Here is a 226623-nt window from a genome sequence, read left to right as displayed (position 1 = left end):
GAAAAGAACGGCATGCGCGTGTCGCTGGCTGCGAACGGCCGCGAGATGCGCGGCCAGCTCGAGAACGGCGCGCCGGACCTGATCGTGCTCGACGTGATGATGCCCGGCGACGACGGGCTGGTGCTGTGCCGCGAGCTGCGCGCCGGCAAGCACCGCGCGGTGCCGGTGGTGATGCTGACCGCGCGCGACGAGGAAACCGACCGCATCGTCGGCCTCGAAATGGGCGCCGACGATTACCTGACCAAGCCGTTCGCGGTGCGCGAACTGTACGCACGGATCCGCTCCGTGCTGCGCCGCACGCGGATGCTGCCGCCCGGCATGCAGGTGAGCGAGGCCGCGCAGTGGCTCGCGTTCGGCGACTGGCGGCTCGACACCACCGGCCGCCATCTGCTCGACGAGGCCGGCACGCTGGTGGCGCTGAGCGGCGCCGAATACCGGCTGCTGCGCGTGTTCCTCGACCATCCGCAGCGCGTGCTGACGCGCGACCAATTGCTGAACCTCACGCAGGGCCGCCAGGCCGATCCGTTCGACCGCTCGATCGACCTGCTCGTGAGCCGCCTGCGCCAGCGCCTGCGCGACACCGCGCGCGAGCCGCGCTACATCAAGACGCTGCGCAGCGAGGGCTACGTGTTCTCCGCGGCCGTGGCCGTGATCGACGAGCCGACATGACCGACACCGCCCGCGCGCGCTGGCCGCGCTCGCTGTTCGCGCGGCTCGCGCTGATCCTCTGCGTGGGGCTCGCGGCCGCGCAGATGCTGTCGTTCTGGCTGACGCTGACCGAGCGCGACCAGGCCACCACCACGCTGATGATGGGCTACATCGAGCGCGAGGTGGTGGCCTCGGTGGCGCTGCTCGACCATCTGCCGCCCGCCGAGCGCGCGGCCTGGCTGCCGCGGCTCGCGCGGCGCAGCTACCGCTTCGAACTCGGGCCGGGCGTGGCGGGCGGGCCGGTGGACGCCGCGCTGTCGGCGCGCGTCGAGCGCTCGATCAGCGACGGCATCGGCCGCACCTATGCCGTGACCGCCAACGCGATTCCCGGCGACAGCGAACACCTGCAGGTCCACCTGAAACTCAGCGACGGCACGCCGCTCACGATCGACGCGCACCCGGTGTCGGGCGTGCCGCTGTCGGGCTGGCTGCCGGTGGTGATGCTGCTGCAGCTGGCGGTGCTGGCCACCTGCTGCTGGTTCGCGGTGCGGCTCGCCACGCGGCCGCTGCATGCGCTGGCCAAGGCCGCCGACGCGCTCGGGCCGGACCTGAAGGGCGAGCGCATGCCCGAGGGCGGGCCTTCCGAGGTGGCGCGCGCCGCGCGCGCGTTCAACGCGATGCAGGACCGGATCGCCACCTACACGGCCGAACGCATGCAGATCCTCGCCTCGATCTCGCACGACCTGCAGACGCCGATCACGCGCATGCGGCTGCGCGTGGACGTGATGGACGACGAGGCGCAGGCCGCCAAGCTGCGCCAGGACCTGACCGAGATGGCGCAGCTCGTGAAGGAGGGCGTCGCCTACGCGCGCACCGTGCATGGCGCCTCGGAGGCGCCGTGCCGGATCGATCTCGATGCGCTGCTCGACAGCATGATCTGCGACTACGAGGACGCCGGGCAGGACGTGCGTTTCGAGGCACGCGCCGAGATCGCCGTGATGGCACGCCCGCAGGCACTGCGGCGCGTAGTGGGCAACCTGCTCGACAACGCGCTGAAGTTCGCCGGCGCGGCGCAGGTGCGGGTCACCGTGTCGCCGCGCGGCGAGGCCGTGATCGCCGTGCTCGACCGCGGCCCGGGGATTCCGGCGGATTCGCTCGACGCCGTGTTCGAGCCGTTCGTGCGGATCGAGACGTCGCGCAACCGCGGCACCGGCGGCACCGGGCTCGGGCTCGCGATCGCGCGGCAGTTGACGCAGGCGATGGATGCCACGCTCGTGCTGCGCAATCGCGAGGGCGGCGGGCTCGAGGCGCGACTCACGCTGAAGGCCGATACGGCCTGACGTGCCGCGTCATCGATGGTTCGACACGCTTCATCACGCAGGAGGCGCGCAGCGCATCGCGCCCGGTGGTCTCGCATCGCCGGCGGCACCGTTGCCGCGCGAGGCTGATATCGATATCAACCTGCAGCGCTGAAGCGCACGCGCCGGACTGCACGCATCGCGAAGTTGCAGTAGGTTAACGCTCCGGCGATGCATGGCGCATCGCCAGTCAAGGCGGGCGCGCCGGCGAGGAATCGCGCGGCGCGGCCACGCTCGTTACAACCTACTTTCGGGAACTGGCATGGAATATCGACATCTCGGCGCATCAGGCTTCAAGGTTCCGGTACTGAGCTTCGGCACCGGCACGTTCGGCGGCAAGGGGGAATTCTTCCAGGCATGGGGCGAGACCGACGTCGCCGAGGCGCGCCGCCTCGTCGACATCTGCCTCGACGCCGGCCTGACCATGTTCGACAGCGCCGACATCTATTCGGGCGGGGCCTCGGAGCAAGTGCTCGGCGAGGCGCTGAAGGGCCGCCGCGACAAGGCGCTGATCTCGACCAAGGCGACCTTTCGTTTCGATGACGGCCCGAACAACGTCGGCTCGTCGCGCTTCCACCTGATCAACTCCGTCGACGCGGCGCTCAAGCGCCTGCAGACCGACTACATCGACCTGTTCCAGCTGCACGGTTTCGATGCGAAGACGCCGGTGCAGGAAGTGCTTTCGACGCTCGATGATCTGGTGCGCGCGGGCAAGATCCGCTACATCGGCGTGTCGAATTTCTCGGGCTGGCACCTGATGAAGTCGCTCGACGTGGCCGATCGCTACGGCTATCCGCGCTACGTCGCGAACCAGACCTACTACTCGCTGGTGGGCCGCGACTATGAGTGGGAGCTGATGCCACTCGGCCTCGACCAGGGCGTGGGCGCCGTGGTGTGGAGCCCGCTCGGCTGGGGTCGCCTGACCGGCAAGATCCGTCGCGGCCAGCCGCTGCCGGCCACCAGCCGGCTGCACAAGACCGCCGACAAGGGACCGCAGGTGCCGGAGGCGTATCTGTACCGCGTGGTCGACGCGCTCGATGAGGTGGCCGCCGAGACCGGCAAGACGATTCCGCAGATCGCACTGAACTGGCTGCTGCAGCGTCCCACCGTGGCGACCGTGCTGATCGGTGCGCGCAACGAGGAGCAACTGCGGCAGAACCTCGGCGCGATCGGCTGGAATCTGACGCCGGAGCAGGTGGCAAAGCTCGATGCGGCTAGCCGCGTGGAGCCGGCTTATCCGTATTGGCATCAGGCCGGGTTCGAGGAGCGGAATCCGTCGCCGGTTTGAGGCGGGTGCCGGGCCGGGCGCCACTGCCGGCATGATTTTTTGATCGGCATTTCAGGCATTCGTCGGGCGTTTTTCTGGCGCCCGTTTTCTTTGCGGCATGCGGTCTGTTACCGAGTTCTGTTTGAGCCCGGCGGCCGTCATGCGTGCCGGCCGCTCGCAATTCGACCATGTCGACGGGAATGGAGTCCGCCGGCGCGGCGGCCTTGGGCGCTCTCGGTGGCCCGCTTTCCGGCGTCATTGGTGATGGTTGATTCATCATTTTTACGTTTGAAACGAAAACAATGAATGAATCATTTCAAATAACCGATTCCAGCCGATTCGATGAATTCGAATCAACACCGAATTGATTGATTCCGGAAATGAAACCTGAAAAGTATTGGCCAACGCGTGCTTATCGCGCATCTCATCGGCGCGTGTCGGCGATTCGGAAAAAATATGACGAATGGTCGCTGTCGCCCGGCCGGCAGGCCTGCCAAGGCTGCGGACGACCAGGAAATAAGTACTGAATCGCGGTTCGCATCCGGCAATTTATTCCCGATTTTCGAATCGCCGCAGCCCAATCCGGTCAACACCCGCCGCCACACCACCGCAACCACCCAGCTTTAAAAGAATTTCTCCAATATCTACGCAACAGTATGGCGCCTTGTTTCGGGAATGCGTAGAATCGCGTGGCCCGGGGGGGCACGCCAGAACGCGAATAAGAATGGGGTTGCAGGTGGATATTCAATCGATAATGTCCGCGCTACGCGGCGGTCTGCTTCAGCAGGACCGGTTGCTCAAACTCGATACGACCTTGCCGGCCGACACGCTGATCGTTTCGCGTGCGGTCGGCCATGCGCGGCTCGGCCGCGACGTCGAATGGACGCTCGACGTCGTCTCGACGGTCAGCAACCTCGAACTGAAGGCGCTGATCGCGCAGCCGGTCACGCTATGGATCCAGCAGGGCGACGGCAGCTACCGCCCGGTGCAGGGCTACGTGCTGGTGGCGCGCCGGCTCGGCTCGGACGGCGCGATGACGCTCTACCAGCTGCGCTTCACCTCGGCGCTGCACTTCCTGCACTACCGGCGCGACGAGCGCTACTGGCAGGACCAGGCCGCCGACGCGATCATCACCGACGTGCTGAACCGGCATCCGCAGCTGCAGGGGCGCTTTCGCTTCGACCTGTCGCGCAAGCTGCCGGCGCGCTCGTATTGCCGCCAGCACGAGACCGACTGGAACTTCGTCCACCGGATGATGGAGTCCGAAGGGCTCTATTGCTACTGGGAATATGCCTCGGACGGCAGCTCGCAGACGATGGTGATCGTCGACGCGCTGTACGCGACGCCGGCGCCGTTCGACGTCGGGTTCCAGCGCCAGGGCTCCCACGTCGAGGCCGACGCGCTGGGGCACTGGGCCGGCTCGCGCATGCTGCAGAGCGCCCATCACACCACGCGCACGTTCGATTACAAGAATCCGTCCACGCCGTACAACCCGAAGGGCACCACGCTGCCCACGCGCGCCGATCAGGGCGAGCTGCCGCAACAGCTCGAGGTGTACGAATACACCGGCGCCTATGCCTACGCCGAGCACGAGCGCGGGGAATCGCTGTCGCAGATCCAGGTCGAGGAATGGGAATCGCGCGCGAAGCGCTTCCACGGCAGCGGCGCCCTGCGCGCGATCGATGCGGGGCGCCGCTTCGTGCTGAACGGCCATCCCGAGCACGATCGCGACCGCGCCCAGCAGCGCGAGTTCGTGGCGATCGACGTGCGCTGGACGATCCAGAACAACGTGGCGATCCCCGACTTCCGCTTTCCGCATAGCCTTGCTGAAGCGCCCGAGTTCGCGCGCGCGGCGAGCGGCGGGCAGGCGCAGCCGGTCGCGCACGCGGACGGCTCGACCGGCTTCTATCACGTCGACATCGAGGCCCAGCGCACCACCATTCCGTATCGCAGCCCGCTCGAGCACGAGAAGCCGGAGATGCATCTGGAGACCGCCACCGTGGTCGGCCCGAGCGGCGAGGAGGTATATACCGACGAGCTGAACCGGGTCAAGGTGCGCTTCCACTGGGACCGCCAGAACGACGGCGACGAGCGCGCCTCGTGCTGGCTGCGCGTGGCGCAGTCCGATTCCGGCAGCGGCTACGGCGGCGTGCATCTGCCGCGGGTCGGCGAGGAAGTGGGGGTGGGCTACTTCGGCGGCGATTGCGACCGGCCGATCGTGTTGTTCCGCGTGTTCAACGGCAAGACGCGCCCGCAGTGGCACAGCAACGGCATCCTGTCGGGCTTTCGCACCAAGGAATACGCGGGCAGCGGCTTCAACGAGCTGGTGCTCGACGACGCCACCGGCCAGAATCGCGCGAAGCTCGCGAGCAGCATCGGCAGCACGGCGCTGCACCTCGGCTACCTGATCGACCAGCAGGGCAACCTGCGCGGCAACTATCTCGGCAGCGGCTTCGACCTGCGCACCGATCATTACGGCGCGGTGCGCGCCAACCGCGGCCTGTACGTGACCACCCACGCGAAGGGCGCCACGAGCCAGCCGCTCGACGCGGGCGAAACGCAGCGTCAGCTCGAGAGCGCCGGCAGCCTGATGGACACGCTCTCGCAGGCCGGCGTCGAGCATCACGCCGAGGGGCTCGACAGCGGGCGCGCGGCGCTCAAGACGCTGCTCGACGCGACCCGGCTCGACGCGGCGGGCGCGGCGCTGGGCGGACGCACCGCGGGCGGCGGCATCGGCAGCGCGAACGCGTTCGCCGAGCCGGTGATGATGTTCGGCAGCCCGGCCGGGATCGGCCTGTCCACGCAGCAGGCCGCGCAGATCCACGCGGACCGGCAGGTCAACCTGGTCAGCGGCGAGAGCATGCATCTCGCGGCCGGCAAGTCGCTGATCGCGAGCGTCGCGCAGAAACTGAGCCTATTCGTGCAGAGCGCCGGGATGAAGCTGTTCGCTGGCAAGGGCAAGGTGGAGATCCAGGCGCACTCGGACAACATCGAGCTGATCGCGCAGCAGACCGTGAAGGTGCTGTCCTCGGGCGCGGGCGTCGAGGTGGCCGCGAAGGGCGGCATCCTGCTGACCTCGGGCAATGCCTATATCCGCATCAAGGACGGCAACATCGAGATCCACGCGCCGGGCAAGGTCGACGTGAAGGGCGCCGAGCACCTGTTCGCCGGCCCGCAGGGCACCAATTACCCGCTGCCGCCGCTGCCGCAGGGCGAACTGATCGGCAAGCAGAGCCTGCGCTTCGCGACCTTCGGCGCGGACCAGCTGGCCGACGACATCGGCTGGACCGACAAGCCGTACCAGATCGTCAACGGCGCGAGCGAGGTCCTGGCCGCCGGGCAGATCGGGGCCGACGGCCGGCTGCCGCGCACGCTCGTGGACGCCGCGCAGACGCTGGTGCTGAAGGTAGGCACCGGCAAATGGGAAACTCACGAGGTGGTGGCCGAGACGCCCGGTGCGGAGCCGGCCGCCGGCACCGCGACCGGCACCACGGCGGCGGCATCGACATCGACACCTGCCGCCGCGAGCGGCGCGGCGGGGCCGTCCGCATCGACGGCTTCAACGCCGGCCGCCGCCGAGGACGCCGACGGCACCGACGATGCCGACGGCACCGTGCGCACCAACACCGATGCCACGCTGAGCCCGCAGGACGATCCGTATTTCCTTCCGGCGGAACAGCAGGAAGGCCAGTTCATCGACAGCCAGCATCTGGCGGCGCTGCTGACGCCGGCCGTGCTGGCGCAGGTTAGCGAAGGAGAGCAGTAAACCATGAAGACGACGAAGTCCGGCTCGCGCGTGATGGCCGCGGCGCTCGCGGCCGCCGCGCTGGGCGTGCTGGCGCAGGGTACGGCCCATGCGGAGCAGTATCAGAGCGGCGCGACGCGCTGGGACATCAAGGGCGGCAAGCTGATGATGGTGGCCGGCGTGCTCGACGACAACTCGCGCCTGCATTACCTGAACTACGCGTTCTACGTGCAGGCCAGCGACAACGCGCTGTACCTGGCGCCGATCGTCGACGATCCGAAGAAGCTGAACGACTATCGCCTCAACTTCAGCACGTTCAACGGCGGCGGCGAGATCCTGACCGACGCGGTGGTGGCGGTGAAAGGCGCCAGCACTTATCTCGTGACCGCGCACAAGGACGCCGTGCATGGCTACAACCGGCCCGCCGCGGTGACCACGCGTACCTACCGGCTGGTCGAGGGCGACGAGGCGCAATGGCGCTGGTACTTCGCGCCGGTCGCGCAGGGCGCCTACAGCGAGCAGCAGAACTACACCGTCGAGCGCGCGCTGGCCGAGACCGCGAAGGCGCTGCACTGATCCCGAACGCGTTGCGTCCATCCGCATCCCGACGAACATGACCAAGTTCATCTCCGCGACCCACGACAAGGCGACGCTGACCGTGCAGTACGTCGCCGACAACGGCGACATCCTGCTGCGCAGCGGCGGCACCATCGCCTGGCGTTTCAACAATCCGGGCAACCTGCGGCCGAAGTCGAAGTACGTGCTGACCTCGATCGGCGTGGGCAACACCGCGAGCGGCGACTTCTTCATCTTCCCCGACTACGACACCGGCCGCGCGGAGAAGAAGGCGCTGCTGCGCCGCAAGTACAACGACATGTCGATCTCGGATGCGATGCAGGTGTACGCGCCGCCCAGCGAGAACAATACCGAGGCCTACATCCAGGCGATCTGCAACGGCACCGGCTTTGCCCGCACGCGCGTGCTCAACACCATGAGCGACGCCGATCTCGATTCGATGATGAACGTGATGGAGAAGCACGAGGGCTACAACGCGCGGATCAAGACGCGCCACGAGCGCTGGATCCGCACCGCGTCGGTCACGCTGTCGGACGGCGCCAAGCCGATCCCGAACCAGAAGGTGACGGTGCAGGCCGGCGCGAAGAAGACGGTGCTGACCACCAACGCGCTCGGCCAGCTGCCGCTGCTGCCGATGGAATCGGCCGGGCAGCAGATCCAGTTCCTCGTCGACCACGCGAAGGACGGCCTGAAGCAGATCGGGCAGATCACCACGCAGAACGCCTCGGCCGCCTACGTGTTCTTCCAGGACCTGTTCCAGACCACCGCGCCCACCAGCGCGCACTACGTGAAGGACACCGTCAGGCGGGATGCGATCCCCGGCTTTCGCTACCGGATCGTGTCGGGCGACACGCTCGGCAGGATCGCGCAGAAGTTCAAGGTCAGCGTCGCGCAGCTGGAGGCGGACAACCATCTGAAGTCGTCGCGGATCTTCGCCGGCGACTACCTGATGATCAACGCGAAGAAGCCGCACGATGCGCCGGCCGCGCCGCCGAATCCGGTGGCGGTGAAGCCGGCCGCCACGCACCGGGTGGCGTCCGCGAGCGCGGCATCTCCGGCAAGCACCACGAGCACGCCCGCGCCGGCATCGTCCGGGACTGCGTCCGCGGGGCAGGGGCAAGCCGTCAGCATCGACGATTTCGCGAAGCCCGCCGGCGGCTCGGGCACGGCCGCCGCGCCGGCCTCGTCGGCTCCGGCAGCATCTCCAGCATCGGCTCCTGCCAGCGCCGCGCCGGCGCCGACCGCTGCCTCGACCACACCAGCCACACCGGCCGCGTCGGGATCATCAGCCTCGCCGACCGCCTCCCCCCCGACCGCCGGCCCCGCCGTGGTCCTCGACCGCAGCAAGCTCGGCCAGGGCCACCCGGTGGCGTTCGTGCCGGCCGCCTCGCCGCAAGCGCCGTGGATGGAGTTCGCGCTGCAGCAGGCGAAGTTCTGGCATGGCCAGAAGGAGGACGTGATCACCAAGACGATCAACTACCACAAGGAAGTGGGCGGCTCGCTGAAGTCACTGGTCGGCAACAGCAATCCGTGGTGCGCGTCGTTCGTCAACTGGTGTCTGCAGAGCGCGAAGTATCCGAAGACGGCCGCGCCGATGGATTCGCAGTCGTTTCGATTCAGCAAGAACTTCGTCAAGATCGACAAGCCGGTGTTCGGCGCCGTCGCCGTCTACAAGCATCCGAAGGGAGGCCACGCCGCGTTCGTCTACGCCCAGACCAGCGCCGGCGCGCCGATCCTGCTCGGCGGCAACCAGAGCGACGCGATCAACTTCGGCATGCAGAAGGCCGCGGAACTGAAAGGCTTCTTCGTGCCCGCCACCTACCTGCAGTTCGCGAAGGAGGAACTCGCGAAAGGCACCAAACTCGAAGTATCCACGCCCGCCAAACTGAACGAGGAATTTCACATTGCATTCGCCAGGAAGAAAGCCAATGCGGATCGCTGACCTGCTGTGCGTGGTGCTCGCCTGCGCCGCGCCGCTCGCGCACGCGGCCGGCGCACCGGCCGGCGCCGATTGCCTGACGCAGGCCGAGGTGACGAAGCTCGATACCGATTTCTGGACGAAATTCCCGTCGCCGGACGGCTTCGCCGCCTACGCGGCGCCCGACATGCGGCTCGACACGAACATCGTCGACCTGATGCGCCCCGAGCTGGCGAAGGCCGACGGCCCCACGCGCGCGCGCAGCTTCGCCACCTACGCGAGCCAGCATCCGGAATACTTCGCGCCGTTCCGCACCGCTCACAGCGCCCACTACCTGTACTACCCGGGGCGCGACCGCCACCCGGACGCGGTCAAGGAAGCCAGCGTGTTTCCGGCGAACCGGTGCGTATCGACGTTCAGTTTCGACGACGAGCGCCATACCTGCATCGCCGGCGCCCGCACGCGCGCGATGAGCTTCTCGTTCGTGAAGACGAACGGGCGCGTGCAGTTGCAAGGTATCGAAGTGGGCATGGAGGCATGCCAGCCGTGATCCGCCGGGGCCAGCCCGGCGCGATGGAATAAACGCGCGCCGCCGGGCGTTATCGTCACTGGCGGCGGCTTGCTGCGTTGCAAGCTGTCAACAGTCTGACGAAACGCTATCATCGTCGTTCGACATTCATGCTTCCTCCGGCGGGCGCGCTCATGAAATCGATCCATCCGATCCATCGGGCAGTGACCCGCATCATGCTGCTGGCCGCGCTGGCGGCGGCCACGGCCAGCCCCGCGTTCGCGTTCAACGAGGAAGCGAACTACAACGAATGCATCCTCAATACCGTGTCGAACACCTGGAACCGCAACGTGGTCGAGATGATCCGCACCTCGTGCGATCGTCTCTACCGGCGCTGGGCCATGCTGACGCCCACCGACGTCTCGTTCCACCGCTGCCTGCTCGCGCATCTGCCGGGCGTGCAGAGCAACGCCGCGATCGGGCCGGTGGTGCAGGCGTGCCGCCGGCAGAGCACCGATTCGGATCATTTCGACTGAACCCGCTGCCGCCGGCCGGCCGCCTCATGGTTCGGCCGCCCGATCCCGCTCCCGCTTAGCGTTCGAAGTCGCTGCCGGCCGCGCGCAGCTGGCGCATCGCGCTGTCCAGATGCGCGCGCGCACTGGCCGGATCGCCGAGCCGCATCTGTTCGTAGGCACGCTGCGCGATGTGGCGCGGCACCGTCTTCAGCGGCTGGCCGCTCTGCATCGCCTTGAGCTGCACCTCGGCCGCGCGTTCGAGGTAGTAGAGATCGTCCCAGGCCTCGGCGATGTTCGGGCCCGCGATCATCACGCCATGGTTCTTCAGGAACAGCACGTCGGCGTCGCCGAGCGCGGCCGCGATCCGGTCGCCTTCGGCGGCGTCGAGCGCGAGGCCGTTGTATTGCTCGTCCACGGCGGTGCGGCCGTAGAACTTCAGCGCGGTCTGCCCGAGCCACAGCAGCGGCGGGCCTTCGAGCAGGCACAGCGCCGTCGCGTTCGGCATGTGGGTGTGGAAGGCCGCCTTCACGCGCGGCATCGCGCGGTGCAGCCGCGCGTGGATGTGGAACGCCGTGGCCTCGGGCCGGCCTTCGCCCTCGATCACGTTGCCGTCGTAATCGCAGACCAGCAGCCGCGACGCGGTGATCTCCGCGAACGCATAGCCATACGGATTCACGAGGAACAGGTCGTCATGGCCTGGCACCACCGCCGAGAAATGATTGCAGATGCCTTCCTCGAAGCCGTGTTGCGCGGCCAGCCGGAAACAGGCCGCGAGTTCGATGCGAGCGGCCCGCACCGCGTCCGAGTCGAGCCCGGCGCGGCGCCCGCTCGTGCCGGTGTCGATATTGAGTTGATGTGCCATCTGCTCGCCCTCCGCGAAACCGCAATCGTAAAGACATAAGCTTACCAACGCGCCGCCCCGGCTCGCGTGGCGCGCCTACCAGCCAAGCGACGCGAACCGCGCGGGTAAGCGATCGAGCGTGGGCAGCGTGGCGTCGGGCGTGTAGTCAGGCAGCGGCGCGCGGCCGGTGCCGCGGTCGATCCACACGCAGCGAAAGCCCACGTCGCGTGCCGCCGCGTGGTCCAGGTGCGGGCTCGCGCAGATATGCACGACCTGCTCGCGCGTCACGCCGAGCCGAGCGTGCGCGTATTCGAAGATGGTCCGGCTCGGCTTGTAGGCGCCGGCCTGCTGCGCGGTGATCACGCGGTCGATCGTGCCGCCCAGTTGCGCGACGTTGCCGGCGATCACGTCGTCGTCGGTGTTCGACACGATGCAGAGCGAATGGCCGGCGGCCTTGAGCGCGCGCAGCGCGCCGACCACCTCGGGAAACGGCGGCATGGCCGCGATGGCGTCGGTCAGGCCGCGCGCGTCGCCGTCGTCGGCGGGCAGGTTCCACTCGGCCAGCGCGAGTTTCAGCGCCTCGCCGGCCAGCGTGCGGAACGAGCGGTGCGGCGGCGTCTGCTCGAGCGCATGCTCGTGACGGTCGTAGGCGGCGATCAGCGCCGCCGGCTCGATGTGCGGCGCGCCCTTGCGCGCGACGATCCCGGCGACGGCGGCCCGCAGGCCCTCGTCCCACTGGATCAGTGTGCCGTAGCAGTCGAAGGTCAACCACTTCGGGCGAGGCGTGTTTTCGAGCGACATGGCGGCTCCGGGCAGGTGTCGGGATGGATCGGAGACGACAGGCTACGCGCGGCCCGCTCATCGGGGAAATTAAATTAGAATCGTCTTCTCAGTGGAAAATCGAATAACGAGAGTCGGCCATGCTCGACCTGGAACTGTTGAATTCGCTGTTGTGCGTGGTGGACGAGGGCAGCTTCACGCGCGCGGCCGAGCGCGTGCATCGCACCCAGTCGACGGTCAGCCAGCAGGTGCGGCGGCTGGAGGAAATGGTCGGCCACCCGTTGCTGCTGCGGGACCGCAGCGGCAATCAGGTGACCCCGACCGAGCACGGCGAGCTGCTCGCGCAGTACGCGCGCCGGCTGCTGGCGCTGTCGCACGAGGCGCAGGATGCGCTCGCGAGCGGCATGCGGCGCACCACGCTGCGGCTCGGCGTGCCCGAGGATTTCGACGCACGGCGGATGGCGGCGATCCTCGCCGGCTTTGCCGCCGAGCGGCCGGACGCGCGGCTCGAAACCGTGGCCGGCATGAGCACGGACCTGCGCCGCAAGCTTGCCGCCGACGAGATCGAGATCGCGCTCGTCAAGCGCGAGCCCGACAGCGGCGACTGCCTCGCGGCCTGGCCCGAGACGCTGGTGTGGGCGAGCGGCCGGCAAGCCGAGCTGCCGGCCCGCGACAGCGGTGAGCCGATCGCGCTCGCGCTGTTTCCGCAAGGCTGCCTGTACCGGCAGCGCGCGCTGCGCGGGCTCGATCACGCGCGGCGGCGCTGGCGCATCGCGTTCGGCAGCCACAGCCTGACGGGGATCCAGGCCGCCGTGGCGTCGGGACTGGGCGTGACGGTGCTGCCGAGCACGGCGCTGTTGCCCGAGCATCGCGTCTGCGAGGCACTGCCGGCGCTGCCGTCCACCGAGCTCGCGCTCGTCAGCGCGGGGCAGGCGCTCAACGAGGTGCAGGGCGCGCTGGTCGGGTTTCTCGCGCGGGCGCTGGCTGCTTGACGGTGGGTTGACGGGGCATCGATGGCGGCTTGCAGGCGGGGGCGGGGCACGCGAGCGCGCGCCGGCGGCTGGAGCGAACCGCTTCGTTCCGACGAGCCGGCACGGGTCGACGAGCATGGATGAGTCCCAATCGCCGCCACTGCATACGACGCGCCGCGAACCGGACAACGATAAGGCACTTGAGCGCCGGCGTCCGCGCGCCAGACGCGTTCAGGCGTTCGCCTGCCGCGCCGTGCCGTCGCCGAGCGCGAGCAGCTCCGCCGGCTCGCGAAACACCTGATGCGGTCGCTTCGCCAGCAGCGCATCGAGATCGGTATAGCCCCAGCCGACCGCGCCGTAGCGCAGGCCGACGCCGTCGGCCGCCTCGGCGTCGCGGATTTCGTCGCCGATGTAGATCGCGTGCGCGGCGTCGATGCCGGTGGTCTTCAGGATCGTGCGCAGCCGGTGTGACTTGCCGAACAGCGACGAGCTGCATTCGACGGCCGCGAAGCGTTCGACCAGCGCGTCGCCGAGCACGGCGCGCACGTTGTCCTGCGAGTTCGAGGTGGCCACGGCCACCGCGACCTGCCGGTCCATCAACGCATGCAGCGCCGCCTCGATGCCCGGGAACGGCCGCACCTCGTCGATCCGCTCGTTCATGATGCGGCGCGCGTCGGACAGCACGGCCGGCACCTTCCAGATCGGCAGCGCGAGTTCGCGCAGCACCTCGCTCGCGCTGAGGCCGCGCAGCTTGCGCTGGTCGTCGCCGGCGGTCTGGCGGAAGCCGTGGCGGGCCGCGAGGCCGTTCAGTGAATCGGCGAACACGGGGTAGGAATCGGCGAGGGTGCCGTCGAAATCGAACAGGGCGAGGCGCAGCGTCATCGGTGGCGGCGGCGCGGGGCGCGGCCGGGAAGGCAAGGGTGGTTAATCGATCGGAACGGGGCGGCTGCCGGCGAACGCCGACGGCCAACCACGTGGCCGGGGGCCGACGCACGCCCGATCACGGAGCCGCCATCTTCGCGGTGAGTCGGCCGGGCGTCAAGCGCGAGCCCGCGCCGGACGGGGCACGGCATACGCGGCGGCGCGCGCCGCGCGTGTTTTATCCGCGCGGTTCGCTCCGCCGTTCATACGGCGCTCCTCGCCCGTGCGGCGAACTCCGGCGTGAGCCGCTGCAGCGGGTCGCGCATCGCGGCGTCGAACGGGTTCATCTGCGGCCCGATGATCTCGGCCTGGCGCTGCAGCAGCTGCACGACGGTGGGCAGGCGCTCCTCGGTGAGCCGCGTCGAGAGCGTGCCCACGCTCAACGCGCCCACCGCGCAGCGATGCTGGTCGAAGATCGGCACGGCCACGCCGGCCATGTCCTCCAGCACGCCGCTGTTGCGCCCCGCGAAGCCGAGCGCGCGCACGCGTTCGATCTCGGTGCGCAGGTAGACCTCGTCGAGCACGCCGTAGCTGCGCAGCCTCGGCACGTTGAAGCGGATGATTTCCTCGCGCTCGGCTTCGGGCTGGAACGCGAGGATCGCGAGGCTGCCCTGGCCGATGCCGAGCGCGACGCGCCCGCCGATCGTGCCGGTGAACGAGCGGATCGGGAACGGCCCTTCGCAGATGTCGAGGCAGACGGCATCGAAACTGCTTTTCACCAGCAGGAAGATCGAGTCGCCGAGGCTCGCGCAGAGCCGCAGCAGCGCGGGGCGGCACAGCGTGCGCAGGCCGTTCGGGTTGCCGGCCTGCGCGGCCATCGCGAAGAACGCCACGCTGAGCCGGTAGCGCCGCGTGCGCTCGTCCTGCTCGACCACTTCCTCCGCGATCAGCCCCTGCAGGATGCGATGGACGGTGGCCTGCGTGAGGCCCACCGTCTTCGCGAGCGCGGTCACGCGGCTGCCCTCGGCCTGATGCTCGCCGAGCGCGCGGATCACGGCGAACGCGCGCTGCAGCACGCCGGGGCCGCGCGTGTCGTCGGCGCCGCCGTTGTCTTCTCGTGTGGTTTTCACGTTGGCCTCGAATGATTCCATCCAGCGGAATGCCGGTTGCGCTGCGTCCGGCGCGCCCCGACTGTACCGCGTTGCGCCGGCGCTTGCACGGCCGGTTGCTCAGGGTTCGCCCGAAGATCGCTGGACGAAACGATTCGGCAAGGTGTTGTCCCAAGGATTCTATCCAGCGGAATAAATCAGAAACTAATGTCGCCATCCGGAATTTCGCGTTGACGTCGAAAAATTTGAACGGATAGAGTCGGTTCACCGGAATGCAACCGCTTCAGAAGGTGCCGCGGCACCGAAAGGCCAGACCATGTCGTTCCTCACGTTGACGGATGTTTCGAAGTCGTTCGGTGACCTGCAGGCCGTCGCCGGCATCAACCTGTCGGTCGAGAAAGGCGAGTTCGTGTCGTTGCTCGGGCCGTCCGGTTGCGGCAAGACCACCACGCTGCAGATGATCGCGGGCTTCGTGGAAACGACGCGCGGCACCATCACGCTCGACGGTCGCGACATCACGCGCCTCGCGCCGAACCGGCGCGGCCTCGGCATCGTGTTCCAGAGCTACGCGCTGTTCCCGCACATGAGCGTCGAGCAGAACGTCGGCTTCGGCCTCGAAATGCGCGGCGTGAGCCGCGCCGAGCGCGAGCAGCGCACCCGCGAGGCGCTCTCGCTGGTGCGGCTCGACGCCTACGCGCAGCGCTTTCCGCGCGAGCTGTCGGGCGGCCAGCGGCAGCGCGTGGCGATCGCGCGCGCGATCGTGATCGCGCCGCCGGTGCTGCTGCTCGACGAGCCGATGTCGAATCTCGACGCGAAGCTGCGCGAGGAGATGCAGTTCGAGCTGCGCGCGATCCAGCGCAAGCTCGGCACCACCACGGTGATGGTCACGCACGACCAGGCGGAGGCGCTGTCGATCAGCGACCGCGTGGTGGTGATGGAGGCGGGCCGCATCACGCAGGTCGACACGCCATATCACGCCTACGAACATCCGGGCAATCGCTTCGTCTCGCAGTTCATCGGCAAGACCAACCTGCTCAACGGCAAGGTGGTGAAGCACGACGGCGAGCGGCTGCGCATCGACCTCGGCGACGCGCTGCCGGAGGCGGTCTGCGCGCCGGCCGGCACGCGCACGCTGCGCACCGGCGAGGCGGTCACGCTCTGCATCCGCCCCGAGAAGCTCACGCTCGGCGCGGCCGGCACGGGCCGCATCGCGGGGCGCGTGACGAGCCGCTTCTTCCTCGGCAGCCAGTGGCTGTACCGGCTCGACAGCCGCGCGGGCGAGATGCTGGCCTGCTGCCAGAACGAGGGCGACGAGCCGCTCGCGGAGGGCGCCGTGGTCGGCATCGACTGGCGCGGCGACGCGATGCGCGTGATCGGCCAGGAGGGCGCCCGTGGATGACGCGCTGAGTATGGCCGGCCGCGAGGCGGGCGCCGCGCGCGGCCGGGTGCGCCCGCGCTGGCGCGCGTGGCTGCCGTTGTGGCTGATGAGCACGCCGGCGTGCCTGCTGTTCGTCGCGCTGGTGCTGGTGCCGCTCGCGATGACGCTGCTGCTGTCGTTCTATCGCTTCGATCCGTCGAGCGGGCCGGTGGCCGCGTTCGATCCGGCCTACTACCTGGAAGTGCTGCGCGAGTCGTATTTCCACACGATCTTCCTGCGCACCTTCGGCATCGCCGCGCTCACCACGCTGCTGTGCGTGGCGATCGGCACGCCCGAGGCCTACATCCTGTCGCGCATGCGCGATCCGTGGCGCTCGGCCTGCCTGCTCGTGATCCTCGCGCCGCTGCTGGTGTCGGTGGTGGTGCGCGCGTTCGGCTGGAGCATGCTGCTCAACACCAACGGGCTCGTGAACCAGCTGTTCGCGCTGGTGGGGCGCGGGCCGTACAAGCTCGAATACACCACCTTCGCGATCGTGATCGCGCTGGTCCACGTGATGCTGCCGTTCATGGTGATCCCGGTGTGGACGGCGCTGCAGCGGCTCGACCCGCAGACCGAGCACGCGGCGCTGTCGCTGATGGCCTCGCCCGCCACCACGCTGCGCCGGATCGTGCTGCCGCAACTGATGCCGGGCATCTTGTCGGGCAGCCTGATGGTGTTCGGGCTGTCGGCCAGCGCGTTCGCGATTCCGGGCCTGCTCGGCGGGCGGCGCCTGAAGGTGGCCGCCACCGCCGTCTACGACCAGTTCCTCAGCTCGATGAACTGGCCGCTCGGCGCGGCCATCGCGATCCTGCTGCTCGCGGCGAACCTGATCGTGATGCTCACCTACTACCGCGTGCTCGAACGCCGCTACACGCGCAGCCTCGGCTGACGCGCGCCACCGTCCAGCCAAGCCCGATCCCGCCCAGCCAACGACGCCACCGCCATGCGCAAAAACGGTCCGCTCGCCCTCGCGTTCCATACGCTCGTGATCCTGTTCATGCTCGCGCCGCTCGTGATCGTGATCCTGGTCGCGTTCACGCCCGACGAGACGCTGACGCTGCCCACCCGCGGCCTGTCGCTGCGCTGGTTCCGCGCGATCCTCGACTATCCCGACTTCATCGGCGCGTTCGGCAACAGCGTCAGGCTCGCGTTCGCGTCGGCCACGCTGTCGCTCGCGCTGGCGCTGCCGGCGGGCCTCGCGATCGGCCGCGCGCGCTTTCCGGGGCGCGCGTTCCTGAACGCGCTGCTGCTCTCGCCGCTGGTGGTGCCGGGCCTCGTGCTCGGCATCGCGCTGCTGCGCCTGTTCGCGCTGATCGGCGTGACCGGCTCGTTCGGCTGGCTGGTGCTCGCGCATACGATCATCGTCACGCCGTTCGTGATCCGGCTGGTGCTGGCCGCGGTGGCCGGGCTCGACCGCAGCGCCGAGCACGCGGCCGCCTCGCTCGGCGCGAACGCGTGGACCACGTTCCGCCGCATCACGCTGCCGATGATCGTGCCGGGCATCACGGGCGGCTGGCTGCTCGCGTTCATCAACAGCTTCGACGAGCTGACCATGTCGATCTTCATCACCTCGCCGCAGACCGTCACGCTGCCGGTGCGCATGTACATGTACGCGACCGAGTCGATCGATCCGATGATGGCCTCGGTCTCGACGCTGGTGATCGCGATCACGGCCGCGGCGATGCTGATCCTCGACCGCGTGTACGGCCTGAACCGCGTCCTGATCGGGCAGCACTGATGCGCCGCGCCCGGGGTTGCCCCGTCGTGTCCCGTTCGATTCCTTCTTCGCGCCTCGCGCGTTTCCATCGATGAGCCAGCCCGCCAGTCCGCCCGCCAACCCGCCCGTTTTTCCGCCGCCGCCGGCCGGGCCGCAACTCGTGCGCGTGGCCGAGACCGACCGCGCGCGCGTGCCGTTCGTGCTCGACGGCGTGGCCGTCGAGGCGCTGGCCGGCGACACGCTGCTGACCGCGATCCTCACCCGGCAGCGCCATCTGCGCGACAGCGAGTTCGGCGACGGCCCGCGCGCGGGCTTCTGCCTGATCGGCGCGTGCCAGGACTGCTGGGTGCGCACCGAGGACGGCACGCGGCTGCGCGCCTGCTCGACGCCGCTGCGCGAGGGGATGCGGGTGGTGACGCGCGCCGTCTGGACGGCGGGGGGTGGTGATGCGATGGCGGCCGCGCCGGTGGGCGAGGTCGCCGCCTCGGCTCGACCGGCAAACCCGGGCAACGACGGAGGCGCGCGATGAGCATGACCCTCGACGAAAACCTCGACGACGGCCTGATGCCGGCCTGCGAGTCATGGGACGACGGCGCTCCCGAGCCGCGCGTGGTGATCGTCGGCGCGGGGCCGGCCGGGATTCGGGCGGCCGAGGCGCTCGTCGCGGCCGGTATCCGGCCCACCGTGATCGACGAGAACGCGCGCTGGGGCGGCCAGATCTACCGGCAGCCGCCGGCCGACGCCGGCTTCACGCGCGGCAAGGCCGCGCTCTACGGCTTCGAGGCGCGCAAGGCCGAGGCGGTCCACGCCTGCATGGCGCGGCTGCTGCCGCAGCTCGACTACCGGCCCGATACGCTGGTCTGGTCGTGCGAGCCGGGCTGGCTCGACACGCTGCGCGCGGGCCGCGAGGCGCGGCTGCCATGGACCCACCTGATCATCGCGAGCGGCGCGACCGACCGTGTCGTGCCGGTGCCGGGCTGGACCCAGCCCGGCGTCTACACGCTCGGCGGCGCGCAGGTGGCGCTGAAGGCGCAGGGCTGCGCGATCGGCCGGCGCACCGTGTTCGCGGGCACCGGGCCGCTGCTGTATCTGGTGGCTTACCAATACGCACGGGCCGGCGCGCAGGTCGCGGCGGTGCTCGACACCAGCCCGTTCGGGCGCCAGGCGGCGGCCGTGCCGAAGCTGTTGAGCCAGCCGTCCACGTTTGCCAAGGGCCTCTATTACCTCGGCTGGCTGCGCGCGCACGGCGTGCCGGTGGTGTCGGGCGTGACGCTCGACGCGATCGACGGCGAGCAGGCGGTGGAGCGCCTGTGCTGGCGCAGCGCCGACGGCATCGAGCGGCATACCGACTGCGACGCGGTGGGCCTCGGCTTCGGCCTGCGCCCCGAGACGCAGCTGGCCGACCTGGCCGGCTGCCGCTTCGAGTTCGATCCGTTGCGCCGCGGCTGGCTGCCGTGGAAGGACGCGGCCGGCCGCGGCTCGGTGCCCGGCGTCTATCTGGCCGGCGACGGCGCCGGCATCGCGGGTGCCGACGCGGCCGAGCTGGCGGGCCGGCGTGCCGCGCTCGCGCTGCTCGAGGATCTCGGCATCGCCGCGCCGCGCGAGGCGGCCGGCGGCGCCGGCGGTTCCCGTGGCTTCGGCCGCCTCGGCCCGGCCGCGATCGAGCGGCGGCTCGCGCGGATCGCGCGGTTCCGCGCCGGCATCGAGGCGGCGTTCGCGCCGCCGGCCGACGCCGCCGCGCGCTGGCCCGACGCGACCATCGTCTGCCGCTGCGAGGCGCTCACGGCGGGCCTGCTGCGCGAATGCGTGCGCGGCGGGATGGCCGGCGAGGTGAACCGCCTGAAGGCGCTCACGCGGGTCGGCATGGGGCGCTGCCAGGGCCGCATGTGCGGCGAGTCGGCGATGGCGCTGCTGGCCGCCGAGACCGGCCGGCCGCTCGATCAGGTGGGCCGGCCGCGCGGGCAGGCGCCGGTGAAGCCGATCCCGATCTCGCCGATGCTGTTCGAATACGCGGTGCAGGTGCGCGACGATGAGGCCCACGATGAGTGAGGCGCGGCATTACCACGTGGCGATCGTCGGCGGCGGACTGGTCGGCGCCTCGACCGCGCGCTCGCTCGCGGCCCAGGGCGTGCCGGTGGCGTTGTTCGAGCGGCGCTTCTGCGGCGCGCAGGCAAGCGGCGTGAACTACGGCGGGGTGCGCACCCAGGGGCGCCCCGAGGAACAGCTGCCGCTCGCGACGCGCGCGCGGCGGATCTGGAACCAACTGCCGGAGCTGATCGGCAGCGACGGCGAACTGGTCGTGTCGGGCCACCTGCGGCTCGCGCGGCGCGAGGCCGATCTCGACGCGCTGCATGCCTGGGCCGCGATGGCGAGCGGCTATGGCGTGCGTTCGCAGGTGATGTCGGGCGAGGCGTTCCGGCGCCGCTATCCGTGGCTCGGCGCGCAGGCGATCGGCGGCGCGCTCTGCGCAGACGACGGCCAGGCCAACCCGCGGCTCGTGTCGCCGGCCTTCGCCGCCGCCGCGCGGCGGGCCGGCGCCGATCTCTACGAGCAGACCGAGCTGTCCGACGTCGAGTTCGACGGCACGCGCTTCGTGCTGCAGGCGGGTGGCCGGCGCGTCACGGCCGACTGGCTGGTGAACGCCGCCGGCGCCTGGGGCAACACCGTGGCCGGCCGCTTCGGCGAGGCCGTGCCGCTGCGGCCGATCTATCCGAACATGTGGGTGACCGAGCCGCTGCCGCCGTTCATCGAGCACAACCTCGGGGTGGTGGGCGGGGGCGTCTACGCGCGGCAGGTGGCGCGCGGCAACTGCGTGATCGGCGGCGGGCGCGGCCACGGCGACGGCGAATACGCGCGGCCGTCGGCCGACGCCACGCGCGCCGTGATGCGCGAGGCCTGCGCGCTGCTGCCGGGCCTGCGCGACGCGCTGCTGATCCGCACCTGGAGCGGCGTGGAGGGCGAGACGCCCGACAGCAATCCGGTGATCGGGCCGAGCGGCACGACCCCGCGCCTGCTGCACGCGTTCGGTTTCTCGGGCGGCGGCTTCCTGCTCGCGCCGGGCGTGGGCGACCTGCTCGCCGAGCTGATCGTGCGCGGCGAGACGGAGACGCCGATCGCGGCGTTCTCGATCGCGCGCTTCACGGCCGGCGCCGAGCCCGCCTCCGAGCCGGCGCCCGAACCCGCCTCCGGCGCGACGGCGGCCGACCTCACGCCCCGATAGCATCCGGCATCGTTATCGTCATTCCCGTCAAGACCCACCCGCCCCAAGGAAGATCCACGATGAAACTGTCACGCACTCTCGCATCGCTCGCGGCGCTGTTCGCGCTCGGCATCACGCTGCCGGCCTGGTCGCAGACGAAAACGATCTACATCGGCATGAACGGCGGCCCGATGGAGAAGGCCTACACGAGCGGCGTGCTGCCCGACTTCGAGAAGGCCAACAACGTCCGCGTGGTGGTGGTGCCGGGCACCTCGTCGGACGTGCTCGCCAAGCTGCTGGCCAACCGCGCCAACCCGCAGATGCACGTGGTGTTCCTCGACGACGGCGTGATGGCGCGCGCGGTCAGCATGGGCGTGTGCGAGAAGCTCGACGACGCGCCGGTGCTCAAGGAGCTGTATCCGTTCGCGCGCATGAAGGGCGACATCGGCGCGGGCGTGCAGCTCGGCATGACCGGCATCGGCTACAACACCAGGCTGTTCGCCGCGAAGGGCTGGGCGCCGCCGACCTCGTGGATGGATTTCGCCGATCCGAAATACAAGGGCAAGGTGGTGTTCCAGTCGGCGTCGAGCAGCACGTTCGGGCTGCACGGCTTCCTCGCCATCAACCGGCTGCTCGGCGGCAACGAGAACAACGTCGAGCCCGGCTTCACGAAATGGGCCAGCACGGTGGGGCCGAACGTGGCCGAGTACATCCCGAACTCGGCCAAGCTCTCCGAGATGATCCAGACCGGCGAGGCGGCCATCTTCCCGCTCACGCCCACCGGCGTCGGCGACCTGAAGGACAAGGGGCTGCCGGTGGCCTACGCGGCGCCGAAGGAGGGCGCGGTGCTGCTGCTGGTGGACCTCTGCGTCGTGAAGAACAACCCCGATCCGCAACTCGCGCAGAAGCTCGCGCAGTTCCTGCTGTCGGCGCCGGCGCAGACCAAGGCCGCGGTGGCCGGCAAGCAGATTCCGACCAACCGCCAGGCGAGCATGCCGCCCGACATGCAGAAGAGCCTCGGCGACCTCGACCAGCTCGTGAAGAAGGTGACGGTGGTGGACTGGGATGCGATCAACGCGCATCGCGCGCAGTGGGACGCGCGCTGGAACCGGCAGATCGAGCAGTGAGCCGGAGCTGAGCACCGGCAAGCGGGCGGCGAGGGGCGCCGTGACCGCTGCGCGGGCGCCGCCGATCGCAGTCAGCCATCGGCGGGCCCGGCGATCTCAGGCGTAGGGCGCCGGCACGACCAGGAATTTCTCCCCCGTGGCGCGCTTCGCGAAGCGGCGGATCGTGTCGGGATCGATCAACTGTTCGAGCGCGATCCGCTCGTTGTAGCGGCTCGCGAAGGTGGTGCCGAGCTCGCCCGCGATGCGCTCGCGCATGCGTGCCGCCACGGCCGGGCCGAACTGCTGCAGCCGCCACGTCACGAGCCAGCCGCCGACGCCCCAGGCCATCCCGAAACGCCGGTCGAGCACGGTCGGGCGCGGGTCCAGCGTGCCGTACAGGTAGACCTGCCGGTGCGTGGGCGAACCATACCGGTCGTAGCGCGTCATGCGGCGCGTGGCAACCTCGCTCATCGCGACCAGCAGCCGTTGCGCCATGTCCCCGCCGCCGATTGCGTCGAACGCGAGCGTGGCGCTGGTGGCGTCGACCGCCGCCACCAGCGCCGCGTCGAAATCGGGCGCCGAGCTGTCCAGCACCCATTGCGCCCCGAGCCCGCGCAGCAACTCCGCCTGCGCGGCGCTGCGGACCACGTTGACGAGCGGCACGCCGTCGGCCGCGCACAGCTTCACCAGCATCTGCCCCAGGTTCGAGGCCGCCGCCGTGTGGACGATCGCCGTGTGGCCCTCGGTGCGCATCGTTTCGAGCATCGACAGCGCCGTCAGCGGATTGATGAACGCCGACGCGCCGGCCTCGGCCGCGGTGCCGTCGGGCAGCACCACCACCTCGGCCGCGGCGGCCAGCCGGTATTGCGCGTAGGTGCCGTGCAGGCTGCGCAGCCCGACGCGGCGCCCGAGCAGGTGGCGCGCCTGCTCGCCGGCGGCGATCACGGTGCCGGCGCCTTCGTTGCCGATCGCGAGCGGCAGGTCCAGGCGCGCGGCTACCGAGGGCAGCTGGTCCGCGGGGACGGTGGCCGTCGTGACTGGCGCGGCGCTGCCGGCGCTGGCTTCGCGGGTCAGCGTCGCGATGTCGGCCGGCCCGAGCAGGGTCAGGATGTCGGACGGATTGACGGGGGCGGCCTCGATTTGCACGACGATCTCGGCAGCGGACGGGGTCGGGACGGGAACGCGTTCGAACCAGAGCCGCAGTTCGCCCTGCGCGGTGATCAGCGAACGCAGTTCCAGGCCATTAGCGGGGATGCGGGAGGTATCGGTGGGCATGTCGATGAGCGGCTCCGTGGAGATGGGCGGGCGGATGCGGCGGGCGGCGGCGCCCGATGCGCGGGAATGGAGAGACTCGCGGGAACCGGGCGCGCGGCCCGATCGGCGTATCCGGCAGTGTCGGCCCGCCGCGCGCAAACGACAACCGACAAAATGGCCCGCCCCGGTCGCCTGGCGTGGCAATCGGGTCGGAAATCCGGGCGCGGCGCGACAAGGTCGGTGCCGGCGGCGGAGCCTGCCGCGTGCCGTGCCGGAAACTTCGCAAGGCGGCTTGCGGCTTCGGACTCTGGCCGCAGCAGGTCACGTCGGCTGTTATATCTGGCTGATTCGTAGCGGGCATGGCGCGCATCGCAGATGCGCCATCGCAAATGCGCCAGCACCGCCGCCGCCATCGGGCCTACCGCGGAACCTTGCCGAATCCGGAATGAAACCGACACGCATATCGAGTACCGACCTCAGCCGTCCGCTGTCGCCCACCGACCGGCAGCCGGCCGAGGCGAAAGCGCCGCCGATGCCCTCGCGCCAGGGCCGGCCCGATTCGATGCTGTCCGGGCTCAAGAGCATGGAGCGCGGCGGCGAGCCGGGCGTCCGGCATAGCGCGCTCACGCCGCAGCAGGCCCGCTTCGCGAGTGCCGCGCAGGCGGGCCGGCGCGTCAGCCAGCAGGGATTGCAGGAAGCCAACGACGAGGCGCTCGCGGCCGGCATCGCGGCGAGCCTGGCGTCGATGCCGGACGGCGCGGGCCAGCCGGCCGAACCGCAAGTCAGCCTGCAGTCGCGCGTGGACAGCGCGCTCGACTCGGGCGTGAAGGTCAGCCAGCAGGCGCTCGAGAGCGCCTACGACCCGGCGCTGCAGGCGGCGATCGCCGAAAGCCTCCGGCCCGCGTCCGGTGGCACGAGCGAGCAGGCCGCGTTCCGGGCGCGCGTGGACAGCGCGCTCGACGCCGGCGTGAAGGTCAGCCCGCAGGCACTCCAACGGGCCTATGGTTCGGCGGCTTCGTCGGTCTCGCGACCGTCCACGCCGCCGTCGCCGTCGGCGATGTCCGCGCGCCAGCGTCCGAGCCTGCCGCCGCTGAAGATTCCGCCGCGGCGCCTGTCGTCGGGCAGCGCGTCCATCGCCTCGTCTTCCACGGCCTCGTCTTCGAGCCTGTCCTCGCCGTGGTCGTCGACGTCGTCCGCCACGTCGATGAGCGCGTTCTCGGAGCCGCCGTCGCCGCTTTCGCCGGGCAACGAGGAGACGCTGTCGCTGGATGATTTCGCGCCGATGGGCATGCCGCCGTTCATTGCGTCCGAAGCGTCGGGCAAGGAAGAGACGGTTTCGCTGGACGACTTCGCACCGATGGGCATGCCGCCGTTCATCGGCGAATCGGCCGGCAAGCAAAGTGGACATGCGACGTCGGGCAAGGAAGAGACGGTTTCGCTGGACGATTTCGCGCCGATGGGCATGCCGCCGTTCATCGGCGAATCGGCCGGCAAGCAAACGGGACACACGACGCCGGCCAAGGAAGAGACAGTCTCACTGGACGATTTCGCGCCGATGGGCATGCCGCCGTTCATCGGCGAATCGACCGGAAAGCAAAGCGGACACGCGACGTCGGGCAAGGAAGAGACGGTCTCGCTGGACGACTTCGCGCCGATGGGCATGCCGCCGTTCATCGATGAATCGGCCATCAAGCAACACGAACACGCCACGACGCCCGAAACGCCGGCCAAGGAAGAGACGGTCTCGCTGGACGATTTCGCACCGATGGGCATGCCGCCGTTCATGAGCAACCCGTTCGGCAAGGAGGGGCGCCTTTCCATGCATGACGGCTCGCCCGAGTCGAACATGCAGGCCGAGCTCGAGAAGATGCGGGAGATGATCGAGCAGGCGGCTGAGGAGCTGAAGAAGGAGTAAGCGGCGGCGCACGTCTTCACGGCCGGCACCACGACGGAACGGCGAGGCTCGCGGACGAGGCGGCCGGCCGCCCACCTCGAAACTCGCGGGCCACAGTGCCGCTCAGGCGGCCCGCAAGCCGCCCGGGCGTCCGCCCGCGATAACGCTTACAGCGCTTCCAGCGCCAGCGCGATCCCTTGCCCGCCGCCGATGCAGAGCGTCACGATCCCGCGTGCGATGCCGTCGCGGCGCATCGCGTGCAGCAGACGCGTGACGAGGATCGCGCCGGTCGCGCCGATCGGGTGGCCGTGCGCGATCGCGCCGCCTTCGACGTTCACGATGTCGAGCGACAGGCCCAGCTCGCGCGCCACGGCGATCGGCACGGCCGCGAACGCCTCGTTGATCTCGACGCGCCCGACGTCGCCGAGCGACCAGCCCGCCAGCGCCAGCGCCTTGCGCACGGCCGGCACCGGGCCGATGCCGAACATGCCCGGCTCCACGGCGGCCACGCCGAACCCGGCCAGCCGGCCGAGCGGCGCGAGCCCGCGCGCCTCGGCGAAGCCGCGCTCGGCCACGATCATCGCCGCCGCGCCGCTGTTCAGGCCCGGCGCATTGCCGGCCGTGATCGTGCCTTCGGGGCGGAACGCCGGCTTCAGCTTCGCGAGCACGGACTCGGTGGTTTCCGGGCGCGGCGCCTCGTCGGTCTCGAAGCGCTGCACGCCCTTGCGTCCCGCGATCTCCACGGCGACGATCTCGTCCTTGAAACGGCCGGCTTCCTGCGCCGCCGCGAAGCGCTGCTGCGAGCGCGCGGCGAACTTGTCCTGCTCGGCGCGCGTGAGGCCCATGCGCGCCACCAGATCCTCGGTATGCCAGCCCGAATGCTCGCCCGAGAACGCGTCGAGCAGGCCGTCGCCGAGCATGCTGTCGACGATCTTCGCGTCGCCCATCCGGTAGCCCCAGCGGCCGCCGTCGAGCAGGTAGGGCGCGCGGTCCATGTTCTCCATGCCGCCGGCGATCGCCACGTCGTGCAGGCCATAGGCGATTTCCATCGCCGCGTTGACGATGGCCTGGGCGCCCGAGCCGCAGACGCGGTTGACCGTCAGCGCCGGGACTTCCACCGGCAGACCGCCGCCGATCGAGGCCTGGCGCGCCGGGTTCATGCGGTTGCCGGCCTGCACCACGTTGCCCATGATCACCGCGCCGATCTCGGCGGCGTCGAGCCCGCCGCGCCGCAGCGTTTCGCGGATCGCCACGCTGCCGAGTTCGGTGGCGGGGACGCTCTTCAGCGTGCCGTTGTAGGTGCCGATGGCCGTTCGCACGGGATGGGCAAGAACGATGTCGCGAGTCGTCATGATGAAACCTCCGGAGTCGGATGCGATGAGGGCAGGGGGCGCGAGGCGGCGCCGGGCGGGCGGTGGTCCGCTCGCGACACGGCGCCGGTCGCGGCGCGGGAAACGGGATGAGGCGATGGGGCCGGGCCATGAGCCGTGGCCGCCATGGCGCGGCGGCTGCCGCCACGCCGGCGGGACAGGCCGGGCCGGGGGACGCCCGGGGTCGGGCGGCCACGTCGAACCGCCGCGTTGCCGGGCCGTCGAGCGTTCATGTCGTGCGCTCCATGTTCGGGGGCGAGGGCGGCGGCGCGAGCGCCGGCCTCGGTTCGCGGGCAGGTACCCGCATTGCGACGGCGTTCGCCGTCCGGTTCGTCCTCGCGCCGGCCGCGCATGTATCGGGAACCGCGCGCCGCCGCCGCGCCGGGATCAGAGCACCGCGTCGATCCGCACCAGCGCGGTCCGCAGCGCCTCGACGTTGCCGGCGCCAAGCCGTGCCTCGATGCCCTGCTGGCAGCGCTCCCATGCCGGCGTGGCCTTGCGCAGCAGCGCCTTGCCCGCCGGCGTCAGCGACACCAGCGCCTCGCGCAGGTCGCTGCCTTCGCGGCCGGTGCCCACCAGCTCCATCCGTTCGAGCACCTTCACGTTGCGCCCGACCGTCGAGCGGTCCAGCTCGGCCTGGCGGCCCAGCTCCGTCAGGCTCACCGGCTGATACCCGGCGATGGTCCGCAGCAGGAAATACTGGGCGATGTTGATGCCGAGCGACGCCAGCGCGGCATCGTACGACTCGGTCAGCCGGCGCGTGGCCTGGCGCAGATCGGTGCAGAGGCAAGGCGTGTTCATGGACGCGAGCATATACCCGCATGTTGCGCCGCGCAAGCCGAGGCGTCCCGGGGCGGCATCGGCATCGGCGGACCGGCGAGGCATGCGCGGGCGACGGTGGTGGCACCGGCGAACGGCGAACGGCGAACGGCAAGGCCGAACGATCGACAAGGAATCGCGCACGAACCAGCATGGGAAAGGCGCGCCGGCTGCCCGATCATCGCAGGCTCCGGCCCGCCCGGGCCCTCGTCACTTCAGGAGCTTTCCCCCATGTCGAGCATGCAAACGCCCATCCAGTCCGGTTTCGACGCGACCCGCACCGCGCGCGAGGTCGTGGCCGGCATCGACCTGCACGGCACGACCGCGATCGTCACCGGCGGCTACTCGGGCATCGGCCTCGAAACCACGCGCGCGCTGGCCGAGGCCGGGGCGCAGGTGATCGTGCCGGCGCGCACGCCGGCGAAGGCGCGCGAGGCGCTGCGCGACCTGCCGCGCACCACGGTCGCCGAACTCGACCTGCTCGACGCCGGGTCGATCGACGCGTTCGCCGCGCAATACCTGGCCGGCGGGCAGCCGCTGCCGCTGCTGATCCACAACGCCGGCATCATGGCCGTGCCGCTGCACTACACGGCGCAAGGCCACGAGGCGCAGCTGGCCGCCAACCATCTCGGACCGTTCCGGCTGACCGCGCGACTGTGGCCCGCGTTGCGGCAGGCCGAGGGAGCGCGCGTGGTGGTGCTGTCGTCGGGCGCGCACCGGTGGGCCGCCTTCGATTTCGACGATCCCGACTTCCGGCGGCGCGACTACGACAAGTGGATCGCCTATGCGCAATCGAAGACGGCCGGCGTGCTGTTCGCGGTGGAACTCGACCGCCGCGCGCGCGGGCATGGCGTGCGTGCGTTCGCCGTGCATCCGGGCCGGATCGAGACCGGCCTGCAGCGCTCGATTCCGCTCGAGGAGATGCAGCGCTTCGGCTGGCGCGACGCGAACGGCGAGATCCCGGCCGCGCTGCGTGCGAGCTACAAGACCCCGGAGCAGGGCGCGGCCACCACCGTCTGGTGCGCGACGAGCCCGGCGCTGGCGGCGCTGGGCGGCGTGTACTGCGAGGACAACGACATCGCGGCGGCAGTGCCGGCCGACCACGAGCCGCTCGACGGCGTGCTGCCGTGGGCGATCGACGGCGAGGCGGCACGGCGCCTGTGGACGCTGAGCGAGCGGATGACGGGCGTGGATTTCGTAATCTAGTCGCGCGGCGAGATCGGTGTAAGGCTGTAGTGAAGCACGACAGCGAAGCCGCGGACAACGCGGCGCGATCGACCGTGCTTCAGGCCGGCGCCGCTTCCCCCACGCCCTTGCGCCGCGCGCTGCGAAAGCGCCCCGGGCTCTCGCCGGTGCTGCGCTTGAACGCGATGCTGAACGCCGTATCGGACAGGTAGCCGACGCGTTCCGCGATCCGCACGAGCGGCTCGTCCGAGCCGGAGAGTGCCGTCATGGCCAGCGACATGCGCCAGGCCTGCAGATATTCGAGCGGCGCGCTGCCCACGCGCTGGCGAAAACGCTGCGCGAACGCGGTACGCGACATCCCCACCGCCGCCGCCAGCGTGTCGACGGTCCAGCGCTCGGCCGGCGACGCGTGCATCAGCGACAGCGCGCGGCCGATGCGGGCGTCGGCCAGCGCGCCGAGCCAGCCGGCCGGCGCGTCGCTGGTGGCCAGATAGGCGCGCAGCGCATGGACCAGCACCAGCGTCGCGAGGCTCGCGCGCGCGACGTCGGCGCCGGGCAGCGCCGTCTCGGTCTCGCCGTTCACCAGCGCGAGCACGTGGCCGAGCGCGTGCGAGGCCACGTCGGCCGCGCGCAGATGGATCAGCGGCGGCAGATGCGCGAGCAGCAGCGCCGACAGCTCGTTCTCGAACGTGAAGCGGCCGCTCGACAGGCTCACGACCGGCAGCGGACCGGGGGCGGGGCTCACGTAACGCACCACGTCGTCGGCGCCGCGATGCTCGCGGTAGCAGCGCACCCCGTCCGCCGGCGGCAGCGCCGGATCGCTCGCCGAGCAGAACGGCGCGCCGTCGGTCAGCAGGTAGAAGTCGCCTTCGTCCATGCGGTGGCGGCGCGACTCGCCGTCCATCCACAGGAACAGCCGCCCGCGCAGTACCGAGCCGAACTTGACGTGGCGATAGCTCGGAAACCGGAACGCCCAGGCACCGTGCCCCTCGAAACGCGACGACAGCGCGCTCGACACGCGCAGCATCGACAACACCTCGGACAATGCATCCATATGTGTACGATCGAATAGGAATATCGAGCGAAAGATTATATGAACATCGGCCTCGATGCGAGATCCTTCATTCATGGCGTGGGCACCATGCCCGGTGTCCCGAACCGTTTCCGAAGGAGACATGCATGCAGCCGACCCTCATGCGAGCGTGGCAGCTCGAGCGCCCCGGCGGCGCACTGACGCTCGTCGATCGACCCGTTCCACGCGCGCGGCCCGGCGCCGTGGTGGTGCGCATGCAGGCCTCGGTGCTGATGTCGTACCTGCGCGATTACGTGGACGGCCGGCTGCCCGGCTATCAGGTGCCGTCGCGGCCGTTCGTGCCGGGCGGCAACGGCGTGGGCATCGTCCACGAAATTGGACGCGACGTCTGGCACCTGCGGGTCGGGCAGCGCGTGATGGTCTCGTCGTATCACGTAGCGCGCGAAAACGTGGCCGAGCCGGCGCGGATGCTGATCGGCGTGACGGCCGGCGGCGAGGCCGGCCGGCGCATGCAGGACGACTGGCCCGACGGCACGCTGGCCGACTACGCGCTGCTGCCGGCGGCGGCGCTGACGCCGGCAGCAGCGCTGCCCGAGCTCGACGCGCGGCGCCTCGCGACCGCGATGCGCTACGTGGTGCCCTACGGCGGCCTGCTGAAAGGGCGGCTGGCCACGGGCGAGACCGTGGTGGTGTCGGCCGCGACGGGTGCCTACGGCTCGGCGGCGGTGCCGCTCGCGATCGCGCTGGGCGCGGCGCGCGTGATCGCGTTCGGACGCAACGCGGCGGCGCTCGAGCGGGTGGTGGCGCGGGCCGGCGCGCGCGCCGTGGCGGTGGCGGCCAGCGGCGAGGTCGCGGCCGACGCGGCGGCGTTGCGCGCGGCGGCGGGCGGCGCGGGTGTGTCGCTCGCGTTCGACATGGTCGGCAACGCGGCCGATCCGAACCTGACGCTGGCCGCGCTGCACAGCCTGAACACGGGCGGCCGCCTGGTGCTGATGGGCAGCATGGCCGTGCCGCTGCCGCTGCCCTACACCGAGGTGATGCGCAACGGCTGGGAAATCCTCGGCCAGTTCATGCATGCGCGCGATGCGGGGCGCGGCGTGCTGGCGCTGATCGCGGCCGGCCTGCTGCGGCCCGACGCCTGCGATGCCGCCACGTTCGCGCTGGCCCGGCTGCCCGAGGCGATCGACGCGGCGGCGCGCGCGGCCGGCACCGAATGCGTCGTCATCGATCACGAGGCCTGAGCGGCGGCGCTGCACGTCGATCGCGCCGTGCCGAGCGGGCGGGGGCGCGTGGACGTTGTCGAAGACGCGCTGGCCCGGCTTCAGGCAGCCATCGAGTCGGGACGACGTCGATGCGCGGATACCCGCCATTCTCCCCGTGGAGAATCGCCACGTTCCAGCCGTGCGCCCCGGATTTCGCGTCGACCATGCGATGGCGGCGCAAGTGCGGTTCGGCGCCTCTCGCTCAAGGCTGGTCAAGGGATTCGGCTGAGGCGCGAGGCAGGGTTGAAGGGGCGGCGGAGGTGTCTGCCTACCGGCGAGAACGGTGAAAAGGGGCGGCAGTTCCGGCCCGGCGCAGCATGAACCGAACCGGGGGCGCCGCATTTCTTGACGCCGTCAAATTGTTTTCTATCATCTATTTGGCTTCCCGCAGCCGGATAGGCAGCACCGTCGGGCGAGGCGGCCAGTCAACGATAAAACAAACCTGGAGAGAATGATGGCTTCCATCCGTCACAAAAGCCGCGTGTTCGTGAGCGTCGCCGCCGTTTGCGCGCTCGTCGCATCGCCGTTGGCCATGGCAACGGCGAGCCCGTTGCGGCCGACCCTGTACCCGACACCCGCGGTGGTGGCTGTCGATACCGTGCTGCAGCAGAACAGTCGTTCTGCCAGCCCGCAAGTTGCCGTTCAGACCGCACTCGTCGACTCCTGCGCGGATCCCTGGTACTGGCGCAGCGGTATCGAGGAGCTGACATGCGGCTTCTCCGGCCAGGGATGGTGGAATTAACAGGCCGGTCCACGAAATGTTTTCCGCGAGGCCGCAGCGATGCGGCCTTCTTCATTCAGGTGGACACAAAAAAGCGCCGATGAATCCGACACGGTGGATGCATCGGCGAGCACCAGTCGGTGGAAGGCGCGGGGGCCGAAGCGGGCGCCGTGGAATCCATCGAGACGAAATGGCGGGCCGAAGCAAGGGGCAAGGTGCCGGCTATCGAACCGCGGTCCGATCCGGATGTCGCGTTATCGGCGGTTTTCTCGAGTACGGGCCGGTGTGCGCGGCGGCGCTCGCAGCGGCTGAAACGGCCACTTGCAAAAAACGGGGCTTATCGGCGCGCCGAAAATGCGGCACGATCCGCTCAACGCCTCGACCCGCTGGAACCGCACGCATGACACCGTCCCGCAAGCTTTCCCCCTGCCGCCGATGGCCGGCCCCGAGCCGGCCCACGGCAAGCCTCGTCAGCCGGGAGGCCGCGCCATGTCGCTGATCGATCATCTCGACCACCTCGTGCTGACCTGCGTCGATCCCGAGGCAACGCGGCACTTCTACGTGGACGTGCTCGGCATGCAGCTGGAGACGTTTGGCGCGGGCCGGCTCGCGTTCCGTTTCGGCAACCAGAAGATCAACCTGCACGTGCGCGGCGCCGAGTTCGAGCCGAAGGCGCACCTGCCGGTGCCGGGCGCGCTCGATCTGTGCTTCATCGCATCGGTGCCGCTCGACGCCGTGATCGCCCATCTCGAACGCGCGGCCTGGCCGATCGTCGAGGGCCCGGTCGAACGGACCGGCGCGACGCGCCGGATTCGCTCGGTCTACGTGCGCGATCCCGACCTGAACCTGATCGAAATCTCCGAGCTGCTGTAGGCGCCCCGCGCCGCCGCTCGATCCCTGAAACGCAAATCCGTGCAGGAAGACCCCCGTTTTGTCCAGGCGCGCGCCGCGCGCCGCGGCTACATTGACGGGCGTCGCCGGCCGGCACACATGCCGCCGGCGTGCCGCTGGCGGGCCATTGGCGCCGGCGCATTTCCGAACTCGCAAGGACAGGGAAAGCCATGAAAAGGATTGTGTTGGGTTGCGCCGCGGCGATGCTGGCGACGCTCGGCCACGCGCAGGCGCCGGCCGGCTCCGCGCCGGAAGCGGCCGGCGACTACGTCGCGAAGGACTTCCACTTCACCGACGGCACCGTGCTGCCCGAACTGAAGCTGCATTACGTCACGCTCGGGCGGATCCGGCGCGACGCGGCCGGCCACGTCACGAACGCCGTGCTGCTGCTGCACGGCACGACCGGCACCGGCGCGCAGTTCCTCACCGCGCACTCGCGCGACGAACTGTTCGCGCCGGGCGCGCCGCTCGACGCCGACAAGTATTTCGTGATCGTGCCCGACGGCCTCGGGCGCGGCGGCTCCGCCAAGCCCAGCGACGGCCTGCGCACGCGCTTTCCGCAGTACGGCTACAACGACATGGTGCAGGCGCAGTACCGGCTCGTCACCGAGGGGCTCGCGGTCGACCATCTGCGGCTCGTGCTCGGCACCTCGATGGGCGGCATGCAGACCTGGCTCTGGGGCGAGCAGCATCCGGCCATGATGGACGCGCTGATGCCGATCGCCTCGCAGCCGATCGCGATGGCCGGGCGCAACTGGCTGTGGCGGCAGATGGTGATCGGCGCGATCGAGCACGACCCGGGCTGGCAGCACGGCGACTACGCGGCCTCGCCGACGCAATGGACGCGCGTGATGCCGATCTTCACGATCATCACGCAGAATCCGCATCAATTGCAGCTGGCCGCGCCGGACCGCGAGGCCGCGACGAAGCTCTACGACACGACCGTGGCGCAGTACACGAAATACGACGCCAACGACGTGCTGTACTGGTTCCGCTCGTCGTCGGACTACGATCCCGAGCCGCAGCTCGGCAAGATCCGCGCGAAGCTGTTCGCCGTGAACTTCCAGGACGACCTGATCAACGCGGCCGACTTGGGCGTGATGCAGCGGCTCGTGCCGAAGGTGCCGGGCGGCCGCTTCGTCGAGATTCCGGAAGGGCCGAACGCGTATGGCCACCAGACGCTCGCTCATCCGGAAGCGTGGAAGCCGTACCTGAGCGAACTGCTGGCGAAGACCGCCGCGTCGCGCTAGGCGTCCGGCGTGCCGCATGGCGGCACGGCCAACGTGCCGGCCGTTTTGCTCGCGGCAGTCATCTTGTCAACCGACCGCCGCGTTGTCCCTCGCATCGACGGGGGCATCGGCCGCCGCCGTCCGGCGCGGCACGCATCCGGCTGATCGGGCGTCGTCGCGCGACGCCCGAACGCCGCGACGCAGCCCGCGGCAGCGAGCGCCGCGGCACGAACCCTCGCGCTGCCGGTGCCACGGACGGCGGCAGGGCGCGCGCGCATATCGTTGTGCCGAAAGCTTGGTTCGTGCGATGTGAGCGCGCTGCTATCTTGGGTGCCGTCCCTCGCACGATACGACCCGTATCGTGCGAGGCGCGCGAGAGGTGACCGACGGCCTGCCTGCGAGTCATCGATTCAATCAGGAATCCGAATATCTGAATCGGCATTGCCACGACGGCGATGCGGCCGGTGTTCGGCGATCGTTCCCCTCTCGCGGTTCATCACGGTTCCCACACTGGAGATTCGATGCGGTCATTCATGGCACGGCGCGCCGACGCGCCGATCGACGGGCTCGCCAGGCGGGCGCCACGCGGCGCGGCGGCGGCGCTGATGCTCGCTTGCGGCACGGCCTGGGCGCAAGGCGCCGCGACGCCCGATCCGGCGAGCACGGCAGCCGCGGGCCAGGCGCCCGCCGCGGCGGCGCCGGTCGGCCCGGCGCAGTCGGCCACGGCCACCGTGCATCAGGACGCGGTGGTGGTGACCGGCTCGCGCACGCAGACGCGCGCCAGCCAGAGCCTGACGCCGGTCGACGTGATCGGCGCGGCGCAGCTGCAGCAGACCGGCGCGGCGAACCTGCGCGACGCGCTGGTGCGGCTCTCGCCGTCGATCACGCGTGAATCGTATGCGGGCGACACGGCGGTGCTGAGCGACGTGCTGTCGATGCACGGGCTCACGCCCGACCACGTGCTGGTGCTCGTGAACGGCAAGCGCCGCCACACCACGGCCAACATCTCGCTCGACGGCGGCCTGAACCAGGGCGCGACGGGCGTGGACATCTCGACGATCCCGGTCGCGCTGATCGATCACATCGAGGTCCTGCGCGACGGCGCGGCCGCGCAGTACGGTTCGGATGCGATCGCGGGCGTGATCAACATCATCCTGAAGCGCGGCACGCACGGCGGCAGCGTCGAATCGACCAACGGCAAGACCTACGCGGGCGACGGCTTTCGCAACGACGAATCGGCCGTGATCGGCTTCGATCTGGGCGGGCGCGGTTTTCTCGACCTCAGCGCCGGATTCGCGCGGCAGAACCACACGGTGCGCACCGGCCCCGACGACTACTTCGGCCGCTTCGCACCGGGCCAGGGCTACGCGAACCCGATCGAGGGCGACCCGGCCAGCACGCGCACGACGGTGGGCTTCAACGCCGGCTACTACCTGACCGACGAGGTCCAGCTCTACGGCTTCGGCACCTTCGCGCACCGCAGGGGCGAGGCCTACCAGAACTACCGGCCGCCCTCGGTGCTGCCCGGCGTGTTCCCGAACGGCTTCGTGCCGGTGGAGGCGGTCAGCGAGAACGATTTCTCGGTGACGGCCGGCCTGAAGGGCGAGAACCTGTTCGGCTTCACCTGGGATCTCAGCTCGACCTATGGCGGCGATTATTCGTCGTTCGGCCTGCTCGATTCAGCCAACACCGGGCTCTATGCCGCGAGCGGCGACACGCCGACCGACTTCCATCTCTCGACGCTGAGTTCGACCCAGCTGACCAACAACCTCGACCTGTCGCGCGCGTTCCACCTGCCGCTGCTGGCGGCGCCGCTCACCGTGTCGTTCGGCGTGGAGCAGCGCCACGAGACCTACAGCGTGGCGCCGGGCGACTACGCGTCGTACATCCTCGGCGGCGCGCAGGCGCTGCCGGGGCTCGCGCCGGTCAGCGCGAGCCGCGCCTCGCGCGACGTGCTCGGCACCTACGTCGATCTGGCCACGCGCCTCACGCCGCGCTGGAAGATCGACGTGGCGGGCCGCTTCGAACACTACAGCGATGTGGGCGATACCGCGAACGGCAAGTTCGCGACGCGCTACGAGCTGTCGCCGGCCATCGCGCTGCGCGGCAGCATCAGCAGCGGCTTTCGCGCACCGTCGCTGGCCGAGGAGAACTACACCAACGTCAACACCTCGCCGGCCTCGGCCAACGGGCTGCTGGCCGCGAACTCGTCGGCCGCGCGGCTGATCGGGGCGCAGCCGCTCAAATCGGAGAAATCGACCAACCTCAACCTCGGCCTCGTGCTCACGCCCACGCGCGACCTGAACGTGGCGATCGACGCCTACCAGATCGACATCCGCAACCGCATCGTGGAAGGCGGCACGGCCTCGGGCGCGGCCGCGCTCGCCGCGCTGCAGGCGGCCGGGCTGTCGGTGTCGGGCTCGGTGCCGGCCTCGGCCGTGTCGGCGAGCTACTTCACCAACGGCGCCGACACGCGCACGCGCGGCCTCGACCTGACGGGCACCTACCAGACGCGCTTCGGCCAGTACGGGCGCGTGGACTGGGACCTCGGCGTGAACTTCAACACCACCTCGGTCACGCGCGCCGGCACCAACCCGAACGGCACGCCGCAACTGAACGCGCAGCAGATCGCCTGGCTGACCACCTCGACGCCGAAGAACCGCATCATCGTCGGTGGCACCTGGCATCTCGACAAATGGGCGGTGAGCCTGCACGAGACGCGCTTCGGCCCGACCACCAGCGAGGAAACCTACATCGTCGGCCCGAACGCGTTCTCGACCACGCAGTTCGTGCGGTTTCAAAACGCCGCGAAATACACCACCGACCTCGAGGTGCGCTACGACGTGACCCCGCGCTTCCAGATCGCGATCGGCGCGATCAACCTGTTCGACGCGAAGCCGTCCGAGCTGCCCTACGAGGCGCAGCTCGAAGGCATCCGCTACGACAGCGCCGCCGCCACCATCGGCGCGAACGGCGGGTTCTATTACGCGCGGGCGCGCTACGCGTTCTGACGGCGCCGCGGCGCGGCCGGCATGGGCGAGCGGATCGCGCCATGCCGGCCGCGCCGCTGGTTTCCGGCATGACGCGTGATATCAAATCAACGCGCCGTTTCAAAATGAACAATGAATACGCCGAATGTCCGTATCGCGCGCGCGAATGTCCGGGTCACATATCAAAATGTTCCGGCCCGTGATGATTCTGTTATTGCCAGGTAATTGCCCCGATCAAAAAAATTCAATTGCCAAGAAGTGATGCCGTAAACACGCCTGAGAGATAGTGCTACGGGGCCTGCAGTTTTCCCGCCGCCGATCGCCGCGTCCGTGCCACGACGGCTGCGATCGCGCGCCCGCCGAATCGGCCGTCATGATCCGGCTCCGGGAAAAGGAAAGCACTAGTAAAAAAGCATCCTTGACAAGGATAGGCACATCATGACCATTTCAAACCTGAGAATCGGGGTTCGCCTGAGCGCGGCCTTCGCGATCATCGTCGTGCTGCTGATCGGCACCACGCTGCTCGGCATTCGCCATATCGAATCGAGCCTCGACCGAATGAACGGCATCGTCAACCAGCGTTATTCGCTGATTTCGACGAGCACGCTGATCAAGAACACCAGCCTGAAGGCCAATATCATTCTCAGCAACCTGCTGCTGGCGTCCACCGCGGATCAGACCAAAAAATACACGGACGACTACGCCGTCATCCGCAAGTTCAACGCCGATACCTATACGCAATTCGAAAAGCAGCTGACCGACGACCCGAGCCGGGCGCTGTTCAAGAGCCAGCTGCAGGCGCGCACCGACTACGGCAACGCCGTCAAGACCTTCCTCGCGATGGTGGCGGCGGGCAAGCAGGAGGAGGCGCGCGACCTCTACCTCGGCGACATCGCGCACCTGCAGGACGTCTATTTCGCGCTGGTCGACAAGATGGTGGACTTCCAGGCCGGCCAGATGAACAACGACGTCGCCGAGGCCGCGGCCGAGGGGCGCTGGGCCAAGCTGCAGATGGGCGTGATCGCGCTCTGCGCGGTACTGGTGTCGGTGCTGACCGGCTGGTTCATCACGCGCAGCATCACGCGGCCGATCAACGGCGCGGTGGCGCTGGCCGAGGCGGTGGCGAGCGGCGACCTCACGCATCGGCTCGACGTGACGGGCCGCGACGAGGTCTCGCGCCTGCTGGCCGCGCTGCGCAAGATGACCGAGGGGCTCAACACCATCGTCGGCAGCGTGCGCGGCGGCACCCATGCGATCACGCTGGCCTCGCAGGAAGTGGCGAGCGGCAACATGGATCTGTCGACGCGCACCGAGCAGCAGGCCAGCGCGCTGGAGGAAACCGCCGCCGCGATGGAGCAGCTCACCTCCACCGTCAAGCACAACGCCAGCAATGCGCAGCAGGCCAACCAGATCGCCGGCGAGGCGTCGGCGGTGGCCGTGAAGGGCGGCGAGGCGGTGGACCGCGTGGTGCAGACCATGAACGCGATCGACGCCTCGTCGCGCAAGGTGGTGGAGATCATCAGCGTGATCGAGGGCATCGCGTTCCAGACCAACATCCTGGCGCTGAACGCGGCCGTGGAGGCGGCGCGCGCCGGCGAGAACGGCCGCGGCTTCGCGGTGGTGGCGGGCGAGGTGCGCAGCCTCGCGCAGCGCAGCGCGGTGGCGGCCAAGGAGATCAAGACGCTGATCGACGATTCGGTGAGCCACGTCGGCGTGGGCACCGGCATCGTCGAGCAGGCCGGCGAGACGATCCGGCAGGTGGTCAAGAGCATCACGGCGGTGTCGTCGATCGTCAACGAGATGAGCGCGTCGAGCCGCGAGCAGAGCGACGGCATCGAGCAGATCAACCACGCGATCACGCAGATGGATCAGGCCACGCAGGAGAACGCGGCGCTGGTCGAGGAGAGCGCGGCCGCCGCGCAGGCGCTGCGCAACCAGGCCGACGCGCTGGCCCATACCGTGTCCGCGTTCCGGCTCGACAGCGACGGGCGCCGCGCCGATGCCGTGATGGCGAGGCCGGCGAAGCATGCGACGGCGCTGCCGGTGCTGTCGGCGACCTGAGCGGGGTGAAGCGGGCGCGATCGCGCCTGCGCACGCCCGCATGCAGCGTGACGACTTAATGTTCTCCGACGGTCCGCTGCAAGCCTTCGCGAAGCTGCGCCGCGCCGCGAGCGATGGTGCCGAATTGCGCTGCATCGCGGCCTGCTGGATGCTTGCCGCGAACGCGAACCTTGATACGATACCGAGATGATTCGCGCCACCCATCGATTATTCTGCGATCGTTATGATTCGTGCTGGATAATTTGATTCCCGTAATGATTCGCGGGACTTAACATCGTTTCCTGTTGAAGGCCAAAGCCTCATGACAGGAGACAGCAACATGAAGTATCTGCGAATCGGCGATATCGTCACGCACAACGCGCGGCACTCGCCCGACGCCACCGCGCTTTTCGAAGGTGACCAGCGCATCGGCTGGCGCGACCTCGACCTTTCCACCAATCGCCTCGCCAACGCGCTCGCCTCGCTCGGGCTCGTGCGCGGCACGCGCGTGGCGACGGTGATTCGCAACGGCGCCGCCGCGGTCGAAATGATCTTCGCGCTGGCCAAGGGCGGCGTGCTCGCGGTACCGATCAACTACGGCCTGACGCCGGGCGAGATCGCGGTGCTGTTCGAGGACTCGCAGCCGAACGCGATCGTGGCCGACGCCGAATTCCTGCCCTTGCTCGACGGCCTGCTCGACCGGCCCGGCGTGACCGTGATCGTGCGCGGCGAGGCCCCCCTGCAGCCGGGCTGGTTCGCGGCGCAGGCGCTGCTGGCGGCCGCCTCCGATGCCGAACCGCAAGCCGGCGTCGAGCCCGACGACATCCGCACCATCCGCTACACGAGCGGCACCACGGCGGCGCCGAAGGGCTGCCTCGGCACGCATCGCCAGATCCTGTCGAGCATCGACAACTTCATGAAGCAGGTGCCGGTGCCGGAGGCCGGCCCGTTCCTGCAGATGCTGCCGCTGTTCTCGGGCGCCGGCATCTGGATGGCGATCGCCGCGGCGTTCCATGGCGTGGCCAACGTGCTGATGCCCGACTTCAACCCGCGCGCCGCGCTCGACGCGATCGAGCGGCACGGCGTGGCGCATACCTGCGGCGTGCCCACCATGCTGAGCCGCCTGACCGAGGAGCTGCAGAAGCACGGCGGCCACGCGGCCTCGCTGAAGCTGTTCGGCTACACCGGCGCGAAGATGCCGCCCGCCACCATCGCGCGCGCGCTGCGGACCTTCGATTGCGGCTTCTACCAGGGTTTCGGCGGCGGCGAGATGGGCGGCCTCGTGTCGTACCTGATGCCCGACGACCACCGCGCGGCGCTGAGCGAGGACGACGGCAGGAACCGGCTCGCCTCGGTGGGCCGCCCGGCCGGCTACGTGGAGATCTGCATTCGCGACCTCCAGGACGGCACGCCGCTGCCGGCCAACGCGCCCGGCGAGATCACGGTGCGCTCGGCCAGCAACTTCTCGGGCTACCTGAACCGCCCCGAGGACACCGCGAGGACGCTGCGCGGCGCATGGGTCTACACCGGCGACGTCGGCTATCTCGACGACGACGGCTACCTCTACGCCGTGGACCGCGCCAAGGACATGGTCGTGACGGGCGGCATGAATGTTTCGTCGGCCGAGGTCGAGGCGGTGCTCGCCGAGCATCCGGCCGTGAAGGCCGCCGCGGTGATCGGCCTGCCGAGCGAGGAGTGGGGCGAGGCCGTGACCGGCATCGTGGTGCTGCGCGACGGCGCGGCGGCCACCGCCACCGAACTGATGCAGTTCGCGCGCGCCCGCCTGGCCGGCTACAAGTCGCCGAAGGCCGTGCTGTTCGTCGACGAATTCCCGATGAACAGCGTTGGCAAGGTGCTCAAGCGCGAGCTGCGCGACCGGTTTTCCGGCGCCGCTTCAAGCCCCGCCCAAGCGTAGCGTTCATCGAATAATTTCGGATACCTGAAGGAGAAGATGTGATGGAATGGCAATTGAACCACTCGGCGGGGCCGCGCGGCTATCTGATCGAGAATCCGGCGTTCGAGACGATCGAGATCACGATGCCGGAGCCGGGCGTGGCGAAGCTGGCGCTGAACCGTCCCGACAAGCTCAACGCATTCAACTCGGCGATGATCGGCGAGATCCGCGCCGCCATGTGGCGCCTGAACTTCGACGACAGCGTGCGCGTGATCGTGCTGACGGGTTCGGGCCGCGGCTTCAGCGCCGGGCGCGACGTGAAGGAACTGCAGGGCGAGCGCGGCATGCCGCTGCCGCAATACCGCGCCTACGTGCGCGCCAACCACGACATGCTCAACGATCTCGAGCAGATCGAGAAGCCGGTGATCGCCGCGATCAACGGTGTCTGCGCGGGCGGCGGCATCGAGCTGGCGGCCTCGTGCGATTTCCGTTTCGCCTCGAAGCAGGCCACCTTCCTGCTGCCGGAAATCTTCATCGGCGTGATCCCGGCCTCGGGCGCCTGCTCGCGGATGATCCAGATGATCGGCATCGAGAACGTCAAGGATCTGGTCATGACGGGCCGCACGGTGGATGCCGACGAGATCCGCGAGATGGGCTTCGTGCGCCGTGTGGTCGAGCACGACCGGCTCGAAGCCGAGGCGTTCGCGTTCGCGAAGCTGCTGATGAAGGGCGCGCCGCAGGCCGTGGGCATCGGCAAGCACGTCACCAATACCTGCCAGAACGTCGACACCGAAACGGGCCGCGTGTTCGAGCGCCTTGCGCAGTCGTCGCTGGTCGGCACCGCCGATTCGACCGAAGGCGTGCGTTCGTTCATCGAGAAGCGCGCCCCGAACTTCACCGGCAAGTAACACCGGCAAGTAACCGATCCTCGTGCTTCGCAAGAAGCACTTTTTTCGCAGCGTGCCGTCCCGGCGCGCTGTTTTTTTTTTGCTCCACTGCGAGATATCGACTTGAAGCTCTCAGGCATTCGCGTACTCGATTTTTCCCGCTTCATGGCCGGGCCGCTGGTGTCGGCGATGATGGCGGACCATGGCGCCGACGTCGTCAAGATCGAACCGCCCGAAGGCGACCCGACGCGCAACGGGCGCCGCACGCGGCCGGACCAGCGCGCCGGCGATTCGTTCTCGGTGCTCAATCGCGGCAAGCGCAGCGTGGTGCTGGACCTGAAGCTCGCGGCCGACCTCGGGCATGCGCACCGGCTGATTCGCGATGCCGACGTGCTGATCGAATCGTTCAGCCCCGGCGTGACGGCGCGCCTCGGCATCGACGCGGCCACGGCGCTGGCGCTGAACCCGCGCCTCGTGTACTGCTCGATCAGCGCGTTCGGCCAGCACGGCCCGCTGCGCGACTCGGCCGGCCACGATCCGGCGGTGCAGGCGCTGGCCGGCGTGCTGAGCCGCGTGCGCGGCGGCGCCCCGGTGATTCCGGCGGTGTCGGCGGCCTCGTGGGGCAGCGCGCTGAGCGCGCTGGCCGGCGTGACGATGGCGCTGCTCGCGGCGCGCACCACCGGCCGCGGCGATCATCTCGACCTGTCGATGCACGACGTGGCGCTGTGCGCGCGCCCGGGCGCGACGTTCGACGGCTTCGACCACGAGGTGGCCTCGCTGGAGGCGCCGCGCGGCCAGGCGATGCTCGAGCCTTATGAAACGGCCGACGCGCGGTGGCTGTGCCTCGGCGCCGGCGAGCCGCGTTTCGCGCGCGCGCTGCTCGACGCGCTGGGCCGGCCGGATCTGGTGGAGATCGCGCTGGGGCTGCCCGGCGCCGCGCAGGATCCGCTGCGCGCGTTCCTCGCGGCGTGTTTCAGGGAGAAGACGCTGGCCGAGTGTCTCGACTGGATGGCCGCGCACGCGATCAGCTGCGTGCCGGTGCTCGACTATGCGCAGGCGCTGCGGCATCCGCATGTGGAGGCGCGCGGCCTGGTGATGCGTGACGAGCAGGGCGCGCGCCACCTGAACACGCCGATCCGCTTCGTCCACGAGCCGGGCCGGCCGAACCTGCATGCGCCCGATCTCGGCGAGCACACCGAGGCGGTGCTGGCCGCGGCGGCCCGAGCCTGAAGCCGGTGATGCCGGTTCCGGTTTCGTCGTGAGGGCTTGATACGCTCGATCGCGGCGAACCGGCACCGAGCATGGCGAATCACGATGAACCGCGCCGCCAATCAATCGTCGCCGTCGTCGAGCAAACTGCGCGGGTCTTCCTTCGCGGCCTCGGTGAACATCTGCGTGAACGGGTCGAGCGCGTTCTGCGTGTCGGCGCCGGTGCGCGTGATGCGATAGAACGACAGCGGCACCTCGGGGCGGATCGCGTCGATGCGCACCCGGTAGCGATAGCAGATGTGCTCGCAGAACGACGGCATCACGGCGGTGCCGAGCCCTTCCTGCGCCATCGCGATGGCCGTCTGCAGGTGGCCGACGATGATGCGCCGGCTCACGGTCACGTCTTCCTTCGAGAGCGTGGCCTCGATCAGCCGCTGCAGCGGGTTGTCCTTCGGCAGCGTGATGAGCGGGCGGTCTTCCAGCGCGGTCCAGCGGATCCCGCTGCCGCGGCGGTGCGCGCCGGGTTCGACGGCATGGCCTTCGGTGCGCGACACGGCCACCAGCCGGGTCGGGAACAGCGGCACGCGGTCGATCCCGGACAGCTGCGAGAAGAACACGCCGAACGCGGCGTCGAGATGGCCTTCCTCGACCATCTGCACCAGTTCGTTCGGCGCGCGATCGACGAGTTCGATGTGCGAGGCCGGGAAGATCTTCGAGAAGCGCGCCAGCACGGGCGGCATCAGGCTCGCGGCGATCATCGGCGTGCAGCCGATCAGCAGCGACGACTGCTTCTGCCGCCCCAGCTCGTTGAGTTCGATGACCGACTTCTCCAGCGAGCCGACGATCGCCATCGCGGTGGGATAGAACAGGCGCCCCGCGTCGGTCAGCGACACCGTGCGCGTCGTGCGTTCGAGCAGGCGGCACTGCAGCTGCGTTTCCAGCTCGCGGATGATCGCGCTCAGCGCCGCCTGGCTCAGGTGCATGCTCTGCGCCGTTTTCGTGAAGCTCGACGCGTTCGCGACACCGAGAAAGACCTTCAGTTGCTTGAGGGATAGATTCATCTGCATACCGCTCTGTGGGTTCGGGCGAGGCGTGCCCGATTCTATCCCGTCCATCGCGGCGTTTGCCGCCCGTCAGGGTTTGTGCCCAGCCGCAACCGGCCGGGCCTGCCGGCTGTTTTCAGGCCGCCCGCGGGTCGCGCGCGAACCGGTAACGTCCTTCCTCGTCGCGCGCGATTGGCTGCCGCTGCGTGGTGTCCTCGATCCAGCGCACCACCTCGCGGCCGTCGCGCGTGCCGATCGCCACCATCAGCTCGGCGAAGGTCTTCGGGCCATGCTCGAGCGCGGCGTCGAGCGAGGCGAAACGCTCGCCGCGCCAGGCGGGTGGAGTGGGCACGCGATGTTCGAGATCGCGCTGCGCGCCCGGCGCGAGCAGCGGCAGCGTGAGGTCGAAGCCGGCCTTCGCGGTCTGCGCGGCGCCGAGCAGCGACGGATCGAGCGGCATCGCGCGCATCCCGTCCTGGAGCACCAGGTCGCGGTCGGCCTGGAAGCGCGTGGCGAGCGCCCAGTCGATCTGCTCGTCGGAGAACACGTCGATATCGGGATCGACCACGAAAACATGTTTGACGTTCGCCAGCGACGCGAACACCGCGGCGATCGCGTTGCGCGCTTCGCCCGGCACGCGCTGCTCCATGGCGATGCGCACGTTGAACATGCCGCCCGTGGCCGGGTTCGCGTAGACGGCCTTGACCTCGCGCACCGCCGATTCGAGCGCACGCCAGACCGTCACCTCGGTGCGCAGCGCGGCGAGCTGCGCGGTGTCGGTGCAGGCCATCGAGCGCCCGCCGATCGTGCAGGTCTGGAACACCGCGTCGCGCCGGTGCGTGATCGCCGTCAGGTGGAACACCGGGTTGGTCTTGACGCCGCCGTAGTAGCCGAGGAACTCGCCATACGGGCCTTCGGGCTCGGCGTGGCCGCGCTCGTCGAGATAGCCCTCGAGGATGAATTCCGCGTCGGCCGGCACCAGCAGGTCGTTGCTCACGCACTTGACCACGCCCATCGCGGTGCCGCGCAGCGCGGCCACCAGTTCGAGCTCGTCGGCCGGGATCCGCATGGTCGCGCCGACGTGATCGACGGGATGGCTGCCGACCGCGAACGCGACCGGCGTGCGCTCGCCGCGCCGCGCGTGGCCGATCGTGATCGCGCGCAGGTCCGACGGCGCCACCAGATCGACGCCGGCCGTGCGGCGGCCGCGCAGCATCAGCCGGCGGATGCCGACGTTGGTCCAGCCGGTGGCGGGATCGACGGCGAAGTCGATCGACGCGGAAATGTAGGGCGCGCCGTCGAGTTCGTGTTGCAGGTGGACGGGCAGCGCGGTGAAATCGCAGTCGTCGCCGGTCAGCACGACCTGCTGCACCGGCGCCTCCTCGCGGCTCACCTCCACCAGCCGGCCCTTCACGCGCAGGCGTTCGCGCACCACGTCGAGCAGCGCCTGAGGCGTGGTGTCGAACGCCCGGGCCAGGCGCGAGCGGCTCGCGGCGACGCTGCCGGCCAGCGACACGTCGCTGCCGCCGGGGCGCGCGAACCAGACCGCGCGCGGGTTGCCTTCCATGATCGCGGCGACGTCGGCCAGATCGACCGGTGCCTCGCGGCGTTCAAGCTCGGTGTCGTCGAGCGATTCGAGGAAGCGCCGCAGACGGAAGCGTTCGAGGTCGGGCGCGGGCGTGCCGTCCGCGGTGGAGGGCAGGGAAGTGCTGGGTCTCATGATGTTTTCCTTGGGCAGCGGGGCTGCTTGGCTGCGTGGTGAATCGAATCGGATCGGGCCGGCGTGGCTTCGCGCGGCGACGGCGGGCCGCCGCGCGCGACGCCACGCGATCGGGCCCGGGTCAGGCCGCCTTCAGCCAGTCCTCGAGCGCGGTGGCGAGCGCCACCGGCACTTCGTACATCGGGTAATGGCCCGCGTTGGGCAGCGTCTGCAGCGTCGCGCCCGGATACCAGGCGAGCCAGGTGCGGGCCATCAGCTCGGCGGTCAGCGTCGGATCGTGCTCGCCGATCAGCAGCTTCACCGGCACCGGGTTGCGGGCCACTTCGGCGGCCAGCTCGGCGGAAAAATCGCTGGCCGCCCAGTGCGGGAGATAGGCCGCGAACGCGTCGTCGCGCGCGAGCCGCATCGATTCGCTCGCCAGATGCCGGCTCCAGCGCGGCGCGAGCCGGTTGCCGGTGGAGAACGCGATGATCGCGGCGCGCCGCTCGACGTCGTCCACCACGGCGCGGAACGCGGCCAGCCGCGTCTCGTCCATCCGCGAGCCGCAGGCCGGCACGGCGCACACGCCCGCCATGCGCTCGATGCGTTCGGGCGCGGCCAGCAGCAGGCGCTGGATCGCCACGCCGCCCATCGAGTGGCCGATCACGCTGAAGCGGTCCCAGCCGAGATGGTCGGCCAGCGCGAGCGCGTCGCCCGCGGCCTCCTCGAACGTGAACGCGCCGTCGCGCCCGCGCGAGCGGCCGTAGCCGCGATAGTCGAACAACAGGTAGCTGAACGTGTCGGTGTCGAGCGCCGGCACGAGCGGCTGCCAGTCGTCGGCGCTGCCGAACCAGCCGCTCATCACGAGCACCTTGCGCGGCCCGTCGCCGGCCAGCACGTAGCCGTTGAGCGTGTCGGTCATGCCGTGGCCTCCGTGCCGCCGAGCGGATATGGCAGCGCCGCCGCGATCCGGCCGCGGCATTCGCCGAAGCCGATCGACACCGCGCCCGGCTTCGCGGCGCGCGCGCTCAGCACGATTTCGTCGCCGTCCTCGAGGCCGGTGCGCGTCTCGCCGGTCGGCAGGCGCAGCGGGTCGCGGCCGGCATGGGTCAGCTCGGTCAGGCAGGCGCGCGCCTCGTCGGCCGCGCCGGAGATCGTGCCGCTGCCGAGCAGGTCGCCGGGCCGCAGGTTGCAGCCGTTGCTGGTGTGATGGGCGACCATCTGCGCGAAGGTCCAGTACAGGTTGTCGAGATGGGTATGCGTGATCGGCAGCGCGGCGAGGCCGGCCTCGCGCGACTGCCGCGTGGACAGCTGCGCGTGCAGCGCCAGATGCAGCCCGCCCTCGCGCGCGTCGCGTTCGCCGACCAGGTGCGCGGGCGGCGGCGGATCGCCAGCCGCGCGCGCCGGCGGCGCCTTGCGGAACGGCGCGAGCGCCTCGGCCGTGACGATCCACGGCGACACGCTCGAATGGAAGCTCTTGCCGAGGAACGGCCCGAGCACCTGCTCGAACCACTGGATGCTCTTGGCGGACCAGTCGTTCAGCAGCGAATAGCCGAAGATGTGCCGGTGCGCGGCATCCACCGGGATCGGCTGCGTCAGCGCGTTGCCTTCGCCGATCCAGGCGGCCAGCTCGAGTTCGAAATCGAGCGCGGGCGCCGGGCCGAACACGATCCGGCCGTCCGCGTCGCGATACTGGCCGTGCGGGCGCCGGATCTCGCCGCCGCTCACGCGCAGCGACGAGGCGCGGCCGTGATAGGCGATCGGCAGCGACTTGAAGGCGGGCGGCAGCGGGTCGGCCAGCCCCTTGTAGCGGCCGTGCCGCTCGGTGTGATGCAGCGAGGTGAGGAAGTCGGTGTAGTCGCCGACCTCGCAGGGCAGGCGCGGCGTGATGGCGTCGATGCGCGGCAGCAGCGCGTCGGCCTGCTGCTCGAGGCGCGCGCGTTGCGGCGCGTCGCTTTTCAGCAGATCCGAGAGCGCCGCGCGCAGCGCGCTCGGGTAGCGCGCCGGCATCGCCATCAGGCGGTTCAGCGTGCCGTCGCCGGCCGCCTCGCAGGCCAGCGCAGCATCGCTGCCGGGCGTGAGCAGGCCGCTCGCGGCCAGCGCCGACAGATCGACCAGCTGCTCGCCGATCGCGACCGCGGCGCGGGCCCGGCCGTCGCGCTCGACGCTGCCGAACGGCAGGTTCTGGATCGGGAAATCGGTATCGGCATGGTTCGCCGATTCGATCCAGCTGCGCCGCGCCGGATCGTGGGTGAGGTTCAGGTCGCTCATGCGCGCGGCGTCTCCGGGCGGGACTTGCCGCGTTCGCCGAGCCAGTCCCTGAGTGCGCCGTGCGCCTCGCCGCGATAGCGTTCGAGCGTCTCGGCGGGCGCCACCGGCACCGTCAGTTCGAGGCGGAAGCCGTTCGGGTCGAAGAAGTAGATCGAGCGCACGAAGTGATGGTCGGTCACGCCGAGCACCTCGATGCCGTGCTCGACGAGGCGCTGCTTCATGGTTTCGAGCTGGTCGAGCGTGGCCAGGCGCAGCGCGATGTGGTTGACCCAAGGCGGCGTGTTCGGCGACGGCTCGGCGGCGGTGTCGTCGCCGAGATCGAAGAACGCGATGTTCGAGCCGTCCGCCATCTCGAAGAACAGATGGACGTAGGGGCAGTACTCGCCGGTGCTCGGCACGCGGTCGAGCCGGATCAGATGGACCAGCGGCAGGCCGAGGATGTCCTCGTAGAAATGGCGCGTTTCCTCGGCATTGCGGCAGCGCCACGCGAAGTGGTGCAGGCCCAGTACCGGCGGCAGGGTGGTGGTCATGCGATGTCTCCTTGATGCGGCGGCGGTGCCGCTCAGATCTCGACGGCGTCGACGTCGTATTCGAACAGCCAGTTGTAGCGTTCCTTCACACGCGCCTCGCTCCACTCGCGGTCGACGTACTCGGCCGCGCCCTCGGCGTGCGCGAGCGCGGGATTGTGGAAGCGCTGGGTGTTGGCGGCCGAGCCGCGCACGATGCGCGCCGTGCGTTCGAGGCGCAGCGCCTCGTAGCGCGCCAGCGCCCGCGGCGCGTCGTGGCGATGGCGGGCCAGGCAGCGCGCGATCAGGTAGCCGTCCTCGAGCGCCATGCCGGCGCCCTGCGCGAGGAACGGCAGCGTCGGGTGGCAGGCGTCGCCGAGCAGCGTCGCGTGGCCGACGCTCCAGCGCGCCATCGGCTCGCGGATCATCAAGGCCCATTTGTAGGGCACGTCGATCGCCGCGATCATGGTGCGCACGTCCTCGTGCCAGCCGTCGAAATCGGCCAGGCATTCATCGATCGTGCCGCGCTCCGACCACGACTCCACCTGCCAGCCGTCGCGCTCGACCGCGCCGACGAAGTTGATCAGCTGGTGGCCGCGCAGCGGATAGTGGATCACGTGCGCGCCGGGGCCGACCCAGTTGGTGCCGTAGGGCGTGCGCAGGTGCGCGGGCAGCTTCTCGACGTCGATCACGCCGCGCCAGGCCATCACGCCCGAATAGACCGGCTCGTCGGCGCCGAACAGGGCGCGGCGCACGCGCGAATGCACGCCGTCCGCGCCGATCAGCAGGTCCGCCTCGTAGACGGCGCCCGACACGGTCTGCACCGTGACCTTGCCGTCGCGCTGCTCGACCGCTTCGACCTTCTGGTCGAGCCGGATCCGCTCCGGGCCGAACGCACGCACGGCGTCCACCAGCGCCTCGTGCAGGTCGGCGCGATGCACGGTCAGATAGGGAAAACCATAGACCTCGCGCGAAGCCGCGCCGAGATCGAACAGCGGCCAGGTCTGGCCGGTGCTCCACAGTCGCACGCGCTTGCCGGGCGGCTCGCAGGCGAGGCCCTCGAGCTTCGTGCCCACGCCGAGCCGGTACAGCACGCGCGTCGCGTTCGGGCTCAACTGCACGCCCGCGCCGATTTCCCCGAGCGCCCTGGCCTGTTCAAGGATGGTGACGTCGAAGCCGTGTTTCAACAACGCGGCCCCGGCCGTCAGGCCGCCGATTCCGGCTCCTGCAATGACGATTTTCATTCGACGATTCGACCTCTTTCGTAAAGACGCTGCGCTTATCGGGATTATTTATCAATCCATCGATAAGTCTTTTGAATTGTGTTTCGCACTAAAGGCGGAACCACTTTAAAACAACGCAGGACTGGAAAGAAGCAAAAGAATTCGAACGCCTTATTGATGAAATTTGATAATGCCGGTGGCCGCCGGCGGCCCGCTCACATGCCCCAGCGATGCACCACCGGGGACTCGATGCCAAACAGGTCGAGCACGCGCCCGAGCGTGTGGTCGACCATCTCGTCGAGCGATTCGGGGTTCGCGTAGAACGCCGGTACCGGCGGGTAGACGATCGCGCCGGCCTCGGTCACGCTGGCCATGCTGCGCAGGTGGCCGAGGTGCAGCGGCGTCTCGCGCACCATCAGCACGAGCCGCCGGCGCTCCTTGAGCGTGACGTCCGCGGCGCGCGACAGCAGGCTGCTGGTCACGCCGGTGGCCACTTCCGAGAGGGTGCGGATCGAGCACGGCGCGACGATCATGCCCATCACCGGGAACGAGCCGCTCGAGATCGCCGCGCCGATGTCGGTGTTCGGATAGCTGACGGTGGCCAGCGCCCGCACCTCGGCCACGCTGTGCGGCGACTCGTGCGCGAGCGTGACCTGCGCCGAGCGGCTCATCACCAGATGCGATTCGATCTCGAGCTGTCTGAGCAATTGCAGCAGCCGCACCCCGTACACGACACCCGACGCGCCGCTGATGCCCACGATGAGGCGGCGCGGCGATACTCCGCTGAAATGCATCTGTTTTCTCCGATGAATACCGTGACCGGATCACGATGGGGCGGATGTTAGCACGCCGATTCAACGCATTCGAATCGAAAGCCGTGATTTCGCATTTACCGGGTAATTACCCTGATCGAGTATTCGGATTGTTCGATCGCTTGATAAACAATTCGCGATTCAAAATGCCAATCGGAGCCGTTAGACTTTCCCCGGCATCGAGGCACGGCGGATCGGACAGCACAGACACCCCGGCCTCGACGCGCGGCGCCGGGGCGATCGGGCAACCGGCGAACGACAAAAAATTGGAGACAACCGTTGAACATGCGTCCGCTCGTCGGAGGTTGCGCCGCGATCCTTGCCGGATCGGTCTACGCGCAGTCGTCCGTCACCTTGTATGGCAGTATCGACGTCGGCCTGGACTACGTATCGAATGCGCAGGGCAAGCAGATGTTCCAGGAATCGTCGGGCAAGCGTCAGCCCGACCGCTGGGGCATCCTGGTGCGGGAGGCACTGGGCGGCGGCAACACCGCGTTCGCGCGGCTCGAATCGGGCTTCGTCACCAACACCGGCGCGCAGATCAACCCGACCAGCTTCTTCAACCGCGAGACCTACGTCGGCCTCGCCAACGACCGCCTCGGCGCGATCAGCTTCGGCAACATCAACGACTACATCTACCAGTACGTCGGGGCGCTGAACAACTCGATCCCGGGCATCTCGTCGTTCTACACGCCGGGCAACCTCGACGGGCTGGCCAACAACCACGCGCTGAACAACGCCGTGAAGTTCGAGACCATCAACTACCACGGCTTCCAGGCCGGCGTGATGAACGCGTTCGGCAACCAGGCCGGGAATTTCAGCGCCGGGCGCCAGTACAGCGCCGGCGCGCAGTACGGCGACGAGCGGGTGCGGATCGGCGCGGCCTACACCATGTCGCACAACCGGACCGCCGACACCTTCGGCGTCTTCAGCCTCAATTCGCTGCTCGGCCAGCCATTGAAGCAGGGCACTATGTTCAACGCGAGCCGCTACAGCTCGCTCGCGATCGGCGGCTCGGTGAAGGTGGGCCTGTTCACGCCGCACTTCACGTATTCGGGCGTGTCGCTCCAGAACGCCAGCGGCGAGGCGCGGCTCAACAACTACCAGACCGGCGTGAACATCGACGTGGGCGGGCACGGCTTTTACATCCTCGGCCTGTCGTGGGACCACTCGCTGTTCCAGGGCATCACCATCAACCAGTACAACCTGTTCCTGACCGACTACCTGTCGAAGAGTACCCAGGTGTACGCGGGCGTCGGCCTGCAGCATGCCTCGGGACCGGGCGCGCGGGCCGCGCAGTTCAACTATCTGGCGTCGTCGAGCGGCAGCCAGACGGTGGCGCGCATCGGCGTCAATCACACGTTCTGACCTGACACGGAGGCAACGCACGGCATCGACACCAGTGGCCAACCAATAGCCAGGCGATGGCCCGGCGATTGTTCACGATTCTCGATCTCTTCATCGCTATTTTTTGATTGAACCGCGCGGGGCCGCCTCTTATATTTTGACTCCGGCGGAGCGACGCGCGGCACGGCAGCAACGAATCGCGCGGCGCGCTCACCCTGGTGGTGCGCGCGCCGGCGCGAGGTACATGGGACAGACATGCAAGCAGACCGGACTTTCAACATCGCGACACTGATCGAACAGCAGAAGCCGGGGCGTTTCGCCGTCGGCCTGCTGTTCTGGTGTTTCCTGATCATGCTGATGGACGGTTACGACCAGACGGCCGTATCGTTCGCGGCGCCCGCCCTGATCAAGGCCTGGCACGTCGCGCGCGGCGGATTCGGCCCCGTGTTCGGCGCGGGGCTGCTCGGCACGCTGATCGGGTCGTTCATCTTCGGTTATCTCGGCGACCGGCTCGGCCGCAAGCGCGCGATCATCATCGGCAGCCTGTGCTTCGGGCTGCTGACCTACGTCTCGGTCTGGGCCACCTCGCTGCAGGCGCTGATGCCGCTGCGCTTCCTGGCCGGCATCGGGATGGGCGGCGTGGTGCCGAACTCGGTCGCGCTGGTGGCCGAGTACGCGCCGAAACGGCTGCGCGCCACCTGGGTCACGCTGATGTTCTCCGGGTTTTCGATCGGCGCCGGATCGGGCGGCCTCGTTTCGTCGGCGTTGATCCACCGCTTCGGCTGGCCGGTGATGTTCGCGATCGGCGGCGGCGGCTCGCTGCTGGTGGCCGTGCTGCTGATGTTGACGCTGCCCGAGTCGGCCAAGCTGCTGGTGATCCGGCAGCGCGATCCGCAGCGGCTGCGCCGCCTCGTGATGCGGCTGCGGCCCGAGCTCGAGATTCCCGCCGACGCGCGGTTCGTGCCCGGCGAAGTGCGCGAAAAGCAGCCGTTCTCGCTGCGGCTGATTTTTTCCGACGGCCTTGCCGTGATCACGCCGCTCTTGTGGATCGTGTTCATCGCGAACTCGATGGCGCTGTATTTCCTGCAGAACTGGCTGCCGATCCTGATGGAAGGGATGGGGATCGACCCGAGCGGGGCCGGGCTCATCACCATGATGTTCTCGGTGGGCGGCGTGCTGGGCGGGCTGATCCTTTGCCGGTTCGTGGACCGGCACGGCGTGCTCGCCATCATCTCGCTGCCCGTGATCGGCTTTCCGATCGTCGCGCTGCTCGGCCACGGCGGCTCGCAGGGCTGGCTGATGGCGGCCGTGTTCGCGGCCGGCTTCTGCGTGGTGGGCGCGCAATACGGGCTGTATGCCGTGGCCGGCATGATCTATCCGACCTCGTTCCGCTCGGCCGGCGTCGGCAGTGCGATCTCGGTCGGCAAGATCGGCTCGGTGGCCGGGCCGGTGGTGGGCGGCGTGCTGCTGTCGATGCACCTGCCGGTCACGCAGCTGTTCTACGCCGCGTCGCTGCTGTTCGTGATCGCCGCCGTGTTCTCGACGCTGCTCGCGCTGCGCTACCGGACCCGCTTCGCCGAGCGGCCCGCCGCGGATTCCGCCGCCGATCCGGTCCGGCGTTCGCTGCTGCACGACTCCTGAGCGGCACGCGGCCGCCGCGTGGCATGCGCGGTGGCCGGCCGTGTTGCGCGGCGATGCGATTGGTTCAAATCGCGATTGGCAGCCATGCTGATCAGTCATCCTTATCAAGTGCCGGCTTCGCCCGGTACGCGCGAGACTCCCCACCGATGAGCCAGACCCTGTACGACAAGATCTTCGACGCGCATGTCGTTCGCACCGACGCGGACGGCACGACGCTGCTGTATATCGACCGGCATCTGCTGAACGAGGTGACGAGCCCGCAGGCATTCGAATCGCTGCGGCTGGCCGCGCGACCCATATGGCGGCCGCGCGCGAACGTGGCCGTGGCCGACCACAACGTGCCCACCACCGCGCGCGAGTTCGGCATCGCCGATCCGCTCTCGCGCGTGCAGGTCGAGGCGCTGCGCGAGAACTGCGAGCGCACCGGCATCGAGCATCACGGGATGGATGATGCAGGGCAGGGCATCGTCCATGTGATCGCGCCCGAGCGCGGCAGCACGCTGCCGGGCATGACGATCGTCTGCGGCGATTCGCATACCAGCACGCACGGCGCGCTCGGGGCGCTCGCGTTCGGCATCGGCACCTCCGAGATCGAGCACGTGCTCGCCACCCAGACGCTCCTCACGCGGCGCAGCCGCACGCTGCGCGTCAACGTGGAGGGCGTGCTGCCCGCCGGCTGCGCGGCCAAGGACGTCGCGCTGGCCGTGATCGGCGCGCTCGGCACGGCCGGCGCCACCGGCTTCGCGATCGAGTTCGCCGGCCCCGTGGTGCGGGCCTTGACGATGGAAGGGCGCATGACGCTCTGCAACATGTCGATCGAAGCGGGCGCGCGCGCCGGGCTGATCGCCGTGGACGACGTCACGCTCGACTACTGCCGCACGCGCGAGCTGGCCCCGCGCGGCGCCGCGTGGCAGCGCTGCGAGCAGGCATGGCGCGAGTTGCGCTCGGACTCCGGCGCGCGCTTCGACGCCGAGATCTCGCTCGACGTCTCGACGCTCGTGCCGCAGGTGACGTGGGGCACCTCGCCCGAGATGGTCGCCGGCATCGACGGCCGCGTGCCCGATCCGGCCAGCCTCGGCGACGAAGGGCGCCGCGCATCGTGGGCGCGCGCGCTCGACTACATGGCGCTGGCCGCCGGCACGCCGATCGAATCGATCATGATCGACAAGGTGTTCATCGGCTCCTGCACCAACGGGCGGCTCGAGGACTTGCGCGCGGCTGCCGACGTGCTGCGCGCCGCGGGCGGTCGGCTCGCGCCGAACGTGCGCCTCGCGCTGGCGGTGCCGGGCTCGCGGCAGGTCCGGCGCGAGGCCGAGGCGGAAGGGCTGCACGAGGTTTTCCTTGCCGCGGGCTTCGAATGGCGCGAGCCCGGCTGCTCGATGTGCCTGGCGATGAACGCGGACCGGCTCGAGCCCGGCGAGCGCGTGGCATCCACCTCGAACCGCAATTTCGAGGGCCGGCAGGGCGCCGGCGGCCGCTCGCATCTGGTGAGCCCGGCCATGGCCGCGGCCGCCGCGCTCGCGGGCCGTTTCGTCGACGTCCGGCAGTTCGCCGGCACCACGGGAGCACGCTGATGGAACCGCTCGTTCGCCATGACGGCCTGGTCGTGCCGCTCGATCGCGACAACGTCGACACCGACGCGATCATGCCGAAGCAGTTCATGAAGTCGATCGCGCGCACCGGCTTCGGGCCGCATCTGTTCGATGCGTGGCGCTATCGCGATCCCGGTTATTACGGAAAACCCGCGCACGAGCGCAGCCCGGAGCCCGGTTTCGTGCTGAACCAGCCGCGTTATGCGGGGGCTTCGGTGCTGCTTGCGCGGCGCAACTTTGGCTGCGGGAGTTCGCGCGAGCATGCGCCCTGGGCACTTCATCAATATGGGCTGCGCGTGCTGGTGGCCGAGAGTTTCGCGGACATCTTCTTCGGGAACTGCTGCAAGAACGGGCTGCTGCCGGTGCAGTTGAGCGGCGAGCGGATCGAACAGCTGATGCACGAGGTGCAGGCCACGCCCGGGTATCGCCTGAGTGTCGATCTGCCCGCGCAGACGGTGACGACGCCGGAGGGGGCGTGCTGGCGGTTCGATATCGCGCCGGCGTTGAAGGCCTTGCTGCTCGAAGGGCTCGACGAAACGGGTTTGACGCTCGGGGTGGCCGAGATGATCCGGGCGTTCGAGGCGGGGCATTTGGGGCGCTCGCCTTGGGTGTGAGGGTGGGGTGGGGGCGGGTAGCTCCGCCTTATGTGCCGGTGGAATTTGCCGGTGGAATCAGGGCGACTGCGGAAAGTGCGGCACCGCCTGATCGAGGCAAACCCATGGCTGGGCGCTCGCGGTCCAGATATCGAGCATCGGCCGGAACGCCGATGGATCGTCCAGCGTGGGAAAACGGATCGACATGACTGCCTGCGCCGCCTCGCCGTGGGTGAACAGCGGCGTGCCGCAATCGGCACAGAAGCTGCGCGTCGCGAGCTTGCCGCTGCCGGCGCGAACCGTGTACGTCTTCGGCGTGCCGGTGACCGTGACGTCCGACACGCGGACGATGAAGCCGGACGCGAACGGCGCGCCGCTCGAGCGCTGGCAGTCGAGACAATGACAGTTCAGCATTGCGACGGGCGCCTGCGAGCCTGCGTAGCGGATCGATCCGCAGGCGCATCCGCCGGTGAAGGGCGTATTCATGTCGCGTGACTTCCTTTGACGGGCCGGCTGGCCGATGGGCTCGCCGTTGCCGGCTGCGATGATAGCGGATTCGGTGGCGGCGACGAGGCCTTGCCCGACTTGCGGAAACGGGCTTCGGAGATTTCCATCTCCGAAGCAAAACCTCAAACCCGTTCAGCACGAATACGATCTGGTGCCGCTATTTCAGCTTCGTCCACCCTTGTGGCACGTCACTATTCTCGGCCAGCATCTCGGTCAGATGGCTGATTGACCTTCTGGCATCCGTGAACACGTTGAGGCCCTGCACCTTGATATCGGCAGGATTTTTCGCGCTCCGCGCATGCCGCTGCGAGTATAGCGTGATGTCCGGGCCATGCACGTGCAGCGCGTTGAAGGCCTCCACGTTCACCTTGTCGCCGTACCCCGACGAGCCGAACCAGCCGGACAGTTGCCTGTCGGGCAGCCAGGACGCCAACATGCCGCTATTGGATCCGGGGCTCGGGAAATGATGGGCGCGGGCGTCGGTATTGACGTTGTCCGCTGACGACGTGCGCTGGTTCATGATGTTCTCGACCGCGATGGCGCAGCCGCTCATGGCACCGGTGAACACCCATCGGCCCGATTGGTTCTTGCGGGTGTGGAGATTGGTGAAGCCAACCGATGTCTGCTCGTACGGGAAATATCCTGCCTGCATTACCTGCCCTTCGTTCTTCTCACCCCGATCCTTTGCCTCGAAGCCTTCGAACGCCTTGACGACCTTCTCGAGTCCCTCCAGCTTGACACTGTGTTTTTCCGTCAGTGCGGTCGGAACCGCGTAGTACTTGCTCCGCTTGGCCTCCAGTTTGTTGCGGTAAGCCTCCATATCGGGCGTCAGATTGGCTACGTTCTTCCGCTCCCTGTCTTCCATGACCCTGAAGAAATGCGTCTTCAGGCCGCTGCTGCTGATGACTTCGGATGCCTTGCGCAGCGCTAACTCTCGTTGCGTCTCCGGCGCGACCATCTTCGTCTTAGCAAGGCCAAGCATCTTGTCCATCGCCGATCGTTCGTTTTCCGGTACCGGCTTCGTCCAGTTCGGATCGTGGTGGAACGTGTAGTTGTCGGAGATGCCCTTCGCGAAGTCGGGTACGACGACCTGCCTGCCCAGAAACGCCTCTGGCTCGTGGATAAACGACGCGGTGAGATCGCGGGTTTGTTTGGGTTTGAAAAACATCGATGAGGCTCCTGCGTGATTGCTGGTGGTATGCCATGCCATGGCTGCGACAGCGGCAGCGCGCGAGCGGAGTGCTCCGGCGCGCTGTTGACATTCACACTCCGTGCCATGTCGGCGCCGTGCCACGGATCTCGCCGGAACGCGACCGGATCGTCGGCGCTCGCTTGCGCGGCTGCGCGAAATGGGTGGTTTATGACCCGCCGGGCTTGGCGATCAGGGTTATGTGGCACCTCGTGCGGATGAGTGGCTCACGCGACGGAGTCATGAATCCGGCTGAACCTGCGGTCGATCTGGTTGCCGCTGCGAACAGGGGCGGGGCAGAGATGGCGGCAGGGTGCTTGCGCGGCACCGTGAGCGAGATCCGCGCGTTGCTCGCCTGCGGTCAGGTGCGAGCGCAATAAATTTCCGGTGAACCCATATCGAGCAATCGAGTCCATCGAATACTATCCGCGGTGGTCAACGCCCGATTCGCATGAATGAGTCTTCATCGGCACGCGGCCAGACGAGTTTTCAAATCGATGAGTCTTTACTTCGACCCAAAAGGAATTTGAGTGATGACGGAAAGGTTGAACGAACTCGACGAGATCCGTGCCTGCGAGGATCGTCGTTACGCCGCCGCGGTCGAGAAGAATATCGAGGTGCTCGACGAGCTATTCCACGATCGCCTGATTTACATGCATTCGAGCGGCGTCACGGATTCGAAGACGAGCTACCTTGACGGAATTCGCGAGGGTGTTTGGGACTATCACGGTACTGAGCGGTCGGAGCCTCGAATCGTAATCAGCGGCGACGTCGCACTGGTGTTTGCGGATCTGTCGATCCGTATGACGACCTGCGGCGACTACCGGGCCTTCGATACGCGTGCGCTTGCCGTTTGGCAGCGCTGCGATGACCGGTGGCGCTTGCTTTCGGTGCATTCCGGCGCCATACCACCGGCACACTGATCCGTAGTCGCCCAGACCGAATCCGGGTCCGGATCCGCATGGACACCGCTGTTCGACCTTGAGGGTGCCCATGCGCGAAGGGACGGAAAGCAGGCGTAACCGTGACGTCAGGAGGATCGTTCGCCAGATTCGCAATTTGACATAAGGTAAAGACCCGGAGCAAATGAAAGGGCCGATGCCTTAGCGGGCGAGGGGGACGCCGCCGTGATGATGACGGCCGCGAACGCGGCCGTGGCTGCGGCCCCCGTCACTTTTCCCAATGCGCGCTCCCATAGCCGGCGGGTTTCTTCGTCGCGAGCGCGCTCAATGTGCGCGGACGCGATCACTTCCATCGGGTCGAGGCCGAGGATGTCGGCGACGCGCAAAGCGGTGGTTTCATCAAACGCGCTGTGCCCGAGGCGCTGCTTGCTGACTGCGGCGCGCGTCAGGTGCAGGGCCTTTGCCACGGCATAGTCGGACGGAAGGTCAAGACGCGCCTTGATCGCGTCCAGGTAATCGACAGTCGTTTTCATTCCCAAACCCTTTTTGAATCACCCAGGCCGAACATTAGGGCAAACGTCAACCCGTTTCAACGTGTCTTGCAGTTGACAACGTGTCGAGCGGTTGACTATTCTCCGGGTGTCGCCCCTTAGCGCCACCGGTCCATCACCCACCCAACCGGCGCCAGACGGCCATCTGGCAAGGCGCGGGGCGACGTTTCTTCATACGGGTGGGCGTCTGATGGGGCATGGGTATGAGCAAGATTCCGTTACAAAATCGTCCGGGAGAGAGCGTGTCGGATCAGCTCTACGTCGAGATCTTCAGGGGCGGCCTGAAGCTGGCGATCCGCGATTACCAGTTTTGCGATCGGGAAGGGGCTTTCTACGCGGCGGTGCTTTGCGCCGAGAGCGCGCGGGAATGCCTTAGCAAACTCGGCGGCATGGCCGGGGAGTGGTGATCATGTCCTCGCGCGCCTTCGCCGACATCGGCTACCGCGTCGAGGATGGCGACCTGGGCTACCTGGGCGCCTCTCACGCGTCGTTCGTTCCGCGCCGGCCGCCGGCCGTGCTCAACGTGCGCGCCACGCCGCTCGGCGATGCCGCGCTGGAACGCATCTACCGCGTGCTGCGTGATCGGCGCGCGCCGCGCGGGCGGGGGCGGTGATGAGGTATCCAGGCGGGAAAGGTGGGGCGGGCGTCTACCAGACGATAATCAATCTGATGCCGGAGCACGACACGTACATTGAGGCGTTCGTGGGTGGCGGAAACATCCTTGAGCGCAAGCGGCCGGCGCCGTCGACCATCGTCATTGATCGCGATCCTGCAGTGTGCATGCATTGGGAAAAGGCGATGGTGGCCACCACCGTCGTGAACGGCGACGCGGTACCGTGGTTGAGGGCTCGGGAGTGGACGGGGCGCGAGCTGGTGTACTGCGACCCGCCATACGTGCATTCGACGCGGACGAAAAAGGGCATCTACCGGTTCGAAATGTCCGATGAGGCGCACGCGGATCTGCTATCGGTGCTGCTGGCGATTCCAGCTCGAGCCATGCTTTCTGGATACCGGTGCGAGCTGTACGACGCGGCTCTTTCGAGCTGGCGCCGGGTGGATTTTCCGGCCATGACGCACGGCGGGGTGCGGATCGAGTCGGTGTGGATGAATTTCGATCCGCCGGCCGTGCCGTTCGATCTTTCCTACGTGGGCGCGAACTACAGGGAGCGCGAGCGGATCAAGCGCAAGCGCGCGCGGTGGGCTGCGCGGCTTCGGGCGATGCCGGCAGCTGAGCGGGCGGTCATTCTCGCGGAGCTGAACTCGCTCGAGCTGGAATCGGCGCAGGCGGCGATGCAGGATCCGGTATCGCCTGCAGTATCGATGCCGCCGGCGGTATATGCCGGCGCGGCGGTGCGGACTGGTGAGCAGCTGACATTGGCGATGGGCGATTGCTGATGGCCTACCGCCGCCTCTCCACTGACGACGAATGGAGCGCGGAGCGCGTCGCGGGGCTCCCGCCGCGCTGGCGCTCGCGCATCCTCGATCAGTACGACGAGCGGCGCGAGAGCGCGGCACCGGACGCGCGGCGCGAGTCCAACCTGTTCCTGCTTTCCCTCACCGATCAGCTGAACGCCGTTCGCATGCCGCTTGGCGCGAACGACGGGGTGATCTGCGAGCGCGCGGCGGCGCTGGCGGCCGAGTGCGCGGCGCTCGGCGAGGTCTATCACGAGCCGCGCGCCGCGCGCGAAGCGATGGAGCGCGTGGTGCTGAATCACCAGTGCCTAGCGCCCGCGCGCGAGCGCGTGAACCCGCGCACCGGCCTGATTCGCGGCGTGCGCGACGTTCCTGCAGTAAAGCGCATGACGGACCCGCTATGGTGGCGCCGAGCGCTGCGCCGCATGCACGCGAAGCACGTCGAGGCGGCGGCCATCGCGCTCGGCTACGTGAACGTGGCGCGCGACATGTACGTGTCCGACGAGTCGCTAGACCGGCGCACGCAGCAGCGGCGCCGGAATCAGGCGATGTTGGAGCAGACCATCGCGCGCAACGAAGACGGCGACGAGTTCACGCTCGCCGAGCTGGCCGCGCGCGGCATCGCGAACAAGGCGATTCGCCGCGCGGAGCTGATGACGCGCGTGTCCGGTTTCGAGTCGATCGCGCGCGACCTGGGCCACGTCGGCCTGTTCTTCACGATCACCTGTCCGAGCCGCATGCACAAGTGGCGCAAGGCCGGCGGGAAGGCGCGCGCGAACCCGAATTACGACGGCACGAAGCCGAGCGAGGCTCAGGCGTATCTCGCGAAGCTGTTCGCGCGGCTGCGCGCGAAGCTGGCCCGGGTCGGCGTGCAGTGGTACGGCTTCCGGATCGCCGAGCCGAATCACGACGGCACGCCGCATTGGCACGTGCTGGTGTTCTTCGCGCCGGCATGGCGCGGCGACGAGCGGCGCGCGGCGCTGCCGCGCGTGTGCGCGCTCGTGCGCCGCTACGCACTCGCCGATTCGCCGGGCGAGCGCGGCGCCAAGGCGCACCGGTGCGATTTCGAGCCGATCGATTGGAGCAAGGGCAGTGCGGCGGCCTACATCGCGAAGTACGTCAGCAAGAACATCGACGGCTACAAGGTCGGCGATGACCTGTACGGAAACCCGGCGCTGGAATCGTCGGCGCGCGTCGAGGCGTGGGCCGCGACGTGGCGCATTCGCCAGTTCCAGCAGGTCGGCGGGCCGCCCGTCACGGTGTGGCGCGAACTGCGACGGGTCGATGAGGTGCCGGCCGATGCGCCGGCCACGCTGCGCGCGGCGCACGAGGCGTGCAACAAGGTCGAGCAGGTCGAGGGCGAGCGCGCGGCGGTGTCGTGGGCGAAGTTCATCAAGGCGAACGGCGGCATCGGCGCGCGTCGCGAGGATCGGCCGATCCAGCTGGCGAGGGAGTGGGACTCGCGAGAGGGGCGCTACGGCGAGCCGCTCGGCGACGTGGTGCGCGGCGTGCGCGCGGTGGGCTGGATCACGTACCGCGACGGCATCGTGCCGGACCGGAAGAAGTTCGTTGAGGTGCTGGTGAAAAGCGTTCGCCACGCGTGGGAAATCATCTCGCGCAGGGTGGCCGAGGGTGTTCAAGCGGGCGCAGCCCGCGCTTGGACTCGTGTCAATAACTGTACGCGCGGCGGTGCTGCCGATGACGACGGTATAGCGGAGTGGATTTCAGATTATGAAAGAGCAGAGCGATACGGCGGGCTCGCGGCCTGCTGAAGCGGCGAAATCGGTGGCGGTCGAGTACGGAACCCTGCAAACGGCAAAGGGGGCCGCCAAGGCGCTGCGCGATCGATTCGATCAGCTGTCGCCGTTTGAGCGCGCGGTGGCGCGCGAGCAGATCGCGGCAGTGACGCGGCTCGTGGCCGCCGTCGAAGCGTTGTAACGGGGCGCGGCCGGCCGGTTCCGGCCGCAATTTCATGAGAGGTGGACCATGTTGCAGTTCCTGACGGAAGCGGTAGAGAAGGTGCGCGAGGCGCTCACGACGAACGGCGAGCATCGCGCGCCGCTCGCGGACGCGCTGAAGGTGGCGCACGACACGATCGCGGCGCTCGAAGCGCGGCTGTCGGCGGTCGAGCAAACGATCGAGGCGGGTTTCGCCGAGGCCGGCGCCGTGGCGGCCGTGGTCGATCCGATGCTCGGCGCCGGCGGCGGTGCGCCGGCCGCGCCGGTGCAGGTCGAAACGAAGCCGGCAGCGTAACAGGGGGTCGCCATGTCGTACTTGGGAAAGGCTGATTGTCATCTGTGCGACCGTGAGGTCGATGTGTCGGCGAACCGGGCCGGCATGGCGTACTACCGCTGTGCTGCCTGCGGCGCGAAGCTGGAAACGAAGCACGCCCGCGCGGACCGCGCGCTGCGCGCCAAGGTCCGGCCGTTCGATGCGCCCGACGAATTGCCGGCCGAGCCGGCGGCGAAACCTGCGGCGAATCCTGGCGAATCGCCGGGGCCGGCGCAGCCAAGCAACCCGCCGCGCGCGCAGCGCCGCGCCGGCTTCTGGAACGTATGACCATGGCAAAAATCACGGACCCGCGTGGCGACACGCAGGCGGACGCGCGCGCCGATTCGACGCTCGACGCGGCGCCGCCCGACCCGCTCGAAGCGATCGCGCAGGAGGAAATCAAAGAAAACGCGGACGTGGCGGCGAAGATGGCCGCCGATGCGCAGGCCGAAGCCGACGCGATGATGGGGGATCTGGTGCAGGGCTGGCAGGAGGCATGCCGGCACGGCGCCGATATCGTCACGGCCGCATTCGACGGGCTCAAGCCGGTGTGGACTGCGGACCGGATGGACAACCTTGGCGCCGCGCTCGCGCGCGCCGATGCGCATTATGGGTGGGGCGGCGCCGGCCGGCTGCTCGGGCATCCTCTGCTCGGCGTGGGCGTGGCCGCGATCCCGGTGGTGATCGGCACCGCGCAGTTCGTGAAGCTTGAGCGCGCCCGGATCGCCGCAGCGCAGGCCGACGACGGCCGCCGGCTGGCTGCAGCGCCGCCCGGCGGCATGACGCCGGCGGCACCGCCCGGCGAGCCAGCGCCGGCCGCCAAGCCGCGCGAGCCGAGGGCGCCGGCGCCGAACATGGGCAACGCGATTGACGCCGCGCTCGCGCGCGACACGTTCGCGCAATGAGCGGCATCCGGAACAGCGCCGACATCATCGGCGTGGTCGGCGCGTCGGGGATGGGCAAAGGCATCTACGTCAAGGGCGAGCTGCGGAAGCTGCCGCGCTCCCGGCCGGTGCTGGTCTGGTCGCCGCTCGAAGTCACCGACGACTATGCGGCGGTGATCGGCGGGAAGGTGGTGGATTCGATCGCGGCGCTGGTGAAGCGGATCAAGGCGGGAGACAAGCGGCTGGTGCTCGTGCCGGGCGGCAGTCCGGCAGACGTGAAAGTCGCGTTCGATCGGTTCTGCCGGATCGCGTGGGAGTTGGAGGGCTGGTGCATCGTGGTCGAGGAACTGTCGCGCGTCACGTCGCCGTCGTGGGCCCCGCCGGCTTGGAAAAACCTGAGCACGGCCGGCCGGCACCGAGGGCTGAAGATCTTCGGCACGAGCCAGAGGCCGGCCCAGGTGGACAAGGATTTCTTCGGGAATTGCACAGAAATCCGGTGCTACGCGGTCGGCTACAAGGCGGACGCGGTGGCGATGGCCGACACGATGTTTCTCGACTATCGCGAGGTGCTGGCGCTGCCGAAATTCCACTACATCCACCGGGACAAGGCGACCGGAAAGAACGTCAACGGCGTGGTGCCACTGCCGAAAAGCTGAAATTTACCGGGCGCGGGCCGCCCGTGATTCGCCACGAATCGCCGCGATTCTCCAACTTGGACTCGCGGCGATTTTTTTTGGAATCTGGCGGCTCATGCACTCCGGGATTTCATCGTGTCCGAACCGTCCTACCTCCCTTCTCGCTTCCGCCTGTCGCAGGAGATCATCGCGACGACGGTCGGCGTGATCGTCGCCGCTTGGTTCATCTCCAAGGTGCCGGCCATCAAAAAGTTGGTGGACGACAACACGATCTGGTCAACGGAGAAAAACCTGTCGGCGACTCCGCCGTCCATCACTCCCTGAGGATCACCATGAACAAGGCTCACATCCACGCCGCTCTCGCGACGCTCGCAACCTTCGCCGTCGTCGCCTTCATCCAAAAGAACGTGTTCGCGATTCCCGTTGTTGGCGCGTACCTGCCCGGCGGTTCGGGCCAGTAACCCGCGCGCGGTCCACCCCTCAACGAACAAGGAATCGCAATGCGTAAGGAACAGCTGGTCAATTTCCAAAACATCGCGCCGGGCCAGACGGCGATCCTCACGATGCCGATCGGTCCGACCTACGAACGGATCAAGATGAACCTGCTCGGCGGGCTCGTCGTCGGGCAGATCGAAAACATCGTCGGGAAGATCAACGGCCGGCCGTTCTTCACCGTGACGGGTCCGGATCTGCTCATCGAGAACCTGTACGAGGCGCGGTCGAACCCGAACACGCTGGTGCTGCTCGATTTCACGCGCAAGAACGCGAAAAGCTCCAGCACGAAGATGGGCGCGACGGCGCAGTCGAGCGAGGAGCTGCTCACGGCTATCCCGTCCGCGCTGATGCAAACGCTGACGTTCGAAGTCACGATCAACGCATCGGCGCCGACCGGCTGCAATATCCAGGCGTTCGCGCAGCTGAACGACCCGACGAAGAACCCCATGGTGCTCAAGCAGCTCTATGCGGCCGTCGCGTATCCGAACGCGCAGGACAACGATTTCCCGCTCGCGGTCGGGCTGGCCGGCGCGATCATCAAGAAGCTCTACCTGCACCAGTCGAACTACGGCCCGGCGTGGGCGGCCTCGACGGCCTACGCGCTCGGCGCGCTCGTGTCGAACGGCGGCAACCTGTACCGCGTCGCGACGGCGGGCACGTCGGCGTCGAGCGGCGGGCCGACCGGGACCGGCGCCGCGATCACCGATGGCTCGGTGACGTGGGCCTACGTGCAGGCTGTCGGCACGCTGTCGAAGATCCAGGTGCGCAACTCCGGCGTGATCATCTGGGAAGGGGCGCCGAGCGACGCGGCAGGCGATGCCGTGGACTACGGCAAGGTATGGCAACCGGGCCTGACCGTGATCGATTTCGATCTGCAGGGGCTGCGGGAGAAGTGGCTGAATACCGCCGTGACTTCGAACGTTTTCCTGCGTCTGACCACGGCCGGCGGCCCCTTCAACCTGCGCGTGTATCAGTCGATCGTTGACCCGGTTTCGCGGTAAGCGGCGCGCGTCCAACCAAACGGAGGGCGTATGTCTCTTTTCACGATGCCAGACGGCTCGGCCGGTGCCAGCAGCTACGACGCCGGATCGATGATGGGTTACGGCAGTGACGGGTCTTCGGACCTGTCCACGCTGTACGGCGTCACGGGCGGCGGGAGCGTGGGCGACGGCTACAACTGGTCAACCGTGGTCGATTCGGTACCGATCTCGGCGAGTTCGCAGACGCTCGGGGCTCTGCAATCCGGCGGATCGACTATCGATTGGACTTCGATCATACAGGGCGGGTTGTCCACGCTCGTGGCGGCTGACTCGATCAGCCATGGGCTGAGTGCGACGGGGCAGGCACTGCCGACCTACCGCGCGCCGAACGGCGCGGTGTATCCGGTCGGGCAGGGGCCGGGCTACGTACAGCAGGGCGGTAGCAGTTTCATGCTGCTGTTGATCATCGGCGCCGTGCTGCTGTTCGCGGTGGAGGAAAAATAAATGGTCGCACCTGTACCCGGCCTGTCCCTGCCGCCGCTCAGTCTCGGATTCGGGGGCGGCTCGGCCGCGCCGTCGAGCGCGACGAGCTACAACCCCGTGAGTTTCAACGACGGAGCATTCATCGTGTCGGGCGCGCCGTCCGTGGGAACGTCGATCGCGGGCGCGGTGGCCGGCGCCACGAACAGTTTTTCCATCGGATCGTTCGCGAATCTCATGCCGTGGCTGTTGATCGGGGGCGTGGCGTGGATCGTGATCCGTCACAAGCATCACCACTGACGCTCCGAGAGGTGCGGGCGGCGGACGTGGTTCCCCTGCTCGCGCCTGTCGAGCGCTACAACACGGACGGAGGGCCGGTGGCCGCACTAGCGGCGTTCGGCCGATCGTTCGTGATCGAGAGCGAAGGGCGGCCGGTGTGCGCCTACGTGATCGAGCTGGCAGGGCGAGAGGCGTTCGTGGTGGCGGCGGCGGGCGCGGCGCACGTGTGCCTGTGTGACCTGCTCGATGACGTGATCACGGCGCAGGCGGGCGGGCTCGATTCGATCGCGTTCAAGACGCGGCGACGCGGGCTGATAAGGCGGGCGCTGGCAAGAGGCTACCGCGTGGCGGAGCGGCTGGAAAACGGAACCATCATGCGTAAGGAACTGAAATGATTTTGAATCCGATGCAAGTGCGCATGATCGCGCTCGGCATGCCGGCGGTGCCGGCGAACGGCGGCGGCGGCAGCTCCGATTCTTCGAACGCGACGACGACGCAGACGGCCGATCAGCGGAACAACGTGAGTTCCGGGGTGGGCGCCACTGCATCGAGCGGCGGCACGGTGACGTTGAACGTGAGTCAGCTCGACGGCGGGGCGATAGCTGCAGCGTTCGGCCTAGGGCATGACGCGCTGGCCGGAATCGAGCAGTTCGGCACGGCCAGCATGAGCGCGAGCGCGCATACGGCCGAGGACGCGATCAGCGGCGTACTCACGAGCGCGCAGGGCGCGCAGCAGGCCTACAAGGATGCGACGGCGCAGGCGATCGCAGCGGTGCAGGCGGCCAGTAACCAAGTCGTAGGGCAGGCGAACACGACGGCGAGCGACGTGGCCGCCGCGTACCAGGACGCGAAGACCGGGAACCAGAGAACCATCGTCATCGGTGGCTTGATCGTGGCCGGCCTCGCCGTGGCAATGCCGTTCCTGATGCACGAGGCGAAGTGATGCAGACCATCGCGCAGAAAATCACGGCGGCGAACGGCTACATGGCGGCGATGGCCGGCCGCACGCTGTACGTGCAGACGAGCGACGCGGGGAATGTGCTCACGATCACGCTTACCGATGTGCTCGGCAACCGGGCCGTGGTGCAGAACGTCGGAGCGGGCGCGAAGCTGACGCCGGCATCGGGATTTACGTCCGTGGCGATCACGACGACGGCGGACAGCAATGTCGCCTTCATCGTCACGCAGGGCGACATCGATATCCAGCTGAACCAGACGGCCGTGCAGGTCGCGAACGGATCGGGTAACCCGGTGCCGGTGGCGATCGTGAGCGAGCCGGGCGCGCCGTTCCCGGTGACCGTGCAGGGCTCGGTGACGGTGACCGGGGTCACGCTCACGGCAACGAACGTCGGCATCAACAACACGACGGCGAACCCGGTGCCGGTGCTGCTGCAATCGTCGGCCGACACGGTGTCGATCCCGGTGCAGGTTCAACCGCCGGCAAGCGCGCCGGCTGACGGCGCGCCGGTGGTGGTGGGAACGTCAGGCGCGGCGCTAGTCGCGGCGGCGGCCGGCCGGCGCAGTCTGCGCGTGCGCAACGCCGGGCCGGGGCTGCTCGCGCTGACGGCGGCGGCCGGAACCACGTTCGCGAGCGCGGCGGTGGTGATCCAGGTGGGCGACACGTACATCGAGCGCGACGCGCCGCAAGCGGCGTGGTACGCGGTGAGCGACACGGGCACGAACGCCAATATCCAGACGGTGAGCTGATGAAAAAGATTCTCGTATTCGTGTGCGCGCTGCTGACCGCAGTCGGCGCGAGCGCGCAATCGGACATGATCTCGGGGCTGGCCGGGCGGCTGGCGAGCCCGACCTACGGCGCCGGGCTGGTGGCGTTCCAAGCGCCGGCATCGGGCGCCGTCGCGCGCACCGTGCAGCAGAAGATGGGCGACCATCTCGACCTGCGGGACTTCGGCGCGAAGTGCAACGGCACGTTCAACGATGACGCGGCGCTCACGAGCGGCATCGCCGCGCTCGCGCCGGGCGTCGTGCTGGAACTGCCGCCGGGCACCTGCACGTTCACGGCGGCCAAGGTTGCGCCGCTCGTCAACGGCGCGGCGATCGTCGGCGCCGGTGCGGGGCAAACCACGCTCCTGTACACCGGCGCGGGCACCACGTCGGATCTGCTGAAGATCGGCAACGGTACGGCGTCGTTGTCGGGCTGGCTGCTCAAGGGATTCTCGATCCAGAGCAACACGAAGATGACCGCCGGTGCGGCGCTGCACGTCATGCGGATGCAGAACGGCAACCGCATCGATGACGTGAACGCCGGCGTGTTCGGGGCGACGACGAACAACGTATACAACGGCCTGTGGCTCGACAACGTCAACGTGTTCAAGGTGACGAACGCGAACGTGAGCGTGTCGAACGAAGGTCTGGTGATGAACGGGTCGAACACGAACGCGGAAGGCAGTGACGTGTTCCTCGACAACATCGTCGTGACGTACTCCAAGGTCGGCTACCACGTGGCCGGCGGCCTGGGTGGCGTCTACTTCGGGAAGACGCTCACTTTCGCGAACGTCGTCAACTACCAAATCGACAGCACGATCGCCGCGCAGGGCAACCGCGAAATCTTCATGAGCGAGGCGTGCGTCTCGGACGGATCGAGCAGCTACGGCGTGTGGATCAACGATCCGCGCGCGACCAGCTCGCCGATCGTCATGAACGGCGCCTACGCGTCGGCGGGGCTGATCGGGCCGGTTGCCGGCGTGCCGGAAATCTACGTGCAGAAGTGGCCGGGTGGTCGCATCAGCATGGGGCCGGGCCAGACGTACAACGCGACCGGCGACGGCCTGAAGGTGGACGACGCGAGCGTGCAAATCGCGATCGATCCGGCGCGCTACATCGTCTACAACACGGGCTACGCGATCAACGCGACCGTGAACGACAGCCAGATTTCGACGGCATCGCAGTTCACGTATTCGAACGGCGCGGGCAACTACTCGGCCAACGTGCAGCTGGCGCCGTTCACGCTGTCATCGAGCGCGGCGTTTGCCTACGCGGCCGGCGCACAGGCGGGCCAGTTTTGGACCGTGGGCGGCAAGAATCGGTGGGCGCTGCAGACGGACGGAGCGGCGGAAACCGGGAGCAACGCCGGTAGCGGGCTGCTGCTCGCCGCGTACAGCGACGCGGGCGCGTTCATCGGATCGTGGATGCAGGTCAACCGCGCGAACGGGCGCGTGACGTTCACCGGGCCGATGACGGCGGCGGCGATCACCGCGACGAGCATCAGCGCGACGACGGGCGCCATGCCGGCGTATCAGGCGAACGGAACGGCGATCACGTCGGCGCACGCGGTGCAGGGCTACGTGAACCTGTCGGGCGGCTCAGCGGCGGTCGCGCTCTCGGGCGGGGCGGCGTACACCAGCAGCGGAAGCTACACCTGCACGGCGGCGGACGGCACGACGGCCGCGCAGGTGTACGTGAACCAGACCTCCGGCGCGGCGTTCACGCTGACGGGCACCGGGTCGGATCTGGTCAAGTTCATGTGCGTGGGTGACTGATGGGCGCCGGGCCGTTCCTCGTGCTCGCCGCAGGCGCGGTGGCGCTGCTCTACCTGAGCAGCGAGCAGGGCGATTCGGACGTGGCGAGTTTCACGCCGGGCGACGTGCTCGGCGAAGCAACCGGAGATTTCTACGATATGACTGGCACCTACACGGGCGGCGACCCGAACCAGAATCGTCAAGCGTTCCTCGACATGATCGCGCAGAGCGAGATTGGCGCGTCGCTGCTCGCCGAAACCGACAACGGATACAACGTGCTCGTGGGCGCGACGGCGGCGAACCCGCTCACGTTCGCCGACTACTCGACGCATCCGCGCATCCTCAACCGGGCGCTGAATTCGACGGCGGCCGGACGCTACCAGATCAACTGGCCGACGTTCCAAACGGTATCGCGGCAAACCGGGCTCACCGATTTCTCGCCCGCGACGCAGGACGCCATGGCGCTGCAGCTGGCCGCGAACAAGGGCGCGCTGCAGGATATCGACGGCGGCAACATCCAAGCCGCGATCGCGAAGTGCGCACCGGTGTGGGCGTCACTGGCCGGCGCCGGCTACGGCCAGCACGAAAACTCGCTGGCCGCGCTGGTGGGCTGGTTCACGGGCGCGGGCGGCGCAGTCGCATGAAAGACGCGATCAACAATATCGCGATCGGGCTCGGCGTGGCCGCGCTCGGCTTCGCGCTCGTGAAGTATTTCCAGGGCGGCGCCGGCGCGGCGCCGGCCGGCGCCGGCTCGGTGATGCCGATCAACATGGGCACCACGTCGGGCGGCGGCAACGTCGCATCGTGGCAGTCGCTCACGTTCCCGCTCGGCACGAACACCGGCGGCGTCAACGTCGGTTCGCTCGATCAGGTCTATTCGTCCACCAGCTGGAACCCGGATTCGATCAGCGCACAGATCGGCGCCGACACGCTCGCGGCAATGGGCGCGCTCGGCATGTCAACCGCCAACCAATACGGGTTCCACCTGTGACCATCAAGGGCGATGCAATCACCGTGGCGATCGCGGCGGCCGTGGCCGGCGCCGCGCTCTGGTACGTCGGGCGCAAGGTGAGCGGTGGGCTGTCGTCGCTATCGGACGCGGCGAGCGCGGCCGGCGCGGCGATCAGCAGCGGCGCCGGCGCGGCGTGGGACACGGCGAACACGCAGGTGCTGCCGACCGATACCGGCGTGGCCGCAGTGGACGGCGCGGCCGGCATCGCGAACGGCATCGTGAGCGGGCCGACCGGCGCGCTCGACGGGCTGTCGATCGGCCTGCTCGGCGGGTCCGGCGGCAATGCCGGGAACGGCGGCATCGGCGCGTGGCTGTGGAGTTTCCTGAGCGGCGAGAAATTCAAGCCGGAGGGCGCGGACACGGACGGCGCGCCATTCGATTTCGGTACCGGTCCGTCGTGGTGACGGCCGGGCCATAACAGCAGCAGAACGGGGGTATGAGATGGGCTTTCTTCAACGAATCGCCGAGCCGAGCACGCACGCCGGCATCGCGGCAGGGATCAGCGCAGTGGGCACGGTGGCCGTGCAGCTCGGCGCCGATGCGCACACGGTGACGGCCGTGGCAACGGGCGTGCAGGCGCTGTTCGCGCTGCTCGCGGTCTGGTTGCCGGAAGGTGGCGGTCCGGGCGGCAGCACGCCGGCATGACTACCGACCAGTGGCTGACCGCAGGCGTTAGCGTGATGCAGCTGCTGCTGGTGCCGGCGGCCGGCGTGTGCATCCGTTACATCATCGCGGTGGAGAAGCGCCTGACGCGCATCGAAACCAAGCTCGGCATTCCGCAATAGGGAGATGACATGGCAAAGCATCGGCGCCGCGAGCGCGACAGCAAGGGCCGCTTCAAGCGGTCGCGGTAAGGAATCCGTCAAGAAACGCCCGCGGCCTGCGGGCGTTTCTCATTCTTCGTCGTCGTGCCAAGGCGGGCCGAAGATGAGCGTGCAGAGCCAGACGAATGCGCGTGCGAGCGTGTCTACCATGATCGGACTCCGAGGCGGCGGGCAAGCCGAGAGCGGCGGTCGCGCGCCGCAGCAATGGTGGTTTCGAATGTGCCGGCCGCCTTCGCGCACCGGATTTTGTCGGCGACGTGGTAGCCGCGCACGTAGTTGTCGAACGCCCGAGCGGACGAGGTGAAGGCCGGCGCGAGCGCGGCAACCCATGCCTCGATGTCATCCTGCGTGACGACAATTTCCCCGAAAAGATCGCGCATATTGTTTCTGTAAGCAAAAAAGATGGCCGCAGTATCGCGGCCAAAAGAGAGGCAAGCCGGGGGTGCTTACCCTGAGATTTGCGAATAGAAACAATCGTTTGCAGCCGCGTGACGATTGCGACGGCGATTTGACATAAGGTAAATTATCGACAATCCAAATGCAGTGGCAGGACGCGCCAACCTGGCCTGGTAACGCTAGTGATCGTTCTTGTTCCCGGTCCCGGATGCCGGCGCCGGACCTCCGGCCGGATGCGCGCCGGTCGTCGTGGTGGTCGTGGTGGTCGCGGACGCGGGACCATGGCTTAGTAGCGACGCCAGCAGCGCGGGCGTCATCGCCGATGCCATGCTGCCGTGGCCAAGCGCATTGGGCGGTTGGAACTGGAAAACCGTCTGCTGCGGCGCCGTTGCCGTTTGCGCCGACGGCGGCAGCGATAACGGCGGCGGCGCCGTCGGAATGGCCGGATGGGAATAACTGGTCGACGACACCCGTTTGGACGATTGCAGCGTACCGCCCGGCGAACTGGGGATGTTGAAGTTCAAATCGGCCAGTTGCGGGCCGATATACGGCAAGGACAATGCCTTGGCCCGCACCAGGATTTGGTAGTCGTGCTCCGTCATCCGCGTACCCTGGGGGCTGGTCATGCCGTCGGCACGATTGCCTTGCGACATGTTGCGCCCGGCATGGCCGAAATCGATATTGTTCTGATGGTCCGCAGCCAATTTCGACACGCGCGCGATGGACCGTCCGACTTGCTCGCTACTCGCCGAACTGCCCGCCTTTTCAACCTTGTCGAGTTCGACGCGCGCCTTCTTCATGGCCGGCTCCGAATTGTCGGTCAGCGTGCTGACCAGTTCGAGCGCATCCCGTTTGGCCAGCACGCTGCGCGCCGGGTCGCCGCTATTGATGTCCACCATCATGCCGGTAAAGACCGTCTGCGCCGAGGATGCCGCCACCACATGGTTGCGTTGCGCACCGGCGTCGGCCAGCGTCGCGCCGGGATTCTGCGCCATGTGTATCGATTCCGTGGTCAATGGCTGGCCGGCGGCCAACTGGGTCCCTGCCTGCTTGCGCTTCGCCTTGGTCAACGACTGCGGCAGTGAACTGCGCGCGTTCGAATCGTCCTGCCGATACGCGTGGAACCGGGTTGGCGAGTTGCCGCCATAGTGCTGGCGGCGCAGCGCTTCGGTTTCCTGTTGCGGCAGTTGCACGTCGAAATGCTTGGTTGGCGTCGAAGTGTGCAGGGCCGGATTGCGCATGTCGGCGGCCGGCGTGATGAAGCCTGGTGGATCGATGCGCGGCGGCAGTGCCACCGGTGCCATCGTGATGGCGCTGCCGACGCTGGCCTGCCGTTGCATGGCGCCACCCGCCTGAAGCGGCGGCACGAAACCGCTCCCCGAACCGGCCACCGGGCCATTCACGGGCGGTATCGCCCCGGCCAGGAGATGGGGCCCGCCCGCTGCCGGTGCCTGGATGGACGGTATCGGCGACGGCACCGCCGCTGCCGGCACGGCCAGCGGCGGCAGCGTGTGTGGTCCCGATGGCTGAGGGCCACCCGGCGTATTCCCCCCCGGCTTCATGCTCGGACTCCCCCGTTTCGAATCTATTTGGGTCCCGCTTTTTCACCATCCCGGCAACGGCGCGTTTGTCACTATGGTGGTAACGCCGGCACTGGCGGGCGGCGACGAGTTTATCAAATAAATTCCGCCTGTCGATATTCCACGATAACTGGGTAAATATCCACCCAGGCATATTGCAAGACGACGGCACACCGAGCCCCCGCTCCCGGATGAAGCCGGCGAATCTTTTCCGTCACGGTCGTTACCGGGCATTCATCGAATTTCGTTAAATCTTGATGTCAAACCCCCCGCCAGCCGAACCACACCACTAAATCAATGAATCCCCCGTAAGCCGATTGAATTTAATCATCGAACGGCGAAAAAACCAACCTACGATTATTTCGCGGCCAACGCTGCATGCCGCGTGTCGTCCATAACACTTCATTTCCAGTTGGAGGTTGACATGAAATTGCATCCGCACAAAATCGCTTCGGCATTGCTATTCGGCATCTCGGCATTGGCGGCGGCCAGCGCCGCGGTGGCCGCCGGCCCCGTGATCCAGGGTGGTGGTTCGTCGGGCGTCGCTCCGCTGCTGACTCAGGAAATCGGCAACTTCAACCCGTCGATCGGCGCCTTCACCTATTTCCCGGTCGGTTCGGGCGCCGGCGAGAACGCCTTCCTGAACAACCAGCCGGCGCTGTTCGGCCCGAGCGTGTCGGGCACGGTGGACTTCGCCAACAGCGACGCCGGCCTGCTGGGCTCGCAGATCACGAACTACACGCTCGCCGCCACCAACGGCGCGCTGATCCAGATCCCCTACGTCGTCATGCCGGTCGCGATCGCGGTCGCCAATACCGGCTCGGTCACCGGCTTGGCCACGCCGCAAACCACGCCGGGCCAGACGCACAGCATCGCGCTGAACGACGACGATCTCTGCGGCATCTTTTCGGGCAAGCTGACGAACTGGAATCAGGTGATCAATCCGGAGACGGGCGCCGTCTATCCGAACAATGCGCCGCTCACGGTCCTCTATCGCACCGACGGCAGCGGCGAAACGGAACTGCTCACGCGCCACCTGTCGCAGATCTGTTCGACCACCAACACGGCCACCGGCGTGGTCTTCCAGGATTCGCTGATGCTCGCGGATTCGTTCGGCAGCACGATGCCGGCGAACTTTCTCGGCGTGGCCGGCGACAGCGCGGTCCGCAGCGCCCTGACCAGCGCGACGGGCGCGACGATCCGCTATCTGAGCCCGGCCTATACGAATACCTTCCTCGCGCCGACGAGTTCGATCACGACGTCAGCCAGCGCGGGCCAGCTGCAGGTCGTGAGTCTCCAGAACAGCCACGACGGTCAGTACTACGCACCCACTTACGCGAACGCCACCACGGCGATCGGGCCGATCGTGCCGCCGCAAACGAAAGCCGATGCGTCGAACCCGCTGAACTGGGTCAAGGACTCGGGCAACCCCGTGGTCGGCTATCCGGTCTCGGGCACGAGCCAGATCATCCTCAGCCAGTGCTACCGGGATCCGAACGTCACGCAGGCCATGGTGGTGTTCCTGGCCACGCATTACACCAGCGCAAGCAATGCCCCGCTCATCCACGGCAATGGTTTCGATACGATCCGGCCGAACTTCGTGACGGCGATCCTCGACGACTTCCTGACCGACACCAGCACCTACGATCTGAATATCGGCAACAGCGGCAAATGCACGGGAGCCGTGGTCGGCCGCTAGGTACGGCAACGCCTGACGCCCTCCACTCCGCCAATCCGATCACTTGACCCACTCCACCAAGGGCGCCGAAGCCGGCGCCCTTCCCCTCGCCGCGACCATCGTTGCGTCGCGCGCACCGCTGCCGTAACCGCGAAGGCATTTACGTTATCGAACTCGCTAACGAGAATGAATCTCGTTACGAAACAATCATGCCGGACACGAGTCCATGAGAAGCGGGCTGGGTAGCGGGCTCAAACCGGGCTCAAACCGGGCCGCCGGTTCCTGCGTCTGAATCCGGCAGGCCTACCGCACGAGAGTCCATGTCCATCCATCTGCATCCGTCGCCCGCTTCCGCCGGCGCCGCCCTTCCGGCATCGCGTTGCCGGCCGAAACAACTGCCGCTGCTGCTGGCGCTGGTCGGCGTCAGCCGGATCTGTCTGGCGCAGGCCGCCGGCGCGGATACCGGCGACGTCACGGTGCTCGCGCCGGTCGCCGTCAACGCCGCGCGCGAGACGGGCGTGACGCCGGTGGCCGGCGTGGTGGCGCACGTCACGCGCACGGCCACCAAGACGGACACGCCGATCAGCGAGATTCCGCAGGCGGTCTCGGTGGTCACGCGCGACCAGATGGACCAGCAGAACGCGCACAGCGTCGGCGACAGCCTGCGCTACACGTCGGGCGTCTACGCGGACAGCCGCATCGGCGGCGTGCTGGAAAGCGTGTTTCTGCGCGGCTTCGGCGGCTTCGCGGCGGCAGCCGCGAGCCCGCAGTTCCTCGACGGCCTGCCGCTGCCGATGGGCATCAGCTGGGCGGCACCGGTGATCGATCCGTCGGTGCTGCAGCGCATCGAGGTGCTGCACGGTCCGGCCTCGGTACTGTACGGGCAGGCCAGCCCCGGCGGCATCGTCAACCTGACGAGCAAGCTGCCCACCGCGAAGCCGTATCACGAGCTCGCCGTGGAAACCGGCAGCCGCGGCCGCGCGCAGGGCTCGCTCGATTTTAGCGGCCCGCTCACCGACGACGGCGTCTGGTCGTACCGGCTCAACGCAATGGCGCGCCGCGACGACGAGCAGACCGACCACGGCAAGGAGCAGCGCATCGTGGTGGCGCCGACGCTGCAATGGAAGCCGAACGCGAGCACGAAGCTGACCGTGTTCGGCCTCTACCAGAACGATCCCGCCAATACGTTCCCGGGCTGGCTGCCGGCCGCGGGCACCCTGACGGCCGGCCCGGCGGGCCGGATTCCCACCAGCTTCTTCCCGAGCGAGCCCGGTTTCGACGGCTACGACCGCCGCCAGTACCTGCTCGGCTACGCGTTCGAGCATCGCTTCGACGACACCTGGACGATTCGCCAGAACGTGCGCTACACGCATCTCGGCGTGGATTTTCGTGGCGTGGGCATCGACTTCTCGTCGCCGTTCGGCGCGACGCCCGGCGTGCTGAACCGCGACGCGTCGTGGTCGCAGGAGCAGGTCAACAGCGTGACGGCGGACCAGCAGGTCGAGGCGCGCCTGCGCACGGGGCCGCTCAGGCACACGGTGCTGGCCGGGCTCGCCTGGGATCACGAGAACGCCGACATCACCGCGTCGGGCTACGGCGTTGCGCCGTCGATCGACTATCTGAATCCGTCCTACGGCCTGCCGCTCGCCCTGCCCGCCGTGGCGCAGCGTTCGCACCAGCGCGAGGACCGGCTCGGCGTCTACGTGCAGGACCAGATCCGCGTGGGGCGCTGGGCGTTCACGCTCGGCGGGCGGCAGGACTGGACCCGGACCACCACTGACGACGAACTCGGCGGCAGCGCGAACCGGCAGAGCAATCGCGCCTTCACGGGCCGCGTCGGCGGCGTCTACGAATTCGACAACGGCCTCTCGCCCTACGCGAGTTACTCCACCTCGTTCCAGCCGACGCTCGGCACCGATTTCGGCGGCCAGCCGTTCGTGCCGACCCGCGCGAAGCAGAGCGAGATCGGCGTGCGCTACGAGCCGCCGGGCTGGAATGCCTCGATCACGCTAGCCGGCTTCGACATCGACGAGCGCAACGTGATCGTGATGGACCCCGACCATCCGTTCAGCAACATCCAGCAGGGCCAGGTGCGTTCGCGCGGCATCGAGGTCGAGGCGCATGCGAAGCTGATGGACCGGCTCGACGCGATCGTCGCCTACACCTGGCTCGACACGATCGACACCGAGGATTCGAACGCCGCCAGCGTCGGCAAGCGCCTGCCGGCGGTGCCGCGCCAGATGGCGTCGGTCTGGCTGAACTACGCCACGCCGGTCGGGCTGACGCTCGGCGGCGGCCTGCGCTACGTGGGCCGCAGCGCAGGCGATACGGCGAACACGTTCGACGTGCCGGCCGTGACGCTCGTCGATCTCGCGCTCAGCTACGACCTGCGCGCGTGGCGGCCGGCGCTGAAGGGCTGGCGCGCCGCCGCGCACGTCAACAACCTGTTGGACCGGACCTACGTGTCGTCGTGTTTCTCGGCGGGAGGATGCTTCTACGGACAGCGCCGCAGCGTGACGGGCAGCCTGACCTACCAGTGGTAGCGGCCGCCCTCGCCTGCGCTGTTGCGACTTACGGGCAGATGCGTTCGATCGTGACGCGGTCCGGCGTGCGCTCCGGCAGCGTGGCCGCGTAGCGCTTGTAGTCGGCGCAGGTCAGCGGCCGCTGCGGATGGGCCGTGTTGATACCCACGGTCTGGCAGGTGTGGTCGTAGCACTTGGCCAGTACCGCCAGATCGGTCAGGGGCACCTGGCCGCTCGACTTGAACGCGGCTTCGAACTTGTCCTGAATCACCTGGCTGCGCGCGGCTTCGACGAACAGGAACAGCAGCTGGGTTTTCTGCGACTGGTCGACCGCCGTCGGGGCGACGGGAAACGCGTCCGGAAACGTGCTGGCATAGAACGTCGGCATGTTGGCCGGGTAGTTGTAGTTGATGGCGTTGCCGTTGATCTGATCGACCTGGAAATTGTTGTTCGCGAAGTGCAGCGTGGTGACCGGCGCGTTCGGCACGATGGGGGCGCGATAGACGTTGATCATGTCCCACGCCAGCGCGCCGCCGGTGCGCACGAAGGTCCGCATTGCCTGCAGCACGTTCTGATAGCCGACCACCTTGTCCTGCGGATTGCTGTGTTCGGTAATGACCCAGTTCGGCATGTTGGTACTCCTCTTGTCAGATTGTCAGGTTCGATTGACGGCCGGGCAAATCATTGGCCGTTCGGCACACGGAATGCGAGCCGATATTTTCACGTGCGATTTACAGCGTCAAGCCGGATATTTCATCGGAAGGTGAAACTTGATCGATTTGTGCATTGCGTTTTTGTTTTTATGAGCCGTCGCCCGCGATTTTCGTAAAATTGGATTGAAATATCACGGGTTTTTACGATGCCCTGTATCGGGATAATCGTTTGCGCCGCCTGCCGCGTTCGATGTCCTGCGAGGCCGACAGCCGGTTTTGTTTTGCTTTGCAGCAAATCCCCGGCACCCGTCGCTGGTCGACGCGATCCGGTTTCACCGCCGAACCGCGCTCCGGAACGGCAATCATGGATCGCTCGCAGTCATGCGAAATGCGCCGCCCATGGCCGGCTTGCGGAGTGCCACCTGCCCGCCCGTCGAATCCCGATTTCGTTCCGCCGCGACACGCCGGGTTCATTGTGTGATGACAGCGCCGGAACACGCCAGCCTGGCAAGCGGAATTCCGCCAGCATTTTTCAATTAATTATGATTCGAATAATCACGAGCCGCTGAGCAATCGCGATTCGAATTCATTCGATTCACTCAATTACTGGGCACTCCCGAATAATATTCGGCGCCGTGCCGATTCCATGGTACATGTGTCAGCCATCCTGGGCTCCGGAGGGGAGCGCGGGACGTCAGGTCCTGAAGCGCTCCGGCGTATTTCAGGATCCATTCGCTTGTTGCGGCAATTCAAAAAACCTTCATTCCCAAAGGATGCCCAATGAATTCCAATCAACGTCGGTTTCTCGCCCGGCCTGGCCGGGCCTGGCTGCTGGCCCTGGCGTGTCTGCTTCCGGTGGCCGTCGCGCCGGCACACGCCGCCGATGCCGCGGCGCCGTCCGCGCAACTCACGAGCGTCGCGTCGCTGAGCGCGGCCGCGCGCCCCGCAAACGTGCCGCTCGACTATGTCGTCACGCCCAACGGCTATTTCGCGCCCGAATGCGTGCAGACCATCCATGCGGACGAACGCCTGCGGGCCGACGGCAGCATCCTCAAGCATGACGGCAGCGTGCGTGCGGCGGCCAGATGCGGCCGCTCGCATTTCGACCGGCAAGGCCACGGCATCGCGCCGAACGCGCCGAGCCAGCAGCCGGCCGCGGCCGCCGCCGCCGGCACGGTGGACCCCACCTACACCGGCTGGATCGAGAGCGCGAACTACAACAACGGCAGCAACGTCGGCCGGCTGCGCGCCAGCTGGAAGGTGCCGTCCACGCCCAGCGACGCCGAGAACCAGACGGTGTTCTTCTTCCCCGGGCTCGAGCAGCTGCCCACCGTGCAGTCGATCCTGCAGCCGGTGCTGGGCTGGAACGGCTTCGGCGATCACGCCTGGACCATCGCGAGCTGGAACTGCTGCACGGCCGGCACGACCACCCACACCGATCCGGCCAGCGTCTCGCCGGGCGACGAGATCGTGGGCGACACGTATTCGCTCTGCGGCACGGGCGTCTACGATTGCGGTTCGTGGTCGATCGTCACGCAGGACACCACCAACGGCCGCAGCGTGACGCTGAACACGGCGCCGCAGGGCCAGCTGCAGTGGGTGTTCGGCGGCGTGCTGGAGGTGTACGGCATCAGCAGCTGCAACCAGCTGCCACCGCAGGCGATGACGCAGTTCTACGGCGTGACGGTGTGGGATACCAACGGCAACGTGCTGTCGCCGCCCTGGCAGGCCGGCAAGGCCAGCTCGTCGATCTCGCCGCAATGCAACTACAGCGTGGCCGTGAGCCCCGGCAACGTGTACCTCTACTACTGAGCTCCTGATCGCGGCCCGGGCCACCCGGGTCTTCAGGCCGCCCAGGCCCGCTGCGCACGCGATCGTCGTCCGGCCGCCGCCGGCACGATCGCGTCGAATCCCTCCCGCGCAGCGCGGCCTGTCCCGCCGGCGGGGGCGCCCTGCCCCCGCCGCTCCGACTTCAATACAACGGCGTGCCGGCCTGATACGCGCCGACGAACGATTGCCAGTCCAGATTCACCTGCGTCGCGTAGCTGAACGCGAAGTTCGAGATCTCGGTCTGCAGCCCGCTCGTGCTCGTGACCGCGTCGCTCACCTGCTTGTCGATGCTGTAGGTCACGATCGCGCTGTTGTAGTCCTGATCGGAGATCGCGTGCGCCGAGGCCAGCGCCTGCCCGAGATAGGTGGCCGCCGTGTTGAGCTTGCCCGCGCTGGTCAGCTTCGTGTAGTCGAAGTCCTCCTGATACGGCGACTTCTCGTGGAAGTAATAATTCATGCCGTTGACCGAGGCATAGCCCACCAGCACGTCGGCGTTCAGCGTCTGCGCCTTGTTGGTCATCGCCACGCGCGCGGCGTCGTTGCTGCCGTCGGCGGAGGCAAGCGCCTGCCCGTTGCCGCTCGCCACGGCCACCGCGCTCGCCGTCTCCTGCTTCACCTCGAGGATCACGTCGTCGGACGTGGATGACGACGGCCCCTCGATCAGGATGTAGTAACGCAGCTTGCCGAGGCTGCCCACACCCGAGCCGATTTTCTGGTGAATGTCCTTCACCTTGTAGTAGCTGGCCGCGTACTGCTTCGACGAACCGATGCTGCTGATGTAGCTGCTCATCGCCGCCGAGAGATTGGCATAGGTCGTAGCGTCCACCGGCACCAGGCTGCCGGCGATGGTCTGGAAGCTGCGCGCACTGCCGCTCACCTGCGTGTACTTGGCGAGCAGGTCCGAGCGGCTGTCGTCCTTGGCGTCGCCGATGGTCGACTGCACCACGCCCGAGGTATTGCCGTTCTTGAGCTGGAAGCTCAGTTCGTCGCTGCTGCCCTTGAAGTCGTTCATCTCGCTGACATAGGCGCCGACCATGGTCTTGATGGCGGTGGCGATGTCGCTGTCGGCGATGCCGTTGGCGCGGCCGGCCAGCACCATGCTGGTCGCCAGACGCCGCAGGTCCCAGACGTACTGGCCGAGGTAGCCCTCGTCGAAATCGTCGACGCTGAACACCGTGTTGCCGCCGCTGTCCTGCCACGCGCCGAAGTTGCCGATGTGGGCGTCGCCGCCGATCCAGGTGTAGCCGGTCTGCGTGGTGGTGTAGTTCGAGGCCGGCAGCGTCAGCATGTCCTGATAGAAGATGTGATCGGTGCCGCGGAAAAACGCGAACGGATCGGCGGCCATGGTCGACATCTTGGTCGCGAGATCGGTGCTGTCGGTGGCCGCGAACGGGTGATTGGTGTTGTAGATCTGGTTCACCACCCAGCTGGTGCGCGAGCTCTGCGCATGCACGGGGGCGACGGCGATCAGGCAGGCGGCGGCCACGGCAATCCACGTCTTTTTCATTGTCGTTCCTCGGAGTCAAGAAAAAAGGAGCGACCTCGGTCGCTCCTCGTCGGTGCGCGTTCATTCCAGCAGCGGCTGATGACAATCTCGTGACCCGCGCCGGCTGGGCGGGGTAGCCGGGTTGAGGCGCTTGGTGGTTTAAGCGGTGCGGTTTGCCATGCCTCCTATCCAGAAGGCGGCCCGGTTTTTGTGCAAAGCAAAATCGAAAGCCTGGCGAATCGGCAGGAGTCGATACCTGATCTTTTTCAACCGGATGACATGCGAAATAATTAGCCGGTGCGAATGCGGATCGAATGTCGGAGATCGCCATTGATTCCGCCGCCGTTCATGAAGAAATCACCGCCGCGCTGCATTCGATTACGGCCGCGCGATATCGGGAAAATCCCGACATGCCGGCGCCGGCAATGCACGCCAGCGGTGCGACAGTCACCGGCATCGCTCGACAGGCAAGGCTTTCCGGCTGCCTGACGCGACGGCGCGCGCGCCCGAAAGCATGCCGAAAATCGCACGACGCGGCCTCGAATGAATAGCCGACAGGGTAAATAATCACCCACTTTTTCGCAAACGCTTGCGGGGAAATTTATTCACGAAGCATATTTTATGCGGTAGTCTGATGCCCGCCATTGGCCTGACCACGATCAAGCGGTGCCATAAGGTGTAACACGGAAGTAACGCCTGGGTGTTTCAATTCGCGGGGCCACACGAATTGAAAGCATCCGCCGTGGCGCTATGGCTCCCGCGCCATGGGAATGCAAAAAATCAAGCCACCATGCCCGTTCGGGTCGAGGTGGAAAATCCCTACAGAGGTGCATATGACCACGTCTTCAGCGATGCTCGGAAAGATCCCCGAGAATCCCTCCCGGATCACCGATCGCGATCTCAAGTACTTCCTGTCCGACGTTTCCGCGGTACGCGCCCTGCTGCAGGCGGCGGTGAACGTCGAGCTGTTTACCATCCCGCTCTACATGAGCGCGATGAAGTCGATCCAGGGCACGCACGCCATCAACGCGCAGGATGTCGACTACTACAAGGGACGCGTCTGGCCGGGCCGCTCGATTGGCCGCATTCCGGGCAACGACCCGCAGAAGCGCGCCGAGGACAACGCCGCCGAGATCGCCAACCAGTCGGCCTACAACACGATCTTCTCGGTGTTCATCGACGAAATGCTGCATCTGCAGCTGGCGTCGAACCTGTGCGCGACGCTCGGCCTGCCGCCCGACTTCAACAGTCCGGCGCTGCAGGACAAGCTCTACAACTGGACCTGCTACGGCAAGGACCAGACCGCCATCCCGCACATCATCGAACTGACGGACCTGAACACGCCGCTGCCGGAGACGAGCATCACGCTGAAGGAGCTGACGCCGAGCCAGCTCGCGCTGTTCATGATCATCGAACAGAGCGATGAACTCGCGCAGGGCGAGCTCAAGCCGGTGGGTGAGCGCAAGTACGCGTACTTCCCGGAGGTGCCGTTCAACAGCTGGAAGGCGCACAACACCGAAACCGAACTGCCGATGTTCGGCACGATCAGCTGGATGTACTACTGCCTGCTCCAGTACACGACCATCGAGTACACGGACGGCATGACGCTCTGGGAAAAGATGTTCGCCGGCCAGCGCGACCTTTTCAACAGCACGGCCGGTACGCACTCGAAGGCCGAGTACCCGAAGATGCCGTCGCAGATCGGCTCGGCGTCCGCGCTGCAGGCGCAGCTCCAGGCCATCGAGATGATCCTGGCGATCTGCGACCAGGGCGAAGGCGGCATCAGCGAGATCACGATCAAGGCGTATCTCGCCATGGTCCACGAGACCGCGCGCAAGCGCGGCGTGATGCTCGCCCGCCCGCTCGCGCTGCTCGAGGCCAACGTGGTGCTCGATCAGTTCCAGCCCGATGCGCACGCGCTCGAGACCGACTATCCGTCCTATGACGACGTCGGCACGCAACTGCCCGACAGCGACGACGCGATCGCCCGCGTGGACAACGGCAAGATTCCGCACTACGACCGCTTCAAGCTGATTGCCGAGCAATGGATCGGCAACGTCACGACGTGGCGGCAATGGCATGCCGCCGGCAACAAGTGGACGGCCGAGATGCTGACGACCGCCGACTACGACGAGTCCAAGGCTCCCGCCAACATTCCGAAGCCGCAGCAGGTGGCCGACGCGCTGAACGCGCTGAAGCGGAGCACCCCGATCACGGTTCTGGACAACGTCGCCCAGGGCGCGCTGGCCGGCATCACGACGGTGCTGTCGAAGTCCTGGTCCGATCCGTCGGTCGAATTCCCGTTCCCGTCGATGGTGGGCTCGGGCGATCGCATCGCGCTGCTCTGGGCCGTCTACGGCGATACGCCGACCCTGCGCGCGGCGACCGAAGCGCCCGTGGGGGTGCAGGACGGTGCGGCGCGTGTCCTGAACCACGCCTGCCAGTCGCTGTCGCTGGACGGCTCGGGCAGCGCCGACTGCGCGGCGCAGGCGACCTACCACAGCTGCAAGGGCTCCAATCTCTGCGCGACGCAAGGTGGCTGCGGCTTCGTCCAGTCGACCCAGGGCGGTGGCAACTGCTCGTCGTCGAACGTGCAAGTCACCGGCGCCGAAGTCGGCGGCGGCTGCGGCGTGCCGACGTTGACGTTGTACAGCGCGCCGGCCGACAACAAGTGCGGCGGCTACGGCGGCTGCGCGGTGCCGATTTCGGCCTCGCAGCTGTATCCCAAGCGCCAAAAGCTGACGATGCAGCTCTACAAGTTCGACTCGGATGGCCATCCGATCGAACTCAAGGATGACAGCGGCAACCCGGTGCTCCAGGACATCAACTACGGCGACTCCGTCTACGACACCGCATGGAAGGCCGTCGAGACGGTGCGGGCTCACCAGAACCCGAACTACACGCCGCAGGACACGCCGCCGCCGGCCACCGATCTGCGCATCGCCCTGCCGCCGTCGACCTGATCCCGCGTTCCCATGTCCGTTACCGTCAATCCTGACGAAATCGGCCCGGCGGCATCGCCCGCCGGCCCCGGCCCGGCCCGTGCCGCGTCGGGGCCGGCGCGCGCGCCGCGCCTGGGCCTGCCGAATCTCGGCTTCGGCGTGGGGCTGCGCCCGCAGCACCTGCCGGCCATTCTGGCCGGCGGCGCGCGCGTCGACTGGTTCGAGATCATTTCCGAAAACTATTTCGAGGACGCCGGGTATCAGCGGGCGATGCTCGACCGGCTGGCCGCCGACGTGCCGATCGTGATGCACGGCGTGTCGCTGTCGATCGGCTCGGACGCGCCGCTCGACCTGTCCTACCTGACGAAGCTGCGCAGCCTGATGCAGGACGCGCGCGCCGTCTGGGTCTCCGATCATCTGTGCTGGACCGGGCTCGGTTCGCACAACTCGCACGACCTGCTGCCGCTGCCGTTCAACGCGGCCTCGCTCGAACACGTCGCCACGCGCGTGGACGCGGTCCAGCAGTTCCTCGGCCGGCCGCTGGTGCTCGAGAATCCGTCGAGCTACATCCAGTTCCGCAGCTCGACGATGAGCGAATGCGAATTCCTCGCGCGGCTCGCCGAGCGCACCGGCTGCGGCTTGCTGCTCGACGTCAACAACGTCTACGTCAGCGCGTTCAACCACCGCTTCGACGCGCAGGCCTACCTGCGCGCGCTGCCGCACGACCAGGTCGTGCAGATCCACCTGGCCGGCCACATGGCCTGCGGCGACACGCTGATCGACACGCACGACCAGCCGGTGCCGCACGGCGTGTGGGCGCTCTACGCGCTCGCGCAGCAGCTCACGGGCGGCGTGGCCACGCTGCTCGAATGGGACGCGAACCTGCCCGACTACGACGGGCTGCTCGCCGAACTCGACAAGGCGCGCCGCGTGACGCGCGGTGAAGCGCTGCCGATGGCCGATAGCGACAGCGCGGCCGGCGCCGCCATGGAGAGGGAGAGAGAAATGGCCACCTCCACGCCGCTGCACCTGCCGATGCCGGAGACCATCGATGGATGACGCCGTCCACCGCGGCGAGCTTTCGCTGGCCGCCGTGCAGCGCTGGATGCAGGCCGCCACCACGCACCCGGCCGGGCTCGGCCCCGGGCTCGCGCTGGCCGATGCGCGCCACGGCCTCGACATCGCGGCCGTGGTCGACACGCCGGCCGGCGTCGATGCGCACCGGCGCCTCGCGATCTACGCCGACGGCTACTGGATCCGCCTGATCTCGTGCCTCGAAACCGAGTTTCCGGCGCTGCGGCGCATGCTCGGCCCGCAGCTGTTCGGCTTCTTCGCGCGTTCGTATCTGAACCGGCATCCGTCGCGCTCGCCGTCGCTGCATACGCTCGGCGCACGGTTCCCGGCGTTCCTGCTGCATTCGCAGCGGCGCGCGGCGAACGGCGCGCGCCGGCCGCCGACGCAGACCTTCGCGCTCGACCTGGCGCGGCTGGAGCGCGCGATCGCCGAATCGGGCCGCGCCGGCGGCCGCGAGGGGCAGGCGCCGGCCGCCGTGCCGGCCGACGATCTGTGGGGCCTGGCGCTGCTGGCCGGCGACGCCTATGCGGTGAGCCTGCCCGACACCACGCGGCTGCTCGCGCTGCGCCACGCGGCCGACAGCTTCCGGCCCTGGCTGCGCGGCCAGGAATCGCCCGAGCCGGCCGAAGACCGGCGCGACTACGTCGCGATCCGCCGCCTGCAGTTCCGCGTGTCGATGGAGCGGCTCGCCGACTGGCAGTTCTTCGCGCTGCGCCACGCCGCCCGGCGCGCGGCCACGCTCAGCGATTGCACGCGTGCCGCGGCGCGCCGCACGCGGCGCCCGGAGAGCGAGATCCGGGCCGAGCTGGCGCTCTGGCTGCCCACGGCGCAGCTCGCCGGCCTCGTCGTGCTGACGCCGGACTGAGCGCGCCGCGCGGGCGCGGCTCGCGCGGCCCGCTCGTCGCGCGCGGTGCGCGCCCCACCGTCGTCACGGTTTTTATCGTCCTCATGTCGACCTCGTGTCGTCGTCACGCCGGCAGCGCGAAGCGCGTCACCGCTTCCCGCAGGTTCTCGGCCTGATCCTTCAGCGAATGCGCGGCGGCGGCGGCCTGCTCGACCAGCGCGGCGTTCTGCTGGGTCACCTGATCCATCTCGCCCACCGCGCGGTTGACCTGCTCGATGCCGGTGCTCTGCTCGCCGGCCGCCTGGCTGATCTCGCCGAGGATCTCGTTGACGCGCTTCACCGACTGCACGATCTCCTGCATCGTCGCGCCGGCGTTCGTGACGAGCGAGGCGCCCTGCTCGACGGTGGTGGTCGAGGTCTCGATCAGCGACTTGATTTCCTTGGCCGCGCTGGCCGAGCGCTGCGCGAGCGAGCGCACTTCGCTGGCCACCACCGCGAAGCCGCGGCCCTGCTCGCCGGCGCGCGCCGCTTCCACCGCCGCGTTCAGCGCCAGGATGTTGGTCTGGAACGCGATGCCGTCGATCACGCCGATGATGTCGGCGATCTTGCGCGAGCTGTCGGTGATCGCGTCCATGGTGCGGACCACGTCGTCCACCACGTCGCTGCCGCGCGTGGCCACGCTGGCGGCCTGCCCGGCCAGCTGCGCGGCCTGCGAGGCGCTCTCGGCGCTCTGCCGGACGTGCGAGGTCATCTCGTCCATGCTCGAGGCGGTCTGCACCAGCGCCGCGGCCTGCTGCTCGGTGCGCTGCGACAGGTCGGTGTTGCCGGCCGCGATCTCGGTGGCGCCGACGTTGATGTTCTCGGTGCCATGGCGCACGCGCGAGACCATCTCGATGAGGCCGGTCTGCATCGTATGCAGTGCGTGCAGCAGGCTGCCGTGGTCCTCGCCGCGCAGCGCGACGTGCGCGGTCAGGTCGCCGCGCGCGATGCGGCTGGCGGTCTCGACGGCTTGCTCCAGATCGCCGCCGAGGCTGCGCCGCACGCTGCGCAGCACCAGCAGCATCAGGATCGTCGAGACCACACCGAGCGCGCCCGACACGCCGAGCCAGATCAGGATGTCCGCGTAGAGCGCGGCGCGCACGTCGTCCATGTACATGCCGGTGACGATGTACCAGTCCCACGGCGCGAAGCGGCGCACCACGCTCGACTTCTCCACCGGCGCGTCGGCGCCCGGCTTCGGCCACAGGTAGGAGATGTAGCTGACCTCGCCCGGCGCCGTCTGGTTGCCGGCCTTGACGATCTCGAGGAACACGTGCGTGCCGTTCGGATCGGCGATGCCGGCGAGATTGGTGCCGTTCAGCTGCGTCTTGATCGGATGCATGATCATGACGGGCTGCGAATCGTTGACGGACAGATAGCCGTCGCTGCCGTAGCGCATCGCCGAGATCGCCTCGAGCGCGCGCTTCTTCGCGTCGTCCTCGGGCAGCGCGTGCTGCTGCGCGAGCTGGTAATAGTGATCGGCCACGCCGTAGGCTTCGCTGACGAGCGCCGCGAGCGCCTCGTGGCGCTCGTCGATCATCGACTGGCGCGCGTGCCACGCGCCGAACCCCGCGATCAGCAGCAGCCCGATCCAGAGGATCGCGATCATCGAGGTCAATTTCCGGTTCAGGGTCATCGTGCGCATGGGAGCAATCGCCTATCGTTGGGTTACGAGGCTGGGGTTGAGCCGGCACCTGTGATGACGGCAGCGCACGAGCCGCTCCGCAGCGGGGTTATCCCTGATTTCCCGCGCCGGGCGCGAACTTTGCCGTGCCGGCATGGTGCAATGATCTGAGTAATCCTGGCGTTGGCACGGCCGCCGGTGCTCCCGCCGACGGCCGTTTTCGTCAGCTCATTTCGTTAAGTTTTCGTTCGGATTTCGTTCAGAAGCTGACGCGCAGATCGACGAACGCGCTCGACGATTCGCCGGCGCAGGCACCGGCATAGGCACCGGCCGCGTTGGCCGCGATGTAGTCGCGGCGATCCGTGATGTCGTGGACGTCGAGGTCCACGACCCGGCGGTGCGTGTCGTAGCCGAACGCGGCGGCGCGCATCGCAGTGCGTCGCGCGATGTCCGACCGGCGGTATGCCGCCGCTGTCGCGGGCGATTCCCCCGCCCCATTGGTCGAATCGAGGGCGTCATGCGCTTTCTGCCCGGCCCTGGCCGGGCAAGTCGTAAGCCCCGACGCAGCCGTCGGGGTGCAGCCTCCTGTCCGTTCGCCGCTGCCGGGCGCTGATTCGTCATGCGTGTACGGCGACGCAATGGACGGCTGGCGGCGGGCATCGGCCGCGAGCAAAACACCCGCCGCAAAACACGACGCCCCACCGGGGTGGGGCGTCGCGGCATCGGCGGCGGTCGGGCCTCAGTTCCCGATCGTCTTGCGGCGGCGATACTGATGGGGCGTCCAGGGTCCCCACTTCGCCTCGTAGACGAGGCGGTTCGCCTCGAACAGCGCGCGCTTGCGCTCCGCGCCCAGCTTGTTGAACGAGGCCGACAGGTGGTGATGCACGAACACGTCCTCGGCGCAGCCGATGCCCAGGCCGGCGGCCTGGATGCGGCGGCAGTAGTCGTCGTCCTCGAAGAAGCCGACGCCGTAGTCCTCGCTGATCGGGCCGCAGCGTTCGTAGGTGCTCCGCGGCAGCATCGCGCAGAAGAACGCCACGGTATTCAGCTCGAACCACTCGCCGAGGTACTGGTCGGTCAGCGCCTGCGCCTCCACCTGCATCGCGGCGAGATCCTGATAGGACGTTTCCACGCGCGCCTCGTTGCCGATGTTGTTGGTCACCGGGCCGATGATGCCGAGCCCCGGATTCTGGCGCAGATGGTTCACCAGGCGTCGCGCCCAGCCGCGCGTGACCACCGTGTCGTTGTTCAGGATCACGAGGTAGTCGCCGGTCGCGGCGGCAAGCCCCTGGTTGTTGCCGCCGGCAAAGCCGCGGTTGTCGTCGTTGAGGATCAGCTTGACGTGCTTGCGCGAACTCGCCCAGGCCGACAGGAACGCCGGCGAGCCGTCGCTCGAGGCGTTGTCGACGATCACGATCTCGAGGGCGACGCCGTCGCTGTAGCGCTCGAGGCTCTCGAGGCAGTTCTTCGTCAGGTCGAGGTTGTTGTAGGTCAGCACGATCGCGCTGACGGTCGGCTGCGGCAGCGCGCGGATGGCATCGCCGAAATCCGACACGCGATGCGCCCAGGTCTGCCCCGCCGCGAACGCCTTGCGGCGCGCGACGACGTCCGGCGCATCGGGCAGCGCGGCCAGCGCGGCCCGCACCTGGTCGACGAAGCCGTCGTGCGAATCCGCGATCCGCACCAGATCACCGAACTGCGCCATCTCGGGCAGATCGACGCCGACCACCGAGCGTCCGGCGCCGAGGTACTCGTAGATCTTGACCGGGTTGGTCGCGAGCGTGAGCGGGATGACGCGGAACGGCATCAGGCAGACGTCGAACGCATACAGGTAGTACGGCAGCTTCGCGTAAGGCACCTCGCCGATCATCTGCACGTTGCGATGCTTCGTGAGGCGCTCGCCCACGCCGGCCGAATCGGCGCCCACCAGCAGCACGAGCGCGTCGGGGAACGACTGCGCGATCCGCTCGACGAGTTCCGCGTCGAACCATTCCGCGATCGCGCCGTAGTAGCCGATGATCTGGCGGCCCTGCGGATCGACGAAGCGCTCGGCCGGCGCATCGCAGAAGTCGCGGTACTGGCCGGCGTTGCGGATCACCGACACATGCGGGTTGCGCTTGCGCGCGATGTCCTCGAGCCACGACGAGGTGGCGACCAGCAGGTCGGCCTGCTCCATCATCCGGTCCTCGATCGCCAGCAGTTCCTGCGGAACGTTGCCGAAACCCTCGTGGTGGTCCATGCAGTCATACGCCACGCACTCGGACTGCAGGCCGGTCGCGACCGGATACCAGTAGCCGTGCTGGACGATCGACCAGGAGCGTTCGGTGCCGCTCCAGGTGAAGAACAGCCGCATGCCGGCCTGGATCTGCTCGATGGCCTCGGCGGTGGGCGCGGCGAAATAGATGGCCGGTGCCTTCTGCACCTTCAGCTTGACCTGGTAGAGCGGCAGCGCGCTGTCCAGTTGTTCGATCGAGAAGCCGGGTTCGCGCGCGTCCTCGAAATGGTTCGTGAAGAAATACACGCGATGGCCGGCCCGCGCGAATTCGCGCGCGAGATGCTGCGGCCGCTGGATCCGGAAGTGCCAGTCGATGATGCTGAACACGAACACGTCGGGCAGTTCGCGGCGCGGCCGCGGCGCCCGCGGAATGGCCGGGCCGGCGGGCCGCACGACCGGCACCGTGGTCGGCGCATGGGTAACCGTGGCGCGCGCTTTCGCATGCCTCGGGATGTACATCAGCGAACGCTGCACCACGCTGCGCACGCCGCCGTGCTGGTAGGCGTAGCTGACGTCCTTCGCACGCTTGCGCATCCAGCCCGGTGCGCCGCGCACGGCACGCAGCGGCGCCGTCATCCGCCAGCTCCGGGTGGCGAGCAGCGTGTTCACCTCGTTGACGAGCGCCTGCTCGCGGTACTGCAGGAAGTGGATGCGCTCGTCGCGCTGATGCGAATCCGCGGCCAGTTTCGCGTGCTCTTCGCCGAGCTGTTGCAACTGCGCGCGCAGTGTCTCGCTCTCCCGCTCGAGGTCCGACATGCGCACCGCGGCCTGCGCCCGTTCCAGCTCGAGCGCCGCCTGCGCCTGCTCGGCACGGGCCTTCTCCGCTTCGGATGGGACGGGCGCGCCGTCGCCCGGCTCGCCCGGCTCACCCTCGCCCGCGAACTTGCTGAGCGCCGCCACGAACGCGGCCTGAGCCCGCTCGAGCCGGGCCTTCTCGGCCTGGGCGAGCGCATCGTCGGCCTGCCCGGCCCCGCCCGTGAACCTGGCGTCCTCGAGCGACAGCTGGTAGTCACCGAGATGCGCGATGCGCGCGTACACCAGCAGGATCTGCTGGCCGCCCCAGTAGGTCGGCTGGCGGAAACGCGTGTCGACCGCGGCGTCGTAGACGAGCACCCAGTCCGGGTGCGGCACGAGCGGGATATTGGTCGAGTCGAAGGTGACCTCGTGTTCGGCATGCCGGTCGTACTCACGATACGGCAGCAGCAGCACGATGAACTTCGACGCGTAGTGCGCGACCTGCCCGAACACCTCCCAGGGCTTCGCGAAATGCTCCAGCGTGTTCGACGAGAACAGCACGTCGAACGGCGGCCGGTCGGGCCGCTCGAGCAGGTTCTCGTGCGAGAACTTGAGGTTCGGATACGTGCTCGCCGCGCGCTCGATCGCCGACTGCGAGAAATCGATGCCGGTGACGTCCCATGACAGCAGTTGCGCGAGCGCCTCGGTGCCGTCGCCTTGCGCGCAGCCCCAATCGCAGACGCTGAGATTGTCCCAGCGTACCTTGTGCTGCAACCATTGCGGCAGCGCCTCGATCGCGACGCGCGCGAAGAAGCGGCTCTGCTCGCGGCCGCTGTTCGACTCCCAGTCGGTTTCGAAGCGGCTGTCCCAATACTGGTTGCTGTTGATTTCGTTCTGGTTTTGATCGGTCATGCGGATACTCGCAGTGCGGCGTTCCCCGCGTCCATGGTTTGCTCGACCTCGGCGACAAACGTGCCGTACACCTTGTGCGCGGTGAGCGAAGAGAAGTAATGCGCCCCTTCGATGTACTCGTAGTATTGGGGCATGACGCTGGCGCGATCCTCGAGCGCCACGGCCAGCAGATAGTTGCCGGCGTTGAGCTGGTTCTTCAGCTTGAAGCGGACTTCGATGGTCTCGCCGGCCTGCGTGAAGTCGAGCGCGCGCTGGTCCCAGGTGGTCGACACCAACAGGTCGGTGCCGCGCAGGTCCTTCAGCGAGAACGCGACGCTCAGCGTCGAGCGATCGGCGTGCGCGGGCGGCCGGATCCTGACGCGGATCTCGATGTCGTCGAGCGCCATCACGGTCGTCAGGCGCTCGCCGGCCGGGCTGAAGATGCCGGCGTCGAGGATCGAGCCGACGTGGCTGCCCCAGTGATTGATCGGCCGATGGCGCGCCATCTGCTCGAGGGCGCTGCCGTCGCCGGTGTCCTCGGGACTGGCGTCGTCATCGGTGGCGGCAGCGGCGTCAGCGTCGGCGGTGCCGGGAGCGGTGTCGCGCTTGTCCCTCGCTTCGTTCTCGGCGTCGGCCTCGAACAGGAACTGGTTGTACTGCGCCGTCACCGAGAACGCGTCGCCGAGCATCCGCACCTTGCCCTGATCGAGCCAGAGCGCGCGCTCGCACAGCGTGCGCACGGCGCCCACGTCGTGCGACACGAACAGGATCGTGACGCCGTCGGCCTGCATCGCCTTGATCCGGTTCAGGCACTTGGCCTGGAAGCGCGAGTCGCCCACCGCGAGCGCCTCGTCCACGATCAGGATCTGCGGATCGACGTGGATCGCCACCGCGAACGCGAGGCGCACGTACATGCCGCTCGAATAGGTCTTGACCGGCTGGTCGATGAAGCTGCCGATCTCCGCGAACGCCTCGATGTCGGCGAAGCGCGTGTCGATCTCGGCACGCGTCAGGCCGAGCACCGCGCCGTTCATGTAGACGTTCTCGCGGCCCGTGAAGTCGTTGTTGAAGCCGGCGCCCAGCTCCAGCAGGGCCGCGACGCGGCCGTTCACCTCGACGCGGCCCGACGTGCCGCGCAGGGTACCGCAAAGGATCTGCAGCAGCGTCGACTTGCCCGAGCCGTTGCGGCCGACGATCGCGCAGGTCTCGCCGCGTGCGATGGTCAGGTCGATGTTGTCGAGCGCGCGGAATTCGCTCCAGCCCTTCTGGCGGTTCGGCGAAATCACGTGCTTGAGCCGCTCGAGCGGCGAGTGATAGACGGCGAAATGCTTCGAAAGCCCTTCGATGCGGATCACCGGCGCCTCTTGCTTCGCGCGGTCGGCAGTCTGGTTGTTCGAATCAGAGTACATCGGCAAACCCGTCACGTGCGCGTTGGAACCAGGCGAGCGACAGCCACGCGAAGATGAAGCTCGACACGATGTAGATCGCCAGCATCGCGAAGTTCGGCAGCTGGCCGGCGATCATCACGGTGCGCGCCTGCTCGATGATGAAGGTCAGCGGATTCACGCGCAGCAGCGCCTGGAACGCCTTCGGCAGCGATTCGATCGCATAGAAGATCGGGCACAGGAACATGATGAACGAGGTCGCCACGCCGATCACCTGGCCGATGTCGCGCACGTACACGCCGAACGAACTGACGATCCAGCTGATGCCGACCGTCATGAAGATCAGCGGGATGAAGATCAGCGGCAGGAACACGAGCGTCCAATGCACGGTGCCGTAGACGAACGCCGAAAAGATGATCCAGACGATCAGGCTCACGCAGGCATGGAACAGCGCCGTGCCCACCGTCATCCACGACAGCAGCTCGAGCGGAAACACGACCTTCTTGACGTAGTTGACGTGGCCGCCGATCAGCATCGGCGAGCGGTTCAGGCACTCGGAAAAGAAGTTGAAGACGATCAGGCCGGCGAACAGCGTCACGGAGAACTGCAGGCTGTTCGACGCGCCGGCCCAGCGCGCATGCAGGAACACGCCGAACACGACGGTGTACAGCGACAGCATCAGCAGCGGGTTCAGGAACGCCCAGATCGTGCCGAACAGCGATCCGCGGTAGCGGCTCGCGATGTCGCGCCGCAGAAGCTGGGAAAGCAGCTGGCGATGGATCACCAGGTCGTGCAGGACTTTCCAGAAAGCCGCACGATGCTTCAGCTCGGTGCCTTCCTTGATAAAAGTGGATTGACTCATCGTTCTCGAATGACAGGGGGCTGCGGCCTGGAGGGCGGCTGCGATATTTGAAGCATATCAACTCCGGCTTCCGCTTTCGATTTCACAAGGGCCGGTCGGGAGCGCTCGATCATGGGGTCGAAGCGTCGGCGCCAGTCCACCTCGCGGCGGAACGATGCGACCTCCTCGGCGCTGATCACCGCCGTGCGCGCGTCGTTCCAGAGCGCGCGCCAGTCGCTGCCGGACGTGACCTGCGTGACGCCGTCCGCGCGCCCGCGATGCACCATCTCGCCGAACGCGGTCGACCAGACCGGCACGCCCAGGCTGCGGTACTCGTAGAACTTGATCGGATCGACGCCATCGGTGAGCGCGTTGATGCGAAACGGGATCAGCCCGACCGTGAACTCGCGCACCAGCGCGGCCACGTCCTTCTGCGCCACCTCGCCGAGCAGTTCGACGTTGGCCGGCAGGTTGACCGGGCGCGCGACGAACTCCGGGCCGACCAGGCGGATCGACACGTCGGGCAATGCCTCGGCGAGCGCCTGCACGAGCGGCCAGTCGAACCAGTCGGCGATGCTGCCGACGTAGCCGATGCAGTTGCGCTGCGCGGCGGCCGACGGTTCGGGCAGGCCGGCCGTCGAATAGCCGTTGAGGACGGTCAGCGCGTCGGCGCGCTCGCGGCGCACCTCGTCGGCCAGCGCCGACGACGAGCAATAGACGTCGTCGACGCTCGCGAGCATCGCGCGCATGCGCTTCTGCATCGATCGGCGTGACCAGCCGCGATAGAACGCGGGGAAATTGTCGAGCACGTCGGCGAACGAGTGATCGTGCGGCACGTGCCGCAGCGCCCAGTCGGCCAGCTTGCTCGGCCGCCCGATTCCCAGCACGCAGTGGCCGGCGCCGCGCGCGAACGCTTCCATGCGCTTGCCCACCGCGCGCCACGCGGTGAGGCGATTGAGCGTGCCGCTCAGCGGCAGCGGCTCGATCGGCAGCGCACGCGGGCGCACCACCTCGATACGCGGATCCACCGGATGCGCGACGTCCGCGGCCTTGTTCAGGCGCCGCAGGTCGGCCAGGCCGGGCAGGCGTGTCGGATACGGGTCGATCCAGAGGACCGCGTCGAAGCCGTGGTCCGCGAACGCCTGCACCATGAAGTGCGGGCGCTGGGCGTAGCTCGCGTAGGGGACGGATGAAAAATAAATAAGCCGGCAACGGCTGGCCGTCGCGGCACCTGTCGCTGCGCGCGCGGTCATGCAGGCTTGACCTGCGCCACCGTGCCGTCGTCCTGGGCCGGTTGCTCGCGGCAACCCAGTTCCCGTTCGAGGATATCGACGATGCGACGCGCGGCGAAGCCGTCGCCGTAAGGCGATGCGCCCTGTGCCATCTCGCGGTAGGCCGCCGGATCGGTCAGCAGTTGCCAGACCTTCTCGACGATGCGCGCGGTGTCGGTGCCGACCAGCGCCGCCACGCCCACCTCGATCGCCTCGGGGCGCTCGGTCTCGTCACGCAGCACGAGCACCGGCTTGCCGAGCGCGGGCGCCTCTTCCTGCACGCCGCCGGAATCGCTGAGGATCAGATGCGCGGCTTCCATCGCGGCGATGAACGACAGGTAGTCGAGCGGCGCGCACAGCTTGACGCGCGGATGCTTGCCGAGCAGATCGTGGACCACCGACGACACGTTCGGATTCGGATGCACCGGGAACAACACCTCGAGGCTGGGGTCGCGCTCCAGCAATTCGAGCACCGCGGCGCAGATGCGGCGCAGCGGCTCGCCGAAGTTCTCGCGCCGATGCGTCGTCACGAGCATCATGCGGCGCCCCTCGGTGGGCTGCACCGCGACCTTGGCCGGATGCTTGCGTGCCTCGAACAGCGCGTCGATCACGGTGTTGCCGGTGGTGAACACGGCCTCGTCCGGATAACGCTCGTCGCGCAGGTTCCGCGCGGACGACGCGGTGGGTGCGAAGTGCCAGCGGGTCAGCCGGCCCGTGACGACGCGGTTCATTTCCTCCGGGAACGGGTTGCGCATGTCGTGCGTGCGCAGGCCCGCTTCCACGTGGCCCACCGGGATGTCGTTGTAGAACGCGACCAGCGAGCCGGCCAGCACGCTGGTGGTGTCGCCCTGCACCAGCATCGCCGCGGGCGCGGCCTCGCGCACCACGTCGTCGATCGACGCGATCAGGCGCGACGTCAGGCCAGCGAGCGTCTGGTTCGGACGCATCAGGTTCAGATCATGATCGGGCTCGATACCGAACACCGCGAGTACCTGATCGAGCATTTCGCGATGTTGCGCAGTCGCGATAATCAAGGGCTCGAGATAGTGGGATTCGCGAAGGGCCCGGACGATAGGCGCCATTTTGATTGCTTCCGGACGAGTGCCGAAAAGCACGGCGATTTTTCTCTTCATAATCTAGGCGAATTCAAGCGAATTGTCGGGCTATTTTTTGAGACGGATATCATACAGGATTCCGGATGGCCTGAGACGTTCGCGCCTGGAGCGTTGACCTCGTCGCGTGCGAGTAACGCGCCGTTGATTATCTCAATGACGTGCCGCGCGCTCGCGAATCCATCAAGGAAAACCGGGACTTGCCGGTGTCGCGACACGCCATGCCGATCATTCCGGCACAGCCCGTTTGCGCCTGGCTTTGGCAATGCAAACGATTGACCGGCGGCGGCCGATGCCATCCCGGCCGGATCCTGGCCTGATGCGGGCCGCGCAATCCTCGGGGTCGCGTCATCGCGCCGTCTTTACGCCATTTCCAGTACCACCTTGCCGTTCGCCTGTCCGGTTTTCACCAAGGCATGTGCCGCGTCGGCCTGCCCGATCGAGAAGCGTCACGCATCGAGCCGCGGCACCAGCGCGCCGGCCTCCACGAGCGTCGCCGCCTCGGCCAGGATCCGGCCGTGCGCGTCGCGGCCCGTGCCGCTCAGCAGCGGCCGCAACGTGAACACGCCCGCATAGCGGGCCGAGCGCAACGACAGCGGCGCGAGCGACACGCTCCCCCAGCCGAGCGCGCTCGTCACGCGCCCGAACGGGCGCACCGCGTCGAACGCGGCCGCGAGCGCGCCGACGCCGTCGTAGACCACCTCGAAGCCCTGCCCGTCCGTGTGTTCGCGCACCCACGCATCGGCCGCGTCGGCACGCGCCACGTAGTGCACGCCGATCGATTCGAGGTAGTCGGCATCGCGCGCCGAGGCCACGCCGAACACCCGCGCGCCGCGCGCACGCGCCAGCTGCGCCGTGACGTGGCCGATGCCGCCGGCCGCGCCGATCACGAGCACGCGCTCGCCGGCCCGCACGGCGGCGAGATCGACGAGCCCTTCCCAGGCCGTGATCGCGGCGAGCGGCAGCGCGGCGGCCTCGCGCATCGTCAGGTTGGCCGGCTTGCGCGCCAGCAGCCGCGCGTCGGCCGCGACGAACTCGGCCATCGTGCCGGCAAGCCCGCCGACGCCGCCCACCGCGCCCCAGACGGCGTCGCCGGGCGCGAAACCGGTCACGCCCTGGCCCACGCGCTCGACGGTGCCGGCCAGATCGATGCCGAGCACGGCCGGCAGCGGCTGGCGGGCATGCGGCGCGGCGCCGGCGCGGATCTTCGTGTCGAGCGGATTGACGCCGCTGGCGTGGACGCGCACCAGCACCTCTCCCGCGCCCGGCACGGGGACCGGCAGGTCGATCGGGTGAAACGGTGCGTCGGGGGCGGTCGCGGGCCAGGCGCGCATGAGCGGGTGGGACATGGTGGTTCTCCGGTTGTCGGGTTGTCAGGTGCCTGGCCATGACTGTAGTGGCAACAAACCTGCATGAGAACTCGCTAATATTGCATGATGCTCATGCAAAACTGAATGAGGTAACGCGATGGCGGAAATGGACTGGAGCGACCTGCGGATCTTCCTCGCGATCGCGCGCGAGGGCAGCCTCGGCGCGGCCGGTCGCGCGCTCGGGCAGACCCAGCCGACCATGGGCCGGCGTCTGAAGGCGCTCGAACGGCAGCTCGGCCACGTGCTGTTCCAGCGCACGCCGCACGGCTTCGTGCCGACCGACGAGGGGCAGGCGCTGCTGCCGCACGCCGAGCGCATGGAGAGCGAGGCGCTGGCCGCGCTGCGCGAACTGTCGGGCGCCGAGGCCCTGCTGTCGGGCCTGCTGCGCGTGTCGTGCTCGGACTGGTTCGGCGCGCTGCGGCTCGCGCCCGTGATCGCCGAATTCACGCGGCGGCATCCCGGCGTCGCGATCGAGCTGCTGACCGACCCGCGGCTCTACAGCCTGCCACATCGCGAGGCCGACTGCGTGCTGCGGATGCTGCCGTTCGACGATCCCGACCTGGTCAGCCGGCGGCTGCTGACCACGCACTACGCGGTCTACGGCGCGGCCGGGCAGGCGCCGGCGCTCGACCATGGCGGGCGCGGCGCGCGGCTGGTGCTGATGGATACGGCGTTCGGCGCGATGCCCGACGTGGGCTGGATCATGCGGCGGCTGCCCGAGGCCGGCGTCGCCGCGCGCAGCAACAGCCGCGAGACGCAGGCGCGGCTCTGCGCGCTCGGCGTGGGGCTGGCCGTGCTGCCGACGCCGCTCGGCGACGCGACGCCCGGCATCGCACGGCTCGATCTCGGCGAGGCGCCGCCCACGCGCGACACGTGGCTCGGCTATCACCGCGACATGCGGCGCCAGCCGCGGCTCAGCCGGTTCGTCGAGCTGGTGGTGGCGCGGCTCGCGGATACCGGGGCGTGACGGCTTGATGGCGCGCGGTCGGTGCCGTTTCGGCTGAGCGGCCGATCAAGCGGGTAATGGCGTCAGCCACGCGCCGCTCGCCAACGCGTTGTCATCGCTCAGCCGCGCGGCCGACGCGCCCGGATCGCATCCAGCAGCCGCTGCCCGTCGGCCCCGGCGAACCACTGCGCATGGCCGACCAGATAACCGTCGTAGGCCGCCTCGGTACCGACCGGCGACGCCAGGATGCCGTTGAAATACTCGACCTCGGACAGCGCGAATTCGGTATGCGCGATCGGCAGCAGCGCGGCGAGCGCCTGATACGCCTCCCCGGGTAGCGGCAGCACCGATTCATAGCCGTCCAGCAGCGCGCTCAGGTGCTCGAATTCGATGCGCCGCGCGCCGGCCGGCGCGAGCCAGTCCACCATGTTGCGCTCGATCGCGGTGGCGATGTCGAGCACCGCGCAGCTGCGGTCGGCCAGCCCGAAGTCGAGCACGGTCGCCACCTGCGCGCCGGCCCCGTCGCCGGTCCACAGCAGGTTCGAGGCATGCCAGTCGCCATGCGTCCAGAGCGGCGCGAGCGTGTCGAGCCACGGCACCAGCGCGCGATGGAACGGCCCGATCACGCGCTCCACGTCGTCACGCCAGGCACGCCCCTCGAGCGCGCGCGCCAGGCGCGGCTGGGCGGCCACCCAGGCGTCGAGCGCGCCGCCCAGGTCGGGCGAGCACAGCACCCGGAAGCTGGTCAAGAGCGGTTTCAGCTCGCGTGCCGGCGCGTCGAAGCCGGCCGCCGCGCGATGCAGCGTGGCGAGCATGCGCCCGGCCGCGGCCGCGTGCGAGGCGTGGAAGAACGGCTTCCACGACATCACGCCGCGATAGGTGTCCACGCGGGGCGAGGCGGCATGCAGCTCGTAGGTCCACTCGCCGTGCGTGCTGGCCGTGCGGCCGTGCGTGTCGGCCAGCACCTCGGCCACCGGCACGCCGTGGCCGCGCAGATGCGCGATGAAACGGTGCTCCTCCTCGAGCCCGGCCACCTCGCGCAGGCTGCGGTGGTGGCGCTTCACGAACACGCCCGCGCCGGCCTCGGTGGTGGCCAGCACGGCGGCCGAGAACGGCCGCGGGCTGTGCCACGACAGCGAGGCGAGCGCGCCCACCTCCGGATAGTCGGCCAGCACGCGGTCCAGCTCGGCGCGCGTGATCAGCGGCCAGTCGCGCTCGCTCGCCTCGCCGTCCACGGTGAACTGCGGCGGCGCGAGCGCCGCGTCGTCATGGTCGGGCGCGCCACGGAAAGCGGAAGCGGGATCGGAATCAGAATCGGACGTCACCAGCGGGTCTCCGGAAAACGGTGCGCTCATGGCCCGCCGTCGAGCCGCGGCGTGGGTCCGGCCGAGGCGGCCGAGGCGTTCGCACGGGCCAGCGCGCGTGCCCAGTCACGCCAGCCGATCACGGCGAGCGCGACGAACAGCGCGTAGAGCCCGGCCGTCAGATACAGCGCCTTGAACACGAACATGCCGACATAGACGGTATCCACCACGCACCAGAGCTGCCATGACGCAATATAGCGCCGCGCGGTCCAGTATTGCGCGACGAGGCTGAACGCGGTCAGCGTGGCGTCGACGTAGGGCAGCGACGCGTCGGTCCAGCGCGCCATCGCGCCGCCCAGCAGCACGCTCAGCACCACGGCCGCGGCCAGCCCCGGCGCGAGCCGGCGCGGCCCCACCGCGCGCTCCGGCACCACCGGCTCGCCGGCGCGGTCGCGCCGCTGCGTGAGCCAGCCATACCAGCCGTACAGCTGCAGCAGCGCGAACGCGCCCTGCAGCAGCATGTCCGAGTACAGCCGCGCATCAAAGAAGATCCACGCGTAGAGCGCGACCGAGGCGAGCCCGACCGGCCAGCACAGCATGCTGCGCCGCGCGGCCAGCCAGATCGCCAGCGCGCTCACGATCACGCCGGTGATTTCGAGGGGTGACATGGGGCGAAGCCTCCGGGAACGTGGCGGGCCGGATCAGAAGTCGTAGGTGACCGAGATCCGGGCCGTGCGCGGCGCGCCGAGGAACAGGTAGGCGTCGCCCTGCTGCTCGCCGGCATCGCGCCAGTAATAGCGGTTGAACAGGTTGTCGACCCACAGCCGCGCCGTGACGCGGTGGCCGCCGAGCTTCGTCGTGTAGCGCGCGCCGGCGTTGAACACGATCCAGCCCGGCACGCGCGCGGTGCCCTCCTCGTTCGCGTTGCGGCTCGCGCTGTATTCGATGCCGCCGAGCAGGTCGAAGCCGGGCAGCCCCGGCACCGCGTAGTCGGCGTTCAGCGTCGCGCGCAGCGCCGGCACGTTGATCACCTGATGGCCTTCATAGGCGGGCGAGCCCGAATCGTAGGCGCGCGCGCGGATCGCCGCGAGGCTCGCGTTCAGCGCCAGCCGCTCGGTGAGGCGGCCCGAGGCGCCCAGCTCGATGCCGTCATGGCGCTCGCGGCCGCGCTGCACGAAGGTGTAGCCGGCGTCGGAATCGTCGGGCTGGGCGAACTGGAACGGCCGGCTGATCGAGAACGCGGCGGCCGTTAGCGTCACGCGATTGGCCCAGTCGTATTTCGCGCCGATCTCGTAGGCGGTCGATTCGAGCGGCGGCAGGAACGCGTAGGCGTTGCTCGCGCGCACCGGCGCCTGGTCGCCGAGCGAGAGATCCTTACTGTACGAACCGTAGAACGTCAGCGGCGCGACCGGCTTGTAGACCAGCGCGAGCTGCGGCAGGAATTTGGTGCGGTCGGTGTGATCGGCGGGGCCGTCCTGGCTGGTCCAGGCGCGCTGGCGCAGCAGCACCTGGCGCCCGCCGGCCAGCAGCTGCCAGTGCTCGCCGAAGCTGATCCGGTCGGTGCCGAACAGCGACACCTGCCACGCATCGAGCTGCGGGAACGACTGGCTCGGCTGGTTCGGCGACGGATCGAACGCGAGATCCGGGCCGTCGATGTTCTCGCTGCCCACGTAGTCGTAGACCGAATTCGACAGCCGCACCACGCGGTGCAGCGCGCCGATGCCGAACAGCACGTCGTGGCGCAGCACGCCGGTGCGGAACTTGCCGTCCACCGCCGCGCGCAGCTCGTCGTTGCGCCGGTATTCGCCGGGGCTGCGGTAGTCGTAGACGTCGAAATCGCCGTTCGAGGCGAAGAAGAACGGCGAGCTGCCGCCCGCGCCGCAGCTCGGCACGTAGGCGCAGCCGTAGGCGAACGCCACGTCGTCGTCGATCATGGTGCGGCTGCGGCCGCCCGTGACGTAGAGGCGCCAGTCGTCGTTGAACGCGTAGTCGAAGCGCGCGTTCAGGTTCAGCGCGTCGGTGGTCACCGGCCTGGCCCACGGCTGCACGCCGAGCAGCTTCGAGGTCGAGGCGGCCGGCGGCACCGCCGTGCCGCCGAGCAGCTGGTAGCCCGACACCGAGCGCTGGATCCAGTTCTGGAACTCGGCGTTCACCTGCAGGCTCGCGCGCGGCGTGATGTTCCAGTCGGCCGCGATCGAGCCGAACGTGCGGTGGCCGTTCGCGTCGTCCACGTAGGAGTGGAGGTTCTCGCGCGCGGCGTTGATGCGGAACCCGAACTGGTTGTCGGGGCCGAAGCGGCGGCCGAGATCGACCGAGGCCGAGGTCGAGCCGCGGCTGTCCACGCCGGCCGTCACGCTCGACACGTTCTCGGGCCGCTTGCTGACGAAGTTCACGACGCCGCCCGGCGAGAGCACGCCGCTGTCGATCGCGGCAAGCCCTTTCAGGACCTCGACGCGCTCCTTGTTTTCCAGCGGCACGTTCTGCTCGCCCGACAGCGTCAGGCCGTCCTGGCGGATCGCGCTGGCCGGATCGAGCGGGAAGCCGCGGATCGTGAAGTTGCCGTAGTAGCCGACCGGCGTGTAGTCGGCGTTGATCGAGGCGTCGTTGCGCAGCACGTCGGCAAGCGTCCTGGCCTGCTGGTCGGCGATGCGCTCGGCGCTGACCACCGTGATCGAGGCGGGCGTGTCGCGGATCGAGGTGTCGTCGCGGCCGGTGACCGACGCGGTGCGCGCGTGCCATGCGGAATCGGCGGCGGCGGAGACGTCGACGACGGGCAGCGCGCGGGTGGCGGGCGCCGCGCCGGCCGGGCCCGTGGGGGCCGCCGGCGCCGAAGCTGCGGAGGCTGCCGAGGTAGGAGCGGGAGGCTCGGCCGCCGCGGCCGCGGCGGCGGCATGCGCGGCCATCATGGTCAGGCCGAGGCGGAGCCGGCGGTGCAGCGCGGTCGTGCGCGGGAGTTGTCGCAGCGCGGCCGCGGGCAATCGTCGTGTCATCGGAGAGTCGGAAAAGCGCTCGCGCCGGGGGGCGGCGCGATCAAAAGGCGTGATCATAGCGCAGCGGCGCGGTGCCGCCGACCGCTCGCGGCCCGCAGCGATGCGCGCGGACAACGCTTGGCGGGCCGGGCGAAACACGAACGCGGGCATACGGATGGGCGATGGGCACTCACGCCGCGGCGCTGCCGGGCAGAGGTGGGCCGTAGCGGCGCCCGAGCTTACGGCGTGCCGCCCGGCGCGTCCGCCGCCTCGCCCGGGCCGCCCTCGCGCGCCAGCCGGCGCGCCATCGCCGGGCTCACCGCGTGGGCCGGATCGAAGCCGAAGAACGCGAGCACGTGCCGCGCAACGGCGTCGCGGTCATTATCGGCACAGATCATGTGATAACTGTTGTCGAGCACGATGCAGCGCGCATCGGGCATTGCGGCTTCGAGGAAGTGCGCCGAACGCAGGCTCGTCAGCTCGTCCTCGCGCGCGTGCAGGATCAGCGTCGGGCAGTGCGTATCGGGCGCCGCCGCGCGCACCCAGCCGCGCATCCGGTCGACCTGGCGGATCGTCACGAGCGGCACCCACGGGTAATGGAAGCTGTCCTGGCGCGCGAACTTCTTCTTCACGAGCGCGCGGATCACCGGGTTCTTGATGCCGAACGGCTCGCCCTCCTCCACGCGCATGCGCTCGGTCACGCCCGGCACGCGATACAGCAGGTAGCGCAGCGCGCGGTACCACGGCGTGGACCAGCCGTCGATGTAGACCGGCGCGGCCAGCAGCGCGAGGCACCCCTTCGCATGCTGCACGCGGTGGCACAGCAGCAGCGCGACCAGCGCGCCCATGCACATGCCGGCCACGTGCAGCGTGTCGTACTCGGCCTCGAGCGCGCGGTACTGCGCCGTGACGGCGTCGAGCCACGCCTCGGCGCGCACCTTGGCCAGATCCTCGGGCCGCGTGCCGTGGCCCGGCAGCGTGATGATGTGCGCGTCGCCGCCGGCCCGGCGGATCGCCTTGTGCAGCGAGCCGAGATCGTACTCGGTCCCGCCGAGCCCGTGGATCAGCAGGACGCCGGTGCGGCCGGTCATGACGGGCGCCGTCCGCTCAGGCGCCGGCCGCGTGGGCGGGCTCGCGCACGATCTGCCAGACGCCGGCCACCACCGTCACGTCCAGGTTCGCGTAGCCGAGCGGCGCGCCGCGGTCGGTCACGCGCACGATCGCGCCGTCCGGCTGCACGATGCCGAAGCTGACCGCGTCGCCCGACTCGCCCGGCTCGCCGGCCGCGCCGGCGCGCCAGTGGCGGCGCAGCGCATCGCGATCGCGCGGCGCCAGCCGGTCGAGCACGCGCGCCACGCTCGCGAGTTGCGCGGCCTCGGCGCCCGGCCCGAACGCGCGCTGCAGGTCGCCGCTCCATTCGAGCGTCTCCGTGACCGGGTCGAGCACGTAGGCGACCTGGTCCGCGCTCGCGAGCGCCAGCTCGATGTTGCTGGCGAGCGTGTCGGCACGCGCGTTCACGCGCTCGTTGCCGGTCTTCAGCGTGCTGACCGTCAGCACCAGCAGCGAGGCCACCGCCAGATAGAGCTGCGCCTCCAGCAGCGAGCGCCCGCGCGAGGCCTCGAGCAGCGAGAACGGCCCGTCGCCGGCCGCGGTCTGCAGGATCACGATCACGGCGAGCACGAGCACCGACAGCGAGCCCGCGCGGCCGCCCAGCAGCACCGTCACCGCGACCGTCAGGAACAGCGGGATGTAGGTGACGGCGAAGCCGATCGCGCCGTCGGGCGCGCCGGCGCCGCCGCTGTCGAAGATCGCCCAGGCGCCCGCCACCAGCAGCGCGAACGAGACGATGCCGAGCCCGACGTCGAAGCGCTCGTGGTCGCCCGAGCGATGCGCGCGAAAGCGCGACCACGACGCCAGCACGGGCGCGACCAGCAGGATCCCGACGAAGTCCGACGCGGCCCAGACGAACGCGACGTCGCGGAACGCGGAGCCCTTCACGAACGCGCACCAGGCCCCGCTCGCGAGCGCGCCGAACAGGCTCGTCAGCAGCGCGGCCGAGATCATCGAGCGCAGGAAGTACAGGCCCTCGAGCGAGAGCCGCACGCGCCGCACCAGCCAGACCGCGAGCGCGGCCGAGCCGATCGCGATCACCGCGTAGGCCAGCGTGTCGGAATAGTTGCCATGTTCGACCACGGCCAGCGCGAGCTGCGCGACGAGGAACGTGGCGGCGAGCCCGAGCCATTCGCCGGGCGGGCGCAGCATGAACGCGCCCACCGTGACGCCGGCCGGCAGCCAGATGTAGCCGGGTAGATCGACCGGTCCGTTCAGTTGATGGGACAGCTGACCACTCGCGAGATACAGCACCGCCCAGAGCGCGACGGCGACGGCACCCGACCTCGGGCGAGACATTTCCATGGATTCCTCCGCACCTGCTTGCCACGACAGGCGGATTCTCGCGCGTTTCCGGCGCCGGGAGCACGATTTGCCCGGCGTCGCGCGCTTTTTTTCGCGAATTCCGGTTCAAATCGGCCCGATCCGAGCAAACCGGCGTCGCATGCGGAACGAATCGGCGCGGGATTGACGAATGCGGCGAGGCAATGCCTCCGAAACGCCGACCCGCAGCGGTCGGCGCCGCCGCCCCGACACGCGGTGCTCGCGCGCGCAACGGCCATTTCTGTCAATTTGCTACGGCGCCGACACCGCCGGTATGATGCGCCCCGATGGCGTTCGAGCTGCCCGCTTCGCCGGGCATGACTCCAGACAATCGCCACGACGACGCGCAGCGCGTCGACAAGACCATACCTCGGGGAAACACCATGAAGCCAACCTGTCAACTGGCCTGCGGCCGGCTTTGCCGTGTCGGGACGCGGCTCCCGCCCGCGCGGCGGCACATCGATTCGAACGCGGCGCGGGTGCGCGCGAGCCACGCGCTGGATTCCTGAAAACAGCCTGTCGAAAGAACCATGAATTCCAGTCAAACCGCGCTCGCGGCAGCCGTGATCTGTGCCTTCTTCACGCCGTTCGCCCAGGCCGCCGATTCGTCCTACCAGACCTTCGATTACGTCACGCGCGGCTCGTATGTGTCGAACGGCAGCTCGCTGGGCGCCTATACGCTGACCAGCCGCACCCTGTCGTTCCAGGGCATCCAGACCAACGGCAGCTTCAATTCCTCGATCAGCGGCCTGAGCAGCATCCTGCAACCGCTGACGCCGGCCGGCACCGCGACCTACTCCTATCCAAACGGGATTGCGGGCCTCGCCCAGGCGCCGCTGGCGATCTCGCTGTACATGCCGGTCAGCGGCAGCGCCACGCCGGTGGCGTATACGCTCGACCCGACCAGCCCGCTGACGCTGAATGTCACCTACACCGGCACGCAGGCGAAATTCACGCTCACCGCAAGCGTCACGGACCCGTCCGGCGCGGTGTTCGCGCTGACCGTCGCCGGCACGCTCGCGGCCGGCAACAACAGCCCCGACACGCTCACCATGAGCGAGGTGCTGCGCGGCGCCACCGACCAGATGACGGCCAAGTCGACGGCCTATGCCCTGCTCGGCGAGCAGCCGATCGGCCAAGGCTTCACGCTCGATTCGGCCGGCACCGGCATGGTGGTGCCCGTCGTGCTCGAGGACACCGGCGCCACCACGCCGGGCAGCGTCCACATCACCGATTCGGTGGGCGGCGGCGCGGTCGTGTTCACGGCGGAGCAGCGCTATACCGGCGCCACCACGATCGACGCCGGCTCGGTGATGGGACTCGACGGCGGCGGCAGCATCGCGTCGTCCTCGCAACTGATCGACGACGGCACGTTCGACATCTCCGGCACCACCACCGGCGCGTCGATCCAGTCGCTCACCGGCAGCGGCCAGGTCGCGCTGGGCGGCAACACGCTGACGTTGACGAACGCGGCCGACACGTTCTCGGGCACGATCTCGGGCAGCGGCGGCGTGAGCGTGGCCGGCGGCACCGAAACGCTGTCGGGCGCCAACACCTACACGGGCGGCACCGCGCTGAACGGCGGCACGCTGGTGATTGCCTCGGACCAGAACCTCGGCGACGCGAGCGGCGGCCTCAGCTTCAACGGCGGCACGCTGCGGACCACGGCGGCCGTCACCAGCTCGCGCGCCGTCACGCTCGGCGCCAGCGGCGGCACGATCGACACCGCCGGCCAGCACGACCGGTTCAGCGGCGTGATCGGCGGCAGCGGCGGCCTGACCGTGACCAGCAGCACCGAGGGCGGCACGCTGACGCTGTCCGGCACCAACACCTACACCGGCGCCACCGTCATCAACAGCGGCGCGACGCTGGCACTGGCCGGCACCGGCAGTATCGCGCAGTCGAGCGGCGTGACCGACAACGGCACCTTCGACATTTCGGCCACCACCGGCGGCGCGCAAGTGAAGGGGCTGGCCGGCAACGGCAGCCTGGTGCTCGGCGACCGGTCGCTGGTCATCACCACCAACAACAACGTGTTCACCGGCACGATCTCCGGCACCGGCCAGGTCGCCGTGCAGGGCACCGGCCTGCAGACCTTCGACGGCAACGGCGCGTCGTACACCGGCACCACCGACATCAGCGGCGGCCGGCTCCAGGTCGGCGATCTCGACACGCCCTCGGCAGTGCTGGGCGGCAACGTGACGGTGGAGACGGCCGGCATGCTGAGCGGCCACGGCACGGTGGCGGGCAGCGTCATCAACCAGGGCATCGTGATGCCGGGCGGCTCGATCGGCACGCTCACGGTAGGCGGCAACTACACGCAGGCCAGCGGCGCCGCGCTGGCGATCGAGGTCAGCCCGACCCAGGCCTCGCAGCTGAAGGTCAACGGCAGCGCCGCGCTGGCCGGGACGCTGGCACTCCAGTACGACCCGGGCACCTACACGGCGAAAACCTACACGCTGGTCGCCGCCAACGGCGTCAGCGGCAGGTTCGACACCGTGACGAGCAGCGGCGCGTCGAACCTCGGCACCACGCAGGCGGCGCTCGCCTACGGCGCCAACACCGTCGATCTCGTGCTGAGCGACCTGGCCGCTTCGACTTCGCCGACCTCGCCGCAGGTGATCGCGCCGACCCGGACCAGCATCTACACGGCCGCCGGCAGCTCGGCCATGCTCGGCGCGCAGGCGTTCGGCGCGGCGCTGCTCGATCGCCTCGGCCACGCCTCGCGCGCCACCGGCGCGCAGCCGTATGGCTGGATCAACGCCTCGGGCGGCCAGACCAGGGTGGGCGGCAGCAACGGCGCGCCGGGCTTCCAGGCGAACCGCTATGGTTTCCTGGCCGGCCTCGACCGCCAGCATGGCGACTACCTGTGGGGCCTCGCGCTCGGCTACGACCACACCGACATCAGCGAACAGGCCACCGGCAGCTCGGGCACGACCGACGCGCTGCACGCGGCGCTGTACGTCGCGCGCCAGCTCGGGCCGGTGAATCTCGCCGCGTCGCTCGGCGTCGGGCTCGACTTCCTCGCGCAGAAGCGTCCGTTCGGCGGCGCCAGCACGGCCACCGGCGATCACCTGGGCCAGGACGTCGGCACCGGCGCGCAGGCCAGCCTGCCGCTGCACGTCGGCAGCGTGACGGTGACGCCGCGCGCCGGGCTGCGCTACGCGACGTTCCACGCGAACGGCTTCGGGGAAAGCGGCGCGGGCGGGCAGGACCTGAACGTCGGCACCGACAACGTCCACAGCCTGCAGCCGTATGTGGGCGTGACGTTCGACAAGGCGTTCGGTGATGCGCTGAAGCCGATCGACGCCGAACTGCGGGTCGGCTACGCACGCGAACTGCTCGACACGAACCGCGCGCTCAACGTCACGTCGCAGGACGGCACGATGTTCGTCGCGCCTGGCGCGGGCCAGTCGCGCGGCTACCTGACGGCCGGCACCAGCGTCACGCTGCACCCGATGAAGCAGTTCGACGTCTCGCTGAGCTACGACACCGTGTTCAATACCTCGCACGCGTCGTCGCAGCAAGGCAGCCTGCAGGCCGGCTATCGGTTCTGAGGGCCGGGCGGGTCCGCCCGGCAGCGGCCCGGCCGGCCCGACGAGGCCGTGCCTGCGGCCTCGCCATCGTTGCCGGCGCAATGCCGCGAGCGCATCGGCTGCGCGATACGGCGCGGCATCGACGAAACCAGCCGGCTCGATCGCGTGCTGGACATTCGGCCGGCGGATCGCGACTATATCGTGCGGGGCGTTCTCGATGCCCGAACGGCAGCGGCAGCGCCGGTTCGCGCAGCTGCCCGGGCGGCCAGTCGTGGCCCGCGCCTGCCACATCGCCGGGGACATCAACACGCCACCCACCGTAACGGCACGGTCGCATCGATATTTGTTCGGGGCAGCGTTCGGATTCGCCGCGCCGGACCGGGAGGAAAACATGAGCGGTTCGGGATTGATCTTGTTCGAACTGGCCGGCGCCGATCAGGCGCTGCGCTTCAGTCCGCATTGCTGGAAGATCCGGATGGCGCTGGCCCACAAGGAGCTGAGCGCGGAAGCCGTGCCATGGCATTTCACCGAGAAATCGAGCATCGCGTTCTCGGGGCAGGAATGCGTGCCGGTGCTGATCGACGACGGCGCGCCCGTCAGCGATTCTTGGCGCATCGCCCGGCACCTGGAGGCACGCTTTCCTGAGCGGCCGTCCCTCGCGGGCCGCAACGGCGACCTGGCCGCCTGCGCGTTCATCAATCAATGGGCCGACACGGCGCTGCTGCCGGTGCTCGCCCGCCTGCTCGCCCCGGACGTGTACGCGGTGCTGCCCGCCAAGGATCAGTCGTATTTCCGTTCGTCGCGCGAGGAGCGGCTCGGCATGACGTTCGAGGCGCTGAGGGCGCGCCGCGCGGAATTCCAGGGCGACCTCAAGCGCGTGCTCACGCCGCTGCGCGCGACGCTGAGACGCCAGCCGTTCGTGGCCGGCGACGCGCCGAACTACGCCGATTACTGCGTATTCGGCATGTTCATGTGGGGCCACTGCGTGGCCGACTTCGATCTGCTCGCCCCGGACGATCCCGCCCACGCGTGGCGCGAGCGCATGTTCGACCTGTTCGGCGGCATCGCGAGACACGCGCCCACTCATCACGGCCTGCAGGCACGGAGCCCAGGTGAATAGCCCGACGCCGGACGACTTCCCGATCCGCGGCTTCGACACGATCCGTTACGCCGATACCGACCGGCAAGGGCACGTGAACAACGCCGTGTTTGCGACGTTCCTCGAAACCGGTCGCGTCGGAATCCTCTACCGCACGGACGAGCCGCTCGCCGATCCCGATGGCGAGTTCGTGATCGCGAACCTGACGCTCGAGTTCCGGGCGGAGCTGCGCTGGCCCGGAACGGTGGAGATCGCGACGCGCATCGCCTCGATCGGCCGCGCCTCGATCCAGCTCGAACAGTGTTTGTTCCAGGACGACAAATGCGCCGCGTTCGCCCAAACCGTCATCGTCCAGATCGATAGCGGAACGCGCCGTTCGAAGCCGTTGTCCGAGCGGGCGCGCGCGAGGCTGGCGTCGCTGCAGCGCTCGGCGCCCGGCGAATAGATCGCGGACGGCGCGGGCGCAGGCACGAGTTCGGCCCGAACCTCGGCAGCGGCCCGCGCGCCGCCTGAAGCGGCGCCGTCAGGCCGCCGCTTCCAGCGTGATCAGCTGCGCGCCGTCCGCCACCTGATCGCCGACCGCATACAGCACCTCGGCCACCACGCCGGCGCTCGGCGCGCCGATCGTGTGCTCCATCTTCATCGCCTCCATCACGATCAGCGGCGCGCCCGCCTCCACCGCCTGCCCCGGTTCGACCAGCACGGCGATCACCTTGCCCGGCATCGGCGCGGTGAGCCGCCCGCCGCCGTGCTCGGCGTCGCCGGCATGCGCGAGCGGGTTCAGCCATTCGAGCGTGTCCGCCGCGCCCTGCGCGAACACATGGAACGTGTCGCCCTCGGCCACCACGCGGCCGGAGGCACGCTCGTCGCCCAGCGTCACGACGAACTCGCGCGCGTTCGCGCCGCGCCGCCACGTGAACGGCGCCGGCGCCGCGTCGCCGATCGCGAGCTGCTCGCCATGCCCGGTGCGCTGGTAGCGAACCGTCACCGCCGCCTCCTGATCGGCCGGCTGCCAGGCCAGCGTGCGCGTGTGACCGCCGTTGAGCCGCCAGTCCGGCAGCGCGTGCCACGGCGAGGCGCCCTGCGTGACGACACTGCCGATCTCGCCATGGCCCGCCACCACCCGCTCGCGCGCCAGCAGCGCCGCGCAGGCCAGCGCGACCGCCATCGGGGCCAGCGCGCGCGGCGCGAACAGCGTGTCGTGATGACGCTCGATCAGGCCGGTATCGAGATCGGCGCTCGCGAACGGCACGCTCTCGACGATCCGCTGCAGGAACGCCGCGTTGGTCGCGAGCCCCACCGCCTCGCAATCGCGCAGCGCGCGCGCCATGCGCTTGAGCGCCTCGTCGCGATCGGCGCCGTGGACGATCAGCTTGGCGATCATCGGGTCGTAGAACGGCGTGATCGCATCGCCCTCGCGCACGCCGCTGTCCACGCGCACGGCCGCGCCGGTCGCGAACTCCACGCCGTCCGGCAGCCGCAGGTGGGTGAGCGTGCCGGTGGACGGCAGGAAGCCGCGCGCCGGGTTCTCGGCGTAGAGCCGCGCCTCGATCGCGTGGCCGCTCACGCGCAGCGCGTCCTGCCGCAGCGGCAGCGGCTCGCCGGACGCGGCGCGCAGCTGCCATTCCACCAGGTCGAGCCCGCTCACCATCTCGGTGACGGGATGCTCGACCTGCAGCCGCGTGTTCATCTCCATGAAGTAGAACTGCTCGCCCGTCACGATGAATTCGACGGTACCGGCGCCGACGTAATTGACCGCGCGCGCGGCCGCCACCGCCGCGTCGCCCATCGCGCGGCGCTGCGCGTCGGGCAGGCCCGGCGCCGGCGCTTCTTCGAGCACCTTCTGGTGGCGCCGCTGCACCGAGCAGTCGCGATCGAACAGGTAGACGGTGTTGCCGAGCGTGTCGCCGAACACCTGCACCTCGACGTGACGCGGGCGCAGCAGGTATTTCTCGATCAGCACGCGGTCGTTGCCGAAGCTGCTGGCGGCCTCGCGCTGGCACGAGGCGAGCGCGGCCGGGAAGTCGGCCGAGCGCTCCACCACGCGCATGCCCTTGCCGCCGCCGCCCGCGCTCGCCTTCAGCAGCACCGGATAGCCGATCGCGTCGGCCTCGCGGTGCAGCAGCGCGGCGTCCTGGTCGGCGCCGTGATAGCCCGGCACGAGCGGCACGCCGGCCTGCTGCATCAGCGCCTTGGCGGCCGCCTTCGAACCCATCGCCGCGATCGCCTGCACCGGCGGCCCGATGAACACCAGGCCGGCGGCCGCGCAGGCCTCGGCGAACGTCTCGTTCTCGGACAGGAAGCCGTAGCCGGGATGGATCGCCTGCGCGCCGGTGGCCAGCGCGGCCGCGATCACGCGTTCGCCGCGCAGGTAGCTGTCCGCGGCGGCCGCGCCGCCGATCGGCACCGCCTCGTCGCAGGCGGCGACGTGTTTCGCGTTCGCGTCGGCGTCCGAGTAGACGGCGACGCTCGCGATGCCGAGACGGCGGCAGGTGGCCGCCACCCGGCAGGCGATTTCGCCGCGATTGGCGATCAGGATCTTGTCGAACATGGTCGGTCGGGATTCGGTAATCGGGGTTCGGAAAGGTCGCGACGGCGGATCAGCAGCCGTTCGGGCGCGGGCACGCCGCGCCGGCGGGCTGCCGCCGCGCCGGCCTCATTCGCGCCATGACGGCGCGCGCTTGTCGAGGAACGCCGCGATGCCCTCGCGCGCCTCGGCGCCGGCGCGCGTCGCCGCGATCCAGTCGGCGGTCTGCTCGATCAACGTGTCGTCGAGCGCGCGGCCGGCCACCTCGGCCACCAGCCGCTTGGCGGTGCGCACCGCGGCCGGGCCGTTGGCGCGCAGCGTCTCGCCCAGCTGCGCGATCGCGGCGTCGAGCGTCTCGGCCGGCACCGCCTCGTGGATCAGCCCGAGCTGCGCGGCGCGCGCGCTGTCGAACACCTCGGCGGTGGTGAAGTAGCGGCGCGAGGCGCGCTCGCCGAGCGCGCGCACCACGTAGGGCGCGATGGTGGCCGGGATCAGCCCGAGCCGCGCCTCCGACAGGCAGAAGCGCGCCGGCGCGGCGGCGATCGCGACGTCGCAGGCCGCGATCAGGCCGACGCCGCCCGCGTAGGCGTCGCCGTGGATCCTCGCGATCACCGGCTTGCCGCAGCGGTAGACGGCCTCCAGCATGCGCGCGAGCCGGCGCGCGTCGGCGCGGTTCTCGTCGTCGGTATAGCCGGCCATGCGGCGCATCCAGTTCAGGTCGGCGCCGGCGCAGAACGCCGGCCCCTCGGCGGCCAGCACCACGGCGCGGATGTCGTCGCGGGCGTCGAGTTCGCCGAACCCGGCGGTCAGCTCCGCGATCATCGTCTCGTTGAACGCGTTGCGCACCTCGGGCCGCGCCAGCGTGACCGTGGCGATGCGCTGCTGGTCGGTGATGCGGATCGTCTCGTATCGCATGCCTGCCTCCTTACATCCGGAACACGCCGAAGCGCGTGTCCTCGATCGGCGCGTTCATCGCGGCGGCCAGGCCGAGCCCGAGCACGTCGCGGGTGCGGGCCGGCTCGATCACGCCGTCGTCCCACAGCCGCGCGCTCGCGTAGTACGGATGGCCCTGCCGCTCGTACTGCTCGCGGATCGGCGCCTTGAACGCGGCCTCCTCGTCGGCCGACCAGCTGCCGCCCTTCGCCTCGATGCCGTCGCGGCGCACCGTGGCCAGCACCGAGGCGGCCTGGTCGCCGCCCATCACCGAGATCCGCGCGTTCGGCCACATCCAGAGGAAGCGCGGCGAGTAGGCCCGGCCGCACATGCCGTAGTTGCCCGCGCCGAACGAGCCGCCGATGATCACCGTGAACTTCGGCACCTTCGCCGTGGCCACCGCGGTGACCATCTTCGCGCCGTGCCGCGCGATGCCCTCGTTCTCGACCTTGCGGCCCACCATGAAGCCGGTGATGTTCTGCAGGAACACCAGCGGGATCTTGCGCTGGCAGCACAGCTCGATGAAATGCGCGCCCTTCACGGCCGACTCCGAGAACAGGATGCCGTTGTTCGCGACGATCCCGACCGGATGGCCCCAGATCCGCGCGAAGCCCGTGACGAGCGTGGTGCCGAAGCGGGCCTTGAATTCGTCGAACGCCGAATCGTCGACGATGCGCGCGATCACCTCGCGCACGTCGAACGGCTTGCGCGTATCGGCCGGGATCACGCCGCCCAGCTCGGCCGGGTCGTAGCGCGGCGGCAGCGGCTCGGCCGGCACGAGCGGCGGCGCGGCCTTCGCGCCGAGATTGCCGACGATCGAGCGCGCGATCGCGAGCGCGTGCGCGTCGTTCTGCGCGAGATGGTCGACCACGCCCGACAGCCGCGTGTGGACGTCGCCGCCGCCCAGATCCTCGGCGCTGACTTCCTCGCCGGTGGCCGCCTTCACCAGCGGCGGGCCGCCCAGGAAAATCGTGCCCTGCTCCCTGACGATGATCGATTCGTCGCTCATCGCCGGCACGTAGGCGCCGCCCGCCGTGCAGGAACCCATCACCACGGCGATCTGCGCGATGCCGGCCGCCGACAGGTTCGCCTGGTTGTAGAAGATGCGGCCGAAGTGGTCGCGATCGGGAAACACCTCGTCCTGGTTCGGCAGGTTCGCGCCGCCCGAATCGACGAGGTAGACGCACGGCAGCCGGTTGTCGGCCGCGATCTCCTGCGCGCGCACGTGCTTCTTGACCGTGATCGGGTAATAGGTGCCGCCCTTCACGGTGGCGTCGTTGCAGACGATCACGCACTCGCGCCCGGCGATCCGGCCGATGCCGGTGATGATGCCGGCGCCCGGCGCGTCGTCGTTGTACATGCCGAACGCGGCGAGTTGCGAGAGTTCGAGGAACGGCGAGCCCGGGTCCAGCAGCAGCGCGATGCGCTCGCGCGGCAGCAGCTTGCCGCGCGCCACGTGCTTGTCGCGCGCGGCCTGCCCGCCGCCCAGCGCGAGCCGCTCGACCTTCTCGCGCAGGTCCGCCACCAGCGCGTCGAGCGCGGCCGCGTTGGCGCGGAATTCGTCGGAGCGGGGGTTCAGTTTCGATTCGAGGATCGGCATCGTGTCGGCTCCGCGCGGCGCTCAGGCCGTCTCGGCGAACAGTTCGCGGCCGATCAGCATGCGGCGGATCTCGCTCGTGCCCGCGCCGATCTCGTAGAGCTTGGCGTCGCGCCAGAGCCGGCCCACCGGGTATTCGTTGATGTAGCCGTTGCCGCCGAGAATCTGGATCGCCTCGCCCGCCATCCAGGTGGCGCGCTCGGCCGTGTAGAGGATCACGCCCGCGCAGTCCTTGCGCGCCTGGCGCACGTGCTGGCTGCCGGCCGCGTCCAGATGCCGGCCCACCGCGTACAGATAGGCGCGGCAGGCCTGGAAGTTCGTATACATGTCGGCCACCTTGCCCTGGATCAGCTGGAACTCGCCGATCGACTGGCCGAACTGCTTGCGGTCGTGGATGTACGGCACCACCGCGTCGAGGCAGGCCGCCATGATGCCGGTCGGGCCGCCCGCCAGCACCGCGCGCTCGTAGTCGAGCCCGCTCATCAGCACCTTCACGCCGCTGCCCACCTCGCCCAGCACGTTCTCTTCCGGCACTTCCACGTCCTGGAACACCAGCTCGCCCGTGTGCGAGCCGCGCATGCCGAGCTTGTCGAGTTTCTGCGCCACCGAGAAGCCCTTCATGCCCTTCTCGACGATGAACGCCGTCATGCCGCGCGCGCCCGCTTCCGGCTCGGTCTTCGCGTAGACCACGAGCGTGTCGCAATCGGGGCCGTTGGTGATCCACATCTTGGTGCCGTTCAGCACGTAGTGGCTGCCGCGCTTGTCGGCGCGCAGCTTCATGCTGACCACGTCCGAGCCCGCGTTCGGCTCGCTCATCGCCAGCGCGCCCACATGCTCGCCCGAGATCAGCTTCGGCAGATAGCGGCGCTTCTGCGCCTCGTTGCCGTTGCGGTTGATCTGGTTCACGCAGAGGTTCGAATGCGCGCCATAGGACAGGCCGACCGACGCCGAGGCGCGCGAGATCTCCTCCATCGCCACCATGTGCGCCGTGTAGCCGAGGTTCGCGCCGCCGTATTCCTCGCCCACCGTCATGCCGAGCACGCCGAGTTCGCCGAACTTGCGCCACAGGTCCATCGGGAACTGGTCGGTGCGATCGATCTCGGCCGCGCGCGGCGCGATCTCCTTCGCGGCGAACGTGGCGATCGCGTCGCGCAGCATCTCGATGTCTTCACCGAGCATGAATTGCACGCCGGGCAGGTTGCTCATGTCTCCTCCTCCGATTCCAGAAAGTGCGTTCGGCCGATCCGGTGCTGCCTGTCGATCTGAGTTTTGCTCAGAATTGTCCGGGCGCCGATCGATTGAACGATGCCGTTTGATGGCGGCTAGTGTCGCGCCTGGCTCGATAGCGCGTCAATTGTTTTTTGAGTGACACTCAATTTTTTAGCCGGACTCGGCTATCATCGGCCCGATCGATCGAGCGGAATGTGAATTCATCATGACGAGCCCCCCCGTCAAGTCCGAGCGCGCCGACGGCAGTCGCGCGCCTGCCGGACGCAAGTCGCAGCAGCGCGTGCAGGACATCCTGCGCGCCGGGCGCGAGGTATTCGCGGAGAAAGGCTACGAGCACGCCACGGCGGCCGAGATCGCGCAGCGCGTGGGGGTGTCCGAGGCCACCGTGTTCAGCTACTTTCGCGGCAAGCGCGAGCTGTGCGCGCGCGTGATCGCGGACTGGTACGACGAGAACATCGCCGCGTTCGAGGCCGGCTTGCCGGCGGACGCGCCGGTGCGCGAGCAGTTCGCGTTCATCGTGCGCACGCATTTGCGGCTGATGCTGGTGAACGGGACGGGGCTGTGCGCGCTGGTGCTGTCGGAGGGGCGTGCCAGGCAGGAGATGCTCGGTGACGAGCTGACGGCCCTGCAGCGGCGCTACACCGCCCCGCTGATGGACGTGCTCGCGCGCGGGCAGGCGGCCGGGCAGGTGCGGGGCGATCTGCCCTTGAGCCTGCTGCGCTCGCTCGTGTTCGGGCCGATCGAGCATGTGCTGTGGGACGCGATTCTGGGCCGGCGCGAGCTGGATGCGGAGCGCACGGCCGAGCAGCTGATCGGCGTGCTGTGGGTGGCGTTGCAGCCGCCGGCGCCGGAGGTGGCGGCGCTGGCGCAGTTCGAGCGGGATGTCAGGGAGGCGTTGGGGCGGGTGGGGGGCGCGACCTGACGGCCGTTGCTTCACGTCTCCCGGCGGCGTTCAGAGGTCGCCGCGCACCTCGCCGGTGCCGAGCGCGGTCCGCTGCCGGTTGACCTCGGCCCAGAGCGCGTCGCTGTCGTCTTCGCGCAGCACCATCATCCAGTCCAGCTGGTCGTCGGTCACGCCGAAGTACTCGAGGATTTCGCGGCGCACGGCATCGAGGAATTGCGCGTATTCCGGCGTGGTCTGCGCTTCCGCGTGCAAGGCGTCGTATTCGGCGTCGTCCTCGCCGCCGCCGTGCTCGTCGATGTAGCGCGAAATCCAGCGGTCCCGCTCGCTGTCGTAGTCGGCCTCGGCACGCATCGCCTGCGCGGCGGTGTCGAAATCCAGTTGGGCGAACGCGGCGATCGCCGCCGTCGTTGTCTCGTCAAATGCAGTGGTCATTGCGTGTCTCTGGGTCATCGCCGGACATCATCGCATGGTTGGCGCCGGTCCGGTGCCGGACACGCCGCGTTCACGAATCGCGAAATCCGCCGCGAACGAGCGCGGCCCGATTCGACGCGCCGTCGGGCGCGGGGCTACACTTGCGGGTCCGCATCGATTTGCCCTCGCATGCAGCTCGCTCGCCCCTTCGCCTCTTCGCCCACGGATTGCCGACCGATGATCCCGTTTCTCGACGCCGCCGCCCTGCTCGCCCTCGCCCAAGCTTCGGAAGCGCGGCACCCGCCCGCCTGCGACTGCCGGAAAACGTCGCTCGACGGCTGGGTCTCGCAGCCGCTCTCGCTCGACGAAGCCATGCTGGCGCAGGTCGGCACGCTGCGCGCCGACGACGGCCGCGAACCGTCCTATGACGAATACCTGCCGGACGGCCTCCAGTACTGGTCGCCCGAGGCCCCGATCGCGCCGCGCCATTTTCCGTACAACCAATGCGACGTCTGGACCTGCAAGACCTGCGGCCGGCTGATGCTGCGCTACGTGGAAGGCGGCGGATATTTCGTCGACCGGCGGATTCGCGCGGTGCGCCCGGACCTGATCGTCGACGCGCCATGACCACGGGCCGCCGCCCGCCGTAACGGCGTGAAATATTCGCGGCGTCCGCCGGCCGGGAAAAATCATCAAGCCCGGCCGCACCGCGCCGATATCCGGTGATTCATCGAAAAAAAATCACACCGGGGAACCATGATGAAGCCAACGCTCAAACTCTCGCTCGTGCTGCTCGCGAGCGCGGCCGGCATCGCGGGATGCGTAACCAGCGGCCAGGGCCGCGTCGCGGTCGGTCCAGGCAGGGGCAGCGACGTGTCGCTGTCGGTCGATGCCGCGCCAGGCGCCGAAGTGGCCTACGAGCCGATGCCGACCGACATCTACGTCGCGACCGCCGTGGACACCGACGTCGTGATCTATCGCGGCGATACCTATATCTGGGTGGCCGGACCGAACGGCGTGCGGCATCGCCAGTTCTACGCGCACGGCGATCATCGCCGCGACGTGTTTCGCCGCCGCGAGGAGTTGCACCACGTCATGACGAACCACGGCGGCCACCTGCCCGCCCACGCCATCGCGGCGCACGGTCCCGAGCATGGCGGCTACGCACACGGGCCGGAGCGCGCGCCCGAGCATGCCGGGCCGCCTCCGCACGGCGGGCCCGAGCATCCGGGCGCGATGCCACGCGCCGGCCGCCCGGCGCCGGCGATGCCGGCCGCGCACGCGGCACCGCGTCCCGCTCCGGCGAAACCGGCGCCCAAGTACGAGAAAAAGTCGTAGTCGAACCGCGAAAGGCGCGGCGGACAGCCTGTCGAGCCGCGCCGCGCCGTGAGGTCATCGCGAAATCGCCGCCATTCAGCGCATCGAGGCGCGCCGCTCACGCATGATCAGCGCGCCGATCACGATCCCGGCCGCGAGGCTCGTCATGCCGCTGTAGGTGACGAGCCCGAGCGCCCAGCCGCGCGCGGCCACGACCAGCCACAATGCCGCCAGCAAGCCGCCCCAACCCGCCACGCGCAGGACCCGCGCGGGCACGGCGGCCAGCACGCGCCGGAACACGGTCAGCTGATGCCGCTCCATCGCCAGCGCAAGACAGGCGAACGCGGCCACGCACACCATCAAGATCACGAACCCCATCAGAACCGCTCCTCGCTACGCATCGCCACCGAAGCGCGTGCCGCGCCGTTGGCCTTGCCCGCCGCGCGCGGCCGCGCCCGGTGGCGGCTGGTGCGGACCGCCAGCAGCGCGTGCAGCGCCGCGAACGCCCACATCATCAGATCGAAGCCCGCATACACCCAGTCGCCGTCGGCCGCGCTGCGCCACAGCGGCCGGTCGGTGGTCAGCGCGTTGAGCACCGGCAGCAGCGCCAGCAGGCCCGCCGCGATCCACAGCAGCTCGACCCAGGCGCGCCGCGCCGGGCGCGCGATCGCGAATAGCAGCGTCGCGCCCCACACCGCGAAGAACACGTTGATCTCGGCGTTCGAACGCTGCGCCAGCGCGTCCGGCAGCAGCCGGTTGGCCCACAGATAGCTGGTCATCGCGATCGACAGCCCCGCGATGCTGGCGATGTTGAGCCGCTCCACGAGCCGGAAGCCGAAGTGCGGCCGCAGCGGATCGGCCAGCTGCTGGCGGCGCTTGACGGTCCACATCACGAGCCCGGTGCCGACCATCGCGGTACCGCCCAGGCTGACGATGAAATAGAGCCAGCGCAGTTGCAGGTCGCTGAAGCGCCCGAGATGCAGCGCGTAGAGCACGCCGCGCGTCCCGGCCGCGGCGCCCACGGCGTCGTGCGTCTCGAGCAGCTTGCCGCTCACGCCGTCGAACAGCAGATACTGCGGGCTCTGCGACACGCGCCCGCCTTCGCCGCGCGCCACCGCCACGCGCGCCGCGCTGTCGCCGGGGTTCGTGATCGTCACCATCCCGACGCCCTGCTGGCCCCAGCGCGCCTGCGCCGCGCGCACCATCGCATCGACCGGCGCGAGCACGGCCGGCTTGCCGTCCGCCTTGCCGGGCTGGATGTAGGCGCTGATCTGCGAGGTCAGCGCGGCCCGCTGCTCCGGCGTCTTCACGGCCGCGTGCTGGCCCCACGGCATGTACATCGTCATCAGCGTGACGAGGCCCGTGTAGGTGATCATCAGGTGGAACGGCAGCCCGAACACCGACAGCGCGTTGTGCGCGTCCAGCCACGAGCGCTGGCCCTTGCCCCAGCGGAACGTGAAGAAGTCGACGAAGATCTTCTTGTGCGTGATCACGCCGCTCACGATCGCCACCAGCATGAACATGGCGCAGAAGCCGGCGATCCAGCGGCCCCAGAGCGGCGACAGGTAATAGAACTGGAAATGGAAGCGGTAGAAGAATTCGCCGCCGAGCGTGTCGCGCGCCTTGGTGACGTTGCCGCTGGCGGGATCGAACGCGGCCTCGCCGAAGAAGCGCCCGGGCGGCGAGCCCGGCGGCAGGCGCCAGAACGCGCTCGCCACGTTGCTGCGCGCGGTGGGCAGCGTGATGCCCCATTGCGAACTGTGGGCGGCCAGCGTGCCGAGCCGGTCGGTCACGCGCTGCGCGACGCGCGCGGCGTCGGGCGCCTGCTGCTGATGCGCCAGTTCGGGCCGCATCCATTGCGAGATCTCGTCCTTGAAGTAGCTGACGGTGCCGGTCAGGAACATCGCGTAGAGCAGCCAGCCGCACAGCAGCCCGGCCCAGGTATGCAGGTCGGCCATGCTCTGGCGCACGCCGCGCGGCTTTGGGGTGGTGACCGTGCTCATCGTGCGATCACCCCGCTCCAGACCAGCCCGGCGGCGGCCAGCAGCGGCACGGCGGCCGCGATCAGGCCGGCCCAGGCACGCCACGCGGTGCGCGCGAGGAACACCCAGATCACCGCGCCCGTGTAGAACAGGAAACTGACCAGCATGCCCGTGAGCACGGCCTGCGAGCGATCGATCGGCAGCGCGATCGCGCCGACGCTGGCGAGCGCGCCGAGCGCGTAGCCGCCGAGGATCGCGCAGACGATCCGCGAGAGCAGCGGCCCGAGGCGCCGCCAGCGGTCCGATACGGCGCTCATGCCGCAAGCGCCGCGCGCGCGGCGAACAGGGTAAAACGGGCTTTCACTGCTTTCTCCATCTGAATCGAGATACGGGCCGCGAGCGGCGGGCGGAACCGCCACCGCATCACTCACGGCGAAGTCGCGATGATACGTGATTGCGAACGATTCTCAACCGCAATGACGCAGGAGAGCAAGGAAAAAGGCAGGTTTGAGACCGGGAATGGGGCGTTTCAGGGGGGATTCGCGGCGGATTCGGCGGGAAATGCCGAAAACAGCGGGAAGTGGGGATGGCGGACGATGGATGCGCGGAGCCCGCCGCAGGGGTAGCTGGGACCGCTGGTCCGGTATCCCGGCCCCGAAGCGGCGGTGCTGGCGCGGGCACCGCCGCAAGCGCCGTCCAGAAGCCGCGACGGTGCGGCCCCGATTCGCGGCCCTTCGTTCGTCGTGGGTCGCGCCGTTCAATCGGTGCCGTAGTGTCTCGAATACGGGCCGTACAGCAGGTTGTTCCGGTAGCCAGCCCACAACAGCCGGTCGTTGGCCACGCCGGCCACGTCCACGCTTTCGTCGGTCACGGTCTTCGCGATCTGCTTGACGGCGGCTTGTGCGAGCGTCACGAACAGCCCGATCGCACCACTGCCGCTGACGTTGCCGTGCGCGCCGCCGAGATCCGCGTCGGTCGCGTCGGCCCGGCCCTGCCAGAGCACGTCGCCGGTCCCGAGGTCGACGAGTTTGGCGGAGACGGCCACCTTGGTCACGCTGTCGATCACGCGATAGGTCGTGCCGTACTCCGACACCTTCATGTAGAGCGCGGCATCGGCGCCGAAGATGTCGCGCAGCTTCGCGGGCGACACCTCGGCGACGTCGTTCGGCGTGGTCAGGCCGTTGTACTTGAAGGTCTGCTCCATCGGGCCGACCGGCACCACGTAATAGCCGGATTCGGCGAGCGGCAGCGTGACCCTCGACAGCACGCCGTCGGTCGCCTTCACGTCGCTGGTGTCGTTGATGGGCGGCAGCACGATGATCGAACGCGGCCGGCTGCGCCGGAACGCGGTGTAGTCGATCTGTTGCTGCGGGCTGGCGCAGGCGGCGAGCAGGGTCAGCACGGCGGCAGCGGCCAGCAGCCGGATCGATGCGCGGGTCGGCATGGTGGGTTTCCGGTCAGGGTGTCGTGATGGTGGGGGCCGGAGTGGCCAACGGGGCCGGCCTGGTCTTCTTCATCAGGAAATCCATGTACGGCGCGGACTCCGGGAACGATGCCTTTTCGGCCTCGAAGGCCTGCATCGCCTGCTCGTCGTTGCCGGCGCCCGCGTAGAGCACGCCGAGCTGCGCCTGGAAGCCGGGCGGCGGCCGCTTGCCGGCGGCGCGGATCTGCTGGAGCGCCTTTTCGAGCGTGTCGATCTGCGCTTGCGGCGCCTTCTCGCCCTTCAGGTAGTCGTAGACCGCTTGCTGGTAGCCATTCCATTCGTAAAGCGACGGCTCCGGTGGCGCGGCGCAGCCGGCCAGCAGCGCGCTCGCGACGAGGAGCGCGGGCGCGGCGCCGCGCAGGGAAATCATGCGAGTCATGTCGATCGTGCGGGTTGGGCCCGGGCGGCGGCCGGCCGGTGGCGTCCGGCGCTTCAGGTGCCGTCTTGCGGGCAGGGTTGCGGGCTGGATGACGGGCGATGTCGTGGATTGCGCGGCGCGGCGTGCGGCGCGTTTCATTTCGCGACCTGCAGCGCGCCGGCGTCGACCTGCGCGACAAGGTGATCGACGGCCTCCTGGATCGCGAGATCGAGCACCTTGCCGTTCAACGTCGAGTCGTAGCTCGCGGTGCCGCCGAAGCCGATCACCTCGCGGTTCGCGAGGCTGAACTCGCCCGCGCCCTGACTCGACAGCACGACCCGGGAAGTGACCGTATCGATGACGTTCAGGCTCACCTTCGCATAGGCGACCTGCTGCTTGCCGCGGCCGAGGATGCCGAACAGCTGGTGGTCGCCCATCTCCTTGCGGCCGAATTCGGTGACGTCGCCGGTCAACACGAAATGGGCGCCCTGCACGGCCTGGGGCTGCTTCAGAAAGCCGGCTTCCTGGCGGATCTCGGCGAGGTTGTCGCGCTCGAGCACGTCGAAGCGGCGGCTTTGCTGCAGGCGCGTGACCAGGATCGTCTTGGCCTGCCCGCCGAGGCGGTCGATGCCGTCCGAGAACACGCCGCGCATGTAGCTCGAGCGATTGTCGAACTTGCCGACCGCGATGGCCACCGGCTTGCCGGAGAACGGCACCTGCGCGCTCGGCACCGACGCCACCGGCAGCCTATGCGACGCCTCCGTCGCGCAGGCGCCGAGACCGAGCGCCAGCACGGCAGCGAGCGCGACTGGCACCGCGCGGCAGCGGGAAAACGACGTCATGCGGGATTCCTTGTCGAATGAAACGGATAACGGGATCGATATGTGCCGCGCCTCAACGGCCCGGCACCGTGGCGGAACGCGACAAGCAGCGCCTCGATGCCCGGTGAAATGGGTGTTCGGAGTATCCGGTTCCGATCGTCGAAGGGAATGTGGCATGGCCGCGCATTGTTCGATCAAGGCCACGCTCGCTCGGTCGCGGCTTGCGATTCTCATGCGATTCGCCGGCAGATTTCACCTATCAGGAATCCTGATCATGTCGGCGCATGACTCGGATCGATTCGGCATTGGCAGCTGCGCAACGTCGGCTTTCGCACGAAAACCTGTCATCGATTCGGCACCAAACCTGCGGCCCGCGCATGTGCATCCCGGACTCGCGTCAAACTGGAACCGGTTCGTTGATCCAGCGCAGCGCGCGGCAGCCGTAAATTCTGCACAACGAATCGCGCGCGCGCGTTTTTGCCGTGCCGTGCGCGGTTCGCCAAGTCGGGGTTTTCCCTCTCCGGCACGCGTCATTTTGAGCGCGCACAACCCGACGTCCATTGGTAAGATGGTCGCCGCCCGAGCCTGTCTAGACAACTTCAGGCGCCGCGTTCCCTGAAGCCTCCCCGCGACACCCACTCCGGAGTCTTGATGAAGCATCTGCAGCGCCATCTCGGCGCGCGTCACATCCGTTTTCTCGCCCTCGGCTCGGCGATCGGCACCGGCCTCTTCTATGGTTCCGCCTCGGCGATACGGCTCGCCGGTCCCGCCGTGATCCTGGCCTACCTAGTCGGCGGCGCGGCCGTCTACATGGTGATGCGCGCGCTCGGCGAAATGGCCGTGCGCGATCCCGTATCCGGTTCGTTCGGCCAGTACGCCACCGATAATCTCGGCCCGTTCGCGGGCTTCGTCACGGGCTGGACCTACACGCTGGAGATGGTGATCGTCGCGATCGCCGACGTCACGGCGTTCGGCATCTACATGGGTTTCTGGTTTCCCGGCGTGCCGCAATGGATCTGGGTGCTCGCGATCGTCACGATCCTCTGCGGGCTCAACCTCTGCCATGTGAAGGTGTTCGGCGAACTCGAATTCTGGCTCTCGATCGTCAAGGTCGTGGCGATCGGCGCGATGATCGCGGGCGGCATCGTGATCCTGGTCGTCGGCATGCATCTGGGCTCGCAGCAGGACGCGGCGCCGGCGCTGTCGAACCTCTGGTCGCACGGCGGCTTCCTGCCCCACGGCGTGGGCGGGCTGATCGAATCGCTGGCGGTGGTGATCTTCGCCTACGGCGGCATCGAGGTGATCGGCATGAGCGCGGGCGAGGCGAAGCACCCCGAGCGCGTGCTGCCGCGCGCGATCAACACGGTGCCGATGCGCATCCTGCTGTTCTACGTGCTGACGATGGTGGTGCTGATGTCGATCTTTCCATGGACCGGCATCGGCACGAGCGGCAGCCCGTTCGTGATGATCTTCTCGGCGCTCGGCGTGCGCTCGGCCGCGACGATCCTGAATCTCGTCGTGATCAGCGCCGCGATCTCGGCGATCAACAGCGACATCTTCGGCGCGGGCCGCATGATGTACGGCATGGCGCGCCAGGGCCAGGCCTCGCCGAAGTTCGCCCTCACCTCGCGGCACGGCGTGCCCTACGTGACGGTGCTGGTGATGACGGCCGCGCTGCTGGTGGGCGTGGTGCTGAACTACCTGATGCCGAAGGACGTGTTCCAGACCGTGGCCGCGATCGCCACGTTCGCGACGGTCTGGGTCTGGCTGATGATCCTGCTCTCGCAAGTGGCCATGCGCCGGCGCCTCACGCGCGACCAGGTCGAGGCCCTGAAATTTCGCGTGCCGCTCTGGCCCGTCGGGCCGGCGCTCGCGATCGCGTTCATGGTGTTCGTGGTGGTGATGATCGGCTGGTTCGCCGATACGCGCGTGGCACTCTACGTGGGAATCGCGTGGCTCGCCGTGCTCGGCGTGGCCTGGCTGCTGCGCCAGCGCTCGGCGCCGTTGCAGCGGAGCCACCCCGAGCGCTGAACGCGGGTGCCACGCCGCCCGCGCTCCGCTGGAAACGCGAGGCGCGCGGCACGGGCGGCAGCAATGGAACCTCAGGCAGCCTGCAGCACCTCGGCATCGGCCACGCCGCTCGTCGTCGCATGCAGCTTCGCCACCTTCGCGATCGTGTCGGCACAGGCATGCGCGAGTTCGGTGCCCTTCACGACGAAATGCTCGTGGAAGAACGTGGTGTGCTCGTGCGAGCCGTGATGGAAATGATGCGGCGTGAGCACGGCGCTCAGCACCACGGTTTCGGTTTCGAGCTGCACCTGCATCAGCCCCGAGATCACCGCCTGCGCGACGAACTCGTGCCGATAGATGCCGCCGTCCACCACCAGGCCCGCGCAGGCCACCGCGGCGTACTTGCCGGTCTTCGCCAGCAGCTTCGCGTGCAGCGGAATCTCGAACGCGCCGGCCACCTCGAAGAAGTCGATCTCGGTGTCGGCGATGCCGGCCTTCGCGAGCGCGGCCACGAACGCGGTCTTGCACTGGTCCACGATGTCCTTGTGCCAGCACGACTGGACAAACGCGATACGGCGCGGGAAAGCCTGGGAGGAAGGGGAAATCTGAGTCATCGACAAGGTCCTGTGGTCAAGTTGAATGGGCGCACAGGGCCACGCCGCACGCGTTGCGCGTGCGGAAAAACCCCGCTCTCTCTCATCCGGACTATGACCGTCGGCCCCGGAATCACACCGGGTCGGCAGGCATCGCGCAGGTGAACCTGGCGCGAGCTGTTCGCGGGCTACATGCACGAGGCACGATTACCGCCGGTGGGGAATTTCGCCCCGCCCTGAGAACGTTCGCGACGCGCCGAGGCACGTCGCGGCGAAAATTTATCACAACTGGCGCGAGCGCGTATGCCCACACCGGGCGCGGGGTCGGCGCCGCGCGGATCGCGCCTGGTTCAGGCGTGCCAGCGGCGCACGGTCAGGCGTTCGAGCGTGTCGAACACGAGATGCTCGACCAGCAGCCCGATCACGATCACGGCGGCGAGGCCCGCGAACACGCGGTCGGTGTAAAGCTCGTTGCGGTTCTGGAAAATGTACCAGCCGAGGCCGCCCTGCCCCGCGCTCGCGCCGAACACGAGCTCGGCCGCGATCAGCGTGCGCCAGGCGAAGGCCCAGCCCACCCGGAGCCCCGACAGGATCGACGGCAGCGCGGCCGGCACCAGGATCAGCCAGACGAAACGCAGCCCGCGCAGGCCGTAGTTGCGGCCCGCCATGCGCAGCGTGGCCGGCACGCCGAGGAAGCCGGTGTACATGTTCAGCGCGAGCGGCCACAGCACCGAGTGGACCAGCACGAACAGCAGGCTGCCGGTGCCGAGCCCGAACCAGAGCAGCGCGATCGGCAGCAGCGCGATCGACGGCAGCGGGTTGAACATCGCGGTCAGCATTGACAGCAGGTCGCGGCCGATCCGCGTCGAGACGGCCACCGAGGTCAGCGCGAACGCGAGCACGGCGCCGATCACGTAGCCGCGCAGCAGCACCGACAGCGAGATGCCGGTCTTGACCAGCAGCTCGCCGCTGGCGATGCCGTCCACGAACGCACGCAGCGTGGCGACGAAGGTCGGCACCAGCAGGTCGTTGTCGACCACGCGCGCGATGACCTCCCAGGCCGCGATCAATACCAGGGCGATCAGCACGCGGCGAAACGCGCTCGAACCGGTCACGCGCGCGGCCAGCGAGGCGCGCACGGCCTGGCTGCCGGCATCGGCCGGTTCGAGCGCGAGTTCGTATTCGGCGCGGGCCGGCGCGGCGGGAACCGGTGGATATGGCGTGCTCATGCGTGGGCCTCCGGGGCGGTCGCGGTCGTGCTGTCGGCCGGCTCGGGTGCCTCGGGCGTGTCGAACAGCAGGTGGTGGATGCGCGCGACGCTGCGCTGGAAATCGTCGCTGCCGATGCTGTCGAGCGCGAACCGCTCGCTGTTCAGCTCGGCCCGCACGCGGCCCGGATGCGGCGACAGCAGCAGGATGCGGTTGCCGACCACCAGCGCCTCCTCGATCGAATGCGTGACGAACAGCAGCGTGAAGCGCGCGTCGTCCCACAGCCGCAGCAGCTCCTCCTGCATCTTGCGGCGCGTGAGCGCGTCGAGCGCGGCGAACGGCTCGTCCATCAGCAGCACGCGCGGCTGCATGGCGAGCGCGCGCGCGATCGCGACGCGCTGCTTCATGCCGCCCGACAGCGTGTGCGGATAGGCGCTCGCGAACGCCGCGAGCCCGACCTTGTCGAGGTAATGCCGCGCGTGCTCGTTCGCCTCGGCGCGCGAGAGCCGGCGCGCCACGCGCAGCGGAAACGCGATGTTCTCGAGCACCGTCTTCCACGGCGGCAGCTGGTCGAATTCCTGGAACACGGCCACGCGGTCGGCACCGGGCCCGGCGATGCGCCGGCCGTCCAGCGCGATCTCGCCCGCCACCGGTTCGACGAAGCCGGCCACCGCCTTCAGCAAGGTCGACTTCCCGCAGCCGGACGGCCCGAGCAGCACGAAGCGGTCGCCGTGATCGACCTCGAAGCTCACGCGCTGGGTGGCGCGCACGATGCGCTCGCCGGTGCGGTATTCGAGCGTGACGCGATCGACGGCCAGCAGCGGTGTACCCGGCGCCGCCGCCGGCGCGGCCGATGCCGCCGGCGGCGCGACGGCATCGGGGCGCGCGCCGGCACGTGTCGCCGGTTCGGTGCCATTGGCGGTACGCGCGGCGCGCGGCGCCGGCCAGGCGTTCGACAGATTCATGCTCCACCTCGACAATGCGACAGACAAAACATCAACATACCGGCGCGCGCGAGCGATCCCAACCAATCATTGCCGCTATCCAAATGCCGCGCGCCGATAAGCGCGGCGCTCAGCTGCCGCCCTGCGTGGCCGGATCGTCGAAGAAATAGTCGTGGACCGATTTCGGCTCGTGGCGGATCGCGCCCACGCGATACATGAACTGCGCGAGGCCGAGCGTGTTCTGCGGCGCCGTCTTGAACTGCACCTGCGGGTCGCGCAGGATCTTCAGCAGCAGCGCACGATCGATCTTCGACTGGTTCACGCGGATGTAGATGTCGGCCGCGCGCTCGGGATCGGCCGCGATCAGTTTCGCCGCGTCGGCCAGCGCCGCCACGAACGCGCGGTAGGTCTTCGGGTTCGCGTCGCGGAATTTCGAGGTCGCGTACAGCACCGTGGCCGAACTCGGGCCGCCGAGCACGTCGTAGGAATTCAGCACGATGTGCGCCTTCGGGTTGCCGGCCAGCTCCTGCTGCTGGAACGGCGGATTGCCGAAGTGGCCGGTGATCACGCTGCTGTTGGCGATGATCGCGGCGGCCGCGTCGGGATGCGGGATCGCCTGCGTGAGCTTGTCGAGGCGGTCGAACGACTTGTCGCCCCACTGCTTCGCGGCCGCGTACTGCAGCACGCGCGACTGCACCGACACGCCCACCGCCGGCACCGCGATGCGGTCCTTCGCGGTGAAATCGGCGATCGTCTTCACGGCCGGATCGTTGCTGACGAGGTAGTACGGCAGGTTGCCGAGCGAGGCCACGCCCTTCACGTCCTGGTGCCCGCGCGTGCGGTCCCACACCGTCATCAGCGGGCCGGTGCCGGCGCCGGCGATGTCGACAGCGCCCGACAGCAGCGCGTCGTTCACGGCCGCGCCGCCCGACAGCTTGACCCAGTCCACCTGGATGTCGATGCCTTCCTTCCTGCCTTCCTGCTCGATCAGGTGCTGGTCGCGCGCGACGTTCAGCATCAGGTAGACGACGCCGAACTGCTCGGCGATCCGGATCCTGCCCTCGGCGTGGGCGGGTGCGGTGGCGCCGAGGCCCGCGGCGGCGGCCAGCGTGACGGCGACGAGCGCGGCGGCCGTGCGGCGCGCGTGAAGCGTGGTGCGCGCGAGCGTGGCGCGGAACGAAAACGACATCGGGAACCTCTCGGAGGCGGAAGAAAACGGGGAAACGGCGGGACGGAAGCGGCGCTGCGCGCGAGCAGGCTTCGCGCTCGTTGCGGCGCACGAAGCCATGCCGGCGAAGCGGCGACCACATCGACGCGGTCGGCGTCGAACCGGCTGCCCGCGCACGGACGATCGGCGGCGAGCGCCGCCGCCATCGAACGAATCAGACGAATCAGACCGGCACGTCGCCTTCGATCGTGGTGCGATACAGCTTGCGGCGCAGATGGTCGGGCGTGCCGGCCGCCAGATGCATCAGCGAGCGGTTGTCCCAGAACACCAGATCGTGCTCGCGCCACTGGTGGCGATAGACGAACGCGTCGCGCACGCTGTGGGCGAACAGCTCGTCGAGCAGCGCGCGGCTCTCGTCCTCGGGCAGGCCGACGATGCGTGTCGTGAAATGCTCGCTGACGAACAGCGCGCGGCGGCCCGTTTCCGGATGCGTGCGCACGATCGGCTGTTCGACCGCCTTCACCTGCGCGATCTGCTCGGCGCTCAGGTTCGGCCGCCACGGGCTGCGCGCCTGCAGCTCGGCATAGCGCGCGAGATAGGTGTGCTCGGCGCGGCGCCCCTGCACGGCCTGCTTCAGCGCGTCGGGCAGCGTGTCCCAGGCCAGGTGCATGTTCGCGAACAGCGTGTCGCCGCCCTCGGCCGGCAGCTCCTGCGCGTGCAGCAGCGAGCCCAGGCTCGGCTTCTCCTTGTACGACAGGTCCGAATGCCAGAAATGGCCCGCGTCGCCGAGGCCGATCGGCTTGCCGTCTTCCATGATGTTCGACACGATCAGCACCTCGGGATGCCCGGGCAGCGCGAACTGATGCAGCACGTGGATCTGCAGCGGGCCGAAGCGGCGGCTGAACGCCACCTGCTGGTCGGGCGTGATGCGCTGCTCGCGGAACACCAGCACGTGGTGATCGAGATGGGCGCGGTGGATGCGCGCGAACGCGGCGTCGCCGAGCGGCCGCGAGAGATCGAGGCCGATGACCTCGGCGCCGAGCGGGCCGTCGAACGGCACGATGTCGAACCCGCCCTCGGACGCGTTGCCGGAGAACTGGCCGGCCGCGGCCGGAGCGGAAGGAGAAGAGGCAAAAACGGCGGACGCGCTCACGTTCTACGATCCCAGCGAAACGAAAACGTCAATCTACGGCCGCGATCGCGCCATGACAACGAAGCAAAAGCGATACGGATATCATCGGCGGTCATAACGGACGCAAGGCTGCGTCAGCCGCGAAGGCGGGCGGTTTTCACGTGGAAACCGACGCGATCGCATCGAACGGGATCCGACCTCGTTTTGCCTGGGCGCGGGACGCGAGCGGCGGATCTCGCGCCCCGCGCTTTCAACGTGCCATCAATGCGGCGTCACTGCCCCGCCGGAAAGATCAGCGAGCGATGCGCGCCCACCCCGGCCAGCACGCCCGAGGCCGACGCAAAGGTGGCGTTCGTCATCGGATTGGCCATGTCGCCGGCCGCGAACACGCCCGGCACGCTGGTCTGGTTCCAGGCGTCGACGCGCACCACCGGCCCGAGCGGCGCCTCGTCGAACGCGCAGCCGAGTTGCGTGGCCAGATCGCTGGCCGGCAGCGTGCGGGTGCCGACGAACAGCGCGTCGACCTCCACCACGCGCCCGTCGGCGAGCCGCAGGCCGGCAAGGCGCGGCGCCTCGCCGAGCACCTCCACCACCGGCGCCGCCTCGATCCGCACGCCGCGCGCGGCCAGTTGCGCAGCCTCCTCGGCGCCCGGCTCGACGATGCCCTGCGTGAACCAGACGAGCGGCCCCCAGTCGGCCACCAGCTGCGCCTGATGCAGCGACATCGGGTGCGTGGCCAGCACGCCGATCCGGCCGGCGCCGATCTCGTAGCCGTGGCAGTACGGGCAATGCAGCACGCTCGTGCCCCAGCGCGCCTCGAGCCCGGCCAGCGCGGGCAGCTCGTCGCGCACGCCGGTGGCCAGGATCAGTCGTTCGGCGCCGATCTCGCCGCCGTCGTCGGTGGTGACGACGAAGCCGCGCGCGCCGCGTTCGGCCGTGCGCGCCTCGCCGATCCGGAACGTGACGTCCGGATAGGCCGCCAGCTGCGCGGTGGCCTCGCCGACGATGTCCTCGGGCGCGCGGCCGTCCTGCCCGAAGAAGCCGTGCGAACGCGCGGCGAAGCGGTTGCGCGGCCGGCGGCCGTCGATCACGAGCACGCGGCGCCGCGCCCGCGCGAGTTGCATCGCGGCGGACAGGCCCGCGAAACTGCCGCCGATCACGACGACATCATGTTGGGATTGCATCGGTATTCTCCTGTGGATCCCGGTCGATCCCGGCGGATCATGGTCCGGATGCGACCCCGCGCCGGTGGCGCCGCGTTTCATGGAACTTCAGAAGTTGCATGATAGGCAGGTACCATTCGTCTTGCAACTCGTCATGTTGCATGACCGAACCCGAGCAACCACGAGGACCGATGAGATGAGAGCCGATGAGAACCGATAGCCGCCTGTCACGGATGCTGCATGCGCTGATCCACATGGGCCGCGCCGACGGGCCGCTGACCTCGGAGGCGATCGCGGCGATGCTCTGCACCAACGCCGTGGTGGTGCGGCGCATGCTGGGCGGCCTGCGCGACGCCGGCTACGTGCAGTCGGAAAAGGGGCATGGCGGCGGCTGGACGCTGGCCGGCTCGCTCGACGCGATCACGCTGCTCGACGTCTACCGCGCGGTGGGCGCGCCGCCGCTGTTTTCGGAACTGGTCTCGAACGACCACCCCGAATGCCTCGTCGAGCGCGCCGTGAACGCGCATCTGTCGGCGGCGCTCGGCGAGGCCGAGCAAGTGCTGCTCGCGAAGTTCGGCGAGGTCACGCTGGGCGCGCTCGCGCGCGATTTCGAGGCGAACATGCCGCGCGAGGCGGGAAACATGAGCGGACACGGCGGGCATTGACGGCGCCGGCCCGGGCCTCATGGCGAAACGGCCCATCCCCTGCGCGTCGCCGCGTCAGGCCACGCCGCGTCAGGCCACGCCGAGCCACGCCTCGACGGCGTGCGCATCAACCGCAGCGTAAGCCGAGCCCGTGAAGGCGGCCGAGCCGAGTTCGCGCCGTAAGCGAACGAGGGCCTCGGCAAAACCGCGCAGCTCGCGCGTGGCCTCGCGATCGTCGGCGCGCCGGCGCGCGAGCGCCGCCTCGATCATCGTGGCGATCAGGCGCTGCTGGCAGTCGGCGACCTCGAGGCAGGCCTCGCGGCAACGCGCCGAGACGCGCGCGATCTCGAGCAGCGCCGGCACCACCGGAATCGTCAGGCGCGCGCCCGGCGCCAGCTGCGCCCAGCTGCGTGCCCAGCCGGCGCCGCTCGCGAGCAGTTGCGCAGCCACCGCGTCGCGCCAGATGGCGCGCTCGACGCGCAGCGCCTCGCGGTAAGCGTCGAGCGCCGCCGGCGCCGCCACGCGCCCCGCTTCGACGAGCGGCACCGCGCCCGCCGCCGGCGCATCGTGCAGGCAGCCCGCGCCGAACCAGGCCGCCGTGTCGCGCCGCGCGGCCAGCACCAGCGGCTGCAGCCGGTCCGGCGCGAGCGGATCGAGCGGCACCGCCTCGCAGATCGCCGGCTTGCCCGCCTCGTGCAGCGTGCAGCGCCCGTCCCCGGCCCGCGCCGGACATCGATCGAGCGACGGATAGTCGAAACCCTGCGCCGTCACCGCGAGCCAGTCCTGCCCCGGCGCGGTTGGCACGAACAACGCATCGGCGAGCGCGTTGCAGGAGCCGGCATCGCCGGCATCGAGCACTTGCTCGTGGCCGCCGATCCGCACGCGCTCGCCGGGCCGGCGGCGCGCCACGCGGCCGATCGCGAGGCAGGCGGCGAAGCGCTCGCGATGGCGGAACAGCTCGCGCATCGACAGCGACGGCGCGCTGTTGCAGCAGCGCCCGCAGGCATGGCAGCCCAGCGAGAACGAGGCGGGCCGCCCGGCTGCCGCGGCCGTCACCATGGGCGCCGCACCGAGTCCTGATAGCGGACCAGGATGAAATGCGCGACCTCGTCCGAGTGGCAGGCGGCAATCAGTTGGCGCACCCAGGGCCGCGTGCGATCGGCGTCGCGCACGGCCAGCACGTCGGCGAACGGCGAGCGCGCGTCCTCGATGCCGATGCTGTCGCGCCCCGGCTGCAGGCCCGCGCGTGCCGCCGTCTCGCGATCCATCGCCACCAGCGCGGCGCCGTCGAGCGCGGCGAACAGTTGGGCCGCCGGGCGCGTGACGATGCGCAGGCCGAGCCGGTTACCGATGATGTCGCGCGGCGTCGCGTCGAGTCCGGCGCCGTCGCGCAGCGTCAGCAGCGTCTCGTTCTGCAGCAGCACCAGCGCGCGCGCCGCGGCGCGCGGCTCGGCCGGAATCACCACGCGCGCGCCCGGCTGCAGCTGGTTCAGGCCGGTGAGCCGGCGCGAATAGAGCGCCAGCGGCAGCGTGACGGTGGTGGCGACGTAGCCGAGCGCATCGCCGTGGGCGCGCCGCGCGGCGGCCAGCTGGCGCGCGTCCTCGAAGCTCGCCGCGTCGAGGCGGCCCGCCGCGAGCGCGGCGTCGATGCGGGTCGCGTCGTCGAACACGACGATGTCGAGCGGCAGCCCGCGCGCGGCGGCCACGCGCTTCACCTCGGCGAAGATCTCGGCCTGCGGGCCGGGCGTCACGCCGATGCGCAATGGTGCTGCCGGCGCCGCTGCCAGCGCCGGCTCCGGCAGCGAGACGGACGACGCCGACGACACCGGCGCAACCAGCCGGAGCGGCGCGACCAGCGAGTCCGACGCGGCCGCGGCCTGTCCCGCCACGGCAAGCAGCACGCCGACACAGCCGGCGCGACGTACAGCGAAGCGCCCCACCAAACGCCATCGACGCGTGATACCCGACGCCTCCCTCACGACGCATCCCTCAGGATCGTCCGGAAACCGATATGCGAAGCCCCGAGATCCGCCTCCTGCTGCTCGCGCGACGACGCGCGATAGCGGACGCAGTAATCGCGCGCGCAGAGGAACGAGCCGCCCTTGATCACCATCGGCGTGTCGTGGCGCAGCGCGGCCGGCGCGACGGCCGCCGTATCGCCGTTGGTATGCGATTGATGCGGGCCGCTGTAGGCGTCGCGCGTCCATTCCCAGGCGTTGCCGATCATGTCGTAGAGCCGGAAATCGTTGGCCGCGTAGCAGCCCACCGGGGCCAGCCCGGCATGGCCGTCCTCGGCCGTGTCGATGATCGGGAACACGCCCTGCCAGTAGTTCGCGGACGGCTTGCCGTCGGTGCCCACCGGCGCCGTGTCGAGTTCGGCGCCGTCGTGGCCGGCCTTGCCCGCGTATTCCCATTCGGCCTCGGTCGGCAGATCGCGGCCGAGCCAGCGCGCGTAGGCCAGCGCGTCGTGCTGCGTGACGAGCGTGACGGGCAGGTTGCCGTGGCCGTCGACATCGCTGCCGGGGCCGCGCGGATGCCGCCACGACGCGCCGTCCACCCAGCGCCACCAGGCCAGGTCGCGCGCGTTCAGTTCCTCGCGATCCGGCACATGGAACACGGCCGCGCCGCCCTGCCGCTCGGCCTCGGTCACGTAGCCGGTGGCGCGCACGAACGCGGCGAACTGGGCGATCGTCACGTCGGTCTGGTCGATCCAGAAGCCGGCCACGCGCGTGCGGCCGTCGCCGGCCGGTCGTTCGTCGGGATAGCCGCGCGTGCCGCCGAACACGAAGCCACCGCCATGCAGATGCACCATGCCGGCCTTCGGATCGTCGCGCCAGCCGGCCGGCACGCCCGAGTAGCGCTCGCACTGCCGTTCGCTGCCGAGCGGCGCGAGCGCGCGGCCGCGGTTGGCCGCGTCGAACCCGGCGCCCGGCGCGTCGGCACGCCCGGCGACGGCATACGACAGTGCGAAGGCGGCCGCGAACAGCACGGCGCCGGCCGCCGCGAGCTTCGTCGAAAAACGCATCGCGGCCTCAGTAGTAACCGACCGGCCGCAGCGGCTCGACGCCGCCCACGCGCGCCATGTAGGCGTTCCACTGGTCGAACAGCGTGCCGACCACGGCCGGGTTCTGCGCCGACACGTCGGTGGTCTCGCCGCGATCGGTGCTGAGGTCGTAGAGCTGCCAGTGGCCGTCGGCCGGCCCGAGCGGCGGCTCGGTCCAGAGCGCCTTCCAGCGGCCGTCGGCGCTGCGCAGGTAGGCGCGCCCGTAGGCCTCGTCGCCGAACGGCTCGGTGTGGACCGCGCCGCTCGCGGTGCCGGCCAGCACCGGCAGCAGCGATTTGCCGGTGACCGGATACACGTAGCGGTTGCCGTAGACCACCTTGCCGCGGTTCGCGTCCACGCCGGTCAGCGTGTTGACGAGCGGCGGGGCCGGCTCGGACGGCGGCGTGACCTGCGCGACGTCGAGGAAGGTGGCCGTGTCGTCGGTGACGTGCGTGAACACGCTCAGCGTCGGCAGCGCGCCGCTCTGCCCCGGCAGGTGGACGATCGCCGGCACCGACACGCCGCCCTCGGCCGAATAGCCCTTGGTGAGCCGCAGCGGCGTGGCGCTGACCTCGGCCCAGCGCAGCCCGTATTGCAGCCGCTGCGCGTTCTGCAGGCCGTTGTCGGTGCCGAGCGCCGAGTACACCGGGTCCTGTGCGTTGGCCGTGTCGGTGGCGGTGGGATCGGCGCCCGAGTCGATCGGCCAGCCTTCCGCGCCGTTGTCGGACTGGAACATGATGAAGGTGTTGTCGTATTCGCCGATGTCCTTCAGATGCTGGATCAGCAGGCCGACGTTGTAGTCGAGGTTCTCGACCATGCCGGCGTAGATTTCCATGTAGCGCGCCTGAGCCTTGCGCTCGACCGTCGACAGGCTGGCCCAGGCCTTGTCGACCTTGCCCTGCCCGTAGTCGCTGTAGCCGGCCGAGGCCGGATGCACGGCGCTGATGTACTGCGCCGCCGGCGTGCCGTTGTTGGCGGTGGCGGGCGAGCGCGTCAGCGTCTCGGGCAGGCCCTCGAACGGCGTGAAGTCGGCCGGGATCAGGCCGAGCGCCTTCTGGCGCGCGATCCGCGCGTCGCGGATCGCGTCGTAGCCGGCGTCGTAGACGCCCGTGTAGTTGTGCAGCCACGGGTCGGGCACCTGCAGCGGCCAGTGCGGCGAGGTGTAGGCCGCGTAGGCGAAGAACGGCTTGCCGTCGCCGTGGTTCGCGTCGATGTACGAGATCAGCCGCTGCGTGTAGAAGTTGGTCGAATAGAACACCGCCGGGTTGCCGCCGGCGCCGCCCGGCTGTCCGGGCTGGCCCGGCTGCACGTAGCGGCCGTCCTCGGTGTAGTTCTGCGAGCCGGCCGGCTCGTGCGCGAAGTGGTTGGTGGCGGCGCCGCCGAGCAGCGCGTAGCTGTGCTCGAAGCCCCATTGGTCCGGCGTCTGGCCGCTGCCCGAGGCGCTGCCGACGATGCCCGAGCCGAGGTGCCACTTGCCCGCCATGTAGGTGTGATAGCCGGCGTCCTTGAGCAGCTGCGCGACCGACAGCGAGCGGTCGTTCAGGTAGCCCTCGTAGCCGGGCAGCCCCTTGCGCTCGTCGGTCGGCACGCCCATCGTGCCTTCGCCGACCAGATGGTGATCGGTGCCCGAGATCAGCATCGAGCGCGTGATCGCGCAGACCGTGCCGGCATGGTGGTTCGACAGGATGCGGCCCGAGGCCACCAGCGCGTCGAGGTTCGGCGTGTGGATCTCGCCGCCGAACGCATGGATGTCGGAGTAGCCGAGATCGTCGGCCATGATGTAGAGGATGTTCGGCCGCTTCTGCGCGAGCGGCGGCGCCGGCGTGGTGGACGCGGCGGGCGTGGCGGCCCCGTCGCCGTCGCTGCCGCCGCACGCGGCGAGCGACAGCACGCCGGCGAGGGCCGCGACGCCGAGGCGGAGACGCGGACGCAGGCGCGAAGGAGCGGATTCGGAACGGGACGAAGGCGCGGCGGACGGATTCATTGTTGTTGGCGCGGGCGGTGGTTTTGTGATGGCGTGCCATCGGGAGCCGCGATGGTAGCCGCGCGGCCTGCCCCGCCAAAGTCCGATTCCTGCGATGCTAAAGCGTGCCGGGAATAAGAGCGCCCGCGCCACGCGCGCTGATCGCCGCCGGCCCCTCAAGCCGGCCCGAACAACTCCGCATAGACCTCGCGCAGCCAGTCCACGAACACGCGCACGCGCGGCGAGAGCTGCCGCCGGTACGGATAGAGCGCCGTGAGCGGCAGGTCCGGGCTGCGCCACGCGGGCAGCACTTCCACCAGGCGCCCCTCGCGCAGCGCCGCGGCCACGTGGAAGCGCGGCAGCTGGATCAGGCCGCCGCCGCTCTCGCAGGCCACCACGTAGTTCTCCGCGTCGTTCACCGACATCCAGCCGCCGAGATCGTAGTCGCGCACCTCGCCGTCCACCACCAGCGAGACCGGGTAATCGATGTTGCCGCTGCTCGAGAAGAAGCGCACCGCCTGATGCGAGGCCAGTTCGTCGGGATGGGCCGGCATGCCGAACTCGGCCAGATAGGCGGGGCTCGCGCACAGCACCTGCGGCATCATCGCGAGCCGGCGCGCGACCAGCGACGAGTCGTGCGGGCGCCCGCCGCGCACCACGCAATCGACGCCCTCGCGCACCAGATCGACGAGCCGGTCGCCGCTGCTGACCACCAGCTCGATCTCCGGATAGCGGCGATGGAATTCGCCGATGCGCGGCAGCACCACCTGCGTGGCGTGGGTGCCGTGCATGTCCACCCGCAGCACGCCGCGCGGGTTCGACGCGACGTGCCGCAGCGAGGCCTCGGCGTCGTCGAGTTCGCTGAGGATCAGCACGCAGCGCTCGTAGAACGCGCTGCCGTCCTGCGTCGGCGCGACCTGCCGCGTGGTGCGGTCGAGCAGCCGCGTGCCGAGCCGCGCCTCCAGCTGCTTGATGGCGTGCGTGGCGCTCGCGCGCGGAATGCCGAGCATGTCGGCCGAGCGGCTGAAGCTGCCGGTTTCGACGATGCGGGTGAACAGTTGCAACGTGTCGAGGCGATCCATGGGCGCAATTATTGGATTGACTTGAATATCGGCGCCACTTTACCAGCCGTGCACACGGAAAAACAGCGCAATCCCGCGCGGATCGCCCGATGATTATTGAGGCCGGTTGAATTGTATTCGCAAGCTGCCCGGGTTTATCCACGCCGCCGAAACGAGAAGAATAGGTCCTGACGGGCACGACGCCCTTTCGAACAGGAGCCAGACATGAACACTTCCTCAACCCGTACCGCCATCGTCACGGGCGGCTCGCGCGGCATCGGCCGGGCGATCTCGGCCCGCCTCGCCGCCGACGGCTTCGCCGTGGTGGTCAACTACGCCGGCAACGCCGCGAGCGCGCAGGAAACCGTCGACGCGATCACCGAGGCGGGCGGCACCGCCATCGCCGTGCAGGGCGACGTCGCGAACGAGGCCGACGTCACGCGCCTGTTCGACACCGCCATCGAGCGCTTCGGCCGTGTCGACGCGGTGGTGAACAGCGCCGGCGTGATGTCGATGGCCACCATCGACAGCGCGCATCTCGACGCCTTCGACCGCACGCTCGCGGTCAACCTGCGCGGCGCGTTCATCGTGCTGGCCGAGGCCGCGAAGCGGCTGCAGCGCGGCGGCCGGATCATCGCGCTGTCCACCAGCGTGATCGCGCGCTCGTTCCCCGGCTACGGGCCGTACATCGCCAGCAAGGCCGGCGTGGAGGGCCTCGTGCGCGTGCTCGGCAACGAGCTTCGCGGGCGCGGCATCACCGCCAACGCGGTCGCGCCGGGGCCGGTGGCCACCGAGCTGTTCTTCAACGGCAAGAGCGACGAGCAGATCGCGCAGATCAGCAAGCTCGCCCCGCTCGAGCGGCTCGGCGAGCCGGAGGACATCGCCTCGGCCGTGTCGTTCCTGGCCGGCCCCGACGGCGCATGGGTCAACGCGCAGGTGCTGCGCGTGAACGGCGGCTTCGCCTGAACCGCATCCGCAACCGCGACGCGCGTGGCGGCCGGTGCCGCCGCGCTTCGGCCGAGCCATCGGCCTTCACAATCAGGAATCTCGACCATGCCGTTTGCCAACTTCAAGTTCCCCGAGGGGATTCTCGACGCCGCCACCAAGGAGGAGATCATCCATCGCACCACGGCGATGTTCGTCGACTACTTCGGCGAGGGCGTGCGGCCCTATTCGATGGTGCTCGTCGATGAAGTCGCCGACGGCGGCTGGGGCCGCGCCGACGAAACGCTGACGCTCGCCAAGATGGGCCGCGCGCCCGCCGGCGGCGCCTGACGCCGGACGGTTCGCGGCGGCCGGGCGCGGGCTCCCGGCCGTCATGCGCCGCCGCGAACCTTCACGAATCACTGCGAGCCACCGATGCCGGCCTCCTCCGCCACTTCCTGCGCCCAGCCCTATCGCGCGGCCCTCGGCGCCGCGCTGCTGCGCGTCTCGCTCGGCGCGATCCTGCTCACGCACGGCCTGCCGAAGCTGCTGCACACCGCGCACGGCGCGATGGCCGACCCGATGGCCAGCTCGATCCGGCTGATCCGCGACGGCGCCGGACTGCCGTTCGCGCCGCAGCTCGCCACGCTGGTGATGTTGATCGAGACGGCCGGCGCGCTGCTGCTGATGCTCGGGCTCGGCACGCGCGCGGTGGCGCTCGCGATCTGCGCGGAGATGATCGGCATCGCCCGCGTGCTCGGGCCGGCCTGGTCGTGGCTCGAACGCGGCATCGAATATCCGGTGCTGATGGGCTGCGTGGCGCTGTCGATCGCGCTGGCGGGCGCCGGCCCGTGGTCGCTCGATGCCTGGCGGCGGCGCCGCTGAACGGGCCGGTGGCGGCGTTCCCGCGGGTGGCGTCGGGACGAATTCTCGTCGTCCGTGAATTTTGAGATGATATAACGTATCATTTCGACATCCCGTGATGCGCCCGCCCCGTGCCGTCGGTCCGCCCGATGCCGCCGGCGCGCCACACGACGTCCCAACCCGCAAGCGCCCGCCACCCTCATGACGACTCCCGCCCTGCCCAGCGTCCCGCCGAAGCTGCCCGTCACCGTGCTGTCCGGTTTCCTCGGCGCCGGCAAGACCACGCTGCTGAACCACATCCTCAACAACCGCGACGGCCGCCGCGTCGCGGTGATCGTCAACGACATGTCGGAGGTCAACATCGACGCCGCGCTGGTGCGCAACGGCGGCGCCGAACTCTCGCGCACCGACGAGAAGCTCGTCGAGATGAGCAACGGCTGCATCTGCTGCACGCTGCGCGAGGACCTGCTGATCGAGGTGGAACGCCTCGCGCGCGACGGCCGCTTCGACCAGCTCGTGATCGAATCGACCGGCATCTCCGAGCCGCTGCCGGTGGCCGAGACCTTCACGTTCGAGGCCGAGGACGGCCGCAGCCTCGGCGACCTCGCGCGGCTCGACACCATGGTCACGGTGGTCGACGCGTTCAACTTCCTGCGCGACTACAGCTCGTCGGACCGGCTCGCCGCGCGCGGCGAATCGCTCGGCGACGAGGACCACCGCACCGTGGTCGATCTGCTGATCGAGCAGGTGGAGTTCTGCGACGTGATCGTGCTGAACAAGACCGACCTGATCGCGGCCGAGGAACGCGAGCGGCTGATCGCGATACTGACCAGTCTGAATCCCCGTGCGCGGATCGAGATCGCCGAGTTCGGCAAGGTGCCGCTCGCGCGCGTGCTCGACACCGGCCTGTTCGATTTCGACGAGGCCGCGCGCGCGCCGGGCTGGCTCAGGGAACTGCGCGGCGAGCACGTGCCCGAATCCGAGGAATACGGCATCCGCAGCTTCGTCTATCACGCGCGCCGGCCGTTTCATCCGCAGCGCTTCTTTGCGCTGGTCGAAAGCGAATGGCCCGGCGTGGTGCGCTCGAAGGGCTTCTTCTGGCTCGCGAGCCATCCGACGCTGGCCGGCAACTGGTCGCAGGCCGGCGCGTTCGCGCACCACGGCGTGGCCGGCCAGTGGTGGGCCGCGGTGCCGCCCGAGCGCTGGCCCGCCGATCCCGAAGCCGTCGCGCTGATCCGCGGGAAATGGGCCGACGGCGTGGGCGACGCGCGCCAGGAGCTGGTGCTGATCGGTGTCGACATGGACGATGCGGCGCTGCGCGCGCGGCTCGACGCGTGCCTGCTCGGCGATGCCGAAATGGAGGCCGGCCCGGCCGTCTGGACCACCTGGGCGAACCCGTTCCCGGACTGGCCGTGACCGGAGTCGCCGATCCGGTTGGTTCGAATCCCTAAGCAAATCGACGCGAACGGATTCGTCGGACCAGGCGGTTTCATCAGACCAGATCCTTCATACGCGGACCCGCCTCGTGATGCGGGTTTGTCTGCACGCGCGCGCCCTCAAGCCGCGCGTTTTCCGCGCCGATATCGTTAAGGAAGACACAACGTATCGAGGCGCAAAGCATGAAGCTGTCCACCAAACTGTCCGTGCTCGTGATCGCGGCACTCGTAGGGATCGTCCTGATGGCCGCCACCGGCCTCACCATCATGCACGATGCGTTCATCGACAGCCGGCGCGACGAAGTGGTGGTGCTGCTGAAGAAGGTCGAGCATCTCATCGACGGGATACGCGACCGGCAGGCTCGCGGCGAGCTGAGCGCCGCCGACGCGCAAAAGCTCGCGATATCTGCGATCACAGCGTTGAACGTCGACGACCACAGCTACTACTGGGTGAAGAACACGGAGAACCTCAACCTCGTTCACGTGAATCCGGCTTTCGTCGGCAAGCTGATGACCGAGAATCACACCACGAGCGGCATGACCGATACCGAGGCCTATGCGCAGGGGCTCGCGCAATCGCACTATGCGATCGTCGACCTGCTGATCAAGCGCGCGGCCGACAAGCCGCCGGTGCTGAAACTGCAGGGCGTGATGAAGGTGCCCGACTGGAACTGGCTGGTCGGCACCGGCTTCTTCTACGACGACATCGATCGCGTGTTCGACCGGCTCGCCTGGATCATGGCCGGCATCGGCTTCGTGATCGCGCTGGTGGTGTCTGCGATCGCAGTGACGATGGTGCGCAGCGTGCGGCGCACGCTCGGCGGCGAACCCGCGCATGCCACCGCGATCGCCACCGACATCGCGAACGGCAACCTGCACGTCACGTTCGACGCGTCGCGCGCCGCGCCCGGCAGCCTGGTCGCCGCGCTGGCCGGGATGCGCAACCGGCTCGCCGCGATGATCGCCGAGATCCAGTCGGCGAGCCAGGCGATCGCGCACGGCGCCGGCGAGATCGCGCAGGGCAATCTCGATCTCTCGCAGCGCACCGAGCAGCAGGCCGCCTCGCTGCAGGAGACCGCCGCGAGCATGGAACAGATCACCGGCACGGTGCGCCAGAACGCCGACAACGCGCGGCAGGCCAACGGCCTCGTCGACACCGCCAACGACGCGACCTCGCGCGGCGGCGCGGCGGTGCGCGAGGTGGTCGACACCATGTCGCTGATCGCGCAGCAGTCCGAGCGGATCGCCGACATCACCTCGGTGATCGAGGGCATCGCGTTCCAGACCAACATCCTGGCGCTGAACGCGGCCGTGGAGGCGGCGCGCGCCGGCGAGGACGGGCGCGGCTTCGCGGTGGTGGCCTCCGAGGTGCGCTCGCTCGCGCAGCGCAGCGCCTCGGCCGCCAAGGACATCAAGGAGCTGATCCAGGTGTCGGTGAACAAGGTCGGCGACGGCAACCGGCTCGTGCAGGTGGCCGGCGAACGGATGGCCGAGATCGACCGCTCGATCGGCCAGGTGTCGGACATCATCGGCGAGATCTCGGCCGCCTCGGCCGAGCAGGCCACCGGCATCGACCAGGTCGGGCGCGCCGTCACGCAGATGGACGAAGTCACGCAGCAGAACGCGGCGCTCGTCGAGCAGGCGGCGGCCGCGGCGACCTCGCTCGACGAGCAGGCAGGCCGGCTGCGCTCGGCGGTGGCCGTGTTCCGGCTCGCGTGAGCACGGCGATGCGCTGCCTCGTCCTCCGCCGCCGCCCTCAGCCGCGCTCGCGCGTCGTCCACCAGAAGCCGGACGCCGCCGCGCTGATCGCGGCGCCGAGCAGGCACACGCCCGTCCAGCCCGCGCGCGCGTAGGTGGCCGTGGTGGCGATCGCGCCCAGCCCGCTGCCGGCCGCGTAGAACAGCATGTAGGCGCCGATCAGCCGGCTCGGCGCATCGGGCCGCGCGCGGAAGATCAGGCTCTGGTTCGTCACGTGCAGCAACTGCGCGCCGACATCGAGCAGCACGATCCCCGCCAGCAGCGCGCCGAGCGACTGGTGCAGCAGCGCGAGCGGCGCCCAGGCGAGCGTCAGCAGGGCCAGCGCGAGCGCGCTGGTGCGGCCGGCGAAACCGCGGTCGGCCCAGTGCCCGGCCCGCGACGCCGCCAGCGCGCCCGCCGCGCCGGCCAGGCCGAACGCGCCGATCGCCGTATGCGAAAAGCCGAACGGCGGCGCCGACAGCGGCAGCACCAGCGCGCTCCAGAACACGTTCAGCGCCGCGAACATCAGCAGCGCGAGCAGGCCGCGCACGCGCAGCACGCGCTCCTCGCGCAGCAGCGCCAGCATCGACGCGAGCAGTTGAAGATAGCTGCGCTGCGCCACCGGGGCCGTGGCCGGCAGCCGCCGCGCGAGCGGCCAGGCGAGCGCCAGCATCACCAGCGCCGAAGCCGCGTACACGCCACGCCAGCCCACCAGATCGCCGAGCGCGCCCGACACCACGCGCGCCAGCAGCAGCCCGACGAACACCCCGCCCTGCGCCGCGCCCACCACGCGGCCGCGCTCGTCGGGCGCCGCCGCGCTGGCCGCGCAGGCGAGCAGCCCCTGCGTCATGGCCGTGCCGAGCAGGCCCACGCCGAGCATCGCCGCGAGCAGCAGCGGCACCGAGCGCGCGCCGGCCACCGCCGCGAGCGCGGCGACCAGCGCCACGCACTGCGCACCGATCAGGCGGCGCCGGTCGAGGCGGTCGCCAAGCGGCACCAGCAACAGCAGCGCCAGCGCGCAGCCGAGCTGGGTGGCCGTGACCAGCCCGCCGACGGCCGCGCGCGCGATGCCGAAATCGGCCGCGAACGCATCGAGCAGCGGCTGCGCATAGTAGACGTTGGCCACGCTCGCGCCGCTCGCGACCGCGAACAGCGCGACGAGCGCGCGCGGCATGCGGGCGTCATGCGCGGCGGCGGTTTCGCATGGCCGGGCGGCCGGGCACGATGCGGACACATCCATGGCGGGGCTCCATCTAGTTTCAAATGAAAACCAAACGGAGCGTAATCGAACAAGTTTTAATTTGCAACTGAATCTGGCGAAACCATCGAGCCGCCCGCGCGCGTCGCCGGACTCTCAAGCGCGCCCGAGCAGCGCCGGCAGGTTCCCGTCGAAGTAATGCACGCCCGCATGCGTGGTGCGGAACCACGGGCACGCATAGATCGCCCCGCCGAGGTCGCGCCATTTCCGGCAGAACGACAGATCCTCGGACAGCGCGCGGCCGCCCGGTTCGCGCAGGAATTCGAAGTGTTCGTGCAGATGCGTGGCGTGCGGCACGAGATGGCGGTACACCTCCGGCACCTCGACGCGCGTGTCGGGATAGGCCAGCGCGAGCCTCTCGAACACCGCGCGCTCCAGCATCATCAGGCCGGCGCCGCCGGCCGCCACCTCGACCGGCTGCTCGCCCTGCAGGGCACCGTCGCCGATCGCGTAGAGCGTGTGCCGATAGTCGGCCGCGGCCAGCGCCACCTGCTGCGCCGACAGCTCGGGCCGCCGGCGCGCCGTCTCCACCACCGCCTGCCAGTCGAGCTGCTTGGCCGGATAGGGACCGAGCGCGATCTCGGCTTGCAGCGCGTGCATCCGCAGCACGTCGCGCCCCTCGAAGCCGACGTCGGCATCCACGAACAGCAGGTGCGAGAGCGTGGATTCGTCGAGGAAGCGCCGGATCAGCACGTTGCGCTGCTGGTGCAGCAGCGCGGTGCCGCTCACGTAGAAGAATTCGAAGCCGAGCCCGGCCTCGAGGCAGGCGCGCTGCAGCGACAGCAGCCCGGCCACGTAGGGCAGATAACAGCTCGAACCATAGGCGGGGGTCGCGACGAAGATGCCAGGAGTCGGTTTCATGGTGGCCCGGGAGTGGATGGCTTGTTATCCGCCCACTTTCATTGAAAAGCCATGCAAGCGTCAATCGGGTGTCGGGCGGGAGTCACGACCGGCGCGGGCGCCGTCGCGCGCGGACGCCGCAAGGCCGTGGAAAGTCTGTTGATTCGTGCGAATTTCTGAAAAATTTCATCGGATCAAATCGCGATGGTGACCATACTGGCGCGCGACCGGAGAGAGCCGATCGCGCCTTGCCGCCGCGCCGCCTTTCCGCCGAGCCTCGGCGGCCCCGGGGCGGCCTCCGGTTTCACCACCGCCGAGCCAACCAGGACACCCCCCGTCATGACCACCTCCCTCGCCGACAGCCTCGCCATCGCCATCGTGCCCACCGCGCCGATCTATACCGACTACGGTAGCGGCGCCAGCCTCAACGTGGCCATCTACCGCCCGGTCTCGATTCCGGACGGCTGGTACTACCTGGGCGACCTCGCCGTGTCGCTGCCGAGCTCCGTGCCGTATACGTCGCCGGCCGTGGCGAACATCGCGCCCTACGCCGTGATCGTGCAGCCGCTCGACGGCAACGCGATCTGCCCCGTCAACACCGCTTCGGAGGCGCTGTGGACCGATCAGCATTCGGACGGCGCGCAGGACATCGAGATCTGGGCGCCGCAGCCGGCCAAGCAGGGCTACACCGCGCTCGGGCTGTTCGCCTGGGTCGACGAGGGCTACGACGGCAGCCCCGCCGGCAGCTTCTGGTGGAACAAGCTGGCGGCCATCAACAGCGCGTTCATCAAGCCGGGCGAGTTCGGCAGGATGATCTGGAGCGACCAGAACTCGGGCGCGAAAGGCAGCGGCCAGTGGGGGGACATCGCGCTCTGGAGCATCGCGACGAGCCAGCTCGGCCTGATTCCCACCAACACCTTCGTCGCGGCGTCCGACTACAGCTCGCCGCCAGTGGGACTGGTGCCGGCTCCCAGCATTTTGCCGACGCTCTGAGGCGCGAGTCCCGAAGCGGCATCCGGCCGGCATGCGCCATGCATGCCGGCCGTGCCGCACACTCGCGGTCGTGCCTGCCGCGATGCGGTCCGGGCCTGCACGATCGGGCCGCGCTCGCCGGTCATCGCCGGCGTGGCACCGCGATGAGCACCGCACGCTTGCCGCGGCACGGCCCCGACCTGCGCGAACGGACCGCCGCCGACGCGGCGCCGGCATGACCGCAAGCCCCCGCCCTCAGCGGTTCACGGCCGCCTCCGCGCCCGGATTCCCCGCCGCTGCCCCCTGCGCGCTCGCCACCGCGTTCGCCGCGTCCGGCGGCCAGCCGCCGGCCAGCGCCTTGTACAGCGCGACCACGGCCGCCGCGCCGCGCGTGCGGCCGTCGGCGGCCGCGTCCTGCGCGTCGAGCCGCGAGCGCTGCGCATCGAGCACCTCGAAATAGCCGATCGAGCCGGCCGTGAAGCGCGCCCGCGCGATCTGCTCGGCGCGCGCGCTGTCCGCCGCCGCGCGCCCGAGCGCGGCGGCCTCGTCGCGCGTGCGCGCGGCGCGCAGCAGCGCGTTCTCGGTATCCTCCAGCGCGCCGAGCACGGCCTGCTGATACTGCGCCAGTTGCTGCGCGGCCTGCGCGTCGCTCTGCGCGATGCGCGCGCGCACGCGGCCGATGTCGAGGAACGACCAGTCGATGCCGAGCATCGCGAGGTTCTGGTCGCTGCCCTCGCGGAACACGCCGTAGCTGTTGGTCAGGCTGCCGATGAAGCCCGAGAACGTGAAGCGCGGGAACAGGTCGGCGGTGGCCACGCCCACCCGCGCGGTGGCCGCGTGCAGGCGCGCCTCGGCCGCCGCCACGTCGGGGCGCCGGCGCAGCAGCCCGGCCGGCGTGCCGGGATCGATTCCGGCAGGCACCACCGGCAGCGGCGCGGGCGCGTCGAGCCGGGCAATCAGCGCATCGGGCGGCTGGCCGGTCAGCACGGCGAGGCGGTGCTCGTCCACGCCGATCGCCGCCTCGTACACGGCCACCCGCGACGAGGTGGTTTCGTACTGCGCGCGCTGGCGTGCCGCGTCGAACTCGGAGCCGCGCCCGGCCGCGAAGCGCGCATCGATCAGTTGCAGCGTGTCGCGCTGGTTCGCGGCGTTCTCGCGCGCAATGCGCAGCCGCTCCTGCTGGCCGCGCAAGTCGAGGTAGGCAGCGGCCACGTCGCCGGCGATCGCCACCCGCACCGCGCGCAGGTCGGCCGCGCTCGCGGCGGTCTCGGCGCGCTGCGATTCGACGCCGCGCCGCACGCGGCCGAACAGGTCCAGCTCCCAGCTCGCGTTGAGGTTCGCGCCCGAGCTCGGCGTGTCGCGCTCGCTGCGCGGCGCCCCGTATGCCTGGTCCCGGCTGATCAGCTGATGGCCGATCTGCGCGCTGGCGGTGACGGTCGGGAACAGGTCGAAGCGCGCGTTGCGCAGCAGCGCGTTGGCCTCGTCGTAGCGCGCGATCGACGCGCGCAGGTCCGGGTTCGACGCCAGCGCGGCGGCGACCAGCCCGCTCAGCACCGGATCGCCGAAGCCGCGCCAGAACGCGGCGTCGGGCGGATCGACGGCGGCCGGGGCAGCGATGGACGCGTCGGCCTCGGCCGTGGCCGGCGGCATCGGCTTGGCCCGCACCGGCGCGACCGCGGCACCGGAAGCGGTCGAAGCGACCGAAGCGCCGGACGCAGCGGAAGCGGCCGAGGCCCCCGCCACCGGCGCGACGTCGGGCGCCGCCGATTCGCGCCCCGCGTCGGCGCGCGCGAAGCGCGCCGGCAGCGCGGCCGTGGACGGCGGCCGGAAATCGGGGCCGACGGCGCAGGCGGCCGTCACGAGCGCCAGCGCGAGCGGCGCCAGGCGGAACAGCGGCGAAAGCGAGAGTTTTGCGTTCATTGCGCGACCTCCCGAGAGACGGCCGACGCGGCCACGCCGGTACCGCCGGGTTCATGCCAGGCGGCGGGCCGGCGGCTCGCCAGCGTGCGGATCGCGACGTAGAACACCGGCGTGAGGAACAGCCCGAACAGCGTCACGCCGAGCATCCCCGAAAACACCGTGACGCCGGTGGCCGCACGCACCTCGCTGCCGGCCCCCGAGCCGATCAGCAGCGGCACCGAGCCCGCGATGAACGCCACCGAGGTCATCACGATCGGCCGCAGCCGCAGCCGGCACGCCTCGAGCGCGGCGCCGACGATCGAGCGCCCCTGGATCTCCAGCTCGCGCGCGAACTCGACGATCAGGATCGCGTTCTTGCAGGCCAGGCCCATCAGCACCACCAGCCCGACCTGCACGAACACGTTGTTGTCGCCGCCCGAGAGCCACACGCCGAACAGCGCGGCGCACATGCAGACCGGCACGATCAGGATCACCGCGAGCGGCAGCGTCCAGCTCTCGTAGAGCGCGGCGAGCACGAGGAACACCAGCATCACGGCGAGCGGGAATACCACCACCGCCGCGTTGCTCTGCGTGACCTGCTGGTAGCTGAGGTCGGTCCATTCGAGCGTGATGCCGGGCGGCAGCGTTTCCTTGGCGATCGCCTGCAGCTTCGCGATCACCTGCGCCGACGACATCACGTTCGGATCGGCCTCGCCGATCAGGTCGGCGGCCGGATAGCCGTTGTAGCGGATCACCGGATCGGGGCCGAACGTCGGCGTGACGCTGACCATCGAGCCGACCGGCACCATCTCGCCGGCCGCGTTGCGCGTGCGCAGGTTCGCGATGTCCTCGGCGCTCTGGCGGAACGGCGTGTCGGCCTGCGCCATCACGCGGTAGACGCGCCCGAACAGGTTGAAGTCGTTCACGTAGGCCGAGCCCAGATACACCTGCAGCGTGTCGAACAGGTCGGTCAGCGCGACGCCCTGCGCCTTGGCCTTGACGCGATCGACGTTGATCTCCAGCTGCGGGATGTTGGCCTGATAGCTGCTGACCGGGTAATGCATGCCCGGCGTCTGCGCGACCTTCGCCTGGAACGCCGACAGCGCGTTCTGCAGCGCGCCGTAGCCGAGCCCCGCGCGATCCTCCAGATACAGCGAATAGCCCGAGCCGTTGCCGAGGCCCTGGATCGGCGGCGGCATCAGCGCGTAGACGAAGCCGTCCTTGATCGCCGCGAAGCGCCGGTTCAGCTCGGCGCTGATCTGCTCGGCACCGCGCTTGCGCTCGCCGAACGGCTTCAGGATCACGTAGGAGGCGGTCACGTTCGGCGTGGTGGTCTGCTGCAGCGCGTTCAGGCCGGCGAAGCCCTGCACCATCTCCACGCCCTCGGTCTCGTGCGCGATCTGCTGCATGCGCGCGGCCACCGCGCTGGTGCGGGCCAGCGAGGCGCCCTCGGGCAGCTTGGCGCCGGTGTAGAGGTAGAGCTTGTCCTGCAGCGGGATGAAGCCGCCCGGCACGGTGCGAAACAGCAGCGCGGTGGCGCCGAGCAGCACCACGTACACCACGAACACCGCGCCGCGCCGGCCCAGCGAGCGCGCCACCACGCCGTGATAGCGCGTCGAGCTGCGGTCGAAGAAGCGGTTGAACGGCCGGAACAGCCAGCCGAAGCCGCGCTCGATGGCGCGCGCGAGCGCATCCTTCGGCGCGCCGTGCGGCTTCAGCAGCCGGGCCGCGAGCGCCGGCGACAGCGTCAGCGAGTTGATCGCCGAGATCACCGTCGAGATCGCGATGGTCACCGCGAACTGCTTGTAGAACTGCCCGGTCACGCCCGACAGGAACGACATCGGCACGAACACCGCGCACAGCACCAGCGCGATCGCCACGATCGGCCCCGACACCTCCTTCATCGCCTGATGCGCGGCCTCGCGCGGCGAGAGGCCCTGCGCGATGTTGCGCTCGACGTTCTCCACCACCACGATCGCGTCGTCCACCACGATGCCGATCGCGAGCACCAGCCCGAACAGCGTCAGCGTGTTGATCGAGTAGCCGAGCAGGTAGAGCCACGCGAAGGTGCCGATCACCGAGACCGGCACGGCCACCAGCGGAATGATCGAGGCGCGCCAGGTCTGCAGGAACAGGATCACCACCAGCACCACCAGCACCACCGCCTCGATCAACGTGTGCTGCACGGCGCGGATCGAATCGCGCACGAACACGGTCGGATCCCACACGGGCCGATACGCCACGCCGGCGGGGAACCGCTTCGCCAGCTCGCCGAGCTTCGCGTAGACGGCGTCGGCCACCTGCAGCGAGTTCGCGCCCGGCGACAGGAAGATGCCGGTCACGGCCGACGAGGTGTCGTTGAAGAACGAGCGCAGCGTGTAGTTGTCGGCGCCGAGCTCGACGCGCGCGACGTCCGACAGCCGCACCACCTGCCCGTCGGCGCTGCTCTTCAGCACGATCGCGCCGAACTCCTGCGGGCTGCGCAGCCGGCCGCGCACGTTGATCGAGGTGAGGAAGTCGTTGTGCTTCGGCGCCGGCTCCGCGCCGAGCTGGCCGGCCGACACCTGCACGTTCTGCTCGCGCACGGCGGCCATCACGTCGGCCGCGGTGAGCCCGCGCGAGGCGAGCCGGTTCGGGTCGAGCCAGATCCGCATCGCGTAGTCGCCCGAGCCGTTCAGGCTCACGTCGCCGATGCCGGGAATCCGCGACAGCTCGTCCTTCACGTGCAGCGTCAGGTAATTGCGCAGATACAGCGAATCGCGGCTGCCGTCGGGCGAGTAGAGGCTCACGTACATCAGCGGCGTGGGCGACTGCTTCTGGGTGGTCACGCCGTACTGGCGCACCTCGTCGGGCAGCCGCGTGAGCGCCTGGCTCACGCGGTTCTGCACGCGCACGGCGGCGGTGTCGGGGTCCACGTTCGGCTGGAACGTGACGACCACCTGCAGGCTGCCGTCGGAGGCCGCCACCGACTTCATGTACATGATGCCTTCCACGCCGTTGATCGCTTCCTCGAGCGGCTCGGCCACCGATTCGGCGATCTCCTTCGGGTTCGCGCCCGGGTAGTTGGCATGCACCACCACGCTCGGCGGCACCACTTCCGGATACTCGCCCGAGGGCAGCAGCGGGATCGCGATCAACCCGACCGCGAAGAGGATGATCGACAGCACGACCGCGAAGATCGGCCGGTCGATGAAGAATTTGGAAAAGTCCATGGCGGCGCGCTCCTCACTGCACCGTGGCGGGCGACGCGGCGTCGGTACCGGCCGTGGTCAGCGCCGGCGCGGGCACCGCCTTCGGCTTGACCGGCGCGCCCGGGTAGTAGATGCGCTGGGTGCCGTCCACCACCACCTGGTCGCCGGCGGCGAGCCCCTTCTCCACCACGCGTTCGGCACCGATGCGCCGGCCGATCGTCACGTCGCGGCGCAGCGCCTTGTCGCCGGCGCCGAGCACGTACACGTACTTGCGGTCCTGGTCGGTCAGGATCGCCTTGTCGTCCACCAGCAGCGCCGCATGGTCCTCGCCGCTGGTGAGTTGCACGCGCGCGTAGAGACCCGGCGTGAACAGCCGGCTCGGGTTGGCGAGGCGCACGCGCGCGCGGATCGTGCCGGTGGCCGGATCGAGCCGGTTGTCGAGGAAATCGACCGTGCCCGCGTGCGGGAAGCCGGTCTCGTTGGCCAGCTCGACGCGCACCGGGTTCGCGTCGAGCGCGCGGCCGGCCGGGTTGGTGCGCTGCGCCAGGTAGCGCAGGTAGCTCTGCTCGTCGCAATCGAAGTAGACGTAGACGGGATCCTGCGAGACCACCGTGGTCAGCAGCGAATCGTCGGCGCGCGCCAGATTGCCCACCGTCAGCCGCGCGCGGCTCGCGCGGCCGGCGATCGGCGCGCGCACTTGCGTGTAGCCGAGGTTCAGCTTCGCGTCGTCCACGGCGGCCTCGGCCGCGTGCTGGTCGGCGCGCGCCTGCAGGTCGGTGGCCTGCGCCGTGTCGAGTTCCTCCTGCGAGACCGCGTGGGTGGCGATCAGCGTGCGGGCGCGCGCGAGCTGCGTCTGCGCGAGCCGGGCCGCCGCGCGCGCATGTTCGAGCTGCGCGTCGGCGCGCTCCAGGGCGATGCGGTACGGGCGCGGATCGATCACGAACAGCACGGCGCCCTGCGCGACGGTGTCGCCTTCCCGGTAGGCGATCCGCTCCAGGTAGCCGCTCACGCGCGCGCGCAGCTCGGCCGAATCGACGGCCTCCACGCGGCCGTTGAAGGTATCGACGAGCGGCACGGCCCGAGGCGCGAGCCGCGTCACGCCGACTTCCGGCGGCGGCGGCGCGGCATCGCGCTTGTCACCGTGACAGCCGGCCAGCGCGAGCAGCGCGGCCAGCGCCACGACGCCGGCGGCGGCGCGCGGGATGGCCTGGACGGGATGGGAAGGCGGCGTGGAGCGGTTCGGGGCCGGACCGTCGAAGGGCGTGGTGTCGTGCCGTATTTCTTGTTTCGTACCGGAAGCCGTATGCATGTTTTGGTATCCAATCGTGTTGACTCGCCCGTCGCGCTGCGGCGGCGTCGGGGGACGCGTCTCCTGCGCCCGCCCGGCCGCCGCCGGCGACGTGGCCCGTCGAGGCCGCGAGCCGCCGCGCGTGGCCACCGGAAGCCGGCGCCCACGGCCGCGCTCGCGCCGGATCGACGGGCGCGGAGCCCGCCGGTCGCCCGGCGGGTCGCGGGCGTCCGGCGAGCCGGCCCGCAGGGTTCGGAATGGCCTGGGTCGATCTCCGGCCGCGTCGGCCGGCATTCGAAGGGTTGGTTGTCGTTGTGTCGTCAGTCGTTGGTTCGCGGATTGTCTGCGCGCGCCGGGTTCGCGGCGGTCGGCGAGCCGATGCCGGCCCGCCGCGAATCGCTCGTCCCGGTCGCGCGCGCCGCGTCAGCCGGGGATCACCGCGGTGGCCTCGATCTGCACCCTGGCGCCCTCCACCATCAGCGCGGCCACCTGGAACGCGCTCATCGGCGGGAAATGCCCGATCAGCTCGCGGTACGCGCGACCCACCTCCTTCGCGTCGGTGAAGTAAGCCTCGCGGTCCGACACGTACCAGGTCAAGCGCACCAGATGCTCGGGCTTCGCGCCGGCCTCGGCCAGCACCGCCACGATGTTCTTCAGCGCCTGGATCGCCTGGTCCGCGTAACGCTCGCCGACCAGCTTCTCCTGCGCGTCCCAGCCGAGCTGGCCCGAGGTAAACACCAGCCGCCCGCTGGCAGCCACGCCGTTGGCGTAGCCGCGCGGGCGCGCCCACTCGGGCGGTTGCAGGATCTGGATCATGACGCCACCTCCTCGGCCACCGGCAGGTAGCGTTGCAGCGCGTCGCGGATGTCGTCGGGGAACGGCATCGAGGCCACCTTGTCGAGCGAGATCATCACGAACACCTGCTCGCTGCGCAGGCGCACCTCGTCGCCGACGCGGCCCGTGAAGGTGGCCGTGAGCGAACGCTCGCCGAGCCGCGTCACCTCGATGCGCAGCGTCAGCACCTCGCCCTGGCGCGAGGCCCGGACGAACTCGGTCTGCAGCTTGACGATCGGGATGCCGAGGCGCCGCTCGATCAGGCCCGCGAAGTCCACCTTCAGCCCTTCGTTGAAGAAGTCCTCGAGCGCCCAGTTGGTCAGCACCAGGTACTGCGGGAAATAGACGATGCCGGCCGGGTCGCAGTGGGAAAAGCGAATCGGATAGTCTTTTTCGAAGCTTGCCGCGCTCATTGTGGAGTCCTTGCGTGGGGCGGGTCAGGCGACGGCGGCCGCGCTCGCGGCATGCTGCTCGACGACGCGCAGGTAGTTGGCCAGCATGCTGAAGCCGTGCTCGGTCAGCACCGATTCGGGGTGGAACTGCAGGCCGTAGATCGGCAGCTCGCGGTGCTGCATCGCCATGATCTCGCCGGCCGTGCCGTCCTCGTGCGCGATGCGCGCGGTCACCACCAGCTCGGGCGGCAGGTCGTCCACCACCAGCGAGTGGTAGCGGCCGACCTTGAACTGCGCGGGCAGGCCGGCGAACAGCTCGGAGCCGTCGTGGCGCATCGGCGAGGACTTGCCATGGAACACCTCGGCGCGGCGCACCGTGCCGCCGAACGCGGCGGCGATGCACTGGTGGCCGAGGCAGATGCCGAGCAGCGGCAGGCGCCCGGCGAAGTGGCGCAGCGCGGCGATCGAGACGCCGGCCTCGGCGGGCGAGCACGGCCCGGGCGAGACGATCACCGATTGCGGCGCGAGCGCCTCGATCTCCTCGATCGTGATCTGGTCGTTGCGCCTCACCTCGATCTGCGCGCCGAGCGTGCAGAGATACTGGACCACGTTGTAGGTGAACGAATCGTAGTTGTCGATCATCAGATGCATGCCGTTGCCTCCTGTTGCGCCGCGCCGGGGCGCGCCGTTTCCGTTTCGCTCTGGCGTTCCGCCAGCTCGGCCGCCAGCAGCATCATGCGGCTCTTGTCCATGGTTTCCTGCCACTCGCGCTCGGCCACCGAGTCCTTCACCACGCCGGCGCCCGACTGCACGTGCAGCAGGCCGCCCTGCAGCACGCCGGTGCGGATCGTGATGGCCAGCTCGGCCTGGCCGCGCCAGTCGAGATAGCCGACCGCGCCGCCGTAGATGCCGCGCGAATGCGGTTCGAGCTCGGCGATCACCTCCAGCGCGCGCACCTTCGAGGCGCCGCTCAGCGTGCCGGCCGGGAACGTGCTGCGCAGCACGTCGAGCCCGTTGACCTGCCCTGGCAGCTTGCCGGTGACGGTCGAGACGATGTGCATCACGTGCGAGAAGTATTCGACCGTCAGCAGCTCGTCCACCTGCACGCCGCCGGCCACGGCCAGGCGGCCCACGTCGTTGCGCGCGAGATCGACCAGCATCATGTGCTCGGCGATCTCCTTCGGATCGGCGAGCAGTTCCTCCTTCAGGCGCGCGTCCTCGGCGTCGTCCTGCGTGCGGCGGCGCGTGCCGGCCATCGGCCGGCTCGTGACGATGTCGCCGCGCTGCTGCACCAGCATCTCGGGCGAGGCGCCGACGATCGCGCATTCGCCGAGGTTCACCAGGTAGCGGTACGGCGTCTGCGCGAGGTCGCCGAGCGCGCGGTAGAGCGCCGTGGCATCGCAGGCGAGCGGGCGGCTCATGCGCTGCGCGAGCACCACCTGCATCACGTCGCCGGCGGCGATGTAGTCCTTGATGCGATCGACGGCGCCTTCGTAGGCCTCGCGCGCGAAGCCGAACGACAGCCGGCTCGCGTCCACGATGAGGCCTTGGGTGGTGCCGGGCTCGCGCTCGGGCGTCGCGTCGAGCGCCTGCACCTGCGCGACGATCGCCTCCAGCCGCGCCGTGCCGCGTGCGTGGCTGCCGGCCTCGCGCGGATCCTCGTGGACGATGCAGAACAGCTGGCGGCGGCGATGGTCGATCACCACCAGCTCGCGGCTCACCAGCTTCACCACGTCGGGCACCTGCAGGCCCGAGGGCTTGCGCGCCACGCGGCGCAGGCGCGGCTCGATCAGGCGCGTGGTCTCGAAGCCGAAATAGCCGAACAGGCCGCCCGAGAACGGCGGCAGGCCGTCGAAATGCGGCACGCGGAAGCCCTCCTGCAGGCGGCGCAGCGCGGCGAGCGGATCGTCGGTGCGCTGCTCGCTCTCCACGCGGCCGTGGCGCAGATGGCGGATCGCGTCCTCGTCCAGCTCGATGCGCTCGCTGCACGGCAGGCCGATGGTCGAGTAGTGGCGCGTGAACGCCGCGTTCTCCCACTCGCCGGTCTCGAACAGATAGTCGTCGCGCCGGTTCGCGAGCGCGCGATAGAGGTCCAGCGGATCGCGTCGCTCGGGCAGCGGCAGCACCTTCCAGAGCGGGACGAGGTTGAACCCCGCCTCGCCGTACCGCGTAAACTCATCCTGGCTCAACATGTTGGTTTCTCCACTAGATTGATGCCCGTCCCGTCCTGCAGCGCGCGGCTGGCCAGCTGGGCGAGCGCGCGGCGGTTGGGCTTGCCGTTCGGCGTGAGCGGCAGCTGGTCGACCGGCAGCAGCCGGACCGGCCGCTTGTAGCTTTCGAGCCCGCGCAGCACGGCGAGCACGGCCTGCACCGCGTTCTCGTCGTGGGTTCCGAGCAGGCACAGTACCGGGCGGTCCTCGCCGTTCGGCTCGCGGCCCGGCACCACGAAGCAGTCGCCCAGTTGCGGCGCCTGCGCCACCAGCCGCGCCTCGATCTCGGCCGGCACCACCCAGCGCCCGAACACCTTGAAGCGGTCGTCCTCGCGGCCATGGAAATAGAGGAAGCCGTCCGCGTCGCGGCTGAACAGGTCGCCGGTGCGGTACCAGCCGGCGTCGAAGCGCGCCGCGTCGTCCTGCGGGCGCCGCCAGTAGCCGGGCGAGACGGCCGGCGACTTCACGACCAGCACGCCGGTCTCGCCGGGTCGGGCGTCGTGCCCGGCCTCGTCGACGATGCGTGCCTCGCAGCCCGCCAGCAGCCGGCCGAGGCTGCCCGCGCGCAATGAATCGGGGTAGCTGGTCGCGAACACGTGACAGAGTTCGGTCGCGCCGATGCCATCGTGCAGGTCGAAGCCGAAGCGCTCGCGCCAGCGCGCGCCGGTGTTGCCGGCCAGCGGCGCGCCGGCCGAGAACGCCAGCCGCAGCGGCGAATCGTTCGGGCCGAAGCCGTTGTCGAGCAGCATCCGGTACAGGGTCGGCACCGCGAACAGCACCGTGGGCCGGAACCGGCGCAGGTTCGCCTCGACCTGCTCGGCGCTCGGCCAGGCCGCGTCGAGCACGGCGCTCGCGCCGAGATGGAGCGGGAAGAACAGGCTGTTGCCCATGCCGAAGCCGAAGAACGACTTCGGCACCGAATAGAGCACGTCGTCGCCGGTCAGGCGCAGCTGCCCCGTCACGGCGGCGCAGCAGGCCAGCACCGAGGCGGCGCTGTGCGTCACGCCCTTCGAGAGCCCGGTGGTGCCCGACGTGTACTGGATCAGCGCCGGCGCATGGCGCGGACGCGGGACGGCCGCATCCCACTCGTCGGCCGCCGCATCGGCAAGCGACTCGTCGGGCTGCTCGTCGAAGCCGTCGCCGGCCAGCGCCGCGGCGGCCGGCTCGCGCGCCGCCCCGACGCGCCGCGCGAGCAGCGTGCGGTACCAGCCCGCTTCGAGCAGGAACGCCTGCGGGCGCGTGGCGAGGCCGTCGATCGCGGCGCGGATCGTGTCGCCCTGCACCGTCTTGCCGTACACCATCAGCGGCTCGGCATCGCCGAGGATGTGACGCAGCGGCGCCGTATCGAGCTTCGAGCTCACCACCACCGGCAGCGCGCCGACCGCGAGCGAGGCGAAGAAGATCACGGCCAGGTCCGGGCCGTCGTCGAGCGCGATCACGATGCGCTCGCCGGGCGCGACTTCCTGCATCGTCATCCAGGCGGCCTGGCGCCGGACCGCGCGATCGAGTTCGGCATAGCCGAGCGTGAAGTCGGGGCCGACGTAGGCCGGCTTGTCGAGGTGGCGCTTGTTGAACAGCAGCTCGGCGGCCAGATTGACGTCGCTCATGCGCTGCGCTCCAGGTCGTAGCGATCGGCTTCCGCCTCGATCGCTTCGGCGGTCTCGGCGGCCTCGCTCGTCGCGGCACCGGCCTCGACGCGCTCGCCGTGGCCGCGCGGCATGGCGTGCGCGGCCAGCAGCCCGGCCAGATGCGCGGCCAGCGTCAGCGCCTGGTCCGCGTTCAGGCGCGGATCGCAGCTGCTGAGGTAGGCGCGGTCGAGATCGGCCTCGCCCAGCACGCTGGCGCCGCCGATGCACTCGGTCACGTCCAGCCCGGTCAGCTCCAGATGCACGCCCGACGGATGGGTGCCGGCCGCGCGATGCGCCGCGAAGAAGCCGTCGAGCTCGGCGACGATGTCGGCGTAGTGGCGCGTCTTGATGCCGGTGCCGGTCTGCGTGCCGTTGCCGTGCATCGGGTCCGACATCCAGCCCACCTCGCGGCCCTCGCGGCGCACCGTCTCCAGCAGCCCGGCGAGCCGGTCGATCTTGCCGGCGCCCATGCGCGGGATCAGCGTCAGGCGCCCCGCCTCGTTGAGCGGGTTCAGCACGTCGATCAGGCGCAGCAGGTCGTCGTGGCCGATGCCGGGGCCGAGCTTCAGGCCGATCGGGTTGCGCACGCCGCGCAGGAACTCCACATGCGCGCCGTCGAGCTGGCGCGTGCGTTCGCCGATCCAGAGGAAGTGGCCCGAGCAGCAGTACCAGTTGCCGAGCTCGTCGCGCGCCACCATGCTCTGCTCGTAGGGCAGCAGCAGCGCTTCATGGCTGGAGAAATAGGCGCCGCCGGTGCCGAGCAGGCCCGCGTCGTTCAGGCCGCGCAGGTAGTTGAGGCTGCCGGCGGCGCGGAAATAGGCGGTTTCCATGCGGGCCGGGTCGTGGTCGCGCGCCTCGGCGTCGAACGCGACGTCGTTGATGATGTCGCCGCGGTAGCTCGGCAGCGACCGGCCGTTCTGCTGCTCTTCCGGCTTGCTGCGCGGCTTCGCGTACTGGCCGGCGATCCGGCCGATGCGCACGACGGGCAGCCCCGATGCGTCGCGGATCGTCTGCGCCATCCGTTCGAGCAGGCGGTAGTGGCGCTGGATCACGTCCTGCCGGAAATCGGCAAACGTTTCCGCGCAATCGCCGCCTTGCAGCACGAAGCCGCGACCGTGCGCGACGTTGGCCAGCCAGGAGCGCAGGCGGCGGATCTCGCCGATCGCGACGAGCGGCGGGTAGCTGCTGAGGCGCGAGAGCGTAGCCCCGAGCGCTGCGCCGTTCACGTAATGAGGCAACTGCTGTTGCGGCATCGACTGCCAAGTCGTCGGATGCCACGGTTCGCGTAAAGTTGACATCTCAGTCTCGTTCTTAAACCTGTTCCGCTGATCACTGGGCGGCCCTTCGCGAGGAACGGCCGGCCGCTGACTCGTCCGCTGTCCGGCTCAGGCCGGGGCGCCGTCCTCTTGCGTGGCAGTCTCGTAGTGCCGGCATGCCTGCCAGACCGCGTCGAACATCTCGACACGGCGCGCGATCAGCTCGCGGCCCACGCGCACCGCGAACTCGAAGCGCTCCGGCTCGTTGTTGGTGAGATCGCGCATGATGGCCAGCATGGTCAGCGCGTGGTCCTCGTCTTCCTCGATGTGCAGGCGGAAGAACTCGGTGGCTTCCTCGGTGTGGCCGGACTGTTGCAGCGCGAGCAGCACCGGCTGGTAGATCACCGGCACGATCGCCTCGGCGCCGAGGCACATCGCGGCGAGACCCGCCAGTGGATCGCTCGACTTGCAGTGGGCCATCATGGTGTTGCGCAGCTGCAGCGTGGCCGGCAGCGGGTCGTGCTCGGCCGGCACCACGCCCACCACGCGCAGCGTGCGCTGGAACATCTCGGCGTGGGTCATCAGGCCGTCGCCGTCCACGCCCATTTCCTCCTGCAGGTTGTCGAGCAGCGCGAGGATGCTCTCGCTGTCGTCGAGCTGGCCGATCAGCGCGCAGAGGTAGCGCGTGAAGTGGCGCGAGTAGTGGCTGTGCTGGGCCAGGAACGTCTTCAGCGTGTCGGGGCTCGCCTCGCCGTTCGCCAGCGCGAGCAGCAGCGGGTGCTCCACCAGTCGCTGCAGATCCTGCTCCTGCAGCCAGCCTGCCCAGATCTCGCTGACGAGACCGTGGGGCTTTTGCTGCGCGGATTTGCTGCGATCGACTTCCATCAAAATTTCCATACGTGCCTCTGTTGAAGAAATGAACACTGCACTGTTGCCGGCGCGACGCCGCGCGATTGCACGCGAGGCCGCGCCCAATGAAAATCCGGCCGCCGCCTCAGGCCGGACTGAATCTCACCTCGCCGCTGCGCAGCCGCAGCAGCGCGACGCCCGTGCCGGCGCACAGCAGCGGGAACAGAAACATGCCCGGCCAGCCGTAATGGCGCGCGACGATGCCGCCCAGCCATGAGCCGAGCGCGGCGCCGGTGAAGAAGACGGTCATGAACAGGCTGCTCAGGCGCGAGGCCGCGCCGGGATCGAGCCCGAGCACGCGGCCCTGCGAGATCACGTGGACCGAGCGGATGCAGAGGTCGCAGCCGATGAAGAAGACGACGATCATCAGCACGTGCGTGCCGATCGCGAAGCCGGCCAGCGAGACGGCGGCGAGCACGGCGCCGAACAGTGCGATCACGCCGGTCCAGTGCAGGTGCCGCTGCAGCCGGCGCGCGAGCTGCGGCGCACGCAGCGCGACGATCGAGGTGCAGGCCAGCAGCCCGGTCTGCCCCGCGCTCCAGTTCAGCGTGGCGTGCGCGAGCGAGATCACGTTGGCCCAGATGCCGTTGGAGGCGGCGAAGAAGCAGGCGGCCACCAGCGCGAGCCGGCGCAGCTCGGGGTAGCCGCGCCACAGCCCGAGCTGGCGGCGCAGCATCTGGCCGTAGCGCGGCGGCGTGCTCATCGACACCGGGCCGAGCACGCGCGCGAGACCCACCGCCCACAGCAACGTGAGGCCGCCGGCCAGCAGATAGACGTGGCGCCAGCCGATGTGCTCGGCGCCCCAGCCCGACAGCACGCGCGCGCAGAGCAGGCCGCCGAACAGCGCGGACATCATGCCGCCCACCACGCGGTTGCGCTGCTCGGGCGCGAACGCCTTCGCGCAGTAGGCGATCAGCAGCTGGCCGCCGATCGACAGCAGGCCGGCCAGCAGGCACAGCACGGTCAGCACGTCGAGCGAGGGCGCCGCCGATTCGGCCACCACCACCAGGCCGAGCGCGCCGACCACGCCGGGCACGAGGCGCCGCGGCGCGACCAGGTCACCGAGCGGCAGGCCGAGCACGAGGCCGAGGCCGTAGCCGAGCTGGGTGGCCACCGACAGCCGCGACAGCGAGCCGGCCGGCACCTGGAAGCCGGCGGCGATCGCCTCCGTCATCGATTGCTGGTAGACCACGGCGGCCACCGAGAAGCCGGTGGCGAGGCAGAACAGCCACTGCTCGGTCCGCGACAGGGTTTTGCTGGGTTCCATGCGTGTCCATGAAATTGGATGCGGGTCCGGGAAGCGCGCCAGCGCGGCACGCGGGAATGCGGGCGGCAGCACGGCCCGCCCGGTCGAACTCGGTCGAAAACTCAGTCGAACTCGAGCACGAGGTTCGGCGTACTCGGGCGGGCGCGGCAGCCGAGCACGTAGCCTTGGGCCAGCTCGTCGTCATCGAGCGCGTATTGCGCGTCCATTTCCACGGCGCCCTCGATCACGCGGCAGCGGCAGGTCGCGCACACGCCGCCCTTGCACGAGTAGCGCAGGTCGATACCGGCGGCGAGCGCCTCGTCGAGGATGGTGGCGGCCGTGCCGGTCCACGCCACCTGGCGCGTGGCGCCGTCCACGATCAGCGTCATGCGCCGGCCGGCATCGGGCGAGCCGGCCGGCCGATGTGCGACGGCGACCGGCGCGCCGGCGGGCTGGAAGTACTCGCGCTTGATGCGCGGCTTCGCGACGCCGCTGTCCTCCAGCGCGCGGCAGACGTCGTCCATCATCCCGGTCGGGCCGCAGACGAACGCGTGGTCGATCGAGGCGGCCGGCAGCCAGCTGCGCAGCAGGCCCCGCACGCGCTCGTGCGTGAGGCGGCCGTTGCACAGCTCGACTTCCTGCGCCTCGCCGCTGAACACGTAGATCAGCGACAGCCGCGACGCATGGCGATCCTTCAGGTCCGCCAGTTCCTCTCGGAACATCGTCGAGCCGACGTTGCGGTTGCCGTAGACGAGCGTGAAGCGGCTGGCCGGCTCCTCCTGCAGCGTGGTCTTGAGGATCGACAGCATCGGCGTGATGCCGCTGCCGCTCGCGAAGCCCGCGTAATGGCGTGCGCGGCCGGCCGCGAGCGGCACGTAGAAATTGCCCGACGGCGGCATCACCTCGATCTGCTGGCCGGCGCGCAGGTTGGCCTGCGCCCAGCCCGAGAACACCCCGCCCTCCACCTTCTTGATGGCCACCCGCAGCGGCGCGCCCACCGCGTTGCAGAGCGAATAGGCGCGGCGCACGTCCTGGCCGCCGATCGTCGCGCGCAGCGTCAGGTGCTGGCCCTGGCGGTGCGAGAAGCGCGCGGCCAGCGTGTCCGGCACGTCGAACTCCAGCACCGTGGCATCGCGTGTCTCGGGATACACGGCCGCGATCGTCAGCGGAAAGAACTGCGACATGAATGGCTCCTTTTTGCCTTGCCCGTCAGAGGCACTTGAAGTGCTCGAACGGATTCAAACAGTCGTCACAGACATGCATCGACTTGCAGAGCGTGCCGCCGAACTCGCTCGTCATGCGCGTCGCGCACGAACCGCAGTGCGGGCACGGCGGCGCGGGCGGCACGAAGCGCAGCGGCTGCCAGCTCTCGCCCACCGGCAGCGGCGGCGCGATGCCGGCCGCGGCGAGCTTGGCCTTGCCGGCCGGGCTGATCCACTCGGTGGTCCAGGGCGGCGCGAGGCGGTTCTCGATCGTCACGCGATCGATGCCGTGATCGTTGAGCGCGCAACGGATCGCCTCCTCGATCGGCAGCTTCGCCGGGCAGCCGCTGTAGGTGGGCGTCACCACCACGCGCAGCGCGCCGGCCACCCAGCCCACCTCGCGCACGATGCCGAGATCGACCACCGAGATGAACGGCATCTCCGGGTCCGGCACGCGCGCGATCCATTCCCAGATGCGCTCGATGTCGGGGCGCACCTCGCCTTCGTGGAGCGCGCTCACCATTGCGCACCCGGATGCGCGCGCTGCAGGTACTGCATCTCCATCAGCAGCCAGACCAGATGCTCGGAGTGCTCGCCGCGCTTGCCCGACTGCCTGCGCAGCGCGCCCGTGGGCAGCGCGATGCCGGCCTCGTCGAACACGTCCTTCAGGTAGGACTGCCACTTGATCCGCAGATCCGAGAGATTGCAGCCGATGCCGCGCTCCAGCATCGCGCGATCCAGCTCGTCCATCTCGAACAGCTCGCCGGTGTATTCCCAGCAGCCGTCGAGCGCGCGCAGCAGCTTCGCGCGGCTCAGTTCGGTGCCGCCCGCCAGGCGCACGATCCAGTGGCTGCTGCGCCGCAGGTGGTAGGCGTTCTCCTTGGCCGACTTCGCCGCGATCGCCGCGATCTGCGCGTCCTGCGAATGGGCCAGCGCAGCCAGCACCAGCGCGTACCAGCTGTCGAACAGGAACAGCCGCATCTGCAGGTCGGCGAAGTCCTGGTTCGGCTGCTCCACCAGCAGCACGTTGCGGAACTCGTGCGCCTCGCGCAGGAACGCCAGCGCGTCCTCGCCGCGCGCCACCGGGTGCAGGCTGCCGGCGTAGTCGAGCCAGAGCCGCGCCTGGCCCAGGTAGTCGAGCGCGACGTTGGACAGCGCGAGGTCTTCCTCCAGCGTCGGGCCGTGGCCGCACCAGGCGCACAGGCGCTGCGACAGGATCAGGCAGTTGTCGCCGAGGCGCAGCACGTAGTCGGCCAGCCCCATGTCGAATCCGTTGTGGGTCTTCACAGGTTCTGCACTCCTTCCGGTACCTGAAAGAACGTGGCGTGGCGGTACGCCTTGTCCTGGGACGAAGCGAACCACGCGGCCTTGTCGCCCGGATCGCTCGTCACGAGATGCTCGGAGGCCACCAGCCACAGGCTCACGCCCTCGCCACGGCGCGTGTAGACGTCACGCGCGTGCTGCAGCGCCATTGCGGCGTCGGTGGCCTGCACGCTGCCCACATGGCGATGCGCCACGCCGTTCTGGCTGCGCGCGAACACTTCCCAGAGTTTCCAGTCAGCCATGAGCGGCCTCCGTGATGTCCTGGCGAGCCGCGTAGGCGGCGGCCGCCTCGCGCACCCAGGCGCCGTCGTCCCAGGCCTTGTTGCGCGCCTCGATGCGGGCGCGGTTGCAGAGCCCGCCGCCGTTGATCACGCGCTCGAACTCGTCCCAGTCGATCGGTCCGGTCTCGTAGTGGCCGGTGTCGGCGTTGAAGCGCAGCTGCTCGTCGGGCACCTCCAGGCCGAGGTAATGCACCTGCGGCACGGTCTGGTCGATGAATTTCTGGCGCAGCACGTCGTTGGAATAGAGCTTGATGCCCCACTTCATCGAGCGCGCCGAGTGCGGTGAATCCGCATCGGGCGGTCCGAACACCATCAGCGTCGGCCACCACCAGCGGTTCAGCGCGTCCTGCGCCATCTGGCGCTGCGCCGGCGTGCCTTGCGCGAGCTTCATCACCAGGTCGAAGCCCTGCCGGTGGTGAAAGCTCTCCTCCTGGCAGATCCGCACCATCGCGCGCGCATACGGCCCGTAGGAGCAGCGCGACAGCGGCACCTGGTTGACGATCGCGGCGCCGTCGGTCAGCCAGCCGATCATGCCGACGTCGGCCCAGGTCAGCGCCGGGTAGTTGAAGATGTTCAGGTACTTCGCGCGGCCGTCGAGCAGCTGCTGGTAGGCCTCCGCGCGCGAGATGCCGAGCGTCTCCATCGCGCTGTAGAGGTACTGCGCGTGGCCCGCCTCGTCCTGCACCTTGGCGAGCAGGATGCACTTGCGGTGCAGCGTGGGCGCGCGCGAGATCCAGCCGCCCTCGGGCAGCATGCCGACGTATTCCGAGTGCGCGTGCTGCGCCATCTGGCGCATCAGCGTGCGGCGGTAGGCGGCCGGCATGCCGTCCTGCGGCTCGATCTTGCGGCCGTCGTCGATGCGCTGCTGGAACGCGGCTTCGTCGACCGGTTCGGTGTCGAGGATGTCCATCCCGCCTCCTTAGGCCGCGAACACGTGTTCGAGCAGGCTGCGCTCGGCCTCGCGCGGCAGCGCGGACAGGTCGGCCTGGTGGTTCCAGCGCAGCTCGGCGAAGCGGCCGCGGTCGCCGCCGTCGAAGTCGCGCTGCCATGACCAGAAGCCGTCGCGCACGACGCGCTTGAGCACCTTGCCGGTCGAGCCGACCGGCAGCGCGAAGTCCGGCGCGATCACGCCGACGCAGAGCGTGTAGTCGGGCAGCACCGGCTTGCCCTGGAACGGATGGCAGTTCAGCGTGTGATGCAGCAGCTGCTCGACGTCGAGCGTCGCGCCGGCCGCGAGCCGCACCAGCACCAGCACCGCCTCCTCGCGCACCGGGCCGCGCGAGACGCCCGTCACCGACACGTCGAACACTTCGTCGAGCCGCAGCAGGTGCTCCTCCAGCAGCAGCGTGTAGCCGGGCGTGCCGAGCGTGGTGTCGACCACGTCGACGATGCGGTCGAGGTGGACGAACTCGCCGTTGGTCTTGCGCAGGCCCACGTCGCCCGTGAGCCAATAGCCGTTCAGGCGCGTCAGCGCGGTCAGATGCGGCTGGCCGTGGTAGCCGGGCGTGACGGTGGGCGAGCGCACGCCGAAGTAGCCGGGCACGCCGTCGGCCAGCTCGCGGCCGTCCGGCGAAAGGATCACGCAGTGCGCATACGGCGCCGGCGAGCCGACGGTGCGAATGGTGGTCACGTCGTTGGCGCGCGACACCTTGTAGAACTGCGACATGCCGAGTTCGGACGCGCCGAACATGTCGGTGAAGCGCGCCTGCGGCGCGATGCGCAGCAGCTCGCGGATATGCGATTCGTGCGCCGTGTCGCCGGTGTTGTAGAAGCGCTGCACGGTGCCGAGGAATGCGTCCGGCAGGTTCTGTTCGGCCAGCGACGCGTAGGTCTGCGAGAACGCCGTGACGATGGTGGCGCGGAACCCGACGATCGCCTGCGCCACCGCGGCGCCCAACTGCGTGTTCAGCGACAGCGTGGGCAGTTGCAGCAGCGTCCCCGTCATCAGATAACTGATGCCGGCGGCATGGGTGGTCGGCATCGCGGTGGCGAGGCGGTCGTCGTCGCGCTCGACGAAGCCCTGCAGACGCTCGCGCTTGCCGGCGAAGAACTGGTCGTGGCCGAACAGCACCGCCTTCGGGATCCCGGTGGTGCCCGAGCTGTGGCAGATCATGATGGTGTCGTCGCCGTGGCGCTCCACCGGCCACTGGCCGGCCGGCAGCGGCGCCAGCGCGGCGGCCGCGCCTTCGGCGAAGCCGGCGTCGAGCGCCTTCAGGCCGGCCAGCGGCGCCGGCAGCTGCCAGCGCGCGGCCGTCTCGCGGTCGTAGGCGAACACCGTGAAGCGGTTGATCTGCGCATAGGCGACGGCGATGTCGACGCGCAGGTTACCGTTCACCAGCACCGGCACGGCGCCGAGGCTGTTGAGCGTGAGAAAGTGCAGGAACGAGGCGATGCCGTCGCCGAGGTAGAGGCACACATAGGCACCCTGCTGCACGTCGTGATGCGTATACCAGGCGGCCAGTTCCGCCACCACGGTGTGCAGCGTGTCGAGCGAAAAGGACGAATGCGCCTGGCCGGACGGCGAAACGTAAGGCTTTTCCAGAAACAGGAATACCTCGTCCCGGTTCGGATAAGCCTGATGGGCCTTGATGAGGAAATTGCCGGCGCCGAGCGCCTTGTCGTCGAACAGCCTGGCCCACACTTCCTTTTTCGCCTGGACTTCCATTTTTTCCCTCGTGGTTCTTGAGATGTACGAATCAGCGGACTGGTACTGCGATCGGCGTTCGTCCGGACGAACGAAGCCCGCATGGCGCGCGATGCGCACCACGCCCTCCATGTCGACAGGCAGCAAACAGCCGATAAACGGGCGGCGATGGATCGGCCGCCCGCCATGGCCCGATCAGTCGTGACGCATGCCGACCGCGAGCCGCGTCATGGCATTCATCAGCGCGATCGCGAACGTCAGGTCCGAGATCTCGACCGCGCTGAAGTGGCCTTCGAGCGGCCGGTACGACGCGTCGTCGGCGTGCGTCGCGGCCACGTGCGTGAGCGACTCGATCCATTCGAGCGCGGCCTTCTCGCGCGCCGTGAACTGCGAGCTGACGCGCCAGCCGGCCAGTTCGGTCAGGCGGCGGTCGGTTTCATTGCGCTCGCGCAGGCTCTTCGTGTGCTTGTTCAGGCAGAACGAGCAGCCGTTGATCTGCGCGATGCGCAGGTAGACGAGTTCGATCAGCGGTTGCCCGAGCGTGCTGTGTTCGAGGCCGTCCTTGACGTCGCGCAGGCCCTGCAGCAGCCGCGGCGACAGATTCCAGTATTCGAGGCGCAAACCGTTCATGTTCCCTGCCCGTTCAAGTCGTCCGGATTGATCCCGCCATGCGCCGCGCGGCGCATGGTGAATATATAAAGCAGATATTCAATGCGGGTTGGGTGAAAAGCTTTTCCGTTTTTCAAGAATCCATTCACGGAAAATTACTGTTCGCTTTGGAAGCGGCAACGATTGGTACATCACGGAAACTCATTTCGTTTCATCGTTTCGCTTCACGACGGGGGCAAATATACAGCACCACCCGTGATCGTTTCACGGACAAGATGGCACTTATCGAGCATGACAAGAACGGCATCCCGCATTCCTGCTTTTTTTGCCATGTCATGCTCGGGCTTTTGGTAAAAATGATGCCGCGCCGGCGTTCGCGCGCGCGATGGCCATAGCCGTGTGAAACGGCGATGTCGGTGCCGGGCTTCGGGGCCGTGTCCGGCGACACGGCGGTCCCGCCGGTCGCACCGGCCCGGCGGCCATGCCACCGGACCATCCGGAAACCGGTACCGGCCGCGGCTTTTCATCGGATGCACGGGATCCGCCGGATGCGCCAGCGCGATGGATCACGCCGCTGCGTCAGCCGACGTCGTATCTCGATGCGCGCGCAACGTCTTCCCCGGCCCTGCGCCGGCGCGCCGGTGCGATGCGCAATTCGGCGCACCGCCTCCTTTGACGAATTCGGCCATTGCCGAATTCCCGGGATCTGCAATCACGGAAATACCGACCTCATACACGAAACAGGCGAAGCGCAGTCCATGCGTGCGAGCCATATTCATCCCGCGCGGGACAAATATCCATTTCCGTTTCGTCAATTGCGCGCCGATATACCGAAAATCGGGACATCGGCATATTGTGATCGGCATCGCGGCGTTCCCAAGATTAAAATGCCCACCGGTGATTGTTTCCTACATGTTTGACCTCGCACCGCGGGTCCGGCCGGCCCCAGGGATCGAGTGGTCGCGGCGAGGCCTGGCGGCCCCCGTTCGACCCGCGCGTGCCAGGCGTTCTGGAGCATTAAATTGGCGGGACACCAGCACTTGGAACACGGCAGCGAAGACCCGCTGTACCGGCAGATCTACAAACGTTTTCGCCGCGCGATCGCGAACGGCACCTACGCACCCGGCGCGCGCGTGCCGTCGGTGCGCAATCTGGCGAGCGAGTTGCAGATCTCGCGCAGCACCGTCGAACTCGCCTACGACCTGCTGATCGGCGAGGGCTATCTGGTGGCGCGCGGCCAGGCCGGCACCATCGTGTCGCCGTCGCTGGCACCGCAGCAGGTGCGCGATTCGCTGCAGCGCGCCGGCACCGCGCGCCCGGTCGCGCGCGCGCCCGACGCCGCGACGGAATCGCATCCGCCGCCGTTCCAGCTCGGCCTGCCGGCGCTCGACCTGTTCCCGCACAAGCTCTGGGCCACGCTCGTCACGCGGCAGGCGCGCGTGCAGAGCCGGCTGTTCGCCTATCCGAACCCGGCCGGCTACCAGCCGCTGCGCGAGGCGATCTCGGCCTACCTGCACATCTCGCGCGGGCTCGATTGCTCGCCCGAGCAGGTGTTCGTGCTGCCCGGCTACCGCGGCGTGACCGGCCTGCTGTCGCGCACGCTGCTGCGCCCGCTCGACGAGCTCTGGCTCGAGGATCCATGCTTCCCGCCGAGCCGCTACCTGTTCGCCGAGATGGGCGCGCGGATCGTGCCGGTGCCGGTCGACAAGGACGGGCTCAGCGTCGACAAGGGCAAGGAGCTTGCCCCGCATGCGCGCTTCGCGCTCGTCACGCCCGCGCATCAGAGCCCGCTCGGCGTGCCGCTGTCGCTCGCGCGGCGGCTCGAACTGATCACCTGGGCGCAGCAGAACAACGCGTTCATCATCGAGGACGACTACGACAGCGAGTTCCGCTACGACGGCCGCCCGCTGCCCGCGCTCGCCAGCCTCGTCGCGACCGGCAACGTGCTCTACGTGGGCACCTTCAGCAAGGCGCTGAGCCCCGCGCTGCGGCTCGCGTACCTGGTCGTGCCCAAGCCGCTCGTGGCGCGCTTCAACGAGGCCTGCGCGCGCCTGCACGACGGCTGCCCGGTGCTGATCCAGGGCGTGACCGCCGACTTCATCAACGAGGGCTATTTCGCGCGGCACCTGAAGAAGATGCGGGCCGCCTATTCGCAGCGGCGCGAGATGGTGATCGACAGCATGCGCGCGACGTTCGGTGGCCGCATGCAGTACGAGGACATGCCGTGCGGCCTGAACCTGATCGCGAGCCTCGACGACGCCGAGGACGACCGCCTGCTCGCCCAGCGCGCCAAGCGCCGCAACCTCGCGGTGGAGCCGCTTTCGGGGCGCTATATCGAGGCGCCGCCGAAGAAGGGGCTGCTGCTCGGCTTCGCGAACGTGAAGTCGGAGGAGAAGGCGCTCGCGCTCGCGCGCGAACTGAAGGTGGCGATCGAGGCGGACTGAACCGCGGGTTTGACGGACAGGGGGGGCGAAGCGGCGGGCCGGTGCCCGCGCTACTTCTTCGCGCCCTTGCCGAAGAGCGTGCTGAACATCCGGGTCGCCAGGGAGGTCTGCTTGACCGGTGCCGGTATGTGATGTTGCTCTCTCGTCATCCCGAAGACGTCTGCCGTCTCTGGCTTGCCCCTGAGGAAGCCGTCCTCGGGAACGAGTCGGGCACGGTCGGCCTTGAACACGTCCACTTCGCCCGTCGCCGTGGTCGTTTTCGTTCGCATGTCTCGCACCTGTTTCTGCGACACCACGCGGACATCCGCCTTCTCAATGTAGAGCGCGTTGAAGCCGTCGTAAGCCTCGTCGTGGACGTCGCTCGAGTAACCGTTCACGCCGAACCAGCTCGACAGCTTGCCGCGCTCGCTCCAGTTTTTCAGTCGATCGAAGTTGCTCGCCGGGCTCGGGAAATGATGCGCCTTGGCATCGCGGTTCACGTTGTCCGCCGACGCCATGCGCTGGTCCATGATGTTCTCCACGGCGATCGCGCAACCCTGCATCTGGCCCGTGAACACCCAGCGCCCGCTCGCGTTCTTCGTCTTGCTGTAGAGCTCGGTGACGCCTACCCCTTTGGCGTTCGAGTCCAGCTCGGTCTTGTAGGGGAAATAGCCGGACTGCATGGCGGTGCTCTTGGCCTGCGGGTCATCCGGCACATGCATCATGGCAAAGCTGTTGACGATCTCCCCCAGCGCCTTCAGCTTGTTCGTCCGCTTGGTCGACAGGTCGTCTATCGCCTTGTACTGCTTCGCTTTCTCCAGGTATTTCCTGCGATACGCCTGGACGTCCGGCGTCAGGTTGTACACGTTCTCGCGATCGGCATCCGGCATCACATCGAAGAAATGCGTCTTCAGACCGCTATTGGCCAGCACGCGTCCCGCCTCCATCGAGATATTCTTGCGCTGCTCCTGCTCGCTGACCGGTACGGTCGTTTGCGTGCTCCCCTTTTGCCTCAGCGCCTCGATCTTGTGTGGCGGCAGTTTGCGCTGCAGATTCGGATTGGTCTTGATCTCGTAGTTGTCCCTCAGCGCCTTGTCGAAATCCGCCGTCATGGTGTGCTGCTTCAGGAATTCGACATGATTGTCGAGGAATTGCCGGGTGGCCTTATCGCGTTTCGGTTGCATCGATATCGCTCCGTGTGTTGCCGTCGATCCGCGGGCCGTGCCGATCCGCTGCGATCGCATGGCCCGTGCCGCAGGTCGGACATCTGCGTCGTCACTTCCTACACAAACTCCGTGCCAGCGGCGTGCGCGCGTAACTATTTGAATCGACGGGCCACCGGTTCGCGCGCCGGGTCGTTTTTCACCCATGCCGCCGCGCCGCCGCGCCGCCGCTGAGTAGGTCGAGGCCCATGCCGCGCGCCTCGGCGGCGCCGGACGCCAGGTGGGTGGAAACCACGCGCGTCGGGCAGCATCCCACCCTGCGTTGCGCATCCTTCGCCGCGATGCTATAAAGCCGTGTCGGAAAAGGCAGGCTTGGTCTGGTCAGCCCAAGTCCTTTCGGTAACGAAAGCTCTGGTCTTTGGCTTCGCGCACGAGACTCCCACGACGAACCCCGGCGCCATTCCGGCGCCCGGCAACAGGTTCGTCCGGGTCACGCTCGTCGCGAGGAACGCTCCGGTCGATCCACGACACCGGAGCCGTTCATGTCTCACCCTCCTCATTCATCGCACCGCGAATCCGCGCGCGAATCCCGCCGCGCGATCGCTTCCCGTGACGTCATCATCGCCGGCGCCGGCCCGGTCGGCCTGCTGCTGGCCTGCGAACTGCGCCTGCAAGGCCGCTCGGTCCTCGTGCTGGAGCGCGGCGGCACCGCGGATTCGCCGCTCAAGCAGCTGCCGTTCGGCCTGCGCGGCCTGTCGATGCCGAGCCTCGACGCCCTGCACCGGCGCGGCCTGCTCGACGCGCTGGTCGCGCAAATGCAGGCCGGCGACACCCCCGGCCGGACCGCGGCCGCCGCGCACTGGATGCAGCAGTCGCGCCGGCCCGCCGGCCATTTCGCCGGCATCGCGTTTCATCACCACGACGTCGATACCGCGCGCTGGCCGTATCACTTGCCCGGCCCGGGCGGATACAGCCTGCCGGTCACGCTGGCCGCGCTCGACACCGTCCTGACGCGCCGCGCCGCCACGCTCGGCGTCGAGATCCGGCGCGCGGCGGGCGTCGAAGGCGTGACCGCAGCGGATCACGGCGTCACGGTGCACGCCGGCGGCCGGGACTTCCATGGTCGCTGGCTGGTGGGCTGCGACGGCGGGCGCAGCGCGGTCCGCAAGGCGGCCGGTTTCGACTTCGCCGGCACCGACGCCGAATTCACCGGCTATTCGATCGAGGCCGAGCTGACCGATCCGGACGCGCTGCGTCCAGGCCGGCACCACACGCCGGCCGGCATGTACACCTATGCGCGGCCCGGCACGCTCGCGATGGTCGAATTCGACGGCGGTGCCTGCCATCGCACCGCCGCGCTCACGCCCGAGCACGTGCAGGCCGTGCTGCGGCGCGTGTCCGGCACCGGGGTCGGCATCGCGGCGCTGCATCAGGCGACCACCTGGACCGATCGCGCCCGGCAGGCCACGGCCTACCGCCGGGGGCGCGTGCTGCTGGCGGGCGACGCCGCCCATATCCATTCGCCGCTCGGCGGCCAGGGGCTCAATCTCGGTATCGGCGACGCGATGAACCTGGGCTGGAAACTGGCGGCCACGCTGCGCGGCGACGCGCCGGACGATCTGCTCGACAGCTATCACGCGGAACGCCATCCGGCGGGCGCGCGCATCCTCGACTGGTCGCGCGCGCAAGTCGCCCTGATGCGGCCCACCGCGGGCACGCGCGCGCTGGCGGCGATCCTCGGCGAGCTGATCGAAACGCGTGACGGCGCGACTTATTTCGCCGAGCGCGTGTGGGGCGTGTCGCAGCGCTGCGCGCTCGGCGACACGCATCCGCTGGTGGGCCGCGGCATGCCCGATTTCGCGCTGGCCGACGGCACGACGGCCAGCGCGCTGCTGCGTGACGGCCGTGGGCTGCTGCTGGCGTTCGAGGCCGACGCCGCGCTCGATGCGCTCGCGCGCGGCCGGGCCGCACGCGTCCGGCACGTCGTGAGCGAGGCGCGCGATCGGCTCGGCCTGCGTGCGCTGCTGGTGCGCCCGGACGGGATCGTCGCCTGGGCCGCCGATGCCGCCGCGCCCGCGCCGGCCGATGATGCGGGCCGGGCGGCGCACGCCATGGCGCGCTGGTTCGGTGCGCCCGACCCGGTCGACGGGCCGCGCTGACGCGCACCGGCCGGTGCTGCCGGCGAGGCATCGGCGGCCGGCACCCGCCTCTGCCTGTGCACCACCTGCCGGCTCATGCGCCATGCGGATCACTGAGCCACGGAGCCACCCATGCCACGCCGCCATCGAGCGAGGCGCCAGCATGACGCGCTCCCGGTTTCGGTGCGCCGCTCACCGGCACGCGCCACGATCGTCTGGAAAATTCCCGCTTACGTCTGCAGAATAGGCCCGTCGTCGTGGAGCACCACGATGACGCCCGCAGGCGTCCCCGGCGTGGCCGGCAATTTCATGAACAATCGCCGCCGCCAGCCCGAAAGGCGCCGGGCCAACCAGCCGGCCGATGATTTCCCGTTGAAGCGCAGCCCCTCGCGCCGGACGGCGGCCACCCTCGACATGCGTCACGTCTTCCGAAACCACCATGTCCAAGACAACCAGGCGGAGCTTTCTCATGACGACCACCGCACTCGCGGCGAGTACGCTGTTCCCGCTCGCCAGCTTCGCGGCCGGCGAGCGGCGCGACGTGATCATCGACACCGATCCGGGCCAGGACGACACCATCGCGATCCTGTTCGCGCTGGCCGCGCGCGACCGGCTCGACGTGCGCGCGCTGACGGCCGTGGCCGGCAACGTGCCGCTCGACCTGACCTCGCGCAACGCGCGCATCATCCGCGACTGGGCCGGCCGCACGCAGACGCTGCCCGTCTACGCCGGCTGCCCGCGCCCGCTCGTGCGCGACCTCGTGACGGCGGCCAATGTCCACGGCAAGAGCGGCATCGACGGTGTCGTGCTGCCCGAGCCGCTCGCCCCGCTCGCGCCGCAGCACGCGGTGCAATACCTGATCGAGACGCTGCGCGCGGCGCCGAAGCAGAGCCTCACGCTCTGCACGCTCGGCCCGCAGACCAACCTCGCCACCGCGCTGGCCGAGGCGCCGGAGATCCGCGAGGCGCTGCGCGAGATCGTGATGATGGGCGGCGCGTTCTTCGAGCGCGGCAACATCACGCCGGTGGCCGAGTTCAACGTCTACGTCGATCCCGAGGCCACGCGCGCCGTGCTGGCGAGCGGCGTGCCGATCACGGTGGTGCCGCGCGACGTGGCCGTGAAGGCCGCGATCACGCCGGCGCGCATCGCGCCGTTTCGCGCGCTCGGCAACCGCTGCGGGAAGATCGTCGCCGACATCATGACGGCCGAGCTCGCCCATCAGCGCGCCACGGCCGGCGTCGACTGGGCGCCGATGTACGACCCGAGCGCGACCGGCTACCTGATCGAGCCGTCGCTGTTCAAGGGCCGCGCCGTCAACGTCGAGGTCGAGACCGGCAGCGCGCTGACGCTCGGCGAGACCGTGATCGACTGGACCGGGCAGACCGGCCGCAAGCCGAACGCGACCTGGATCACCGAGGTGGACGCGGATGGCTTCTACGCGGCGCTCCATCGGCGCATCGCCAGCCTGCCGTGACGAACGGCGGCGCCGGCGCGTGACCGGCGGCGGCTCAAGCGCCCGGGCGGTTCAACCCCCGACCGGCTCGACCTGCGCGAGCCGCAGCAGATGGGCATGGACGTCGGCGGGCCAGCCGGCGATGCGGCGCCGGAAGCCGGCCGCGTCGTCGGCGAACAGCGCACGCGCCGCTTCCTCGAAGCCCGGCATATCGCCCGCCAGCGCCGCCATGCAGTGATAGGCACGCTCGTGCGCCGCGCGGCGCCGGTCGCGCTCGCCGGACACGCGGCGCGCCTCGTCCACCAGCTTGCGCAGCGCCACCGAGGCGCCGCCCGGCTGCGTGGCCAGCCAGTCCCAGTGGCGCGGCAGCAGCGTGACCTCGCGCGCGACCACGCCGAGCTTCGGCCGGCCCCGGCCGCGCGGCGCCTCGCCGGCGGGCGGCGCGGCGGCGGCAGGTTCGACGGTCATATCGGCGGCATCCAGGGCGGCGGCTTCGGCACCGCTGTCGGCGGCAAAGCGCGCGCGGATCTCGTCGTCGCTGCCGCGCAGGTCGACGTCGATGGTGCGGCCGGTCGCGTTGTCGAACAGCAGCACCGGCCGCGCGTCGGCCGCCCGCGCCGCCCGGCGAATCGCGAGCGCGACCGTCGCGAGATCGCCGGAGGCCAGGTGCGTGGCGCCCTCGAAGCCGGTGTAGCGCGGCAGGGAAACGGTATCGGACATGGTGGCGGCGTGGTTCAGGCGATGAGGGGAAGGCTCCCGGCCGGCCACCGGGAGCGATGAGGGCAAGCCGGGCGCCGGCCGGCGCTCACGACACGGCGGCCGCGTCGTGCGGCAGATGCTCGTCGATGAAGGCGAGCGTCTCGCGCAGCATCTCGTCGGACAGCGCTGCGTCGTCGGTCAGCCGCGCGAGGATCACCGCGCCCACCATCGCCGCCCAGCTGCCGATCGCGGCGCGCCGCGCGGCGCCGGCCTCCGCGCCCTCGATGCCGGCCGCGAGCCGGTCGATCTGCCGCCCGAGGCTGCCGCCCAGCGCCGCGCGCACGTCGGGCGCCTGGCGCGCCGCCTCGGCGCCGAGCGCGGCCACCGGGCAGCCGCCCGCGCAGTCGTCGCGATGCGCGGGCGTCAGGTAGGCGCTCGCGTAGCCGTGGATGTCCAGCGCCGTCGCGACGTCGCGCTTCACCAGCGCCGCGAGCGTCTGCGCGATCAGGTCGTCCTTCGACTTGAAGTAGCCGTAGAAGCCGCCGTGCGTGAGCCCTGCGGCGCTCATCACGTCGGCCACCGTCACCGCGTCGAAGCCGCGCTCGCGAAACAGCCGGCTCGCCACCTCCAGAATTTTCCGCCGATTCTCGGCCACCTGCTCCCGACTGACTCGCATAGGTCCTCCCATTCGATGCTTGACATGATACATGACAGACATCATGATTAAAAACATGACAGCCATCATGAATAAATCGGATGGCGTCGCCCCCCACTTTTGGAGAACCCGCATGTCGAAGCTTCCCGCAGTGTTGATCACCGGCGCGTCCACCGGCATTGGTGCCGTGTATGCAGACCGTTTCGCCCGCCGCGGCCACGATCTCGTGCTCGTCGCGCGCAACCAGGCGCGCCTGACGGCGCTGGCCGAGCGGCTGCGTGCCGAGCACGGCGTGGCCGTGGACATCGTCAACGCCGACCTGACGAAGCACGACGACCTGGTGCGCGTCGAGGCGCGCCTGCGCGACGACGCCGCGATCGGCGTGCTCGTCAACAACGCCGGCACCTCGATCCCGGGCGGCTTCATCGACCAGACGCCGGAAGTGGTCGAGAACCTGATCACGCTGAATACCACGGCGCCCGCGCGGCTCGCGGCGGCCGTCGCGCCGCGCTTCGCGCGCGAGGGCACCGGGGCCATCGTCAACATCAGCTCGGTGGTGGGGTTCGCGCCGGAGCTGGGCCTGTCCGTGTACGGCGCGACCAAGGCGTTCCTGACCTACCTCTCGCAGGGCCTGCGCCTCGAACTCGGGCCGAAGGGCGTGTACGTGCAGGCCGTGCTGCCGGCCGCCACGCGCACCGAGATCTGGGATCACGGCGGCATCGACGTCAACACGCTGCAGGCGGTGATGGAAGTGGACGAACTCGTGGACGCGGCGCTGGCCGGCTACGACCAGCGCGAAGCGGTGACGGTTCCGACGCTGCACGACGATGCGCAATGGCACGCCTACGACAACACGCGCCGCGCGATGCTGCCGAACATCAGCCAGGCGCTGGCGGCGCCGCGCTACAAGCGGGTGGCTTGACGATCCGAAGCGGGAAACGAACACGGCGGGCGCTCCCGAAGGGGGCGCCCGCCGTGTTTCGCGTGGTCGACGACGGGAGCGGACCGGGATCGCCCGCTCAGCGCGCCCCCGGCTCGCGCGCCCGCGCCAGCACGCCGAGGTTGCCCTCGCCGAAGCCGTGATGGCCGCTGCGCTGGACGATCTCGAAGAAGATCTCGCCGGGCCGGCGCTTGACGAAGGTCTGGAAGAACAGCTTCGGCACGCCGTCGGCGATCTCGCCGTCCACCAGGATGCCGCGCCGGCGCAGCCCCTCGACGTCGAGCCGATGCCCCGGCAGCCGCGCGTCGAGCGAATCGTAATAGGCGGCCGGCGGCTCGACGAACTCGACGCCGTTCGCGGCCAGCGCATCGACCGAGGCGACGATGTCGTCGGTGGCGAGCGCGACGTGCTGCACGCCCTCGCCCGGATGATCGGGCAGGTAGTCGTGCATCAGCTGCGTGCGCGGCGTGCCTTCCTCGTAGACCGGAATGCGGATCTCGCCGCACGGCGACACCATCACGCGCGATTCGTCCGACAGGTGCCAGTTCGCGTTCAGTTCGTGGATCTCGCGGAAGTGCAGCAGGTCGCGATAGAACTCGAGCCACTCCGGCATGCGCCCGGCGCCCACCGTCTGCGTCATGTGATCGACGCGCCGCAGCCCGGTGCCCGCGTGCTGCAGGTCGGCCTGGGCGGTGGCCGGGTCGATCGGCCGGAAATCGATGTCGAAGATCGAGATGTCGCCGGTGCCGCCCGACAGGCCGCCGCGCCCGCGCCAGCGATCGACGAAATAGATGTGCGAATCGCCGATGCCCTGGATCGCCGGGATCGCCAGCTCGCCCTGGCCGATCCGCTCGCCCTCGAATGCCCAGGCGCCCAGCTCGAGCGCGCGGTCGAACGCGCGCGGCGCGCTGTCCACGCGAATCCCGATCGCGCACACGCCCATGCCGTATTCCTCCGCGTAGCGCGAGGCGAACGAATCGGGCTCGGCGTTGAGCAGGAAATGCATCTGGCCTTGCCGGTACAGCGTGACCGCCTTGCTGACGTGCCGCGCGATCGCCTTGAAGCCGAGCTGGACGAAGCGGCGCGCCAGCTCGTCGGGCGCGGGCGCCGCGAATTCGACGAATTCGAGCCCCGCGATGCCGAGCGGGTTCGCGTCCGGGGAAATCGGGCACGTCGTCGTCGCCGACGACGCGGGAAAGTGGCTGGACATCCGTGGTCTCCAGAAGCAGACGAAGTTGCGTTGCGAGGCGTCGCGAGCGGCATGCGCGGCCGAAGCCGCCTCAGCCGCGATTTTAACCAGATCGTTCATTCCGGCCCAAGCCCCGCAGCACGCGAGAGCCGGCGGCCGGCCCGGTGGCTAGTCTGGATCGATTCCGGCCGGCCCGGCAATCGGGCATTCCATCGGGCCATTCATCGTACGTCCCCTCGGCCCTCGCGCCTGGGCCCGCCGCCCCACCCCACGCCGCCGGCGCCTAGTGCTAACCCCGAAAACGATCGATGATCGCACGGAATTGAACGATAATCGCGCTCCGGCGTGCAACCGCGCATTGTGGCAACGCGGCCGCGCCCCTATGCTGCGTGCAATTTCCGTCGCGACGACAGCCAGGCGCGGCGGCACGCATCGGCCGGCGGCGCCTCGCGCCGGCCCCGGGATACCAGGAGACACCCATGACACCCGCTTACGATTCACTCGATCAGGCCGGCGCGCAACGCGCGCGCAGCCAGGCCCGCAAGGCGGCGCTCGGCAGTTTCGTCGGCGCCGTGGTCGACTGGTACGACTTCCTGCTGTACGGGATCGTCGCCGCGCTGGTGTTCAACGCCGCGTTCTTTCCGAAGGTCAGCCCCACCATGGGCACGCTCGCCGCGTTCGCCACGTTCGGCGTCGGCTTCCTGTTCCGGCCGCTCGGCGGCGTGGTGTTCGGCCACTACGGCGACCGGCTCGGCCGCAAGCGCATGCTGGTGGTGACGGTGATGATGATGGGCGTGTCGACGGTGGCGATCGGCCTGCTGCCGACCTTCGCCAGCATCGGCTGGTGGGCGCCGGTGCTGCTGGTGCTGCTGCGCGCGCTGCAGGGCTTCGCGGTGGGCGGCGAATGGGGCGGCGCGGCGCTGATGGCCGTGGAAAGCGCCCCGGCCAGGCGCAAGGCGTTCTACAGCAGCGGCGTGCAGGTGGGCTACGGCGTGGGCCTCGTGCTGGCCACCGGCATCGTCTCGCTGCTGAGCCACACGCTCGGCGACGACGCGTTTCGCGCCTGGGCCTGGCGCATCCCGTTCCTGGCCAGCGTGGTACTGGTGCTGATCGGCCTGTGGGTTCGGTCGAGCATGGACGAATCGCAGGAGTTCGTGGAGAAGGTCGAGCACGGCCACCGCAAGCTGAAGATGCCGGTGCTCGAAGCGCTCTCGCGCCATCCGCGCGCGTTCCTCTACATCGTCGCGCTGCGGCTCGCCGAGCTGTTCACGATGTACATCGTCACGGCGTTCGCACTCAGCTATTCCACCGCGAACCTCGGCATGTCGCGCGAGCTGTTCCTGAACATCGGCCTGCTGGTGGGCGCGATCAGCTGCGTGACGATCCCCTGCTTCGCCTGGCTGGCCGACCGCTTCGGCCTGCGCCGCGTCTACATCACCGGCGCGCTGATCGGGCTCGCCTCGGCGGTGCCGTTCTTCGTCGCGCTGGAAGCGCGCGCCACGGTCTGGATCGTGATCTTCGCGGTGATGCTGGCCAACATCGCGCACGACATGGTGGTGAGCGTCCAGCAGCCGCTGTTCACCGAGCTGTTCGGCGCCGAGTACCGCTACAGCGGCGCGGGCGTCGGCTACCAGTTCGCGAGCGTGGTCGGCGGCGGCTTCACGCCGTTCATCGCGGTGGCGCTGGTCAGCGTCGGCGGCGGCTCGTGGCACCTGGTGGCCGGCTACCTCGCGCTCGGCTGCCTGATCTCGGTGCTGGTCGCCGCGCGCATGCGTCCGGCCTGAACGCCGCCGGCGACGGCGGCCGCCGACTCGCCCGTGGGCGCGGCGGCCGGCCCCGCCTTCCGTTCCGATGAAGAAAACCCCTCTCGACAAGCGCGACTGGATCGCCGGCCTCGAAAAAGGCCTGATGATCCTCGAGGCGTTCGACAGCGAACACGCGCGCATGACGCCGACCCAGGCGGCCGCGCGCACCGGCCTCACGCGCACCGCCGCGCGGCGCTACCTGCTCACGCTCGAATCGCTCGGCTACGTCCACACCGACGGCAAGCTCTACGGCCTCACCCCGCGCGTGCTGCGAGTGGGCTGGTCGTACTTCGACTCGGCGCGGCTGCCGCGCATGGTGCAGCCCTATCTGCAGCAGCTCAGCGCGACGCTGAACGAGTCGGCCTACGTCAGCGTGCTCGACGACTGGGAACTGGTGGTGATCGCGCGCAACGGCGTGTCGCGCGTGATGACCACCGGCTTCGTGCTCGGCGCGCGCGTGCCGGCGCCGCTGGCCTCGGCCGGCGTGGTGCTGCTCGCGCACCGCCACGCCGCCGCCGAGGTGGCCGCCTGGCTCGACACCACCGAGCTGCCGCCCTACACGCCGCATACGCTGACCAACAAGACGCGGCTGCAGCAGACCATCGCGCAGGCGCGCGAGGACGGCTACGCGCTGATCGAGCAGCAGCTGCAGGTGGGCGTGCGCGGCATCGCGGTGCCGCTGAAGAACCGCCAGGGCGAGGTGGTGGCCGCGCTCAGCACCAACATGCCGATCGGCGGCGAGGCGCCGGCGGCGGCGCTCGCGCGCGTGCTGCCGCCGCTGCAGGAAACGGCGCTGGCGATGCTGAACGTGCTGTGACGGCGGCGCGGCGCATGCGCGGGCGCAATCCGAGATTGATCGGCACGATCGGTGATCCAGACAGGCGGTTCGACACGCTTCCATATCTTAATGACGAGCCGGTCCGCGTCGATAAATCCAGCGCTAGACTACGCGATGGTGGGGCCATCCGTCAGGGTTCACCCTCGCCACGACGAAGCAGCGTTCCGCAACGTCGATAGCCGCTACCGCACAGGCCGCTCGGGGTAAGGCCAGCGGAATTCAAAAAAATCTCGACCGTCTTCGGCAGTTCTCGTCTCACGAATCATCCACCCAGCCAGATGCGCATCCGTTTCGATGCGGGGTTTCCGGCGCGGTCACGCCCATCGCTACGTCAACACGGCACGGGCTCGAATCCAGGACGAAGCCGCCGTGACAGTCGCACTGGAGAGACCATGTCCAAAACAGCCTGTTTCACCGCCGTCGGCGCACTGCTGATCAACGGCGCTTTCGTGCCACCCGCGTTTTCCCAGGATTCGGCCTGCACCGTGTCGCAGCAAGGTCAGTCGTTCGTCCTGCAAGCGATGGATGCCAAGGGCAAGCCGTTGTCCGACATCGCCGACGGCTACCACCTGTCGGTCACGGTCAACGGCGACGCTTCCGGGCCGGCGGCACCTCACGCCCAAACTGCCCAATCGGTCGACGTACTCGTGGACACCGGCTCGACCGCCCTGGCGGTGCCGGCCTGGAAGATCGGCAATTTCCCCGCCAACCCCGAGAACGATACGTCCGGCGTCGTGATCTCCAATCTGCAGAAATACGGCTATTCCAGCAGCGAGAACAACTACTACGGTTACGTGATCCAGGCTTCGGTGAAGGTACGGGGTGCCGGCAGCCCGTCGTTCGAGGCCAGGGACGTGCAGGTCTTCGCCATCACGAAGACCTGCGGCACGGGTAACGTCTGTACGCCCCTCACGTCGAAGAGCGCCAAGCAGCCGGGCATGATGGGCGTGGGCTTCCAGCCGCCGAAGTTGACGGTCGACGTGGCCGGCGGCCAGCCGCAACCGGCCACGCATACCAACGTGTTCGCGCAGGTTCCCGGCGTGCAGACGCAAGGCTGGATCTTCTCGACGGACGGCCGGATCGTGGTCGGCCTCAACAGCGCGACGGCAGCGAACTTTTCAGGCTGGGCGCCGATGGTCCAGGCAAGCAGCGGCGGGCTGTCGCCCGCGGGCTGTGTCTATGTGACGGAGCCGAACCAATCGAAACCCCGGAAGCTTTGCGGCACCATCCTGGTGGATACCGGCATGACGGCGATGAACATGTGGGTCAACAGCGGCGAGACCGGGCAAGATCCGTTCTGCGCCTCCCCGCCGACGTCTAAGGCCGGCTTCAATGGCGCCCCCCTGTCGGCCTCGTCCACGGTCGCGATCCAGTCGCCGCGCCAGTCGCCGATCCTCGACTATTCGTTCACGGCCGGCGCCGGCAGCAAGACGGGGACGGGGACGCCGACGGGCACCTACTGCTCCAACGTGACGGGACAGACCAATCCCGACGTCGCCCAGAACGCCCACTTCAACATCGGGCGCATGCCGCTCCAGGTCTACAGCCTCGCCCGCAACCAGACCTGCGGCACCTACGCGTTCCTCAAGGGTCCGATCCAGATCCAGAAATAGCGCGTCCGGGCCGGCGCGGCGACACCGGCGCGGTCATGGTCGATCTGCCGCTGCCGCGCGGTGTCGCCGTGGCGACCACGACAGCCGGCCTGCAGCGCCGCGCTGCGCATCAGCCGCTCGGGCCGGCGCTCGGACACCGTGGCGCGGCTCGGCGGCGACGAGTTCGGCGTGATCCTGCCCGGCATCGCCGGCCGCTCCGACGCGCAGCGCCGGAGCGAGCGGATGACGGAGGCGGTGGCCGAGCCGTTCGAGTTCGAAGGCCGGCGGCTCGACCTCGGCGTCAGCGTCGGCATCGCGATCCTGCCCGACGACGGCGTCGAGATGACGGGCCTGATCGACCACGCGGACCAGGCGATGTACGAAACCAAGCGGCGGCGCAAGGCGGGCGGCGCGGAGCACGGCGACAGCCGCTGAAGCGCGGAGGCTGGCCGCCAGGCCCGACAGCGGCCATCGCCCCCGCCCCTCCGCGTCTTTGCCGATGGCAAGCGGCGCCATTGCGCCTAAGATGAGGGCCCGGCCGGCGCGCGCCGCCGTCCGGTTCCGATCTCCGATCCATTCCAGCGCGGCGCGCGAGCGCCGCCTCCGCGGGAGCGAACATGGCCTTTCCGACCAGCGTCAACGACCAGATCACCGACTCCATCAGCGAGGCCAACCTGAAAGTACTCGGCGACGCGCCGGCCATGGCGATGGGCAACCTGTTCGTCGCCACCGCGCAGGCGCTCGCGAACGCGGCCCACAACGCGACCAGCAACCAGCAGCAGAGCAACATTACCGCGCAGGCCGCGACCGTCATGGGCGTGGCCACGCTCTACTCGATCGACACGGCCTCCACCGGCGTCGCGACCACCGACATCCTGAACGCCGCCGGCTACCACCACGGCCACTGAACGCAGCACGCGGAGCCTCCCACACCATGACCGTCATCATCGCCGGCCGCAGCATCGCGCACGCCGACCATCTCACCGAACCCACGCGGCTCGCCCTCTCGTTCGTCGACGGCGGCGCCGACTGGCTGGCCTGGGCCGGCACGACGCACACGGCGCGCTACGAGTACCCCGACGAAACGCGCTTCCTCGACGGCGTGCAGCAGGGCCTGCATGCGTCGCCGTTCGCGCTGCTGCCGCGGCTCGGCCTCCTGCTGAGCCCGGTCAAGCTGCTCACGCTCGACCTCGCCGACGTGCGCACGCTGGCCCGCGCCGAGGCCGGCGACGATTCGGTCGCCGTCGCCGCGCGGGCGCATGCCATCCTCGCCGCGCACCGGATCGTCACGCAGGACGACCTGCGCGCCGGCACCGCGTTCCTCGAGCAGCTCGGCGTGGCCTCGGCACCGCTGTTCCAGGCCATCGGCATGGCCGACGGCCTCGTGCTGGCCGGGCTGCCGGCGCTGACGGCGCCGCCGGAATGGCGGCGCGAGGCGGCCGGCTTCGCGGTGCGCCACGCACGCACGATCCCCGAATACGGCGACCTGTATCGGCTCCATCTGGACCGCGCGGCCCAGCTGGGCGACGGCGCCACGGCCCTCGAGCGCGACGCGGCGGCCGGCGCCGCGCTGGCCGCGCTGCTGCCGGCCCTCTACGGCGCGCTCGACTGCCCGCAGGTGGAGACGCTGATCGGCCCGCCGGCGGTGGCCGCGGTGGTGGCCGGATGGCTCGCGAACGGGCGCCTGCTCGGCTTCCCGCGCCTGTCGCTCGGCGCGCAGCAGATCGTGCGGCACGGCGCCTATCACGGCGAGACGGGCGACGCGGCGCGGCACGTGGTGGACCACTACCTGCGCGCGGCGGCCGGGTTCCTGGCCGGGCATCCGGTCGAGCGCGGCGTGATGGGACAGGACGGCGCGACCTGCGCGTTCCCGATCGAGGGCGCGACGCAGCACGCCGTGCTGCGGCTCGGCCACGACGGCCTGATCTCGCTGGCCGCGTTCGGCCCGCGACCGGTGGCGGCCGGTGTCCGCTGAAGCGCCGCGCGCGGGCACCGCGGCGCGTGTGCCCTCGCCCTTGCCGCCTCGTCACTGCAGCATGAAGGTCTCGTACTCGAGCGTGTCGAGCTTGCGGTCCAGCCAGTAGAGGCTCGCCAGCATCACCACGAACAGCGCGCCGGCGAAGCCGTAGCCGTAGGCGGCCGGGCTCGAGGCCAGCGTCAGCGCGGTCAGCGCCACGTTCAGCAGCACGAAGCCGCCCACCAGCCACAGCACGATGCGCCGCTTGTCGAGGTAGAAGAACACGTTGATCACGCCCATGAACACCACCTGCATGCTGGCGGCGATCACGTCGATGTAGAGCAGCGGCAGGTACAGCGTGGGGATGTGCAGCCAGTGCAGCAGCGTGGGCGCCGCCGCGAACAGCAGCAGCGCGGCCATCGCCTGGATCTTGAGGATCTCCCACACGCCGTCGCGCAGCGCCTCCACCATCGCGCGCTGCATGCGCTCGATGTGCTGCAGCGAGGCGCCGCCGCGCACCGCGTCGTAGAACGCGTCGTAGTACTCGACGAAATCGGTCTCGATGCGCAGCAGGAACACCGCCATGCCCGGGATGATCGCGAGGTAGGCGAGAAACACCGGGATGTCGTAGATGATCGACGCTCGCAGCGGCCCGATCACCGGCTGCCCGGTGCCGGTCGTGTACCAGAACATGAACTTGTCGATCCAGATGCCGAGGTTGTAGAGGAACCCGATCAGCATCAGCGACGGATAGCGGTAGCGCTTCTCGAAGATCTCGAACGAGATGAAGCGATCGCTCTCGAAGTCGCGGTAGATCAGCCCGAGCAGGCCGCACAGCAGCAGCGTCTGGCCCGCCACGAAGCCGGCCAGCAGGCCCGCGAGGCCGAAGCCGTCGAGCGCCAGCGCGGCCACCGTGGTGACCGCGTAGCCGACGAAGAACACCACGATGATCGCCACGTAGCGCTTCATGCCCGACAGGAAGATGGTGGCGATCCAGATGTTGCCCATCACCACGAAGCCGGCCAGCATCAGCAGCCGGTAGGCGGCGGTCTGCCCGCCGAACGCGAACAGCACCACCAGCGCGCCCGCCACGGCCGACACCACCGTCACCACCGCCATCACGGCGTGGAAGTTCGGCAGCACGAGGTCGCGGCGCTTCTCGAACAGGCGGTCCGAGGTGAAGCGCGTGTACCAGAGCTGCAGCGGCCCGGTCAGCACCAGCGACACGGCGATCAGGTAGGTCACCGATACCTGGAACTGCGTGACGGCGCCGTTGGGCTGCACGAACGGCACGCTCAGCACGCCGATCAGCAGGATCCCGACGATCGACAGCACCCACGGCCCGGCGCCGATCAGCCCCGCGTAGGTGTAGGCCTGCATCAGCCCCGTCAGCGTGTTGCGACGGAGCATCTTGCGCAGTTCGAATCCGATTCCGGCCATGGTTCGCCGCTCCCCTCAACGCGTCGTGGAGACGGCCGCGCCGTCCGCGGCCGGCCGGGTTTCGGCGGCCATCAGGCGCCGGTACAGCGTGCGGTACGAATCGATCATCTGGTCCTGCGTGTAGTAGCGCTCGACGCGCGCCACGCCGGCGGCCTGCGCCGCGTGCCAGTTGGCGTCGTCGAACAGGTCGAGGGCGGCCTCGGCCAGCGCGCGCGGGTCGGCGATCTGCACCACGCGCCCGGCCGCGCCGAGCGCGGCGTCCTCGCCGGGCAGCCCTTCGATCAGCTGGCGGCACGAGCCGACGTCGGTGGTCACCGACGGCACGCCGGCCGCGAAGCCTTCCAGCACCACCAGCGGCAGCGCCTCCGAGATCGAGCTGAGCACCAGCAGCCCGCACCTGGGCAGCAGCTCGTCGATCTTCTGGAAGCCGAGGAACTTCACCTTGTCCTTCAGCCCGAGGCTGTCCACCAGCGCGCGGCATTCCTGCGCGTAGGCCAGATCCTCGTCCTCGGGGCCGGCGATCCAGGCCTCGGCGTCGGGCATCCGGCGCAGCACGGTCAGCATCGCGCGGATGAAGGTCTTGATGTCCTTGATCGGCACCACGCGGCCGATCAGGCACAGCGTCTTCGGCACTTCGGCCGCGCGGCGCTCGCGCAGCGGCGCGAGGCGCCCGAGGTTCACGCCGTTCGGGATCGTGCCGGTGCGCGGCGCCGGCGCGCCGTCGAGGATCTGGCGCTGCCGGTTGCCCTCGTAGAGCGCGATGATGTCGTCGGCCGCGTCGTAGCAGGCACGCCCGAGCGCCTGGAAGAAGCGCACCCACAGGTCGCGGAAGTAGCCGACCTGCGAGACGTCGCGCTCGAAGATGCTGCGGTTGTCGCGGATCCACTCGCTCTGGAACAGGTCGATCTTGCGTTCCTTGGTGTAGATGCCGTGCTCGGACACCAGCAGCGGGCGCCCGGTGCGGTAATGCGCGAGCGCGCCGAGGAAGCCCGCGTAGCCGGTGGACACGGTATGCAGCACCTTGCCCGCCGGCAGCCCCTCGGCCACGCGCGCGAGCTGCCAGAGCGGCTTGTGCATGATCCGCACGGTCCAGAAATAGTCGACGAACGACGGATCGGTGCAGCGCGCGCGGTATTGCTCGGTCAGGTAATCCCAGGCTTCCTTCGAATAGAGGAACGCGTCCTCGGCCAGCGCGCCGCCCGGCTTCAGGTCGGCCAGCATCTGCTTGAGCAGCTGCGCGCCCACCGTGCGCAGCGCCGGGTTGCGCATGGTCTCGTGCAGCCTGGCCGAGCGCGCGAACGCGTCGGCGTCGCCGCCCATCTTCTTCACGAGCGGCGGCGGCGCGAAATCGTAGAGATAGTGGTTCTCCAGATGCACCACGTTGTCGGGCAGCACGTAGTGCTGCTTGACGTAGTCCTGCGGGCGGCTGCCGAGGAAGCACAGCGCGAAGCTCTGCTCGGGGAACGCGCGGATCATCTGGTTGACCCAGCTCGACACGCCGCCGCTCACGTAGGGGAACGTCCCTTCGAGCAGCAGCAGCACGTCGGCGGAGGCGGCGCGCGGCAGCGCGGGGGGGATCGGTGTCGACATCAGATCAGTCATCCGCTTGGTCATCGGCATGCGGCGCCGGCACGGCCGCGGCCGGCTGCCAGAATTCGAGCGCGGCGCGCAGCGCGGGCGGCACGCCGCTCGCTTCCATCGCGCCGAGCAGGCTCGCGACGCGCGCGAAATCGCGCCGCCAGTAGGCGGACTCGGCCAGGTACGGCAGCAGGCGGTCGCGCGGGAAGCCGCTGTCGATCGCGCGCTGCAGCAGCGCGTCGGCCGCGTCCAGGTCGCGGCGCAGCAGCGCGAGCCGCCCGCGCAGGCGCCACAGCGCGGCGTCGTCGGGGAGCAGCGCGAGCGCGGCCTCGGCGAAGCGGTCGGCCTGCGCGATCGCGTTGTCGTAGACGTCGCCCGTCACCAGCTGCTGGTAGATCAGTTCGCCGTACAGCTCGGCGAGCACCTTGTTGACGCCGGCGCGTTCGGCCGCCGGCCGCGCGGCGGCGTCGGGAGCGCCGGGCGCGTCCATCGCCTCCAGCGCCGCGCGCTCGGCGGTGATGCGCTGGGTCAGCGCCTTTTCCTTGCTTTCGAGGCTGCCGTAGGCGAGCAGGCGGATGTCGTCGAGCGGATCGGCCAGCATCTCCTGCAGGATCGGCGAGACGGTGCGCACCGGCAGCGACTGCATCGCGAGCAGCGCGGTCATGCGGAAATCGACGCTGGCCTCGGCGTTGCGCAGCTCGGCCTTCAGGCGCGCGCCGCGCCCATACGAGACCGAGCCGATCAGGTACTCGGCGAACTCGGGTTCCTCCACCGTGGTCACCGCCAGGCTCGCGCGGTTGGCCGGCAGCACGCGCGAGAGCGCGAACGCGCCGAGCGTGCAGATCACGCCGCCGAACGGCACCGCGAAGTTCAGGAAACCGAGCAGCACGAGGCCGCGCGCGGTGGCGGGCCGCAGCGCGCGCGGCAGCAGCCGCGCGCTGCCGGCCGTGATCAGCAGCGCGGCCACCGCCAGCAGCGCCAGGCAGATCGCCACCAGCCGCGTGTTGGCGGCCACCGCCGCGGCCGACGCCTCGGCCGCCACCGGCAGGCCGGAGAGCCATTGCGCCGACGGGTCCGGCAGGCTGCGCGCGGTCAGCAGCCACGCATACACCTGCAGCGCCAGGCCGAGCACCACCAGCAGCACGGCCAGCACGGCGCCCGCCGCGTCGCGGCCGCGCGCGGCCGGGGCCGGGGCCGGTGTGCCCGGTGCGCCGGGCTGGCGCGGCTCAGCCGGCGACACCGCAGTGCTCCATCAGCTTGACGAGCGGACGCATCGGCTCCTCGGCCGGCACGTTCATCGAATAGACGGCCACGTGCGCGCCCTCGAAATCGACGCCGAACTGCGCGCGCAGGTTGTCCTCGATCCGCATCAGGTAGCCGTCCACGCCGCTCGTGCCCGACAGCGGCATCAGCGTCAGCACGGCACGGCGGCGCGTGCCGACGATCTCCCATTGCGAGTCGAGCGCGCGGCGCGTGCGCACCACGTGCTCGCAGAGCGCGGCGCCGCGTTCGTCGCTGTCGAACACCAGCGTGACGACGGCCGACAGCACGCCCGAGTCGCGGCGCAGGTGGACGAGGCGCGCGTAGTCGAGCGCGAAGCGGTGCGGGCAGTCGGGAAACGCGGCTAGCATCTCGCGCGTGACCTCGGCGTGGCGCACGCCGTCCGCGTAGAAGTTGCAGAGCACCAGCAGGAACTGCAGGTTGTCGCGCGTGAGCGCGAGGAACGGCATGCGCTCGATCGCCATCACGCCCACCGGCGCGCCCTTCACGTCCAGCAGCGGCACGCAGGCCAGATAGCGGCTGCCGATCGAGGCGGCCGCGTCGCCGCGCGCCTCCACGTGGACCAGCGTGCGCGTCTCGATCGCCTCGCGCACCAGCGGGTCGTTGGCGTCGAGCGGCGCGGCGCCGCCGATCGCGGCGGCGCTCTCGGCGGCCGGCGCGCCGTGCCGCCATGCGTGGACGCTCGCCACTTCGAGCTGCACGGCCTGCGCGGCCGCGTCGAGGAACGCCTGCGCGCCGCGCAGCGCGACGTCGCCCTGCTCGGCCGCCGACGGCGTGGCGTCGAACACCACCGCGCGCAGCCGCGCGAGCGAATCGCGCAGCGTGGCCGGGCGGCTCAGCAGATCCTGTTCGAGCCGCTCGTGCGAGAGCCGCAGCATGAACTGGTTGCGCGTCAGGATCGACAGGCGCTCGGACAGGTAATCGTTGGCGATGCGGTTCTGGCGCAGCCGCGCGATCCAGATGTCGCCGAACTGGCCGGTCAGCAGCGTGAGCAGGAAGCCGCCGAAGAAGAAGCCCATCGGGAACGGCCGCACGAAGGTGGTCTCGCCCACGAAGGTGGCCGCGCCGCCCACCGCGGCGACCGGCACCGGCACGGCCGGATACAGCAGATACCAGGCGGCCAGCACCACGAAGCCGGACACGAGGCCCGATACCGAGCCGTAGCGCAGCGCGATCACCACCGGCGCGAGCCAGATCCAGCCGAAGCCGGCATGGATCAGCAGCGGATCGTCGGCCGCGAACGCGCGGCACAGCGCGATCACCACCAGCGTGAAGACCAGCGTCTCGACCAGCGCGATCACGCGCCGCCGCGGCGAGCGATCCGGCGGCGCGATCAGCGCGCTCCACCATGCGGCCGCGCCGGTGGCGCGCACGGTCCGCGCCTGCGCGCCACGCTTGCCGGGCTCGCCCGACCCCGTTGCCTGCGTATTCATGCCCACCGCCTGATCGATGTCGAAGTCCGCTTCATCGCGCGCACCACCCGGCCGCCACCGCTCAACGGCCGAGCGGCGCGAGCAGCTCGCGCTCGAGCTTCTGGGCCACGCCCGACACCGCGTCGCGGCTCCAGCCGGTGCGGCTGCCGGTGCTGGTCCAGACGATCTTGCCGGTCTGCACGTCGATCACGTCGAAGGTCAGGCCCACGGCCGGCTCGCCGTCCACGCCCACCTTGTAGCGCCACTCGTTGACCGCGCCGGTCAGCGCGTAGTGGATGTTCTGCTGGCGCGCCCAGTTCAGCGCGTTCTGCTGCGCGTCGGGCTTGGCCGGATCGAACAGCGTCTCGTCGTCGCCGCCGCCCGGGTACGGCACCACGTTCTGGTAGCCGTAGGTGCGCAGCAGGCTCTGCGCGATCGAGCCGGCGCGCTGGCCGGCCTGCGGCGTCTCGGTGTGGTTCGCGATCGGCAGGACGGTCCAGGCCTCGCCCTTCGAGGCCGGCACCGCCGCGCTGCGGTCGACCACCGCGCAGCCGCCGAGCGCCGCCGCGGCGAGCGTCGCCGTGCAGACCAGCGCGGCCGCCCGGAAGCGCCGCGATGCGTGGTTCGTGTTCATGCGTTTCTCCTCAGATTGCGTGTGATGCTGCGTGTGCATGGCATGGCGTGTCATGGCGCGTCAGTACAGCCAGCGGTACCGTGCGCCGATTTCCTTCACGGACGTCGAGCTGTTCGACGACGCCCCCTGGTACAGCCCGTAGAGCAGTGCCTGGTCGCCGCCGAACACGCTGCCCGCCAGCCCCATCTCGACCTGGCCGGTCCAGCCCGAACGCGAGTCGCGCACCGGGCCGGCCGAGAACATCGGCCGCCAGCCCTTGGTGTAGGTGTCGGGCAGGTCGTCGCCGAACGAGAACAGCAGCGCGCCCTGCGTGAACGTCTGCGGCATGAACGAGGCGGCCGCGACCGGCGTGCCGGGCGGCAGCAGCGCCGCGAGCCGCGCGCCCGGCGTGCCGTTGCCGTTGCTGTACTGGCCGTGCGTGAACACGGCGCGGATCGTGTAGTCGGGGTAGTCGGCCTTGATCTTGTAGCCGGCGCTGACCTCGATCAGGTGGCCGTCGCCGAGATAGGTGCGGTCCTGGCCGAGGAAGCGCGAGTACTCGTAGCGCCCGCTGCCGAACCAGTGCGGATCGAACTGGTAGCTCAGGCCCACCGAGGCCAGATCCTTCACGCCGCCCACGGTCAGCTGGGTGGTCTCGGTGGCGGTCTGGTTGTAGCCGGCCGCGTAGGTCAGCGTCAGCTTCGAATTCACGCGCGCCTTGCCCTCCACGCGCGCCGTGGTGATGTCGCGCAGCGCCTCGCGGCGGCCCACCGTGACGGTTTCCTCGTCGTACTGGCCCTGGTGCCGGTACATCGCCTCCAGCACGCGGTCCTGCGTCGGGAGGTGCGGCAGCGTGGCCGCGTCGCCCGACTGCTCGCGCTGGCGGTAGCCGAGCCGCACGCTCTGCGACGGTGTGATGCGCGTGCCCACCGAGGCGCTCTGCTCGTTGTAGTGCAGCGAGCCCTGGTTGCTGTAGCGCGTGGACACGTCCACCGACTGCGCGTTCTTCATCGCCGCGTCGCGCAGCTGCTGCTGCATCACGTCGTCGTGCGGCGTGGCGATCAGCGCCTGATAGGCGCTCGACTGCGCGTCGGTCAGGCGGCCGGTCAGCACCTGCGCGTCGACGCGGTTCTGGCGCGGGATCAGGTCCGGCAGCGTGTCGAGCAGCCGGTTCAGCGTGTCTAGGTCGCCCTCGTCGATCGCCAACTGCGCCTCGGCGTATACCGGGCGGCTGTTGCGGTCGATGAACAGCCTGGTCAGCCACGCGTGTTCGAGGTCGGGCTCCTGCTGCGCCTGCGCCCACGACACCGCCGCCTCGCGCGCGATCGCCGAGACCACGCGCTGCTCGCGCCGGATCGCCTCCTGCCTGACGGGCGGCAGCATCGCGAAGTCGCCGAGTTGCGACTGATAGGCGGCGCCCTGCTGCGCGTCGTCGCCGGCCGCGTCGGCGCGCAGCAGCTGGATCAGCACCGCGCGCGACTGGTCGCCGGTGCCGAACTGCGTCGTCAGCGACACGTAGCGGCCGGCCAGATCCTCGCGCTCGGCCTCGGGCAGCGGCGCCGCGTTCGGATCGCGGCGCCGCCGCGCGAGTTCGACCCAGACCGACTTGCGCAGCTGCCACGCGTCGTCGGCGCGGCCGTCGAGTTCGAGCGCGTCGGCGAAGGTCAGGCGCCAGAGCGGGTCCCGGCGGTTCGCGTCGGCCTGCTTGCGCAGATAGTGCAGCGCCTGGCGGCCGTCGCCGAGCCGCAGCGCGGCGGCGATCATCGGCGGCCAGAGCGGCGCGTCGGTTTCGGCGCGGGCCGCGTCGCGGCGCATCGTGTCGCGCAGCTGGGCCTCGGTGCCGCGATCGTTCAGATACCAGAGCCAGGTGACCTGCGCCTCGGTGCTGTCCGGTGCGAGCACGAGCGCGCGCTGCACGTCGCGCGCCACGTCTTCCTGGCGGCCCGCGTCGCGCTCGAACTGTGCGCGCGCCAGCAGGAACGGCGCCGACTGCTCGGCCGCCGCGGTCTGCGCGGGCGTGAGCGAGGCCAGCAGCGGCGCGATCCGGCCGCGCGCATGGGCGCGCTCGTAGTAGTAGATCGCCTGCGTGAGCATGCGCACGTTGCCGGACTGGCGGTAGCCGTATTCGGCCAGCCGCGCCGCGTCGAGCGGCGAGGCGTCGTAGAAGCCGATCATCGATTCGAGATCGTCGCGCGAAGCCTTGCCGCTCGCCAGCAGCTCGCGATAGCCGGCGCCGGTGTCGTGCTGCTGCTGGGTGGTCGAGCCGAGCAGCGCGTAGAAGCGCCAGAAATCCTCGTCGGCCGGCGTCGCGCCGCGCCTGGCCTCGTTCATCGCCGCCAGCGCCGCGTCGAACTGCGTGCGCGTGTAGAGCATCGTCGCGATCTTCAGCGCGTAGCCGGCGTTCGGGCCGTAGTCGCGTTCGAGGTCGCGCCAGGTGGCGAGCGCCAGATCGTCGTCGCCCTTGCGCTCGGCCTCGGTCGCGTAGCGTTCGCGCACCTGCCGGCCGATCGGGCCGTGAAAGCGCGCCTGCAGGAAGCGCAGCGCGCCGTCCGGGTCGGCGTTCGATTCGTAGGCCGTGACGGCCGCGTCCACGCGCTTGATGTCGCCGGGGTTCGCGTCGGCCTGGTGCAGCGTCAGCGCCAGCAGCGCGCGCTGGTCGTTCAGGCCCGGCGCGAGCCGCGCCACCTGCTGCCACGCGCGCGCGTCGCCGCGCGACTGCGCGAGCGCGAGGTAGTTGGCGAGCGCGAGGTCGGGATGATGGTTCCACTCGGCCACCTGCGCGAGCCGCTCGTGCCACGTGTCCGAGCCCGGATCGCGTGCGAGCGCCTGCTGCGCGACGTGCTCGGCGCTCGCCACGTCGCCGGCGGCGAGGAACACGCGGTAGGCCAGCTCGAAATCGGCCGCGCCGGCCTTCTGCTTCGGCGCGTCGGCGGCCGATGCCTGGGCCGGCGCCGGTGCGGCGGCGGGCATGGCCGGCGAGCCCGGTGTGGCGGCCGCGGCGTCGCTGCCCGAGATCGCGCCCGTGGCGACCGTGGTACTCGACGGCACCGGTACGCGGATCAGCCGCGCCGCGTCGCGCGCGGCGGCCGGCGTGCCGGCGCGCGGCGCGGACGAGATCGCCGCGGCAGGCGATATCGACGCGGCCGACGCGTCGCCGCTCGCGGCGATCCGCACGAGCCGCGCCGCGTCGGCGGCGCGCAGGCCCGCGTCGCGCAGCACGGCGCCGGGCCGGGCCGGCGCGCGATGCGGCGGTGCCGGCAGCCAGGCGGCACGCAGCCAGACGCCCTGTGCGTTGCGATGCACGACGAGCCTGTCGTCAGGCGCGATCTGTTCGGCGGCGGCCTCGTCGGCGCCGAGGCGCGCTGCCGGCGGCGTCGGCGCCATCGTCGTCCTGGCGCGAGAATCGATTGCAGCGGCGCCGGCGGCCCGCACCTCGGCGCCCCCACCCGCTTGCCTCGCCGAATCCGCGTCATGCCAGGCCGCGAGCCCGACGCGGGGCGCGCCGTCGATGCGCCCCGCGTCGCCGAGCACCTGCAGCAGCCGCTTCACGTATTGCGCGGCCAGATCGGGCCGCCCCGCCGCGAGCGCGACGTTCGACAGGAAGCGCAGCGTGTCGGGATCGTCGGCGAGGTCGCCGATATGAGCCTGCGCGGCCGCCATCGCGCCCGCCAGGTCGTTGCCCGACTGCAGCGCCTTCACGCCGGACGCGAACGCGTCGCGGCGCGCCGCGCGCGTGGTGGCACGCGCCTGCACCGCGAACCACGCGTCGGCGGCCTCGTGATAGTTCTGGCCGCCGAGCCGCGTGGCCGCCAGTTCGGCCAGCCATGCATCGGCATGCGCCGTGTCGCGCCGGGCCAGCAGCGCGTAGTAGCGGCCCGCCAGCGCGTTGTCGCCGAGCCCGCGCGCCTGGCGCGCCAGTGCCGTCAGCGCCTCGACGTCCCACGGCCGGTCGACCGCGCTCTGCAGCAGCGCGTCGAGCTCGCGGATGCGCGCGGCGCGCGCCGGATCGCCCGGCTTCAGGCCGTACAGCGCGCGCTGCGCGAGCGAGATGCGGATCGCCAGCGCGTTCTGCCGCGCCGCCGGATCGCGCGACGCGTCGAGCCGCGCCAGCATGCGCGTGACGTCGGCGCTGCGGCCGCCCGTCAGATAGGCGCGGGTCAGCTCGGTCTGCACGTCGGCGTCGTCGGGCTCGATGCGCAGCCACGCTTCCAGATAGGCGATCGTCAGGCTGTCGGTGCCGGCCAGCATGCGCGCCTCGAGCTTGCCGCGCGGATACGCGAGCACCAGCAGCGCGCCGATCAGCGAGCCGAGGACGAGAACGGCCGGCAGCGGAAAGAACCGCTGGCGCTCAGAGGTCGCAGGCGACGTCGACATGCAGCCTCGAAGGGTTGGAAGCCACGGGATGGCGGGTCACGCGGCACGCACCGGCGTTCGCGAGGCGGAATTGCGGCGCGACCAGCGAGTGCAGGTCGAACGAGAAGCCGCGCGCGCTGCGCTCGAAGCCGTCGAGCTCGCCGTTCGCGTCGGCCAGGTAAGGTACGCGCGGCGCGCGCGCGGCGTCGATCACGACGAAGCGCGCCTCGCTGCCGGCCAGATGGACATAGGTGCCGCCCGGGCCGGGCGCGTAGCCGGCCACGCCGGTGGCGGTGCGCAGGTCCGGCACCTTGCCCGGCGGCAGCCGCACCGTGCGCAGCCGGCCGGCGTCGCGCACCACCCAGGCGCCGCCGTCGCGCGCCACGCTCATGTCGAGCGAGTCGAGCACCTTGCGCGCGTAGTCCGACGAGAACACCGGCGTGACCGGCTGCGCCAGCACGGTCTTGAAGATCGTCTCGAGCGCCTTCATCGACGCGAGCTTGGTGCCCGAGAACATGTGGTAGTAGATGTCCATCGGCTTGAAGCGGATCGGCGCGTCGGTCATCGCGAAAGTTTCGAGCACGCGCGTGAAGCCGTAGAACGGGCCGTGCCAGAGGTCGGTGTAGAGCTCCTCGTTCTGGTTCGGCGCGAACACCTGGTAGTAGCCGTCCTTCATCACGCCGAGCGGCGCGATCGCGGTCCAGCTCGGGTAGCTCCTGGTGATCACCGTGTCGCCGCCGTTCATGTTCAGCACGCCGGCCTGATAGGCGGCCTTCAGCACCGGCGCCGGCACCTGGCAGTCGCCGCTCCACAGCACCATCCTCACCGGCTTCGCGGCCGGCGCGACGTTGCGGTCGAGGTACGAGATCGAGCCGCCCACCTCGCGGTCGATGCTGAATACGTAGCCGGGAATGTTGATCGACAGGCCGCTCGTGTTGTTGCCGCCGGCGCCCTCGGCCGGCGCGTCGTCGTCGGACACGCCCAGCCCCGTCACGCGCATCCATTGCAGCGGGTGCGTGTAGGTGTGGGTGGCCACCTCGACGTTCGGCAGCTCGAAGATCTTGCGGCCGAGCGTGCGCAGGTGCGCGGCGAACGCGCGGAACGGCCCCTGGTCGCTGACCTCGCCTTCGATCAGCGACACCGTGGTGGGCATGCCCGAGTCGCGCAGCAGCCGGTACAGCGTATCGCCCGAATAGGCCGGCGAGCCGTCGTCGTTTTTCATCGACGGCGTCGAATATTCGGCGCGCGAGGCAAAGCCGTCGCCGTCGATGTGCGACATCAGCAGGCGGCGGCCGTTCTCGGTGGTGGTGTCGGGCACCGGCATCCCGTCCGGCAGGCGCAGCGCCGCGCGCAGGAATTCGAGCGGCTGGGTGACCCAGCGCGCCTGGTTGACGGCGCCGAGCGCATAGACGCCGAACGGCCGCATCACGTAGCCGCCCCACGGCGTGAGCGCGGCGCCGTCGATCTCGAAGGCGCCCGAGCGCAGCCGCAGCAGCGAGCGGCTGTGGGCACCGGCGCGCACCGCCGTGTAGTCGCGCGGATCCGGCACCGGCTTCATCTCGAAGCCCATCATCGCGCGATCGTAGGATTCCACGTCGAGCCGGCCATTGGCGGGCGCGCCGTCCACCATCGTCAGGTCGAGCTTGCGCGCGAGCTGCACGTCGAGCGGCGTGCCGAACGAGGTGAACACCGCGATCGGGATGTGCGCGTCCACCTGCGCCTCGAGCCACGCGCGATAGGCGGCGCCGCGCGGCACGTCGTTGTTGAGCCACAGCACGATGCCCGCGTAGCGGTCCGCGAGCGGGCCGGCCGGCAGGTCGCCGCGCGCGTCCACGTAGTCGACCTGATAGCCGAGATAGTTGAGCGGCATCGCCAGATAGCGCACGCCCGGCGAGACGTTCAGGTCGGTGCGCGGCGGCGGATCCTGCAGCACCAGGATGCGGCGCCGCATCGGCTCGACGGCGCCCACGCCCATCGTCGCGAGCGCGCCGTCGGTCACGAACGGCACCAGCCCGTCGGCGCGAATCCGTTCGATCGCATCGTGCGAGCAGGCGGCGTCGCCCGGCGCGCAATAGTCGATCGAGATCACCGGCAGCGCGTACTGCGAGCGGATCGTGCGCGCCTGCCCCAGCAGCCAGTCGCGATCGGCCTGCGGCACCGCCACGTAGCGCTGCTGCGCCTGGTTCCAGCCGTGGTAGAGCGACTCGAACGCGACCGCGTAGACCTGATCGTGGACCTGCGGCAGGATCTCGAAGCCGCGGTTCAGGATCAGCTTCGCCTGCGGGTAGCGCGCGCGGATCGCGCGGATCACGGCCACGAGGCCGGCCTGCTGGCGCGCGCGTGCCTCGTCGGTGGTGGCGGCGAGCTGGTAGGAATCGAGCGTGTCGAGAAAGAAGCCGCGATAGCCCTTCTCCCACAGCGGCCGGATCACGTGATCGACGAAGAACGCCGGCCACTCGGGCTGGCTCTGGTCGATCACGCGCGAGGCCCACGCCGCGTTGCTGCCGGCGAACCAGGCCTTCGGGATCTGCGGATAATAGCTGCGCGACGGCAGCACCTCGCCGACGCTCGCGTAGGCGAACCAGGTGGTGTGCGGCAGCGGATGCGCGAGCGGATCGAAGCCGCTGTCGGGCTCGACCACGGCTGCATCGTAGGCGGACAGCAGTTCGACGGGAGGATGCGCGCCGTAGTAGAGCGCGAACGAAGGCTGGGCGGCATGGCCGGCCGGCGCCTGCGGTGTCGCTTGCGGTGTGGGTTGGGTGGCCTGCTGCGCCGGGGCCGCCGGCGTGGCCGGTGCGATGTCGCCGTCGGCCAGCGCGGCCGGCGCGCTCGCCAGCGCCATGGCAGCCGCCGCCATCAGCGTGCCGATCGCCTTCGCCGCCGCGCCGGCGCGGCGCCGGATCGCGGCCGATGCCCGTGAGGCGGCATCAGGTGCCGAAGCTGCTCGTAACGATTCGCGGAAATCGGCAAGGCGTCGGCGTGTTGTCATCGATTTTCATGGCGACGATGGGAAAACGACGAAGTCGTGGATCGCACGATCCGACCGTCTTTTTTGGATACGGCGATTCTAGCCAAAGAATCCAGGCACGGATATCCATCGACCGGCAAACGTTACAGTCGGGACACAATCGCGTGCCGCGATTGCCAACCTGGGCGAAACGTGTAAAGGCACGCCCGGCGCGGTGTTTCACTCGATGCTCGCGGTTTGGCGCGTCATGGTCGGCAGTGTGCCGACGCAGTGGAATTTGCGTTGTCGTTTCAATGATTCGCATCGAATCGTTTCAATGAATGATCAAAAGGCTGGCGATTCGGACGGTAAAAAATATCGGCCGCTCACGCGGCGAGGCGGCAGATTTGACCGGTCTCGCAGAGCGTTGAAGACAAGGCGGGGCAGCGGACGCAGCGAGCAGGTCTTGTGCCCACCTCGATCGTTGCGCGCGCATCGATGTCGGGACGGCGGGAAGGCATCCTGCGGGACGGATGGGGGCACGGCGGTGGGCGGCAGGATCAGGGCGGCTACCGGCTGCATCTGGACCGGACGGGTGCATCCGGGCCGGGCGGGGGGGGCTGCCCCGGGGCGATTGACGCGCCCGCCAACGGGGCTGCGCCGCCTCCGCCGCGTACCCACCGCGAGCGCGGCAGGCACGCGGCGGGCTCGATCAGGGCGCGCTGGCGGTGTCGAGCGTGCGCACGTCGTCGGCGTCGAGCTTCAGTTGCAGCGCGGCGCCGAGCGTCTTCAACTGGTCGAGCGAGGTGGCGCTCGCGATCGGTGCCGTCACGCTCGGCCGCGCGATCTGCCAGGCCAGCGCGACCGAGGCCGGCGTGGAGCCGTGCTTGTCGGCCACCTTGTCGAGCGCGTCGACGATGCGCCAGCCGCGCGCATTCAGGTATTTCTCCACGCGCGAGCCGCGCTTGCTCCTGGCGAGGTCGTCGCTCGAACGATACTTGCCGCTCAGGAAGCCGCTCGCGAGCGCGAAATAGGTGATCACGCCGAGCTTCAGGTCGCGCGCCACGGGCTCGAGGTCCTGCTCGTAGTCGGCGCGGTCGTACAGGTTGTATTCCGGCTGGATCACCCGATAGGCGGGCAGCCCGTCGCGCCGGCTGATCGCGTCCGCCTCGCGCAGCCGCGCGCCGCTGTAGTTCGACGCGCCGATGATGCGCACCTTGCCCGCCTCGATCAGCGTCTGGTACGCGGCCAGCGTTTCCTCCAGCGGCGCCGAATCGGCGAAGTCGCGATGCGAGAAATACAGGTCGATGTAATCGGTCTGCAGGCGGCGCAGCGAATCGTCCACCGCCTTCAGGATGTTCTCGCGCGACAGGCCCGGGCGCGCCTCGAGCATGCCGACCTTGGTGGCGATCACCACGCGCTCGCGCTTGCCCGAGCGCTTGAGCCACTTGCCGAGGATCGTCTCCGACTCGCCGCCCTGATTGCCTGGCACCCAGGCCGAATAGACGTCGGCCGTGTCGATGAAGTTGATGCCGGTGTCCTCCAGCGCGTCGAGCAGCGAGAACGAGGTGGCCTCGTCGGCCGTCCAGCCGAACACGTTGCCGCCGAACACGAGCGGCGAGACCCGGATATCCGAATTGCCCAACGAACGATCTGCCATCTGCGAATCCTCCACGAAGACGATGCGGTGAAGCCGCGGCGCGAGCGCGCGCGGCGAGTCCGGAGAATCTACCGCAGAACGCCGATCACGGCAGCGAGGCGCCCGCTTACGTGAAACTGACTACGGTGAAGGTGAGTACATCGCTGTAGTCGCCGCTCTTCTGGCCCGGCGACACCTCAGTGTGGAAAACCGATGTGAAACACGTTCTGCCGGAGGCGTTCAGAACGATGGGGAGTCTCACCCGGTTCGGCAGATTGATATCGTAGCTGCCGGCGTTCAGCGTCACGGTGTACGGTATGACCTGAGTGGGGTCGGCCAGCGCCTTCAGCCGGTACTGGTAGTTGATCACGCCGTTCTGGCTTTCGGCATCGACCACCACGGCGGCACCGTTACCGGTCGATCCCGAATACCAGAAACAGAGTTGGTCCGCCGCAGCCGTGAAACGCTTTTCCCCGTGGCCTGTCGGCAATTCGCCAAGATCCCAGTCCGGGGCGGACATCAGTATCGTGAGAGGCGGCTTCGGCGGGTTAACCGGATCGACGACTTCGCACCCGCCTCCGTCGGAACCCGGGTACAGGTAGGCGGCTCCGGTTTGCTCTAAATAGAACGTGTATACGCTCTCAAAGAGATCGGCCCCCACGTTGCCGGCCTCGACAGTTAATCCCTGCCACCCTCCGCTTTTGAAAGTGATGGTCACATTTGCAGAAAAGGCCGCGGCGTTAATCCAGGAGTGGTTTGATCCGCCAAGAAAGGAACCCAGAAGCCCGCCGACGGCCTGCGTATTATCCCATCTTTGATCGTAGCCGACTCCGTCCAATTCGACATTCGCACTCAACGCCCAAGGAACTATTTTAGCGTGCCCATCGCTACCGTAGCCCCATGCCATCACGCCTCTCGTTATGAAGCTCGGACTGAAGCCCAAGCCTTTTTTTGCTTCATTATAATTAATGGTCAGAGATGCCGTGATCGTGCCATTTCCATTATCAGCCCACCTGCAGTTACCGTAACTGCTGACCACCGGAAGCGCCGCTTGCGAAGCCGCCGGCTCGCAAAAAAAAGCGGCCATCAAAATCACGATCCAGGCCACCATGTTCATGGTCATTGCCGATATTCCCCCGCGTCGATCCGGGGAAGAAATAATCTGAAAAAACGAATGGAACGATAACCGCATTGAGCCGCCTCGACAGAGTGCCGCGACGCACCTGCCGCAGCGTGAGTTTTCAGTGGATTCCTTTCCCCTTGACTCGCGATTGTCTTGAGAAAAATCAAGCGCGCACCGTATGCATGGACCCGCGACCTGCGTTTCATTCAACCAATCACGCGAAATCTACGCGCGCGATAGTCTCAAAACAATCAAATTTCTACGAAATGCTTTCGCATCGCCCCGGCATGGAGCGCGAGCGGGTGGGCGCGTGCGCGGCCCTGGCCCGCCGCGTCATTGCTGGCGCCAGTACACGCTGCCGCCGTCGGCGGTGGGCACGAGCTTGGTGTGGTTGACGTGCGTGAGCGCGAGCGGCGCCCGCACCCAGTCGTACTCGAGGACGAACTGCTGCGCGTGCAGCGTCGCGACCAGGTCGGCAAGGCTGATGCGCGCCGGCGCGTAGCCGCGCAGGATGAAGTACTGCATCTGCCAGACCTGCGCCCAGGCCCAGTTGTCGTGCCAGCCGAAATCGCGCTCGGACCACACCGAGACGTGCGCCTCCGACAGCACGTTGTCCACCGAGTTCTGGATCGCCGCCTCCGGCAGCACGATCACCGTGTAGGCCGAGCGGTAGGTGAGGAAGTTGAGCAGGTCGAGGCCGGCCGACTTCGGCAGATGCTCGATGCAGTCGCCGATGATGGTCAGGTCGAACATCTCGTCGGTCATGGTGGCCGGGAGGTCGGCCGCGCTCATCAGGTGCAGCGGCGCGTAGAGCGCGTCGAGCCCGTACTTGCCGACGTAGGACGGCTCGATCTCCACGCCTTCGAGCCGCGCCGCCGGCAGCGCCGCGCGCACCATGTGGCCGTACTTGCCGGCGCCGCAGCCGATGTCGAGCACGCGCGCGGGCGCGACGGCGGCGAGCAGCGCGGTCGTCACCTCGTCGAAAGAGCCGGCGGAAAACGGCATGGGATGTCTCCTTGAAGGGCGCGGCAATGTTGCCGCGCGGGCTCGGGCTCATGACGGGCGGGGCCGCCGCGGCCGACCTGAGCGAAGCGGCGGCCGGCGGCCGGCCGTCGATGGCCTGCAAACCTGCAAACCCGCGCCGAGCATAGCGCCCGCCTCGTCCATGCGGCAAGCGCCGCGCCTGCCGTCCGGCGCGGCCGCGAACGGCAGCGCGCCAGCCTGTTCGATCCCCGATCGATCCCCTACAATGCGCCGACCGACGTCCCGCCGCCCCGATCGCCCTCCGATGCCCCGCTCTCCCGAGTTCCCCGCCGCCCGCTCCGCGCTGGCATCCGCGGCTTGCGCCCTGCCCGCCGCGCTTCTCGTGCCCCTCGTGCCCCTCGCGCCCGCCGCGCCCGCCGCGCCCGCCGCGTTCGCGACCTGCCGCGCGCGGGCGGCTCGCCCACGCGCGCGCTCGCGCGCCGCCGCCCGATGACGCGCCGCGCCGGGCCGCCCTCGCCGGCCGCTCCCGTCACGCGCTACGAGGCGCTCGCGCGGGCACTGGCCGACGAGATCCGTTCCGGCAACGTCGCGGTCGGCGCGAAGCTGCCGTCGCTGCGCCAGATCATCGCGCAGCACGGCGTGAGCCAGTCCACCGTGTTTCGCGCCTACTACCTGCTGGAGGAGTGGGGCTTGATCCGCGCGCAGGAGCGCTCGGGCTACTACGTCGCGCCCGGCGCGCGCGTGGTGGCCGCCGCGCGGGCCGACGATGCCCCGGCGCCGCCGCATGCCGCCTCGACCAGGGTGGACATCAGCGAACTCGTGTTCTCGGTACTCGACGCCGCCCGGCGCCCCGACATCGCTCCGCTCGGCTCCGCGTTCCCGTCGCCGGAACTGTTCCCGCTGCCGCGCCTGGCGAAATCGCTGGCCACCGCCGCGCGCGAGCTCGACCCGTGGAGCACCGTGGTGGACCTGCCGCCCGGCAACGAGGCGCTGCGCCGCCAGATCGCGCTGCGCTACCTCGGGCTCGGGATCGCGCAGCCGCACGACGAGATCGTGGTGACCAACGGCGCGCTCGAGGCGCTGAACCTGTGCCTGATGGCCGTGACGCGCCCCGGCGACGTGGTGGCCGTGGAGGCACCCGGCTTCTACGGCGCGCTGCAGGCGATCGAGCGGCTCGACCTGCGCGCCGTGGAGATTCCCGTCGATCCCGTGGACGGCCTCGATCTCGATGCGCTCGGCGATGCGCTGCAGCGGCACCCCGTGCGCGCCTGCTGGTTCATGACGAATTTCCAGAATCCCACCGGCGCGCTGCTCGCCGACGAGAAGAAGCGCGCGCTGGTGGACCTGCTCGCGCGGCATCAGGTGCCGCTGATCGAGGACGACGTCTACGGCGAGCTGCATTTCGATGCACGGGCGCCGCTGCCCGCGCGCGCCTTCGACCGCCACGGGCTCGTGATGCACTGCAGTTCGTTCTCGAAGACGCTCGCGCCCGGCTACCGGATCGGCTGGGCCGCGGCGGGCCGTTTCGCCGCGCGCGTGCAGCGCCTGAAGCTGATGACCACGATCGCCGCCAGCATTCCCGTGCAGGCCGGGCTGGCCGACTACCTCGAACACGGCGGCTACGACCGCCACCTGCGCCGGCTGCGCGGCGCGCTGGCGGCGCAGCTCGACGCGCTGGCGCGCGCGATCGCGCGCTGGCTGCCGCGCGACGTGCGCTGGACGCGGCCGCGCGGCGGCTACTTCGTCTGGATCGCGCTGCCCGACGAGATCGACGCGATGGCGCTGCATGCGCGCGCGCTCGCCCGCGGCGTGGGGATCGCGCCGGGGCCGATCTTCTCGGCCTCGCATGCGTTCGCGAACTGCGTGCGGCTCAACTTCGGGCACCCGTGGTCGGAGGACATCGAGCAGGCGATCCGCACGCTGGGCGAGTTGCTCGCGGACCCGGCGGTGCGGCGGCACGGGAGCGGACTGCCGGCCTGAGGCGCGATGCGGGCGGGAGGCCGCCGGTGCGCCGGCCGCGCGATTGCTCGATTGCCTGGCGCCGCCGCGCGCGGGCTTCCGGCATCATGAGGCCCTGACCAACCCGCACGCCCTTCCGAGGAGTTCGCAACGTGAGCGACCACGCCCCCGATACCTTCCGACGCCTGGCCCCCGATGCGCTGCGCGAATTCGTGGCAGCCGTCTACCGATCGAAGGGCGCGACGCCCGACGACGCCTTCGTCGCCGCCGACGCGATGGTGCAGGCCGACCTGTGGGGGCATCAGTCGCACGGCGTGCTGCGGCTCGGCTGGTACTACGCGCGGCTGTGCTCGGGCGCGATGCGCGCGCAGGCCGGCCCGAGCTTTCCCGTCGACGCCGGCGCGATCGCCGTGATGGACGGCGCCGACGGCATCGGTCCGGCGGTGGCGAAGCGCGCCGCGCTCGACGCGATCCGCCGCGCGAAGGCACACGGCATCGGCGCCGTGTCGGTGCGCAACTCGAACCACTTCGGCACCTGCATGTACTTCACGCGGATGGCCGCCGAACAGGACTGCATCATGCTCTGCACCACCAACGGCGGCCCGAACATGGCGCCGTGGGGCGGCCTGAAGAAGCTGATCGGCACCAACCCGTGGTCGGTGGCGGTGCCGGCCGGCCGCTACGCGCCGCTCATCATGGACGTGGCGAACTCGGGCGTGGCGCGCGGCAAGATCTTCCTCGCGCAGACGCGCCACGAGCCGATCCCGACCGGCTGGGCCGTCGACGCGAAGGGGCGCCCGACCACCGATCCCGAGGAAGCGCTCAAGGGCTTCATCCTGCCGATGGCGGGCCACAAGGGCTACGCGATCGGCGCGATCGTCGACGTGCTGTCGGGCGTGCTGTCCGGCAGCGGCTTTCTGGACGAAGTCCATGGCCCCTATGATCCCGTCAATCGCAGCCGGGCCGGGCACCTGATGATCGCGCTGAACGTGGCGGCGTTTCAGCCGGTCGAGGCGTTCCATGCGCGCATGGAGCGTTATATCGAAACGCTGAAGGCGGTGCCGCTTGCCGAGGGCGTGGATGAGGTGTTCTATCCGGGCGAGAAGGAAGCGCGCGCGCACGAGAAGCAGGCCGCCGAAGGCATCCTGCTGCCGCTCGATACGGTGGCCGGGCTGGATCGGGTTGCGGCCGAGGCGGGGGTGGCGTTGGTGGCGCGGGATTGAGTGGGCGCGGTCGCGCGCGGCCGGGCCCGCTCATCGGAGGGAGCCGGCAGCCGCGGAATGCCGGTCGAGCATGGCCCGTGATGACGCGACTTCATGCAACCGCCAGATCGTCAGGACTTCGATGATTCGAAACACGCGTGTTTCGACGGGGCGGGTTCAGCAGTGCTTCCTTTGCCGGATTCATTCTCCGAGCACGGAGCGGGCGAATCAGAGTGCCTTGATGTCGCTCGCATGGAGCCCTTTGGGACCCATCTTCGTCTCGAAGCTCACGCGCTGGCCTTCGATCAGGGTGCGAAAGCCGTCGCCGCGAATTTCGGAAAAGTGCGCGAAGAGATCGTTCTTGCTGTTGTCCGGCGCGATGAAGCCGAATCCTTTGCTGTCGTCGAACCACGTAACGATACCGGTGTCCATGAGAATCCTTTGAAGAGTAGACGTACAGAGCCGCGCGCCCTGTTCGAGCACGGAAAAGAATCAAGGAGGGAGAGGACAACGAATACCGCGGCGTAGCGGTCAGTGATGAGCAGCAATCGCGCTTCTTGTCGATTCAACGGCGGACCTTACGCGTTGTGGCCGCATCGGTCAAACGATTTCGCTCGCGGTATCGGTTCGTCACGCCTGGGAATCGCCCTTCGACGCGCGGGGGCAGGACGCTGAGGCGCGTGCCTGCTCGCGCGAGTACCAGCGCGGCAAAGGCCCTGGCCGATCCGAATATAAATTGCGCGCGGCGCGGTTTCTCGCCGAACAAGCGGAGTATGATGGACCACGCCTCGGGATCATGTCGTTCGTGGTGCGTCTGCGCTTCGATGCCCCTCATCCCCGCCCCCCAGTCGATCTTTCGTCGTCCTCTCATCTACTGCCAGCCGTGCCAGGCGCGGGCAGTCCGTCACGATTCACCACTTCCGCCCGCGCGGCTCGCCAGGAGGCGAACATGAGCATGCACCTGTACCGCGGCTTCGAGATCTATCCGTTGATTTACCCACACGCAAAACCGGTGGCAGGCTCGGGCCGCAACTACGACGACGGCTTCGATGCCGCCGTCAGGATCTGCCTGCGCGGCCCCGAGCTGACCTGCAGCGACACCTTCAAACTGAACGAGGCAACGCCGTTCCTGACCTCCGGCGCCGCGCGTCGCGCTTCGCTCGAATTCGCGCAAGGCATGATCGATCGGCACGACGGCGAGAACTGGATGCCTTCATAACTCAACCAGGTAGCTATGACCAAAATCGTCCTGAAGATAGATGAACCTGTCGAGGTCGCGCTCCGTCGATTTCGCCGTGAAATCCAGAAAAGCGGCCTGATTCAGGAGGTGCGCGACCGCGGCTCCTACGAGAAGCCCACCACGCAGCGCAAACGCAAGCTCGCCAGCGCGGTATCGAGGCAGCGTGCCCGGCTCAGACGCGCGATGCCGCCACCGAAGCTGTATTGAGGAACACGACATGGAAGTCAGACAAGTCACCGGCCGAACCTACTTCGCGTTGACGCGCTGCGAGGTCGACTTTAATCCTGCTCTCGACCGGATCACCTTGCTGCCGACCTACTACGCGTTCGGCTGCGAATATGCCAACCGGGGATTCATGCTCGACCGCAACGACGCATTCGCGTTGATTGCCGCCATCGAAAAAGCCCTGAGTGTCGACGGCGGCCCCGCGGCCCCCCCGTCGCGCTCATGATCCTCCGCGGCAACGTCCGTCGACATGAACACCGCCACCCGCCCGCTGAATCGCGACGATCTCCTGCGCCTGCTGCGCGAAGCCTGCGTTTCAGCGGCGGAGATGGAGCGCCGTTTGCGGCGCCTCCTGATTCATGAGCCGCCCGCCGCGCCAAGCCGGAAACTGGAAACCCTGCTTGCCGAGACGATCGAGCAACAGGGCCTGCTGCGCGCAGCCGTGAGCCGGATCGAGGACACGCCGATCCCGGCGATGCACGGCTCGCCCGACACCGCGACGGCGCCGATATCCACCGGTTCCGGAGCCGGCGAGACCCAGGATGCTCGCGCGCTGCTCCAGTTGCGCGAGGACATGCTGCGCGAGGCCGAGCTTTACGCCAGGCTGATCGAGACAGCGGAATCCACCGGGTTCTTCGAAACCAAGTTCGTGTGCGAGGGCATTCTGTCCCGGAAGTCGGCAACGTTCGAATGGCTGGGAACGCAGCCATCGCCGGCGGCAACACGACAGCAGGCAGACCGATGAGCTCGATATGGACTACCACCCGGCCGGCAAGCCGGCAATCGTGAAGTACGTCACCCTGCTCTACTTTCTCGTCGTTGCCCAGTTGGCCGCGAGACGTCAACTCGATTCGTGGCTTCCTGTTGCGCAACTGGTGGCCCTGCTGCATGGCTGGATCGACGAACACCGGATGAAGTGCGACTGGCGAGACCGGATCTGGCTCGGCAAGGCCTCGCTCGAGGTAGCCCGGTCCGTGCATGCCGCTTATGGCCCGGCGTTCATCGTTCCATTCCTGTCCCCGTTGGTCGAATCGAAAAAGATGGCGGGCGATGCGCGTGAAAAGCAGACCATACTCAGGAACGCCTGCCATCACTATCTGACCCGCAGACTCTAGCGCACCGGAGCCGCTCTCCGGTCGGCCGCCATAACGGCGCAAACAGTTCGGTTACCTAACCTGTTCGCACCGCCCCCGAGACGGCCGCCGGCCATCGCGCCGCCTGGACGCTGACCGGGCATCGCGGGTCGGAGAAACAGAGAGTCAATCGACCGGACCGAGCAACACGTCGATTGCGGCCTGTCCTGCTATTTCGGCTACGAGATAGGCCCAGCGCTCCGTAAAAGGGCCGTTGCGCAAGGGAACACGGTCTCCCCGCGCGCCGAGCACTTCGAGGTTCGTCGCGCCCTTTATCTGAAACGTCACGTCAAACATGTCCTTGTCGGCTGCCGGGAACAACTCGACCCGAATCTCGAAGCCGCGGTATGCGATTACGCGGTGCATGAAAGCCTCCTTTCTGTTGCTGGACTCTGCCATGATGCAGCATTCGTGTCTTCCCGAGCGAGTACGACGCGGGCGAGGGCCGCGAGGCGGCGTGTAGCGTTCAGGGAAAGGCGAGAGCATGGCGAAGCTGGCAGCGACCGTATCGGACATGCCCGTCATCGTGCTGTCCGGACCGGCGCGGCCCGCCATGGCGTCGCGGCACTTCCGGAATGAACGTGAGAGCCCGCCGCACGCGCGATGAAACGCCGGGGTCCCTGAACGCTCGATCACGCGAAGCGTGCGGGGAAATGACGGCAGCGGCTTGTTCTTCATGGCGATCATCATGCTTCGCGGCGGTACGCGTGCGCTGCGTCCGCGGGCTTCGATGCGATCCCGGCCTTGACCGGCCGGGCTGCCTTCGTCACCCTGTTCACGATTGCGCCTGGCTGGCGCGGAACCCCGGGAATGGAGGACGACATGACCGAGAAGCAGGCGCCCACGATCGTCAACCTGCATACGGCGCCGGAGATCGCGGCCGATGCCCCCGCCGCCTGGACGCACTTCCACCGCGACCTGACGCCCGCGATGCGGGACGCGGGGCCGGGGCGCTTCGGGATGGGCCGCCTCGGCATGAACGCCATGCGGGTGCCGCCGGGCCACTGCGCGTGCCCGGCCCATACGCACCTGATGGCCGACGAGATCTTCGTCGTGCTGGAGGGACAAGGGCTGTTCCGCTACGGCGATCGCGTCTACCAGATTCGCCCGGGGGACTGCATTTCCTGTCCGGCCGACACGGGTATCGCGCATCAGATCGCCAACCCGGCGACGCCGGGCGGCACGGATCTGGTCTATCTCGCGATCGGCGCCGCGCCGCCGGCGGAAATCTGCACCTATCCGGACAGCGGCGCGCTTGTTGTCGATGCGTTCGGGCGCCATGGGTTCCTGCGCGAGGCCGATTACTACGAAGGGCAGCCGGTACCCACGCCGCTGCTCCGGCGTGGCGCGTGACGCGGCTGGCCGGCCGGGGCGCGGGCTGGGCCGCCGGTGGCGCAGCGGGCGCGTGCTCGCGCGCCGCGGGTCCGGCGCACGCCCGGCCGCGTGCGACGATCCGTTTGCCGCGGGCGCCTGCCGCGTACGGACGCGGCGGGAATCGCCCCGTCACGGCTGCGCCAGGCTGCGTTCCAGTGCCGATGGTTCGACCGGTTTCACGAGGTGTTCGTCGAACCCGGCCTCGCGCGCCGTCCGCACGTCGTCGGTCTGCCCGTAACCGGTGACGGCCACGAGACGCGTGCCGGCGAGCTGCGGCATTGCCCGAAGCGCCCGGGCCAGTTCGTAGCCGCTCATGCCGGGCAGCCCGATGTCGAGCAGCGCGACCTGAGGACGAAACGTTTCGGCGCGACGAATCGCGTCCTCGGCGCTGTAGGCGACCTCCACCGTGTGGCCCTGGAGCCCGAGCAACGTCGACAGCGAATCCGCCGCGTCGGCGTTGTCGTCCACGATCAGCACGCGCCTCGCGCTCGTCCGCGTTTGCGCCTGGTGCGATTGCAACGCCGCCGGTTGCGCGATGCGCGGCAGCCGGATTTCAAACGTGGAGCCGTTTCCGAGCCCCTCGCTATGCGCGCCGATCGTGCCGCCGTGCATGGCGACAAGCCGCTTCACGATCGCCAGCCCCACACCCAGTCCGCCCAGCGCGCGATCGAGCGTCCTCTCGCTCTGGACGAAAAGATCGAAGACGTGAGGCAGCAGCTCGGCGCTGATACCGGCGCCATTGTCGGCCACCCCGATGACGGCGACCGAACCCTCCGAAGCTGTCCAGACCCGGATGGCGCCCCCCGGGTCCGTATATTTCACGGCGTTCGCCAGGATGTTGCCGACGCATTGCACGAGCCGGGCCATGTCGCCTTCGACCCACAGGCGCTCATGGTGTCCCGCCGTCTCGATGGAAAGATGATGTCGTCGCTCCCGAAGCCGCGGCGCGATCGTTTCGACCGCCAGCGAGATCATGCCGGCCAGTTCGATCGGCTGGCGCTGCAGGACGATGCGCCCCTGCGTGATCCGGGACACGTCGAGGAGATCGTCGACCAGCCGGCTGAGCTGGGTAATCTGGCGCCTGATGATGTCGGTTGCGAATCCGACCTGCGGATCCTTGAGCGGGATCCGCAACAGCAGCTCGCTCGCGTTGGCAATGGGAGCAAGCGGATTTCGCAGCTCGTGCGCGAGCATCGCCAGGAATTCGTCCTTTTGCCGATCGGCGAGACGCAGTGCCTCGACGCCGCGCGCACGCTCCTCGGCTTCCTGATGCCGCGAGATGATGATGGCGGCGCAAAAAGTCAGCCGCAGCGCCAGTTCGTGATCGCGATCGGTGGGCGTTCGGGGCACCGGGTGGTACATGGCGAACGTGCCCACGACCTTTCCCAACGACGTCTCGACCGGAAACACCCAGCAGGCGCGGTAGGCGTGCTGCCGGGCCAGCCACAGCCAGCCCTTCCAGCGCGGATCGTCGTCGACGTCGGGCGTGATGACAGGCTGCCGTGTGTATCCGGCCAGCCCGCATGCGAAGGAGTCGCCTGAAATGGGGAAGCGTTCCACGTTGTCGGCGATGTCGTCGGACATTCCCGGAACGCGTGTCAGTTCAGTCTGCTCGGCATTGGCCTGATAGAAGGCGCAGCGCGCCTCGCCTCCGATCTGGGCGACGGCCGCGCGCGCCAGGATGTCGAGCGACACCGGCAGCGGCGCATTGTCCACCGCGGCCTGAAACGCCTCCTTCTGCGCTTCCAGCCAGGCGGCGTTGTCGCGCAGCACGATTTCAACGCGCTTGCGCTCCGAGGTATCGATCGCCATGCCGAACCACTCGACCACCTCGCCGGCCTTGTCCAGTACCGGAATGGCACGCGACAGCGTCCAGCCCAGCGAGCCGTCGGCGCGCCGGACGCGATGTTCGAGTTCGAACCGGCCTTTCGCGCGGATCGCCTCCCTGACGTGGGCCAGGATCGCGGGCCGGTCCTCCGGATCGACATAGCGCTCGAGCCAGGTCGAGCTTGGGGCTTGCGTGTCGGCGATGAAGTCGCGGCCTTCGAGGAAGCGCATCTCGGTCCAGTCGGCGTTCATCGAATAGACGGCGTTCGAGGACGCGCTGACCAGCGCGCGAAAGCGGTCTTCGCTCTTCCGCCGCTGCGCCGTTATCTTCAGCAGCGCGCCCACCCGCACGACGAGTTCGCGCGCCGAGAAAGGCTTGACGAGATAGTCGTCGGCGCCGGCCCGCATGCCGTGGACGCGCGCTTCCTCGCCGGCGCGCGCGGACAGCAGGATGACCGGCACGTCGCGAAGCGTCTTGTCGCGGCGAACGGTTTCCAGCAGGCCGATCCCGTCGAGTCCCGGCATCATGATGTCCGCCAGGATCAGGTCGGGACGGCTGCGTTTCGCGGCCCGCAGTGCGTCGTGCCCGTCGACGACACTGGCGACGTCGTACTGATCGCCGAGCAGGCGTTGCACGTAGGCGCGCATGTCCGCATTGTCGTCGGCGACGAGAATCAGCGTGCGCTCCTTGCGCGGCGGCGGCGCGTCCGCTTCGGGCCGCGCGGCAACGCCGCCGCAGGCGTCCTCCTCCGCATCGGGCAGCCAGCGCGCGGCTTCCTCCAGGAAAGCCTGCGCGGCATCGCGGTCGGGCATCCGGGAGCCGGCATCGGGCTCGGTGCCGGAGAGGCCCGGCAGGCCGCGCGGGATCGACACCGTGAAAGTCGTGCCCTGGCCCACCGCACTGACGACATCGATCCTGCCTCCATGCATGCGCACGAGTTCCTCGACCAGCGCGAGACCGATTCCGCTGCCTTCGAACGATCGGCCGCGTGCGCCCTCGACGCGGTGGAAGCGTTCGAAGACGCGAGGCAGCTGCTCCGCCGCGATCCCGATTCCGGTGTCGCTGACGATCAGTTCGACGTGCTCGCGCTGGCGAAGCGTGACCGAGACGCCCCCCGCGAAGGTGAACTTGAACGCGTTCGAGAGCAGGTTGAGTACGATTTTTTCCCACATCTCCCGGTCGACCGCGATCGGCGCGGCGAGCGCCTCGCAGTCGACCGCGAAGGCCAGGTTCGCACGCTCCATCAGCGAGCGGAAGTTGCTGGCCAGATCCATCGTCAGTTTCGCCAGATCGGTTCGCACGAATCTGGCCTGCAGCCGGCCCGCCTCGAGCCGCGAGAAATCGAGCAGCGAGTTGACCAGCCTGAGCAGTCGCAGTCCGTTTCGATGCGCCACCTGGAGGGCCGGGATGGCGGCCGGCGGAAACTGGTCAGGGACCGCCAGCAGTTCCTCGATCGGCCCGAGCATGAGCGTCAGCGGCGTGCGGAATTCATGGCTCACATTGGTGAAGAACGTCGTCTTGGCGCGGTCGATCTCCGCCAGTGCATCGGCTCGACGGCGCTCCTCGGCATAGGCGCGGGCGCTGGCGAGCGCCGCGGCGATGTGAGCCGAAATGCGCTGCAGGAAGCCGTGGTATTCGTCGTCGAGGGCGCGGCGCGGGCTTGCCCCGGCCACCAGGAACGTGTCGACCGTGGCGGGATGCGCCGTGGTCGCCACCGGCAGGATCAGCGCCTGGGTACACGGCTCCGGCCATGGGCCGGCCGCCAATGCCGAGGCCAAGCGCGGCTGGAGATCATCGACGAGCACGGCCCGCCCGGTCAGCGATACGGCGGCGAGCGGCCAGACCGCGCCGGCATCCGCATCCAGCGCGATCGAGTCGGGCGCGGCCGGCCCGCCACGCTCGACGCCGGCGGCCGCGCGCAGTTGCGCCACCGCCGGCGTGCCGCCGGTCTGGTAGAGCAGGCAAAACGGCAGATCGGCACGCTTCTCGGCCAGCAGCCCGACCGCGGCGGAAAAAACGTCCCGCTCGTCCCGCGCTTCGGCCAGGGCCTCCGCAAGTTCGCGCAGGACGCGTTCGCGCCGCTTCGAGATGACGGCCGACGTGGTTTCCAGGACCGCGTTGAAAATGCCCTCCACCGCTCCCGTGTCGCCGCGGATCGGGCTGAACGTGAAATTGAAGTAGCACTCTTCCGTATAGCCGTGCCGGCGCATCGGCAGCAGCTGGTCGTGTTGCCAGACGCCGATACCGGTGTCCAGAACCTGCCTGAACAGCGGCCCGATCTCGGCCCATATCTCCGGCCACACTTCCACGCCTGACCGTCCCAGCGCCCAGGGATGTTTCGCGCCCAGGATGGGGCTCCAGGCGTCGTTGTAGAGCAGCACCAGCTCCGGGCCCCAGTAGATCGCGATGGGGAAGTTGGCGCCCAGGCAAATGCCGGCCGCCGAACGCAGGCTCTGCGGCCAGGCGTCCGGAACCCCAAGCGGCGTCGCTTCCCAGGCGTGTGCCCGCATTGACCGTCCCAGTGCGCCGCCGCCGCGGAGGAAATCGGGGGCGCCGGTTCCTTCGGCGTCGAGGTCATGCGTGTTCTGCTTGCTCACGAAGGCTCCGTTCCGGCCCAAAATGCCGATTCTATCCGCTCGATGCGGTTCCTTTTTGCAGTTTTTGACCACCCCTCGCGCACGCGCCTCCGCTCGTCCGGGGCATGCCTCGCGGCCGGCGCCGGGGGGCCGGCCGGCAAGCGAACCGGAGCGGGACGGGCCGCGTCCACGACCGGCATCGCCGCGGCACGCGTCACGCAATGAAACGCGGGACATGGGCCCGGGGCCGGCTCACGCCGCTCACGTCCGGCTTCGTGCCCGCGACGACGCCGCTTTCGGCTCCCTGGAGTCCTCGATGCAGTCGTCGACGTCGCGGCCTGTCCGGGATGCGCTTCCGGCTTGCTCGGCCAGCTCGAGATAGGCGGCCGCGATGCGCCGCAAATCGTTTTCGGAGGCGTCTTCGATTCCGATCAGCCGGTTGCTCGCGTCCCGTTGCGACGCGAGCAGCTCGTTCAACTTCAGATGGACGGCGACGCTGTCCTTGTTCTGGCTTTGCTGGATCAGGAACACCATCAGGAACGTGATGATGGTGGTCCCGGTGTTGATCACCAGTTGCCAGGCATCCGAATAATGAAAAATCGGCCCGGTCACGACCCACGCGACAATCGCAAGGACGGCGACGCAGAACGCCAGCGGCGAACCAGCCCAGCGCGTGACCGTCGCCGCAAAGCCGTCGAAGGCCTTCGCGATCGGGTTGCCGGCCGCGAAGGCGGGGCTCGATGTATCCGGAATGGTTTGTAGCCTGTCGGTGGCGCCAGGTGTGCTTTTTTTCCTCCGGCTCATTGGCTTGCTCCCGTGTTTGCAAATTTGTTTGTCGATCCGTGCCGCTGATCAAGGCAATCTCGCGCGCCCGCCGCGCGGCACCCGCGGTGAGAGCAACAGCCGTACCCGGGCGGGCAGTCCGGCGCCATGGCATGGCGGCAAAGGCGCGGCCCCGCGCCGGCCGGTGGTGCCAGTCGATCGTCGATCGCGGCCGGCATGCCATCGGAACCGCGACCGGCGCCTCAACTCGCCGGCGGCAAGGCCATCGAACGCGGCGCTCACGCGCAACGGCGGCCGGTTCGGCAATGCCCGCCGTGCCGCGCCCACCGAACCCGATCCGGCGCTCTGGTCGCCTGCGCGTGGCACCTGAACGACGAGGCCAACCTCGCCCATGCACGCGCGGCGCCCGACGGCGGCCGCCTGCTGCAGCCGGCGCGGTTCGTCAACGGCGATTTCGATCAGATCTGCGCGATCACCGGCAATCGGCAGGGGGATCCGATGCGCGCGGCCTGCCCGAACCTGACCGTCACGAGCCTGCCGGCCGGGCACTGGCTGCCGCTGGAATGCAAGGCGGCGCACATCGAGGCGATTCGCGCCTGGCTTCGTGCGCAATCGGTATGGCACCTGGACAACCCGCTCGATGGCGGGAGCACGTGAATCGTCCTGTCGGGGCAGAATTGCCGAATCTGGCTGCCGGATGGTAGACGGCTGCCAGCAGGCAGCGTCACGACGCATGCGCGGGGGCGCGCCCGGCCGCGCCGATCGGCAAGCCGCCCCGCCCACGCTCACCCCGAATGGAGCACACCCATGACGATCTACGAATTCGCAACGCTGAAATGCCCCTTGCTGCAACAGGACGCGGTATCCGCCGGCGCCCAACGCTGGGTGTCGGACGCCGATGCCGCCGGGCGGCTGCTCGGTGCATGGCGCACCGAAATCGGCGAGCTGTCGCGCATCGTCGTGCTGCGCGGCTTCGCCGGCGCGGACGAACTGATGCAAGAGCGCCGGCGCGCGCTGCTGGCCGGCCGACCGTTCGCGATCGACGGCGCCGAAATCGAGCTGAGCATGGAAAGCCACGCGCTGTTCCCGTTCCTGCCCGACATCGAGCCGGCCGCGTTCGGCGCGTTCTACGAACTGCGGCGCTACTGGCTCAAGCCGGGCGGGATCGCGCCCACCATCGCCGCCTGGGAGCAGGCGGTTGGGCCGGCCTCGGCCTATACATCGCATCTGGTGGGGAATCTGTATGCGCTCGACGGGCCGCCGCGCATCACGCATCTCTGGGGATTTTCGAGCCTCGAGCAGCGCATGGCGCTGCGCCGGCAGCATTACGCCGAGGGACTGTGGCCGCCGCGCGGCGGCCCCGAGCAGATCGAGCGCGCCACCTCCACGATCTGCCTGCCGGAGCCGTGGTCGCCGCTGAATTGACGCCGCGCGACGCCGTGGAGGCGAGCGACTCACTACATCGATCGCCAGCCATCGAGGGGGCCGCGCGATGGCTCACGCCATGAAAGCCCGGCCCGACGCTGCGGGCTTGCCCACGCCCTTTCTCGCCCGCTTTCCGCCCACCGGAATATCGATCCCCGAACTGCTTCGTTGTCAGCCCCGCGCGCCGCTCCGTATAAATCGGGCTTGTCCGATTCGTGAGAAGCTGCCGCCATGTCCCAGCCATCCGCCACCGCCCGCTCGACCGGCGCCGACTACGACACGCTTGCCGCACGTTTCCGGCCGATCTTCGCGCGTATCGCGAGCGGCGCCGTGGCGCGCGACCAACACCGCACGCTGCCCGTCGAGGCGATCGGCTGGCTCAAGCAGGCCGGCTTCGGCGCGCTGCGCGTGCCGGTGGCCGCGGGCGGCCTCGGCGCCTCGATCCCGCAGCTGTTCCGCCTGCTGATCGAACTGGCCGCCGCCGATTCGAACCTGCCGCAGGCGCTGCGCGGCCATTTCGCGTTCGTCGAGGACTGGCTCAACGCGCCGCCCGGCGCCGCGCGCGATACCTGGCTCGCCCGCTTCGCGGCCGGGCAGCTGGTCGGCAACGCCTGGAGCGAGACCGGCGACACGGCGCTCGGCGAGGCGCGCACCCGGGTCTCGCGTCGTGACGACGGCTGGGTCGTCAATGGCGAGAAGTTCTACACCACGGGCAGCCTGTTCGCGGACTGGATCGACGTCTATGCGCAGCGCGCCGACGACGGCGCGCCGGTGATCGCGGCCGTCGCCACGGCGCAGCCCGGCGTCACGCTGGTGGACGACTGGGACGGCTTCGGCCAGCGCACCACGGGCAGCGGCACGACGCGCTTTACCGACGCACACGTGGATCCGCACGGCTTGATCGACTTCTCGCGGCGCTTTCGCTACCAGACCGCGTTCTACCAGCTGTTCCATCTGGCGACGCTGGCCGGCATCGCACGCGCGGCCGAACGCGACGCCGGCCGCCTGGTGCGCGAGCGCAAGCGGATCTACAGCCACGGCAACGCCGCGCGCGCCGCCGACGATCCGCAGATCCTGCAGGTGGTGGGCGAAGTGGCGTCGTGGGCCTACGCGGCCGAGGCGATCACGCTGCGCGCGGCCGAGCCCGCGCAGCGCGCCTGCGAGCTGCACGACGGCGCCGACACGGCCGCCGAACACGAGGCGAACGTCGCCGCCGAACTCGAATCGGCGCAGGCCCAGGTGGTCGTGACCGACCTCGTGCTGCGCGCGGCCACGCACCTGTTCAACGCGCTCGGCGCGTCGGCCACGCGCGGCGCGGCGGCGCTCGACCGCCACTGGCGCAACGCGCGCACGGTGGCCTCGCACAATCCGGTGGTGTACAAGGCGCGGATCGTCGGCGACCACTCGGTCAACGGCACCGAACCGTCGACGGTCTGGAAGGTCGGCGTGGCGCCCGAGGCCGCGGCGGCGAAGCGCGAAGCAGCCTGACGGCGTCGGGACGTGGATTGGTGCGAGAGTCGCGCGAGGCAGGCATCACATTCCAGTGTCAACGATCAGAGACGCTGCCGCTCGGCGTGACCGGATTCCAGCGGAATGCACCCCGATCTGCGCCGTATGGATTCGGATCGAGGCACGCATAGAAGCGGTGGCGCCTCTCCCGCCTCCATGGCAATCGATCATATAGAGCCAACCGGGCCAAACGCCCCTAGCCCTCGATCCGCCACCACCTCGGCAGCAGCCGCTGCACCTCGCGGCGCCGATAGCGATCATCGATCAGATGCACGACCCCCTCGTCGTGTTCGGTGCGGATCACGCGCCCGGCGGCCTGCACCACCTTCTGCATGCCCGGGAACAGGTACATGTAGTCGTAGCCGCTGCCGAAGCGCGCGTCGAGCGCGCGGCGCATCTGCTCGTTGACGTCGTTGACCTGCGGCAGCCCGAGCGTGGCGATGAACGCGCCGATCAGCCGGTCGCCGGCCAGATCGATGCCCTCGGCGAACGCGCCGCCGAGCACCGCGAAGCCCACGCCCCGGCCGCCGTCGCGAAAGCGCGCGAGGAACGCGTCGCGCGCGGCCTCGTCCATGCCGCGCTCCTGCGCCCAGACGGGTACTTCGGGATGCCGTTCGCGCATCAGCTCCACGATGCGCCGCAGGTAGTCGAAGCTGCTCAGGAAGCCGAGGTAGTTGCCGGGCCGCCGCGCGTATTGCGCCGCGATCAGCTCGACGATCGGCGCCAGCGACCCCTCGCGGTCGCGCCAGCGCGTCGAGACGTGGCTGGCCACGTGGACCTGCAACTGCGAGGCGCGGAACGGCCCGTCGACGTCGAGCGCGGGCGTGCCGTCGGGCAGCCCGAGCGTGTCGCGATAGAAGTGGAACGGGCTCAGCGTGCCGGAGAACAGCACGGTGGCGCGCGCGAACGCATGGCGCGGCGCGAGGAAATCGGCGGGAATCACGTTGCGCACGCACAGCACCGACTTCGCGCGGCCGCCGCGCGAGCCGCGCACGCGCGCCGCCTCGCCCGCCACGCGCGTGATGTCGAAGATCGAATGCGTGTCGAACTGCTCGGCCAGGTTCACGAAATGCATCGCGTCGAACGCGAACTGCAGCACCTGCGGCTCGATCGACAGCGGCACGTCGGCCAGCAGCTCGCTGACGCGGCCGATGAAGCGCTGCGCGGCCAGCAGCAGCGCCGACGGCACCGTGGCCTGCACCACGTAGTCCTGCTCCAGCTCGCGGTTCAGCGCGTTCCATTCGCGGTTGAGCCGCTCCAGCGGCGCGGCCAGCGCCGGCGTCGCGCGCCGCTTCGCGTCGGCCAGCACGAACTGGTCGAGCGTCGCGCTGTACATGCCACGCGCGCGGTCGAGCAGGTTGTGCGCCTCGTCGACGAGCACGCCGATCCGCCATTGGTTCTGCACCGCGAGCGAATGCAGCAGCGCGCTGCCATCGTAGTAGTAGTTGTAGTCGCCGACGATCACGTCGGCCCAGCGCGCCAGCTCCTGTGCGAGATAGTACGGGCAGATCTCGTGCGCGAGCGCCACCTCGCGCACCGTGGCGCGGTCGAGCCTGAGACGCGCGAGCGCCACGCCGCGCGCGGCGTCGAGCCGATCGTAGAAGCCGCGCGCGAGCGGACACGATTCGCCGTGACAGGCGCGGTCCGGATGCTCGCAGGCCTTGTCGCGCGCGACGAGTTCGAGCGTGCGCAGGGGCAGGACGATGGCGGTGGCGGGATCGATGGCTGGCGCGCGAGCGCCGGCGGCTGCGGCACTTGCGGCGGGATGAGCCGGCGGATCGCCAGCGACCGGTGCAGAAGTGGCTCGATCGGTGGTTGCAGCGTTCGGGTCGTCCGCTACAGCCGGAGCGCCACCTGTGACGGCGATTGAGGCCGTACTTCCGTCGCCGTCCGGCGCGACGCCGGAAGCGGCATCGAGGACGACAGCCGGGGCCATCTCCCGCCCACCGCCCGCAGTGGTCGCCAAGGATGCCTCCACCGCGCCCGGTGCCGCCACTTCCGTGGCCCGAGCGGCCACGCCGCCGGCGCTTAGGGCCGCCCGCCCCGCCTCTTCATGCGCGCTGCGCAGCAGCTCAAGCGCATCGAGCGCGAGCGCGCGCCCCGGCGTCTTCGCGGTCAGGAACAGCACGCGGTCGAGATACCCGTCTCCACAGGCACGCAGCATCGGAAACAGCGTACCGACCGTCTTGCCGATCCCGGTCGGCGCCTGCGCGAGCAGCGCGCGGCCGTCACGCGCGGCGCGATAGACGTCGGCGGCCAGCGCGCGCTGGCCGCTGCGAAACGCGCCGTGCGGAAACGGCAGCACCCGCAGCGCCGCGTCGCGTGCCGCGCGGTGCGCCGTCTCGCGCGCCGCGAACGCGGCGAAGCGCTCGCATTGCGACTCGAACCAGTCGCGCAGCGACTCGGCGCTGTGCGTCTCGGTCAGCACCGACTCCTGATGCGAATCGACGTCGAAATAGACGATCGCCACGGTCAGGTTCGCGAGATCGCGCAGCTTGCAGAGCAGGTGCCCGTACACGCGCGCCTGCGCCCAGTGCAGCGCGCGATGGTTGGCGGGCATGCGGTTCAGGTCGCCGCGATAGGTCTTGATTTCCTCGATGCGGTTCAGCGCCGGATCGTAGCCGTCGGCACGGCCGCGCACCGTCACGTTGCCGTGCTCGCCCGTCAGCACGATCTCGCGCTCGTAGCCGTCGTCGCGCCGCGAGGTGACGATGCCGTGGCCGATGATCCCCTCCTGCGCCGACGGCGCCGGCGTGAAGCGCAGGTCGAGGTCGCCGTGCTTCGCGGTGAACTCGCACATCGCGCGCACGGCCACGGTGTAGTTCATGCGCCCGGCTCCGCCAGCGCCGACGCGGTGGAAGCCTCCATCCGTGCCCCCGCATGCGCGGCCGGCGCGATCTGCGCCGCCCATTCGACGTCGATCACGCGCACCGGCATGCCGTGCCCGACGCAGTAGTCGAGCCAGCGGATCTGGTTGTCCTGCAGGCGGTCGCCCGGCCCCTTCACCTCGATCAGCTCGTAGCGGCGCTCGGCCGGCCAGAAACGGATCAGGTCCGGCAGCCCCGAGCGGTTGCCGCGCGGGTCGTCGAGCAGGCGCTCGAAGCAGCGCCGCAGATGCATGGGATCGATGCAGTCGAGCGCCAGCGCGAGCAGCGCGTCGTCGAGCGCGCCCCAGAACACGAACGGCGACTGCAGGCCCGCCTTCTCCGCATGGCGGCGCAGCACCGTCTCGCGCCAGGCGTCCGACTCGAGCTGCGCGAGGCAGGCCTCGAAACGCGCCGCGCGGCGCGCGCGGAAATCGGGCGCGTGCAGATCGGCCGGGCCGCGCTGGAACGGGTGGAAGAACGCGCCGGGCACGGCCGCGAACACGGCGTCCCAGCACAGCAGGCCGAACAGCGAATTGATCAGCGTGTTCTCGACGTAATAGACGATCGCGCCGTCGCCCGACAGATGCATGCCCACCGCCGTCTCGACCGAATGCGGCACGCGCGGCACCGCGAGCACCAGCGTCTCGCGGGCCACCGGCGTGGCGCCCGCGGCCCGCGCGACGGGCCGGCCCGTGCGCTTGAGCAGGCGCGGCAGCATGCGCGCGACGCGCTGGCGCTCCTCCTCGCTCTCCGGCTGCGCGGCGGCCGCCTCGGCCAGCGCGAGCGCATCGGCGTCGCGCCCGCAGCGCTCCAGCACGCGGATCCGGCGGTGCCGGCTGCCGGGCCAGCCGCTGGCCGCATAGGCGGCCAGCGCGCCGGGCCAGTCGGCGCGCCGCTCGCAGGCGTTGCCGATGCCGTGCAGCAGCTTGGCGCGGCGCATTTCCAGCCAGCTCTGCCCGCAGGCCACGGCGCCCACCTCGGCCGTCAGCGCGTCGAGCGGCGCGTCGTCGGGCCAGGCGGCCAGCGCCTCGCGGCAGACGAACAGCGCGAGATACGCGTCGACGTCGGCGCGCTGCTGGAACGCGCGCGAGGACGGCGCGAAATCCACGCGCTCGTACTGGAACACGCCGAGATCGGCGAGCACGAACTCGGACCAGTCCTGATGCAGATTGCCGAAGAACATCAGCCGCAGCCGCTCGCACAGCGCGCCGATGCGGACCTCGAACACGTTGTCGCCGGTGGCGGGCAGCCAGGCCTCGAACGGCTGTTCGAGCGCGTGGCCGGCCTCGGCGCGCAGCGCGTCGAGCCAGTCGGCCTTGCGCGCGCCCTTCGGCGCCGCGAAGCGCTGCGCCAGCTCCGGGCGCGTGGCCAGCGCGAACACGGCGTCGAGCGCCAGCGCCGGCGCCGCGTCGATCCAGCCCAGCGCCACCAGCGGCGCGGCGGCCGCGGCCGTGTCGCCGATCTCGTCATAGGCGAGCTTGCTGCGCCGGAACCACGGCCCGCTGCGCATCAGCATCCGCACCAGCAATGCGCGCGAGGCACGCGGCAGGCCGGCGAACTCGCGCAGGAACGCCTGCTCGGCCGCGTCGAGCAGATCGTCGTAACGCCCGGCGATCCAGGCGAGCGCGCGCTCGAAGTTGTCGAGGTAATAGAAGGCGTAGGGAGCGGGAACGGCAGGCGGCACGGAAATTGTCGAAGGCTGTACGTTTGTACAGGGGTGAATGATAGCGCATGTGCGGCGGGTGTCGGCAAGCGGAACCCGCCGTTGCCGCCGCCTGGCGTGGCGCCGCGCCAACCGTCGACCGGCGGCTCGCCGTTCGCGTTCCAGCCCCGGATTTATACATTACGTCACAACCCCGACCGCCTCGATGCGGTTAAATGCAAGCCTGACGTCATCGCTTCATCGCGCCCCTTCCCTGATATGGACGACACCCGCCGCAACCTGCTCGGCGCCGCCGTGAGCGGCACGCTCGGCGCGCTGCTGCCGGCCGCCGCGCGCGCCCAGGCACCCGCAAGGGAAGCGCCGACGACCGCGCCGCCGCGCCTGCTGCCCGACGAGGCAATCCGGCTGTGGCACGACCTGCCGCCCGACCCGCTGCCCGACATGAACCTAGACGGCGAGCGCGTGATCCGGCGCGGCGCCGTGATCGGCGTGGTCGCGCCGCGCCTGCACGTGTACCGGCCCGCCACGCCGAACGGCGCGGCCGCGCTGGTGATCGCGGGCGGCGGCTACGAATGCGTGGAGCTGGCTCATGAGAGCGGCCCGGTCTGCCGCTGGCTCGCCTCGCTCGGCGTGACCGCCTACGAGCTCGTCTACCGGCTGCCGGATCAGGGCTGGCAGCGCGGCGCGCCGCTGCAGGACGGCCAGCGCGCGATGCGCGTGATCCGCTCGCGCGCGCAGCGCGACGGCATCGATCCGGCGCGCATCGCGATCCTGGGCTTCTCGGCGGGCGGCCACCTGGCCGGCATGACCGCGTTCGATCCGAACACGCGGCGCTATCCCGAGACGGACGGCGCGGACCGGCTCTCGGCGCGCCCCAACCTGGCCGCGCTGATGTATCCGGTGCTGACGCTGCTGCCGCCGTTCGACCACACGCGCTCGCACCGCCACCTGCTCGGCGACGCGCCGCCGACGGGCGCCGCCGAGGCGCTCTCGCCGGTGCTGCGGATCGACGCCAACGCGCCGCGCACGTTCCTCGCGCAGGCGCTCGACGATCCGATCGTGCCGGTGGACAACGTGCTGCTCGCGCACACCGCGCTGCGCAACGCGCGCGTGCCGACCGCGCTGCACGTCTACCAGTCGGGCGGGCATGGCTGGTCGCTCGGCGTGCCGGACAGCGAGCCGGCCTCGTGGCCGAAGCTGTTCGCGCGCTGGGCGCGCACCAGCCGCTGGTTCGGTTGAGGGCGCGGCGCCGGCTCAGCCGTTGCCGCGCGCGCGCTTCCTGAGCAGATAGGTATCCATGATCCAGCCGTGCCGCCCGCGCGCCTCGGCGCGCACCCGCACGATCTCGTCGCGCACTTCGTCGAGCGGGCCGGATACGAGGATCTCGTCGGGCGTGCCGACGTAGGCACCCCAGAAGATCTCGAGGTCGCTGCCGTCGATGCGCGTGAACGCGTTCTGCGCGTCGAGCATCACGACCACGCTGTCGGCCCGCGGGGGGAAACCGGCCTCGGCGAGCCCGCGGCCGTTGGTGACCTCGAACGCGCGGCCGATCGCGTTGAGCGGCACGCGATGCTGCGCGGCAAGCGCCTGCACGCTGCTGATGCCGGGGATCACCTCATAGTCGAAGCCGAGCCGGCCATCGGCGAGGATCGCGTCGAGGATGCGCAGCGTGCTGTCGTAGAGCGAGGGATCGCCCCACACGAGGAACGCGCCGCATTCGCCGTCGCGCAGCTCGTCGGCGATCAATCGCTCGAACACGGCCTGCTTGTCGCGGTTCAGCGTTTCGACGGCGCCCACGTAGCTGGCACCGTCGGGGCCGCGCTCGGGGCTGGTGGCCTCGACCACGCGGTAGCTGCGCTCGGTCGCGTAGCGCTCGACGATCTCGCGGCGCAGCTCGATCAGCTTGCTCTTGGCCGCGCCCTTGTCCATCACGAAGAACACGTCGGCGCGGTTCAGCGCCTTGATGGCCTGCACGGTCAGGTAGTCGGGATTGCCGGCGCCGATGCCGATCACAAGAATGCGTTTCACGAACTGCTCCGATATCGCGGACGACGAAACAGCGGAGTCTACCCGCTTTCGCCGGGCGCTCACCCCGGGAAACGCATGGCCATCAACGCTTTCCTCCATCGGCGCGAGTCGATGCTGCTCCGCCGCCGCCGCCGTCAGCCCTGCCGCGTCTCCCGCACCGAGCGCGGATGCCACAGCAGCGCCCCGCCCTCGATGCCGCGATCGTTCGGCACCGTCGCCACGTTCGGCGGCAGCTCCCGCTTCAGCCGGGCGGCATTGCCGCCGCCGATCCACAGCCTGTCGTAATGCACGAGCGATTCGAGGATGCCGATGACCTTCTCGACGCGCCGGCTCCAGCGCTGGTTGCCGGCCTTGCGGCGCGCCGCGTCGCCGATGTATTCGTCATACGCGTGCTTCTTGCTGACCGGGTGATGCGCGAGCTCCAGATGCGGCATCAGCTCGCCGTCGCGGAACAGCGCGGTGCCGGCGCCGGTGCCGAGCGTCAGCACGAATTCGAGGCCGTGCCCCTCGATCGCGGCCAGGCCCTGCATCTCCGCGTCGTTGATCATCCGCACCGCGTCGATGCCGAGCCGCTCGCCGAGCATCGCCGCGAGCGGCACGTCGCGCCAGCCGTCCGGGCCGATATGCGGCGCGGTCAGCACGCGGTTGTCGCGCACGAAGCCGGGAAAGCCGATCGACACGCGCGACGGCGCATGGCTCGCGATCAGCGGCGCGACGAGCGTGTGCAGCGTATCGACCAGCAGCGCCGGCGGGCACGGATGCGGCGTCTCCACGCGCACGCGCTCGCCGAGCATGGTCGCGTGGGCGTCGACGATGGCCGCCTTCAGCCCGCTGCCGCCGATGTCGATCGAAAGGATGCGCCCGGCGTCACCGGCGGGATCGGTCGCATCGTTCGTGTCATGGGGTTTCGTACTCGGTTTCTTGCTCGGTTTCATGAAGTTCGTCTCGTGGTTCGTCTGGTCCTGCCTGTCGCCGTGCGCCGGCCGGCCCGCGGTGTCGTGACCGGGGCCGCCGGGTGTTGCGCCGTCGTCACGCCTTGCCGGCATCCGGTTTCGATTTCGGCTTCGGATTCGAATCCGGCTTCGCATCCGGCTTCGAATCCGCCTCGGCGCCCGCCTCCGGCGCCTTGAGCGGCCGCCACGCGCGCCCGTCGCGTTCGATCAGCGCGTCGGCTTCGGCCGGCCCCTCGCTGCCGGCCGGGTAGTCATGCACGGGAATCGCGGCGCCGTCGCGCGGGTGCAGCACGGCTTCGGCGGCTTCCCAGGTCGATTCGATGCTGTCCGCGCGCTGGAACAGCGTCTCGTCGCCGAGCAGGCAGTCGTAGAGCAGCGTCTCGTAGCCGACGTTCGCGCGCTCGGGGAAAAACGCATCGTAATCGAACGACGAGCGCACCGCGCCGATCTGCATGACCGGGCCCGGCGTCTTCACGTTGAAGTCGAAGCTGGTGCCGTGCGAGGGATCGATGCGCAGCGTCAGCACGTTCGGCGTCAGCGCGTCGTTGGGCGTGTCGCGGAACAGCCGGAACGGCACCGGCTTCAGCTGCACCGAGATCTCGGTGCGCCGCTCGGCCAGCCGCTTGCCGGTGCGCAGGTAGAACGGCACGCCGGCCCAGCGCCAGTTGTCGATCTGCACGCGCGCCGCCGCGTAGGTCTCGGTCGTGCTGTCGGCCGCCACGTCGGGCTCGTCGCGATAGGCCACGCCGCCCGGCCCGGCCGTGTACTGGCCGAACACCACGTCGTGCGGCGCGAGCGGCTTCAGCGCGTCGAAGATCTCGGCCTTCTTGTCGCGCACGGCTTCCGCGTCGAACGAGTTCGGCGGCTCCATCGCGACCATGCCGAGCAGCTGGAACAGATGGTTCGGCACCATGTCGCGGAACGCGCCGGTCTGTTCGTAGAAGCTGCCGCGCCGCTCCACGCCGATCACTTCGGACGCCGTGATCTGCACGCTGTCGATGTACTCGCGCCGCCAGATCGGTTCGAACAGCGCGTTGGCGAAGCGCACGGCCAGGATGCTCTGCACCGTCTCCTTGCCGAGGAAATGGTCGATCCGGTAGATCTGCGATTCCTTCATGAAGCCGAGCAGGTGCTGGTTCAGGTCGCGCGCCGAGGCCAGATCGCTGCCGAACGGCTTCTCGATCACGACGCGGCGGAACGGCCCGCCGCTGCCGGCCTCCTTCAGCAGGCCGGCCTTGCCGAGGCGCTCGACGATCGGCTTGAAGAAGCGCTCGCTCACCGCGAGGTAGAACACCACGTTGCCGTGGGCCTCGCCCTTGCCATCCTTGCCGAGCTGCTGCGCGAGCCGCTGGTAGGCGCCGTCGTCCTCGAAGTCGCCGGCCATGTACTGCAGGCGCTGCGCGACCCAGTCCCAGGCCTGTCCGTCCAGCTTGCCGGCGTGAAAGGTACTGGCCTTGTCGGCGGCGAGCTTTTGCAATGCGCTGTGTAAATCGTCGCGCCACGCCTCGGTCTCGCGTTCGCCGT

Annotated in this window: 202 protein-coding genes and 1 riboswitch (2 of these 203 running past the window's edge); of the genes, 102 read left to right on the top strand and 100 right to left on the bottom strand. The window is 69.4% G+C overall.

The features are described from left to right. The 8 genes from BpN12_RS07520 to BpN12_RS07485 all read left to right on the top strand — a co-directional run. On the top strand, positions 1 to 669 hold the 3' portion of the coding sequence (locus BpN12_RS07520; RefSeq protein ID WP_280529104.1) for a response regulator. 78 nt of this gene lie to the left of the window's left edge; the window shows 669 of its 747 coding nt (coding positions 79-747); its start codon lies off the left edge, out of view; its stop codon occupies positions 667 to 669. Next, positions 666 to 1988 (top strand): ATP-binding protein, encoded by a 1323-nt coding sequence (locus BpN12_RS07515; RefSeq protein WP_246791823.1) that lies wholly within the window; start codon positions 666 to 668, stop codon positions 1986 to 1988. The genes BpN12_RS07520 and BpN12_RS07515 overlap by 4 nt, the downstream gene beginning before the upstream one ends. A gap of 280 nt (positions 1989 to 2268) precedes the next feature. After that, positions 2269 to 3294 carry an aldo/keto reductase gene (locus BpN12_RS07510; protein WP_246791822.1) on the top strand — a complete coding sequence of 342 codons (1026 nt, stop codon included), beginning with the start codon at positions 2269 to 2271 and terminating at the stop codon, positions 3292 to 3294. A 715-nt stretch (positions 3295 to 4009) separates the two neighbouring features. Then, positions 4010 to 7039, top strand: a complete 3030-nt coding sequence (locus tag BpN12_RS07505) for a type VI secretion system Vgr family protein (RefSeq protein ID WP_425306251.1) — start codon at positions 4010 to 4012, stop codon at positions 7037 to 7039. A gap of 3 nt (positions 7040 to 7042) precedes the next feature. Further along, entirely contained in the window at positions 7043 to 7594 is a 552-nt protein-coding gene (locus BpN12_RS07500; RefSeq protein ID WP_246791820.1) for a hypothetical protein, read from the top strand. A 37-nt stretch (positions 7595 to 7631) separates the two neighbouring features. Beyond that, on the top strand, positions 7632 to 9536 hold the full coding sequence (locus BpN12_RS07495; RefSeq protein ID WP_246791819.1) for a TIGR02594 family protein: 1905 nt from the start codon (positions 7632 to 7634) through the stop codon (positions 9534 to 9536). Continuing rightward, positions 9523 to 10062 carry a hypothetical protein gene (locus BpN12_RS07490; RefSeq protein WP_246791818.1) on the top strand — a complete coding sequence of 180 codons (540 nt, stop codon included), beginning with the start codon at positions 9523 to 9525 and terminating at the stop codon, positions 10060 to 10062. Before BpN12_RS07495 ends, BpN12_RS07490 begins: the two co-directional genes overlap by 14 nt. A 152-nt stretch (positions 10063 to 10214) precedes the next feature. Next, on the top strand, positions 10215 to 10556 hold the full coding sequence (locus BpN12_RS07485; protein ID WP_246791817.1) for a VF_A0006 family four-cysteine protein: 342 nt from the start codon (positions 10215 to 10217) through the stop codon (positions 10554 to 10556). Positions 10557 to 10611: 55 nt separating this feature from the next. On the opposite strand, the gene BpN12_RS07480 is transcribed toward BpN12_RS07485, so the two are convergent. Next, a complete protein-coding gene (locus tag BpN12_RS07480) occupies positions 10612 to 11397 on the bottom strand; it encodes an aldolase (protein ID WP_246791816.1) in 786 nt (261 codons plus the stop codon). Positions 11398 to 11472: 75 nt separating this feature from the next. Continuing rightward, positions 11473 to 12177, bottom strand: coding sequence for a haloacid dehalogenase type II (locus tag BpN12_RS07475; RefSeq protein ID WP_246791815.1), 705 nt, complete (start codon positions 12175 to 12177; stop codon positions 11473 to 11475). A 119-nt stretch (positions 12178 to 12296) separates the two neighbouring features. On the opposite strand from BpN12_RS07475, the gene BpN12_RS07470 reads away from it, so the two are divergent. Next, positions 12297 to 13148 carry a LysR substrate-binding domain-containing protein gene (locus tag BpN12_RS07470; RefSeq protein WP_246791814.1) on the top strand — a complete coding sequence of 284 codons (852 nt, stop codon included), beginning with the start codon at positions 12297 to 12299 and terminating at the stop codon, positions 13146 to 13148. A 210-nt stretch (positions 13149 to 13358) separates the two neighbouring features. Here BpN12_RS07470 and BpN12_RS07465 read toward each other — a convergent pair whose 3' ends face one another. Both BpN12_RS07465 and BpN12_RS07460 read right to left on the bottom strand, forming a co-directional pair. Beyond that, on the bottom strand, positions 13359 to 14009 hold the full coding sequence (locus BpN12_RS07465) for an HAD hydrolase-like protein (protein WP_246791813.1): 651 nt from the start codon (positions 14007 to 14009) through the stop codon (positions 13359 to 13361). A 242-nt stretch (positions 14010 to 14251) separates the two neighbouring features. Continuing rightward, positions 14252 to 15139: an IclR family transcriptional regulator gene (locus BpN12_RS07460; RefSeq protein WP_425306250.1), complete on the bottom strand. Its 888-nt coding sequence runs from the start codon at positions 15137 to 15139 to the stop codon at positions 14252 to 14254. Between the two features lie 274 nt (positions 15140 to 15413). On the opposite strand from BpN12_RS07460, the gene BpN12_RS07455 reads away from it, so the two are divergent. From BpN12_RS07455 to BpN12_RS07425, 7 genes are all read left to right on the top strand, one after another. Continuing rightward, the gene (locus BpN12_RS07455; protein ID WP_246791811.1) at positions 15414 to 16496 is read left to right on the top strand and encodes an ABC transporter ATP-binding protein; all 1083 of its coding nucleotides are present in this window, start codon (positions 15414 to 15416) and stop codon (positions 16494 to 16496) included. A 10-nt stretch (positions 16497 to 16506) separates the two neighbouring features. Then, positions 16507 to 17403: an ABC transporter permease gene (locus tag BpN12_RS07450; protein WP_246794653.1), complete on the top strand. Its 897-nt coding sequence runs from the start codon at positions 16507 to 16509 to the stop codon at positions 17401 to 17403. A 54-nt stretch (positions 17404 to 17457) separates the two neighbouring features. After that, positions 17458 to 18252 carry an ABC transporter permease gene (locus BpN12_RS07445; RefSeq protein ID WP_246791810.1) on the top strand — a complete coding sequence of 265 codons (795 nt, stop codon included), beginning with the start codon at positions 17458 to 17460 and terminating at the stop codon, positions 18250 to 18252. 70 nt (positions 18253 to 18322) lie between these two features. After that, on the top strand, positions 18323 to 18760 hold the full coding sequence (locus tag BpN12_RS07440; RefSeq protein ID WP_246791809.1) for a (2Fe-2S)-binding protein: 438 nt from the start codon (positions 18323 to 18325) through the stop codon (positions 18758 to 18760). Between the two features lie 35 nt (positions 18761 to 18795). Further along, entirely contained in the window at positions 18796 to 20280 is a 1485-nt protein-coding gene (locus BpN12_RS07435) for an FAD/NAD(P)-dependent oxidoreductase (protein ID WP_246794652.1), read from the top strand. Next, positions 20273 to 21451 (top strand): NAD(P)/FAD-dependent oxidoreductase, encoded by a 1179-nt coding sequence (locus BpN12_RS07430; protein WP_246791808.1) that lies wholly within the window; start codon positions 20273 to 20275, stop codon positions 21449 to 21451. Before BpN12_RS07435 ends, BpN12_RS07430 begins: the two co-directional genes overlap by 8 nt. A 59-nt stretch (positions 21452 to 21510) precedes the next feature. Beyond that, positions 21511 to 22557, top strand: a complete 1047-nt coding sequence (locus BpN12_RS07425) for an ABC transporter substrate-binding protein (protein ID WP_246791807.1) — start codon at positions 21511 to 21513, stop codon at positions 22555 to 22557. A 96-nt stretch (positions 22558 to 22653) separates the two neighbouring features. Here the strand turns inward: BpN12_RS07425 and BpN12_RS07420 are convergent, their stop codons facing one another. Next, a complete protein-coding gene (locus tag BpN12_RS07420) occupies positions 22654 to 23811 on the bottom strand; it encodes a zinc-binding dehydrogenase (protein WP_246791806.1) in 1158 nt (385 codons plus the stop codon). Between the two features lie 247 nt (positions 23812 to 24058). On the opposite strand from BpN12_RS07420, the gene BpN12_RS07415 reads away from it, so the two are divergent. After that, positions 24059 to 25705: a hypothetical protein gene (locus BpN12_RS07415; protein WP_246791805.1), complete on the top strand. Its 1647-nt coding sequence runs from the start codon at positions 24059 to 24061 to the stop codon at positions 25703 to 25705. Between the two features lie 146 nt (positions 25706 to 25851). Here BpN12_RS07415 and BpN12_RS07410 read toward each other — a convergent pair whose 3' ends face one another. After that, positions 25852 to 27036, bottom strand: coding sequence for a thiolase family protein (locus tag BpN12_RS07410; RefSeq protein WP_246791804.1), 1185 nt, complete (start codon positions 27034 to 27036; stop codon positions 25852 to 25854). 405 nt (positions 27037 to 27441) lie between these two features. After that, positions 27442 to 27855 (bottom strand): MarR family winged helix-turn-helix transcriptional regulator, encoded by a 414-nt coding sequence (locus tag BpN12_RS07405; protein ID WP_246791803.1) that lies wholly within the window; start codon positions 27853 to 27855, stop codon positions 27442 to 27444. 249 nt (positions 27856 to 28104) lie between these two features. On the opposite strand from BpN12_RS07405, the gene BpN12_RS07400 reads away from it, so the two are divergent. After that, positions 28105 to 29079 carry an oxidoreductase gene (locus BpN12_RS07400; RefSeq protein WP_246791802.1) on the top strand — a complete coding sequence of 325 codons (975 nt, stop codon included), beginning with the start codon at positions 28105 to 28107 and terminating at the stop codon, positions 29077 to 29079. 79 nt (positions 29080 to 29158) lie between these two features. On the opposite strand, the gene BpN12_RS07395 is transcribed toward BpN12_RS07400, so the two are convergent. After that, positions 29159 to 30112, bottom strand: coding sequence for an AraC family transcriptional regulator (locus tag BpN12_RS07395; RefSeq protein WP_246791801.1), 954 nt, complete (start codon positions 30110 to 30112; stop codon positions 29159 to 29161). A gap of 125 nt (positions 30113 to 30237) precedes the next feature. Between BpN12_RS07395 and BpN12_RS07390 the strand changes: the two genes are divergently transcribed. The 10 genes from BpN12_RS07390 to BpN12_RS07345 all read left to right on the top strand — a co-directional run bounded on the left by BpN12_RS07390 (position 30238) and on the right by BpN12_RS07345 (position 43235). Next, on the top strand, positions 30238 to 31332 hold the full coding sequence (locus BpN12_RS07390) for a zinc-binding dehydrogenase (RefSeq protein WP_246791800.1): 1095 nt from the start codon (positions 30238 to 30240) through the stop codon (positions 31330 to 31332). A gap of 475 nt (positions 31333 to 31807) precedes the next feature. Then, positions 31808 to 32095: a hypothetical protein gene (locus tag BpN12_RS07385; RefSeq protein WP_246791799.1), complete on the top strand. Its 288-nt coding sequence runs from the start codon at positions 31808 to 31810 to the stop codon at positions 32093 to 32095. A gap of 468 nt (positions 32096 to 32563) precedes the next feature. After that, positions 32564 to 32947, top strand: a complete 384-nt coding sequence (locus BpN12_RS07380; RefSeq protein WP_246791798.1) for a VOC family protein — start codon at positions 32564 to 32566, stop codon at positions 32945 to 32947. Positions 32948 to 33135: 188 nt separating this feature from the next. Beyond that, complete coding sequence (locus BpN12_RS07375; RefSeq protein WP_246791797.1) at positions 33136 to 34215, top strand: alpha/beta fold hydrolase; 1080 nt, start codon at positions 33136 to 33138, stop codon at positions 34213 to 34215. A gap of 500 nt (positions 34216 to 34715) precedes the next feature. Continuing rightward, complete coding sequence (locus BpN12_RS07370; RefSeq protein ID WP_425306249.1) at positions 34716 to 37205, top strand: TonB-dependent receptor plug domain-containing protein; 2490 nt, start codon at positions 34716 to 34718, stop codon at positions 37203 to 37205. Between the two features lie 417 nt (positions 37206 to 37622). Then, on the top strand, positions 37623 to 39245 hold the full coding sequence (locus BpN12_RS07365) for a methyl-accepting chemotaxis protein (protein ID WP_246791796.1): 1623 nt from the start codon (positions 37623 to 37625) through the stop codon (positions 39243 to 39245). Between the two features lie 40 nt (positions 39246 to 39285). Beyond that, positions 39286 to 39435, top strand: a complete 150-nt coding sequence (locus tag BpN12_RS07360) for a hypothetical protein (RefSeq protein ID WP_246791795.1) — start codon at positions 39286 to 39288, stop codon at positions 39433 to 39435. Between the two features lie 129 nt (positions 39436 to 39564). Continuing rightward, a complete protein-coding gene (locus BpN12_RS07355; protein ID WP_246791794.1) occupies positions 39565 to 41139 on the top strand; it encodes an AMP-binding protein in 1575 nt (524 codons plus the stop codon). A 41-nt stretch (positions 41140 to 41180) separates the two neighbouring features. Continuing rightward, complete coding sequence (locus tag BpN12_RS07350; RefSeq protein ID WP_246791793.1) at positions 41181 to 42026, top strand: enoyl-CoA hydratase/isomerase family protein; 846 nt, start codon at positions 41181 to 41183, stop codon at positions 42024 to 42026. Positions 42027 to 42128: 102 nt separating this feature from the next. Next, on the top strand, positions 42129 to 43235 hold the full coding sequence (locus tag BpN12_RS07345; RefSeq protein ID WP_246791792.1) for a CaiB/BaiF CoA transferase family protein: 1107 nt from the start codon (positions 42129 to 42131) through the stop codon (positions 43233 to 43235). A gap of 101 nt (positions 43236 to 43336) precedes the next feature. Here the strand turns inward: BpN12_RS07345 and BpN12_RS07340 are convergent, their stop codons facing one another. The 7 genes from BpN12_RS07340 to BpN12_RS07310 all read right to left on the bottom strand — a co-directional run bounded on the left by BpN12_RS07340 (position 43337) and on the right by BpN12_RS07310 (position 50750). Continuing rightward, complete coding sequence (locus tag BpN12_RS07340; RefSeq protein ID WP_246791791.1) at positions 43337 to 44275, bottom strand: LysR family transcriptional regulator; 939 nt, start codon at positions 44273 to 44275, stop codon at positions 43337 to 43339. A gap of 118 nt (positions 44276 to 44393) precedes the next feature. Next, positions 44394 to 45977, bottom strand: coding sequence for a UbiD family decarboxylase (locus BpN12_RS07335; RefSeq protein WP_246791790.1), 1584 nt, complete (start codon positions 45975 to 45977; stop codon positions 44394 to 44396). Positions 45978 to 46098: 121 nt separating this feature from the next. Then, positions 46099 to 46878 carry an alpha/beta fold hydrolase gene (locus BpN12_RS07330; protein WP_246791789.1) on the bottom strand — a complete coding sequence of 260 codons (780 nt, stop codon included), beginning with the start codon at positions 46876 to 46878 and terminating at the stop codon, positions 46099 to 46101. Beyond that, positions 46875 to 48227, bottom strand: coding sequence for a fumarylacetoacetase (gene fahA / locus BpN12_RS07325; protein WP_246791788.1), 1353 nt, complete (start codon positions 48225 to 48227; stop codon positions 46875 to 46877). The genes BpN12_RS07330 and fahA overlap by 4 nt, the downstream gene beginning before the upstream one ends. After that, positions 48224 to 48757: a VOC family protein gene (locus tag BpN12_RS07320; RefSeq protein WP_246791787.1), complete on the bottom strand. Its 534-nt coding sequence runs from the start codon at positions 48755 to 48757 to the stop codon at positions 48224 to 48226. The genes fahA and BpN12_RS07320 overlap by 4 nt, the downstream gene beginning before the upstream one ends. 32 nt (positions 48758 to 48789) lie before the next feature. Further along, positions 48790 to 49977: an FAD-dependent monooxygenase gene (locus tag BpN12_RS07315; RefSeq protein ID WP_246791786.1), complete on the bottom strand. Its 1188-nt coding sequence runs from the start codon at positions 49975 to 49977 to the stop codon at positions 48790 to 48792. A 194-nt stretch (positions 49978 to 50171) separates the two neighbouring features. Beyond that, entirely contained in the window at positions 50172 to 50750 is a 579-nt protein-coding gene (locus BpN12_RS07310; RefSeq protein ID WP_246791785.1) for a UbiX family flavin prenyltransferase, read from the bottom strand. Between the two features lie 303 nt (positions 50751 to 51053). On the opposite strand from BpN12_RS07310, the gene BpN12_RS07305 reads away from it, so the two are divergent. The 4 genes from BpN12_RS07305 to leuD all read left to right on the top strand — a co-directional run bounded on the left by BpN12_RS07305 (position 51054) and on the right by leuD (position 55962). Next, entirely contained in the window at positions 51054 to 52136 is a 1083-nt protein-coding gene (locus BpN12_RS07305; RefSeq protein WP_246791784.1) for a porin, read from the top strand. A 234-nt stretch (positions 52137 to 52370) separates the two neighbouring features. Next, positions 52371 to 53756 (top strand): MFS transporter, encoded by a 1386-nt coding sequence (locus tag BpN12_RS07300; protein ID WP_246791783.1) that lies wholly within the window; start codon positions 52371 to 52373, stop codon positions 53754 to 53756. A 146-nt stretch (positions 53757 to 53902) separates the two neighbouring features. Further along, a complete protein-coding gene (gene leuC, locus BpN12_RS07295) occupies positions 53903 to 55330 on the top strand; it encodes a 3-isopropylmalate dehydratase large subunit (protein ID WP_246791782.1) in 1428 nt (475 codons plus the stop codon). Beyond that, a complete protein-coding gene (gene leuD / locus BpN12_RS07290; RefSeq protein ID WP_246791781.1) occupies positions 55330 to 55962 on the top strand; it encodes a 3-isopropylmalate dehydratase small subunit in 633 nt (210 codons plus the stop codon). The genes leuC and leuD overlap by 1 nt, the downstream gene beginning before the upstream one ends. A 57-nt stretch (positions 55963 to 56019) precedes the next feature. Here the strand turns inward: leuD and BpN12_RS07285 are convergent, their stop codons facing one another. Together BpN12_RS07285 and BpN12_RS07280 are read right to left on the bottom strand one after the other, a co-directional pair. Then, positions 56020 to 56427 (bottom strand): GFA family protein, encoded by a 408-nt coding sequence (locus tag BpN12_RS07285; RefSeq protein ID WP_246791780.1) that lies wholly within the window; start codon positions 56425 to 56427, stop codon positions 56020 to 56022. Positions 56428 to 56605: 178 nt separating this feature from the next. Continuing rightward, positions 56606 to 57616 (bottom strand): hypothetical protein, encoded by a 1011-nt coding sequence (locus BpN12_RS07280; protein WP_246791779.1) that lies wholly within the window; start codon positions 57614 to 57616, stop codon positions 56606 to 56608. 566 nt (positions 57617 to 58182) lie between these two features. Here BpN12_RS07280 and BpN12_RS07275 point away from each other — a divergent pair. Then, a complete protein-coding gene (locus tag BpN12_RS07275) occupies positions 58183 to 58560 on the top strand; it encodes a nuclear transport factor 2 family protein (protein ID WP_246791778.1) in 378 nt (125 codons plus the stop codon). 107 nt (positions 58561 to 58667) lie between these two features. Here the strand turns inward: BpN12_RS07275 and BpN12_RS07270 are convergent, their stop codons facing one another. Next, a complete protein-coding gene (locus tag BpN12_RS07270) occupies positions 58668 to 59072 on the bottom strand; it encodes a DUF3693 domain-containing protein (protein ID WP_246791777.1) in 405 nt (134 codons plus the stop codon). A 221-nt stretch (positions 59073 to 59293) separates the two neighbouring features. Here BpN12_RS07270 and BpN12_RS07265 point away from each other — a divergent pair, with 221 nt between their 5' ends. The 23 genes from BpN12_RS07265 (at position 59294) to BpN12_RS07160 (ending at position 71803) form a co-directional block, all read left to right on the top strand. Beyond that, positions 59294 to 59497 (top strand): hypothetical protein, encoded by a 204-nt coding sequence (locus tag BpN12_RS07265; RefSeq protein WP_246791776.1) that lies wholly within the window; start codon positions 59294 to 59296, stop codon positions 59495 to 59497. A 2-nt stretch (positions 59498 to 59499) separates the two neighbouring features. Next, positions 59500 to 59703 (top strand): hypothetical protein, encoded by a 204-nt coding sequence (locus BpN12_RS07260; protein ID WP_246791775.1) that lies wholly within the window; start codon positions 59500 to 59502, stop codon positions 59701 to 59703. A 56-nt stretch (positions 59704 to 59759) separates the two neighbouring features. Then, complete coding sequence (locus BpN12_RS07255) at positions 59760 to 60485, top strand: DNA adenine methylase (RefSeq protein WP_246791774.1); 726 nt, start codon at positions 59760 to 59762, stop codon at positions 60483 to 60485. Then, positions 60485 to 62275 carry a replication endonuclease gene (locus tag BpN12_RS07250; protein WP_246794598.1) on the top strand — a complete coding sequence of 597 codons (1791 nt, stop codon included), beginning with the start codon at positions 60485 to 60487 and terminating at the stop codon, positions 62273 to 62275. The genes BpN12_RS07255 and BpN12_RS07250 overlap by 1 nt, the downstream gene beginning before the upstream one ends. Further along, positions 62235 to 62441, top strand: a complete 207-nt coding sequence (locus BpN12_RS07245; protein WP_246794597.1) for a hypothetical protein — start codon at positions 62235 to 62237, stop codon at positions 62439 to 62441. Before BpN12_RS07250 ends, BpN12_RS07245 begins: the two co-directional genes overlap by 41 nt. 48 nt (positions 62442 to 62489) lie before the next feature. Then, positions 62490 to 62756, top strand: coding sequence for a hypothetical protein (locus BpN12_RS07240; RefSeq protein WP_246794596.1), 267 nt, complete (start codon positions 62490 to 62492; stop codon positions 62754 to 62756). An 84-nt stretch (positions 62757 to 62840) separates the two neighbouring features. Then, positions 62841 to 63062, top strand: coding sequence for a hypothetical protein (locus BpN12_RS07235; protein ID WP_246794595.1), 222 nt, complete (start codon positions 62841 to 62843; stop codon positions 63060 to 63062). Positions 63063 to 63064: 2 nt separating this feature from the next. Continuing rightward, complete coding sequence (locus BpN12_RS07230; protein ID WP_246794594.1) at positions 63065 to 63679, top strand: hypothetical protein; 615 nt, start codon at positions 63065 to 63067, stop codon at positions 63677 to 63679. After that, complete coding sequence (locus tag BpN12_RS07225) at positions 63676 to 64314, top strand: hypothetical protein (protein WP_246794593.1); 639 nt, start codon at positions 63676 to 63678, stop codon at positions 64312 to 64314. Before BpN12_RS07230 ends, BpN12_RS07225 begins: the two co-directional genes overlap by 4 nt. A 114-nt stretch (positions 64315 to 64428) precedes the next feature. Continuing rightward, positions 64429 to 64617, top strand: a complete 189-nt coding sequence (locus BpN12_RS07220) for a hypothetical protein (RefSeq protein WP_246794592.1) — start codon at positions 64429 to 64431, stop codon at positions 64615 to 64617. Positions 64618 to 64625: 8 nt separating this feature from the next. Beyond that, on the top strand, positions 64626 to 64754 hold the full coding sequence (locus tag BpN12_RS33295) for a hypothetical protein (RefSeq protein ID WP_280529132.1): 129 nt from the start codon (positions 64626 to 64628) through the stop codon (positions 64752 to 64754). A gap of 39 nt (positions 64755 to 64793) precedes the next feature. Then, positions 64794 to 65789, top strand: coding sequence for a major capsid protein P2 (locus BpN12_RS07215; RefSeq protein WP_246794591.1), 996 nt, complete (start codon positions 64794 to 64796; stop codon positions 65787 to 65789). 30 nt (positions 65790 to 65819) lie between these two features. Beyond that, positions 65820 to 66272: a hypothetical protein gene (locus BpN12_RS07210; RefSeq protein WP_246794590.1), complete on the top strand. Its 453-nt coding sequence runs from the start codon at positions 65820 to 65822 to the stop codon at positions 66270 to 66272. After that, complete coding sequence (locus BpN12_RS07205) at positions 66273 to 66548, top strand: hypothetical protein (protein ID WP_246794589.1); 276 nt, start codon at positions 66273 to 66275, stop codon at positions 66546 to 66548. Between the two features lie 26 nt (positions 66549 to 66574). Further along, positions 66575 to 66922: a hypothetical protein gene (locus BpN12_RS07200; protein ID WP_246794588.1), complete on the top strand. Its 348-nt coding sequence runs from the start codon at positions 66575 to 66577 to the stop codon at positions 66920 to 66922. Next, complete coding sequence (locus tag BpN12_RS07195; protein ID WP_246794587.1) at positions 66919 to 67470, top strand: hypothetical protein; 552 nt, start codon at positions 66919 to 66921, stop codon at positions 67468 to 67470. The genes BpN12_RS07200 and BpN12_RS07195 overlap by 4 nt, the downstream gene beginning before the upstream one ends. After that, positions 67470 to 68234, top strand: coding sequence for a hypothetical protein (locus BpN12_RS07190; RefSeq protein ID WP_246794586.1), 765 nt, complete (start codon positions 67470 to 67472; stop codon positions 68232 to 68234). The genes BpN12_RS07195 and BpN12_RS07190 overlap by 1 nt, the downstream gene beginning before the upstream one ends. Then, on the top strand, positions 68234 to 70027 hold the full coding sequence (locus BpN12_RS07185; protein WP_246794585.1) for a hypothetical protein: 1794 nt from the start codon (positions 68234 to 68236) through the stop codon (positions 70025 to 70027). Before BpN12_RS07190 ends, BpN12_RS07185 begins: the two co-directional genes overlap by 1 nt. Further along, positions 70027 to 70650, top strand: coding sequence for a glycoside hydrolase family 24 protein (locus tag BpN12_RS07180; RefSeq protein WP_425306297.1), 624 nt, complete (start codon positions 70027 to 70029; stop codon positions 70648 to 70650). Before BpN12_RS07185 ends, BpN12_RS07180 begins: the two co-directional genes overlap by 1 nt. Next, a complete protein-coding gene (locus tag BpN12_RS07175; protein WP_246794584.1) occupies positions 70647 to 70997 on the top strand; it encodes a hypothetical protein in 351 nt (116 codons plus the stop codon). The genes BpN12_RS07180 and BpN12_RS07175 overlap by 4 nt, the downstream gene beginning before the upstream one ends. Continuing rightward, positions 70994 to 71422 (top strand): hypothetical protein, encoded by a 429-nt coding sequence (locus BpN12_RS07170; RefSeq protein ID WP_246794583.1) that lies wholly within the window; start codon positions 70994 to 70996, stop codon positions 71420 to 71422. The genes BpN12_RS07175 and BpN12_RS07170 overlap by 4 nt, the downstream gene beginning before the upstream one ends. 37 nt (positions 71423 to 71459) lie before the next feature. After that, entirely contained in the window at positions 71460 to 71663 is a 204-nt protein-coding gene (locus tag BpN12_RS07165; protein ID WP_246794582.1) for a hypothetical protein, read from the top strand. Further along, positions 71660 to 71803 carry a hypothetical protein gene (locus BpN12_RS07160; protein WP_246794581.1) on the top strand — a complete coding sequence of 48 codons (144 nt, stop codon included), beginning with the start codon at positions 71660 to 71662 and terminating at the stop codon, positions 71801 to 71803. The genes BpN12_RS07165 and BpN12_RS07160 overlap by 4 nt, the downstream gene beginning before the upstream one ends. 182 nt (positions 71804 to 71985) lie before the next feature. Here BpN12_RS07160 and BpN12_RS07155 read toward each other — a convergent pair whose 3' ends face one another. After that, positions 71986 to 72222 carry a hypothetical protein gene (locus tag BpN12_RS07155; protein ID WP_246794580.1) on the bottom strand — a complete coding sequence of 79 codons (237 nt, stop codon included), beginning with the start codon at positions 72220 to 72222 and terminating at the stop codon, positions 71986 to 71988. A gap of 195 nt (positions 72223 to 72417) precedes the next feature. Continuing rightward, entirely contained in the window at positions 72418 to 73641 is a 1224-nt protein-coding gene (locus BpN12_RS07150; RefSeq protein WP_246794579.1) for a hypothetical protein, read from the bottom strand. 601 nt (positions 73642 to 74242) lie between these two features. Here BpN12_RS07150 and BpN12_RS07145 point away from each other — a divergent pair. Continuing rightward, positions 74243 to 75517, top strand: coding sequence for a PstS family phosphate ABC transporter substrate-binding protein (locus BpN12_RS07145; protein ID WP_246794578.1), 1275 nt, complete (start codon positions 74243 to 74245; stop codon positions 75515 to 75517). A gap of 299 nt (positions 75518 to 75816) precedes the next feature. Further along, the gene (locus BpN12_RS07140) at positions 75817 to 78039 is read left to right on the top strand and encodes a TonB-dependent siderophore receptor (RefSeq protein WP_246794577.1); all 2223 of its coding nucleotides are present in this window, start codon (positions 75817 to 75819) and stop codon (positions 78037 to 78039) included. Between the two features lie 28 nt (positions 78040 to 78067). Here the strand turns inward: BpN12_RS07140 and BpN12_RS07135 are convergent, their stop codons facing one another. After that, a complete protein-coding gene (locus tag BpN12_RS07135; protein ID WP_246794576.1) occupies positions 78068 to 78649 on the bottom strand; it encodes a hypothetical protein in 582 nt (193 codons plus the stop codon). 802 nt (positions 78650 to 79451) lie between these two features. Here BpN12_RS07135 and BpN12_RS07130 point away from each other — a divergent pair. Continuing rightward, positions 79452 to 80483 (top strand): hypothetical protein, encoded by a 1032-nt coding sequence (locus BpN12_RS07130; RefSeq protein ID WP_246794575.1) that lies wholly within the window; start codon positions 79452 to 79454, stop codon positions 80481 to 80483. Between the two features lie 160 nt (positions 80484 to 80643). Here BpN12_RS07130 and BpN12_RS07125 read toward each other — a convergent pair whose 3' ends face one another. Then, positions 80644 to 82008, bottom strand: a complete 1365-nt coding sequence (locus tag BpN12_RS07125) for a DUF2252 domain-containing protein (protein WP_246794574.1) — start codon at positions 82006 to 82008, stop codon at positions 80644 to 80646. A 293-nt stretch (positions 82009 to 82301) separates the two neighbouring features. On the opposite strand from BpN12_RS07125, the gene BpN12_RS07120 reads away from it, so the two are divergent. From BpN12_RS07120 to BpN12_RS07105, 4 genes are all read left to right on the top strand, one after another. Beyond that, positions 82302 to 82538 carry a hypothetical protein gene (locus BpN12_RS07120; RefSeq protein ID WP_246794573.1) on the top strand — a complete coding sequence of 79 codons (237 nt, stop codon included), beginning with the start codon at positions 82302 to 82304 and terminating at the stop codon, positions 82536 to 82538. Between the two features lie 282 nt (positions 82539 to 82820). After that, entirely contained in the window at positions 82821 to 84950 is a 2130-nt protein-coding gene (locus BpN12_RS07115; protein ID WP_246794572.1) for a ferritin-like protein, read from the top strand. A 12-nt stretch (positions 84951 to 84962) separates the two neighbouring features. Beyond that, positions 84963 to 85988, top strand: a complete 1026-nt coding sequence (gene bufB / locus BpN12_RS07110) for an MNIO family bufferin maturase (protein ID WP_246794571.1) — start codon at positions 84963 to 84965, stop codon at positions 85986 to 85988. Beyond that, positions 85981 to 86868, top strand: coding sequence for an HvfC/BufC N-terminal domain-containing protein (locus BpN12_RS07105; protein ID WP_246794570.1), 888 nt, complete (start codon positions 85981 to 85983; stop codon positions 86866 to 86868). The genes bufB and BpN12_RS07105 overlap by 8 nt, the downstream gene beginning before the upstream one ends. A 103-nt stretch (positions 86869 to 86971) precedes the next feature. Here the strand turns inward: BpN12_RS07105 and BpN12_RS07100 are convergent, their stop codons facing one another. The 8 genes from BpN12_RS07100 to BpN12_RS07065 form a co-directional block, all read right to left on the bottom strand. Then, positions 86972 to 88531, bottom strand: coding sequence for a methyl-accepting chemotaxis protein (locus tag BpN12_RS07100; RefSeq protein WP_246794569.1), 1560 nt, complete (start codon positions 88529 to 88531; stop codon positions 86972 to 86974). Positions 88532 to 88769: 238 nt separating this feature from the next. After that, entirely contained in the window at positions 88770 to 88940 is a 171-nt protein-coding gene (locus BpN12_RS07095) for a hypothetical protein (protein WP_246794568.1), read from the bottom strand. A gap of 309 nt (positions 88941 to 89249) precedes the next feature. Beyond that, the gene (locus tag BpN12_RS07090) at positions 89250 to 92432 is read right to left on the bottom strand and encodes a glycosyltransferase (protein ID WP_246794567.1); all 3183 of its coding nucleotides are present in this window, start codon (positions 92430 to 92432) and stop codon (positions 89250 to 89252) included. Further along, positions 92429 to 93820 (bottom strand): ABC transporter ATP-binding protein, encoded by a 1392-nt coding sequence (locus BpN12_RS07085; protein WP_246794566.1) that lies wholly within the window; start codon positions 93818 to 93820, stop codon positions 92429 to 92431. The genes BpN12_RS07090 and BpN12_RS07085 overlap by 4 nt, the downstream gene beginning before the upstream one ends. Continuing rightward, positions 93810 to 94658 carry an ABC transporter permease gene (locus BpN12_RS07080; protein WP_246794565.1) on the bottom strand — a complete coding sequence of 283 codons (849 nt, stop codon included), beginning with the start codon at positions 94656 to 94658 and terminating at the stop codon, positions 93810 to 93812. The genes BpN12_RS07085 and BpN12_RS07080 overlap by 11 nt, the downstream gene beginning before the upstream one ends. Continuing rightward, a complete protein-coding gene (locus tag BpN12_RS07075) occupies positions 94655 to 95890 on the bottom strand; it encodes a glycosyltransferase family protein (protein ID WP_246794564.1) in 1236 nt (411 codons plus the stop codon). Before BpN12_RS07075 ends, BpN12_RS07080 begins: the two co-directional genes overlap by 4 nt. Then, positions 95887 to 97041, bottom strand: a complete 1155-nt coding sequence (gene wecB / locus BpN12_RS07070; protein WP_246794563.1) for a non-hydrolyzing UDP-N-acetylglucosamine 2-epimerase — start codon at positions 97039 to 97041, stop codon at positions 95887 to 95889. The genes BpN12_RS07075 and wecB overlap by 4 nt, the downstream gene beginning before the upstream one ends. A 428-nt stretch (positions 97042 to 97469) precedes the next feature. Continuing rightward, on the bottom strand, positions 97470 to 98369 hold the full coding sequence (locus BpN12_RS07065; RefSeq protein WP_342346202.1) for an alcohol dehydrogenase catalytic domain-containing protein: 900 nt from the start codon (positions 98367 to 98369) through the stop codon (positions 97470 to 97472). Between the two features lie 118 nt (positions 98370 to 98487). Here BpN12_RS07065 and BpN12_RS07060 point away from each other — a divergent pair, with 118 nt between their 5' ends. Then, positions 98488 to 99357: a LysR family transcriptional regulator gene (locus BpN12_RS07060; protein WP_246794562.1), complete on the top strand. Its 870-nt coding sequence runs from the start codon at positions 98488 to 98490 to the stop codon at positions 99355 to 99357. Between the two features lie 98 nt (positions 99358 to 99455). On the opposite strand, the gene BpN12_RS07055 is transcribed toward BpN12_RS07060, so the two are convergent. The 5 genes from BpN12_RS07055 to BpN12_RS07035 form a co-directional block, all read right to left on the bottom strand. Beyond that, positions 99456 to 100661, bottom strand: coding sequence for a phosphotransferase enzyme family protein (locus tag BpN12_RS07055; RefSeq protein WP_246794561.1), 1206 nt, complete (start codon positions 100659 to 100661; stop codon positions 99456 to 99458). A 26-nt stretch (positions 100662 to 100687) separates the two neighbouring features. Next, on the bottom strand, positions 100688 to 101308 hold the full coding sequence (gene pnuC / locus BpN12_RS07050; RefSeq protein WP_246794560.1) for a nicotinamide riboside transporter PnuC: 621 nt from the start codon (positions 101306 to 101308) through the stop codon (positions 100688 to 100690). 33 nt (positions 101309 to 101341) lie between these two features. Then, positions 101342 to 103630: a TonB-dependent siderophore receptor gene (locus tag BpN12_RS07045; protein WP_246794559.1), complete on the bottom strand. Its 2289-nt coding sequence runs from the start codon at positions 103628 to 103630 to the stop codon at positions 101342 to 101344. 218 nt (positions 103631 to 103848) lie between these two features. Continuing rightward, the gene (locus tag BpN12_RS07040; RefSeq protein ID WP_246794558.1) at positions 103849 to 104700 is read right to left on the bottom strand and encodes an alpha/beta hydrolase; all 852 of its coding nucleotides are present in this window, start codon (positions 104698 to 104700) and stop codon (positions 103849 to 103851) included. Positions 104701 to 104716: 16 nt separating this feature from the next. Further along, a complete protein-coding gene (locus BpN12_RS07035) occupies positions 104717 to 106024 on the bottom strand; it encodes an MASE1 domain-containing protein (RefSeq protein WP_246794557.1) in 1308 nt (435 codons plus the stop codon). Positions 106025 to 106329: 305 nt separating this feature from the next. Here BpN12_RS07035 and BpN12_RS07030 point away from each other — a divergent pair, with 305 nt between their 5' ends. The 4 genes from BpN12_RS07030 to BpN12_RS07015 all read left to right on the top strand — a co-directional run bounded on the left by BpN12_RS07030 (position 106330) and on the right by BpN12_RS07015 (position 111122). Further along, positions 106330 to 106551 carry a hypothetical protein gene (locus BpN12_RS07030; protein WP_246794556.1) on the top strand — a complete coding sequence of 74 codons (222 nt, stop codon included), beginning with the start codon at positions 106330 to 106332 and terminating at the stop codon, positions 106549 to 106551. Positions 106552 to 106572: 21 nt separating this feature from the next. Further along, the gene (locus BpN12_RS07025; RefSeq protein WP_246794555.1) at positions 106573 to 109599 is read left to right on the top strand and encodes an autotransporter outer membrane beta-barrel domain-containing protein; all 3027 of its coding nucleotides are present in this window, start codon (positions 106573 to 106575) and stop codon (positions 109597 to 109599) included. 370 nt (positions 109600 to 109969) lie between these two features. After that, positions 109970 to 110698 carry a glutathione S-transferase family protein gene (locus BpN12_RS07020; protein ID WP_246794554.1) on the top strand — a complete coding sequence of 243 codons (729 nt, stop codon included), beginning with the start codon at positions 109970 to 109972 and terminating at the stop codon, positions 110696 to 110698. Further along, entirely contained in the window at positions 110691 to 111122 is a 432-nt protein-coding gene (locus BpN12_RS07015; RefSeq protein ID WP_280529131.1) for an acyl-CoA thioesterase, read from the top strand. The genes BpN12_RS07020 and BpN12_RS07015 overlap by 8 nt, the downstream gene beginning before the upstream one ends. 78 nt (positions 111123 to 111200) lie before the next feature. Here the strand turns inward: BpN12_RS07015 and BpN12_RS07010 are convergent, their stop codons facing one another. The 4 genes from BpN12_RS07010 to BpN12_RS06995 form a co-directional block, all read right to left on the bottom strand. Further along, complete coding sequence (locus BpN12_RS07010) at positions 111201 to 113228, bottom strand: acetyl/propionyl/methylcrotonyl-CoA carboxylase subunit alpha (RefSeq protein WP_246794552.1); 2028 nt, start codon at positions 113226 to 113228, stop codon at positions 111201 to 111203. Between the two features lie 105 nt (positions 113229 to 113333). Then, positions 113334 to 114119 carry an enoyl-CoA hydratase/isomerase family protein gene (locus BpN12_RS07005; protein WP_246794551.1) on the bottom strand — a complete coding sequence of 262 codons (786 nt, stop codon included), beginning with the start codon at positions 114117 to 114119 and terminating at the stop codon, positions 113334 to 113336. 10 nt (positions 114120 to 114129) lie between these two features. Beyond that, positions 114130 to 115737 (bottom strand): carboxyl transferase domain-containing protein, encoded by a 1608-nt coding sequence (locus BpN12_RS07000; protein ID WP_246794550.1) that lies wholly within the window; start codon positions 115735 to 115737, stop codon positions 114130 to 114132. 21 nt (positions 115738 to 115758) lie between these two features. Then, a complete protein-coding gene (locus BpN12_RS06995; RefSeq protein ID WP_246794549.1) occupies positions 115759 to 116940 on the bottom strand; it encodes an isovaleryl-CoA dehydrogenase in 1182 nt (393 codons plus the stop codon). A gap of 229 nt (positions 116941 to 117169) precedes the next feature. Between BpN12_RS06995 and BpN12_RS06990 the strand changes: the two genes are divergently transcribed. Beyond that, on the top strand, positions 117170 to 117886 hold the full coding sequence (locus tag BpN12_RS06990; RefSeq protein ID WP_246794548.1) for a TetR/AcrR family transcriptional regulator: 717 nt from the start codon (positions 117170 to 117172) through the stop codon (positions 117884 to 117886). A 30-nt stretch (positions 117887 to 117916) separates the two neighbouring features. Here BpN12_RS06990 and BpN12_RS06985 read toward each other — a convergent pair whose 3' ends face one another. Beyond that, positions 117917 to 118300 carry an ATP-dependent protease gene (locus BpN12_RS06985; protein WP_246794547.1) on the bottom strand — a complete coding sequence of 128 codons (384 nt, stop codon included), beginning with the start codon at positions 118298 to 118300 and terminating at the stop codon, positions 117917 to 117919. Positions 118301 to 118516: 216 nt separating this feature from the next. Here BpN12_RS06985 and BpN12_RS06980 point away from each other — a divergent pair, with 216 nt between their 5' ends. Further along, positions 118517 to 118906, top strand: a complete 390-nt coding sequence (locus BpN12_RS06980; protein ID WP_246794546.1) for a hypothetical protein — start codon at positions 118517 to 118519, stop codon at positions 118904 to 118906. A 132-nt stretch (positions 118907 to 119038) separates the two neighbouring features. Next, on the top strand, positions 119039 to 119617 hold the full coding sequence (locus BpN12_RS06975; RefSeq protein ID WP_246794545.1) for a hypothetical protein: 579 nt from the start codon (positions 119039 to 119041) through the stop codon (positions 119615 to 119617). Between the two features lie 75 nt (positions 119618 to 119692). Here BpN12_RS06975 and BpN12_RS06970 read toward each other — a convergent pair whose 3' ends face one another. From BpN12_RS06970 to BpN12_RS06945, 6 genes are all read right to left on the bottom strand, one after another. Beyond that, complete coding sequence (locus BpN12_RS06970; RefSeq protein WP_246794544.1) at positions 119693 to 119974, bottom strand: DUF3325 domain-containing protein; 282 nt, start codon at positions 119972 to 119974, stop codon at positions 119693 to 119695. Further along, the gene (locus BpN12_RS06965) at positions 119974 to 121599 is read right to left on the bottom strand and encodes a PepSY-associated TM helix domain-containing protein (protein WP_246794543.1); all 1626 of its coding nucleotides are present in this window, start codon (positions 121597 to 121599) and stop codon (positions 119974 to 119976) included. Before BpN12_RS06965 ends, BpN12_RS06970 begins: the two co-directional genes overlap by 1 nt. Beyond that, positions 121596 to 121895: a DUF3649 domain-containing protein gene (locus BpN12_RS06960; protein ID WP_246794542.1), complete on the bottom strand. Its 300-nt coding sequence runs from the start codon at positions 121893 to 121895 to the stop codon at positions 121596 to 121598. Before BpN12_RS06960 ends, BpN12_RS06965 begins: the two co-directional genes overlap by 4 nt. 440 nt (positions 121896 to 122335) lie before the next feature. Further along, entirely contained in the window at positions 122336 to 123022 is a 687-nt protein-coding gene (locus tag BpN12_RS06955; RefSeq protein WP_246794541.1) for a DUF799 domain-containing protein, read from the bottom strand. 13 nt (positions 123023 to 123035) lie between these two features. Beyond that, positions 123036 to 123431, bottom strand: a complete 396-nt coding sequence (locus BpN12_RS06950) for a DUF4810 domain-containing protein (protein WP_246794649.1) — start codon at positions 123429 to 123431, stop codon at positions 123036 to 123038. Between the two features lie 143 nt (positions 123432 to 123574). Then, entirely contained in the window at positions 123575 to 124261 is a 687-nt protein-coding gene (locus tag BpN12_RS06945) for a CsgG/HfaB family protein (RefSeq protein ID WP_246794540.1), read from the bottom strand. A gap of 630 nt (positions 124262 to 124891) precedes the next feature. Here BpN12_RS06945 and BpN12_RS06940 point away from each other — a divergent pair. After that, positions 124892 to 126271 carry an amino acid permease gene (locus tag BpN12_RS06940; protein WP_246794539.1) on the top strand — a complete coding sequence of 460 codons (1380 nt, stop codon included), beginning with the start codon at positions 124892 to 124894 and terminating at the stop codon, positions 126269 to 126271. Between the two features lie 71 nt (positions 126272 to 126342). On the opposite strand, the gene BpN12_RS06935 is transcribed toward BpN12_RS06940, so the two are convergent. From BpN12_RS06935 to BpN12_RS06910, 6 genes are all read right to left on the bottom strand, one after another. Next, a complete protein-coding gene (locus BpN12_RS06935; RefSeq protein WP_246794538.1) occupies positions 126343 to 126864 on the bottom strand; it encodes a 6,7-dimethyl-8-ribityllumazine synthase in 522 nt (173 codons plus the stop codon). A gap of 70 nt (positions 126865 to 126934) precedes the next feature. After that, a riboswitch (FMN riboswitch) is annotated at positions 126935 to 127091 on the bottom strand. A gap of 102 nt (positions 127092 to 127193) precedes the next feature. After that, complete coding sequence (locus BpN12_RS06930) at positions 127194 to 128072, bottom strand: ABC transporter permease (RefSeq protein ID WP_246794537.1); 879 nt, start codon at positions 128070 to 128072, stop codon at positions 127194 to 127196. Beyond that, a complete protein-coding gene (locus BpN12_RS06925; protein WP_246794536.1) occupies positions 128069 to 129016 on the bottom strand; it encodes an ABC transporter ATP-binding protein in 948 nt (315 codons plus the stop codon). The genes BpN12_RS06930 and BpN12_RS06925 overlap by 4 nt, the downstream gene beginning before the upstream one ends. 109 nt (positions 129017 to 129125) lie before the next feature. Continuing rightward, the gene (locus BpN12_RS06920) at positions 129126 to 130184 is read right to left on the bottom strand and encodes an ABC transporter substrate-binding protein (RefSeq protein ID WP_246794535.1); all 1059 of its coding nucleotides are present in this window, start codon (positions 130182 to 130184) and stop codon (positions 129126 to 129128) included. A gap of 202 nt (positions 130185 to 130386) precedes the next feature. Further along, the gene (locus BpN12_RS06915; protein WP_425306296.1) at positions 130387 to 131316 is read right to left on the bottom strand and encodes a TauD/TfdA dioxygenase family protein; all 930 of its coding nucleotides are present in this window, start codon (positions 131314 to 131316) and stop codon (positions 130387 to 130389) included. 251 nt (positions 131317 to 131567) lie between these two features. Then, complete coding sequence (locus tag BpN12_RS06910; protein ID WP_246794534.1) at positions 131568 to 132479, bottom strand: NAD(P)/FAD-dependent oxidoreductase; 912 nt, start codon at positions 132477 to 132479, stop codon at positions 131568 to 131570. A 185-nt stretch (positions 132480 to 132664) separates the two neighbouring features. Here BpN12_RS06910 and BpN12_RS06905 point away from each other — a divergent pair, with 185 nt between their 5' ends. Further along, positions 132665 to 133123 carry an RrF2 family transcriptional regulator gene (locus tag BpN12_RS06905; protein ID WP_246794533.1) on the top strand — a complete coding sequence of 153 codons (459 nt, stop codon included), beginning with the start codon at positions 132665 to 132667 and terminating at the stop codon, positions 133121 to 133123. A gap of 69 nt (positions 133124 to 133192) precedes the next feature. On the opposite strand, the gene BpN12_RS06900 is transcribed toward BpN12_RS06905, so the two are convergent. The 5 genes from BpN12_RS06900 to BpN12_RS06880 form a co-directional block, all read right to left on the bottom strand. Then, the gene (locus BpN12_RS06900) at positions 133193 to 134161 is read right to left on the bottom strand and encodes a flagellin N-methylase (RefSeq protein WP_246794532.1); all 969 of its coding nucleotides are present in this window, start codon (positions 134159 to 134161) and stop codon (positions 133193 to 133195) included. Next, positions 134155 to 134904 (bottom strand): MetQ/NlpA family ABC transporter substrate-binding protein, encoded by a 750-nt coding sequence (locus tag BpN12_RS06895; protein ID WP_246794647.1) that lies wholly within the window; start codon positions 134902 to 134904, stop codon positions 134155 to 134157. The genes BpN12_RS06900 and BpN12_RS06895 overlap by 7 nt, the downstream gene beginning before the upstream one ends. Positions 134905 to 135077: 173 nt before the next feature. Beyond that, positions 135078 to 136127, bottom strand: coding sequence for a formylglycine-generating enzyme family protein (locus BpN12_RS06890; protein ID WP_246794531.1), 1050 nt, complete (start codon positions 136125 to 136127; stop codon positions 135078 to 135080). A gap of 7 nt (positions 136128 to 136134) precedes the next feature. Continuing rightward, the gene (locus tag BpN12_RS06885; protein ID WP_246794530.1) at positions 136135 to 138129 is read right to left on the bottom strand and encodes an arylsulfatase; all 1995 of its coding nucleotides are present in this window, start codon (positions 138127 to 138129) and stop codon (positions 136135 to 136137) included. 155 nt (positions 138130 to 138284) lie between these two features. Next, on the bottom strand, positions 138285 to 139190 hold the full coding sequence (locus BpN12_RS06880) for a LysR family transcriptional regulator (RefSeq protein ID WP_198253558.1): 906 nt from the start codon (positions 139188 to 139190) through the stop codon (positions 138285 to 138287). Positions 139191 to 139394: 204 nt separating this feature from the next. Between BpN12_RS06880 and BpN12_RS06875 the strand changes: the two genes are divergently transcribed. The 5 genes from BpN12_RS06875 (at position 139395) to BpN12_RS06855 (ending at position 144112) form a co-directional block, all read left to right on the top strand. Then, positions 139395 to 140135, top strand: a complete 741-nt coding sequence (locus tag BpN12_RS06875; protein ID WP_246794529.1) for an SDR family oxidoreductase — start codon at positions 139395 to 139397, stop codon at positions 140133 to 140135. 87 nt (positions 140136 to 140222) lie between these two features. Next, on the top strand, positions 140223 to 140444 hold the full coding sequence (locus BpN12_RS06870; RefSeq protein ID WP_246794528.1) for a tautomerase family protein: 222 nt from the start codon (positions 140223 to 140225) through the stop codon (positions 140442 to 140444). 84 nt (positions 140445 to 140528) lie between these two features. Then, positions 140529 to 140978: a DoxX family protein gene (locus tag BpN12_RS06865; protein WP_246794527.1), complete on the top strand. Its 450-nt coding sequence runs from the start codon at positions 140529 to 140531 to the stop codon at positions 140976 to 140978. A 180-nt stretch (positions 140979 to 141158) separates the two neighbouring features. Continuing rightward, positions 141159 to 142373, top strand: a complete 1215-nt coding sequence (gene zigA, locus BpN12_RS06860) for a zinc metallochaperone GTPase ZigA (RefSeq protein WP_246794526.1) — start codon at positions 141159 to 141161, stop codon at positions 142371 to 142373. A 203-nt stretch (positions 142374 to 142576) separates the two neighbouring features. Beyond that, on the top strand, positions 142577 to 144112 hold the full coding sequence (locus BpN12_RS06855) for a methyl-accepting chemotaxis protein (protein ID WP_246794525.1): 1536 nt from the start codon (positions 142577 to 142579) through the stop codon (positions 144110 to 144112). A 37-nt stretch (positions 144113 to 144149) separates the two neighbouring features. On the opposite strand, the gene BpN12_RS06850 is transcribed toward BpN12_RS06855, so the two are convergent. Both BpN12_RS06850 and BpN12_RS06845 read right to left on the bottom strand, forming a co-directional pair. Continuing rightward, positions 144150 to 145370: an MFS transporter gene (locus tag BpN12_RS06850; RefSeq protein ID WP_425306295.1), complete on the bottom strand. Its 1221-nt coding sequence runs from the start codon at positions 145368 to 145370 to the stop codon at positions 144150 to 144152. A 114-nt stretch (positions 145371 to 145484) separates the two neighbouring features. Next, the gene (locus BpN12_RS06845; RefSeq protein WP_246794524.1) at positions 145485 to 146249 is read right to left on the bottom strand and encodes a hypothetical protein; all 765 of its coding nucleotides are present in this window, start codon (positions 146247 to 146249) and stop codon (positions 145485 to 145487) included. 318 nt (positions 146250 to 146567) lie between these two features. On the opposite strand from BpN12_RS06845, the gene BpN12_RS06840 reads away from it, so the two are divergent. Next, entirely contained in the window at positions 146568 to 147221 is a 654-nt protein-coding gene (locus BpN12_RS06840; protein ID WP_246794523.1) for a hypothetical protein, read from the top strand. Positions 147222 to 147455: 234 nt separating this feature from the next. Here BpN12_RS06840 and BpN12_RS06835 read toward each other — a convergent pair whose 3' ends face one another. The 18 genes from BpN12_RS06835 to BpN12_RS06750 form a co-directional block, all read right to left on the bottom strand. Continuing rightward, positions 147456 to 149120: an efflux transporter outer membrane subunit gene (locus BpN12_RS06835; RefSeq protein WP_246794522.1), complete on the bottom strand. Its 1665-nt coding sequence runs from the start codon at positions 149118 to 149120 to the stop codon at positions 147456 to 147458. After that, positions 149117 to 152311: an efflux RND transporter permease subunit gene (locus BpN12_RS06830; protein WP_246794521.1), complete on the bottom strand. Its 3195-nt coding sequence runs from the start codon at positions 152309 to 152311 to the stop codon at positions 149117 to 149119. Before BpN12_RS06830 ends, BpN12_RS06835 begins: the two co-directional genes overlap by 4 nt. A 13-nt stretch (positions 152312 to 152324) precedes the next feature. Next, on the bottom strand, positions 152325 to 153599 hold the full coding sequence (locus BpN12_RS06825; RefSeq protein ID WP_246794520.1) for an efflux RND transporter periplasmic adaptor subunit: 1275 nt from the start codon (positions 153597 to 153599) through the stop codon (positions 152325 to 152327). Between the two features lie 402 nt (positions 153600 to 154001). Beyond that, positions 154002 to 154394: a RidA family protein gene (locus tag BpN12_RS06820; protein ID WP_246794519.1), complete on the bottom strand. Its 393-nt coding sequence runs from the start codon at positions 154392 to 154394 to the stop codon at positions 154002 to 154004. After that, complete coding sequence (locus tag BpN12_RS06815) at positions 154391 to 154825, bottom strand: acyl-CoA thioesterase (protein WP_246794518.1); 435 nt, start codon at positions 154823 to 154825, stop codon at positions 154391 to 154393. Before BpN12_RS06815 ends, BpN12_RS06820 begins: the two co-directional genes overlap by 4 nt. A 24-nt stretch (positions 154826 to 154849) precedes the next feature. Further along, on the bottom strand, positions 154850 to 155455 hold the full coding sequence (locus BpN12_RS06810) for an anthranilate synthase component II (protein ID WP_042627931.1): 606 nt from the start codon (positions 155453 to 155455) through the stop codon (positions 154850 to 154852). Next, complete coding sequence (locus tag BpN12_RS06805) at positions 155446 to 156996, bottom strand: anthranilate synthase component I family protein (protein WP_246794517.1); 1551 nt, start codon at positions 156994 to 156996, stop codon at positions 155446 to 155448. The genes BpN12_RS06810 and BpN12_RS06805 overlap by 10 nt, the downstream gene beginning before the upstream one ends. Next, entirely contained in the window at positions 156990 to 158621 is a 1632-nt protein-coding gene (locus BpN12_RS06800; RefSeq protein ID WP_246794516.1) for an AMP-binding protein, read from the bottom strand. Before BpN12_RS06800 ends, BpN12_RS06805 begins: the two co-directional genes overlap by 7 nt. Further along, complete coding sequence (locus BpN12_RS06795; RefSeq protein WP_246794515.1) at positions 158618 to 159940, bottom strand: 3-deoxy-7-phosphoheptulonate synthase; 1323 nt, start codon at positions 159938 to 159940, stop codon at positions 158618 to 158620. Before BpN12_RS06795 ends, BpN12_RS06800 begins: the two co-directional genes overlap by 4 nt. Before the next feature lie 87 nt (positions 159941 to 160027). Then, positions 160028 to 160783, bottom strand: a complete 756-nt coding sequence (locus BpN12_RS06790; RefSeq protein ID WP_246794514.1) for an iron-containing redox enzyme family protein — start codon at positions 160781 to 160783, stop codon at positions 160028 to 160030. A 109-nt stretch (positions 160784 to 160892) separates the two neighbouring features. Further along, entirely contained in the window at positions 160893 to 162074 is a 1182-nt protein-coding gene (locus BpN12_RS06785; protein WP_246794513.1) for an MFS transporter, read from the bottom strand. A 101-nt stretch (positions 162075 to 162175) separates the two neighbouring features. Next, positions 162176 to 163237 carry a 2Fe-2S iron-sulfur cluster-binding protein gene (locus tag BpN12_RS06780; RefSeq protein ID WP_246794512.1) on the bottom strand — a complete coding sequence of 354 codons (1062 nt, stop codon included), beginning with the start codon at positions 163235 to 163237 and terminating at the stop codon, positions 162176 to 162178. A gap of 25 nt (positions 163238 to 163262) precedes the next feature. Further along, the gene (paaD, locus tag BpN12_RS06775; protein WP_246794511.1) at positions 163263 to 163778 is read right to left on the bottom strand and encodes a 1,2-phenylacetyl-CoA epoxidase subunit PaaD; all 516 of its coding nucleotides are present in this window, start codon (positions 163776 to 163778) and stop codon (positions 163263 to 163265) included. Further along, a complete protein-coding gene (gene paaC, locus BpN12_RS06770; protein WP_246794645.1) occupies positions 163772 to 164518 on the bottom strand; it encodes a 1,2-phenylacetyl-CoA epoxidase subunit PaaC in 747 nt (248 codons plus the stop codon). Before paaC ends, paaD begins: the two co-directional genes overlap by 7 nt. Positions 164519 to 164538: 20 nt before the next feature. Beyond that, a complete protein-coding gene (gene paaB / locus BpN12_RS06765; RefSeq protein WP_198253595.1) occupies positions 164539 to 164820 on the bottom strand; it encodes a 1,2-phenylacetyl-CoA epoxidase subunit PaaB in 282 nt (93 codons plus the stop codon). Continuing rightward, complete coding sequence (gene paaA, locus BpN12_RS06760) at positions 164813 to 165769, bottom strand: 1,2-phenylacetyl-CoA epoxidase subunit PaaA (protein WP_246794510.1); 957 nt, start codon at positions 165767 to 165769, stop codon at positions 164813 to 164815. Before paaA ends, paaB begins: the two co-directional genes overlap by 8 nt. 9 nt (positions 165770 to 165778) lie before the next feature. After that, positions 165779 to 167524, bottom strand: a complete 1746-nt coding sequence (locus BpN12_RS06755; RefSeq protein ID WP_246794509.1) for an AMP-binding protein — start codon at positions 167522 to 167524, stop codon at positions 165779 to 165781. Positions 167525 to 167698: 174 nt separating this feature from the next. After that, a complete protein-coding gene (locus BpN12_RS06750) occupies positions 167699 to 168133 on the bottom strand; it encodes a carboxymuconolactone decarboxylase family protein (protein ID WP_246794508.1) in 435 nt (144 codons plus the stop codon). 38 nt (positions 168134 to 168171) lie between these two features. On the opposite strand from BpN12_RS06750, the gene BpN12_RS06745 reads away from it, so the two are divergent. Next, entirely contained in the window at positions 168172 to 168507 is a 336-nt protein-coding gene (locus BpN12_RS06745; RefSeq protein ID WP_246794507.1) for a hypothetical protein, read from the top strand. A 645-nt stretch (positions 168508 to 169152) separates the two neighbouring features. After that, positions 169153 to 170556 (top strand): MocR-like pyridoxine biosynthesis transcription factor PdxR, encoded by a 1404-nt coding sequence (pdxR, locus tag BpN12_RS06740; protein ID WP_246794506.1) that lies wholly within the window; start codon positions 169153 to 169155, stop codon positions 170554 to 170556. A 50-nt stretch (positions 170557 to 170606) separates the two neighbouring features. On the opposite strand, the gene BpN12_RS06735 is transcribed toward pdxR, so the two are convergent. Beyond that, positions 170607 to 171719, bottom strand: a complete 1113-nt coding sequence (locus BpN12_RS06735; RefSeq protein ID WP_246794505.1) for a hypothetical protein — start codon at positions 171717 to 171719, stop codon at positions 170607 to 170609. 521 nt (positions 171720 to 172240) lie between these two features. Here BpN12_RS06735 and BpN12_RS06730 point away from each other — a divergent pair. Further along, a complete protein-coding gene (locus BpN12_RS06730; RefSeq protein WP_246794504.1) occupies positions 172241 to 173857 on the top strand; it encodes an FAD-dependent monooxygenase in 1617 nt (538 codons plus the stop codon). A 418-nt stretch (positions 173858 to 174275) separates the two neighbouring features. Beyond that, on the top strand, positions 174276 to 175310 hold the full coding sequence (locus BpN12_RS06725; RefSeq protein ID WP_246794503.1) for a nucleoside hydrolase: 1035 nt from the start codon (positions 174276 to 174278) through the stop codon (positions 175308 to 175310). A gap of 51 nt (positions 175311 to 175361) precedes the next feature. Here BpN12_RS06725 and BpN12_RS06720 read toward each other — a convergent pair whose 3' ends face one another. Both BpN12_RS06720 and BpN12_RS06715 read right to left on the bottom strand, forming a co-directional pair. Then, positions 175362 to 176009 (bottom strand): DUF2239 family protein, encoded by a 648-nt coding sequence (locus tag BpN12_RS06720; RefSeq protein ID WP_246794502.1) that lies wholly within the window; start codon positions 176007 to 176009, stop codon positions 175362 to 175364. A gap of 85 nt (positions 176010 to 176094) precedes the next feature. Then, entirely contained in the window at positions 176095 to 176664 is a 570-nt protein-coding gene (locus BpN12_RS06715; RefSeq protein WP_246794501.1) for a TetR/AcrR family transcriptional regulator, read from the bottom strand. A 112-nt stretch (positions 176665 to 176776) separates the two neighbouring features. On the opposite strand from BpN12_RS06715, the gene BpN12_RS06710 reads away from it, so the two are divergent. Continuing rightward, positions 176777 to 177565: an SDR family NAD(P)-dependent oxidoreductase gene (locus tag BpN12_RS06710; RefSeq protein WP_246794500.1), complete on the top strand. Its 789-nt coding sequence runs from the start codon at positions 176777 to 176779 to the stop codon at positions 177563 to 177565. Between the two features lie 97 nt (positions 177566 to 177662). On the opposite strand, the gene BpN12_RS06705 is transcribed toward BpN12_RS06710, so the two are convergent. Continuing rightward, positions 177663 to 178793 (bottom strand): 4-hydroxyphenylpyruvate dioxygenase family protein, encoded by a 1131-nt coding sequence (locus tag BpN12_RS06705; protein ID WP_246794499.1) that lies wholly within the window; start codon positions 178791 to 178793, stop codon positions 177663 to 177665. Between the two features lie 458 nt (positions 178794 to 179251). On the opposite strand from BpN12_RS06705, the gene shiA reads away from it, so the two are divergent. The 6 genes from shiA (at position 179252) to BpN12_RS06675 (ending at position 184982) form a co-directional block, all read left to right on the top strand. Then, positions 179252 to 180556 carry a shikimate transporter gene (shiA, locus tag BpN12_RS06700; protein WP_246794498.1) on the top strand — a complete coding sequence of 435 codons (1305 nt, stop codon included), beginning with the start codon at positions 179252 to 179254 and terminating at the stop codon, positions 180554 to 180556. Positions 180557 to 180623: 67 nt separating this feature from the next. Beyond that, positions 180624 to 181394: an IclR family transcriptional regulator domain-containing protein gene (locus tag BpN12_RS06695; RefSeq protein ID WP_246794497.1), complete on the top strand. Its 771-nt coding sequence runs from the start codon at positions 180624 to 180626 to the stop codon at positions 181392 to 181394. 413 nt (positions 181395 to 181807) lie between these two features. Then, positions 181808 to 183028, top strand: a complete 1221-nt coding sequence (locus BpN12_RS06690) for a hypothetical protein (protein ID WP_246794496.1) — start codon at positions 181808 to 181810, stop codon at positions 183026 to 183028. Positions 183029 to 183088: 60 nt separating this feature from the next. Then, positions 183089 to 183442 carry a diguanylate cyclase domain-containing protein gene (locus BpN12_RS06685; protein ID WP_342346201.1) on the top strand — a complete coding sequence of 118 codons (354 nt, stop codon included), beginning with the start codon at positions 183089 to 183091 and terminating at the stop codon, positions 183440 to 183442. A gap of 182 nt (positions 183443 to 183624) precedes the next feature. Then, positions 183625 to 183915 (top strand): RebB family R body protein, encoded by a 291-nt coding sequence (locus BpN12_RS06680; RefSeq protein WP_246794495.1) that lies wholly within the window; start codon positions 183625 to 183627, stop codon positions 183913 to 183915. A 26-nt stretch (positions 183916 to 183941) separates the two neighbouring features. Beyond that, positions 183942 to 184982 carry a hypothetical protein gene (locus BpN12_RS06675; protein ID WP_246794494.1) on the top strand — a complete coding sequence of 347 codons (1041 nt, stop codon included), beginning with the start codon at positions 183942 to 183944 and terminating at the stop codon, positions 184980 to 184982. Positions 184983 to 185033: 51 nt separating this feature from the next. Here BpN12_RS06675 and pelG read toward each other — a convergent pair whose 3' ends face one another. The 10 genes from pelG to BpN12_RS06625 form a co-directional block, all read right to left on the bottom strand. Continuing rightward, complete coding sequence (gene pelG / locus BpN12_RS06670) at positions 185034 to 186404, bottom strand: exopolysaccharide Pel transporter PelG (protein WP_246794493.1); 1371 nt, start codon at positions 186402 to 186404, stop codon at positions 185034 to 185036. A gap of 15 nt (positions 186405 to 186419) precedes the next feature. Continuing rightward, on the bottom strand, positions 186420 to 187994 hold the full coding sequence (gene pelF, locus BpN12_RS06665; RefSeq protein WP_246794492.1) for a GT4 family glycosyltransferase PelF: 1575 nt from the start codon (positions 187992 to 187994) through the stop codon (positions 186420 to 186422). 4 nt (positions 187995 to 187998) lie between these two features. Then, the gene (locus tag BpN12_RS06660) at positions 187999 to 189222 is read right to left on the bottom strand and encodes a sugar ABC transporter permease (protein WP_246794491.1); all 1224 of its coding nucleotides are present in this window, start codon (positions 189220 to 189222) and stop codon (positions 187999 to 188001) included. Further along, positions 189209 to 190696 carry a PelD GGDEF domain-containing protein gene (locus tag BpN12_RS06655; protein ID WP_246794490.1) on the bottom strand — a complete coding sequence of 496 codons (1488 nt, stop codon included), beginning with the start codon at positions 190694 to 190696 and terminating at the stop codon, positions 189209 to 189211. Before BpN12_RS06655 ends, BpN12_RS06660 begins: the two co-directional genes overlap by 14 nt. A 61-nt stretch (positions 190697 to 190757) precedes the next feature. Beyond that, positions 190758 to 191309 (bottom strand): penicillin-binding protein activator LpoB, encoded by a 552-nt coding sequence (locus BpN12_RS06650; protein WP_246794489.1) that lies wholly within the window; start codon positions 191307 to 191309, stop codon positions 190758 to 190760. 60 nt (positions 191310 to 191369) lie between these two features. Next, on the bottom strand, positions 191370 to 195662 hold the full coding sequence (locus BpN12_RS06645; RefSeq protein WP_246794488.1) for a tetratricopeptide repeat protein: 4293 nt from the start codon (positions 195660 to 195662) through the stop codon (positions 191370 to 191372). After that, a complete protein-coding gene (locus BpN12_RS06640; RefSeq protein ID WP_246794487.1) occupies positions 195637 to 198630 on the bottom strand; it encodes a bifunctional glycoside hydrolase/polysaccharide deacetylase family protein in 2994 nt (997 codons plus the stop codon). Before BpN12_RS06640 ends, BpN12_RS06645 begins: the two co-directional genes overlap by 26 nt. Before the next feature lie 670 nt (positions 198631 to 199300). Next, complete coding sequence (locus BpN12_RS06635) at positions 199301 to 200248, bottom strand: aldo/keto reductase (protein WP_246794486.1); 948 nt, start codon at positions 200246 to 200248, stop codon at positions 199301 to 199303. A 106-nt stretch (positions 200249 to 200354) separates the two neighbouring features. Continuing rightward, entirely contained in the window at positions 200355 to 201350 is a 996-nt protein-coding gene (locus tag BpN12_RS06630; protein ID WP_246794485.1) for a hypothetical protein, read from the bottom strand. A gap of 333 nt (positions 201351 to 201683) precedes the next feature. Beyond that, complete coding sequence (locus BpN12_RS06625) at positions 201684 to 202355, bottom strand: methyltransferase domain-containing protein (RefSeq protein ID WP_246794484.1); 672 nt, start codon at positions 202353 to 202355, stop codon at positions 201684 to 201686. Between the two features lie 468 nt (positions 202356 to 202823). Here BpN12_RS06625 and BpN12_RS06620 point away from each other — a divergent pair, with 468 nt between their 5' ends. Beyond that, entirely contained in the window at positions 202824 to 204314 is a 1491-nt protein-coding gene (locus tag BpN12_RS06620; RefSeq protein ID WP_246794483.1) for an aminotransferase-like domain-containing protein, read from the top strand. 131 nt (positions 204315 to 204445) lie between these two features. Continuing rightward, complete coding sequence (locus BpN12_RS06615) at positions 204446 to 205516, top strand: Ldh family oxidoreductase (protein ID WP_246794482.1); 1071 nt, start codon at positions 204446 to 204448, stop codon at positions 205514 to 205516. Positions 205517 to 205723: 207 nt separating this feature from the next. On the opposite strand, the gene BpN12_RS06610 is transcribed toward BpN12_RS06615, so the two are convergent. Then, entirely contained in the window at positions 205724 to 205927 is a 204-nt protein-coding gene (locus tag BpN12_RS06610) for a cold-shock protein (RefSeq protein WP_246794481.1), read from the bottom strand. 517 nt (positions 205928 to 206444) lie between these two features. On the opposite strand from BpN12_RS06610, the gene BpN12_RS06605 reads away from it, so the two are divergent. From BpN12_RS06605 to BpN12_RS06585, 5 genes are read left to right on the top strand one after another with little or no spacing between them, the layout of a single operon-like run. Beyond that, positions 206445 to 206714, top strand: a complete 270-nt coding sequence (locus BpN12_RS06605; protein WP_246794480.1) for a hypothetical protein — start codon at positions 206445 to 206447, stop codon at positions 206712 to 206714. 15 nt (positions 206715 to 206729) lie between these two features. Continuing rightward, entirely contained in the window at positions 206730 to 206942 is a 213-nt protein-coding gene (rpsU, locus tag BpN12_RS06600) for a 30S ribosomal protein S21 (protein ID WP_246794479.1), read from the top strand. 10 nt (positions 206943 to 206952) lie between these two features. Beyond that, the gene (locus tag BpN12_RS06595; RefSeq protein ID WP_246794478.1) at positions 206953 to 207186 is read left to right on the top strand and encodes a hypothetical protein; all 234 of its coding nucleotides are present in this window, start codon (positions 206953 to 206955) and stop codon (positions 207184 to 207186) included. 24 nt (positions 207187 to 207210) lie between these two features. Further along, a complete protein-coding gene (locus BpN12_RS06590) occupies positions 207211 to 207705 on the top strand; it encodes a hypothetical protein (RefSeq protein ID WP_246794477.1) in 495 nt (164 codons plus the stop codon). A 7-nt stretch (positions 207706 to 207712) separates the two neighbouring features. Next, positions 207713 to 208075 carry a hypothetical protein gene (locus tag BpN12_RS06585; RefSeq protein WP_246794476.1) on the top strand — a complete coding sequence of 121 codons (363 nt, stop codon included), beginning with the start codon at positions 207713 to 207715 and terminating at the stop codon, positions 208073 to 208075. A gap of 144 nt (positions 208076 to 208219) precedes the next feature. On the opposite strand, the gene BpN12_RS06580 is transcribed toward BpN12_RS06585, so the two are convergent. Beyond that, on the bottom strand, positions 208220 to 208459 hold the full coding sequence (locus tag BpN12_RS06580) for a hypothetical protein (protein ID WP_246794644.1): 240 nt from the start codon (positions 208457 to 208459) through the stop codon (positions 208220 to 208222). A gap of 444 nt (positions 208460 to 208903) precedes the next feature. Here BpN12_RS06580 and BpN12_RS06575 point away from each other — a divergent pair, with 444 nt between their 5' ends. Further along, positions 208904 to 209446, top strand: a complete 543-nt coding sequence (locus BpN12_RS06575; protein ID WP_246794475.1) for a cupin domain-containing protein — start codon at positions 208904 to 208906, stop codon at positions 209444 to 209446. A 150-nt stretch (positions 209447 to 209596) separates the two neighbouring features. Here BpN12_RS06575 and BpN12_RS06570 read toward each other — a convergent pair whose 3' ends face one another. Continuing rightward, positions 209597 to 213892, bottom strand: a complete 4296-nt coding sequence (locus BpN12_RS06570) for an ATP-binding protein (protein WP_246794474.1) — start codon at positions 213890 to 213892, stop codon at positions 209597 to 209599. A 240-nt stretch (positions 213893 to 214132) separates the two neighbouring features. After that, the gene (locus BpN12_RS06565) at positions 214133 to 214675 is read right to left on the bottom strand and encodes a low affinity iron permease family protein (protein WP_246794473.1); all 543 of its coding nucleotides are present in this window, start codon (positions 214673 to 214675) and stop codon (positions 214133 to 214135) included. A gap of 126 nt (positions 214676 to 214801) precedes the next feature. On the opposite strand from BpN12_RS06565, the gene BpN12_RS06560 reads away from it, so the two are divergent. The 3 genes from BpN12_RS06560 (at position 214802) to BpN12_RS06550 (ending at position 217567) form a co-directional block, all read left to right on the top strand. After that, positions 214802 to 215311, top strand: a complete 510-nt coding sequence (locus BpN12_RS06560) for an alpha/beta fold hydrolase (RefSeq protein ID WP_246794472.1) — start codon at positions 214802 to 214804, stop codon at positions 215309 to 215311. 150 nt (positions 215312 to 215461) lie between these two features. Next, positions 215462 to 216079 (top strand): NIPSNAP family protein, encoded by a 618-nt coding sequence (locus BpN12_RS06555; protein ID WP_246794471.1) that lies wholly within the window; start codon positions 215462 to 215464, stop codon positions 216077 to 216079. 231 nt (positions 216080 to 216310) lie between these two features. Beyond that, positions 216311 to 217567: an acyl-CoA dehydrogenase family protein gene (locus tag BpN12_RS06550; RefSeq protein ID WP_246794470.1), complete on the top strand. Its 1257-nt coding sequence runs from the start codon at positions 216311 to 216313 to the stop codon at positions 217565 to 217567. Between the two features lie 217 nt (positions 217568 to 217784). Here BpN12_RS06550 and BpN12_RS06545 read toward each other — a convergent pair whose 3' ends face one another. Together BpN12_RS06545 and BpN12_RS06540 are read right to left on the bottom strand one after the other, a co-directional pair. Next, the gene (locus BpN12_RS06545; RefSeq protein ID WP_246794469.1) at positions 217785 to 220415 is read right to left on the bottom strand and encodes an ATP-dependent DNA helicase; all 2631 of its coding nucleotides are present in this window, start codon (positions 220413 to 220415) and stop codon (positions 217785 to 217787) included. Continuing rightward, complete coding sequence (locus BpN12_RS06540; protein WP_246794468.1) at positions 220412 to 222139, bottom strand: VRR-NUC domain-containing protein; 1728 nt, start codon at positions 222137 to 222139, stop codon at positions 220412 to 220414. Before BpN12_RS06540 ends, BpN12_RS06545 begins: the two co-directional genes overlap by 4 nt. Before the next feature lie 237 nt (positions 222140 to 222376). On the opposite strand from BpN12_RS06540, the gene BpN12_RS06535 reads away from it, so the two are divergent. Beyond that, a complete protein-coding gene (locus tag BpN12_RS06535; RefSeq protein WP_246794467.1) occupies positions 222377 to 223357 on the top strand; it encodes an alpha/beta hydrolase in 981 nt (326 codons plus the stop codon). 15 nt (positions 223358 to 223372) lie between these two features. Here BpN12_RS06535 and cobF read toward each other — a convergent pair whose 3' ends face one another. The 3 genes from cobF to zwf form a co-directional block, all read right to left on the bottom strand. Beyond that, on the bottom strand, positions 223373 to 224146 hold the full coding sequence (cobF, locus tag BpN12_RS06530; protein WP_246794466.1) for a precorrin-6A synthase (deacetylating): 774 nt from the start codon (positions 224144 to 224146) through the stop codon (positions 223373 to 223375). Positions 224147 to 224280: 134 nt separating this feature from the next. Then, positions 224281 to 225081 carry an ROK family protein gene (locus BpN12_RS06525; protein WP_246794465.1) on the bottom strand — a complete coding sequence of 267 codons (801 nt, stop codon included), beginning with the start codon at positions 225079 to 225081 and terminating at the stop codon, positions 224281 to 224283. A 94-nt stretch (positions 225082 to 225175) separates the two neighbouring features. Beyond that, positions 225176 to 226623: the 3' portion of a glucose-6-phosphate dehydrogenase gene (zwf, locus tag BpN12_RS06520; RefSeq protein WP_246794464.1), read on the bottom strand. Its footprint extends 244 nt past the window's final position; 1448 of the gene's 1692 nt are visible here — the last part of the coding sequence; its start codon lies beyond the right edge, outside the window — the gene reads right to left on this strand; the stop codon is at positions 225176 to 225178.

It is taken from the genome of Burkholderia perseverans, from assembly GCF_022870505.1.
Taxonomy (GTDB): Bacteria; Pseudomonadota; Gammaproteobacteria; order Burkholderiales; family Burkholderiaceae; genus Burkholderia; species Burkholderia plantarii.
The sequence above is the reverse complement of the archived record's forward strand: the minus strand, read 5'-3'. Positions and strand labels throughout refer to the sequence as shown.

Coding starts and splice junctions, on each gene's coding strand:
- BpN12_RS07515 (WP_246791823.1), top strand. CDS start 666: ATGACCGACACCGCCCGCGCGCGCTGGCCGCGCTCGCTGTTCGCGCGG.
- BpN12_RS07510 (WP_246791822.1), top strand. CDS start 2,269: ATGGAATATCGACATCTCGGCGCATCAGGCTTCAAGGTTCCGGTACTG.
- BpN12_RS07500 (WP_246791820.1), top strand. CDS start 7,043: ATGAAGACGACGAAGTCCGGCTCGCGCGTGATGGCCGCGGCGCTCGCG.
- BpN12_RS07495 (WP_246791819.1), top strand. CDS start 7,632: ATGACCAAGTTCATCTCCGCGACCCACGACAAGGCGACGCTGACCGTG.
- BpN12_RS07490 (WP_246791818.1), top strand. CDS start 9,523: ATGCGGATCGCTGACCTGCTGTGCGTGGTGCTCGCCTGCGCCGCGCCG.
- BpN12_RS07485 (WP_246791817.1), top strand. CDS start 10,215: ATGAAATCGATCCATCCGATCCATCGGGCAGTGACCCGCATCATGCTG.
- BpN12_RS07480 (WP_246791816.1), bottom strand. CDS start 11,397: ATGGCACATCAACTCAATATCGACACCGGCACGAGCGGGCGCCGCGCC.
- BpN12_RS07475 (WP_246791815.1), bottom strand. CDS start 12,177: ATGTCGCTCGAAAACACGCCTCGCCCGAAGTGGTTGACCTTCGACTGC.
- BpN12_RS07470 (WP_246791814.1), top strand. CDS start 12,297: ATGCTCGACCTGGAACTGTTGAATTCGCTGTTGTGCGTGGTGGACGAG.
- BpN12_RS07465 (WP_246791813.1), bottom strand. CDS start 14,009: ATGACGCTGCGCCTCGCCCTGTTCGATTTCGACGGCACCCTCGCCGAT.
- BpN12_RS07460 (WP_425306250.1), bottom strand. CDS start 15,139: ATGGAATCATTCGAGGCCAACGTGAAAACCACACGAGAAGACAACGGC.
- BpN12_RS07455 (WP_246791811.1), top strand. CDS start 15,414: ATGTCGTTCCTCACGTTGACGGATGTTTCGAAGTCGTTCGGTGACCTG.
- BpN12_RS07450 (WP_246794653.1), top strand. CDS start 16,507: ATGGCCGGCCGCGAGGCGGGCGCCGCGCGCGGCCGGGTGCGCCCGCGC.
- BpN12_RS07445 (WP_246791810.1), top strand. CDS start 17,458: ATGCGCAAAAACGGTCCGCTCGCCCTCGCGTTCCATACGCTCGTGATC.
- BpN12_RS07440 (WP_246791809.1), top strand. CDS start 18,323: ATGAGCCAGCCCGCCAGTCCGCCCGCCAACCCGCCCGTTTTTCCGCCG.
- BpN12_RS07435 (WP_246794652.1), top strand. CDS start 18,796: ATGCCGGCCTGCGAGTCATGGGACGACGGCGCTCCCGAGCCGCGCGTG.
- BpN12_RS07430 (WP_246791808.1), top strand. CDS start 20,273: ATGAGTGAGGCGCGGCATTACCACGTGGCGATCGTCGGCGGCGGACTG.
- BpN12_RS07425 (WP_246791807.1), top strand. CDS start 21,511: ATGAAACTGTCACGCACTCTCGCATCGCTCGCGGCGCTGTTCGCGCTC.
- BpN12_RS07420 (WP_246791806.1), bottom strand. CDS start 23,811: ATGCCCACCGATACCTCCCGCATCCCCGCTAATGGCCTGGAACTGCGT.
- BpN12_RS07410 (WP_246791804.1), bottom strand. CDS start 27,036: ATGACGACTCGCGACATCGTTCTTGCCCATCCCGTGCGAACGGCCATC.
- BpN12_RS07405 (WP_246791803.1), bottom strand. CDS start 27,855: ATGAACACGCCTTGCCTCTGCACCGATCTGCGCCAGGCCACGCGCCGG.
- BpN12_RS07400 (WP_246791802.1), top strand. CDS start 28,105: ATGTCGAGCATGCAAACGCCCATCCAGTCCGGTTTCGACGCGACCCGC.
- BpN12_RS07395 (WP_246791801.1), bottom strand. CDS start 30,112: ATGGATGCATTGTCCGAGGTGTTGTCGATGCTGCGCGTGTCGAGCGCG.
- BpN12_RS07390 (WP_246791800.1), top strand. CDS start 30,238: ATGCAGCCGACCCTCATGCGAGCGTGGCAGCTCGAGCGCCCCGGCGGC.
- BpN12_RS07385 (WP_246791799.1), top strand. CDS start 31,808: ATGGCTTCCATCCGTCACAAAAGCCGCGTGTTCGTGAGCGTCGCCGCC.
- BpN12_RS07380 (WP_246791798.1), top strand. CDS start 32,564: ATGTCGCTGATCGATCATCTCGACCACCTCGTGCTGACCTGCGTCGAT.
- BpN12_RS07375 (WP_246791797.1), top strand. CDS start 33,136: ATGAAAAGGATTGTGTTGGGTTGCGCCGCGGCGATGCTGGCGACGCTC.
- BpN12_RS07370 (WP_425306249.1), top strand. CDS start 34,716: ATGCGGTCATTCATGGCACGGCGCGCCGACGCGCCGATCGACGGGCTC.
- BpN12_RS07365 (WP_246791796.1), top strand. CDS start 37,623: ATGACCATTTCAAACCTGAGAATCGGGGTTCGCCTGAGCGCGGCCTTC.
- BpN12_RS07360 (WP_246791795.1), top strand. CDS start 39,286: ATGCAGCGTGACGACTTAATGTTCTCCGACGGTCCGCTGCAAGCCTTC.
- BpN12_RS07355 (WP_246791794.1), top strand. CDS start 39,565: ATGAAGTATCTGCGAATCGGCGATATCGTCACGCACAACGCGCGGCAC.
- BpN12_RS07350 (WP_246791793.1), top strand. CDS start 41,181: ATGGAATGGCAATTGAACCACTCGGCGGGGCCGCGCGGCTATCTGATC.
- BpN12_RS07340 (WP_246791791.1), bottom strand. CDS start 44,275: ATGAATCTATCCCTCAAGCAACTGAAGGTCTTTCTCGGTGTCGCGAAC.
- BpN12_RS07335 (WP_246791790.1), bottom strand. CDS start 45,977: ATGAGACCCAGCACTTCCCTGCCCTCCACCGCGGACGGCACGCCCGCG.
- BpN12_RS07330 (WP_246791789.1), bottom strand. CDS start 46,878: ATGACCGACACGCTCAACGGCTACGTGCTGGCCGGCGACGGGCCGCGC.
- fahA (WP_246791788.1), bottom strand. CDS start 48,227: ATGAGCGACCTGAACCTCACCCACGATCCGGCGCGGCGCAGCTGGATC.
- BpN12_RS07320 (WP_246791787.1), bottom strand. CDS start 48,757: ATGACCACCACCCTGCCGCCGGTACTGGGCCTGCACCACTTCGCGTGG.
- BpN12_RS07315 (WP_246791786.1), bottom strand. CDS start 49,977: ATGAAAATCGTCATTGCAGGAGCCGGAATCGGCGGCCTGACGGCCGGG.
- BpN12_RS07310 (WP_246791785.1), bottom strand. CDS start 50,750: ATGCATTTCAGCGGAGTATCGCCGCGCCGCCTCATCGTGGGCATCAGC.
- BpN12_RS07305 (WP_246791784.1), top strand. CDS start 51,054: ATGCGTCCGCTCGTCGGAGGTTGCGCCGCGATCCTTGCCGGATCGGTC.
- BpN12_RS07300 (WP_246791783.1), top strand. CDS start 52,371: ATGCAAGCAGACCGGACTTTCAACATCGCGACACTGATCGAACAGCAG.
- leuC (WP_246791782.1), top strand. CDS start 53,903: ATGAGCCAGACCCTGTACGACAAGATCTTCGACGCGCATGTCGTTCGC.
- leuD (WP_246791781.1), top strand. CDS start 55,330: ATGGAACCGCTCGTTCGCCATGACGGCCTGGTCGTGCCGCTCGATCGC.
- BpN12_RS07285 (WP_246791780.1), bottom strand. CDS start 56,427: ATGAATACGCCCTTCACCGGCGGATGCGCCTGCGGATCGATCCGCTAC.
- BpN12_RS07280 (WP_246791779.1), bottom strand. CDS start 57,616: ATGTTTTTCAAACCCAAACAAACCCGCGATCTCACCGCGTCGTTTATC.
- BpN12_RS07270 (WP_246791777.1), bottom strand. CDS start 59,072: ATGAAAACGACTGTCGATTACCTGGACGCGATCAAGGCGCGTCTTGAC.
- BpN12_RS07265 (WP_246791776.1), top strand. CDS start 59,294: ATGAGCAAGATTCCGTTACAAAATCGTCCGGGAGAGAGCGTGTCGGAT.
- BpN12_RS07260 (WP_246791775.1), top strand. CDS start 59,500: ATGTCCTCGCGCGCCTTCGCCGACATCGGCTACCGCGTCGAGGATGGC.
- BpN12_RS07255 (WP_246791774.1), top strand. CDS start 59,760: ATGCCGGAGCACGACACGTACATTGAGGCGTTCGTGGGTGGCGGAAAC.
- BpN12_RS07250 (WP_246794598.1), top strand. CDS start 60,485: ATGGCCTACCGCCGCCTCTCCACTGACGACGAATGGAGCGCGGAGCGC.
- BpN12_RS07245 (WP_246794597.1), top strand. CDS start 62,235: ATGAAAGAGCAGAGCGATACGGCGGGCTCGCGGCCTGCTGAAGCGGCG.
- BpN12_RS07240 (WP_246794596.1), top strand. CDS start 62,490: ATGTTGCAGTTCCTGACGGAAGCGGTAGAGAAGGTGCGCGAGGCGCTC.
- BpN12_RS07235 (WP_246794595.1), top strand. CDS start 62,841: ATGGCGTACTACCGCTGTGCTGCCTGCGGCGCGAAGCTGGAAACGAAG.
- BpN12_RS07230 (WP_246794594.1), top strand. CDS start 63,065: ATGGCAAAAATCACGGACCCGCGTGGCGACACGCAGGCGGACGCGCGC.
- BpN12_RS07225 (WP_246794593.1), top strand. CDS start 63,676: ATGAGCGGCATCCGGAACAGCGCCGACATCATCGGCGTGGTCGGCGCG.
- BpN12_RS33295 (WP_280529132.1), top strand. CDS start 64,626: ATGAACAAGGCTCACATCCACGCCGCTCTCGCGACGCTCGCAACCTTC.
- BpN12_RS07215 (WP_246794591.1), top strand. CDS start 64,794: ATGCGTAAGGAACAGCTGGTCAATTTCCAAAACATCGCGCCGGGCCAG.
- BpN12_RS07210 (WP_246794590.1), top strand. CDS start 65,820: ATGTCTCTTTTCACGATGCCAGACGGCTCGGCCGGTGCCAGCAGCTAC.
- BpN12_RS07205 (WP_246794589.1), top strand. CDS start 66,273: ATGGTCGCACCTGTACCCGGCCTGTCCCTGCCGCCGCTCAGTCTCGGA.
- BpN12_RS07195 (WP_246794587.1), top strand. CDS start 66,919: ATGATTTTGAATCCGATGCAAGTGCGCATGATCGCGCTCGGCATGCCG.
- BpN12_RS07190 (WP_246794586.1), top strand. CDS start 67,470: ATGCAGACCATCGCGCAGAAAATCACGGCGGCGAACGGCTACATGGCG.
- BpN12_RS07185 (WP_246794585.1), top strand. CDS start 68,234: ATGAAAAAGATTCTCGTATTCGTGTGCGCGCTGCTGACCGCAGTCGGC.
- BpN12_RS07180 (WP_425306297.1), top strand. CDS start 70,027: ATGGGCGCCGGGCCGTTCCTCGTGCTCGCCGCAGGCGCGGTGGCGCTG.
- BpN12_RS07175 (WP_246794584.1), top strand. CDS start 70,647: ATGAAAGACGCGATCAACAATATCGCGATCGGGCTCGGCGTGGCCGCG.
- BpN12_RS07165 (WP_246794582.1), top strand. CDS start 71,460: ATGGGCTTTCTTCAACGAATCGCCGAGCCGAGCACGCACGCCGGCATC.
- BpN12_RS07160 (WP_246794581.1), top strand. CDS start 71,660: ATGACTACCGACCAGTGGCTGACCGCAGGCGTTAGCGTGATGCAGCTG.
- BpN12_RS07155 (WP_246794580.1), bottom strand. CDS start 72,222: ATGCGCGATCTTTTCGGGGAAATTGTCGTCACGCAGGATGACATCGAG.
- BpN12_RS07145 (WP_246794578.1), top strand. CDS start 74,243: ATGAAATTGCATCCGCACAAAATCGCTTCGGCATTGCTATTCGGCATC.
- BpN12_RS07140 (WP_246794577.1), top strand. CDS start 75,817: ATGTCCATCCATCTGCATCCGTCGCCCGCTTCCGCCGGCGCCGCCCTT.
- BpN12_RS07135 (WP_246794576.1), bottom strand. CDS start 78,649: ATGCCGAACTGGGTCATTACCGAACACAGCAATCCGCAGGACAAGGTG.
- BpN12_RS07130 (WP_246794575.1), top strand. CDS start 79,452: ATGAATTCCAATCAACGTCGGTTTCTCGCCCGGCCTGGCCGGGCCTGG.
- BpN12_RS07125 (WP_246794574.1), bottom strand. CDS start 82,008: ATGAAAAAGACGTGGATTGCCGTGGCCGCCGCCTGCCTGATCGCCGTC.
- BpN12_RS07120 (WP_246794573.1), top strand. CDS start 82,302: ATGTCGGAGATCGCCATTGATTCCGCCGCCGTTCATGAAGAAATCACC.
- BpN12_RS07115 (WP_246794572.1), top strand. CDS start 82,821: ATGACCACGTCTTCAGCGATGCTCGGAAAGATCCCCGAGAATCCCTCC.
- bufB (WP_246794571.1), top strand. CDS start 84,963: ATGTCCGTTACCGTCAATCCTGACGAAATCGGCCCGGCGGCATCGCCC.
- BpN12_RS07105 (WP_246794570.1), top strand. CDS start 85,981: ATGGATGACGCCGTCCACCGCGGCGAGCTTTCGCTGGCCGCCGTGCAG.
- BpN12_RS07100 (WP_246794569.1), bottom strand. CDS start 88,531: ATGCGCACGATGACCCTGAACCGGAAATTGACCTCGATGATCGCGATC.
- BpN12_RS07095 (WP_246794568.1), bottom strand. CDS start 88,940: ATGCGCGCCGCCGCGTTCGGCTACGACACGCACCGCCGGGTCGTGGAC.
- BpN12_RS07090 (WP_246794567.1), bottom strand. CDS start 92,432: ATGACCGATCAAAACCAGAACGAAATCAACAGCAACCAGTATTGGGAC.
- BpN12_RS07085 (WP_246794566.1), bottom strand. CDS start 93,820: ATGTACTCTGATTCGAACAACCAGACTGCCGACCGCGCGAAGCAAGAG.
- BpN12_RS07080 (WP_246794565.1), bottom strand. CDS start 94,658: ATGAGTCAATCCACTTTTATCAAGGAAGGCACCGAGCTGAAGCATCGT.
- BpN12_RS07075 (WP_246794564.1), bottom strand. CDS start 95,890: ATGACCGCGCGCGCAGCGACAGGTGCCGCGACGGCCAGCCGTTGCCGG.
- wecB (WP_246794563.1), bottom strand. CDS start 97,041: ATGAAGAGAAAAATCGCCGTGCTTTTCGGCACTCGTCCGGAAGCAATC.
- BpN12_RS07065 (WP_342346202.1), bottom strand. CDS start 98,369: ATGTCCCACCCGCTCATGCGCGCCTGGCCCGCGACCGCCCCCGACGCA.
- BpN12_RS07060 (WP_246794562.1), top strand. CDS start 98,488: ATGGCGGAAATGGACTGGAGCGACCTGCGGATCTTCCTCGCGATCGCG.
- pnuC (WP_246794560.1), bottom strand. CDS start 101,308: ATGTCACCCCTCGAAATCACCGGCGTGATCGTGAGCGCGCTGGCGATC.
- BpN12_RS07045 (WP_246794559.1), bottom strand. CDS start 103,630: ATGACACGACGATTGCCCGCGGCCGCGCTGCGACAACTCCCGCGCACG.
- BpN12_RS07040 (WP_246794558.1), bottom strand. CDS start 104,700: ATGACCGGCCGCACCGGCGTCCTGCTGATCCACGGGCTCGGCGGGACC.
- BpN12_RS07035 (WP_246794557.1), bottom strand. CDS start 106,024: ATGGAAATGTCTCGCCCGAGGTCGGGTGCCGTCGCCGTCGCGCTCTGG.
- BpN12_RS07030 (WP_246794556.1), top strand. CDS start 106,330: ATGGCGTTCGAGCTGCCCGCTTCGCCGGGCATGACTCCAGACAATCGC.
- BpN12_RS07025 (WP_246794555.1), top strand. CDS start 106,573: ATGAATTCCAGTCAAACCGCGCTCGCGGCAGCCGTGATCTGTGCCTTC.
- BpN12_RS07020 (WP_246794554.1), top strand. CDS start 109,970: ATGAGCGGTTCGGGATTGATCTTGTTCGAACTGGCCGGCGCCGATCAG.
- BpN12_RS07010 (WP_246794552.1), bottom strand. CDS start 113,228: ATGTTCGACAAGATCCTGATCGCCAATCGCGGCGAAATCGCCTGCCGG.
- BpN12_RS07005 (WP_246794551.1), bottom strand. CDS start 114,119: ATGCGATACGAGACGATCCGCATCACCGACCAGCAGCGCATCGCCACG.
- BpN12_RS07000 (WP_246794550.1), bottom strand. CDS start 115,737: ATGCCGATCCTCGAATCGAAACTGAACCCCCGCTCCGACGAATTCCGC.
- BpN12_RS06995 (WP_246794549.1), bottom strand. CDS start 116,940: ATGAGCAACCTGCCCGGCGTGCAATTCATGCTCGGTGAAGACATCGAG.
- BpN12_RS06990 (WP_246794548.1), top strand. CDS start 117,170: ATGACGAGCCCCCCCGTCAAGTCCGAGCGCGCCGACGGCAGTCGCGCG.
- BpN12_RS06985 (WP_246794547.1), bottom strand. CDS start 118,300: ATGACCACTGCATTTGACGAGACAACGACGGCGGCGATCGCCGCGTTC.
- BpN12_RS06980 (WP_246794546.1), top strand. CDS start 118,517: ATGATCCCGTTTCTCGACGCCGCCGCCCTGCTCGCCCTCGCCCAAGCT.
- BpN12_RS06975 (WP_246794545.1), top strand. CDS start 119,039: ATGAAGCCAACGCTCAAACTCTCGCTCGTGCTGCTCGCGAGCGCGGCC.
- BpN12_RS06970 (WP_246794544.1), bottom strand. CDS start 119,974: ATGGGGTTCGTGATCTTGATGGTGTGCGTGGCCGCGTTCGCCTGTCTT.
- BpN12_RS06965 (WP_246794543.1), bottom strand. CDS start 121,599: ATGAGCACGGTCACCACCCCAAAGCCGCGCGGCGTGCGCCAGAGCATG.
- BpN12_RS06960 (WP_246794542.1), bottom strand. CDS start 121,895: ATGAGCGCCGTATCGGACCGCTGGCGGCGCCTCGGGCCGCTGCTCTCG.
- BpN12_RS06955 (WP_246794541.1), bottom strand. CDS start 123,022: ATGCCGACCCGCGCATCGATCCGGCTGCTGGCCGCTGCCGCCGTGCTG.
- BpN12_RS06950 (WP_246794649.1), bottom strand. CDS start 123,431: ATGATTTCCCTGCGCGGCGCCGCGCCCGCGCTCCTCGTCGCGAGCGCG.
- BpN12_RS06945 (WP_246794540.1), bottom strand. CDS start 124,261: ATGACGTCGTTTTCCCGCTGCCGCGCGGTGCCAGTCGCGCTCGCTGCC.
- BpN12_RS06940 (WP_246794539.1), top strand. CDS start 124,892: ATGAAGCATCTGCAGCGCCATCTCGGCGCGCGTCACATCCGTTTTCTC.
- BpN12_RS06935 (WP_246794538.1), bottom strand. CDS start 126,864: ATGACTCAGATTTCCCCTTCCTCCCAGGCTTTCCCGCGCCGTATCGCG.
- BpN12_RS06930 (WP_246794537.1), bottom strand. CDS start 128,072: ATGAGCACGCCATATCCACCGGTTCCCGCCGCGCCGGCCCGCGCCGAA.
- BpN12_RS06925 (WP_246794536.1), bottom strand. CDS start 129,016: ATGAATCTGTCGAACGCCTGGCCGGCGCCGCGCGCCGCGCGTACCGCC.
- BpN12_RS06920 (WP_246794535.1), bottom strand. CDS start 130,184: ATGTCGTTTTCGTTCCGCGCCACGCTCGCGCGCACCACGCTTCACGCG.
- BpN12_RS06910 (WP_246794534.1), bottom strand. CDS start 132,479: ATGCAATCCCAACATGATGTCGTCGTGATCGGCGGCAGTTTCGCGGGC.
- BpN12_RS06905 (WP_246794533.1), top strand. CDS start 132,665: ATGAGAACCGATAGCCGCCTGTCACGGATGCTGCATGCGCTGATCCAC.
- BpN12_RS06900 (WP_246794532.1), bottom strand. CDS start 134,161: ATGGTGACGGCCGCGGCAGCCGGGCGGCCCGCCTCGTTCTCGCTGGGC.
- BpN12_RS06890 (WP_246794531.1), bottom strand. CDS start 136,127: ATGCGTTTTTCGACGAAGCTCGCGGCGGCCGGCGCCGTGCTGTTCGCG.
- BpN12_RS06885 (WP_246794530.1), bottom strand. CDS start 138,129: ATGAATCCGTCCGCCGCGCCTTCGTCCCGTTCCGAATCCGCTCCTTCG.
- BpN12_RS06880 (WP_198253558.1), bottom strand. CDS start 139,190: ATGGATCGCCTCGACACGTTGCAACTGTTCACCCGCATCGTCGAAACC.
- BpN12_RS06875 (WP_246794529.1), top strand. CDS start 139,395: ATGAACACTTCCTCAACCCGTACCGCCATCGTCACGGGCGGCTCGCGC.
- BpN12_RS06870 (WP_246794528.1), top strand. CDS start 140,223: ATGCCGTTTGCCAACTTCAAGTTCCCCGAGGGGATTCTCGACGCCGCC.
- BpN12_RS06865 (WP_246794527.1), top strand. CDS start 140,529: ATGCCGGCCTCCTCCGCCACTTCCTGCGCCCAGCCCTATCGCGCGGCC.
- zigA (WP_246794526.1), top strand. CDS start 141,159: ATGACGACTCCCGCCCTGCCCAGCGTCCCGCCGAAGCTGCCCGTCACC.
- BpN12_RS06855 (WP_246794525.1), top strand. CDS start 142,577: ATGAAGCTGTCCACCAAACTGTCCGTGCTCGTGATCGCGGCACTCGTA.
- BpN12_RS06850 (WP_425306295.1), bottom strand. CDS start 145,370: ATGGATGTGTCCGCATCGTGCCCGGCCGCCCGGCCATGCGAAACCGCC.
- BpN12_RS06845 (WP_246794524.1), bottom strand. CDS start 146,249: ATGAAACCGACTCCTGGCATCTTCGTCGCGACCCCCGCCTATGGTTCG.
- BpN12_RS06840 (WP_246794523.1), top strand. CDS start 146,568: ATGACCACCTCCCTCGCCGACAGCCTCGCCATCGCCATCGTGCCCACC.
- BpN12_RS06835 (WP_246794522.1), bottom strand. CDS start 149,120: ATGAACGCAAAACTCTCGCTTTCGCCGCTGTTCCGCCTGGCGCCGCTC.
- BpN12_RS06830 (WP_246794521.1), bottom strand. CDS start 152,311: ATGGACTTTTCCAAATTCTTCATCGACCGGCCGATCTTCGCGGTCGTG.
- BpN12_RS06825 (WP_246794520.1), bottom strand. CDS start 153,599: ATGCATACGGCTTCCGGTACGAAACAAGAAATACGGCACGACACCACG.
- BpN12_RS06820 (WP_246794519.1), bottom strand. CDS start 154,394: ATGATCCAGATCCTGCAACCGCCCGAGTGGGCGCGCCCGCGCGGCTAC.
- BpN12_RS06815 (WP_246794518.1), bottom strand. CDS start 154,825: ATGAGCGCGGCAAGCTTCGAAAAAGACTATCCGATTCGCTTTTCCCAC.
- BpN12_RS06810 (WP_042627931.1), bottom strand. CDS start 155,455: ATGCATCTGATGATCGACAACTACGATTCGTTCACCTACAACGTGGTC.
- BpN12_RS06805 (WP_246794517.1), bottom strand. CDS start 156,996: ATGTTGAGCCAGGATGAGTTTACGCGGTACGGCGAGGCGGGGTTCAAC.
- BpN12_RS06800 (WP_246794516.1), bottom strand. CDS start 158,621: ATGAGCGACGTCAATCTGGCCGCCGAGCTGCTGTTCAACAAGCGCCAC.
- BpN12_RS06795 (WP_246794515.1), bottom strand. CDS start 159,940: ATGTCAACTTTACGCGAACCGTGGCATCCGACGACTTGGCAGTCGATG.
- BpN12_RS06790 (WP_246794514.1), bottom strand. CDS start 160,783: ATGGAAGTCGATCGCAGCAAATCCGCGCAGCAAAAGCCCCACGGTCTC.
- BpN12_RS06785 (WP_246794513.1), bottom strand. CDS start 162,074: ATGGAACCCAGCAAAACCCTGTCGCGGACCGAGCAGTGGCTGTTCTGC.
- BpN12_RS06780 (WP_246794512.1), bottom strand. CDS start 163,237: ATGTCGCAGTTCTTTCCGCTGACGATCGCGGCCGTGTATCCCGAGACA.
- paaD (WP_246794511.1), bottom strand. CDS start 163,778: ATGGTGAGCGCGCTCCACGAAGGCGAGGTGCGCCCCGACATCGAGCGC.
- paaC (WP_246794645.1), bottom strand. CDS start 164,518: ATGGGGCTGGCCGACTACGTGCTGCGCCTCGGCGACAACTGCCTGATC.
- paaB (WP_198253595.1), bottom strand. CDS start 164,820: ATGGCTGACTGGAAACTCTGGGAAGTGTTCGCGCGCAGCCAGAACGGC.
- paaA (WP_246794510.1), bottom strand. CDS start 165,769: ATGGACATCCTCGACACCGAACCGGTCGACGAAGCCGCGTTCCAGCAG.
- BpN12_RS06755 (WP_246794509.1), bottom strand. CDS start 167,524: ATGGAAGTCCAGGCGAAAAAGGAAGTGTGGGCCAGGCTGTTCGACGAC.
- BpN12_RS06750 (WP_246794508.1), bottom strand. CDS start 168,133: ATGAACGGTTTGCGCCTCGAATACTGGAATCTGTCGCCGCGGCTGCTG.
- BpN12_RS06745 (WP_246794507.1), top strand. CDS start 168,172: ATGCGCCGCGCGGCGCATGGTGAATATATAAAGCAGATATTCAATGCG.
- BpN12_RS06735 (WP_246794505.1), bottom strand. CDS start 171,719: ATGCAACCGAAACGCGATAAGGCCACCCGGCAATTCCTCGACAATCAT.
- BpN12_RS06730 (WP_246794504.1), top strand. CDS start 172,241: ATGTCTCACCCTCCTCATTCATCGCACCGCGAATCCGCGCGCGAATCC.
- BpN12_RS06725 (WP_246794503.1), top strand. CDS start 174,276: ATGTCCAAGACAACCAGGCGGAGCTTTCTCATGACGACCACCGCACTC.
- BpN12_RS06720 (WP_246794502.1), bottom strand. CDS start 176,009: ATGTCCGATACCGTTTCCCTGCCGCGCTACACCGGCTTCGAGGGCGCC.
- BpN12_RS06715 (WP_246794501.1), bottom strand. CDS start 176,664: ATGCGAGTCAGTCGGGAGCAGGTGGCCGAGAATCGGCGGAAAATTCTG.
- BpN12_RS06710 (WP_246794500.1), top strand. CDS start 176,777: ATGTCGAAGCTTCCCGCAGTGTTGATCACCGGCGCGTCCACCGGCATT.
- BpN12_RS06705 (WP_246794499.1), bottom strand. CDS start 178,793: ATGTCCAGCCACTTTCCCGCGTCGTCGGCGACGACGACGTGCCCGATT.
- shiA (WP_246794498.1), top strand. CDS start 179,252: ATGACACCCGCTTACGATTCACTCGATCAGGCCGGCGCGCAACGCGCG.
- BpN12_RS06695 (WP_246794497.1), top strand. CDS start 180,624: ATGAAGAAAACCCCTCTCGACAAGCGCGACTGGATCGCCGGCCTCGAA.
- BpN12_RS06690 (WP_246794496.1), top strand. CDS start 181,808: ATGTCCAAAACAGCCTGTTTCACCGCCGTCGGCGCACTGCTGATCAAC.
- BpN12_RS06680 (WP_246794495.1), top strand. CDS start 183,625: ATGGCCTTTCCGACCAGCGTCAACGACCAGATCACCGACTCCATCAGC.
- BpN12_RS06675 (WP_246794494.1), top strand. CDS start 183,942: ATGACCGTCATCATCGCCGGCCGCAGCATCGCGCACGCCGACCATCTC.
- pelG (WP_246794493.1), bottom strand. CDS start 186,404: ATGGCCGGAATCGGATTCGAACTGCGCAAGATGCTCCGTCGCAACACG.
- pelF (WP_246794492.1), bottom strand. CDS start 187,994: ATGTCGACACCGATCCCCCCCGCGCTGCCGCGCGCCGCCTCCGCCGAC.
- BpN12_RS06655 (WP_246794490.1), bottom strand. CDS start 190,696: ATGAATACGCAGGCAACGGGGTCGGGCGAGCCCGGCAAGCGTGGCGCG.
- BpN12_RS06650 (WP_246794489.1), bottom strand. CDS start 191,309: ATGAACACGAACCACGCATCGCGGCGCTTCCGGGCGGCCGCGCTGGTC.
- BpN12_RS06645 (WP_246794488.1), bottom strand. CDS start 195,662: ATGTCGACGTCGCCTGCGACCTCTGAGCGCCAGCGGTTCTTTCCGCTG.
- BpN12_RS06640 (WP_246794487.1), bottom strand. CDS start 198,630: ATGACAACACGCCGACGCCTTGCCGATTTCCGCGAATCGTTACGAGCA.
- BpN12_RS06635 (WP_246794486.1), bottom strand. CDS start 200,248: ATGGCAGATCGTTCGTTGGGCAATTCGGATATCCGGGTCTCGCCGCTC.
- BpN12_RS06630 (WP_246794485.1), bottom strand. CDS start 201,350: ATGACCATGAACATGGTGGCCTGGATCGTGATTTTGATGGCCGCTTTT.
- BpN12_RS06625 (WP_246794484.1), bottom strand. CDS start 202,355: ATGCCGTTTTCCGCCGGCTCTTTCGACGAGGTGACGACCGCGCTGCTC.
- BpN12_RS06620 (WP_246794483.1), top strand. CDS start 202,824: ATGACGCGCCGCGCCGGGCCGCCCTCGCCGGCCGCTCCCGTCACGCGC.
- BpN12_RS06610 (WP_246794481.1), bottom strand. CDS start 205,927: ATGGACACCGGTATCGTTACGTGGTTCGACGACAGCAAAGGATTCGGC.
- BpN12_RS06605 (WP_246794480.1), top strand. CDS start 206,445: ATGAGCATGCACCTGTACCGCGGCTTCGAGATCTATCCGTTGATTTAC.
- rpsU (WP_246794479.1), top strand. CDS start 206,730: ATGACCAAAATCGTCCTGAAGATAGATGAACCTGTCGAGGTCGCGCTC.
- BpN12_RS06595 (WP_246794478.1), top strand. CDS start 206,953: ATGGAAGTCAGACAAGTCACCGGCCGAACCTACTTCGCGTTGACGCGC.
- BpN12_RS06590 (WP_246794477.1), top strand. CDS start 207,211: ATGAACACCGCCACCCGCCCGCTGAATCGCGACGATCTCCTGCGCCTG.
- BpN12_RS06585 (WP_246794476.1), top strand. CDS start 207,713: ATGGACTACCACCCGGCCGGCAAGCCGGCAATCGTGAAGTACGTCACC.
- BpN12_RS06580 (WP_246794644.1), bottom strand. CDS start 208,459: ATGCACCGCGTAATCGCATACCGCGGCTTCGAGATTCGGGTCGAGTTG.
- BpN12_RS06575 (WP_246794475.1), top strand. CDS start 208,904: ATGGAGGACGACATGACCGAGAAGCAGGCGCCCACGATCGTCAACCTG.
- BpN12_RS06565 (WP_246794473.1), bottom strand. CDS start 214,675: ATGAGCCGGAGGAAAAAAAGCACACCTGGCGCCACCGACAGGCTACAA.
- BpN12_RS06560 (WP_246794472.1), top strand. CDS start 214,802: ATGGCATGGCGGCAAAGGCGCGGCCCCGCGCCGGCCGGTGGTGCCAGT.
- BpN12_RS06555 (WP_246794471.1), top strand. CDS start 215,462: ATGACGATCTACGAATTCGCAACGCTGAAATGCCCCTTGCTGCAACAG.
- BpN12_RS06550 (WP_246794470.1), top strand. CDS start 216,311: ATGTCCCAGCCATCCGCCACCGCCCGCTCGACCGGCGCCGACTACGAC.
- BpN12_RS06545 (WP_246794469.1), bottom strand. CDS start 220,415: ATGAACTACACCGTGGCCGTGCGCGCGATGTGCGAGTTCACCGCGAAG.
- BpN12_RS06535 (WP_246794467.1), top strand. CDS start 222,377: ATGGACGACACCCGCCGCAACCTGCTCGGCGCCGCCGTGAGCGGCACG.
- BpN12_RS06525 (WP_246794465.1), bottom strand. CDS start 225,081: ATGAAACCGAGCAAGAAACCGAGTACGAAACCCCATGACACGAACGAT.